Genomic DNA, 230686 nt, shown 5'->3' on the forward strand with positions numbered 1-230686 from the left:
CTCCGCGACCGCAGCCAACCCCTCCGGTGTCATCAAGCGCCGCCACCTCACCACCCAGGGCCGCGTCGTCACGGCTGTCGAGGACGACGTTCTCGATGTGGACGCGCTCGAGGAGTCCGGGCTCGGGGACACTCTCCAGGGCGAGGGCGCGCTGCTTGCCGCGCTCGGCGCACGCCGCACGGGTCGCATGGGCGACATCGTCGCCACCATTCAGGCCGAGCAGGACGCGGTCATCCGCGCGCCCATGACCGGCGCCCTCGTGGTCCAGGGCGGCCCCGGCACCGGCAAGACCGCCGTGGCGCTGCACCGCGCGGCGTTCCTGCTCTACCAGCACCGCGCCCTCCTCGAGAGCCGCGGCGTGTTGCTCATCGGTCCGTCGCAGTCGTTCCTGCGCTACATCGACCACGTGCTGCCTTCGCTCGGCGAGACGGGCACCGTCTCCACCACGCTCGGCGGGCTCGTGCGCGGCACGGACACCTCCGCCCACGAGCGCGATGACGTCGCCGAGCTCAAGGGTCGCCTTGCCATGGCCGACGTTGTGCGCGCCGCCGTCCGCGAGCGCCAGCGGGTGCCGCGCGCCGATCAGGAGTTCAGGATCGACGGCCGGGTCGTCGTGCTGCGTCGCCATGACGTTCGCGAGGCCCAGGCGCGTGCCCGACGCGATGGCAAGCCCCACAACGAGGCTCGCCAGAGCTTCGCAAAGGAGATGATCTCTCGCCTCACCGCACAGCTCGCCGAGCAGCTCGGCGAGTCGATCGACGCGGACGACCGCCGCGAGCTCGAACGCGATATCCGTGAGGACCGCAACCTGCGGATCGCGATCAACCTCTGCTGGTTGCCCGTCACGCCCGAGACGCTGCTGCGTGACCTGTTCTCCAAGCCGCACCTGTTGGGAAACGCGACACGGTCGCTCGAGCCTCACGAGCGTCGGCTGCTGCTGCGCTCCGCCGACGCGCCCTTCACCGACGCGGACGTGCCGCTCCTCGACGAGGCGGCGGAGCTGCTTGGCGACATGCCTGGCGGCGGCCCCGCACGGCCCGCCAAGCCCACGAAAGAAGAGCTCGACTACGCCAAGGAAGTCATCGCGAGTTTTGGCGCGCACACCATGATCAAGGTGGATGCGGAGACGCTGGCGCGGCGGATGCAGGGCGGCGTGTCTCGCCTGTCCGTGGCCGAGCGGGCGTGGGCGGACCGCACGTGGACGTACGGCCACGTGGTGGTGGACGAGGCCCAAGAGCTGAGCCCCATGGCGTGGCGCATGCTGCTGCGCCGCTGCCCCACGCGGTCGTTCACGATCGTGGGGGACGTGGCACAGGTGGGCGCCCCCGCGGGAACGCGCTGGTGGCCCGAGACGATGGACCCGCTGTTCGGGCAGTCGTGGATCCTGCGCGAGCTCACGATCTCCTACCGCATCCCCGCGGCCGTGGCGCGAGCGGCGCAGGCCTTTGCGGCCGCGCACAGCCTGCCCGCCTCAGAACTGAGCGCGGCTCGCGAAGTGGATGACTCCGTCGTCATCGTTCATGACGCCGACGCGAACACGCGGGCCGCGTCCGAGGCGCGACGCATCGCGAGCGACCTCGCCTCGACCGGCGGCGGCCTCGTCGCCGTGATCGCCGATGACTCGCGCCACGCGGCCCTGGCGGCGGCGATCGGCAACGCCGACATCACGCTCATCAACCCCCTCGAGTCCAAGGGGCTCGAGTTCGATGTCGTGGTGGTCGTGGAGCCCGCAGAGGTGGCCGCGCGCCCGGGCGACCTCTACGTCGCCATGACGCGACCGACCCAGCAGCTTGTGCTCGTTCACGCCCTGGATCTGCCAGCCGGAATCGCCTGACCCAGCCCCAGCGTCGGGCCATTTGGGAAACGGGCGACCCGTACGGGAAGATATGCCCGTGCGAGCACTCCTTCTTGAGAACCTGTCCCCCCGCGCCACCGAGATCCTCGAAGCCTCCGGCATCGAGGTCGAGAACCACGTCGCCGCCATGGACGAGGAGGAGCTCATCGCCGCCCTCGAGGGCGTCGAGCTCCTCGGCATCCGCTCCAAGACGCAGGTGACGGAGCGGGTGCTGCAGTCCGCTTCGTCGCTCATCGCCGTTGGGGCGTTCTCGATCGGCACCAACCAGATCGACCTCGCGGCCGCGGCCCGGCTAGGCGTCGCCGCGTTCAACGCGCCGTTCTCCAACACCCGTTCCGTGGTGGAGATGGCCGTGTCCGAGATGATCTCGCTCACGCGCCGCCTCCCCGACGCCAACAAGTCCATGCACCAGGGAATCTGGAACAAGTCGGCGGAGGGAGCGCACGAGATCCGCGGGCGCACGCTCGGCATCGTCGGCTACGGCAACATCGGCTCGCAACTGTCCGTGATCGCCGAGGCGCTCGGCATGAACGTCATCTTCTTCGACTCCGCGGAGAAGCTCGCGCTCGGCAATGCCACCAAGATGGAGTCGCTCGACGCGCTGCTGCGCGAGGCCGACATCGTCACGCTCCACGTGGACGGACGCCCTGGTAACTCCGGGTTCTTTGGCGAGCACCAGTTTCGCTCGATGAAGCCTGGGGCCTTGTTCCTCAACCTTTCACGCGGTTTCATCGTGGATGTTGAGGCGCTGCGCGAGGGTCTGCTGTCCGGTGCGATCGGGGGCTGCGCCATTGACGTGTTCCCCGAGGAGCCCAAGAAGAAGGGCGACCCGTTCGTCTCCGCGCTCCAGAACCTGCCGAACACGATCCTCACGCCCCACATCGGCGGATCCACCGAGGAGGCGCAGCGCGACATCGGCATCTTCGTGGCCACGCGCCTGCGCGACTACGTCAACAACGGCTCCACGGGCCTCTCGGTGAACCTGCCCAACCTCTCCGCGGACGCCGCCTCCGGCTCGCACCGCGTGGCCCACCTCCACATCAACGTGCCCGGCGTGCTCGCGACCGTCAACCGCGTGTTCGCGGAGCACGGCGTGAACATCGACGGCCAGCAGCTCGCCACGCGCGGCGAGCTCGGCTACGTGGTGTCCGACATCGCGTCCGGGCTCACGCGGGACGCGGTCGACGCGCTCGCCGGAATGCCGGAGACGGTGCGCTTGAGGGTGCTCTCATAGCCGCTGACCCGGCTCGCTTCGCGGATCTGGGCCTGCCCGGCCCGCTCGTCGCGGCGCTCGGCCGCTTTGGCCTGGTCGAGGCGTTCCCCATCCAGTCGGCGACCATCGCCGACGCCCTGGCCGGGCGAGACGTCTTGGGCAAGGCGCGCACGGGCTCGGGCAAGACGCTCGCCTTTGGCCTGCCAACCCTCGCGCGCCTGGCCGACGCTGGTGCAGCCCTCCCCCGGCGTCCTCTTGCGATGGTGCTGGTTCCCACGCGGGAGCTCGCCATGCAGGTGAACGACGCGCTGGAGCCGTACGCGCACGCGATGGGCGTCTCGCTGCGGCTCGTCGCGGGTGGGCTGTCGATGGCGAAGCAGATCGCCGCGCTCGAGCGCGGTGTGCACCTCGTGGTGGCGACCCCTGGGCGCCTCGCTGACCTGACGAGGCGCGGTCACGCGAATCTCGGCTCCGTGCGCATCACGGTGCTCGACGAGGCCGATCACATGGCCCAGATGGGCTTCATGGACGAGATCACGGAACTGCTGCGCGCCACGCCGCGCGATGGCCAGCGGCTGCTGTTCTCCGCGACGCTCGACGGCGACGTCGAGGAGCTCGTGGACACGTGGATGCACTCGCCGGCGCTCCACGACGTCACCGTTGGCGAGCGGCCGGCGCGCGTGGATCACGTGGGGCTCAATGTGCCGCCTCACCTCAAGTACCAACTGGCCGCGCGCATCGCCAACCGGCAGGGCCGGACCATTGCGTTCGTCCGGACCAAGCTCGCGGCCGATCGCATCGCCGAGCAGATGCGCTCCGCCGGGGTGCTCGCGGTTGCGCTGCACGGCGACAAGCCGCAAGCGGAGCGGACTGCGACCATCACGGGCTTCCGCGCTGGCACCATCCCCGTACTTGTGGCGACGGACGTCGCAGCGCGCGGCATCCACGTTGACCACGTGGACCTCGTGCTGCAGATCGACCCGCCTACCGATCCGAAGGACTACACACACAGGGCCGGCCGCACGGCCCGCGCGGGCGAGTCTGGCCTCATCGTCACCATGGTGCTGCCCCACCAGCGCAAGCAGACCGACCGGATGTTCGCCGGGGCCGCATAGAGCCCAAGTTCCGCAAGATCCACGGGGAAGACGCCGACTCTCTCGCGCTCGTGGATCGCCTCACAGGGGCGTCGGCGCCGAGCGGCGTGCCGGTGGCGGCACCGAAACCGCCCCGCTCGGCGCGCAACGAGGACCGGCGGACCGGTTCGCGCAAGGGCTCCCATCCGCGAGCGGCCGTGAGGTCGACGGAGGCGCGCGCGGGGCGCCCACAGAGGCGAGACGCGTTCCAGGAAGAACTTGACGCCGTGGCCCGCGACTACGAGCGGGAGGCGCGCCAGCGCCGGCAGCAGGGCGGGAAGCCTAAGCCTCGTCGTTCGCGCTAGTGGCGCCCGCGGCGTCTTCCTCGCGAAGCCGCGTGATCTCGCTCTCGAAGTCCTCGAGCGAGTCGAACGCGCGATAGACGCTCGCGAAGCGCAGGTAGGCGATCTCGTCGAGTTCGCGCAGCGGCGGGAGTATCGCGAGACCGATGTCGAGGGCGTTGATCTCCGCCTGGCCGTTGGCGCGCACAGCCTCCTCGACCTTCTGGGCGAGCACCGCGAGGTCGTCGTCCGAGACGGGCCTGCCCTGGCACGCCTTCTTCACCCCGGAGACGATCTTTTCGCGGCTGAATGGCTCTGACACTCCGGAGCGCTTGAGGACGGTGAGGCTCGCCGTCTCCACGGTGGTGAACCGCCGACCGCAGTTGGGGCATTCGCGTCGGCGCCTGATCGACGAGCCGTCATCCGCGATGCGCGAGTCGACCACGCGAGTGTCGGCGTGACGGCAGAACGGACAATGCATGCCCCTACTCTGGCATGCCTCGCATCAGGCGCGTTAGTCGCGCCGGGCCACGAAATTCAGTGCAGCGGTGATTCAGCCCCTCTGCGGAAGCAGGATCTGCTCCCCGGCCCGCAACTGGGCGCTGTCCATCGCGTTGACCTCCTGGATCGCCGCCATGGTGTCCCGAACGTCCCTGCCCTGAGGCGTCAGGTTCGCCGCTATGGACCACAGCGTCTCTCCGGAGCTCACCGTGTACGTGTCGAGCTGAACCGGCTCGGCACTGGCGTCGGTGGCGAAGGCCTTGGGCCCGAAGACCGCGGCCATGGTGATGAACAGGACGAACAGCACGACCCTGCGGGTGCGGGCACGCCGTGCCACCGCCACCGGGGTATTGGGAGCGTAGATCGCCATGATTCTCACCTTCCACGATTCGAACATGTGTTCGTTCGAACATCTGTTCTATTTGTAGCACTCCGGTGCGACACGCGCAAGGAAAATCGAACACATGTTTGATTTGGCCTCGCGTTTGCCCTACCGTCATGGCATAAGGACAGCACCGGGGTCTGACATGGGCCCGGGCTGCAACGCAGGAGATCGGAGCGGACATGAGCGGCACCGTGCATGAGTTCCCGGACGTCGACAACGGCGAGGGCCTCACCGAGCGCCAGCGCCTCATCCTCGAGACCATCCGCGCCTCGGTGACCGACCGCGGCTACCCGCCGTCGATGCGAGAGATCGGCGAGGCTGTTGGCCTCACCTCAACCTCGTCCGTCACGCACCAGCTCTCGGCGCTCGAGTCCAAGGGCTACCTGCGCAGGGACCCTCACCGCCCCCGCGCCATCGAGGTCGTCCTGCCCGACGCTGCGCCCGCCTCTCCCCCCGCCGAACCCAACGTCGTCACCTTGCCGGCAACAGCGTCGGGCCGAAGCGATAGCTCCGTGGACGTGCCGCTCGTTGGCCGCATCGCTGCGGGTGGCCCCATCCTCGCCGAGCAGTCGGTTGAAGACGTCGTCACGCTGCCGCGTCAGCTCACGGGCCAGGGCGAGCTGTTCATGCTCACGGTGTCCGGCGACTCGATGATCGACGCCGCCATCTGCGACGGCGACTTTGTGGTGGTGCGCCGCCAGAACACGGCCGAGAACGGCGACATCGTTGCCGCGCTGCTCGATGACGAGGCCACCGTCAAGACCTTCCGCAACAAGGACGGCCAGGTGTGGCTCATGCCGCACAACCCCAACTACACGCCCATCGACGGCACGCACGCGCGCATCATGGGCAAGGTCGTGTCGGTGCTGCGGAAGGTGTAGTTACTTCCGCCAGCCGTCCTGCCAGTGGAAGCCGCCGGTGATCGCCTGACGCATGGCCTGCATCGCGTTCGCGATGGTGGTCTGGTAGACCCGGGACTCATCCGACTCGGCCTTCGCGGCGAGCTCTCTAGAGCCCTTCTCGAAGTGCTCGAGGTACTCGGCGAAGCGCGCGCGCTCCGCCTCCTGGCCGCGGGTGAACTCGTCGGACTCGGTCATGGACACAGCCTATTGGGCTTCGGCGTCCAGACGACGCAGCGCCGCGAGCACCACCTCGCGGTCCGTGGTGGGCCACAGCGGCGGCATCGAACGCGCTAGGAATCCGCCATATCTCTGCGTCGCGAGGCGCGGGTCGAGCACGGCAACCACTCCCCTGTCACTCGCGGATCGGATGAGGCGGCCGGCGCCCTGTGCGAGCAGCAGAGCCGCGTGCGTCGCGCTGATCGCCATGAAGCCGTTGCCGCCCTTCTCCTCGACGAGCTCGGTGCGCGCCTGCGTGATGGGGTCGTCGGGCCTGGGGAACGGGATGCGGTCGATGACCACCAGGGAGCTCGTCGCCCCTGGCACATCGATTCCCTGCCACAGCGCGGTGGAGCCGAACAGGCACGCGCGCGGGTCCGCCGCGAACTCCTTCATGAGCGTGGGCAGCTGGTCGTCGAGCTGGTAGAGCACGGGGACGTCAAGCCGCTCGCGGATCGCCTCGGCAGCCGTCACCGCGGCCTTGTGCGAGGAGAAGAGGCCCAGCGTGCGCCCGCCTGCCGCCTCGATGAGCGCGGCCAGCTCGTCGAGCGCCTCGTCGCCAATTCCTCCCTGACCGGGCCGCGGCAGGTGTGACGCTACATAGAGCATGCCCTGGCGTTCGTAGGCGAAGGGGCTGCCCGCGTCCAGCGTCACGGCGTCGTCGACGCCAAGATGCCTGGAAATGGCCTCGAAATTGCCCCCCAGAGCAAGCGTCGCGGAGGTCATGATGCTCGCCCGGTCCGCGAGCAGCTTGTCGTGAATGGTCGCCGCCACATTGAGCGGCGCCGCGACTATCCGCTCGGCGACGTTCGAGCCGTAGTCGCCGTCCCGCGGCGCAAACCAGATCACGTGACTTCCGGACGTCTCCAGCAGTTCCTCGCACACGTCGAACACCTCGGTGACCGACGCTGTTGCCACCTTCGCGTGGCCCTGCAGCTCCGCGCCGGCGTCCGTCTTGCCAAGACCTGTCAATACCTGGCGAGCGCTCTGGCGCACCAGCTCAAGGGCGTCGGCCACAGCGTCGGGCAGCTCTCCCCGCACGCGGCCAATGCGCGCCTCGCCCAGCGCCGAATCAAGCGAGCGTGCCGCCCTGTCCAGCTGTTCGGTCGCGATTCCCACACGCCGGGCGTTGCGCGACGCCCTGTCCACGGAGAGCACCGTGAGTTCATGCGTCGCCGACGACGTGATGCGCTGCACCAGCTCGTGCGCCTCGTCCACGATGAGCACCTGGTGCTCGCCGATCATGTCGTGGCTCGTGGCCTGCACCCCAAGCACCGCGTGGTTCGTCACGACGATGCGCGCCCCTGCCGCCTGGTCCCGAGCCCGTTGGGCGAAGCAGCGCTCCAGTGCGGGGCAGCGGCTCTCGAGGCACTCGCGCCCGCTCACCGAGACCTGCGCCCACGCGCGGCCGGGCACGCCGGGAACGAGGTCGTCGCGGTCCCCAGAGTCGGTCTCCGCGGCCCACTCGTGCAGCCTCGCCACCTGCCTGCCGAGCTCGCTCGTCGGACCCAGGTTGATGGGCAGGGTGTCATCCTCCGGCGGATAGCCGCCGTCCATCTTGTGCACGCACAGATAGTTGGAACGACCCTTGAACAGCCCGACGGCGGGGCGGGCTCCCAGAGCCGCTCGAGTGCGTCGAGCACCAACGGGAGATCCTTGGTGAAGATCTGGCGCTGAAGCGCGAGCGTGGCTGTTGAGATGACGATGCGCTCGTTGGTGGCCACCGCGTGCGCGACGGCAGGGACGAGGTAGCCGAGGGACTTTCCGGTGCCAGTTCCCGCCTGGATCAGCGCGTGCTCGCCGTTGTTGAGCGCGCTGGCCACGGCCTCCGCCATGTGCTGCTGGCCCTCGCGCGTCTCTCCGCCGAGGCTCTCGACGGCCGTGCGCAGGAGCTCCTCGACGCGTTCCGGCGCGAGGTCGTCAGTCACGGGACGCGGAGAGTTTGGCCGCCGCTTCGTTGATCCGCGCGGCGAGGGACTCGTTGACGAGCGCGACGAGTTCGTAGCCGTCAGCCACGTGGTGCTCGGAGACGACCTCGCCCTTCGAGTGAGCCTCCGCAACGAGGTCCCCGCGCGTATACGGCAGGGTCACGTCCACGCGCACCTCGGGGCGCGGGAGCTTCTCGGCGATCAGCGTGAGCAGTTCCGGGAGCCCCTCGCCCGTGAGCGCGGACACCTCGATGGTGGGCTCCGGACGGGCGCGCAGCCGCATCAGGACGTCATGCTCGGCGATGTCTGCCTTGTTGAGCACGAGCACCTCGGGGACCTGTGACGCACCTGGTACATCGGCCAACACCTCGCGCACGGCGCGAATCTGGCCCTCGGGATCCGGGTGGCTCGCGTCGACGACATGCAGGACGAGGTCGGCATGAGCGACCTCCTCGAGCGTGGAGGCGAAGGCGGCCACAAGTTGGTGCGGGAGGTCGCGCACGAAGCCCACGGTGTCCGAGACGGTGAACTCGCGCCCGTCAGGGGTCTGCGAGCGGCGAACCGTGGGATCCAGCGTGGCGAACAGCGCGTTCTCAACGAGCACCCCCGCGCCCGTGATTCGGTTCAGCAGCGAGGACTTGCCGGCGTTGGTGTAGCCGACGATGGCGACGTTGGGCATCCCCAAGCGCTTCTCGCGGCGCACGGCCCGCGCGGGCGCCATACCCTTGATCTCGCGGCGCAACTGCGCCATGCGGTTGCGAATACGGCGGCGATCCAGCTCGATCTTGGTCTCGCCGGGCCCGCGAGAGCCCATGCCCGCGGCTGCTCCGCCCACCTGGCCTCCCGCCTGCCGGGACATCGACTCGCCCCATCCGCGAAGGCGCGGCAGCAGGTACTCGAGCTGAGCGAGCTCCACCTGCGCCTTGCCCTCCTTGGACTTGGCGTGCTGGGCGAAGATGTCGAGGATGAGCGCGGTGCGGTCGATGACCTTGACCTTGACGACGTCCTCGAGCGCGCGGCGCTGGCTGGGCGCAAGGTCGTCGTTGACGATGACCGTGTCCGCACCCACTGCGGCCACGATCTCCTTCACCTCCTGCGCCTTGCCCTTGCCGATGTAGGTGGCCGGGTCTGGATGGGGCCGACGCTGCAGGACGCCGTCGAGCACCTCGGATCCCGCGGTCTCGGCGAGCGCCGCGAGCTCGCGCAGCGCGATCTCCGCGTCCTCCGCATTGCCGTGGGAGTACTGGCCAACGAGAACTACCTTCTCGAGGCGCAGCTGCCGGTACTCGACCTCGGAGACGTCCTCGAGCTCCGTGGACAGCCCGCCGACGCGGCGCAGCGCCGCGCGCTCTTCGCGCTCGAGTTGATCGCCGTCGTACGCGGTGACCGCGGTGCCGCCCTCGGCGACGGCCGTTCCGGCGCGCGACAGCACCCGCTCAAGCACGGCGTCGGCCCTGCTTGGCGGGATCTCATCTTCGAGGATTGGCTCTGACATGACCCTCCATTGTCTCACCCGTGGGTGACACGACTCCCAACCCATCCACAGCGTCGGGCTGATACCGGCCGATAGCCTCAACTCATGCTCCGCGACTTCCTCGCACGGTTCTGGCAGCGCCCACGCCTGCATGGCGAGACCATTGCGTCGCGAGAGGTGAGCTTCCTGGAGCTGTTCTACGACCTCGTGTTCGTGGTGGTCATCGCGCGGGCCGCGCATCACCTCGCCGAGGATGTCGCGTGGGAACAGATCTGGCAATTCGCGCTGATCATGACGCTCGTGTGGCTCGCGTGGATCAACGGGTCGCTCTACTACGAGCTGCACAGCAAGGACGACGGCCGCACCCGCACCCTCATCTTCGTCGAGATGGGCATCCTCGCTCTGCTTGCGGTCTACGCCGCGGAGGCCGCCGGCGAGACGTCCAAGGGCTTCGCCCTGACCTACGCGGCGTTCCTGCTCTTCACCTCGTGGCACTGGGTGTGGGTCGCCAAGCACGATCGCCCCGAATACCGGCCGAACGCCCTCGCGACGGTCACGGCGCTGCTGGTGGGCGCGGCCCTGATGATCGGGTCGGTATTCGTGGGCGAAGCGACGAGGCTCGCGTTATGGGCGGCGTACGCGGCGGTGCTGCTGGCGGGCGCTTCCGTGTCGTTCCTGCGCCCTAGCGCGGCGCCGCGCAGGTCGATCGTCTCATCGGCGTCGCTCACCGAGCGGTTCGGGCTCTTCACGATCATCGTGCTCGGCGAGGTGGTCGCGGGAATGGTCAACGGCATGGCCGAGACGGACCTCGGCGCGCGCACGATCGGCACTGGGGCGGCAGCGATCGCCGTTGGCTTCGCGATCTGGTGGCTGTACTTCGACCTGGTGGGCAGGCAGTTGCCCGTAGACCGGGCAGGGCGGATCGGCGCGTTCATGTACCTGCACCTCCCGATCTCTGTTGCGATCGCGGCCGTGGGCGCGGCGATCGTGTCTCTCGTTGGCCATGCGACCGACCCTCACACGCCGCGTGCCACCGCCTGGCTGCTCGCGGGCGCCTTCTCACTGTTTCTGGTGGCCATGGCGGCCCTGCTCGGCACGCTCGAGCGGTACCGCGCGGATCCCGCGGCGCGCCAACTGATCGTGTGGCTGCTGATCGGGGCCGCCGTCGCCGCCGCGCTCATCGGGTGGTCGGCGCCGGCTCCGTGGGTGCTCGCACTGGCGCTCGTGGTCCTGAGTTCTGCTCCCTGGCTCGCGGCGGCGATGCGCTGGTCCTTTCGGCCCGACGCTCACGAGGCCGAGCAGGATGGCCGGTAGGCTCGCGTGCCGTGAGCGAGGACCACTACTTCAGCGCTAAGCCCGCGTCCGCGGACGAGCGGCGACGCATCTCCGTGGTTCTCGCAGGGAAGTCCCTCTCGCTTGAGGTCGCGCCCGGCATCTTCTCCCCCGATCACGTGGACCTTGGCACCCAGGTGCTGCTGCGCACGGTGCCGGAGCCCCGCGGCACGGTGCTGGACATCGGCTGCGGATGGGGGCCCATCGCGATCGCCGCTGCGCTCTCCTCGCCGGATGTCACGGTCACGGCCGTCGACGTGAACGAGCGCGCCCTGGACCTGGCGCGCCGGAATGCGGCCACGGCGGGCGTTGGCGACCGCGTTCACGTAGGCCTGCCCAGCGTCGTCCCTGATAATGCGATGTTTGACACCATCTGGTCCAACCCGCCGATCCGCATCGGCAAGGCCGCGCTGCACGACCTCTTGGCTACCTGGCTGCCGCGGCTCAACACCGGAGGAGAGGCGTGGCTCGTGGTGCAGCGCAACCTGGGCGCGGACTCCCTCGCCGTTTGGCTCGCGGAGCAAGGGTGGGGCGAGGTGGAGAAGGTCGCGAGCGCGAAAGGCTTCAGGGTGCTGCGACTGCGCGCAGCATGACTATGCGGGAAGGGTGACGGTTCCCTCGGCAACAAGCACCGCGGGGCCCTCAAGCGACACGTGAGTGCCGCGCACGCGCGCGGTGACGAGCCCACCGGGCACCTCCACATCCCACACGTCGGGAGCGTCGGGCCCGGCCCAGAACCGCACGGCCAGGGCCGCGGCGCAGGCGCCCGTGCCGCACGACATCGTCTCGCCAGAGCCGCGCTCGTGGACGCGCATGCGGATGCGCCCACGCTCCACGCCGTCACGAATCTCGCCGCCGAGCGTCACTACAAACTCCACGTTGGACCCGCGCGGCGGCACCGGATGCACGGCCGGCGGCACGGACAGATCCAGCGCCTCGAGCTCGCCGAGGTGCGCGAGCGCGACCACGTGGTGCGGGTTGCCCACATCTACGCTCAGTGCGGGCCGGATTGCGTCGAGACCGTGCGCGGAGACCTCGGAATCGAAGCCCTCCGGGGCCTTGCCGAGCCGGAACTCTCCCATCCCAACGGCGTACATCCCGTCTCCGAGCGCGGTGACGGTTCGCGCTCCCCCGCGCGTGCCGAACGTCAGCCCGCCGCGCAGGTCAAGCCCGGCGTCGCGCTCGAGCAGTGCGGCGAAGACGCGTGCGCCGTTGCCACACATCTCAGACAAGGACCCATCCGAGTTCCAGTAGTCCATGAACCACGTGTTTGGGTCGAAGCCGCGCGCGTCCGCGACGTTGCCCGCCCGCACCGCGCGAATGACGCCGTCGCCGCCGATGCCACCGCGGCGGTCGCACAGGTAGCGCACCAGGTCCGGGCCCAGTCCAACCTCGCCGCCCTCGTCGAACAGCAAGACAAAGTCGTTCTTTGTGCCGTGCCCCTTGGTGAAGGCGATCGAGGTCATGCGCCTAGATTACGTGGGCGTTTGCGGCGGCCGTAACCACAGCGTCGGCCGCCTGGGATATGCCCGACGCTGTGGCCGGGGCGTCCACCCACGTCACCCTTGGGTCGGGCCGGAACCATTGGGCCTGCTTTCGCGCGAGGCGGCGCGTGTGCTGCTTGATGAGTTCGCGGGTCTCCGCTGCCGTCAGTTCCCCGTCGAGGTGACGCAGGGTCTCCGCGTAGCCGACCGCGCGCCGGGCCGTGACTCCCTCGCGGAGGCCGCGCGCGTCCAGGTCGCGCACCTCGTCCACGAGCCCTCGCTCCCACATGTGCTCCACGCGAGCCGCGATTCGCGGGTCGAGTTCCTCGTACGGGATGGCCAGCCCCACCTGTACGGCGGGAATCGCATAGGTGTGCCGCGGAAGCGAGCTCTCATGACTGCCGGTCAGCTCGATCACCTCGAGCGCCCTCACGATGCGCTTCACGTTCTGCGCCGGGATCTTGGCGGCCGCCTCGGGACACAGCGCGGCGAGCTCGCGGTGCAGGATCCCCGGCCCCTCGTCGGCCGCGCGGCGCTCCAGGCGTTCGCGCACCCGTGGGTCGGTGCCAGGGAACTCGAAGACGTCGAGCAGCGCGCGGATGTACAGCCCGGAGCCGCCGACGACGATCGCGCGGCGCCCGCGCTCGTGGATCGCGTCGATGTCTCGCCTGGCAGACTCCTGATAGTGCGCCACCGACGCGTCCTGACGGACATCGAGGGTGTCGAGCTGATGGTGCGGGATGCCACGCCGATCGCGCAGCGGAAGCTTCGCGGTGCCGATGTTCATGCCGCGGTAGAACTGCATCGAGTCCGCGTTGACGATCTCGCCATCGAGGCGCTCCGCCACTTCGAGCGCCACCGCGGACTTTCCCGACGCCGTGGCGCCGACGATCGCGATGACCACCGGAGCGTCGGTCACGACTGCACGGGCCGCAGCGCGGGAATCCCGAGCCCCACGGGTCCCCCGACGCTCGCCGCGCCGGTGCCGCACGAGTCGCCGCAGCCGCCATCCCCATGACTGTGCTCGCCGGCCTGCACCTGGTCCCACACATCACCGGCGCGGGTGCGTCGCACCTGGTAGGTGCCGCCCGCGAGGGCGCCGTCCGCGACGAGGTGATGCGGGGCGGCGTAGGTGACGTCCACGGTGACGAGGTCGCCGGGGCGCGGTGCCGGGCTACCGTCCGGCCCGTAGTGAGTGGGCACCGAGAAGTGCACCAATCGGTTGTCCGGCGCCCGGCCGCTGAGTCGCGCGCGCTCGGCGTCCTTGCGGCCGCCCACCTCCTTGCCCGAGGAGTCCAGCACCAGCAGCTCCACCGTGCGGCCGACGACCCGCTGGTTCTCCGCGAGCCCAATCCGCTCTTGCAGTTCGAGCAAGCGAACGAATCGCTCCTGCACTTGGTTCTTCGGAATCACGGGCAGGTCAAACGCCGGAGTGCCCGGCCGCGGGCTGTACTGGAACGTGAAGGCGCTGCTGAATCGCGAAGCCTCGACCACGCGCAGCGTCTCCTGGAAGTCCTCCTCGGTCTCCCCAGGGAAGCCCACGATGATGTCCGTGGTGATGGCAGCGTCGGGCATCGCGGCGCGCACCCGATCAAGAATCCCGAGGAACTTCTCCGAGCGGTACGAGCGGCGCATCGCGCGCAGCACCGCGTCGGAGCCGCTCTGGAGGGGCATGTGCAGGCTCGGCATGACGTTGGGCGTCTCAGCCATCGCGGCGATCACGTCGTCGGTGAACGCCGCGGGGTGCGGGCTCGTGAAGCGCACGCGTTCGAGGCCCTCGATCTCGCCACACGCTCGCAGCAGCTTCGCGAACGCGCCGCGGTCGCCGAAGCCCACGCCGTATGAGTTCACGTTCTGGCCGAGCAGCGTGATCTCCACGGCGCCCTGGGCAACGAGGGCCGACGCTTCAGCCAGGATCTCTCCCGGCCTCCGGTCGCGCTCCTTGCCCCTGAGCGAGGGGACGATGCAGAACGTGCACGTGTTGTTGCAGCCGACGGAGATGGACACCCAACCCGAAGCGATCGCGTCCCGGCGGCTGGGCAGCGTGGACGGGAACGTCTTGAGAGACTCCTCGATCTCCACCTGAGCTTCAGCATTGTGGCGCGCTCGCTCGAGGAGCACCGGCAGCACGTCGATGTTGTGGGTGCCGAAGACGACGTCCACCCACGGCGCGCGCTCGACGATCTCGCCGCGGTCCTTCTGCGCAAGGCAGCCACCCACGGCAATCTGCATCCCGGGCCGCTGCTCCTTGGCGTGGGCCAGCTGACCCAGATTGCCGTACAGCTTGTTGGCGGCGTTCTCCCGGACGGCGCACGTGTTGATGACCACGACGTCGGCGATCTCGGTACCGGCGGGCGCGGCCGAGTAGCCAGCGCCCTCGAGCAGGCCGGCCATGCGCTCGGAGTCGTGGACGTTCATCTGACAGCCGAGCGTCTTGACGACGTAGGTGGGGGTTGCGGTCATCGCGGGGTAGTTGTCATTGAACTAGTGGGCGACGGCCTCCGCGCGAAGTTCGCGGATGACGGTCACCTTGATCTCTCCGGGGACGTTGAATTCCTTGCTGATGTGCTCGGCAATTGTACGTGCCAGGTCCTGAGCCCCCGCATCGTCCACCTCCGTGGGCTCGACGACGACGCGCACCTCGCGCCCCGCGGACATCGCGAGCGCGCGCGTTACGCCCGTGTGCTCGGCGACGAACTTCTCCAGGGACTCCATGCGCTCGAGGTACCCGTCGAGGTCCTCGCGCCGCGCTCCAGGGCGCGAGGCAGACACGGCGTCGGCCAGCTGAACGATGACCGCCTCGACGGTCTCCGGCGGCACCTCATCGTGATGGGCCGCGATCGCGTGCACCACCGGCTCCTCTTCGCCGTGAGCTCGCGCGAGCTCGGCCCCGATGGCGGCGTGAGTGCCTTCTCGCTCTCCCGTGAAGGCCTTGCCGAGATCGTGGAAGAACGCGGCTCTGCGCGCCACGTCGACGTCCGCGCCAACGAGCTCCGCAAGGGCGGCGGCCACCATCGCGGACTCCACGAGGTGGGCCAGCACGTTCTGGCCGTAGGAACTCCGCAGCCGCAGGCGCCCAAGGATCTCGATGATCTCCTGATCAACACCGCGGATGCCCACCGCGGTGATCGCGTCGAGCCCCGCATCGATGTGACGCTGATGAGCGCCGCCGACCGCCTTCGCGTATTCAAGCTCCACGCGGTGCGGCTGAATGCGCCCGTCCTCCACCAGCGCGCGCAGCGTCACCTCCGCGATCTCCCTGCGCTCCACGTCGAACGACGAGAGCTGGACGGCGTCAACACCCTCCTCGACGATCACGTTCACACCCGTCAGCGCCTCGAAGGCCCTGATGTTCCGGCCCTCGCGCCCGATGATGCGGCCCTTCATCTCCTCGGAGGGCAGATCGATCCACGTGACCGCGGCCTGCGCCGTGGTCGACCCCACTTGCCGCTGCATCGCCTCGACGATCAGCTCGCGCGCCTTCGCGTCGAGCTCCTTGTGCATCGCGCGCTCAAGCCTGCGGCGCTCGATGACGGCGTCGGATTCGGCGTCGGCACGCAACCGCGTCACGAGTTCCGCTCGCGCCTCTTCTGCGGAGAGCCCGGCCACCTCGGAGATGCGCCGCGTGAGCTCCTTCTCGAGGCTCGCTCGCTCATCGGCGAGGCGGCGCTCGTCACGGCTCACCACGGCGACACGCTCGTCCAACTGGCGCGCGTACTGCTGGTGCGCCCTTTGATCCGCGGAGATGTCCTTCTCGCGCTGCGACACCCGCTCCTCGCGGCGCTGCGCCTCGACCATCATCGCTCGCGCGTCCTCGCGCTGCGCCTCGACCTCTTCTCGAGCGGCGTCGCGAATGGCCTGCGCCTCTCGTCTTGCGAAGAAGACGAGCAGCAGGGCCACAAGAGACGCGCCAAGGAGCAGCAGGATCACTGCGGCGTTGGGCATGGCTGACTCCCGTGGAACTGACTAGTCGACACCTGCCTTATCGGCACGTTGCCAGTCTTTCACGACTGCAAAGGCGTTCGAAGGCGAGTAACCCTTGCGCGCGAGCATCCCGACCACCCGCCGCGTGCGCTTATCCTCGTCGAGACCGGCGAGCGAGACCCACCTCTTGCGGGCGATTTCGGCCGCACGGTCGTCGATGGAATCGGGGATGGGCTCGAGGGCGGCCTCGATGTCCGCGGGCGTAAAGCCTTTGCGCTGCAGCTCCATGCGGATGGCGCGGGGGGACAAACCACGCTCGGCGTGCCGCGTTCGCGCGATCTGCGCGGAAAGGGTCGCGTCATCGAGAAGTCCCACCTCCACGTAGCGGGCGATGAGGGAGTCCGCGAGGGCCGGATCCACGTCCTTGTCGACGAGTTTCTGCCGCAACTGAGCGCACGACCGCGGCCCTTGGGTGAGCGATCTCAGCGCGATCTCGCGTGCGCGCTCGGCGGGGTCCGCCGGGGTCGTGGTGGCGTCCTCCCGCCGAGCGCGAGTCATGTCAGGCGCGGTCCCTAGAAGGGCGCGTCTTCCTTGGCGATCGCCGCCTTGATCGTCGTGGCGTCGACCTCATCGGTCGCGGGCACCTCCTGCGACTCCTCGCCAGGCTCTACGGCGCCCACGCCGAGCTTGGCCTTGATCTTGGCCTCGATCTCCTGCGCGAGCTGCGGGTTGTCCTTGAGGAACTGACGGGCGTTCTCCTTGCCCTGTCCAAGCTGGTCGCCCTCGTACGTGTACCAGGAGCCGGACTTCTTGACGAAGCCCGTCTCGACGCCGAGGTCGATGATGCCGCCCTCGCTCGAGATGCCCTGTCCGTAGAGGATGTCGAACTCGGCCTGCTTGAAGGGCGGGGCCATCTTGTTCTTGACCACCTTGACGCGGGTGCGGTTGCCCACGGGCTCCGTGCCCTCCTTGAGCGTCTCGATGCGGCGAACGTCGAGGCGAACCGAGGCGTAGAACTTGAGCGCCTTGCCACCCGTGGTGGTCTCCGGCGAGCCGAAGAACACGCCGATCTTCTCGCGCAGCTGGTTGATGAAGATCGCGGTGGTGCCCGTGTTGTTGAGCGCGCCGGTGATCTTTCGCAGCGCCTGAGACATGAGGCGTGCCTGCAGACCCACGTGGCTGTCGCCCATCTCCCCCTCGATCTCGGCCTTCGGCACGAGGGCCGCCACGGAGTCGATGACGAGGATGTCGATGCCGCCTGAGCGGATCAGGATGTCCGCGATCTCGAGAGCCTGCTCGCCGGTGTCCGGCTGCGACACGATGAGGTTGTCCGTGTCCACGCCGAGCTTCTTCGCGTACTCGGGGTCCAGCGCGTGCTCGGCGTCGATGAAGGCGGCGGTGCCGCCTGCCTTCTGCGCGTTCGCGACCGCGTGGAGCGCAACGGTGGTCTTTCCCGAGGATTCGGGCCCGTAGATCTCGACGATCCGCCCGCGCGGCAGTCCGCCGATGCCGAGCGCGATGTCGAGCGCCACCGACCCCGTGGGGATCGCCTCAACGGCGACCCGCTCGTGTTCGCCGAGTCGCATGACCGAGCCCTTGCCGAACTGCCTGTCGATCTGACCGAGTGCCGCCTCAAGCGCCTTGGAGCGGTCCGCCGCGTTCGCCATGTCCTGTCCCATCGTTCGTGGCATCGCTGCCGTCTGTCTCTATGGGCCCGACGCTAGCCGCGGCCACTGACATGGGACGTAAGCGCCGTGGCGGATCTGTGGATAACGCCGAAGGAGCATCGCCCTGTGCACATCACATTAATCGAACGTCTGTTCGAATGGAAGCGACACGCCGGGCGTGTCGAGCGCGCTTCAGCGCCGTCGAGGCACCGTGTGGTGGCGGTCTGCGCCCACGCGCTGCGCGAGCGGCACCTGCATCTCGTCGCACCACGCGTGCCACACGTCCCGCGCGGGAACGCCGGCATCGAGAGCGGCGGCGGGCGTGAGCGATCCGAGCGACGTCAAAGCGAGTTCGCGCGCCAGCGTGGGCGCGTATGTGTCACCGAAGACCTCGGCCGCGAGTTCCCAGAACTCGCTGTGCCGCATCAGCGGCCGCGGAACGTGCTCAGCAGCTCCGGAACGGTGTCAGGGATGGTCGGCATGACGGGCATACCGCGCATCGTCTCAGCGGCGGCGAATCGGTCAGAACACCTCGCGGAGAATCGCGGACATGGGCACGTCGAGAGCGTCGCAGATCGACGCGAGCAACTCGGACGAGGCCTCCTTCTGGCCGCGCTCCACCTCGGAGAGGTACCCGAGAGACACGCGAGCATCCGAGGAGATGTCCCGAAGGGTCTTGCCCTGGAGCAGGCGCGCGTCGCGGAGGACGTCACCGATCTCATTGCGCAGAACAGGCATTCGCCCTCCCCTCATCTTCTGACCATTCATCATGATCTACGCAACGCACACTACCTCACGGTTGTTCCACGCTTAATACGCGTTGTTGATGGGTTTCTCACAGGGCGATATTGAGCGCCGCGAGCGCATCGGCCACCGCGGCCTCTCGCACGGCCCCGCGGCTGCCGTCGTGGACGGCGGTCGCCGCGTGCTCGCCACCAGGCCCGACGCTCGCAACACAGATCGTTCCAGCTGGCTTTCCGCCGTGGCTGGCAGGGCCCGCGACCCCGGTTGTCCCCACCCCGACGTCGGCGCCGAACAGCTCCCGCGCGCGCCGCGCCATAGCGAGCGCCACCTCCTCGCTGACCACGCCGTGCTCCTCGATCACCGCGGGATCCACTCCAAGAACCCGCTCTTTGGCAGGGATGGTGTACGCGACCACTCCCCCGGCCACAGCGTCGGACGCGCCCGGAACCGACACGAGCGCCGACGTCACCGCGCCCCCCGTCACCGATTCCGCGCACGCGATGGTGAGGCCGCGCCCTAACGGCCTTCGCGATGATCTCCTCAGGCAGCATCGGCCGCCGCCCGGCGCGCCCGGGCAAGCCGCGCCTCGTAGTCGACCCACGTGATCACGGCGAGCGCAACCGATGCCACGAGCAGCCACCAGGCAAGGACGTCGACCCAGTGCGGCATGCCGGGCAGCAGGTACAGCCCGATCGACACGAGCTGCAGCACGGTCTTGACCTTGCCGCCGCGGGACGCGGGGATGACGGCGGTGTGCGCAACGCGCAGGCGTCCGACCGTGACCGCCACCTCGCGCACGAACAGGATCACGAGCGGCCACCACGGCACGCCGTCCGTGATGCACAGCATGAGCAGGGTGCCGAGCACGAGCGCCTTGTCCGCGAGCGGGTCCGCGAGCTTTCCGAACGAGGTGATCACGTGCCAGCGACGCGCCAGGTAGCCGTCGAGGAAGTCGGTGAGCGCCGCGACAACGAAGACGACAAGCGCCCACCAGCGGTCGGCGCCCTCGCGCCCGTCGTCGAGCGCGAGCAGCACCATGACGATCGGCACGGCCGCGAGCCTTGCCCACGTCAACCAGTTCGGCAGGCGATCCATGCCACTCACCATAGCGGCGTCCATGGGTGCCGCCCCGCGCCCTGGATAATGGCGCCATGACCCAGCCCCGTCCTGCGCATTCCTCGCGCGCGCGCAGATCACTGGGAGCGGCGCTCGCGCTGGTAATCGCCGCTGTCGCGGGTGTGGGAGTTGCGCTCGCCGTGACCCCCAACGGGCCCGACGCTGCGGCGAGCCAAACGCCGACGTCGCCAATAGCGTCGGGCACCCCTGGCGCGACGACCGCTCCCGACAGCGGCGCACTGCCCATCCAGCCGCCCCCCATCAAGCCGGTGCCCGCGGTGACGTTCACGCTGGTCGCCGGGGGCGACGTGCTTCCGCACCAGCCGGTGCTGGACTCGGCACGGAGCGGCTCTGGCTATGACTTCGCGAAGCAGTTCAAGCCCACGAAGGCCATCATCTCGGGCGCCGACATCGCGATCTGCCACATGGAGACGCCCGTGGCGCCCAAGGGCACCAAGCCGTCCGGCTACCCGATCTTCGGCGCGCCGGCGTCGCTCGTGAAGGACCTCGGCAAGGCGGGCTGGGACGGCTGCTCCACGGCCTCCAACCACAGCGTGGACCGCGGCTTCCCTGGGATCGAGGCCACCGGGGACGCGTTCCAGGCGGCTGGGCTCGGGCACGCGGGCACGGCTCGCTCCAAGGACGAGTCGACCCAGGTGCAGTACTACTTCGTGTCCGAGGGCGGGCGCACTATCTCGGTGGCGCACATCTCCTATGCGTACGGGCTGAACGGGCTCCCCGTGCCCGCGGGCAAGCCGTGGTCGGTCAACGTGTTCGACGCGTCCGCGGCGGACGTGACGCCCATCCTCGACGCCGCGAAGGAGGCGCGCAGCGAGGGCGCCGACGTGGTCATCGCGTCGGTCCACTGCTGCGTTGAGTACGTGACGCAGCCGACCCCCACGCAGAAGTCGATCGCCTCGCAGATCGCGGAATCCGGGCTGGTAGACCTGTACATCGGTCACCACGCCCACGTGCCGCAGCCCATCGTCAAGCTCGACGGCGGCCCGGACGGCGAGGGCATGTGGGTCGCGTACGGCCTCGGCAACTTCATCTCCAACCAGGACGCCTCGACCGTTGGCCATGCCGAATCCGTCAATGGGGTGCTCTTGCGCGCCACCTTCACGGTGTCGCCTGACGATGACGTCTCCGTGGAGGCCGGGTGGACCGCGGTGACGGTCGATCGCCTCCATGGGCACGTGGTGTATCCGATTTCGAAGAACTCGGGGGCGGTGGGGAAACTGACGGCTGCGCAGGTGAAGTCGAGATGGAACCTGGTGCACGACGCGGTTGGCGATGCGGCTCCTGAGGTAACTGAGGCGGGCGCGCCCCTCGCGGACTACATGTGGCTCAACACGAGGACGCCGTAGCGACTGTTCGGCTCGTGCCATCTCTGGATTAGGCATGTGAGTCCTGGACTCGCGCGGTGTGGTGCTCCGTTTGGGCAGCTGAGTCCTGATCGCGTCTTCGGCCATAGCGATGCGAGTCCCTGCGGTCCTTGGGTGCGAGCTCGCGGAAAAACAGGACTGAGTTGCCTAAACGGGCGCCTGCTTGGCCGGAAGGCAGGACTGAGGTGCCTAAACCCTAGGTTGGGTGCCGCGGGCTACGCGCTGAACGTGGCGCCGGAGAGGTCTAGCGGGTCGTCGTGCTCCTGCGGGCGCGGGTCGATGAGGCTTGCCACGTAGTGCGTCTTCGCGTCGAGGACCGCGGCAGCGGGCTGCGCCACACCGAACAGCCAGCCCTGGCCGTAGCGCCAGCCGCACGCGCTGAGGAACTGGGCCTGCGCCTCGGTCTCGATGCCCTCGGCGATCGTCGCGAGGCCAAGCTCGCGCGCGAGCGCGCCGAGCGCGCGCGACACGCGCGCACCAGCCGGGTCCTCGGGGATGCCGGCCACGAACGACATGTCGAGCTTCACACCCGAGACGGGCAGGTCACGCAGATAGGACAGCGGCGAGACGCCCGTGCCGAAGTCGTCGAGCAGGATCGGCACGCCGGCGTTGCGGAGCTCGGTGAGCTCGTGGCGGATGCGCGTGTTGGGCGCCACCAGCGACGCCTCGGTGAGCTCCACCACAATCCGCTGCGGGCTCAGGTGATGGCCGCCGATCGCGCCGAGCACGCGGTCGGCGAACTCCGAGTCGCCGAGTTGATCGGCGGAGACGTTGATCGACACCCATGTGGAGTCCGTGGGATTGAGGGTCAGGAAGTTCGCTGCCTGCTCCACGAGCGCGGTGCCGAGCACCGTCGCGAGGTTGCGGTCGTCGATGAGCGGCAGGAAGGCGCCGGGCAGCAGCAGCCCGCGCGTTGGATGCTGCCACCGGACGAGGGCCTCGTAGCCGACCACAGAGCGGGAGGAGAGCTCAAGGATCGGCTGGTAGTGCAGGACCAGGTCTCCGTGCTCGATGGCGCGCGCGAGATCCGCGGCGAGCGCCGTCTGCGAGTCGCGAGAGGTGCGCATGGTGGGGTCGAAGACCTCGGTGCGGGACTTTCCGGTCGCCTTCGCGCGGTACATCGCGGCGTCGGCCGCACTCAGCAGACCGGGGGCGCCGCCCGCGATGGTCTCCTCGTCGGCCATCGCAATTCCAAGCGAGGCGCCAAGGTGGATCTGGTGGCGCTTGACCTGCAGCGGTCGCTTGAGACCCGCGTGGATGGAGCCGGCGATATCGAACAGTGCCTTGGAGCAATCCGGGTCCTGGACCACGATCACGAACTCGTCGCCGCCGATGCGCGCCACCGTGCCGCGACCGGCGGTCGCCGAGCGCAAAACCCCTGCTACATAGACCAACGCACTGTCTCCAGTGGCGTGCCCAAACCGGTCGTTGAGCCCCTTGAACCCGTCCAGGTCCACCGCGATGACGCCTACGCGACTCTCCGCGTCGGGCTGTTCAAGCACCTGCTGCAGCACGTCTTGCAGCAGCGTGCGGTTCGCGAGGCCCGTGAGGGGATCGTGCATCGCGCGGTGCGCGAGCAGTTCGGAGTGCATGCGGTCGTCCGTGGAGTCGCGCACCTGCACGATGTAGTGGTCGGGCGCACCACCCGGGTAGCGCACGAGCCCAACATCCAGCACCGCCCACACCACGTTTCCGTCCGCACGCACGTAGCGCTTCTCCACGGAGAACCGGTTCTGGTGGCCCGCATACAGGCGCTGCAACTGGTCGCGCTCCGCCGCGAGGTCCTGCGGGTGAGACAGCGCGGAGAACGGCGTCCCGCGCAGCGCGGCCACGGTGGAGCCCATCATCTCCGCGAAGGCCCTGTTGACCTCCATGAGGCGCCACTCAAGATCAACCAAGGCCATGCCCGTCGGCGCGTTCTCCATCGCCTTGCGGAACTGGGCGTCGGAGCGTGAGATGGCCTCAGCCGCCTCCCTTAGCCCCGTGGGGTCGGCGAGGGTAATGACCGTGATGGGCACACCGTCGGGCCCATCCGTCACCACAGCCGAGCGAACGTGAAGCCAGCGAATGTCGTCAACGCCGCGCCGCCCGGGCACGCCGATGGTGCGCGGCGCCTCCTCGGTGGTGGCGAAGGCCTCCGTGAGCGCCACGGGCTGCACGTTCGCGTCGACGATCCGAATCGGGAGTCGGTACAGGAGCTTGCCGATCGCCTCTTCGCGCGTCACGCCGACCATGCGGGCGGCGACGTCGGAGATCATCGCGACCTCTTGCTTGTCCGTGATGACGATGATGCCGTCTCGCGTGGAGGAGACGACGGCCTCGAACTGTCGCCTCAGCTCGCGTTCACGCTCCGCGGTCTCCGAGTAGGCCTTGCGCGCCTTGCTGGATCGCCAGAAGTAGAAGAACGCGCAGGCGGCCAGGATGACGAAGAGTGCCGTGGCGATGACGACAAAGGTCGACTGCGAGAAGAGATCTACGAAATCCCCCATGCATCGTCCTCAGCTTCGTCGGGAAAGGTGGGCTCACTAAAGGTATCGGCCGAGTGGCCGCGAAGAATAGCCAAAGTCGACGCCAATTCGTCTGGAGTGACCAATACGTCACGAGCCTTCGAGCCCTGGGATGGCCCGACGATGTCGCGGCTTTCGAGCAGATCCATCAGTCTCCCCGCCTTGGCAAAGCCCATCTTCAGTTTGCGCTGAAGCATGGAAGTGGAGCCGAGTTGGGTGGTGATCACGAGTTCGGCGGCCTGCAGCAGGTCGTCGAGGTCGTCGCCGATGTCCTCGCTGACGATCGCGCTCGAGCCGGCCTGGATGACGTCGTTGCGGTACTCGGGGTCCGCCTGGCGCTTGACGTGGTTCACGGCCGCGTGGATCTCGGACTCGCTCACCCACGCGCCCTGGACGCGCATCGGCTTGGACTCCCCCATGGGCAGGAACAACGCGTCGCCCTGGCCGATGAGCTTCTCGGCTCCCGGCATGTCGAGCACAACACGGCTGTCTGCCAGGGATGACGTGGCGAACGCCAAGCGGGACGGCACGTTGGCCTTGATAGTGCCGGTGACGATGTCGACGGAGGGGCGCTGGGTGGCGAGCACCAGGTGGATTCCCGCGGCCCTGGCGAGCTGGGTGATGCGCTGGATCGAGTCATCCACATCGCGAGGCGCCACCATCATGAGGTCCGCGAGCTCGTCCACGATGACCAGCAGGTACGGGTAGGTGTGGATCTGCCGCTCGGAGCCAGGCAGCGGCTTGACCTTGCCCGCGCGCACGGCCTTGTTGAAATCGTCCACGTGCTTGAAGCCGTACAGCGCGAGGTCGTCGTACCTCATGTCCATCTCCTTCACCACCCAGTCGAGGGCCTGCGCGGCCTTCTTGGGGTCGGTGATGATGGGCGTGATGAGGTGGGGAATCCCCTCGTAGATGCTCAGTTCGACGCGCTTGGGGTCCACGAGCACCATGCGCACCTCGCTGGGCGTTGCACGCATGAGGATGGACGTGATCATCGAGTTCACGAAGCTTGACTTGCCCGCGCCCGTTGCTCCCGCGACCAGCAGGTGCGGCATCTTGGCGAGGTTCGCCATGACATAGCCGCCCTCGACGTCCTTGCCGATGCCGATCGCCATGGGGTGGTCGTTCTTGATGGCCGTGGTGGAGCGCAGCACGTCGCCGAGCGCCACGGTCTCGCGGTCCACGTTCGGGATCTCGATGCCGATCGCGCTCTTTCCAGGAATCGGAGACAGGATGCGCACGTCCGCGCTCGCCACCGCATACGCGATGTTGCGCGACAGCTGGGTGATCTTCTCGACCTTGACGCCAGCGCCGAGCTCCACCTCGTAGCGTGTGACCGTTGGCCCGCGAGTGAAGCCCGTAACCTCGGCGTCCACGCCGAACTGCTCAAGCACGGAGGTGAGGGCGGCCACCACACGGTCGTTGGCGGCCGAGCGCGCCTTGTGCGGCGTGCCCTTGACGAGCATCTCCGGGTCCGGGAGCACGTAGGGGCTCGAGTTCTCGAGTTGCCCCTGCACGCCCTGCGGCACGATCGACGTCGGCGGCGCCTGGGGCGCGGGGATGATCGCGGTCGGCTCGGTGTCGACGTCCTCTCCCGCGGGCTCGTAGCCGCCCGCGGCCAGGTACGGGCTGGTTGGGATGCCCGACGCTGGGGTTGCGTGCTGCGGCACGCCGTACTCGGGCGTGGCGTCGCTTTCGGAGGGCGAAATCAGTTCGTCGAACTCGCTGCGCTGGAGCGCCTTCGCGAAGGCCTCGTCGGCCTCGTAGGAGTCAAGGGTGTCCGCCTTGGCGCGCTTGCCCCGACGGCGTAGCGTGCCGTGCTCGGGGAGGTCAAGGTCACCGTCGTCGCCCAACTCGCCGTCAGCGTCGGGCCTGCTGAAGAGGCCCTTGGCGCGCGCGACCAACTCGCGGAACGGGATGCCGAGCGTCACCAGAATGGCCAGCAATGACAGCATTACCAGCACGAATACCGCTAAGCCGCCTGTCAGGACGGAGGCGAGCGGGGTGCCAACGAGGAAGCCGAGCAGGCCGCCCGCCGCCATCACCGCGTCCCAGCCCTCGGTGGGCGACGGCTGATCGCGGGCGATGTGGATGATGCCGTCGACGGTGAGGGCGAGGAAGAGCAGACCCACCATGATGCGGTGGTTGGTGTGGCCCTCCTGCGGCTCGCGGAAGAGGCGCAGGGACAGGAACAGCAGCGCGATGGGCAGGAGCTTGGCGAGCACTCCGAACAGGCCTGCCGCGACGCCGTGTATGACGGTGCCCGCCCACGAGCCGACGCCGAACCATTCGGTCGCGGCGACGAGGACAGCGCCGATCAGCAGGAGAACGGCGGCGCCATCGCGGCGAACGTCGGGGCTCACGGCCTTGGCCCCCGTGCCGACCGAGCGCACGGCGCCGCCGACGGCCGCAGAGGTTCCGTGGCCTACCGCCTTGGCGCCGCGCACCACCGCCGGCGCTTGCTTCTTCGCCGGCTGCTTGCGCGCGGGAGCCTTGCGCTGTGCCGTGGAGCGCTGCGGGGGTCGCGCAGACGGGCGCGACTGACTGGTTTGAGCCATGCGTTGCACGCTACCCCCGCGCGCCCGCGATGTTGCGGAGGCTCCCCGCGCCAAAGGCTCGCACTAGACGCCCGCCGTGGACTCGCGCGGAACCACACGAACGGGAAGGCGGTTGACTCCTGGGTTCGACGCCCCACCAATGGCGGTCGACAGCGCCCGAGCCGCCGCGCGGCCAAGGTCCTGAAGCTGCATATCGACGCTCGTGAGCGGAGGTCGCGACGCCTGCGCGAGGATGTCCCAATTGTCGACGCCGATCACGGCCACGTCGTCGGGAACCTTGAGACCGGACTCTCGAAGCTCATCGAGCACGCCTCTGGCAATCTGGTCGGAGCCGGCGACGATGCCGTCGATCTTCCTGCCGGAGTCGAGCAGCGTGCGCGTGCCCTGGCGACCCCAACTCTCGCTCCACTGCCCGTACAGGCCACTGCCCCCGGCGAGCTTGAGGCCCCTGTCCTTCATCGCGTCCTTTGCTCCCTCCGCGCGGTCCGTCGCCGCCGTGTAGGAGGGCTCGCCGTTGATGAGGGCGATGTTGGTGCGGCCGCGATCGAGCAGGTGCTCTACGGCGAGGCGGCCCGCCATGTAGTTGTCGGGCGTGAAAGAGGTGTCCGCCGGATCGTCGCTTGGCGCATATGCGTAGACGACCGGAACGGGGATGCCCTGGGTGATCGACGGCCGCGGGTTGGTGGTGCGACCAAGGATCACGATGCCGTCCACCCTGCGTGCAAGCAGCGTCCTGATGTGGTGCTGCTCGCGGATCGCATCCCCACGAGCGTCACAGAGCAGTACGGAGGTTGCTCCGGCGCCGAACGCGTCCTCGGCACCGAGCAGAACCGGCAGCACAAAGCGGTTGTCCAGGTCCGAGGTGAGCATGCCGATGGTGCCGGTCCGCTTGTCGTTGAGGGCGCGGGCGAACGGATTGGGCGTGAAGTTGAGTTGCTGTGCCGCCTCGAACACGCGCTCGCGCGTGGCCGCGCGCACCTGATCGCGGCCGTTGAGCGCCTTGGACGCCGTTGCGATCGACACGCCGGCAAGCCTGGCGACATCCGCCAATGTTGCAGAATTGTGACCTTGCGACATTCGGTTTCGGTCCATTTCCTCGGTCGATTCGTGCTCAGAACGGTGTTCTGATGGGCCGACTATACAACATTTGACGAAACTACCGAAACCGCTTACGGTGACACCGCAGCCGCTTCCAGCGAGCCAAGAATGGGAGCCTGCGGTGGTGTCATCCAGCCCCGGCGCCGCCGAGACCGCACGTCGTTCAAGGAGGAACATAGTGACAAGCAAGGCCCGCAGGCTGACCGGATTCGGTTCAGCCGCCCTCGGTTTGGTGCTCGTTGGAGTGCTCGCCGGGTGCTCCAGCAACCCAACCGACAGCCCCACCACCGGTGCCACCGGCTCCACGGGAGCCCCAGCAGGCGGCGACTACACCCTGTGGGACCCGTACCCCGACCGTGACGCCTCCAGCACGTGGGCCCAGGCCATCAACGCCTGCGCCGACCAGCTCGGCATCACGATCACCCGCAACTCCGGCAACACCGGCGACACCGTCAAGGACCTCACGACGGCCGCCGCCGGCACGCTGCCCGACATCGCCATGGTCGACAACCCCAAGGTCTCCACGCTCGCCGACGCCGGCCTGCTGACGACCACGGACGAGAACGGCCTCGATGTCTCCAACATCTCCCAGAACATCCTCAGCGCCGGCGTCATGGACGGAAAGACGTACGGCGTCCCCGTTGGTGCCAACACGCTCGGCCTCTACTACAACCCCAAGGTCCTCGAGGACGCCGGAGTCGACATCGCGTCGGTCACCGACTACGCCTCACTGACGGACGCGATCAAGAAGGTTGTCGCCGCCGGTCACAAGGGCATTACGTTCTCCGCCGTCGGCACCGAAGAGGGAACCTTCCAGTTCCTTCCGTGGTTCTGGGGCGCTGACGCGGACCTCACGCAACTCGACTCCTCCCAGTCGGTGGCCGCGCTCACGCTGTGGACCGGTTGGGTCAAGGATGGCCTCGCCCCCCAGTCCGTGCTGCAGAACACGCAGGGCACCAGCTGGGACGAGATGCTGACCGGCGACTTCGGCTTCGCCGAGAACGGCTCCTGGTTCCAGGGCGCCGCCGACGAGAACGGCTTCGGCGTCATCCAGATCCCCGGGATCGAAGGCGGCACTGCCCCCGCCCCCACCGGCGGCGAGTTCATGACGCTGCCGATCCAGAAGGACACCTCGCGGTACGCGACGTCCGCCAAGATCGTCGAGTGCCTCGCCGACGGAGACGCCGGCGCCACCGCGCTCGGCTACGTTGCCCCCACTGCGGAGGGTGCGGCGGCCCAGGCTGCGGCCAACACCGCTGGCGCCAACGACTTCTGGGTCAAGGCAGTGGGCGACGCCAAGCCGCGCACGGCAGACAACCTGGGAATCAAGTACCCGGTCATCTCTGAGCAGCTGTACACCGCCATCCAGTTGGCGCTGTCCGGCGGTGCCTCGCCCACCGACGCCCTGACGGCGGCGCAGGCGGCAGCAGAGAAGAATCTCGGATAAGTCGTAGGCAGATACACAACTTCTCCAATGCCTACCAATCTGAGGAGGTCGCCGATGACCGAACACCACGTCCCGCTTGAGGGTGCTCCGGTCACAAGCGATCACAACGGGGAGGCGGCGGCGCAAGCCGCCGCCTCCCGCACTCCCAAGTCCACGAGCAAGACCAAGTCCGTTGTGGGCGCACAGTTCGCCGCATGGATGTTCCTGCTCCCCATCCTGATCTACTTGGTCGCCTTCTACCTGTGGCCTCTGCTCCGCAATCTCGACCTCAGCTTCCGCGACTACACGCTCGGCTCGTTCATCACCGGCAAGGCCGAATGGATTGGCTTCGACAACTACGCGAAGGTCCTCACGGATCCCGCGTTCCTGACGGCACTGTGGAACACGGTCGTCTTCGTGGGCCTGTCTCTCGCCTTCCAGTACTCGATCGGCCTCGCTCTTGCGGTGTTCTTCTACAGACGGTTCCCCCTGAGCACCACCCTGCGCGCGCTGTTCCTGGTGCCATGGCTGCTGCCGCTGCTTGTCTCCGCCTCGGTGTGGGCGTGGATGATGAACTCGGACTCCGGGGTGCTCAACTACTTCCTCAGGGTCATCGGCGTTGATCCCATCTACTGGCTGACCTCGCCCGACTGGTCCCTGATCGGCGTGACGATCGCCAACATCTGGATCGGCATCCCTTTCAACCTGGTGCTGCTCTACGCCGGGCTGCAGGCCATCCCCACCGAGGTCTACGAGGCGGCCGCGATTGACGGCGCCAGCCGCTGGCAGACGTTCTGGCGCGTGACCTTCCCCCTGCTACGCCCCGTGAGCGCGATCACGCTGCTCCTCGGCCTCGTCTACACGCTCAAGGTCTTCGACATCATCTGGGTGATGACCCAGGGCGGGCCGGGAAACGCGTCGCTCACTCTCGCGATCTGGTCCTACCGCCTTGGCTTCGGCGGCGGCGCCCCCCAACTGGGACCCGCGGCTGCCGTGGGCAACGTGCTCATCGTCATCGCGTTCATCTTCGGCATCTTCTATATCCGCGCCCAGCGTAAGGCGGTGAACTCGTGAAGACGCGCCGCTCCTGGTTCACCACGGCGATCGCGGTGGTGTTGACCGCCATCATGCTGTTCCCGCTGTATTGGATGATCAACGTCTCGCTCACACAGAAGAACGAGCTGCGCGCGGACCCGCCGCCGCTGTTCCCCTCGAGCCCCAACTTCGACGGCTACGACAAGGTCATTCACGAGCAACTCCCCTACCTGGGCACGAGCTTCCTCGTGGGAATCGGCACCGTGATCGTCACGCTCATCGTGGCCGCCCCCGCTGGCTACTCGATGGCGAAGCTGCGGCCATGGGGCGGAACCGCCCTCAACTTTGGCCTGCTGGTTGCCCAGATGATCCCCGGGATCATCATGGCGATGGGGTTCTACCTGATCTTCAACTCGTGGGGTCTGCTCAACACGGTGTGGGGCCTCATCATCGCGGACACGACACTCGCCGTGCCGTTCGCCGTGCTGATCTTCACCGCCTTCATGATGGGTATCCCCAACGAGCTGATCCAAGCCGCACGCATCGACGGCGCGGGCCACTGGCGCACGTTCCGGTCGATCGTGCTTCCCGTGAGCCGCAATTCCATCGTCACCGTCTCGCTCTTCGCGTTCCTGTGGTCGTGGTCGGACTTCCTGTTCTCCTCCACCCTCAACCGCGGCGGCGCGCTCCAGACCATCACCATCGGCATCTACCGGTACCTAGGCAACAACACACAGGACTGGAACGCGATCATGGCCACCGCCGTCGTCGCCTCCATCCCTGCCGCGTTCCTGCTCGTCATCGCTCAGCGCTACGTGGCTGCTGGCGTGACCGCAGGCGCAGTCAAGGACTGAACCACTCATGAAAGCGAGCATCGTGACCGAGCCAACCGCAGCGTCGGGCAGTATCACCAGCACCGGCGGGCCGGTGGTGCCCACGCGGTCCGTGCTGCGACCGCTGGGGCCGGATGAGGTGACGATCACCGGGGGCCTGTGGGCGGATTACCAGGCGCTCAATGCCACCGCGATCATCGACCACTGCTTCACCTGGATGGAGCGGACTGGGTGGATCGGGAACTTCGACGCCATCGCGGCCGGCGGTTCAGACCACTCTGGGATCGAGTTCACGGACTCGGAGATCTACAAGCTTCTTGAGGGCATGGCGTGGGAGTTGGCCCGCCAGCCCGACGCTGCCCTCGCCTCTCGTTTTGAGGCGCTGGTTGCGCGCGTTGCGGCCGCGCAGGATGCGGACGGCTACCTCAATACGGCGTTTGGGCATCCTGGTCAGCGCGAGCGCTTCAGCGACCTCGAGTGGGGCCACGAACTGTACTGCGCCGGCCACCTGTTGCAGGCCGCCGTCGCGCGGCTGCGTACCGGCCACGACGACCTGCTTGTGACGGTTGCTAGAGGCGTTGCGGATCACCTGTACGGCGAGTTCGGCCCCAGCGGCCGGGCGGCGATCTGCGGGCACCCTGAAGTGGAGGTGGCGCTCGCGGAGTTCTCTCGCGCCACCGGTGAGCGGCGCTACTTGGAACTCGCGCGACTGTTTGTGGAGCGCCGCGGGCACGGGCTGCTCAAGCCGATCTCGCTCGGCCAGGACTACTTTCAGGATGACGTGCCCGTGCGCGATGCGGACGTCCTTCGTGGTCATGCGGTTCGCGCGCTCTATCTCGCAGCGGGCGCCTTCGACGTTGCTGTAGATAGCGGCGATGTCGAGCTCGCGGATGCGATCGCGCGTCAGTGGGACGCGACGCTCGCCCGCCGCACGTACATCACGGGCGGCCTCGGTTCGCGCCACACCGGAGAGGCGATCGGCGCCGACTGGGAGCTGCCGCCGGACCGGGCCTACTCGGAGACCTGCGCGGGAATCGCCTCGGTGATGCTCAACTGGAGACTGCTGCTGCAGTCGGGCGAGGCACGCTACGGAGACGTCATCGAGCGCACGCTGCTCAACAACATCCTCGCCTCCCCGCGTGCGGACGGCCACGCCTTCTTCTACGCGAATCCCCTTCAGCAGCGCGTCGCCAACGGCGAGGCGCCGCATGACGAGGTGAGCCTCCGGGCCGACTCGACGCTGCGCGCGCCATGGTTCGAGGTGTCGTGCTGCCCTCCCAATGTCGCTCGCACGCTCGCGAGCGTCGCGATGTACTTTGCCACCGCGGACGACGAAGGGATCCAGCTTCACCAGTACGCCACGTATCGGGTGTCCACTGACGTCGGCGGTCGTTCGGTGACGCTTTCCGTCGACTCTGGGTACCCGTTCGACGGAAGCGTGCGCGTCACCGTCGAGACTGGCGGCGTGCTGGTGATGCGCCTGCGCGTCCCCTCGTGGGCCGATGGGGCCAACTGGCAGGTGCCCGACGGCGTTGCCGCCTCCCCATCGGATGGCTGGCTTGAGGTGCGGGGTGAGTTTGCTGCTGGCGATGTCGTCACGCTGTCGCTGCCGATGGACCCCCGCATCGCTCGTCCCGATCCTCGGATCGACGCCGTGCGGGGTCAGATCGCCGTGGAACGGGGTCCGCTCGTACTCGCGCTCGAATCTGCGGACGTGCCGGGCGAACTCGATGCTGCCGAGGTCGCTATCGACGCGGATGCGGGTTCCGAACCCACCGCACACGGCGCGAAGGTGACGCTCGTCGCCGTCGGCGACTGGGCCGTCGGCTGGCCCTATGGGGCCACGCACGACGCCGAGCCCACATCGCTGGGTGAGGCAGAACTCATCCCCTACTACCAGTGGGCCAACCGCGGGCCGTCGACGATGCGGGTGTTCATTCCCCTGGCGTGAAAGTGCGGATGCCCTTGAATCGCGCGAAGTCCGTGTCGAAGGTGACGACCGTGGCGTTGTGCTGAAGTGCGAGAGCGGCGAGGTGTGCGTCGTTGATGACGTTGCCTCCCCTGCCCATGGCCTTGAGCAAGACCGACATGCGCTCCAGATGACGACCGTCGGGCTCGGGGACCCAAGCATGCGGGCTCGCCAGCCAACTCTCGACGTAGCCGACCGCCTCGCTCCAGTCGAGCGGCCGATCATAAATGCGTGGATTGCTCGCGATGCGCATGAAGGCGAGCAACGACACCCACGGCAAGAGAACGGGCGACCCTCCGGACAGCGCCGCTTCAAGCCATGCGCGCGAGACGTCGTGATCGCGCGAATCCTCATCGACGGCGTACAGCAGCACGTTGGCATCGACCAGGTTCACTGGCGCGCCTCGCGCCTGCGGTTGAGCTCCTCGTCCTCGAGCTCGGCAGCGAGTTGCAGCGCCTTGACAACCGATACTCGCGCTCCAAGATTCGCGGTGCGCTGCACAAAGCGATAGCTGGCCCCGTCAGAGTTCGCGCCAGCGACGATCGCCTGATTCACCGCATCCTTGAAACTTAGCCCGCGGTCGCGCATGAGCGCGCGGATACGGGCATCGGCCTCTGGAGTCAGCGTGACTGTCGTGCGCATGGGTCCATGCTAGTTCGGCTGCATCACAACATCAAGATAGATGATGCGATGATGTAGATCCATGAGGGCGGCCCAAACTGCGGCGAGCTCGTCATTGCTGGAAGGTGCAGCAGTGCTCCGCGTCTTCACGATTGAAGTCGAGCCCGGTTGCCTTGGAGAGGTCTGCTGAGGGGTCATTGAAACTCACGCCAATATCCGCGTTGAGCTGGTCAACGCCGTACGTGTCGGGGTCTACGAGGCCTTTCTTGACCAGGCAATTGATGATCAGCTGCTCGAGCGGCAGCCCTTGCGGGTTCTTGATGCTCTGCCAGTAGACGGACTCGATCGCACCATCTCCCAGGTACTCGCGGAGACATGCCGGTTCGATCCGATCGAATAGCGCCAGGTCCTCCTTTGTGCCATCAAATCCGTGTGCGATTGTGCCGTCTGGCTGTGGTTCGGCGCCATACGGCGGCGGCACGCGGCCCGGGAAGTTAGCGTTGACGCAATCCATGTAGCGGCTGTCAGCATCCTCGTACTCGTCGCCAGTAATCTTCTTGTCCTCGAGGATCCCGCGGGAAAAGTCAGACAAGTCGCCCGCGAGTTCAACGTCAAACTACGCCGTCAACCCCGGCGAGACGGCCGCAGAACTGGCCACGGGCGACGCCGAAGGCACCACGGCTCTGCTTGCGGTGCATGCCGCCAGAACAAGGGCGACAGCCGCGACGGCAATCACCGTCGTTGGGTGACGAACCATGCTGCTAAGCGCCTAATAAGTCCGGTAGTCGGTAAGGTCTGTCACGGGGATCTCCTTCCATCCGTGAGTTGGCGTCCGAGCTCGCGAAGCTCCGCCACTGTCGGTGCCCACCCTCTCCTTGTACACGCTGCTTGACGAACACCACAATCCCACGGTCGTATGGGTAGTTGTGGGACTGATGTACGTGTACGTACGGGCTTGCGCCTCCGCACAGGTAGAGCCAGCTCCAGCGGAAGAAATCGTGTAGCCGACCGCGCTGTGCTCGTACGCCCATCCGTTGCATGTCGCGTCCCCGGCTGGTAGCGCAATGGCGAACCTCCCGATGGCCCCGCTAAGCCCGCCCTAGGAGGTCGGCAACAGGAGCCAGCCCCAGCGTCGGGCCCTACGCCTCGACGACCACCGGGATGATCATGGGCCGCCTCCGCAGCCTGTTGCCCACGTATCGGCCAAGCACGCGGCGCGCCACTTGTTGAAGCTGGTGCGTGTCCGCGTTACCCGCGCGGGCAGCCTCCTCGAGGGCGTTCTTGATCTCCGGCAGGATCGCATCAAAGACGCTGTCGTCCTCCGCGATGCCTCGAGCGTGCACCTCCGGTCCGGAGACAACACGCCCGTTGCTCGAGTCGATGACCGCGAACACGGAGACGAAGCCCTCCTCGGACAGGATGCGGCGGTCCTTGAGCTCGGAGTCCGTGATCTCGCCCACCGAGGAGCCGTCCACGTAGACGTTGTGCACGTCCACCGCGCCGGCCACGCGCGCGACGCCGTCGCGCAGGTCGACCACAACGCCGTTCTCCGCGAACACCACACGCTCCGGGTCCACCCCGGTGCGCACCGCGAGGCGGCCGTTCGCGAGCAGGTGGCGCACCTCCCCGTGGATCGGCATCACGTTCTTGGGGCGAAGGATGTTGTAGCAGTAGAGCAGCTCTCCCGCGCTCGCGTGGCCGGAGACGTGCACGCGCGCACTCCCCTGGTGCACCACGTTCGCGCCGAGCCGCATGAGGCCGTTGATGACGCGGAACACCGCGTTCTCGTTGCCTGGGATGAGGGACGACGCCAAGATCACCAGATCCCCCTCGCTCACCCTGACCTTGTGGTCCAGGCTGGCAATGCGGCTAAGCGCGGCCATCGGCTCGCCTTGGGAGCCCGTCGACATGAAGACGATCTTGTCGTGGGGAAGGTCGTCGGCCTGGCGCGCGTCCACGAGGATGCCCTCTGGTACTCGCAGAAACCCGAGGTCAGCCGCGATGCCCATGTTGCGCACCATCGAGCGGCCCACGAAGGCCACGCGGCGGCCGTGAGCCTCCGCCGCGTCGATCACCTGCTGGACGCGGTGCACATGGCTCGAGAACGACGCGACCACGATGCGCCCCTTGGTCTGCGCGAACAGGCGGTCGATGACGGGGCCGATCTCCACCTCGGACACGGTGAAGCCGGGGACCTCAGCGTTGGTGGAGTCCACCTGAAACAGGTCCACTCCCTCCTCGCCAAGCCGCGCGAAAGCCCGCAGGTCGGTGATGCGGCCGTCGAGCGGCAGCTGGTCCATCTTGAAGTCGCCCGTGTTGAGCACAGTGCCAGCCGGCGTGCGCACGAACACGGCCAGAGCGTCGGGAATGGAGTGGTTGACCGCGATGAACTCGAGATCGAACGCGCCCAGCTTCTCGCGCTGCCCCTCCTTGACCGCGAGCGTGATGGGGTTGATGCGGTACTCGCGGAGTTTGGCCTCGACGAAGGCAAGCGTGAGCTGCGAGCCGAGCAGCGGGATGTCCGGGCGCAGGCGCAGCAGGAAGGGCACGGCGCCGATGTGATCCTCGTGGCCGTGGGTGAGGACGATCGCCTCGACGTCCGCGAGGCGGTCCTCGATGTAGCTGAAGTCGGGGAGGATGAGGTCCACGCCCGGCTGGTGGTCCTCGGGGAAGAGTACTCCGCAGTCGATGATGAGCAGGCGACCCTCGTATTCGAGGACGTGCATATTGCGGCCAACCTCGCCGAGCCCGCCGAGCGGGACAAGGCGAAGGGTGCCCGGAGCGAGCGGCTCCGGTGGGGGCAGCTCCGGGTGGAAGTGCATGGCTTACTCCTGAGTGGGAAGGCCCGCATCGCGAAGGAACGTCGCGATGGCGACGTACTCCTCGTCGGTGGCGGGCACGTACGGAAGTCTGGTGGCGCGGCTGGGGATGACGCCGGCGGCCTGCAGCGCGGCCTTGGACATGACGCCGCCGGGGCCGCGGCCCATGAGGGCGTCCACGACGGGCAGCAGGCGCTCGTGCCAAGCGTCGGCGAGGCCGGCGTCGTGAGCATCGTGGGCGGCAATCATCGCGCGAATCCACGGGCTCGCGACATGGCTGATCACGGAGACCACGCCAACGGCGCCGGCCCGCAGGAACTCGAGCGTGAGCGGGTCGTCGCCCGAATACCAGGCAAGGCCCGTCCGCTCGATGCGGTCCTTCGCGGCCTCCACCTGGCCGGTCGCGTCCTTGTTGGCGACGATGTTGCTCACGTCCGCGAGCGCGTCATACGACGCGTCGGTGAGGGCGATGCCCGTGCGCCCAGGGATGTCGTAGAGCATCACGGGCAGGTCGCTCGCCGCGGCGATCGCCTGCAGGTGCGCCACGATCCCCGCCTGCTGAGGCTTGGAGTAGTACGGAACCAGCGCGAGCACGCCGTCGGCCCCCGCGTCCGCGGCCTGCTCCGCCATGCGCACCGCGTGAGCCGTGTCGTTGGAACCCGCCCCCGCGACAATCGAGATTCCAGGCCCGACGGCCTCGCGGACCGCCTCGATGAGTTCCACCTTCTCCGGGGCGTGGGTGGTCGGCGCCTCGCCGGTGGTGCCGCTGAGAACCAGGCCGTCATTTCCCTGGGCCACGAGGAACCTCGCGAGCGCCTGCGTGGCCGCGAAGTCAATCTCGCCGTCCGCATGCATCGGCGTGACCATGGCGGTCAGGAGCGCGCCGAACGGGCGGTTGGTCTGGGTCATGCGCCTAACCTATCGCGGGCATTCAGCCTGGGTCAGTCCGCGTCGAGGATCAGCGTCACGTCGCTGAGGTCGCGGATCGTGTCGGGCCCGGAGACCACCTTCGCGTCGAACTCAACCACGTACCCGATCTGACTGAACTCCGCATTGGAGAGCCTCAAGACCAACTGGACGTCCCCGTCGGGCCCCGTGGCCGTGACGACCGCATCCCGTTCACCGTCGCCGTAGGTGTCGTTCCAGTTGGTGAAGAACGTGGCCGCGTCGCTCGGCGTCGCCTCCTTTGTGGAGGTGTTCACCTTGACGATCGAGTTGCCGACCGCCGTGAGCGTGAGCAGGGTCTTGTTGCCATCCGTGATGATGGAGCCGCCGTTTGCGGTGGTCACGTAGACCGAACTGGGGGTGGAGCTGCCGCCGCCCGTGAGGACGCTGAGCAGCCACCCGCCGCCGACGCCGACCACGAGCGCGATGATGACGATCCACGCGGTGACGCGCATTCCCTTGCGGGGGGCTTGAAACTCGGTCATGGGGCAACGCGTCCGTTCTTGTTGAAGGCCTCGTACGTGAGAGGCATGAGCTCAGCCCAGAAGTCTTCCATCTTCTCGGCGACCATCTCGATCTCCCGCTGCGGGAACGAGGGGAAGTGGGTGCCCTCGCGCTTGGTGCGAAGGCTGAGGAAGTTCATGAGGGAGCGTGCGTTCATGGTCACGTACATGGACGAGTACGTGGTCACCGGCAGCACCGCGCGTGCGACCTCGCGGGCGATCCCGGCCTCAAGCATGCGCTGGTAGCTCTCGTAGGCGGCGGTGCAGCTCGCCTTGATCTCTCGCTCCACCAGTTCCGTCTGCTCCGGGGTGCCGGGCACGAACTCGTAGGCGCCGGGCTTTCCCTGCTGGATGAGGTTGCGGTCCGGTCCCGGGTAGTAGAAGACGGGGCGCAGCTCGCGGTAGCGACCCGACTCCTCGTTATAGCTCGCGATGCGGTGACGCATGAACTCGCGGAAGACGAAGATGGGCGCCTGCACGTAGAAGGTCATCGAGTTGTGCTCGAAGGGGCTGCCGTGTCGGTCGCGCATCAGGTAGTTGATGAGGCCCGCTGACTTGGACGCGTCCGCGTCGACGTCCTCGAGCGACTGCTCCCCCTTAGTGGACACGCGCGCCGCGAACAAAACGTCCGCGTCGGCCGCGTGACCCCTCACCAACTCCACCGTCACGTCGGTACGGAACTGAATCTCAGCGTCGGTCACGCCCGCAAGCCTAGTGCCTGGCTGAACCCCCGTCCCCGTCGCACGCTGTCGGTACAAACGTGTCGTTTCCCGCGCGGTAGCGACCTGTGTGTACCGAGAGGATGCGGAGGCGGGCGGGGGTGAAGCGGCCCGACGCTGGCGCCACGCGCGTGCCCCGCGGCACCTTGGGCGCGTGCCAGGATGGGCGACATGACAGAGCCGGACGCACCCAAGAAGGAGTGGCGCGTGCCCGCGCGGATTGAGACCGAGAGGTTGGTGCTGCGGCCCTACGCCCTCGACGATGTGCCTGCCATGGACGAGGTGATCCCCGCCAACCGCGACCACCTGATCGAGTTCATGGCCTGGGCGAAGGACGAGCCGATCGGCACCGAAGCGCGCCGCGCGTACGTGGAGAAGTGCATTGCCGGATTCCGGGACGGGACAGACCTCACCATGGGGATGTTCCTGCGAGCTAACGGCGAGCTCATCGGTGGCACCGGCTATCACGTGCACGACGACCGCCTTGAGATCGGGTACTGGCTCGCGGAACGGTGGCAGCGCCAGGGCCTCATGACCGAAGCAGCGGGCGCCCTGACCCGGATTGCCCTACAGTTCTCATTCGCACCACTCGTAGAGATCTGCTGCGACCCCGCCAACGAGCGCTCGAAGGGCGTGCCGAAGCGTCTTGGATTCCCGTTGACCGGCACCCGCGAGGTGGACGGTGCCCCTCACGAGAGCTGGCGCCTCACGCAGGACGCTTTCCTGGACTCGCCCGCGAGCGCCGAGCCGCGGCCCAACCTCTTTGACGGCACCGGCTCGCCCTTGGCATGGCCCGTCTGAGCATGGCTCGATTCAAGCTGCGCTCGCCTGCGCGCGAGCAGGCCGTCTCCGTCTCGATCGCCACGGGCGCCTACGGCGTGAGTTTTGGTGCGCTGTCGATCGCGGCCGGACTGGACGTGTGGCAGACGGTGGCGCTCAGCCTGTTGCTGTTCACGGGAGGCTCGCAGTTCGCGTTCATCGGCGTGCTCGGCGCCGGCGGCAATCCCTTCGCCGCGGTGGCGACCTCGACGTTTCTTGGCATCCGCAACGGCTTCTATGGCGTAGCGCTCGCACCCGTGCTGCGCCCGCTGCGGGGCGCGCGCAAGGCGTGGGGCGCGCAGGTGACCATCGACGAGTCGACGGCGGTTGCGCTCGCCCAGCCGCACGACGACCTCGCCGCGCGGCGCGAGGGGTTCTGGTGGACCGGCGTGGGTGTGTTCATTCTCTGGAACACGTTCACGCTGGTGGGCGCGGGCCTCGGCAGCGCGCTCGGCGACCCGGGCAAGTATGGGCTGGACGCGGCCGCCGCTGCCGCGTTCCTTGCTCTCCTGTGGCCGCGGCTGGCTCCGCACAGGGCGAAAGTCGTCGCGGGGGTCGCGGCGATCGTCGCGCTCGCACTCACACCGGTCCTGCCAGCGGGGATGCCCATCCTCGCCGCCGCGGTGGTCGCGGTCGTCGCGGGCTGGAACGCGCCGCCTCCCACCGAGGAGGTCCCCGAATGACGCCGTACTCCTGGACCTGGATCGCGATCGTCGCCGCCGCGGCGCTCGCATGGGGCATCAAGCTCGCGGGCCACTCGGTGCCGGAGTCCTGGCTCGAGAATCCCCGCATCCACCGCATCGCCGGCTACATCACGGTCGCGATGCTCGCGGCGCTGTTCGCGGTGCAGGGCTTCACCACCAAGGGGCAACTCGTGCTCGATTCGCGCCTCGCGGCCGTGATCGTCGCCGTGGTGCTGCTGTGGCGCAAGGCGCCCTTCTGGCTCGTGGTGCTCGCGGCAGCCGTCACCGCGGCCGTGCTCCGCGCAGCGGGCCTGCCGTAGGCTTGACCGCCGTGGTCCAAGCCGACGTCTCCGCCCGCCCTGCAGTTCCCGGCGACGAGGCCGCGATCGCGGCGATCCAGCTTGCCGCGTGGCGCGACTGGATGGGAGCCGCCGCCGATGTCCTTCCAGTCAGCGACATCGAGAACCAGTGGGCCACCGCGATCGCGAGCCCACCCAGCCGCCAGCACCGGGTATTCGTCGCGACAGACGGCCCCCGTGTGGTCGGCTTTGCCGCGCTCGCGCCAACGGAGATCATCGCGCTCGAGGTGGCGCCAGAGCACCGTCGTCAGGGCCACGGGTCGCGCCTGCTCGCCGCGTGCGTCGACACCCTGCGGATCGCCAACGCCGGCGAGGTCCGTGCGTGGGCGTTCGAGTCGGACACCGCGCGCGAGACCTTCCTCAGCGGCGCCGGGCTTGGCCTCGGCGGCGTGCGGCGCGTCCTCGAGGGGCCCGACGGCGACCTCGCCGAGCGCATGTGGGTCGCCTCGCTCTAGGGCTGGGTCAGGGCCGCTGCGCCTTGCGAAACAGTTCCGCCGCATAGCGCAGGCACTTGCGCGCCTGGGACCTGTCCCCCGCCGCGTCGTACGCCCACGCCACCTGGAACCAGGCCGCCCAGTCGTGCGGTGCCAACTCCACCTCGCGGGAGGCGAGATCCACGGCCTCCTCTGCAGCAGCGTCGGGCAGGCGACCGGACGGCAGAGGATCGCCCGCGAATGCCGGGAGGCGCCCCTCCTGCTCAAGCCGCGCCGACATCCGTTGCACCGTGGTGCCGAGCCGCCATTCCTTGGCCAGATACCAGGCGCCGATCATGGGCAATACCAGGAGCGCCACGCCCATGAGCACCGCCACCCACGACTCGGAGCGCAGCAGCATGAATGCGCGCTGCGCCACGAGCCCGATGTAGATCGAGAGCAGCACCGTCATGGCGACGGCCGCGAGGAACGCGGGATTGCGGAAGATCTTCACAGCGACAGGTAGCCGTCGAGCCCGACGGTGAGCCCCGGGTGGGAGGCGACCTCGCGGATGCCGAGGAGCACGCCCGGAATGAAGCTCGACCGGTCAAAGGAGTCGGTGCGAATGGTCAACTGCTCGCCGGGGTTGCCGAGGAGCACCTCCTCGTGAGCGGTGAGCCCGCGCAGGCGCACCGCGTGCACGTGGATGCCCTCCACGACCGCGCCGCGCGCGCCGTCAGGGTCCTGGGTGGTCGCGTCTGGAGACGGCCCGACGCTCTTGGCGGCTCTCGCTGCGGCGACGCCTTTCGCGGTGTGCACCGCGAGTGCCGGATGGCGCATCGATCTTGTCCGGATGGTGCAGCTCGACGATCTCGACGGACTCGAAATAGGGAGCTGCCATCGCCGCGAAGCGCATCGACAGCACGGCGCTCAGCGCGAAGTTGGGGGCGATGAGCACGCCGACGTTGGGCGCCGCCGCGAGATGGTCGCGAACGCGGGCCAACGCCTCATCCGTCCAGCCGCTGGTCCCCACCACCGCGTGCACACCGGCGTCGATGAGGGCGTGGACGTTCGCCTCGGTGGCGTCGGGCACCGTGAACTCGACGGCCACGCTCGCTTGCGTCACAGACTCGACGAGCCCGAGGTCGGGCGCGGCGTCGATGGCGCGCGACACCGCCGTGCCCATGCGTCCGGAGGCGCCAAGGACGGCCACGTTGATCATGGGGATGAGCCTACCGAAGCCGGTTGGTGGCGCAGGCAGGCACGTGGCCTACCCGCCTTGTCCGCCGAAGCCGGCAGGCGGCTGGAAGCCATCCGGCGGCTGGAAGTCGCCGCCGCCGGGGAACTGCCGCTGGTCGGTGGTGGACGAGTCGTCCCCGAGGCCGGAGAGCAGCCCGCCGGTGCTTGACGAGCTGTCGTCGCCAGAGCTCAGCTTGATCGAGAGGTCCGCGAGGATCACCTGCTGCCCCTTTTCCAGGCCGGACGTGATCTCCGTGTACTCCGATCCGACCGCGCCCGTAGTGACCGAGGTGGTCTGGGCCTTGCCGTCGTCGCCGATCACCTGCACCGTGGCATCGCCGGTCGCGTCGCTCACCGCGGACGTCGGAACCACTAGCGCACCCGTGGCGCTCGCGACGGTTATCGCCATCCTGGTGGCGGTCCCGATGCGGATTTCGAAGCCGGGGTCCGGCACCGCGATCGTGACTGCGTAGGACTGCTGGAAGGAGTTGCCGCTGTTGACAGTGCCGACGGACGAGACGGTGCCGTCCACCACCTGGTTGTCACTCAGAAGGGTGAGCTGCGCCGCGTCGCCAACCGACAGCATGCGCGCCTGGGTCAACGAGACGGCCAGGTTGACGAGGTACGTGTTGTCCGCGATCACGGTGATCGCCGTCGAGGTGTCGGCGGCACTGACGGAGTCACCGGAGGCCACACCGACAGACACCACCTTGCCGGCAACGGGAGTGCTGAGCGTCGCGTAGTCGAGCTGCGCCTCCGCCACCAGCAGATCCGCCTGCGCCGCCGCAACGTCCGCTCGGTCGGCCAGGATGTCCTCGGCGCTCGGAACGCCGCCGGAAGAACTCGTCGATCCGGATCCCCCGGAGCCGCCGAAGTCATCCGCGGCCGTCGTGACCCGGCTCGTGGTGTACGCCGCGACCGTCACCACCGTATTGTTGCCCGTGTCCGTGACATACGCGGCGGGAGCCGCGCTGGACGTTCCACTGGTGGCGTTGACGAGGTCCGTCACGGCGCTGTTGAGCGCGGTGACCTTGTCCATGAGCGTCGACTGCTCCGCCGCGGCCGCCTGCTGGTCACCCAGCGCCGTCGAGGTATCCGCTTGGCACTGCGCCAGCGCTGTGGCGGCGTCCGCGTCCGTGGGGTCCAGCGCCGTGAACGCTGCACAGGATAACTGAGCCGTCGCCTGCGAAGCGGAGGCCGTCGCAAGCGCGGCGGTCGTGGCGTCGTACTGCGTAAGCAGCGCGTTCTGGGCGTCGACGACGGCCTGCTGAGCCGCCCTCACCGCTTCGGAGGTCCCGGAGCCGCCGGAGCCTCCAGAGCCGTTTGAACCGCCAGAGCTACCGGAACCACCGGAGCCACCCGAACTGCCTGAATCGCCGGACGGCGCAAAACTCCCGCCGCTGGGCTTGCTCGAGCTGCCGGAGGGCTGCGAAGAGGAAGAACTGGAGCTTGAGGACCCGCTGCTCTGCGCATCAAGGTCGTCCGCAAGGGTGTCCTTCGCCTCGGTCAGCGCGTCCTCGGCCGCGTCGACGGCGTCCTGGAGGTCGCTCTCGTCGAGGGTGGCGAGCTCTTGGCGGCCTCAACCGTGTCGCCAACGGCCACGTTCACCTCGTCGACCGTCCCCGCGACCTGGAAGGTCACGTCGTAGCGGCTCGCGGACTCAATGGAACCGGTCGCCGTGAGGGTCTGGGTGACGTCTCCCGTGTCCACGATCGCCGTCCGGTAATTGCCTTCCTGAGCCGCGCTCCCGCGCGTGGCGATGACCGCAACGAGTGCGATGATCGCCACGCCGACGAGCGCCGCTCGCCACCGCCAGCGCCCCAGGGCTCGTGTCGCTGCAGCCATCAGCCGTTGCTCCCGCCGTTCTGGTCGCCCTGGCCACCGCGGTCGGGGCGAGAGCCGCCCATCCCACCGAAGCCGCTGCTGCAGCCGTCGTCGCCCTTGGCAGACACGGTGATGGAGGTGGCGTCGAAGCCACCGGCGTCGTCGGCGGCGCCCTGGGCGGTGAGGCACAGGCCCACAGCGATCGCGGCCTGATCGGCCGCTTCGGTGCCGGTTATCGACGTGTCTGTACCGACAGGAACGTCGGTGGAACCGTCATCGGTGGTCACGGTGAGCCCGCTGTCACTCACAGAGGCGACGGTGCCCGTCACGAACGTGCCGCCGAACCCGCCCTGGCCACCGCCCGGAAACTGGCCGTCGCCGGGCGCGCCGCTCGGGAAGTCGGTGGGCGCGCCGGAGGGCATCGCACCGCCGTCCGGCAGGGCCGTCGGCGCGCCCGACGGCATGTCGCCGCCAGGGGCCCCGCCGCCACCAGGGAAGCCGCCCTGGCCAAAGCCAGTGGAGCACTCGCCGTCGACCGGCTGAGTCACGCGAACGGTGGTCGCGGTGCCGTCCTCACCCACGATCGCCACCACACACGAGCCGACGCTGACGTCAGCGAGCGCTACGGTCACCTGCTGCTCCACGGTGGTCGCGTCGGTGTAGCGCACCGCGGTCTGCGACTGCGAGTTCTGCACCTGCAGGGTGCCGTCCTGCGCGTAGACGATCTCGCCGCTGACACCGAAGTCCTGCCGGTTCTGGCCGGGGCCTTGCGCCTGCCCGCTCGGGCGGCGCTTGGCTGCGCGGACGTGCCCGCGTCAGCGGTGGTGCCGGAGCCGCCGCCTGAGCAGCCGGCAAGGATAAGCGCGCCCGCCGCGAAGCCGACGATGGGGGTGAAGATCTTCTTCATGATGTCTCGTTTCTGCTGAAGTTCCGTGGCGCAGGGCTACTGCGACCGAAGGGCGTCGATGGGGGCCAGTCGCGCGGCTCTGGTTGCCGGGTAGACGCCGAACACGGCGCCGATCCCAACGGCCACGAGCACCGCAAGCACAACTGCCTGACCGGAGATCACGATGGTGGTGTCGAGCATCGCCGGCAGGATCAGCGCGAGCACGACGCCGATGAGCACGCCGAGCGCGCCGCCGCTGAGGCCGAGGATCATCGCCTCCGCGAGGAACTGGTTGCGAATGCTCGGCGGGTTGGCGCCGAGTGCCTTGCGCAGGCCGATCTCGCGCGTCCGCTCTGTCACGGAGACGAGCATGATGTTCATCACGCCGATGCCTCCCACGAGCAGTGCGAGCGCGGCGATTCCGGTGAGCAGCACCGTGAGCTTCTGATACACCGACGTGGCCGTGTCGATGAGGCTGTCCTGCGCCTCGAGCGTGAAGTCGGCATCGTCCATCGAGGCTTTGCCGTGAAGGTTCAGCAGCAGCGCCTGCGACTCCTGAGCCGTCGCCGCGAGCAGGTCGGTTGACGCGGCCTTGATGTAGATGGTCTGCACGGACTCGCTCGAGGTCGTCGAGATGTCCTCCGCCATCGTCGTCATCGGCACCAGGGCAACGTCGTCCAGCGACTGGTCTCCGGATGAGCCAACCGCCGCGAGGACTCCGATCACCTCGTAGGTCTCCCCATTGATCGTGACGTCCTGTCCCACCACATTGGCGCGCCCGAAGAGCTCGTTCGCCGTGTCGGGGCCGAAGACGATCACCTTCGCCCTGCCGTCCACGTCGTCCTGCGTGAAGAACTCGCCGTACGCGAGATCACGGGACCGCACGTCGGTCCAGCTGACGCTGGTGCCCGTAACGTCCGTGGTCCAGTTGGAATCTCCGTACTCAAGGGACTCCGAACTGGTCTTCTGCGCGGCAACCGCGGCAGCGTCGGGCACCGTCACCTTGCTCGCGAGTGCATCGGCGTCCGACTGAGTGAGCGTGGCGCCGGAGCCGAACCCGCCCCGCAGCCCGCTCGAGTCCGTGGACGAGCCCGGAGACACGATCAGCAGGTCGGAGCCGAGCGCGGAGATCTGCGCGGACACCTCTTGCTGCGTTCCGAGACCCAGCCCCACGGTGAGCACCACGGACGCGATGCCGACGATGATGCCGAGGATGGTCAGCAGCGAGCGCATGACGTGCGAGCGGATCGCCCGCCACGAACTGGCGAAGACGTCTGAGGATTTCACTCCGCTACCCCCACCATGTGGGTGAGCGGCGAGGCGCCGTCGATGAAGTGCCCGTCCGTCACGTTGTAGATGGTCTGCGCGCGCTGCGCCACCTCGTGCTCGTGCGTGATGAGCACGATCGTCCGGCCCTCACGGTGGAGCTCGTCGAAGACCGCGAGGATGTCCTCGGTGGAGGTGGAATCGAGGTTTCCTGTGGGCTCGTCAGCGAGCAGGATTGTGGGCTGGGTGACCAGCGCGCGAGCGATCGCCACGCGCTGCTGTTGGCCTCCAGAGAGTTCGCCTGGGCGGTTGGGCGCCTTATCGGCGAGGCCCACCCGATCAAGGGCCTCCAAGGCCCGACGCTTCCGCTCGCTGGGCGCGACCCTTGCGTAGACGAGGGGCAGCTCCACATTGGCGAGCGCCGTGAGACTCGGCAGCAAGTTGAATTGCTGGAACACGAAGCCGATGCGTCGGTTGCGGACGGTCGCGAGCGCGTTCTCATCGAGGCTCTCAACATCCTCACCAGCGAGCATGTAGCTGCCCGTGGTGAGCACGTCGAGGCAGCCAAGGATGTTCATGAGCGTGGACTTGCCGGAGCCGGAAGGCCCCACAATGGCGACGTATTCTCCCTCGTAGATCTGGCAGTCGATGCCGCGGAGGGCCTCAAACTCGATCTCGCCGGTGCGGTAGGTCTTGCGCGCGTCGTGAAGTTCGATCACGGGGCGCGGCTCGGTCTGCGCCGCGCTCATCCGTTGCCGCCCCGCTGGAACCCGCCCTGGCCGCCGCCCTGGCCCCCACCGGGGAACTGGCCCCCACCGGGGAAGGTGCCGTCCGTGGGGAACTGGAAGTCGCCGTCCTGCCCATCGGTGTTCCCGGCCTGCGCGAAGACGGTGACCTTGACGTTCTCACCCTCGGTGAGGCCGTCGGTGATCTCGGTCAGGCTGCCGGAGCTCTCGCCAAGGGTGACGGTGCGGGTCTCCTCGGTGCCGTCGTCGGCGACGACCGTGACCGAGGACACGCCGTCCGCGGTGGTGATCGCGTTGGTGGGCACCGTGAGGACGTTCTCCTTGCGCAGGTAGATGATGTCGGCCGTCACGGAGATGCCCTCGAAGAGTCCCTGCGGCGTGCCCGTGACCGTGAGGGTGACCGGGTAGGTCGCGCTCCCCGAGCTCGTGCTCGGCAGCTGCGAGATGTCGGTGACGAGGCCAAAGAACTGGTCAACGTCGTCGGCCGTGAACGTGACCTGGTTTCCGGTTGCGATCAGGGAGACCTCGTCCGCCGTGAGGTCAACCGCAACGCTCCACGAGTCCTGGCCGATGACGGTGATGCCCGTCGTTGAGGTCGACGTCGAGGAGCCGCCTCCGGTCTGCGCCCCTCCCGCGCCGCTTGAGCCGCCGCTGACGGAGTCACCGACTGCGTAGGACTCTGCGGTCACGAGCCCGTCGAATGGCGCAACGATCTCGGCGTCCGCCATGTTCTCCTTGGCATCCGCGACCGCCTGCTTTTTGACCTTGACGTTGGCCTTCGCGGACTCGATCTGCGAGTCGCTCGCGTCGGAGCCGTCGGCGTCGTCCTTGGCGTACGCGTACGTGGCCTCCGCACTGGCGAGGTTGGCCTGGGCTGCCTTGAGGTCGGCGGTCAGCTGGAGGGTGTCGATCGTGGCGAGCACGTCGCCCTCCTTGACCGTGTCTCCCGCGGCCACGTTGACCGCGGTGACCTTGCCCGTGGCGCTGAAGGTCAGGGTCTCGTTGTTCGCGGCAGTCAGGGTGCCCGTGCCCTCAACGGACTTCTCGATGGTCTCGAGGCTCGCGGCGGTCGTCTGCGTGCTCGTGGCATCGGTGGGCAGCCCCGTAGCCGCCGTGGACGCGTCGCCGCGCCACGCGGTCCACCCAATGCCGAGCGCCACGCCGGCGATCACACAGACGGGCGGCAGCACCCATGTACGGAAGAATTTCCAATTCAGAACGCGCTTCGCCATCACCGTTTCCCGTTGTCGCATGACTTGTGTCGTCTACGACCGTAGGTGGCGAATCTGTGAGGTTGCTGTGAGTGTCCTGCGAGGTAGTTAGGCGCTTGGGCCAACGCGCACGGTGGCGCGTGGCCGGCTCGCGAGGTCCGACGCTATGGCCTGGACATCATCGGCCGTCACCTTGCGCACGTCGTCGAGCGATTCGCCGATGCTCCACAGCTCGCCGAACACGAGTTCCGCCTTGCCGAGGCGGGACATGCGCGAGTAGGAGTCCTCGAGCCTCAGCACCGTGGAGCCTGCTATCTGGCCCTTCGCGCGCTCGAGTTCGCTTTCAGTCACGCCCTCCGCGATGCGCTCGAACTCGACGAGCAGCAAGCGTTCAACCTCTTTCGCTTTGGACGGCGCGCAGGCCGCGTACAGCGCGTACATTCCGGTCTCCGTGCTGGGTGCCGCGTAGGAGCCCACCGCGTACGTGAGTCCGCGCTTCTCGCGAATCTCCTGGAACAGGCGCGAACTCATGCCGCCGCCCAGGATGGCGCTGTACACGCCGAGCGCGGCGCGGCGGTCGTCTGTCGACTTCAGGCTGCGCACGCCGACCAGGAGCTGCGTCTGCTCGAGGTCCGGTCGCGAGATGTTGACCTCCTCGCGGAAGCCGGCCTCGAAGCGGGTGGCGGGATCGCGCCGGGGAAGGGGCGTTGCGCCGCCCGCGAGGGCCCAACCGCCCCCGGCGAGAGCGTCGGCCACAAGGGCGCAGACCACGTCATGGTCAACCCCGCCCGCGGCCGTCACGATGAGGCCGGCCGGGACGTAGTGCTCGCCGTAGTGCTCCCAGACGGCGCCGCGGCTCACGGCCTCGATGAGTTGGGGCGTGCCGCCGATGGGGCGGCCAAGCGGGTGATCCAAGTAGAGCGACTCAGTGAGCCGCTCCTGGGCAACATCACCGGGGTCGTCCTCGTTCATGGCGATCTCCTCGAGGATGACGCCCCGCTCGAGCTCGAAGTCCCCCTCGTCAAGCCGCGCGGCCGTGATCATGTCGAGGATCACGTCGATCGCCATCGGCACGTCGGAGTCGAGAACCCGCGCGTAGTAGCAGGTGTGCTCCTTGCCGGTGAGGGCGTTTGCCTCTCCCCCAACCCGGTCGAACGCCTCCGCGATGTCGAGAGCGGAGCGTCGGGCCGTGCCTTTGAAGAGGAGGTGCTCAAGGAAGTGCGTGGAGCCGCCGTGCTGGGGCGCCTCGTCGCGAGAGCCGACGCCGACCCACGCGCCGACGGTCGCGGACCGCATGCCGGGGATGGTCTCGGTGAAGACGCGGACGCCGCCGGGCAGGATGGTGCGGCGAATGACGGCGCCGTGGTCCTGCTCGAGGGTGAGGGCGTGGCCGGGCGTCAGCGGGAGCGGGTGGGGCATGACGGCGAGCCTATCCCTCCCACGCGGCGACTCGACGTGCATGACCGTTCGAGGTGCGGTGGGTCGACGCCAGCCGCCGCACGGTCGCCGGCCACGACCCACCGCACTCTCTGGCGCAAGACCGGAAGGGGGGACTTGCCTCGCGCCGTTCGGGAACGACTAGTTGCTTCGGAACACCTCGGCAAGATCGGGCCACGCGGTGGCGCGCACGAACACCGGCACCCTGGCAAGGTCGCTGACATCGGCATCGACCAGTTGGCCACCGGCCACCTCGCGGCGCGTCCACGCGTCCACCCACTCGCCACTCGGGAGATAGGTCGCCCAGGTCGTGACTCCGGGTTCGAGCACCGGCGCGACGAGTACGTCGTCGCCGAGCATCCATTGCAGCGGACGCTCCCACACCTCTGAGTCCGAGGGCTCTGCAAACCACAACGGGCGCATGAGCGGCTGCCCTGTCGCAATCGACGCGCGAACCCACCGCGCGAGGCGTGGCACGAGCCGCTCACGCAGCGCGACGATGTCGCGGACATGGTCGATGACCGACGGTTCTCCCCGGCGTTGCGCGATGTTCCACGGCGTGCGGTCGCGCGACGGCGACCGGTGAAAGCTGTACTCGGAGTGGTACTGCATGATCGGCACGAACGCCGAGGCCGCGAACGCCCGCAGGTACAGTTCCGCGTCGGGGATCTCGCCGGAGAACCCCGCGATGTCCCACCCCCAGTAGAGGACGCCGCTCGCCGAAGCGTTGAGCCCCGCGATCATCGACGAGCGGAACGCGCGCCAGGTTGACTGCTCGTCGCCCGCCCAGAAGATGCCGTGCGCCTGGGACCCCGTGTACCCGGCGCGCGAGAACGTCACCGGCGCCTTGCCCGCGGAGCTCAACAACTTGCCGTAAGCCTCCGCGTAGCCCACCGGGAAGCGGTTATTGGACTCCGCGCCCGTGGTGCCGTCGAGGAACACCCCGCTCGGCCCCCACATGTGCTCGCCGCCGTCGGTCTTGAAGCCGTCGACGCCAAGGTCCTCGACCAGGTACCGACGCCACTTCGTCCACCACGCCTGGGCGCGCTCGTCGAGCAGGTCGGCGCTGAGGCCGCCAGGGAACCAGTACCCCGGATTGGCGTAAGTGGTGAGCCTGCCGTCCTCCCTTGGCCGACGCACCATGACCCCCTCGCGCTCGCCGTCGACCGCCATCGCCCGAATCTGGGCGTCTGCGACGTCGACCCTTGTCTCGAGAAGAGGAATCTGCCACAAGAGGAGGTGAATCCCCTCGTCGTGCATCGCGTCGATCATGCCCTGCGGGTTGGGCCACGCACCGTCCGGCGGGTAGGTGATGTCCGTGGCCCGCAAAGGCGTGCCGTCATAGCGAACTTCGTATTGGGCATCGCGGAAGACGGTGAAGGTGACCTCGTCACTCCACGCCTCGATCACGAGCGCACCGACGGGAATGCCGTGCTCGCGGTGGAGGGCTATCTGGCGCTCGACCTCTGCCTGGGTGTTCCACTCGTTCGAGCTTGCCCATAGCCGCAGCACCCAATCGGGCAGCTCTTGAGGCCTGCCCGTCTCGGCGAGGAAGGCATCAAGCACCTGTGCCGGGCTGCCGTCGTAGAAGGCGACCTCGAGCGCCGAGTTTCCGTCCGCGGGAAGCGGGCGATCGACCTCCGCCTCGATGCGGATGCGATCCGTGGCCGTCTGGCCAACGTCGATCCACGCCTGGCCCGACGCGCGGACGTGAAAGCCCCACCCGTCGCCGCCGATGACGTGGGCGAAGGGCATGGGGAAGTAGGTGCGACCCGTCACATCTTGGCCGGTGTACTGGTCAAAGACCCGGTTGTCGATCGAGTGGCCGCGCTGGTCAAGCCGCTCGTAGCGTTCGCCGAACCCCACGACGCGCTCGCTCGGTTGGAGCGCGATCTCGAACCGCACCCTGTGGACCCGATCGCCGTCCGTGAGATATGCCGAGCTGCCAGGCACGATCCGGTCGCGGCCGCCCACGGCGACCACAGCGTCGGGCACCACCCAACTCGACGCGTTCACGAAGAACCAGCGGGTCTGTTCCACTCCCGCGGGGCCCGACGCTGCGAAGCGGTAGCGGTACCGCTCGCCTTCGCGGGCAGGCAGGTTGGCAATCCATCCCGGATCCGAGGCGGCGCCGGATGCCTGCCCCGCGGCGAGGTGACCCTCTGCCGTGACCACGGCGCCGGCGTCGGCAACCTCGATGCCGGGGACCCACGCCGCAGGGAACTCTTCGAGCGGGGCCTCGCCGTCGTCGGCGAGCAACTCTAACTGGACCATCACTGAGACGATGTCGTCCGATGCCTTGGCACCGACCCTGAAGGTCTGCCCTGCTACCGGGTGGAACGGCACCCGACGCTGCACCTCCTCGCGATACGCGTGGCCGGTTCCGGCAGGGTCGTGCTCAATCATTCGCGGTCCTCTCGACGGCAAGTCTGATGTACATCGCATGGCTCCAGAGCAGCGGCGTCGCGACCGGACCCCAACGCTCGAGCCACTCCGGGCGATGATCCTGGGCAAGCAGGTGCAGGTCCGACTGCTCTGGGAGGCTCCCGTCCGCGGTCACAAGGGACTCGACGAACGCGAGGCGCGACTCTACGTTCGTGCGGTCGCCTACTCGCAGCTCGGCAAGTCCAAGGAAGCAGGTCAACAGAGGCCACAGTCCGCCGCCGTAGAACACGTCGCCCGTGAAGCGGTGGACGCCGCCCGCAACGAGAAGATTGGCACGCACGGCCGCGAGGGTCCGGGAAGCGACTTCCGGCGCATCGTCGGTCAGACCCATGGCGACCAGTGCCGCCAGGCTGCCGTCGACAGCCGTGCCGCCGAGCCACTTCGTGAGGCGACCGTCGTACATTCCCTCCGCGGCGACGAGGTCACGGGCGCCGTGAGCCGCGGCCGTTGCCCGGGTGGCCTCCTCGGCGGGCAGCCAACCCTCGGCCACGGCGCGCTCGAGCCCCAAGACGACGCAACCGAGCGTCGACACATGACGGCGCTCGTTGTGCTCCTCCCACCAGTCGAAGCATGGGAGGTCCCACGTGTCGACAAGGAAGGCGGCGGTGAGGCGAATTGCGTCGCGCCACGCAGGATCCATGTGCCCGCCGCGTCGCACATGCTCGCTGAGCGCCCACAGCCACGTTCCGTAGCCGTCCGTCTGAAAGTCCCACCATGCGTCGCTGCCCACGTCGCCCGCGAGGGTGAACCGCGTGGGAGGCATCGCTGCGTGATCCAGCTCGAGTCCAGAGGCCCGCGCCTCGACCACCCGACCGATGACCGCCGCCTGGCTTTCGATGACCCCGGCGCACCAGCCGAAGAACGCCTCGGCCGAGGCGAAGCGACCGGCCGCCGACATCGCGTCCGCGATGAACGAGCCATCGCGCAGCCAGCAATAGCCCTGGTACGCCGAGAAGGTGGGGCTGGCCGGATAGGCGCCGGAGAGGTCCTGAAGCGACTCGATCAGTTGGATCGAAGATCCAACGAGAGGATTCGCCTGTGCCAGCGTCGGCGCAGGGAGAGCAGCCATGAGCGGCCTTTCACACGGAGGGTAGGGTCGGGGGCGGGCTGACGCCCGCCCCCGACCGTTGGGCTAGCTGGTTGGCAGGAGCGGCTGAACCTCGTCTGCCGCCTTCTTGACCGCGTCCTCTGCGCTCATGCGGCCCGCTGCGGCCTCGCCGAGGTACTTGGTCACGATGTCAGCCATCTGAGCCTGGTTCGCCCCAATGGACGGTGCCAGAGCCACTGCGTCGAGCGAGTCGAACACGGCCTGACGGTTCTCCGGCAGCCCCTGCGTCAGGTACGCCGCGAGAGCAGCGTCATCGGACACCGGAGGCAGCTCCCACGAGTTGGCCAGGCGCGCGTCGATGGTCGCTTGCGACGTTGCCAGGTAGTCGGCCCACTTGGCGGCGGCCTCCTGATGATCGGAGTTGGCAGAGACCATCACCGCGTTCGAGAACAGGTGACTGGCCTGCTGGGTGAGCCCCGGCTCCACGACGATGTCCCACTTGAACGGAACCTCCTGCATGGACGCGAACATCCAGATGCCCGTGTGCCACATTGCAAGGTGACCCGTCGAGAACAGGTCGGAGTCAGAGTCCGTGCTCGCGTCTCCCGCGGCCGGCATGGTCTTGCCGACCTTGTTGACGAGCCACTTCGCCGCCTCGATGCCCTGAGGGGTGTTGAAGTTCAACGACTTGCCGTCCGCGCCGAGGAACGAGCCGCCCGCTTGAGCGACCGTCTTGTAGTACTCGTTGTAGGTGAACGGCTGGTAGTCGCCCCAGATGTCCTTGGACTTGTCGGTGATCTTCTCCGCCGCCGCCTGCTCATCCGTCCAGGTCCAGTCCGCGGTGGGGTAGCTGACGCCGGCGGCGTCAAACAGGTCCTTGTTGTAGAACAGCACCACCGTGGAAAACGAGGTCGGCAGCGCGTATTGCGTGCCGTCCGTCTGGTACGCCTCGATGAGGGACTCCCTGTACTTGCTTGCATCGATGCCCCCAATGGGAGCGGCGACGCCACTTTCCACGTAGGAGCGATAGTTGGCGTACTCGATGTCGAAGACATCCGCCTGCGTGCCTGCGACCAGGTCCGTCTGAAGTGCCGTGAAGTAGTCGCTGTAGGGCAGCGTCTTCACGTCCACGGTGATGTTGGGGTTCTCCTTCTCGAATGCCGCCACGATCGCGGACATGTTGTCCTCGTTGCCGCCATTCGAGATGAAGTTGCTGTAAGTGATGGTGACGGGTTGCGTCGAATCACCCGTTGACGCTCCCGGGCTCCCGTCGTCGGAAGGGCTGGACGAGCAGCCGGCAACGAGGCCGACTATTGCGGTGACCACGCCGATCCTGACTAGTGTGGAGTGCTTCATTGAACTCTTCTCCTTGAGTTGATGATGGTGTGCGACGGGGCGGTCACTTGATTCCGGAGCTCGCGATACCCCTGACCACGTACTTCTGCGCGAAGATGTAGATGGCCAGCATCGGGAGGATCGAGATGACCGAGCCGGCCATCATGACGTCCCAATCCGTCGTGTATTGACCCTGCAAACCGGCAAGTGCAAGTGGCAGAGTCTGCTTCTCCTCGGACCGCAGGATCACCAGCGGCCACAGGAAGTTGTTCCAGCTGCCCATGAAGGCGAACACCGCGAGAGTCGCGATGGACGGCCCCGCATTGGGCAGCACGATTCTGAGAAATGTCTGGAAGTGGCTCGCGCCGTCGAGTTCCGCGGCCTCGTCGAGTTCCCTGGGGATCGCATCCATCCCCTGTTTGACGAGGAAGACGCCGAATGCCGTGGCTATCGACGGGATGATCACCCCGACGTAGTTGTCGATCAGGCCAAGGTTCTTCATGATGACGAACTGGGGGACCAGGAGCACCTGGCCGGGGATCATCATGGTCGCGAGGTAGAGGGCAAAGACGACGCCCCTGCCGCGGAAGGGCATCCGGGTGAAGACATACGCGGCGAGGGCAGACGTCATCACCTGCGCGAACGTCACCACAACGGCGATCGCGAGAGAGTTGAACACGACCCTTGCGAATGGCAGGTCGAGGAACAGCGTCCGGTACGCGTCGAGCGAGGGCTGCTCAGGGATGAGACGGGGCTTTGCGCTGAGACCAAGGCCTGACGAGAACGAGGTGATGACTGTCCACAAGAACGGGAAGAACATCATGATCGCGCCGAGCGCGACGAACATCAGCAGTACGACGCGACCAAGGCGCGCCCTCGACTGCTTCGCGGCGCCCGCAGGGTCCGCGGCCACGGGCCGCGCGCCGGACATTCGCAGTTCAGGCATAGTGCACCCACCTCCGCTGGCCCACGAGCTGGATCGCGGTGAAGGTGAGGATGACGACGAACAGCAGCATCGACAGCGCGGATGCCATTCCTGCCTGGCCATACCGGAACGTCAGGTCGTAGATCTGGAGCACGACAGTCCGGGTGGCGTCGTTTGGACCACCTTGCGTCATCGCGTACGCCTGGTCAAAGACCTGGAAGCCGCCGATGAGAGAGATGATCAGCACGAAGAAGGTGGTTGGTGACAGCAGCGGAAGCGTCACGTGGAAGAGCCGACGCCACCACCCGGCTCCGTCAAGCACGGCGGCTTCCTCGATCTCGGCAGGGATCGCCTGCAGCCCGGCGAGCAGGATCACCATGATGAAGCCGACGTCCTTCCATACCGAGGCGACGATGATCGATGGCATCGCCCAGTGCGGGTCGTTGTACCAACCGGGGCCCGTGATTCCGAACCAGCCGAGTAGAGCGTTCACTGCACCGGAGTGCGGGTTGAGCAGCCACCTCCACACGAGCGACACCGCGATCCAGCTGGTGACCACCGGCAGGAAGTAGATGCCACGGAAGAAGTTGCGCCCCTTGAGCGCGGTATTGAGCGCTAGCGCGACCGCAAGACCACCGACGTAGACGAGCGGAATGTAGCCAGCGATGTACTGCGCCGAGTGCGCGAAAATGCTCGCGGTGCCCGGGTCTTTGAACAGCGCCTCGTAGTTTCCAAGGCCCACCCACTTCTTGGGTCCGATGAGGTTCCAGTCGTGCAGCGAGGTCCACAGCGCCTGCACCATCGGGTAGTAGACGAGGGCGATGAGCGGCAGTGCGGAGGGCGCTAGGAACAGCGCGATGGTCACGTAGTAGCGAGGCTGGCGCCAGCGTCGCCGGGGCCTTGCTGGCGAGGGCGCGGGCACGTCCAGCTGCGCCTCGGCTTCCAGTGTCACCGCGCTCACATCGCCTCCCGCGAGGAGACGACGGAGAGGCGCTGCCGCACGAGTCGCACCTGCTCCCCGGTCGAATTCGTTGCGCCGAAGGGCGTCGCGAGCACCAGGCAAGCTCCGCCTTGCGCCCACCGGTCATCGCTCCAGTCCTCCACGCGCAACTCAACAGAGCGGGTGTAGTGGTTCAGTGCCCCGCGGAATGCGCCATCGAAACCGGGCCGCCAATGCTTCCACGCGACCACGCCCTCGCCCATGAGGATGACCGCCTCCGGAGCGAGCGTGTTGACGACACCGGCGAGCGCCCGCCCGAAGGTGCGTCCAGCGTCCGCGAAGATCTCGCGCGCAGTCCCATCCTCGGCGTCGGCGAGTGAGCGCAAGGCGTCGGCGGAGGCGTTCGGACCTACGAGGCCAACCTGCACGGCCCGATCGAGCAGGGCCTGCTCGCCTATTTGAGACTCCAAGCACCCGCGATTGCCGCAATGGCAGGGCGGGCCGTCCGCCGCGACCGGAACGTGGCCAATCTCTCCCGCTGCGCCCGCGTATCCGCGGCGAATGGTCCCGTCGAGCACGAGCCCTGCACCTACGCCCGTGCCGATGGTGACCACTAGCACGTCCTCGAAGCCTTGCGCGGAGCCGTAGATGAGCTGGGTGAGTGCTACCGCATTGACGTTGTTGTCGACGAGCACGGGAAGGCCAAGGGTGCTGCGCAGTTCGCGACCGAGCGGCACTCCAGTCCAGGCGAGTTGGGTGGAGTCGACGACGCCCGCTTCCGGATCGGCGACGGTCCCGGGGACGCCGACACCGACTCCGAGAATGTGACGCTCGCTGCCCGTGGCGATGAAGCGCTTCACGTGCTCCGCGAGCACGCTGACCGCGTCGCGCGAGTCCGCGGCGAACGGCTCGCTCACGGATCGCACGACGGTGCCGTCGATTCGAACCTCAACAGCGACGAGGTGGTCCGCAGCCACCTTGACGCCAATCGCCGTGCCCACGTCCACGCTGAGCTGGAGGCGCATGGCGCGGCGGCCGCCACTCGAATCGGCGTGGCCTGCCTCGTGGATAAGGCCCTCGCGGAGCAGGTCCTTGACGAGCTGCGTGATGAGCGCGGGAGAGACACCGAGGATGTCTGACAACTCGATCCTGGAGAGCGCACCGCGGGCGCCCAACTGCGCCAAGATCGCGGAGCGGTTGACGTCCGCGTGGGTCGTCGTCATGAGGAACCTCGGTGTTCCGCATCGCAACTGGATGCTGTGTATCGATTAACTTCAGAACTAAAACAAGTTCTACAGGTGGTTTCAGAGACGCGTCAAGCGCAACTTGGTCACGATTTGGATACGGGCTCAGGACTGAGCGGGTGCCGCGACAGAATCCCGCTCGACGACGGTGGCGGGCAGCACCGTGACCTCCTCCGGCTGCTCGGAGGCGAGCAGCGACACCAGCCGGCGAGCCGCGAGTTCGCCCTTCTCCACGATGGGCTGGGCCACGGTGGTCAGCGCTGGCACGGCGTGCCGAGCGGCCTCGAGATCATCGAAGCCTGTGACGGAGAGCTGACCGGGCACGCTTACGCCCGCCAGCGCGGCCGCCTTCATCACTCCCAAGGCGATCTCGTCGCTGAAGGCCACGATGGCCGTCGGTCCCGCCGCCCACAATCGCTCGAAGGCCACCAGTCCGCCCGCCTCAGAGCTCGGCACCTCGGCCACCGTCAGGCACTCTCCCCGGCCTCGATCCCGGCATCGCCGAGAGCGTCGAGCACCCCGTCCATGCGGTGCCGCATCGCTCCCTGCCATGCGTCCCGCCCGCCGGGCTCACCCGTCTCGATGCCGGCCACCCCAAAGCGACGGTGACCGAGCCGCGCGAGACGCCCAACGAGGTCGCGCATTGCCGCGCGCTCGTCGACCGCCACGAGCGGGATCCCGGGAATCGGATCGGAGTCGACGAGCACGAGGGGAGCGTGCCTCGCGCGAAGAGACGCAACCTCGGTGCGTTCGGCAACCAGACCCACGACGATGAAGCCGTCGGCGGCGGCCTCGGCGATGGCGGTGCCGCTGAGCCCGTCCGCGGGCGGCACGAGCAGCAGCATGAGGCCGTTCTCCCTGCACACCCTGCCGACGCCCTTGACGAACCGTGGGTAGTAGGAGTTCTCGAACGCGTCGTCCACTGACTGCGGGAGCACGAGGCCAACTGTGTCGGTGCGGCCGCGGCGCAGCGCCCTCGCGGACCAGTCGCGCACGTATCCCAACTCGCGCGCGCAGGCCTGAATGCGTTCGAGCGTCTCTGCGGTGAGCCGACTGGGCTGCGTGTACGCATAGGACACCGCCGCAGTCGAGACGCCCGCGCGCTCCGCGACGTCTCTCATCGTCACCCGAGAACCGCTCATTGAAGCTCCACATAGACGGCAGCGTCGGGCACAATCCTGCCAGCCGGCGTCGGAATCGACGACAACACAACGGTGCCTCTCACTGGGCTCTCCACCTCTTCGTCCGAGACGTTCACCACACACGCAGCCCCTCCCCGCCGGAACGCGAGCACCCCAGGCGGCGCCTCGATCCACCGCAATGGCTCGTCTGACGCGAAGTACCTCTTGCGCGCCTCCACTGCCGCCGCGTAGGTGGCGAACACCGAACCGGGATCTTCTTGCTCGTCGAATGCACAGTAGCGCGCGAAACTCGCTGGCTGCGGTAGCCAGGCCGACGCTGCGGTCGCCGTTGCGGAGAAGCCGAGGTTCGGCCGGTCCCGGCTCCAGGGCAGCGGCACGCGACAGCCGTCCCTGCCGAATTCGGTTCCGCCGGAGCGGAACCAGATCGGATCCTGCCGCGTGCTCGGATCCATGTCGAGCACCTCGGGAAGGCCGAGTTCCTCCCCCTGGAAGAGGTACACAGTTCCAGGAAGCGCGAGTTGCAAGAGTGCGGCGGCGCGAGAGCGCCGCAGTCCGAGTTCGAGGTCCACGGGTCCGCGCCTCCTCGCTGCGGCGATCAAGTCCGAGGGGTCGGGCTCCCCTAGCTCGATCGCCTGCCCATATCGGGTCGCGACACGGTGCACGTCGTGGTTTGAGAGCGCCCACGCTGGTCCCGCGCCGTCTCCGGCCAACGCGAGCGAGCGGTCGATCGCGGCCCGCAGGGACGGCGCATGCCACGGCTGCAGCAGCAGATCGAAGGAGAAGGCCTGGTGGAACTCGTCCGGCTCCAGATATCTGGCGAGCGCGGCGTCGGTCACCCACACCTCTCCCACCCAGTAGCGCGGGCCGTCGGGCACGCCGTCTCCGAGGGAGCGCCACCGCCGGATGATGTCGTGCACGCCAGGCTGGTCCCACGCAGGGTGGGTGTCGGCGCCATCAACCACATCGGACAGCTCAGGGGCCTTCGCCATCCCGTGGGCGACGTCGACCCTGAAGCCCGCGACTCCCCTGTCGAACCAGAACCTGAGCATTTCGTCGAAGTGCGCGACGACCTCCCGGTTGGCCCAGTTGAGGTCCGGCTGCGTCGGATCGAAGAGATGCAAGTACCACTGGCCCAGACTCCCGTCCGGCTCCGTCACGCGGCTCCACGCTCCCCCGCCGAACACCGACTGATAGTTCGTTGGCGGCAGCGCCCCGCCCGCGCCGCGGCCGTCCGCGAAGTGGAAGCGGGCCCGCTCTGGGCTACCAGGCTCCGCCGCCAGTGCGGCCCTGAACCACTCGTGGTCGGACGAACAATGGTTGGCGACCATGTCCATGAGGATGCGGATGCCCCGCTCTCGAGCCTGCTCGACGAGGGTGTCGAAGTCGTTGAGATCGCCGTAGTCGGCATCGATCGCGAAGTAGTCTGCGATGTCGTACCCGTGGTCTCGCTGAGGGCTTGCGTAGCAGGGGTTGAGCCAGATCGCATCGACTCCGAGCGACGCGAGGTAGTCGAGTCGGCTCACAAGCCCACGAAGGTCTCCGATGCCGTCTCCGTCCGCATCTGCGAACGACCGCAGGTACACCTGATAGACGACCGCGCCGTGCCACCAAGGTGCAGCGTCCGCGCCGAATGTCACCGTCATGTCGCCAGTGTATCGATTAACAAGCCTATGTAATCGCCGCATCGAGAGCAGGAGAATGCGCACGAGGGCGGCCCTGGTTCCCCAGGACCGCCCTCTTGCGTGAAGCGTGAGGCTACGCCTCGACGGACTCCGCCACAGCGTCGCCCTCAACCCCAGCGTCGCCGCCAGCCGCAGCGTCGGCCGTGCCCTCCTCGACAACGCCGAGCGAGAGCTTGCCGCGCGGGTCGACCTCGGTGATCTCAACCTGGATCTTCTGGCCAACGGCGAGGACGTCCTCGACGTTCTCCACTCGCGCGCCGCCGACGAGCTTGCGGATCTGCGAGATGTGCAGCAGGCCGTCCTTGCCGGGGGTGAGCGAGATGAACGCGCCGAACGCGACCGTCTTCACGACGGTGCCGACGAAGCGCTCGCCGATCTCGGGGACGTGCGGGTTGGCGATCGCGTTGACCGCCGCGCGCGCGGCCTCCGCCGACGGGCCGTCGGTGGCGCCGATGTACACGGTGCCGTCGTCCTCGATGGAGATGTCCGCACCCGTGTCGTCCTGGATCTGGTTGATCATCTTGCCCTTCGGGCCAATGACCTCGCCGATCTTGTCGACCGGGATCTTCACCGCGATGACGCGAGGAGCGAAGGGGCTCATCTCGTCGGGCGTGCTGATCGCCTGCTCCATCACCCCAAGGATGTGGATGCGCGCGTCGTGCGCCTGCTGCAGGGCACCGGCGAGCACCGAGGCGGGGATGCCGTCGAGCTTGGTGTCCAGCTGGATGGCGGTAACGAACTCGCGGGTACCGGCGACCTTGAAGTCCATGTCGCCGAACGCGTCCTCCGCACCAAGGATGTCGGTGAGCGCCGCATAGCGGGTCTCGCCGTCAACGGTGTCGGACACGAGGCCCATGGCGATGCCCGCGACCGGGGCCTTGAGCGGCACACCGGCGTTGAGCAGCGCGAGCGTCGAGGCGCACACGGAGCCCATGGACGTGGAGCCGTTGGACCCCAGCGCCTCGGACACCTGACGGATCGCGTAGGGGAAGTCCTCGCGGCTCGGGAGCACCGGAACCAGCGCACGCTCGGCGAGCGCTCCGTGGCCGATCTCGCGACGCTTGGGGCTTCCAACGCGACCGGTCTCACCCGTCGAGAACGGCGGGAAGTTGTAGTGGTGCATGTAGCGCTTGTGCTTCTCGGGGTTGAAGGAGTCGATCTGCTGCTCCATCTTGAGCATGTTCAGCGTGGTGACGCCAAGGATCTGGGTCTCGCCACGCTCGAACAGCGCAGAACCGTGCACGCGCGGAATCACGGCAACCTCGGCGCTCAGCGGACGGATGTCCTTGAGGCCACGGCCGTCGATGCGCACGCCGTCCTTGAGGATGCGCTGGCGCACCTGCTTCTTGGTGAGCGAGCGAACAGCGGCGCTGATCTCGCCCTCGCGGCCGGCGAACTGCTCGTCGAGCTGCGTGTGTGCGTTGGCCTTGAGCTCGTCAAGGCGGTTCTCGCGCTCCTGCTTGTCGGCGATGGTGAGCGCCTGCGCGAGGTCACTCTCGATGGCGCCGGAGACCGCGGACAGCACGTCGTCCTGGTAGTCCAGGAAGCGCGGGAACTCGCGGGTCTCCTTGGCGGACTGCTCGGCGAGGCGGATCTGCGCCTCGCACAGCGCGCGGATGAAGGGCTTCGAGGCCTCGAGGCCCTCGGCCACGACGGCCTCCGTGGGGGCGGTGGCGCCCTCGGCGACGAGCTGGAACGAGTCGTCGGTGGCCTCGGCCTCGACCATCATGATCGCGACGTCGTCACCCGCGATACGACCGGCAACGACCATGTCGAAGACGGCCCGCTCCTTCTGCGAGTACTTGGGGAACGCGACCCACTGGTCGTCGATGAGCGCGATGCGCACGCCGCCAATGGGGCCGGTGAACGGCAGGCCGGCGATCTGGGTGGACGCGGAGGCCGCGTTGATCGCGAGGGTGTCGTATGCGTCGTCGGGGTCGATGGCGAGCACCGTGATGACGACCTGGACCTCGTTGCGGAGGCCAGAGACGAACGTGGGGCGCAGCGGCCGGTCGATGAGACGGCACGTGAGGATCGCGTCGGTCGACGGGCGACCCTCGCGGCGGAAGAACGAGCCGGGGATTTTTCCGGCGGCGTACGAGCGCTCCTCGACGTCAACCGTCAGGGGGAAGAAGTCAAAGCCCTCGCGAGGGCTCTTGCCCGCCGTGGTGGCGGACAGCAGCATCGTCTCGCCGTCGAGGTAGGCGGCAACCGTGCCTGCGGCCTGCTTGGCGAGGCGGCCCGTCTCGAAACGGACCGTGCGCGTGCCGAACTTGCCGTTGTCGATAACGGCCTCGGCGGATTGGATTTCGGGACCTTCCATGTGAAAGGTTGCTCCTTTTCGTAAAGGAGCAGGCAGGCAGAACGTCGGCAAGGGCCTTAAGTGCTGATCGTCAGTCGAAATGCGCGGGAACTGTGGCCCGCTCATCACCACCGAGGATCAGCGTTCAGCCGGCCTGCTGGTGTGTTGTTGTGGCTCTCAAGCCGCAAAACAGTCTACCAGGAACGCGCTGGCGCGTACCCTAAGCGCCATGCCCAAGCAGCCACAGCTACCTCCGGAGCCTCAGCCGCAGTACGAAGGATACGAGTGGCTCGCCGGGCGTTGGGGCCGCTCGGGCAATCCTGTTCCGGCTCGCATCGGCGCGATCGCGATGGGCTTGGCTGCGCTCATCGTCATCGGGTGGACCATTCGCGGGATCCTGCAGGATGCCGGCTGGCTGTTCGTCCTCGTGAGCTTCGCCGTTGCCGCGATCTGCCTGGTGGGCACCAGTTTCTACCTGGTGGAGGCTCACTTCGCCGCGCGCGCCGCCCGCGAGCAGCAGTCCTTCACCCCCGCCGACGACGACTGACTGCGCCTGGAATGGGTTCCTAGGTTCACCAAACGCGCATTTGGGCGACCTGAGAGCCCATTTCGGGCGGTAGGGGCGCGGCGGGCCGACGCCAGGGCCGGCTTTCGCACGAAAGCCCGCCACAGCGTCGGGCAATCCCACTCTCACAACTGGCTGCTGGCCTGGAATGGGCTCCTAGGTTCACCAAACGCGCATTTGGGCGACCTGAGAGCCCATTTCGGGCGGTAGGGGCGCGGCGGGCCGACGCCAGGGCCGGCTTTCGCACGAAAGCCCGCCACAGCGTCGGGCGGGAATGACAACAGCCCGGTCGCTCAGCTCCCCCGGCCCATGGCCAGGGGGCGAGCGGACCGGGCCGCGGAGCGCGAGGTTCGCCTTAGCGGCGAAGCCCCAGGCGCTCAATGAGCGAGCGGTAACGCTCGATGTCCACGCGCTGAAGGTAGTTCAGCAGGTTGCGGCGACGACCGACGAGCAGCAGCAGTCCGCGGCGGCTGTGGTGGTCGTGCTTGTGCTCCTTGAGGTGCTCAGTGAGGTCGGCGATGCGCTTGGTCAGCATCGCGACCTGAACCTCGGGAGAACCGGTGTCGCCCTCGTGGGTGGCGTACTCGGTCATGATGGACTGCTTGACTGATGCTTCGAGCGGCACTGTGTCTCCTTCTTCAAGGTAGTTGCGCGGCGCACCCGGGCCTATTCACCGGGGCACTGGAAACCGCGGCCGTTACACGGCGAAGATCAATGATACCAGCCGACGCTCGCTCAAGCGAGCACGGATCGGCACCACTGCACGTCTTCGGTGAGCGCCGTGATGAGCGCGTCCAACGACCCGAAGTCGAGCATCGGCCTGCGCCACGCGACGAGGTCCAGGGTCACCTCGGCCCCGTAGAGGTCGAGCCCCTCGCGGTCGATGATGAAGGCCTCCACACGCAGGTCGGTGCCGCCGACGGTGTAGTTGAGTCCCAGCGAAACGGCGGCGGGGAGCGGCTCGCCCAGCACCGCCTCTGCGCCCGGATTGCCGCCAGGGTCCACCACCGTGAACCATCCCGCGTACACCCCGTGGCGCGGGATCATCCCGGACTCCACCTCGATGTTCGCCGTGGGGAAGCCGATCTCGCGGCCCAGCTTGTCGCCATGCACCACGTGTCCACGCAGGCGGTGAGGCCGGCCAAGGACCTCGGCGGCGCCAGGGAGGTCGCCCTTGTCGAGCAGCTCTCGCACCCACGTCGACGACCAGCGTCGGCCGGACTCGGAGATGGCGCACGCGTCGTCGACCACCTCTACCGCGAAGCCGTACTGCTCCCCCAACGCGCGCATGGTCTCCACGTCGCCCGCGTTGCCGCGCCCAAACCGAGTGTCGTGGCCAACGACGACGCAGGCCGCGCGCAGTCCGTCAACGAGGTAGTCGCGAACGAACTCCTCGGGCGTCTGCAGCGCAAACTCCAGCGTGTACTCGATGACGAGCACGCCATCGAGACCCGTGGCCGCTAGTCGCTCCAACCGGTCCACGACGCCGGTCACCAACTCGGGCTGGTGCGCAGGGTCATGAACCGCCTTGGGATGCGGGTCAAACGTGACCGCGATCGCCACCTGGCCGCGAGAGCGTGCGTCGGCGACCATGCGCTCAAGCACGGCCTGATGCCCGCGGTGCACCCCGTCGAAGTTGCCGATCGTGACGATCGCGGGGCCAAGCGTCGGGGGAACCTCAGCGAGGGATCGCCACACAAACATGGAGTTCATTGTGCCGGAGCGAGCGCCCCTTGTGGTTCACGCGCCGTGCTCCACCAGGGCCGCAGGAACGGCACGGGTGCCCAGCGATCGAGAGCGCGGGTGATCCCGTACGAGCACGCGAGAGCCACGGCGGCGAGCGCCAACGGGACCACGGATCGGGCCCCCGGGCCCGCCGGGAACAGCGGCGTGGCGAGCGTGAAGATCGCGAGGACCGGCAGATGCGTGACGTACACGCCGAGCGAATTGCGACCTATGGCGTTGGCGAACCCCAGGCTCCGTGCGGACGCCACGAGCGGCGAGATCGCGAGCACCGCGAGAGTCCCCAACGCGCAGAGTGCGAGCAGGACCACCGGGTTGGTGGCGGTGTCCGTCGCCAATGCCGCCCCAGCCGCCAACGCGAATGCCCCACCGGCCCACAGCGCCGTGACCGGACGGGTTCGTCCCGCGAACGCCCAGTACGCCGCGGCGCACCTCTGGGCCACCACGAAGAACGCCCAGTGCTCGCCCACGTACTCCCAGTTCTGCAGGTCCAAGGGCATGGGCGGCGCCGGCCACCTGCTCATCGTCCACAGGTTCAGGCCAAGAGCCACGGGGATCAGGATCCAGCTCGGCACCGCCCTCAGCGCCCACGCCCCAAGGATGAACAGGGCGAGCGCGTAGAGGTACCACACGCGCAGGTCCGGCCGCACAACGACGAGCAGCAGATTGGCCCATCCGTCAGTGCCAGGCTGGCGGCTGGGCCCGACAATGATCTGGCCGAGCGCGGCCCACACCACGTACAGCAGCGCAAGCGGAAGCACTCGCCTGCGCAGCACCTCGCGCGCGCTCCACGTGCCGATTGTCGCGGCGAACAGCCCAGAGATCGCGACAAGCGTTGGCATGCGCACCGCGTCGAGCGCAAGGTTCATCTGATCCAGCCAATGCGCGGTGCGATATCCGCTGCGGTGCAGCCATAGGCTCGAGTGCACGAGGACGACGAGGGTCAGCGCGCCGCCGCGCGCCGTATCGATCCACGTCACCCGCTCGCGTGCCACGCGCCTCCTCAGCTCCGCGGAGCGAACACCACCGTGGGGCGCCCCGCTCCTGCATCGCGCTCAACGATAGCGATAGCCTCGCCGTCGCACACGGCAATCGCCGGCCCGACGCCGTCAGCAGCGATGCGCTGACCGTAACCAAGGGCTGTGGCCGCCTTGGGATCGATGGCGAGCACGGGAAGGGTCCGCGTTGCGGCCTCCGTGAGGCCGATGAGCCGCGTGCGAGCGCCCGCGGCCCTCGAGCTCCTCGAGCGTCGCGGCGTCAGCGAGGGTCACCTCTCCCACGCGGGTGCGGCGCAGCGCGGTGAGGTGACCGCCAACGCCCAAGCCGGCGCCGAGGTCGCGCGCGAGCGCGCGAACATACGTTCCCGAACTCACGTCGACGGCGACGTCGAGGTCGATGACGTCGCCAGAGCGTCGGGCATCCAGCAACTCAAACCGCGCAACGGTGACGGGCCGCGCGGCCAGCTCGACGTCCTCGCCTGCACGCACGCGCGCATACGCGCGCTCCCCGCCACCTTGATTGCGCTCACCGAGCTTGGGCGCTGCAGGATGTCGCCAGTAAGCGCCGCGATACCCGCCAGGATGGCCTCGTCACTGACCGACGCTGCACTCACTTCGGTAAGCACCTCGCCCTCGGCGTCGTCGGTGATTGTCGACTGTCCCAGCCGGATCGTGGCCTCGTAGCCCTTGTCGTGGGCAGAGATGTACTGGAGCAGCCGGGTTGCCTTGCCGCATGCGATCACGAGCACGCCGGTGGCCATGGGATCGAGCGTGCCGCCGTGGCCCACCTTGCGGGTGCCGAGGAGTCGGCGCATGCGGCCGACGACATCGTGCGAGGTCCAGCCCTGCGGCTTGTCCACGACGATCAGTCCCGAGGGGGTGTCAGTCATCCTCTTCCGGGTGCTTGTACGGGTCCGCGTCGCCCGCGTACTGGGCGCCCTCGCGCAGCTTGGCTGTCTCCGCATCGCGCAGCGCGGCCTCGTGCAGCGCCTTGTCGAGCGTTGCGGCAGTCTCCGGCACCGCGTCGAGATGGAACTCGAGCGTTGGCGTGAGGCGAATACCAAGCTGGGATCCCACGAGCGAGCGCAGCCGGCCTTTGGCGGAGGCGAGCGCGGCGGCCGTGCCGGCGCGCTCCTCCTCGCCGCCAAGGACCGTGTAGAAGACCGACGCCTGCTGCAGGTCTCCCGTGACCCTCACGTCGGTGACGGTCACGAACCCAAGGCGCGGGTCCTTGATCTCGGTCTCAAGCGCGCCGGCAACGATCTTCTTGATCGTGCCGGCGAGCTTGAGAGCGCGGGGCTTGTCGCTCATCAGTCCCTCGGAATCTCCACCATCTCGAAGGTCTCGATGATGTCGCCAACCTGGATGTCGTTGAACTTGCCAAGGCCGATGCCGCACTCGAAGCCGTCACGGACCTCGGTGACGTCGTCCTTGAAGCGGCGCAGGGTGTCGATCACCGGCTCGCCGATGACGACGCCGTTGCGCGACACGCGAGCGGTGGCGTTGCGCTTGATGACGCCCTCGCGAACCAGGCAGCCCGCGATGTTGCCGAACTTGGACGAGCGGAAGATCTCCATGATCTCCGCCGCACCGGTGGAGCGCTCCTCGAACTCGGGCTTGAGCATGCCCTTGAGGGACGCCTCGACGTCCTCGAGAGCACGGTAGATGACCGAGTAGAAGCGCATGTCGACGCCCTCGCGGTCCGCGAGCGCCTGCACACGCTCTGCCGGACGCACGTTGAAGCCGATGATGATGGCGTTGTCGACCGTTGCGAGGTTGACGTCGTTCTGCGTGACAGCACCCACACCGCGGTGGATGATGCGCAGGTCCACTTCCTTGCCCACATCGATCTGCAGCAGCGCGTCCTCGAGTGCCTCGACGGCACCGGAGACGTCACCCTTGATGATGAGGTTGAGGGTATCGACCTTGCCGTCCTCGAGCGCCTGGTTGAAGTCCTCGAGGCTGATGCGCTTGCGACGCTTCGCGAGCTGAGCGGCACGCTCGGCGGCCTCGCGCTTCTCGGCAATCTGACGGGCCGTGCGGTCGTCGTCCGCCACCAGGAAGGTGTCGCCCGCTCGCGGCACCGACGTGAGGCCGATGACGAGAACCGGACGGGCGGGAAGCGCCTCGGTGACCTGCTGGTCGTGCTCGTCGAACATCGCGCGAACGCGGCCGTGGGCCGTTCCCGCGACGATCGAGTCGCCAACGCGCAGCGTTCCCGAGTTCACGAGCACGGTCGCAACCGCACCGCGACCCTTGTCGAGGTGAGCCTCGACCGCCACACCGCGAGCGTCCTTGTTGGGGTTCGCGCGCAGGTCAAGACCGGCGTCTGCCGTGAGCAGCACGGCCTCGAGGAGGTCGTCGATGCCGATGCCCTTGAGCGCGGAGACGTCGACGAACATCGTGTCGCCGCCGTACTCCTCTGCCACGAGGTTGTACTCGGTGAGCTGTTGGCGGATCTTGGCGGGGTTGGCCCCCTCCTTGTCCACCTTGTTCACGGCCACGACGATCGGCACGTTTGCGGCCTGCGCGTGGTTGAGCGCCTCAATGGTCTGCGGCATGACGCCGTCATCGGCGGCGACGACGAGGATCGCGATGTCCGTCACCTGAGCACCGCGGGCACGCATGGCGGTGAACGCCTCGTGACCAGGGGTGTCGATGAAGGTGATGGCGCGCTCGACGCCGTCGTGTTCGTGCCGCACCTGGTACGCGCCGATGTGCTGCGTGATGCCGCCGGCCTCGCCGGACTGCACGTCGGACTTGCGGATAGCGTCGAGGAGGCGCGTCTTGCCGTGGTCGACGTGACCCATGACGGTCACGACCGGCGGACGCGGCTCGAGGTCCTCGTCAGTCTCGGCGGCAAGCTCCGCGTCGAGGTCGAGGCCGAAGTCCTCGAGGAGCTCCTTGTCCTCGTCCTCCGGCGACACGATCTCGATCGTGTAGCCGAGCTCGGCGCCAAGCGCCTGGAACGTGTCCTCGTCTAGCGACTGCGTGGCCGTGGCCATCTCACCGAGGTGGAACAGCACCGTCACGAGCGACGCGGGATTGACATCGATCTTCTCGGCGAAGTCGCTCAGCGTGGCGCCGCGGCGCAGGCGGATCGGCGTGGAGCCGTCACCGCGAGGGACCTGCACGCCGCCGATCGACGGTGCCTGCTGCTGCTCGTACTCTTGCCGCTTGGCGCGCTTGCTCTTGCGTGAGCGTGCGGGCTTGCCGCCTTGGCGACCGAAGGCGCCAGCGGTGCCGCCACCACGGCCGCGACCGCCGGGCGCAGGACGACCACCGGGGGCAGCCGCGCCGGGAGCACCAGGGGCGCCGCCACCGGGGCGAGCCGCCCCACCTGGGCGCGGGGCAAAGCCGCCGGGCCGAGGGGCGCCCGCGCCGCCGGGACGCGGGGCGCCACCGGGACGGGGCGCGCCAGCGGCGCCGGGAGCGCCACCTGGGCGGGGTCCGGGGGTGCGCGGAGCCTGGAACGGGTTGTTGCCACCGGGACGCGGCCGCGGACGCGGGACGTCGGAGCGGTCGGCGAAGGGGTTGTTGCCGCCCGGACGCGGGCGGGGGCGAGGCATATCACCGGCGGCATCCGCCGGGGTCGCCGGGGACGCCGACGCGGCCGGAGCGGAAGGTGCCGGAGCGGCCTCGGTGACCACAGCGTCGGGCTCCGCGGGCGCGACCGGAGCCGCAGGCTTGGGTGCGGCGGGCTTGGGAGCCGCGGCCTTCTTCTCTGGTGCGGGCGCTGCGGGTGCCGCCGGCGCGGCGGGGAACGCCTCGCGCGCCTTGCGCACGACCGGCGCCTCCAAGGTTGAGGACGGACCCTTCACGTACTCACCGAGCTCGTTCAGCTTGGTGATGAGGTCCTTGCTCGGAATGCCGAGCTCCTTCGCGATCTCGTGAACGCGAGGCTTTGCGATTGCCACAAAAAACTCCTGTCTTGGTCCGACCAAGGCAGGGGTCGAACCATCGTTACTGCTGGGTACTCATTTCGAGGTACTCATCGGGCGCTCATGGGCTTTCATCCCGTTCTGTCGATGGGTTTGGCACGGACAAGGTTATCCGAACTTGAGCGAACTCGCGTCAGCCACGCTTGCACGCAGCGCCCGCGGGAACGCCTTGCGGCGAACACTCAAGTCCAGACACTCGGGGCTGCGATGCAACCAGGCGCCGCGCCCCGGGGCAGTGGCGGTCTCGTCGAGAACCACCTGGGTTCCGTCGAGGACCACTCGCACAAGGTCCGACCGGGCCGCCCGCTGTCGGCACCCGATGCACGTGCGAACCGGGCCTTGCGGCCCTGCGTGCTGTGCGTTGGGGGTGTCGGCTGGATTGCCCGGCTCAACCATTCTACCCGGTCGCCTCAGGCACCCGATCCCGGGGTGCCGGGACCACTGACAGCCGGCCCGCTCGCTCCAGGGGTCTCGGGCGCCTCGTCCGAGCGGATGTCGATCCGCCAGCCCGTGAGGCGAGCGGCGAGGCGAGCGTTCTGCCCCTCCTTGCCGATCGCGAGCGACAGGTGGAAGTCCGGGACCACGACGCGGGCCGCGCGGGCCTCCTCATCCACGACCGTCACCGACACCACGCGCGAGGGCGACAGCGCGTTTCCCACGAACGTCGCGGGGTCCTCGTCCCAATCGACGATGTCGATCTTCTCGCCGCGGAGCTCGCTCATGACCGCACGCACGCGGGCGCCCATGGGCCCAATGCACGCGCCCTTGGGGTTCACGCCGGGAACAGTAGCCCGCACGGCGATCTTGGTCCGGTGGCCGGCCTCGCGCGCGAGCGACATGATCTCGACGGTGCCGTCTGCGATCTCCGGCACCTCAAGCTCGAAGAGCTGGCGCACCAGGCCAGGGTGTGTCCGCGACAGCGTGATCGAGGGGCCCTTCATGCCGCGGCTGACGTCGAGCACGTAGGCGCGGATGCGCTCGCCGTGCACGTAGGTCTCCGTGGGCACCTGCTCGTGCGCGGGCAACACGGCCTCGACGTCGCCGATGTCCACGTGCACGTTGCGCATGTCCTGCGTCTGCTGAATCACGCCGGAGACGAGGTGACCCTCCTTGCCCGCGTACTCGCCGAGCACCGCGTCATCCCCCGCCTGACGCAGGCGCTGCACGATCACCTGACGCGCAGTGGAGGTGGCGATGCGGCCAAAGTCGTTGGGCGTGTGCTCGAACTCGTCGCTGAGTTGAACGGTTCCGTCCTCGTCGACGCCGAGTTCCTCGCGGGCGAAGATGGTGACGATGCCCGACGCTTGGTCCAGGTGGGCGCGCGCGTGCCGGTAGGCGCCGGGCGTCTTGTGGTACGCGGACAGGAGCGCCTGCTCGATGGCGTCGATCAGGACGTCGAAGCGGATGTCCTTCTCTTTCTCGAGGCCGCGGAGGGCCTGCATGTCGATGTCCATGCGCCCTACCCGTTGCCCTTGAAGTCGAGTTCGATTGTGCCGACCACGATGCTCGCGACCGGGAAGCGGCGCTCGCCGTCGAGCACGACGTCGTCGCCGTCGATGTCCGTGAGACGGCCCTTGACGATGGTGCCGTCGTTGAGATCCAGGCTCACGAGGCGCGAGCGTGCGCGCAGGAAGTGACGGCGCTCCGTCAGCGGGCGGGAGATGCCAGGGGTAGAGACCTCGAGCACGTAGGCCTGTGGTGGCACATTCGCCTCATCGAGGGCGGCGCCGATCGCGCGAGATGCTGTGGCGATCGCGTCGAGGGACGCGGAGCCGACCTCATCGTCCGGAAGGTCCACCGTCACGACAACGCGCTGCCGGGAGCCGGCCTGCTCGACCTCAACGGAGTCGACGATGAGGCCGGCTTCCGCGGCGCCGGGCGCGGCGAGTTCGGCAATGCGGTTCTCGAGACCCACGTCATCGCCTCCCTAAGCCGTTGCTGAAGTTCTCACACATTCTAGGGGGTCCGCGTGCCGTGTCATGATGGCGCCCATGGTGAGGCGCGGGGTGCGGGCAGGGTCGTTGGCCCTGGTTGCGCTCGCAACGCTGACCGCATGCTCGTGGCGGCTCGAAACCGAACCAGAGCCGTTCCGGACGCCCTCCCCCATCACCGTGCTGCGCGACCACGTGGCAGCTGCCGAGGCCGCGGTCGAGGCGGCGGCACCTGGTTCCGACGATCCCCTTGCCGTTGTCGAGGCGAATGCCGTGCCCATGCGGCTCGCCGCGCTCGGCGGCGTGTCGCCAACCTCGTCTCCGCGGCCTGCGGGGTCGCTCTCGCAGGCGCTCGAGGACGCCGAGGCAGCGGCCGCTGCCTGCATGGATGGCGCCGGGGACGACCCGCTTGGCGGGCTGTGCGCGTCGATCCTCCTGTCGCACAAGGCGATCAACGCCGAGAGTGAGCGCAACGACTGGGAGAGCCTCGCCTATCTCGCCGAACCGCCCACTCTGCCGCCAGCGGACAGCACGGTGCCGGCGGACGTGCTCTCGCGCCTCGCGCTCGAGCACGACAAGCTCCGCGCTCTCTATGAGGTGGCCGCCGCGCGCAGCGACGGGGATGCGCGCACGTCCGCGCTCTCCGGTTCAAGCACCGAACGCCAGCGCGTGGCGGACCTCTTGGCCATCGCCGGGGTTCAAGATCTCCACGGAGCCCGCGTACGACGTGCCTGCCGACGCGACCGCGCTCAGGGACCAGCACCTCGCGATCGCCGAGGCCTATGCCGCGCTCATGGTGGGCGCGGCGCCGCAGGATCGCGGCTGGCTGCTGAACTCTGCGCTCGTCGAGTACCGCGGCGCGCTGGCCAACGGGCTCACCGCGGCGCAGATCCCGGCCCTGCCGGGCGCAGTGCAGGGCGCCTGAGCCTACTTCGCCGCGACGGTCCAGTTGCCGCCGACGCCGTAGTATGTCTTGCCGCCGGAGACGATCTTTGGCCGGTACACCGAGTCCGGCATGCCCAACCAGAACTCGCCGCTGCGCCAGTTCCCAGGCGGCTCAATGGTGACGGTCACGCTGCACTGGTAGGTGGCGTCGGCCCCTGATCCGGAGTAGAGAGTGAGGTTGCCGCACGGGTACGACTTCCAGCCCGCGAAGTACGGCGTGAAGACCGTGTTGTGCAGGTTGATGTCGATGTACACCTGGGCCGTATTGGGGCGAATGCCCGTGATGGTGAACGTATTGGTCCATCCGGAGTTCGTCTCGTTCGAGCGCGTGGCCTTGCCCGCCGCGGGCACCACCGGCGTGGGGGTCTGGATGGGGTCGGTGGTGTGGCTCGGCTGCGGTGTGGACGCGGGCGGGGTGGTTGGCTTCGTCGTCGGCTTTGACGTTGGCTTCGTGGTTGGCTTTGCGGTCGGCTGCGGCGTTGGGCCGGCGCTCGGAGTGGCCGACGGTGTGGCCGCCGGGGTCGCCGACGGCGTGGGTTCGGCGCTGGGTTCCGTGGGCGGTGGCGTGTCCGGAGACGGCGTCGCGTCCGGGGTTGCGACGGCGCCAAGCACCACGACCTGCGCCTTTGCGGTGGAACGGGCCGTGGAGCCGGCGTAGGCGGTCGCTGTGATCGTATAGGTGCCCGGCTGTGCGTTCCACACTTGGTCAAAGACGTACAGGAGCTTGGCGTCCTTGCCACGGGACAGGGTCTCGAGTTCGTTGTCCGTGAGCACGGCCACCGTGTTCCCGTCGGTTGCTATGACGGCGCGGATCGAGGTCACTTGAGGCTCGTTGGTGTGCATCGTGACGGTCAGGTCGCCAGGCGAGAGCGCGACCCCGGCGACCGGGGAGTCGATCCACAGCGCCTGCGGCTGGGGCTGCGGCGCCGTGGCCACGAGCACCACGGTGCCGACAACCGCGGTGACGCCGACAACCGCGGCGCCTATCGATGCGAGGACGGGAATGTGCACGGCGCGCTCCTAGTAGAACCCGACGATGGGGCGTGGGTCCAGGTAGAAAGCGGCCGCGTTGCCGAAGAACGTGTACTTGGGGACATCGATGGAGATGGGCTCATCGAAGCAAGGCGCGCTCAGGGTGACGTGCAGGTACGCGGCACCGGCCGCGGCAGGGACGGTCTCCATAACAGCCTTGGAAGGCGTGTTTGGGTAGGCGGTGCTGCGCTCATAGGGGATCTGCAACTCCCCCGTCCATTGATCGGCGGCGCGCACGCCGTCGGCGTTGGTCTTTCCGTACTTGAGCCACGCGGTCGCGTGAACGGGATACAGCCGGAACGTGGTGCCGCCCTCCGTGATCTGCGCGTTCGCCACAACAGGGCACGTCTGGGCGTACCCGGGGGCGCTGACGGGCGTCCCGGAGAACACGACGGTTGGGCGCTCGTCGGTCACGGGCGCGATCACGAGTCCCGGCACGGAGCGCACTCCCGTGATCGCCTCCATGATCTGCGCCTGACGCGCGATGGATGCGGCGCGAACCGTCTTGGTCAGCACGCCCGAGAGCGCGGCGCACCCAGAGATCTCGCCCTGCGAGTTCTTCACCTGGCTCAGGTCGGGCACCTGTGCGCCCGAGGCCGACGCGGTGGCGAGGATCGCCTGCGCCTCGCCACCGCTGAGGGTGAAGGTGGCGCAGCTCAGGCCAAGCTTCTTGAGCCCCTCGTCGAGCGCAAGGGTGATCATCGCGTCAAGATCGCCGTCCTGTGTCGCCTGCATCTGCTGTGAGGTCGCGAGTTGCGGGGGCACGCCCGTGTAGTACGTGAGGGCGGCGTCGCCCACGGATCGGAAGACCCCGTTGCAGAACTTGTTGGCGCTGCTTCCCAACGACTTAGCGCTCTGACACACGGGATTGACCGCGTCCACCACCTTCCACACCACGTTGAAGACCTGGTTGTAGAAGCTCGCGACCTTGTCCCACGCGGCCATCACCTCGTCGTAGAACGCGGGATCTATCGCGGCGCCAAGACCAACCCCGAGCCCAATGAGCGCACCGGTGAGCGCGCCATAGGGGCCGCCGACGACAAAACCCTGGATGGCGCCGTAGACCACGAAGGAGAGCACGCAGCCCAACCCGCAGCTTGGCGGCTCGTCATTGTCATGCGCGTGGAGGCGCTTATAGCTTGCGTCGCTGTCGAGGCAGTAGATGACGTCATCGCGCGGCCAGATCTGCTTGGCCTGGGAGAGGTCGCTCATCCCTCCCGGCTTCTGGATCATCACGTCCGTAGGGCTGCGGGGAGCGCCCGCCTGGTAGGTGACGCCCTCCTTCGTGCGCCACTTGGGTGCGCTGAACGGGTACATCGTGTACGCGGTGGGATCCGGATACGAGACGACCGCGTGGCAGGTTGTCGTGACGTTGACGACGTCCGGCGGGCTGTCCGGCTTTGACAGCTTGGCGCGACCGTTCGTGATCGCCATGATGTCGCGACCGGGCCTCACCGAGATCGAGGCGTTCTCGATCTGCGGCCAGGTTCCCTCGAGCCCCGTGGGCATGACGAGCTCGATGGTGTTGGAGGTCGCGCCGCGCGAGACATAGGTGCTGGTGTTGGGAACCTGCCCCACGGCCACGGCCCGCACGTAGACGGTGTCGATGAGGTTGCTCCCTTGGGCGATGTGCTGCTTGAGCATCCCCAGCGCCAGCTCGTCGTTGAGCGAGAGATTGTCGACCCCGTCCAGCTGGTCGTCGGAGATGAGCGCGCCGTGCCAGCTCCATGGATCCACGCTGGTCACGCCGTACACGTCCGATGTGGCCTGGTAGAACACCCCTGGCTGGTCGAGGCCCGCGGACCCAGGGCTGAACGGGATGAGCGAGAACTGGTACGCGACGGCCCCGTAGCCCTGGTCGTGCGCGTCGGTGCTGAAGGTCGCTTTCGCCGGTCCGGTGACCTGCCACTCCTGCATGGCCGTTGGGTCGCCGGTGACGTCGATCGACTTCGTCAGGTTGTCCCCCTGCGCGAGCGTCAGGGTGATGGGCTTCGTGGCGGTCGTGCCCGGCGCCCCAGACGGCGCGGCCCCCGCCGGAGTGCACTCCCCGCCGCTCGCGGAGGACGCGCCGGGTTCCGGGTGCTCCGTGTCATTGCGACAGTACTGCGCGGAGGCGACGAGTTCCCCCGTTGCGCCGCTCCACACCTCAAGGTCCACCTGGTCGTAATGCGCGAGGTCCACGAGTTGGCGCAGGTCGCTCACGCTCGTCGAACCGCCGTTGAGGAACTGCCCGTCTTGAGCCGGCACGCGCTGCCATCGGCCCTTGTCCAGCGCCAGGTACACGTAAGGCTTGGTGACGGCGTCATCGGTCAACAGCATGCCGCCCGTGATGAAGGCGCCGCCGGTCCAGGCGTCGCGCCCGCACGTGTCGGGGATCGTGACCGTCACGGGGGCGCTCGGCGGGAGCATGGGAGAGGCGCCGCTCGGCGAATAGGCGGCGAGGACCGTCGGGCCTATGGGAAGCGACGTGAGGCGCAGCTCGCCGCCGTCCGGAAGGTCGCCGAGCGCGATCATGCCCGCGCCGCCGTAGATGCGAAGGTCACCCGTGGTGGCGGAGGTGACCACGGCCGCGCAGCCGTCCAGCTTCACCGAGATGTCCGTCGCCACCTTCGTGCCCGACTTGGGAGGCTTGAGGCTGTTGATCGCGGGAACGGTGCCGGTCACCTGCACGCCCGCCTTCAACGTGGCGGAGACATCGTCGGTGCCGTCCGCCGCCGCGAGCGACGCCACGTCCACCCCCAAGCGGTCCGCGATGGTCGTCAGCGTGTCGCCGGGTGCGGCGGAGAACCTCATCGCGGGAAACACCGCCGTGCCGGACGTGTTGGTGGGGTTCGCGATCCCCAGGTCCTGCGGGAGGTCGAGCACGGGCAGCGCAATCGGAATCGACTGCGCCATCTCCCCCGCGCCGTCGTAGGCGCGAGCGAGCAGCACGTGGCCTCCTGCGGTCATGGGGACCACGTCCAGGGCGAACCGCACCGCGCCGGTGGTGGGATCCGTGACCAGCGAGGCGTCGTCGAGCTCAAAGTAGAGCTGGCCGTCCTGCCACACCTCCACGCGAGAGACATCCACCCCAGAGTCCGCGGCCAACACCACGCTCACCGGCTCGCCCCTGCTCACGAACGGCGAGGTCACCGGCGTGAGACTCAGGTCAAAGGCGCTCGGCGCCGGCGTCCCGAGCACGACGGGCGCGGCCTCCGCTTGGGGCTCGCGGGAGCGCTTGACGACCGCGAGCCCTCCCGTCACGAGCGCCAGCGCAACGAGCGCGGCGACACCCGCAAACCAGGCGGACGCCATGATGCCCGTGGAGCCAGCAGCCCCCGTTGCGTGTGCGTCGTCGCTCACTCGTCCGCTTTGAGTGTGAGGCAATAGACGCCCAGGATCGCGTGGTCACCGGAGATGTGACCGGAGCCGTCGGCCCACGCGTTCGACGTGACGCCGAGCACCGCCAAGCCGGGCGCGCCGTCCGCGTCGCTGTTGAACACCGACAGGGAGGTCGCCCACGTGCCTCCGCCCTCGTCGTCGAGGAACATGCCGCCCTCACTGATCGCGTCGCCCGCGCTGTTGACCCAGTACAGGTCGATGTCCACGGTCGCGTCGTCTGGCAGGTCCGCGATGGTCCACGCGATGGGCGTGCCATCGCCGAAGACCTGACCGGACGCTGGCGCCGCGGTTACGGAGTCGTCAGAGGTGAGCTCAAATCCTGCTTGCGGCACGCTTGGGCAATCGCCCGACGCTGCGGCGGGCTCGGCGGTGTCGTCGCCTGCGGTGGCTGCCGCAGTAGGCGAGGTTGCCGGTGCGCCAGGGGAATCCGCCGCCGCGGGGTCAGACCCGGCGGGGTCAGACGAGCACGCGGCCAGCAGCAGCGCCGCTCCAACCACGGCCAAAGCGCCCAATCGTTGCTGGTACATGGTGCGAGTCTGGCGTGACGGAGCGCGCGCGAGTAGTAGTGAAAGTGCTTAACTCACTGCGTCTGCGTGTCCGCGACCATTCGCGCGATTCCGGTGCGGGTGCTCACGCCCCAGCGTTCGAAGATCATCGCCACGTGCTTCTCCACGGTCTTCACCGAGATCCCAAGCGCGGCGGCGATCTCCGCGTTGGACTGGCCCTCATGCACCAGCTGGGCAACGGCGCGCTGGCGCTCGGTGAGCTGGGCGACGTCCGCGAGCGGCTGGGAGTGGGCGCGTTCAAGTGCGGGGCCGAATGCCGCTGGCAGCGAGGCCCGCGTGGACACCCCCATCGCGCGCAGCGCTCTGCGCAGATGCGCATTCACCGTCCGCTCGGAAAGGAACAGGGACTGCGCGATGTGGCGCGACGTGAACCCCTCCGCCGCGAGCGCCGCCACCTCCAGCTCACGTGGCGACAGCGCGGCGATGCCCGCTCCGGGCCGCGGATCGAGCCTGCGGCCAAGGCGCCTCAGCTCCCCCACTGCGCGCTCCCTGAGGACAAGGGTTCCTGCGGCCTCGGACTCGTGAGCGAGGTGCTGCAGGCTCGGGATCGCGACCCCCGTCTGGCCTTGCGCGATCATGGCCCGTGCCCTCGCGAGATCGGCCGCGCTCGCCTCAAGGAAGCGCCCTGCGGCGCGCGCACCGTCCCCTGCCTGCGCCGCCCGATCCGCGGAATCGGCCGCGTTGCCCATGGCGAGGGCGAGCCGCGCGTCGATCCGCTCCACGGCGAGCGATGCCGCCGGATTCGCGTGGAGCTCGCGTGCCCTGCGAGCCCACAGTTCCGCGGCACGCAGGTCCCGATCCTCAATCGCGGCCGCAACGAGCACGTCGAACCCCAGTGCCCTGTCCACGAGCTGGCTCAGATGCAGGTCGGGCCCGCCACCGCCCGCGAGCACCAGCGGCCTCGCCTCGGCAAACCGGTCCAGGCCCGCGAGCGCATAGCCGGCCACCGTGAGTGCTCCGCCGTCTGGCCACCTGCGTGGGGTGTCGACGAGCGCGCGGACCGCCTCAACATGGATTTCGGCAACGTCCACCTGGTTCTGGTAGGCGGCGATGAGCGCGAGGAACGCCCGGGTCAGCGCCTCGGCCTCGTCGAGAGGATTCTGGGCAAGCTCGGCGAGCGCGCCCTCGCAGCGCTCGCGCGCGAGCACCATGTCATTCGCGAAAAGCGCCACGCGCACGCCTTGCATCGACGCGAAGGTCGCCTGCGCATGTCGCGGAGGCTCCTGTCCGTCTCGCAGCTCCAGCGCCTGGCTCGCGGAGGCGATCTGGCCGTTCGCAAAGCATGCCTCCACGAGCAGCGCGGCGCTGAGCCAGCGAAGCTCTTGCGGGAGGTCGAAGATCGCGCGGCTTCCATCCAAGGCATCGGCAAGCGCGGCGGGCTCCGTGGCGGCGAAGTCGGGCTCGTTGGCTAGACCAAGGGCTTGGGTCGTCGCGGCGAGAAACCGCACCCCGGCGGAAGCCTCGCGAGCAAGCACTACGGATCGCCTGCTGCTGACGAGGGCCTCGGCGAAACGCGCGTCGACGTAGTCGGCGAAGGCAGTCGCCGCGACGAGCGCGGCCCTCGCGTCGGCGCTTATGCCCGGGTCTGCGAGGGCGGACGCGGCGCGCTCGCGCGCGGCGTCGGTCTCCCCGGTGAAGGCGAGCGCAAGGACGACGGTCGCCCTCCCTGTGTCCTCAGCGGCCACCTCTGAACCCCATCACCGTGGCGCCCGCTCACGCCAACGCGTCGGCGACCTGTGCCGCGACGGTGGCCACAGCGTCGGCCAGCGGCAGGTCCTCGCTGGTGCCGGCTGCGCGCGTCTTGAGTTCCACCTCGCCGGTCTCGAGCCCGCGGCCAACGACAAGGATGAAGGGCGCCCCAATCAGCTCTGCATCCTTGAACTTCACGCCCGGCGAGACTTTGGGGCGGTCGTCGTAGCAGACCTCGATGCCCGCGGCCTCAAGCCCGTCCGCGAGTTTGGCGGCCTCCTCGAAGACAGCGTCCTCGCGACCGGTCGCAACGATGTGCACCTGGTAGGGCGCCACCTGAATGGGCCACTTGAGACCGAGCTCATCGTTGTTGTTCTCGGCGAGCAGAGCCACCGCTCTGGTCACGCCGACTCCGTATGAGCCCATCGTGACCGTGACCTGCTTGCCGTTCTCGTCGAGCACCTGCAGTCCGAGAGCCTCGGCATACTTGCGGCCGAGCTGGAAGATGTGGCCGATCTCGACTCCGCGGGCGAGGTGCAGCGGACCGGAGCCGTCGGGGGCGGGGTCGCCCTCGCGCACGGTCGCGGCCTCGATGGTGCCGTTGGCGGTGAAGTCGCGGCCCGCGGTGAGTTCGAAGACGTGCTTGCCGGGCTGGTCCGCACCCGTGATCCAGCGCGTACCAGGGACGACGCGGGGGTCGAGAAGATAGCGGATGCCGTCCTCGCCCGCCTGGGGTCCCAGCGCCCCCGGGCCGATGTAGCCCTTGACGAGCTCCGGGTGCGCCTTGAAGTCGTCCTCGGTCGCCGCCTCCACCTGGTTCGGCGACAGGGCAGCCTCGAGGCGCGTCATGTCAGCATCGCGGTCGCCGGGAAGGCCCACTACGAGCAGGCTCCGCTCCCCCGTGGGGCTCGTCACGGCGAGCACGACGTTCTTAAGGGTGTCTGCCGCCGTCCACTCGCGATCGGGGCGCGGGAAGCGCTCGTTCGCCACGGCAACCAGCGTGTCGATCGTTGGCGTGTCTGGAGTGTCCTCGATGTGTGCGGCAGGAGCGTCGGCCCAATCGATGCTCGGCGGCACCGGAGTCGTGACCGCCTCGACGTTCGCCGCGTAGCCGCCGGGAGAGCGCACGTAGGTGTCCTCGCCGATGGGCGTGGGGCTGAGGAACTCCTCGGACTTGGAGCCGCCCATGGCGCCCGACATCGCGGAGACGATGACGTAGTCGAGGCCTAGGCGATCGAAGATGCGAATGTATGCGGCGCGCTGAGCGGCGTAGGAGGCGTCGAGCCCCTCGTCGCTGACGTCGAAGGAGTACGCGTCCTTCATGATGAACTCGCGGCCGCGCAGCAGGCCCGCGCGGGGGCGTGCCTCGTCGCGGTACTTGGTCTGGATCTGGTAGATCGTGAGCGGCAGGTCCTTGTATGACGAGTACAGGTCCTTCACGAGCAGCGTGAAGACCTCCTCATGCGTGGGGGCGAGGAGGTAGTCGCCGCCCTTGCGGTCCTGGAGGCGGAAGATGTTGGGTCCGTAGTCGCTCCAGCGGCCCGACGCTTCATACGGCTCCTTCGGCAGAAGGGCCGGGAAGTGCACCTCCTGGGCGCCGGCGGCGTCCATCTCCTCGCGGACCACGGCCTCGACCTTGGCGAGCACCTTGAGACCGAGCGGGAGCCACGAGTAGATGCCTGGAGCCGCGCGGCGGATGTAGCCGGCGCGAACCAGCAGCCTGTGCGACGCGACCTCGGCGTCTGCGGGGTCTTCGCGCAGGGTGCGCACGAACAGCGTTGACATGCGGAGCATGGGGTCAGCCTAGTTGGGCTGTGAGACCGAGTCGCTCACGCTCGCTGGCGTGAGTTCGAGCGCCCGGAGAAGCGTCGAGGGCGCCATGCGCTCCGAGATCACGTGGTCTGCACGAGAGACGAGGTTCTGGCGGCGTTCAGGGTCGTTCACCAGTTTGCTCACCGCAGAGCGCGCCCGCGCGTTCGAGTCTGCCCGCTCGTAGGCGCCCGGCAGAAGGATGTCGCCGACGCGGTCGGCGACCACGGGCACCCCGGCCATCGCGGCGTCAACAATCGCGCGTGCGCGCAAGTGACTGCGCTTGACAGTGGTGTGCACCTCGAAGACAAGCGATCGGTTGAGGATCGTGGCGCGAGCGGCAGGCTTGGACACCCAGGTTGACCAGCTCACGGCCGCTCGGGACGCACGCACGCCCGGAACCCATGCGATGGCGCGACCCAAGACACGGCGCCAGCCAGGATGGGCCGGCACCAGGAATACCCCGTGCGCGTCCGCTATCGCCACGAAGTCGGCGTCTGCGTGTGGCCTCGTGTACGCGCCAGTTGCGAGCCGCGCTGGTGCGTCAACCGAGCTGAGCGCCTCCGCGACGTGGGGATCGTGCGCGCCGGACTTCAGGAGCGAGCGCGCGCGGGCTCCGCGCGGCGCGATGCGGAAGTCCACGCCGAAGCGCGCGGTGAGGCGAGCCAGTCCGCCCGCTACGTCGGCGTAGGGCATCGCCTCAATCGGGGGGCTGGACGCCACCCCGGAATCCACTCCCACAAGCGCCCTCGCGGCCGTGATGGTCGGGAGCTCGTCGGTCATGAACGCGGCGATGCGGATGTCGTTGACCCACAGCAGATCGGTCTTCACCTCTTCGCCGATGGTGACGAAGCGCACCCGCTCACCATCGATCACATCCCACACCGACGAGCGCATGTCCTTGAGTACAAAGTTTGGGAACCGCGGCTGGTTGATGACGCCGACGCGCAGCCCGGAGGCCGCGAGCGTCGCGAGTTCGGCGTCCGCGAGGTCAGCCCTGTCGCCGTTGCAGGAGAGGTCGGCGATCAGGATCACATCGAACTCATCGTGCGGAGCCTCGCCGTGCAGCGCGGGGTCCATCAGGCGCGGGATCACGAATCGACGCTCACTCACCGGAAGTGCGGCGCCGGGCGTGCCGTCGAAGGCCGCCGATCTGCGGTATCGATCCGCGGCCTCGTGGTACAGGGCGCGAACGCCGACGACGTGTCGCACATAGCGCACGGCCCGCGGCCCGTCCGTTGTCAGATTGCCCTCGCCCACGTAGGCGAGCACGAGCGGCACCCACCGCGCCTGCGGCACAACGAAGTCGCGGCCGCACTCGATGCGGCAGCGCTCGATGAACTCCGAGTCGGCGCCAATGCGCGACTCATGCCAGCCGCCGAGCATCCGAGCAAACTCAACCGTGACCATGAGCGACGCGGTGCTGTTAGTGGCCGGCCCGCGCGCCACGATCGAACCCGACGCGCGGATGTGATCGACGATCGCGCCGTGGCGTCCCCCATTCGCGCGCATGCCCTCGACGAGAGTGGCGATCTGCCACGGGTGGGCCCAGTCATCGGCGTCGCGCACCATGAAGTACTCGCCCGTGGCCTCCTTGAGGGCGCGGTTGCGCGACACGTAGGCTCCGGAGTTCGTCTCGTTCGTGAACAGACGCACGCGCGGATCCTTCTCGATCCAGCGCTCCACGCGTTCGCGGGTGCCATCGGTGCTGCAGTCGTCGACGACGATCACGTCGAGTGGCCGGTAGGTCTGCTCCAAGAGCGTCTCAAGCACAAAGTCGATCGAGTCTTCGGAGTTGAAGCACGGCACCGCCACCGTGACCACCGGGCCTTCGGTGATGAAGTCCGCCTCCGTGACCACGCCCATGAGGTTGTCGATCCGCACGGGCTTGGTCGGATCGCGCAGCACCACTGGCGGGAAGCCGCCACGCCGGTAAATGTCGTTGAGGATGCGCAGCCGCTCCTCACCGGACAGCGCCTCCCCGGGCGCCGCAAGCCGCTGCACCTCGACGCGCGGAACGAAGCCTTCGTCAATCTCAAGGCGCTTCACCACCGCCAACGCGCCGGCGTCGTCTCCTGCTCGCGCAAACATGGAGACCACGCGCGCTCCGGCTCGGTCGCGCAGGTACACGAGCGACTTGTCCAGGTCGTACGCCCTTCGTGCCTGCACGTCGCCCTCATCGAAGCGACCAAGCTGGTCAAAGATGAACGCGCGGTGGATCAGCGCACGCACGCGACGCCGCTTCGACTCAGCGGTCTCTCGACCATTCGGCCCCTTGTCGGGCGCCGCGGTGGCCATCGCTTCCAGATGGTCGAGGGCGGGCGTGACGAATCCCCTTCGCGCTGCCTGCTCGAAGTCCTGGGGCGAGGAGAGGCCTATCCGTGCCTTGCGCTTCTTGGCGCGCGCGTTGGCCGCGCCGGTCTTGGTGGACCGCTTGTAGAGCTTGCGGAGACCCGCGGATTCCCTCGCGAGCCTGGCCACGAGGAGGCTGACTCCACCGATCAAGATCATGACGGCAGCGGCAACGAGCGGCAACCAACTCCGAGCGACGAGCGTGATTACAGCGCCCCATGCGGCGATCAGTGCAGCGGAGCGCACGCCGTTCTCCCACATCGCCTGAGCGAGTTCGCCAGGCCCCCGCGCGCCCTTGGCCGTCGCCCAGACGGCTACGAGCACGAAGCAGGCGAACAACGACAGCAGCGCCGCGAGCTGGACGCCAACGGGCTCATCCCCAGCGACGAGGAACCACAGCGCAGTGCCGAATACGGCCAGCGCGAGGAACACGATCACACCTGCGCGAGCGCGCCTCGTCAACGTCACCAACTACCTCCGGATTCACCCCGCCCGGCGGCAACGCGCTCGAGCAACGACTACTCATAGTACGCGAATGCCGCACACAGCCCCGTGTCCACATCCGATCCGCGACGTGGACGGGGCGCTGCGAATACCGGGCCACCGTTCCGGCTCGGCGCACGGATAACGTGAGAGAGCGTCGGCCGGCTATCCGAACCGCCACCACCACTCGTAGAGGCTCGCGGCCCCGTACTTGCGCTTGACGAGCGACTTCGCGCCGAACGAGGTTGAGCTCGACTTGGAGACGATGTGGTACTTGTTCGCCCAGGTGACTGCCTTGTACGCGCTGTCAGAGGACTTGATGTCCTTGTACGGATTCTTGCTGGGCAGCGTCACCTTGGGGCTCCCGGCCACGCGGTAGAGGATCAGCGCCTCGGTCTTCTTATCGAGGCCAGCGCCCGGCTTGAAGGCGGTCGACGTCCAGACCTTCGTTGACCTGAGCCACAGCACGGCCTTATAGCCGGCGTCGGTTGTCTTGACGTCGGAGAACGGCGACCGGGAGGGGATTGCCACCGCTGGCGAGCCGGCCATCTTGTACAGGTACATGGCGAGGTCGCGGCGAGTCATGGTCGACTCTGGCCTAAACGTGTTGGCCGAGGGGCGGTAGATGTTCTGGTCGCCGAGCCACTCGATAGCCTCGATGTTCACGGTCTTGTGGCTGACGTCTTTGTAGAACCACACGGGCAAATACGGCGCCTGGTTCACAGTCGTCCGATAGAACAGTGCGTTCGTGAGCGAGGTCGTGTTTCCGTAGTACAGCTTGGCGCCCTTGAAAGCCTTGAGCTGGGCACGCGTGTGGACGTCGCCGTTGGTAAAGAGGATCGCGTACACCTGGTCAGGGGCCAGCCGAGTGAGGTCGAACCGCCCCCCGCGCGCACCGCAATCGGCGCTCTGGACCCCGCCCTTTGGCGTTATGGCGAGCGCGCAGATGGTGGAGCTCTTCCAGCTCGAGGGAACGTTGAAGCGACCTGAGATGGCACCGGCGGTGTCGTACTCCGTGTTCCAGTTCAGGCCCGTCAGATCCCAGCCGGAAGCGGTCGGCATGGACACTATGGCGGGCGAAATGGCGCCTGAGGCCCGATACGGCGTCTCGTAGGTAGTGCCGTTCGCGATCACCGTCAACTTGTATCGCCCCTGTGGGACGTTGTTGAAGCCAAATGTGGCGGAATAGCTATCGCCTCCGAGCGAGTACCAGTCGACCAGCGAGCCGTCGAGAGCGCGCAGAAAGACGGTGAACACTCCGCCGTTGAACTCACTGACCTCACCGCTGATCGTGCCTCCGCGTCCAAGGGTGGCGTCAATCGTGGTTGTCGAACCCGAGTGAAGGTGCACAGCCGTCGCCTTCGCGAAGGAGGAGCTTTCGCCGGTCCACTCATTCGCGGCCCCATCAAAGCCCCGGAAGTGCAGGTACACGACACCACCGGGGGCGTCGTCGATCGTGTAAACGCCGTTGGAGTCGACACACGCCGTGGACACGGTGTAGCCAGAGGTGTCGACGACATCTACGCAACCGCCGACCGCGGGCTCTCCGGAGTAGTCGACAGTGCCAGTGACCACCGCGGCGGCGCTCAACTCCATGTTGAACGTCGTAGTCGCGCCGGCCGCGACGGAGACTTGCCGCGTCTGGCCGAATCCCGTTCCTCCACTCCACGCGGATCCAAGGCCTTCAAATCCCGTGAACTGCAGCTCGTAGGAACCCGGCGTCAAGCTATTGAAGACGAACGGATCGCCGTCCGCGGGGCAGTTCATGTCGACAAACAGTCCCGCGACGGTGAAGACGCTCACGCATCCTCCGGATGACAACGCTCCTCCGGGTCCCGAGACGAAGCCCTGGATGGTTCCGGCGGCCGCGAGTACCGCATTGACGGTCGTGTCCTCGTAGTCCATCCGAACCCATTCGCCCTCGCCGCCGGTGATCTTGTTGGGATACCACTCGGTGGCTACACCGGGACCCTCGGCGTAGAACTCGATCTTGTAGAGGCCCGACGGCGCTGGCACGGCGTACGTGGAGTCGCCAGGCAGCGCGCAGTCGGTGGCGGAGAATCCGTCAAAGTTGGTCACGGTTGCGCACACGGTCGACGACGAGAATCCGGCTGGGCGCTTTATGGTGCCAGTGAACTTCCCCCCAAGGCGAGGCAGCGCCCTGGCGCACCACTGTGTCGCCGCCGAAGAGGTCTCCCGCACGGATGTTGAGGTCGTGCGCCGCATGGAGCCCAGTCACGATGATCGACGCGTTGTCCCAATAGTCAATGTCGTCTCCCGAGTGGAGAACAAAGGCCCCGTCCGTCCGATCGCATGCAGAGTCCACTGCCACGGTATCGATGACGAGAGCGGCGCATCCGCCCTCGACCACTTCCGGGTCGCTCGCGGTCGGCGTGACGAGCAACGTGCCACCGAACGCTATGGAAACGGTCACCGCACCACCAGCGGGCACCGCGAACGACGTCGGAGAGTTCTTCGACCCCACACGGTCAGCGTGCGACGGCAGGTTGAGGGAGCATGAGCCGGGCTTATCCGCCGCTCTGACGCAGAGGTTGTATGAGGCACCGGGCACGACAGGCAACACGAATGGATCCCCAACCACGCCACACGAGCTGGGCCCGTAAGCCCACTGGTTGGTCGACTCGGCCGCCTGAATACACACCTCAGCGCCAGCCAGGGTTCCCGGAGCCGCGAGGCTCCCGCTGAGTTCTGCGTACGGCTTCAGCACGAAGTTCGTCGACGTCGTCGCGCCCTCTTGGGAGACCAGCGTGGTCCGGTTCCACGGCCGCTGGTACGAACCGCCGAGGTACGCGTCGGCACTGCCCGCGAAACCGGTCGCCCGCAGCCACCCGTCGGCTATGGGTACCTGCAACACATAGGCACCGCCGGTCACTGGAGCCGATGCCAAGACCGTGCCGTCCTCGGCAACCAGCTCAACACTTCCGCCCGACAGTGGCCCGCCGCCTTCTGCGGTGACCGTTCCCGTGAGTACCTGAGTCGTGGGAAGGGTCGCTGTGAGGTCGAGATGCGCGCCGTCGTTGAGCTTCACCCATGTCGCGGCGGCGATGGTGTTGCCGACCCCGCCGCCATACCACCAATTGGAGAATGTCCCTGATGCGCCACTCACGAGGATGGTGTAGTCGCTTTCTCCGAGGCCTTCGAAGACCACGGTGGCGCCCACGCCGCATCGTGTCTCAACTTGACGGTGCTGCGACAGGCCAACGAAGAGGGTGACGCAAGGGGATCCCACGGATCCTCCCCTTGCTTGCCAAGGTGGAGCGTGATGGTGCCCGTACCATTCGTGTGAGCCTGGTGGGGCCACGTCTGTTGGCTGCCAAACGTGAGCCGCGGATACCCCGTCCAGGTCGTGTCCTCCGCGTTCTGTGCGCCAGTGAGCTGGAACTGGAGCGATCCGTCCTCGACGTCGCTCGGGATGTCAAAAGTGAAGCCACCCGCGTCGGGGTCGCAATCGATGACGTCGAGCGCTATCGCCGAGTCTGTGGCCCGGAGACACCCTCCCTTGAGCGGCTCGCCGGTGTCGACGGTTATGGGAACCGTGATGCGGCCACCCCACTTCATTTCGACCGGCGTGTTTGCGCCGGATGACACCTTCACCGCTGCAGGGTTGAGCGTGTGCGAGTAGTTGAACTCGGCGGCCTCCCCCATGAGCTCGATGGTCCCGGGAACGTCGCGGGTGCAGATCTGGGGTGGCTGCTCCTCGCTGACACACACCACGAACGATTCCGGTGGCACGTCCGCGATGGCGAAAGTGTCGCCCCTGTGTCCGCAATATGAGCCCACGTAGCGCCCAATATTGCGATCGTGTAGCGAGACACAGACGATCTCGCTGGTCAGCGCGGGCGGCGCGTTGAGCACGCCGCTTACGGACCCGGCCGGTGCCATCGTGACGTCCTGTTGCACGGTCGCGTTCGGTGCGGCCGTCACTGACACTGCGATCCCCTGACCCCGTGGCGCCCAGCCGAACCCGGGTACCGGCCCAACGTCGATGAAGTACGCCGCGCTGTCTGGGACGTAGAACTGGTACGCGCCATTGGCCGCGGTCACCGTCGACTGGGCCCCGGGGCTAACCGAGGAGTAGCTCTTGCTGAGCGTGACTGTGGCTCCGGAGATCGCAGCACCGGATGTTGAAAGGACCAAGCCCTTGATCAGCCCGTATCGCTTGATCGTCGCCGTAGTGCTGTAACTCGTCTTCGACGAGAACGTCGGCTTCGAGCTCAAAGTCTGGTCAAAGTGGTTGGCGAAGCCCGAAGTGCTGATCGTGTAGGTCGCCTTGGGAAGTCCCGTGAAGGTGAAGGCGCCGCACTGTTTACCGTGCAGTCCTTTGCCGTCTTCAAACTCGATTTCACGGTGACGCAACCGGTCTTGAGCGCACCCCAGCTGTCCCGGACGTTGACCGTTATCGAAACTGTCGTGGCGGCGTTCGCAGGCACCGCCAGCCCGAAGAGCATTGCGAGCACAGTCGCGACCGCTGCAACGACTCTCGACACGCGCACCCCGGCCCCCTCAGCCACGTCGAGCCCCCTGTGGCTCGTGCGCCAATGTTACCGGAGATCAAGCCTCAGAACATGACTGTGGCGAACATCCCAACACGCTCGAATCCCACCGCATCGTACGCCGCGATAGCAGGGGCGTTGAAGTCGTTCACGTACAGCGACACGGTGGGCGCGAGAGTTGCCTGGGTCGCCTCGATCACCGCGGCAAGTCCCGCCCTCGCAAGGCCACGCCCGCGCAGGGACGGGTGCACCCACACTCCCTGAAGCTGGGCCACTCCCCCAGCGAGCGCGCCAACTTCGCTCTTGAACACCACGGCCCGACGGCCGTCGACAGTCCCGTACTGAAGGAAGGCCCTGCCTCCCCTCACCAGCTGCCGCAGTCGGTCCTCGTAGGCCACCCTGCCGTGCCGCATGGGGTCGTAGCCGACCTCGCCGATGAACATGTGCACGCACGCGGGCAGCAGCTCGTCGTAGTCGTCGAGGGTCGCGCGACGCACGGCGTCGAGATCGAGCCCTTCCCCGTCAACGGCGGCCACGTGCCGCGCGGGTCCCTTGATCGCCATCGAGACCTGTCGCGGGCGCAGTTCGCGCGCCGGACCCCACCACGGCTCGAGGCGACCCCAGAGATCAAGGGTGAGGTCCGCTCGCCCGACCATCGCCGCCGGCCTGGCGAGACGCGAAACCGCCCCGGCCGCAACGTCGGCCCGCTGCCCGTCTTCGGTGAGTTCATCGCTGGACGGAAGCACCGCCGTGAAGTTGGCGCCGTTCCACACCACTCCGGTGAGTTCGCGAGCCAAGCCCGCGCGGCGTCGGACCGCCCACAGCCCCGCGGAAAGGTGACCCGTCCGCAGGGCCGACTCGAGGTGCATCGCAGGCACCACCGAAGCCACCGGATCCGCCGCGCAGATCGCGAGCGCCGCCTCGATCTCACGCCGCTGCAGGGGCGCAACCGTGTGCTGCGCGCGCCTGAGCAGCGAGTCGGTCATCCCGCCTGGACCACCTGCACGCTCGCGCCCTCGACCGGCTCCATGGTCTCGGCGATCTTCATGGCCTCCTCGATGAGGACCTCGACGATGTCCTTCTCGGGGACGGTCTTGATGACCTCGCCCTTGACGAAGATCTGGCCCTTGCCATTGCCGGACGCCACACCGAGGTCGGCCTCGCGCGCCTCGCCCGGTCCGTTGACGACGCAGCCCATCACGGCCACGCGCAGCGGCACCTCCATGCCCTCAAGCCCGGCGGTGACCTTCTCGGCGAGCTCGTAGACGTCCACCTGAGCGCGGCCGCAACTCGGGCAGGACACGATCTCAAGCTTGCGCGGGCGCAGGTTGAGGCTCTGCAGAATCTGGATGCCGACCTTGACTTCCTCGACGGGAGGGGCGGAGAGGGACACGCGAATCGTGTCGCCGATGCCCTTACTCAGCAGCGCGCCGAAGGCGGTCGCGGACTTGATAGTGCCCTGGAAGGCCGGGCCGGCCTCTGTGACGCCGAGGTGCAGCGGCCAGTCGCCGGCCTCGCTCAGCAGCTCGTAGGCGCGCACCATGACCACGGGGTCGTTGTGCTTGACGGAGATCTTGAAGTCGTGGAAGTCGTGCTCCTCGAACAGGCTCGCCTCCCACACCGCGGACTCGACGAGCGCCTCCGGGGTGGCCTTGCCGTACTTCTCGAGCAGGCGGGGGTCCAGCGAGCCGGCGTTCACACCGATGCGGATCGACGTGCTGTGGTCCTTCGCGGCCTGCGCGATCTCCTTGACCTGGTCGTCGAACTTGCGGATGTTGCCAGGGTTGACGCGTACCGCCGCGCAGCCGGCCTCGATTGCCGCGAACACGTACTTGGGCTGGAAGTGGATGTCCGCGATCACGGGGATGTTGGACTTGCGCGCGATCGCGGGGAGTGCGTCGGCGTCATCCTGCGTTGGGCACGCGACGCGCACGATGTCGCAGCCGGCCGCGGTCAGCTCCGCGATCTGCTGCAGCGTGGAGTTGATGTCCTCTGTCTTGGTGGTGCACATCGACTGCACCGAGACGGGCGCGTCGCCACCCACGTACACCGACCCCACCTTGATCTTGCGCGTTGGCCTGCGTGGGGCCAGGACCGGTGCGGGCAAAGCGGGCATCCCCAGAGCGATGGAAGTCACGCTTCAAGTATCTCCCAAGCTGGCGGACCTGGGCGCGCATCGCGCCCCGCCCGTTGCCTGAAATGGGGTCTCAGGTTCACCAAGCGGCGAGTTCGTGAACCTCAGCACCCATTTCAGCGAAAGAGGGCACGCGGCGGCCCGACGCTGCGGCTGGCGCGGTCGGCGCCGCTACGTTTGGCGCCAGCTCAGTTGGGCGCCGGCTCAGCCGACCGTGACGGGAGCGAAGATGTCCGCGAGGATCAGCACGGCACCCATGATGATGAGCACCCCAAACACGCCATATGCCAGGGGCATCATGCGGGCGACGTCCACCGGGCGCGGCCGCGGGAGTCGGCGGAGACGAGCCCATCCGTTCTTGATCCCCTGCCAGAACGCGGAGGCGATGTGTCCACCGTCGAGCGGCACGAGCGGGATCATGTTGAACGCGAAGAGCGCCACGTTGAGCGAGCCGAGCAGCATGAGCATGTCCGCCGCCTTCTCCTTGACGCCGTAGCCCTCGACATCGGCGGCGACGATGTCGCCGGAGATGCGGCCCACGCCCACGATGCCCATCACAGAGGCGCCGGAGCGCTCCTCCTGCCCAATGGTCGCCATGAACGCGTGGTAGATCTGCACGGGAAGCGTCACGATGACCTTGAGCGTGGTCGTCGTGTAGGTCCACGCGAGCTGCGCACCCGCGAGAGGCTCTTGCGGCACCACCTCAGACGTAGGGACGATGCCCAGATAGCCAACGGTGGTGGTGCCGGTTCCGCCGTCGTCCGGTCGGTCGTAGGACGCCGGGGTGACGGGGATCTGGAGCGACTGGCCGTCGCGCTCCACGGTGAGCACGATCTCGTTGCCGGGGTTCGCGGCCACAACAGACGTGAGGTCGTTCCACTCGGTGACGGGCTCGCCGTTGACTCCGGTGATGACGTCGCCCTCCTGGAGCCCCGCCTGCGACGCAGGAGATGTGGCGTCGCCCGCCGCGCACTCAGTCTGTCCCGACGCGGGCACGCACGCCGCGACTTCGGAGATCGCGGTGGTCGCGGTGGGCAGGCCCACGCCTACCAGCACGATCGTGAACATGACGATCGCGAGGACGAGGTTCACCAACGGGCCGCCGAACATGACGATCACCTTGCGCCACCAGGTGAGGTGGTAGAACGCGCGGTAGTCCTCGCCCTCCTGGACCTCATCCACGGAGGCGGAGCGCGCGTCGGCGATGATCTGGCTCAGCTTGCCGCGCACCTTGACGGGCTTGACCGCGTCCTCCGGGGGAATCATGCCCACGAGCTTCACGTAGCCGCCGAGCGGGATCGCCTTGAGCCCGTACTCGGTCTCCTTGCCCTTGCGGGACCACAGGGTGGGCCCGAAGCCGACGAAGTACTCGCTCACGCGGACCCCGAACTTCTTGGCGGGCAGCATGTGCCCCACCTCGTGCAACCCGATCGACACGAGCAGTCCCAGGAAGAAGATCACGACTCCGAGCAGCTGCAGCATTCCCTCACCCTACGTTCGCAATGAGTTCGCGCGCCCGGGCTCGCGCCCAGGCCTCCGCGTCCTCGACGGCCTCAACAGAGGACGCGTCCGCGCCCTCGTACGCCTCCACAACGCGCCGCACCGTGTCCGTGATCCCGAGGAATGACAAATCTCTCACCGCGAACGCCGCCACACACTCCTCGTTGGCGGCGTTGAACACCGCGGGGTGCAGCTCGCTCGCGGCCAGCGCCTCGCGGGCAACGCGAATAGCAGGGAAGACATCCTCGTCCAGGGGTTCGAACGTCCAGGACTGCGGCACCGTCCAGTCCGGCGGGGCCGCAACGTCATCGAGCCGCTCCGGCCAGCTGAGTCCAAGCGCGATGGGCAGCCGCATGTCGGGCGGCGAGGCCTGCGCGATGGTTGAGCCGTCGATGAACTCCACCATCGAGTGGATCACCGACTGCGGATGCACCACCACGTGAATCCGCTCGGCAGGCACATCGAACAGCAGGTGCGCCTCGATCATCTCGAGCGCCTTGTTGACCAGGCTCGCGGAGTTCACGGTCACGACCGGTCCCATGTCCCACGTCGGGTGCTTGAGGGCATCCTCGTACGTGACGCTCTCGAGCTCGGCTCGCGTTCGGCCACGAAAGGCGCCGCCCGACGCTGTCACGACGAGCCTTCTGACCTCACCTTTCGCGCCGCTCCGGAGGGCCTGCGCAAGCGCCGAGTGCTCGGAATCGACCGGCACGATCTGGTCCGGTCTCACCACGGACCGCTTGACCAGGCGACCTCCCGCGACAAGCGACTCCTTATTCGCGAGGGCGAGCGTGGAGCCTGCGGCGAGCGCAGCGAGCGTGGGCCGGAGGCCCACGGAGCCTGTGACCCCGTTGAGTACTACGTCGGCGCCGAGCCCCGCGGCGGCGACAACAGCGTCGGGCCCCGCGAGCACCTCGACGCCGGGAAGCGCATCGCGGACGTGAGAGAAGGCCGCCTCCGACGCCAGGGCGACCAAGCGCGGCCGGAACGCGAGCGCCTGCGCAACCACGGCGTCGGGCTGGGAACCGCCGGCCGCGATCGCGACCACGTCAAAGCGGTCGCGACGGCGCGCGATGACCTCGAGCGCCTGGGTGCCAATGGAGCCCGTGGAGCCCAGAAGGGAGACGGTGCGGGTCATCCCTCGCCGACGCCGAGGAGGATGTCGACGGTCCGGGCGAGGAATGCGTCGACCGTCGCCTCGTCGTAGGCTCGCTTGCCCGTGGCCTGCGCGAACGCCACCATGCGCACCTGCTGCGCGGTGAGCGGCTCCCCGCGGTCGAAGAACGAGGTCACACGGGCGAGCACCTTGTCCACCTCGCGCGCGTCGTAGCCGCGGCTCACGAAGCCGGGGTGAGCGAAGCGCTCTCCCTTGGGTCGGCGCAGCCTGGGGTAGAGAACCTGGGCGCGCTGCGCGAGGTCCTGCATCCACGCGTCCTGGCCGTGCTGGCGAACGAACGTCTCGCGAGTGCGCTTCGCGAACGCGATCTCGAGGCGATCCAGGGCGGAGTCCACGGCGGCCGTCGAGTAGCCGCCGCGCTTGAGGTCGAACGAGGCCCTGCGCACCTCGAGGGGCGACAGCTCCGCTCCGGGCGCCGCGGCACGCTCGTAGGCCTGCCGGGCGCGCGAGAAGAACTCTTCCACCTGACCGCGGTCGTAACCGTGGCGAAGGGCGGAGGTGCGCGGGAACAGCTCGCTCATGTGGTCTCCTTGACGGGGGCCACACCAGTATTCCCGATGCGCGGGCCTTCTCTGCGCAGGCGAGCGGCAGGTCCAACGGGTCGATTCTGCTCCTCGACCGCGAGCTGACCGCACGCTCCGTCGATGTCGGAGCCGCGAGTGTCGCGGATCGTGGTGGGGATGCCGTGCGAGCGCAGCGTCTCGACGAATTCGCGCTCCACGCGGGGGTCCGATGCGGTCCACTTGGAGCCGGGCGTCGGGTTCAGCGGGATGGGGTTGACGTGCACCCAGCCGGCGCCGCGCTCGCTGAGCTTGCGGCCCAAGAGGTCGGCGCGCCACGCGTGGTCGTTGATGTCGCGGATGAGCGCATACTCGATCGAGACGCGGCGGCCCGTTGCCTCGAAGTAGCGGTGGGCGGCGTCGAGCGCCTCGTCCACCTTCCAGCGGGTGTTGATGGGCACCAGCTCGTCGCGGAGCTCGTCGTCAGGGGCGTGGAGGGACAGGGCGAGCGTCACGGGGATCCCCTCCCCCGCGAGTCGGTCGATTCCCGTCACCAGTCCCACCGTGGAGACGGTGACGTGCCTGGCAGACAGGCCAAATCCGTGCGGCGGCGGCGCCACAAGGGTGCGCACGGTCTGCATCACCGCACGGTAGTTGGCGAGCGGCTCCCCCATGCCCATGAACACCACGTTGGACAGCCGCACGGGGTCGCCGCCCAGCTTGCCGTCGCGCGCCTGGCGGGCGGCGAGGCGCACCTGCTCGATGATCTCGGCGGCGCTGAGGTTGCGCGTGAGACCCATCTGGCCCGTGGCGCAGAACGGGCACGCCATGCCGCACCCGGCCTGGCTCGTGACGCACAGCGTGGCGCGCTCCGGATACTTCATGAGCACCGACTCGACCTTGACGCCGTCGTGGAGGTTCCACAGCGTCTTGCGGGTCGCTCCCTTATCGGCCTCGAGGGAGCGCACCTCCGTCATGAGGGTGGGGAACAGCGCCGACGCTGTGGCCTCACGGGAGGCGGCCGGCAGGTCCGTCATGTCCTCGGGGTCCACGGACAGGTGGTCGAAGTAGTGCGTGGCGAGCTGCTTGGCGCGGAAAGCCGGGAGCCCCAAGGCGACCACAGCGTCGGCCCGTGCCGCGTCATCCATGTCCGCGAAGTGGGCGGGCGCCTTCCCCGGCTTTGGCGCCGCCATCGCGAGCAGCGGCCGCTCGGTCATGACGACCCCAGCAGCAGCGCGAACACCACGTACGCGACCGGCGCCGCGACGAGCATCGAGTCGATCCGGTCGAGGATGCCGCCGTGTCCGGGCAGGAACGAGCTCATGTCCTTGACCGAGATGTCGCGCTTGATCGCGGACTCAGCAAGATCCCCGACGACCGCTGCCGCCGCGGCGGCGAGGCCCACGACCGCACCCGTGATCCACGCGCCGTCGAGGATGAAGTACGCGAGCACGGACGCCGCGACCGTGCCGAGCACGAGGCCGCCGACGAAGCCCTCCCACGTCTTGTTGGGGCTGATCCGCGGCGCCATCTTGTGCTTGCCGAAGAGCATGCCCGCGATGAGCGCGCCCGTGTCGTTGCCCGTGACGGCAAAGATCAGGATGTAGACGCGCTCCCAGCCGGTGTGCGACTGCTCCATCAGGATGAAGAACGAGGCGAGGAATGGGATCCACAGCAGGGTGAACATCGAGGCGAGCGAATCGGCGAGCGTGTTCTCGATGCGCTCGTCGACCACGCGCCACGCCACCACCCCCGCGCACGCCACGAGCAGCGCGACGATCAGCCCCTCGGACTTGCCGTACCAGGTGGCGACGCCCATGCCCGCGATCGCGACCACGATGGGCAGCAGGCTCATGCGCCGCCCGGACGCGCGGAGCGCGGAGCGCCACTCCCACACGGCGCCAATGCACACCAGATACAGGCCGATCGTGAACAGCAGCGGGCTCCACCACGCGGCCGCGAGCACGCCGACGAAGATCGACACCCCCACGACGGTCGCCACGAACAGGTTGCGCTTGGGGCCGGGTGCGGGGACGCCGTCGCGTGGGGTGTCGCCGCTCGCCGCGGCAATGCCCGACGCTGGCGTCTGTGTTGCCTCCGCGCCTTTGCGCCTGTTGAGCAGGCTCATCGCGCGCCCTCGGTCAATGCGGCCGCCATCAGACCTCGAGAAGCTCGTTCTCCTTGTGGGCGAGCAGCGCGTCAATGGCGTCGACGTGGCGCTTGGTGAGGGCGTCAAGCTCCTTCTCACCCCTGGAGCCGTCGTCCTCGCCCACTTCGCCGTCCTTCACGGCGGCGTCAATCAAGTCCTTGGCCTTGCGACGCATGTTGCGCACCGTGACGCGGGCCTCCTCGGCCTTGGTCTTGGCGAGCTTCACGTAGTCCCGGCGCCGCTCTTCGGTGAGGATCGGCATGTTGATGCGGATCACGTGGCCGTCGTCCGACGGATTCACGCCAAGGTCCGAGTTGCGCAGTGCCGCCTCGATCTCCTTCTTGGCGCTCTGGTCGTAGGGCGCGATGAGCACGGTGCGGGCCTCCGGCACGCTGATGGAGGCGAGCTGCTGCAGCGGCGTTGGAGCCCCGTAGTAGTCCACGGGGATGTGCGCGAACATCGATGCGGTCGCCTGACCCGTGCGGATCGAGGCGAAGTTGTCCTTCGCCACGCCGAGGGCCCGTTCCATGTTCTCCTCTGCGTCGAGGAGGATCTCGTCAATCACGCGCAGCTCCTTAGGCCGTCACCAGCGTGCCGATTCTCTCACCGAGGAGAGCACGCGTCACATTTCCAGGGGCGTCGAGGCCGAACACGACCATCGGCACCTTGTTGTCCATCGCGAGCGAGAAGGCGGCCTGGTCCATCACCTTGAGGCGCTTGCTGAGCGCGTCACGGTACGTGAGGTGCTCGAGCCGCTCTGCCGTGGGATCGATGTTGGGGTCCGCGGTGTAGACCGCGTCGACGCCGTTCTTTCCCATGAGCACCTCGGCGCACGAGGTCTCGAGGGCGCGCTGGACGCTCACCGTGTCCGTGGAGAAGTACGGCATTCCGGCGCCAGCCGCGAAGATGACCACGCGGCCCTTCTCGAGGTGGCGAATGGCGCGCAGCGGGATGTATGGCTCCGCGACCTGGCCCATCGTGATGGCGGTCTGGACGCGAGTGGCGACGCCGGCCTGCTCAAGGAAGTCCTGGAGGGCCAGCGCATTCATCACCGTGCCCAGCATGCCCATGTAGTCCGCGCGGGAGCGCTGCATCCCACGCTGGCTCAGCTCTTCGCCGCGGAAGAAATTGCCGCCGCCAACGACGATGGCGACCTGAACGCCCGCTTTGACAGCGTCGGCCACCTCGCGCGCGATGCGGGCGACAACGTCGGCGTCGAGGCCGACCGCTCCCCCACCGAACATCTCGCCCGACAGCTTGAGCAGAACGCGACGCGCCGCCGGAGAATCCTGGCTTGTCTCAGTCATTGATCCTCCTGGCGGCGCGCTGCGATCGGTTGGTGTTGGTGCCTTTGGTGCTTAGGCTCCCACACGGAAGCGAGCGAAGGCGGTCACCTCGCCGCCGGTCTCCTCGACGACCTTGCCGACCGTCTTGGAGTTGTCCTTGGCGAACGCCTGCTCCACGAGCACGTTCTCCTTGAACCAGCCGTTGAGTCGGCCCTCGACGATCTTGGGGAGCGCGGCCTCGGGCTTGCCCTCCGCACGCGTGACCTCCTCGGCGACACGACGCTCGTTCTCGACGGCGTCGGCCGGGGCCTCGGCACGCGTCAGGTAGAGCGGCGAGTAGGCAGCGGCGTGCATCGCCACGTCCTTGGCGACGTTGGCCGCCTTGACGTCGGTGCCGATGAGCACACCGACCTGGGCCGGAAGGTCCTTGTTGGTCTTGTGCAGGTACGCGGTCACGACGGGTGCCTCGATGCGGGCCACGCGGCGAAGCACGACCTTCTCGCCGAGCACGCCGGCGGTCTCGTCGAGGTACGCCTGGACGGTCTTGCCGTCGATCGGGGCCGCAAGCGCGGCCTCTGCCGAGTCGGCATTGGCGGCAACTGCGGCGTCGAGCACGGCGTTCGCGAGCGAGATGAACTTGTCGTTCTTCGCCACGAAGTCGGTCTCCGAGTTGAGCTCGAGGAGCGTGCCGACCTGCGCGCCCTCCTCGCCCTCGATCTTGGCCACGACGAGCCCCTCGGAGGCCGAGCGGCCCTCGCGCTTCGCGACGCCCTTGAGGCCCTTCACGCGGAGGATCTCAACGGCCTTCTCCTGGTCGCCATCGGCCTCGTCGAGGGCCTTCTTGACGTCGAGCATGCCGGCACCAGTGCGCTCGCGGAGCGCCTGGATGTCGGCGACGGTGTAGTTCGCCATGTCAGTCCTTACTTGTCGGTGGCCTTGGCGGCCGGCTTCTTGGCTGCCGGCTTCTTCGCGGCGGGCTTCTTCGCGGCGGGCTTCTTGGCGGGGGCCTCGTCGGCAGGTGCCTCTTCGGCCGGAGCCTCGTCGGCGGGGGCCTCATCGGCAACGGCGGCCTTCTTGGCGGCAGGCTTCTTCGCGGCGGGCTTCTTCGCAGGAGCCTCCTCGGCGGGAGCCTCCACCACAGCGTCAGCCTCAGCCACAGCGTCGGCCTCAACCACAGCGTCGGCCTCAGCCACAGCGTCGGCCTCAGCCGCGGCCTCAGCCACGTCGGCGGCAACCTCGGCGGGGGTCTCCACCGCGGTCTCCGTCGCGGCACCGGACTCGACGACCGCGTCGCCGGAGCCAAGCAGCTCCTGCTCCCACTCGGCGAGCGGCTCTTCCTCAACCTCCGCCTCTTCGCCGGACTTGGCGGTGTGGCGCAGGCGGATGCCCTCGGCGACCGCGTCGGCGATCACGCGGGTGAGCAGGCCGACGGAACGGATGGCGTCGTCGTTGCCGGGGATGCCGTACTGGACCTCGTCGGGGTCGCAGTTCGAGTCGAGGATGCCCACGACGGGGATGCCGAGCTTCTTGGCCTCGTCAACGGCGAGGTGCTCCTTGTTGGTGTCGACGACCCACACCACCGAAGGCGTGCGAGCCATGTCGCGGATGCCGGTGAGCGTCTTCGCGAGCTTGTCGTACTCGCGGCGCATCATGAGGAGTTCCTTCTTGGTGCGACCGGAGCCGCCACGTCGTCGAAGTCGACCTCCTCGAGCTCCTTGAGGCGCGCAACGCGCTTGGAGACGGTCTGGAAGTTGGTGAGCATGCCGCCGAGCCAACGCTCGTTCACGTAGGGCATGCCAACGCGAGCGGCCTGCTCGGCGATGGCCTCCTGCGCCTGGCGCTTGGTGCCGACGAACAGCACGCTGCCGCCGTGGGCGACGGTGTCGCGCACGAACTCGTAAGCCTGGTCGATCTTGGTGAGCGACTGCTGAATGTCAATGATGTAGATGCCGTTGCGCTCGGTGAAAATGAAGCGCTTCATCTTGGGGTTCCAACGGCTGGTCTGGTGTCCAAAGTGGACGCCAGAGTCGAGCAGCTGGCGCATGGTCACGACGGCCATGGCGGTTCCTTGTCCGCACGCTTTCGCGCACTGTCTTCTCGCGGGGGCGAGCCCCGCTGATTCGGTTGTCGATGCCGCCGGGAGGCGGAATCCCTGGCACCATCGCGGATCGGCTCCGAGCGGACTCAGACCTCGCCTTTCCGGCGCAACGCGGTGTGGTTGCGAATGGTGCGCGATGTCACCCGGGCATGCCGGATGCGGGATCAATCGTACCGGAACGGCAGGACCCCCGGCTACCCGCGTCCCCAGGCAGCGGCCCGACGCTGCCCCTCCCCAGGCGTCGGGGGTCACCTTCGCGGGTGCTGGGTTGTTGGGCGTTGGCTTCTCCGGTGACCATTTTCGCTTTTCGGGTGCGGGGGTTGCTTGCGCTCGCGGCCGCGAGCTTCCTTGTTGGCGTGGCGCTTGGCTCTCCGGCGTCGGCCGTTGGTCAAGATCCGCTTGACCCGCCCTTACCGCTGCACATAGCCGCGCTGTTCGACAGACCCGAGTCCGAGTGGGGCCCGGGCCATCGGGGGGTAGACCTATGGGCGGATCAGGGCGACGAGGTGGGGGCACCGGGCGACGGTGTGGTCACCTTCGCCGGCGTCATCGCTGGTAGGGGCGTGATTGTGGTGCTTCACCCCTCTGGGCTGCGGTCGACGCTCGAGCCGGTCATGGCGTCGGTCAGGCTCGGCGAGAGCGTGAGCCGTGGCCAGCCGGTGGGCACCCTGGAACTGACGGGAAGCCACTGCGCGCCGCGGGCGTGCCTCCACTGGGGCGTGCGGCGGGGCGACGAGTACCTAGACCCACTCGACGTGCTGCGGGGCTTTGGGCCGATCCGCCTGCTTCCCTTGCGGAAGTGATTCGCTACTCGAAGGCGCCCGTTTTGACGAGGCTCTCGCGCAGCTTCTTGACCGCGGCGGAGTGGATCTGCGAGACGCGCGACTCCGTCACGCCGAGGATCTGGCCGATCTGGGCAAGGGTGAGGTTCTCGTAGTAGTAGAGGCGCAGCACCTCCTGCTCGCGGTCGCGCACCTGCTGGACCGCGCAGGCGAGCAACTCGCGGCGCTCGGTCGCCTCGACCGAGTTCGCGGCGCCGGGAACCGAGAGAGAGATCAGGGTCTCGAGCTGACTCGTCTCCGGGTCAGCGCCGCCGAGAGCGTCGAGTGCCCCAACATGGCTCAGGGCGACCTGCGCGCGCACGGTGCGCACCTCCATCGTCGCCCAACCGAGCTGACGGGCAACGTCCTCGTCCGTCACCTGCCGCATGAGCTCCTGTTCCAGAGCGCGCGTGGCCTGCTCCACGATTCGCGCCTTGGAACGCACCGAGCGGGGCACCCAGTCGGCGGCGCGCAGCTCGTCGATGATGGCGCCCCGAATGCGCGTGGACGCGTAGGTCTCGAACTTGAAGCCGCGCTCCGGCTCAAAGCGCTCCACGGCGTCGATCAGGCCGAACATGCCGTAGGAGACGAGGTCACCGAGCTCAACCGTGTCGGGAAGGCGGCCGATCATCCGCAGCGCCACCTGATTCACGAGCGGCGCGTAGTGCGTGATGAGCGACTCCCGCGCCCGCGCCCTGATGGCGCGGCGGTTGCTGGCGAGGTCCTTCCACAGCTGCGTGAGTTCGTGGGTGGGATCGGCTACGGCGAAGACGTCAATCTCCTGTGTGCGCAGCACGGCATTCAGCTCGGACATGGTTCTCCCTCAGGCTCGCGGGTGGGCCAACTGGTAGGTCGCCCGCAGTCGTTCGGCGGACACGTGGGTGTAGCGCTGGGTGGTGGTGAGGCTTGCGTGGCCAAGGACCTCTTGGACCGAGCGAAGATCTGAGCCACCCGTCAGCAGGTGAGTGGCGGCCGTGTGGCGCAGTCCGTGGGGGGCGATGTCGTCGATGCCGGCGAGCCGGCACAGGTTGTGGATCGCGGCGCGGACCTGACGCTGGTCCACGCGGTGTCCCCGCTGGCCCAGGAACAGCGCGGCGTCCGTGGCCGGTCGCGCAAGCTGTGGGCGTCCGCGAGAGAGCCACTCGAGCACGGCTCGCTTCGCCGGGACGCCGAACGGGACCACTCGCTCCTTCGCGCCCTTGCCGAGCACGCGCACGAGCCGTTGGTCGAGGTTCACGTCGCGAACGTCGAGGCCCGCAAGCTCGCCGACGCGCATTCCCGTCGCGTACAGGAGTTCCGCGACGGCCCAGTCCCGCAGGTGGATCGGGTCGGAGTCATCGCTGCGACGCTCGGCGGCCTCGAGGAGCGTCACCACGTCGTCGGGTGAGATGACGGTGGGGACGGTCACCGTCGGCTTTGCGGACGCCAGGCGAAGCGCCGGGTTGGAGCCCACGCGACCCGTGTCCGCCGCCCACGAGAAGAAGGCGCGGCACGCGGCGCCGCGGCGGGCCAGCGTGGTGCGCGATAGCCCGTCGGTGGACATCGCCGCGAGCCAGCCGCGCAGGTCCGCGAGCGTGGTCGCGGTGAGGGCGTCATCGATGCCCATTGCCTCGCCCGAAACCGCGGCCACATAGGCCGCGAGGTGCATGAGGTCGCCGTGGTAGGCGCGCACGGTGTTTTCCGAGAGTCCGCGCTGGTGGCGCAGGTACCTCTCGAAGTCGACGAGCATCCCGCTCGTCATAACCGTGGATGACATGGGCACAATCTGGCACCGTCACACCAGTCAAATCAATACCTTCAGTCACATTTGTCACATGAATCACAGGAGTAACGCGATTTCTGGGGTATTTTGTCCTAGTTTGTGGAAGTTTTGTTTCGACGCCACACTCCACCGACCTGGCTCGCCTTGCCCTCGAGCTCGAGTCCCGCGAGAGCCGCAATCGCCTCGCCGATCCCCAATCCCGCACCCCGCGCGATGTCCTCGACCCTCGAGCCTCGCGCCGCGATCGCGTCAAAGGCGGCCCGTTCGCCCGGCCCGCCGAAGCCCTCCCCCACCGTGACCTCGTCATCTGGACCGATGGGTCCGGCAAGCTCGATGACATGGCTCGCGTCCGTCACGAGGATCGCGAGCCCGTCCCGGATCAGCCGGTGGCACCCTTGCGAGCTGACTGACGTGACCGGGCCCGGAACGGCGCCGACGACGCGACCCCACTCGAGAGCGTGATTCACGGTGTTGAGCGCCCCGGAGCGCATCGCCGCCTCCACGACGCACGTGGTCGCAGCCGCGGCGATGAGGCGGTTGCGCGCGAGGAAGCGCGAACGGTGCGGCGCAAACCCGACGGGGACCTCGCTGAACACGACGCCCGTCTCGAGCACGGCCCCAAGCAGGTCTGTGTGACCGGCGGGGTATAGACGGTCGACCCCGCCGGCCATTACCGCGACCGTTGGAGTCGCCCCCGTCAGCGCGGCCCTGTGCGCTGCAGCGTCGATCCCATACGCGCCCCCAGACACGACGCACCAGCCCTTGTCGCTGAGACCGCCCGAAATCTCCGCTGCCATGTGCTCGCCGTACCCGGTCGACGCACGCGACCCAACAACCGCCACCGAGCGGTCGAGGAGGGCGCGCAGGTCTCCCCCTCCGCGCACCCACAGCGCGTACGGCGCCCTAGCGCCGAGGTCGTCGAGGCGCGAAGGCCACTCGTCGTCCTCACGAGTCACGACCCGCGCGCCGACTGCTCGCGCCCGCCGCACGTGCCCTGCCGGGTCCGCATCATCGAGCCTGGCGATCCATCGCTCCGCGGCCGCGACCGCCTTGTCGAGCGTCGCCACCGGCGCGAGCGGCGCCAGGCGCATCGTGGCGGCCACGGGGTCCGCGGCGGCGTCGCGGACCCATGCGAGCGCGGCGCTCGCGCCGAGTTCCGCGACAAGCCACGAGGCCACGGCGTCGGCGCCCTCCGCGATCGCGCTCCACGCGACGAGCGCCGCTCGCTCCTCGCCTCCCATCGCGTCATCAAGCGTGCTCACTGGCCACCCCTGTTCCTCAACCCGAGCGCCTCAAGCACCTGTCCCGGTCCGGGAGCCGGAGTCCCCGCAAGATCGGCGATCGACCACGCGACGCGCAGCGAGCGATCCAGCCCGCGCGCCGATACCTCGCCGTTGTCGAGTGACCTCTGGGCAACCTCAAGGGATCTGCCAGGGGTGTTGGCGCGGAGCCAGCGCGCGCCCACCTGCGCGTTGATGCTCCAGCCCGTGCCTGCGAGACGCTCGCGTGCCGCGGCACGGGCCCGGCCAACGCGTTCCGCGACGGCCGCCGTCGCCTCACCCTCCGTGGCCCCACGCCTCACGGGTGCCACGTCGATGCGGATGTCGATGCGGTCGAGGAGCGGGCCAGAGAGCCGCGCCAAGTACCGGCGCTCCTGGATGGGCGAGCACGTGCAGCGGACGCCTCGTACTCCCTTGTTGCCGCAAGGGCACGGGTTCGCCGCCAGCACCAGCTGGAATCGGGCGGGGTAGCGAGCGGCACCGTGCGCGCGGTGCAGCACGATCTCGCCGGACTCGAGTGGCTGGCGCAGTGTGTCGAGCACGCGCGCGGGGAACTCGGGCGCCTCGTCCAGGAAAAGCACCCCGGCGTGGGCGCGGCTGATGGCGCCGGGCCGCGCGAGCATCGAGCCCCCGCCGACGATCGCGGCCGCGGACGCCGAGTGATGCGGCGCCTCAAAGGGCGGCCTGACCATCAGCCCGGCACTCGGATCGAAGGTCCCGCACAGGGAGTGCACGCCCGTCACCGTCACCGCGTCGTCAACATCCAGGTCCGGCAGCAGTCCGGACATGCGATTCGCGAGCATCGTCTTGCCCACACCGGGCGCCCCCACCATGAAGAGGTGATGGCCGCCGGCAGCCGCGACCTCGAGGGCGCGCCTCGCCCCCTCTTGCCCGCGGACGTCGCTCATGTCCCCAGGCGGAGGCCCTACCGAAACCGCAGGAGCCGCACCGCCGACCGCAACAGGTGCGAGCACAGCGTGCTCGTTGCCCAGGAGCCGCGCGAGTTCGCCGAGAGAGCTCACGGCCGTCACGCGAGCCCCCTCGACGAGCCTCGCCTCCGCGGCGTTCCCCTCGGGAACCACCACTGCAGAGAATCCGGCGGCCGCCGCCGCCGCCACGGCGGGCAGCACGCCCCGAACGGGACGGACGGCCCCGTCCAGCCCAAGCTCGCCCAGGTAGACGGCCCGCGCGGCGGCCTTGGCCTCCACCTGACCGGCCGCGGCGAGGATTGCCACCGCGATCGCGAGGTCTGTGGTCGACCCCGTCTTGGGAAGGGACGCCGGCGAGAGATTCACGGTGATGCGCCTGATGGGCCACTCGAGCCCCGACGACGCCACCGCGGCGCGAACGCGATCGCGAGACTCCTGGAGCGAAGCGTCGGGCAGGCCCACGATGGTGAACCCGGGAAGCGCGGCCGCGAGGTGCGCCTCCACGTCCACGACGTGCCCCGCGAGACCGGCGAGCGCGATCGCCCGCGCGCGCCCGATCACCCGACGCCCCGCAGGTGCTCAACCACGGCGGCACCGGATCGCGGCAGCGTCACCGCGCACACGTCGATGCGGATCTCGCGGAAGCGACGGTCCTGAGCGGCGAGCCACGCGCCGACGAGCCTGCGCAGTCGGCCCAGCTTCGCCGCGGTCACGGCCTCTTGCGGAGAGCCGAACTGCGCGCTGCGACGCGTCTTCACCTCCACCGCAACGAGGCACTCGCCGTCGACCGCGACGATGTCGAGCTCCCCCATGGGGCACCGCCAGTTGCGCGCGAGCACCTCCCAGCCGTGCTCCTCGAGCAGGCGAGCGACCACGCGCTCCCCGTGCCTGCCGATCTCATCCTTGGCCGCCATCGCCACCTCCACCGCCCAAGCGTGGGGCGGTGGAGGGTTCGGCGTTGCGGGCCGACGCTGGATCTGGGGATAGCGCCAGCCTCACCCTTGGCTGGGGACGCGGGTTGGGCGGCAGCGCCTCAGGCGACCACGGCCTCGGTGACGTCGGCAGCCGGCTCAGCCGGAGCGTCGACCGGGAAGTGCTTGTCTGCCTGGAGCAGCAGGCGAGCTCCGCCAATCGTGACAACGACGGATACGACGCCGCCGACGATGTATGGCAGCTGCAGGTCCACCTTGGCGATCCACCCGCCGGCGAGCACTGCGAGCGGCATGAGGCTCCAGGCGAAGGTCCGGATCGAGCCGATTGCGCGGCCGAGCATGTGCCCAGGGATGATCGCCTGGCGGAGTGAGCCCCACGGAACGTTCCACATCGAGACGCCGGCCGCGCTCAGGCCATAGGCGACGGTCGCGAGCCACGCGTTCGGGGCGAACCCAACGCCCACGAGGCCAACGCCTGCGATCATCGACGCCCACAGCATCGTGTGCCCGCGGCCGAACTTCTTCACGCTCGCACCGGCAAGGAGGGACCCTGCGACCGCGCCGATGCCGATCCCTGCAGTCACCACGCCGAACCATTGGGCCTTGATGGCGAACCGGTCCAGGTACAGCAGAGCCGTCACGGCCTGCGCAAGCGCGAAGGCGGTGCCGATCGCGGTGGTGAACAGCACGAGCGAGCGCAGGTAGCGGTGGTGCCACACGAAGCCAACGGCCTCCTTGAGCGGCACAGGATCCACGAGCTCGCCAGACTCGTGCCGGCTCTTCGCTGCGGCCACCGGGAGGGTCAGCACTAGCAGCGCGGCGATCGCATACCCGGCCCCGCCGACGATCATCGGCAGGATGACCGCGATCGAGTACAGCACGCCGGAAATCGGCGTGGCCACGAACATGTCGACGCCGGTCTGAGCCGCCTGGATCATCCCGTTCGCCTTGTCGAGCCCCTCCTTCTTGACCAGCGACGGCGTGATGGCGGTTGTCGCGTTGTCGAAGAGGGTCTCGCCAAGGCCGAAGACTACGGTCGCGATCGCGAGCACCGCGATCGTCACGTTGTCGCTCGCGATGCACAGGGCCACACCCGCGGCGGCGACGAGGCGCGCCGCGTTGGCGATCGCCATCGCGTAGCGCCTGTCGATGCGGTCGACGATCATGCCTGCTGGCACGCCGAACAGCAGCCACGGCACGTACATGAGAGCACCCAGCAACGCGATCGCCATCGGATCCTTGGTGAGCGCAACGGCCGCGAGCGGGATCGCGAGACGGGCGATGCCGTCGGCCAGGTTTGACGTCATGGCGGCGCCCCATAGGCGCCCAAAGGCGCCTCAAGCCCGGCCGACGCCGTGGTTGACTCGGGCCCCTGCGTTGCCTCGGTTGTCATGATTCCTCCTCCGGTTCGGGCGCGCCGACCAGCGGGAACCCGTTGTATTGCAGTACGACCGCACGCGCGCCGGGCACGGTGCCGCGGTCGCGGTAGTTGTCGAGAATGGCGTCGATCGCCTTGGCGATCTCCGCGTTGACCGCGCCGAGCTCCTCGGCGGTGAGGGACGCGCGCGCGGTCATCAGCGTGGACGAGTTCACCCACTCGGGGCCGAACTCCCTGTCTCCGCGACGGATGAAGTTGTCGACGTGACGAAACCGCTGCTCCGTCATCTGACGGACCACGAGCGTGCCTGCCTCGTACTCGGCGGACCCGAGCTCGAAGTCGGTGGGGTTCATCGTCACGCCTCCCCTGGGGACGCGCCAGTAGCGCTCCTTGGCGGTTCCGCGATCGGTGTCCTCCTCGATGAAGCCATGGCGCGCGAGCTGCCGCAAGTGGTAGCTCGTGGCGCCCGAGGACTCGCCGAGCGCCTCCGCGAGCTGGCTCGCCGTGGCGGGACCGAGCATCGCGAGACGGTCGAACATGTCGACGCGGAGGGGGTGCGCAAGCGCCTTGAGGGAGGCCGCATCGACGATGCGTTCGGGGCGTTCAGGTTCGCTCATGGCACGAAAGTAGCATCGCAAAGCATTCTTTGCAAGAGTTTCTTTGCAAGTATTTCTTTGCGATGTGCCGATCTGCTCTCCCCGCGGCCCTCATGCGACACCGCCGCGGCCCTCCCCCGCTCTTCGCCCGACCTTCCGCCGACCTTCCCCCGACCTTCCGCCGCGGCCTGGAACCGGATCCGGGGCCAAGTGCGGCTCAGACAGGCGGAAATCGGTGCGGATCCGGTTCTCAGCCGCGGTCGGTCACGAAGCACCCACGCACAGGCCAGCGTCCCGCATCCCACCGCCCGGAATGGTGCCTGATGGTCACGAAGTCGGCGTTTGGCGACCACCACAGCCCATTTGAGGTCGCCACGCATGTCCACGTGAGCCACGACGCCGTGTGGGGGACCCCGCGGCTGCGATGCAGGGGCCCGCCCGGTCGCAAAACGGCCCCCGGAACCGAAGTTCCGGGGGCCGTTCGGGTCAAGCGGGACTATCGCTTGGTGCGCCGCGCGTTGGCGAGGGTGCCTTCCGAACCCTCACCGGCGTCGGCCGCTACCGCGCCGCTGACGCGGGCGCCGACCATGGCGAGTTCGCTCGTGTGCGCCTCCGCCTCGAGTTCTGCGAGGCTCGCGTGCTCCACCCCGAGCGTCTCAACGAGGGCCTCGCCCTCGTCGATCGTGGTCTTGAGCGGCACCTCGCGAACGAACACGAGCAGGATGCCGGCGATCACCGCGAGCGGCAGCATGATCAGGAAGACGGGTGCGAGCGCGTCGTTGTACGAGGCGACGATCACTTCGCGCACGGCGTCGGGGAGCTGCTTCACCGCGTCGGGGGTCAAGGCGTTGAGGTCACCCGCGCCGCCCGAGGCGTCACCGAGGCCGGAGAGGCGCTCGGTGAGCAGGCTCACGAGCCGAGTGGTGAACAGCGATCCCACCACGCCGGCACCGAGCGAGGCGCCGATCTGACGGAAGTAGTTGTTCGACGCGGTCGCGGTGCCGACCATGCGGATCGGGAACGTGTTCTGGACCACGAGCACCAGAATCTGCATCGACATGCCGAGCCCGATGCCCATCACTCCCAGGTAGACGCACACCATCCAGATGGGGTTGGTCGCGCTCATGGTGGACAGGAGCCCAAGGCTCACGGCGACGAACGCGGAGCCGATGATCGGGAGCCACTTGTAGCGGCCCGTGCGAGTCACGAACTGGCCGGCGAGCACAGACGTCACGAGCAGGCCACCCATCATCGGGATCATGAGGAACCCGGCGTGCGTGGGGTCCACGCCCGCGACCATCTGCAGGTATGTGGGCATGTAGCCGATCGCGCCGAACATCGCCACGCCGATCAGCAGGCCCGCGATCGTCACAAGGTTGAAGTTGAGCTTGCTGAACAGCATCAGCGGCATCACGGGCTCCGCGGCACGCCGCTCGACCGCGACGAACGCGATCGCGCCGATCACCGAGAACGCGATGAGGCCCAGGATCGTCGTCGAGCTCCACGCATACGTGCTGCCACCCCACACGGTGATGAGCACGATCGCCGTGGACACCGCGGCGAGCAGGGTCATGCCGGTGAAGTCGATGGGGCGCTTCTCGCGCTCGCGGTGCGGCAGGTGCAGGAACGCAAGCGCCGAGGCGATCGCGATGAGGCCGAGCGGAATGTTGATCCACAGGCACCAGCGCCAGCCGAGAGACTCGGTGAACCAGCCGCCGAGCAGCGGTCCGGCCACGGACGAGAACGCGAAGACGCCGCCCATGATGCCCACATAGCGGCCGCGCTCACGAGCGGGCACGACCTCGGCGATGATCGCCGTGGAGAGGATCATGAGGCCACCGCCGCCGAGGCCCTGAATGGCACGGCCGACGATGAGTTCCGCCATCCCGTTCGCGAGCGCGCCGACGACGGAGCCGACCATGAACAGGGCGATGGCCGCGATGAGCAGGCTCTTGCGGCCGATGAGGTCGCCCGCCTTGCCGTACAGGGGCATGACGATCGTGGAGCCAAGGATGTATGCGGTCGACACCCACAGCATGTGGCTGACGCCGTCGAGCTCGCCCACGATGGTGGGCAGCGCGATCGAGAAGATCGTGCTGCTGAGCGATGCGAGAAGCATCGCGGTAATGAGTCCAACGAAGATCAGCGCAATGTGCTGCTCCCCTTTGGGCGCCTTGAGTGAAGGCATGGACATGGATTGCGTCCTTCTACTTTCTTTACTGCCCGACGGTGGCCGGGGCTTTGACTAGACGAGTCGCCTGAGGCGCTCGATGGCTTGAGGAATGAGGTGGTCCGGATCGGCCGTGCCGTCGGATTCGATCCATCGATTGCCGACCACCTGCACGATGCCGAGCGCCGTGGCGAGCAGGACGGTCGCCTCGTCGTCGATCTCCGGGTCCGAGGCCGTCGGCTGCTCCTTGCGAAGACGCTCGCGAATGATCTTCACGTACTCGCCGCGGGTGGCGATGCTGCGGGCGAACGATTGGCTCGCGAGTGCAGGCTCGCGGAAGAAGAGCTCTCGGCGAAGGCGAATGAGGTGCAGGTTGGGCTCGCGGGCGAGGGCCGCATCCATGAGCATCGCGATGAAGCCTTCAAACGCGGGCTCGTCGCTGGCGACGTATGCGGCGACCGCCTCGGGAGTGGGCACGGGCTTGCCCACACCGAGCAGCGCGGCCTCGCGAGAGCCGAAGTAGTTGAAGAAGGTGCGCGCGGAGACCTCGCTCGCGGCGCAGATCTGGTCAACGGTGATGTGCTCGGAGCCGTGCTCGAGTGCGAGCTCGCACGCGGCGGTCTCCATGCGGATGCGGGTGCGCTCGCGCTTGGCCTCGCGGCCGGTCATGGCCTCTGGCGTCGCTGGGCGCGCTACTGTTTGCATAATCTGCATTTTTGCAGACTCTGCAAATTTAGTCAAGTTTTCGTGGGACCTTCGTCCCTCGCGGCTACCTCGATCGCAGCTGCCGGATGTCCGGCATCGAGTCGGGGTCGTGCGCGAGCTCCTCGATGTTGACGTCCTTGAACGTCACCACGCGCACGTTCTTCACGAGCCGCGCCGAGCGATACACGTCCCACACCCACGCGTCCGCCATGGTCACCTCGAAGTAGATGTCTCCCCCACTGGCCTTCACCTGGAGGTCGACCTTGTTCGCCAGATAGAACCGGCGCTCGGTCTCCACGACGTACTGGAACAGCCCGACCACGTCCCTGTACTCGCGGTACAGGGCCAGTTCGGCCTCGGTCTCGTAGTTTTCAAGGTCCTCGGAGCTCACGGCTCCATCCTAAGTCGGCTTGAGCATGCCCGACGCTGTGGCAGGGTCGTGCCATGACGCTCGACTTTGTGACGTGGCGGGATTCCGTCGTGGCCTCCCTCGCGGCGCGCGACGACGTGGTCGGCGTCGCCGGGCTCGGCTCCACGGCCGCCACCGAGCGCGCCGATGAGTTCTCCGACCTCGACCTGTTCATCATCGTCGCGCCCGGCGTGCACGATCGCTATCGGCACGAGCTGGACTGGCTGCCCAACGCCGAAGACGCGGTGCTGCACCTCGTCGAGTGGCACGGGGGCGGCAAGGTGCTGTTCCGGGACGGCCGCTTCATCGAGTGGGGAGTGGGAACTCCGGAAGAGGTCGGCACGTGGCTCGCGGGTGAAGGCGTCATCCTGTTCGATCGCGACGGCGACGCGGCGATGGCGCTCGCGAGCGCCCAGGCGAACCCCTACCCCGTCAATGTTGTGTCCGAGGCGGACGCGCTCGCCACGTTCCTCTTCGCGATCAACCAGGGCATGGGGCGCGTTCGCCGCGGCGAGCTCGTGAGCGGCGGCGACATCATCCGCTCGGAGGCGGTCGCGGCGCTGCTGCGAGCGGCGCGGTCCGGACTGAAGCCTGCCACCCCGGGCGCGTTGGATCCGATCGACGTCCGGCGACGAGTGGAGAGGGCCTTCCCCGCGCTCGCGAGCGCTATCGCCGCTGCGGTTGCGCGGGATCCAGAGCCAGCGGCGCGAGCCCTGCTCGCGGCGGCGCGGGACGCGTTCGGAGAGCGGCTCCCGGTCGGCGCAGTTGAGGCGGTCAGCGCCCGCTACGGCTGGCGGATCGAGCCCTAGACCGGCAGGTTCCACGACACGCGATGCAGCGGAGTGGGGCCAAGCCGCCGGAGCGCGTCGAGGTGCGCGGCCGCGCCGTAGCCCTTGTTGCCGTCCCAGCCGTAGTGCGGGTGCGAGTCGTGCGCCTCGCGCATCAGCGCATCGCGCTCCACCTTTGCCAGCACAGACGCCGCCGCGATCGAGGCGCACAGCGAGTCTCCCTTGATCACCATGGTGACGGGCGGCGTGGGCTGAGGCTCCGGATCCATGAGCGTGGGTGCGACCGTGAGCCAGTCGTGCTTGCCGTCGAGCAGCACGGCGTCCACGCTGCCAACGGCCGCGAGCGCGCGTAGCCCGGCCAGCCTCAGCGCGCCCACGATCCCGAACTCGTCGATCTCCCCAGGCGACGCATGGCCAACGGCGCGCGAAACGCCAAACTCAAACAGCGTCGGGCATAGGGCCTCGCGCTGGAGGCGGGTCAATTCCTTGGAATCCGCGAGGCCGTCCGGCCAGGTCTCGCACACGGTGACGGCAACGACGCCAACGGAGACGGGGCGGCGAGGGCGCCGCGCCCCACCTCGTCAATGCCCGCGACCACGCGCGCGCCCGCGTCCCACAGGGCGCGCTCGCGCTCGAGCGAAACGGTCACGACGTGGCTCCCACGCTGTCGAGACTACGACGAGGCGGTGGGAACCGGCGTCATCGTGGCGAGGTCGTCCTCGGACACGGCATCGGCGCCCCACGGGTTGCCCAGGCCGGTGAAGCGGTCGAACGGCCAGATGAGCGCGAAGGCGGTGCCGACCACGTTCTCGCGCGGCACGGTTCCGCCGCCCGGGGTGCCCATGTGGGCGCGAGAGTCTGCGGAGTTGTCGCGGTTGTCACCCATGACCCACAGGCGTCCCTGCGGCACGGCCACCGAGAAGGTGGTGCCGCACGGTCGCGAACCAGGCGCGATGTAGTCCTCGGTGATCTCCACGCCGTTGACCTTGACCTTGCCGTCGGGGTCGTCGCACTCGACGTGGTCCCCTGGAAGGCCGATGACGCGCTTGACGAGGTGCTCGCCCGCGTCCTCGGGGAGAAGTCCGGTGAACGTGAGGATCTCCTTGCCGATGAAGCGCAGGCTGCCGCCGTCCTCGGGGCTGTGGTCAAGCCACGCGCCGGGGTCCTTGAACACGACAATGTCGCCGCGGCGCAGTGGCAGCGGGTCCGGCCGCCACTTGGTCACGAGGATGCGGTCGCCGTAGACGAGCGTGGGCTCCATGGAGCCCGAAGGGATCCAGAACGACTGGAAGAAGAACGTCTTGATCAGGAAGGACAGCACCAGCGCACTGACCACCACGATCAGCACTTCCTTGGTGTACCCCCACAGGCGACGACCGGCGGAGACCCCAGGGGCCTCCGCCGGTGCGTCAGCGTCTGTGCTGATGTCAGTTCTCGCGCTTCTCGCGGATGCGAGCAGCCTTACCGCGCAGGCCGCGCAGGTAGTAGAGCTTGGCGCGGCGTACGTCGCCGCGGCTGACGAGCTCAACGTGGTCGATGGTGGGGGTGTGAACGGGGAACGTGCGCTCCACGCCAACGCCGAACGAGATCTTGCGCACCGTGAAGGTGGCGCCGATGCCCTGGCCCTGGCGGGCGATGACGATGCCCTGGAAGACCTGCACGCGGGAACGGTTGCCCTCGACGACCTTCACGTGCACCTTGACGGTGTCGCCGGCCCGGAAGTCCGGGATGTCGTCGCGGAGCTGGCCCGCGGTGATCGAGTCAAGCTTCTGCATGACGTAACTCCTCGCACACGCCACAGGTCCTGCGCGGCTCTGCCCTAAGGCTTCGTGAGTGATGGTGTTCCGTGAGTGAGTGCTCGACCCCCTGTGGCAGGCCGACGCTACGCAGACACCGAGGGTCTATTCTGCCACAACGGGCGCGGTTTTGCGTGCGTCGCTTCCGCTACTGGCCGAGGTACCCAGCGTTTTCAAGGCAGTCCGTGCCAGTGGCGATGGTTAGGTCGGCGTTCGCTCGCATGATCTCGTCGCGGGTCGCATCCGCTTCGAGCGGCTTGCCATTTCGGGAGAGGCACGACAGCGCGGCTTCCCTAAAGGGTGCAATGCTGTCCTCCAGTGTCTGCAAGGACGCGGGGCTGTTGAGGTACACATCTTCCACCGGAGCCCACCAAGCGTCGCGGCACGCCTGCGACGCCTTTCTCAGCGTCTCATCAGTTGCGTCTCCGGCCTGTACCCCCGCTGGAAACTGCTCGGACGTGCTGTACAAATCGAGACCAAACTGCTTGACCGGCACAAGCGTTGCCGCTATGCCCTCTTTCGCAACGCAGTCAACCCATGAGCGAGCCGCCTCCTGGTAGTCCGCATAGTCGACGGACCCCGTGTCCCGAATTCGAGTGAGCTGATCCACCACTTCCGCTGGTCTGCCAGGGGTTTGCAGTTCGTGTGCAGCCAATTCGGCGACTACGGGATCCCCAGCCGTGTTGTTGTCGCTGGGCGCTGAGCACCCAGCGACAACAAGACAGATGGCGATGACCGCTACGCCGAGTAGACCGCTGTGCTGCACGCCGCATCCGTCGAGGGGTTCTGAGTCCAGCCACTCATGTAGATCCTGCTTGTAGGCGGAGTTGGTGAGTAGGCGGTGGTTGTTTGGACGTTTGCGGACGTCGTCCACGTCAGAGGCGTGCCCTGAATAGGCGCGTAGAACGCAACGGCTGCTCGCGTGTAGTTAGTCGTTCCTGACGTGGACGAAGACGCTACCATCTTCGACCGCTCGAGGGTTGTGGCGGTGAGAGTGACGTGTCCCCACTTTGGTGGAGTGGTGACTTCATCATGGTGTACCCCCCTGGGTCACATCAGCGTGACCGGGCACCCGATGGGCACCCGATGGGCACCCGATGGGCACCCGATGGGCACCCGATGGGCACGTTACTCCCCATCCGCCGCGGGCGCATGGCGAACCCAGCCATAGGTGGCAGCGCGCCTACAAGAGCAGATCCGGCCTGCGCTCGCGCGTGCGAGTCAGCTGCTGCTCGGCCCGCCACTCGCCGATGCGAGCGTGGTGACCGCTCAGCAGAACGTCTGGCACGTCCAAACCCCGCCACGTGGCCGGGCGAGTGTACGAGGGGTACTCGAGGAGCCCGTCGGCATGGCTTTCCTCGACGATCGACTCGGCGTTCCCCATGAATCCGGGGATGAGACGGGTGATCGCCTCGATCATCGCGAACGCGGCCACCTCTCCCCCGTTGAGGACGTAGTCGCCGAGGCTCACCTCGAGCACCCGGAAGCCGCGGCTCGCAAAGTGCTCCGGCACGCGCGCGTCGATGCCCTCGTAGCGACCGCACGCGAAGACCAGCTGCTCCGCACGCGCCAGTTCCGCGGCCAGGGCCTGCGTGAACGGCACCCCCGCGGGGCTCGGGATGAGCAAGACGCCCTGCGCCGTGAGGACCTCGTCGAGCGCCTCGCCCCAGACGTCCGCCTTCATGACCATCCCGGCGCCGCCGCCGAATGGGGCGTCGTCCACGGTGTGGTGGACGTCGTGCGTCCAGCCACGGAGGTCGTGGACGTGGGTCTCCACGAGGGCGGCCGCGCGCGCCTTGCCCAGGAGGCTCACGTCGAGGACCCCGAAGAACTCGGGGAAGATCGTGATGACGTCGATCCTCATTCGACGTCCTCGCCTTCCAGCAGCCCGAACGGCGGTGTCACGATGACGCGACCATCCTCCACATCCACCTCGGGAACGAACGCCTCGATGAACGGGATCATGGCGCGGTGGCCGCTGGGCTCGCGGACAACGAGCACGTCGTGGGCGGGCATGTCGAGCAGGTCGACCACCTCGCCAACCTCGGTCCCGTCTGGCCGCACGGCCCGCAGGCCAACGAGCTCGTGGATGAACCACGCGCCCTCCTCATCCGAAGCCTCCGCGTCGATGACGAGCTCGGTGCCGCGCGCGTCCTCCGCGGCGGTACGGTCGCCGATCTCGGCGAAGGTGACAAACCAGCGTCCGTGCTGCTCCCGCACCTTCTCCACCGTGAGGCGCCCGACGCCGTCCCTCTCAGTCTGGAACGTCGCCCCTGGTATCAAGCGGGTTTCGGGAGTGTCGCTGCGAAGATCGAGCGTCACCTCGCCCTTGAGCCCGTGGGCCTTGCCGATGCGCGCGACTAACAGCCTCATGGCGGCAATTCTAGATTGTCCGCTCCCTGACCTTTCCAAGGGCTAGCGTGTGGCATATGAGCGAGCCTCAGGCGCCCATCGACGAGCGCAGCCGCCCCCTTGGAGTGACCGTCGTGCTCGCCCTCGTGTGGCTCGCCGCGTTCGGCGATCTGGTCGCGAGCATCTGGCTGCTCATCGTGTCGTTCGACAAGGCGCGCTTCGCGCTCGCGCCCGTTGGGGTCGAGTACGTGCGGTACTGGGCGCTCGTCGCGCTGCTCCTCGGCGTGCTCACGGCCTTGGTCGCGTACGGCCTTGGTCGCGGAAGCCAGTTCATGCGCGTGCTCACCATCCTGGTGATGTCTCTGCGCCTCGCCAACGCGGTGTGGGCCCTGGTCGCGATCCGCTACGTCACGGTGTGGCCGGCGGTGTTCGACGCCGCGATCGCCATCCTCGTCATCGCGCTGCTCAGCAGCGGCAGTGCCTCCGACTACTTCCGAGGGCGAACCCAGCCCTCCACCACCACAACCGGCTCGCACGAGCCGCTCAACCAGGAGGATCAATGACCGACGAGAACACCCCTTCGGAGCCCTTCGTCGAGCCGGTATCGGAACCACTCATGGGGTCGGCGACGACCTCACCCACGACCCCGAGCCCGCCTGCGTCCGTGCCGGGCACCAAGGCGGCCCGCCCAACGGACGTGGTGGTCGTCACCCTGCTCGCGCTCTTGGCCGGGGCCGGCGACGTCATCGCCGGCACGGCGTGGCTCATCGAGAAGGACTCGATTCCCGACAATGCCAAGTGGCTCGCGTGGGCGGCTCTGCTCATCGGGCTCGCCACGGTGGCGGTCGCGGCCCTGTTCTTCCAGGGCTCGGCGGTAGCGCGCTGGCTCATCGCGATCGTGATGTGCGTGCACATCGGCGTGCACATCGGCGCGTGGATCGCGATCGGGTCCGACGCTGCCGTGGCCGCGATGATCCAGATCCTGATCTCCGGCGTGGTGCTGCTCATGCTGTTCAGCCGCGAGACCACCAACTACCTCGCGGGCGCCAAGAAGTAGCGCCGCCCCAACAGCAGAGCGGCCCCGGACCGAAAGGTCCGGGGCCGCTCTCGCGTAAACGCCGGCTAGGCGACGTCGACGATGTTGACGCGCACTTCGTCGCGAGAGATCGCGTCGATCACGGTGCGAATCGCCTGCGCGGTGCGGCCACGACGGCCGATGACGCGCGGAAGGTCCTCCGGGTTCACCACCACGTTGAGCGTGGTGCCGCGGCGGCCCGAACGCTCGGTGACGCGCACGTCGTCCGGATTGCGGACGATGGACCGCACCAGGAACTCGAGCGCCTCGGTGACCACTTACTTCTCCTCGGAAGCGTCCTCGGCGGCCTCGGCGTCGGCCACGGCCTCGTCAGCGACGGCCTCCTCAGCGGGAGCCTCCTCGGCAACCTCAGCGTCGGCAACAACCTCAGCGTCGGCAACCTCAGCGTCGGCAACGACCTCAGCAGCAGCCTCGGCAGCGGCGGCCTCAGCGGCCTTCGCCTCAGCGGCGGCAGTAGCCTCAGCCTCGGCCTTGGCGGCGGCAGCAGCCTCGGACTTCGCGGCCTTGGCCTTCTCGGCGGCGTCGGCGTGGGCCTTGATGGCCTCCTCGGCGCTGACCTTCTCGCCCTTGACCTTGACGGTGTTCTTGGCACCCTTCTCGCCCTTGAAGGTCTGCCAGTCACCCGTGAGCTTCAGGAGCGCGGTCACCTGCTCGGTGGGCTGGGCGCCAACGCCGAGCCAGTACTGCGCGCGGTCCGAGTTGATCTCGATGACCGAAGGCTCCTCGGTGGGGTGGTACTTGCCGATCTCCTCGATCGCGCGGCCATCGCGCTTGGTGCGCGAGTCCATCACGACGACGCGGTAGAAGGGGGCACGCTTCTTGCCGAAGCGCTTCAAGCGAATCTTCACAGCCATGGCTGCATTCCTCGATTCCGGTATGAGCCGGCCACGAGTGTGGCCAGCAAGACGGGTGGCGACTTTCGCGCCAGCGGTCTATTGTGCCAGACCGCGCCCAGGGGTACCAACCCGCCGCCTCCGTCGATGCCCGACGCTATGGCCGGGGCGCGCGCGGCCAACCAGCGCTCGCGACGGCCTCGTAACCGCCCTGCGAGCGCCCCGACGTCACGATGAGCACCTCGAGTCCCGCGGCGACCGCCCGTTCCACGACCGGTCCGCCCCCGGCGCAGATCGCGGTGGCCCACGCGTCACACTCGACGAGGTCCGTGCCCGCGACCGACGCCTGCAGGAAGTGCCTCGCCGGCTCTCCCGTCACGGGATCCCAGATGTGGTTCGCCACCTGCGCGGACCCCGAGGTGGCCACGGCCGCAAACGCGCCGCCGATGAGGACCACGTCGAGCACCTTCGTTCCCGCGGGGTCGCCCTTCACCGCTGGGTCGGCAATTCCCACCGGCCACTCCCGGCCGTGCGCCACCACATCGCCCGACGCTGCCACCAGCCACGCAGGCACGCCGCCAAGGCGTTGGGTCGCCTTGGCAACGGCCCACGTCTTGACGATTCCCGTTGGGTCGATGACGCCGTCGGGGCGCTTGGCGTCGAATGCCCCGCCGGTCGCGATCCGATAGCTCTCGCACAGGCGCAACACCTCGATGACCTCGACCGGCATGTCGGCGAGAGTCGCCGTCCCATTCGCGAGTCGCGCCATAGGGGTGTCCGGGCGGAACAGCGAGAACAGGTCGTCCGCGCGGAGCAGCTCGCGGTGCATCCCATCGATTGCAGAGCGTGCGGCCGCTTCGCTCGCCACCCCGTCTAGCGTGATGTCGAACGCCATCGCCATGGCGCGCACGCGCGAGGTGACTGGGTTCACGACAGCAGTTTCATTGGGACAGCCCCGCGGCCTCGAAGGCTCCCTGGAGCGACTCGATGAAGGCCGGGCTCGTGAACGACGCGCCGGAGACGGCGGCGACGTCCCAGGTCTGCGCCTCGAGCACCTCGGCGCGGAACGCCGGGATCGCCATGCTGTTGACCGCGATCGAGTTGGGGTCCTGCGTTCCCGCCTGCAGGGCAATGACATCGGTGACCTTGCCGTCCACCACGGTGATCTGCGCCTGGTACGTGCCCCGCGCGTTGCTGACCGCGGGGCCTGCGAAGGTCTCGGCCCCGGACGCGGTGGCGCTCGGCTCGGCCGTAACCTCACCAGAGCTGACCGAGAGCGGCGGCGCGGCGGCGAAGCCGACGGCGACGATCGCGGCGCAGCCGCCGCCGATCACGAGCTTGTGAGACGTTCGCATCGCTACCACCCGAACCTCTCGCGGTGAATCGCCTCAGGCGCCACACCGGACGCGAGAGCGTCGGCCTCAACGGCGTCGGCCCATGCGGCGGGACCGCAGATGTACACGTCCCTGGCCGGCAGGTCGCTCACGAGGCTCGCGAGCTTGACGGGCTCCGCGACAGTTGACCAGCCGAAGCCGCGGGGCCCATAGAACTCGTGAACGCGGGCGCCGAGGGCGGCGGCGAGCGCGTGGACCTCGTCGCGAAGCGGCACCTGCTCCTCCGAGCTCGCGCGCAGCACGATGTCAACCGGCCCGGAGTGCGGCTCCTCGAGCATCGCCCTTAAGGGTGTGATGCCGATGCCCCCTGCCGCGTAGACCGCGCCGGGGCGCGTGCGAGCGGCGGACGTTAAGACGCCGAGCGGCCCCTCAAACAGCACGGGTGTACCGACAGGAAGCGAGGCGAGCGAGCGGCTGAAGTCGCCGCTCGCCCCCACGGTGATGCGCAGCGAGTCACCCGGCGCCGCAGAGAGCGAGAACGGGTGCGCCTCGCGCCAGTAGCCGGAAGCGAGGAACCGCCACAGCATGAACTGACCCGGCCGCGCGCCAAGCCCAGCGAGGCCGCGGCCGGTGATCACCACCGTCGTCGAGCCATCCGCGTTTGAGGTGACCTGCGAGACCACGGGGCGGAAGCGTCGGGCATAGAGCAGGGGCCGCGCGATGCGGAAGACGAACCACGCGCCGATCGCGACCACGTAGAGCGCCAGCCAGAACCACCACGCGAGCCCCTTGGAGCGGAACGTGGAGCCCTCGATGAACTGGTGCGGGATCACGAGCACTATTGCGAGGTAGACGAACAGATGGACCGTGTGCCAGGTCTCATACCGCCAGCGGCGGCGCACGATCAGCAGGCTCGTGACCACCACAAGCGTGAAGAATCCGAGGGCCGCCTGCGCGGCGACCATGAACCAGCCAAGGTCCCACATCGCGGGGATCTCGCTGAGCACGGACCGACCGTCGTAGTGCGCGGTCATGATGAGGATGAGCCCCGCGTGGACGAGCATCGCGATGAAGGCGACCTTGCCCATGAGGGTGTGCGTGACCGCCGCGCGGTCGTGCCCGAGCGTGCGCTCGATCCACGGGACGCGAGAGATGAGCAGGATCTGGTTCATGACGAGCACGGCGGCCACGAGTCCCGCGACCCTGCCGAGCGAGTACACGTAGTCGACCGGGGACAGGATCGTGAGGCCGCCCTCGGCGATGAAGAACGCGACGGCGGCGGCGCCCACCCACCACAGTGCCGCCACGAGGGCATCGGCCCGACGCTCGCGCAAGCGGGCGACGGGGTTACGTTCGGTCGTGGGGGCTGCGGCCATGGCTCATTGTGCCCGGTCGTCGTGTGCGCGCTGTGGCACGGCGGCGGATCTCTTCACGAACTCTTAAACGACGCGGAGGCCCCGAAGGATCACTGCCTTCGGCTCGGCGAGGGCGGCGACGTCTTTGCTGGGGTCGTTCTCGTACACGACGAGGTCCGCGCTCGCGCCCTCTTCGATCCCCGGGACGCCGAGGAACTCGCGGGCCCGCCAGCTCGCGGCCGCGAGCACATCGAGGGCCGGAATCCCCGCGCGCTGAAGTTCGAGGCACTCCGCGGGCAGCTCGCCGTGGCCGACCTCTCCCCCGGCGTCGGTGCCGATGAGCAGCTGGACGCCCGCCTCCCACATCGCGAGGACCTGCTCGTGCCGCCGCTCGAACATCGCGCGCATGCGGCGCGCGTACGCGGGGAATCTCGCCTCGCCCTGTGCCGCGAAGGCGGCGAAGTTGCCCACCTGCAGCAGCGTCGGAACCACTGGGACGCCCGCGGCGGCCGCGCGCGCCATGTGGTCCGCGGTCATGCCGGTGCCGTGCTCCAGGCAGTCGATGCCGGCGTCGAGCAGGTCGTCGATCGCCTCGGTGGAGAAGGTGTGCGCGGTGACGCGGGCGCCCTCTTCATGGGCTGCCGCCACGGCGTCCTTGAGCTCTTTGGCCGGCCACAGGGGCGTCAGGTCACCCGCGTCGCGGTCGATCCAGTCGGCGATGAGCTTGATCCAGCCGTCTCCCCTGCGGGCCTCTTCGGCGGCGACGCGGGGCAGGTCCCCTACCTCGATCTCGCGCGCGTAACCCTTGATGTAGCGCTTGGGGCGGGCAATGAACTGGCCCGCTCTGATGAGGCGCGGGGCGCTCGCGACGCCGTGAAGGAAGCCCGTGTCGACGGGAGAGCCGGGCTCGCGAATGAGGAGGGTGCCCGCATCGCGGTCCGCGTGGGCCTGCTTGAGAGTGAGCTCTTCGCCGAGCGGTCCCCCGCTGTCGAGTCCCACGTGGCAGTGCACGTCCACGAGCCCCGGCACGGCGAAGCCCTCGATGGTCTCGAAGGGTCCGTCATCGGGTCGCTCAAGGTGGATGACGCCGTCGGAGACCCAGGTCTCTCCGGTTACCAATAACGTGTTATGAGTAACGGAACCGACTATGTGGAACCTACTCATAACACGTTATTTCCGCAGGTATTTGCCGAAGTCGCCGCTCAGGGTGGAGGGGTCGAACTCCTCCGGAGCCTGCTGCGCGCCCAAGCCGAACGCCGAGCCGGGGGCCGCGGCAGCGTCGGGCTTATTGCGAGCGGCGGCCTCCTGCTGAGCCCGCACCGCGGGGTTGCCGCTCTTGCCCTTGACCTTGCGCTGGGGCGCCTGCTTGCCCTTGGACTTCTTGCCGCCGGGGAAGCCGCCGAACGAGCCCGGAGCGCCGCCCCCCATGCCGGGAATTCCCGGCACGTTGCCGCCGTTCTTTGCCATCGCGCGCATCATCACCTGGGCGTCCTCGAAGCGCTTGATGAGCGAGTTCACGTCGCTCACCTGCATGCCCGAGCCGCGGGCGATGCGAGACCGCCTGGAGCCGTTGAGGAGCTTGGGGTTGTCGCGCTCGGCGGGCGTCATGGACTGGATGATCGCCTCCGTGCGGACGATCTCTCGCTCGTCGAAGTTCTCGATCTGATCGCGAACCTGCCCCATACCAGGGAGCATGGTCAGCATCTTCTTCATCGAGCCCATGTTCTTGAGCTGCTGCATCTGGCTCAGGAAGTCCGCGAGGGTGAAGTCCTCGCCCTTGACGACCTTCTCGGCCATCCTGGCGGCCTCGTCCTGATCGAAGGCCTTCTCCGCCTGCTCGATCAGCGTGAGGACGTCGCCCATGTCGAGGATGCGGCTCGCCATGCGGTCCGGGTGGAAGACCTCGAAGTCCTCGAGCTTCTCTCCCGTGGAGGCGAAGAGGATGGGGCGGCCGGTGACCTCGGCGACGGACAGCGCCGCGCCACCGCGGGCGTCGCCGTCGAGCTTGGTGAGGACTACGCCCGTGATGTCGACACCCTGCTGGAACGCCTGCGCGGTCGCGACGGCGTCCTGACCGATCATCGCGTCGATGACGAACAGCACCTCTTGAGGATCGATCGCCTTGCGGATGTCCGCGGCCTGCTGCATGAGTTCGCGGTCAACGCCGAGGCGGCCCGCGGTGTCGACGATCACGACCGAGTGCTGGCGGCTCTCCGCCTCCTTGATGCCCTTCTTGGCCACCTTGACGGGGTTGCCGCGAACCTTCTCGTCCTCGCGCGTCACGCCTGGTTCGGGGGCGAATACGGGCACGCCAGCGCGCTCGCCGACCACCTGCAACTGTGTCACGGCGTTGGGGCGCTGGAGGTCCGCGGCCACGAGCAGCGGAGTCTGGCCCTGCTGCTTCAGGTGGTGCGCGAGCTTGCCCGCGAGGGTCGTCTTTCCGGCGCCCTGGAGGCCCGCGAGCATGATGACCGTGGGCCCGTTCTTGGCGAACTTCAGCGGGCGGGACTCGCCGCCGAGGATCGCGATGAGCTCCTCGTTGACGATCTTGACGACCTGCTGCGCGGGGTTGAGCGCGCCGCTGACCTCAGCGCCCAGGGCGCGCTCGCGGATGTTGCCCGTGAACGTGCGGACCACCGGCACGGCGACGTCGGCATCGAGGAGCGCGCGGCGGATCTCGCGGATCGTCGCGTCGATGTCTGCCTCGCTGAGGCGACCCTTGCCGCGCAGGTTGCGGAAGGTCGCGGTGAGACGATCGGAGAGGTTGGCGAACACCTGATTCCCTTCGGGTGGGGGCTCGTACAAGAGTACCTGGGTGCCGGGAGCGGCCCTGTTCGCTGCGCCGCCCGCGGCTGTGAACCGCAAACGCGGCGAATACTGCCGGCGCGGGCCCGGAACTGGGGCGGATCCGGTTCGCAGCCGCGGGTTGTGACGCCGCGGGCTGCCACGCCGCGGGCTGTGCCGTCGCAGGCCCGACGCTGCCATCACCTACACCCCGAGCCGTCGCCTTGCGTTCTCGGTGAGGCCGTCGACGAGCGCGGCGCGCCAGCTGGTCCACGCTTTGGGACCGGCGGCCTTCGCGTCGGCCTCTGTCAGCGCCCGCAGGGCCTCGAGGAGGTCCGCGCGGCCGTCGATCGCCGCGAGCAGCCGATCCGCCGTGGCCGGGTCGTTGACGTCCTCGGTGGTCGCGAGACCGGCGAGCGTGAGGTGCTCACGCACCAGAAGGGTGGCGTCGGCGGTGAAAGCGGCGTCGAAGCCGATCTGCTCGCAGATCGCCGGGATCAGCGCGGCTCCGTCAACCGAATGGTTCGTCGCCCCCGCGCGCTTTCCGATGTCGTGAATCAACCCGGTGAACAAGACCAGGTCCAGGTTGGGCACCGAGCGTCGATGCTTGCCCGCCAGCACCACGGTCTCCACCATGTGCCGGTCCACCGTGAAGCGGTGCACGGGCGAGCGCTGGGGCCGGTTGCGCACGCCCTCCCACTCGGGGATCCACCGCACCACCTGACCCGCGAGGTCAACCGCCTCCCACACACTCACCAGGTGGTTCGAGGCGCGCAGCAGGTCGCGAAGGTGAGCGCGGGCGCTCGGCGGCCACGGCGTCGGCAGGTCTGGCGCGCTCGGGAGCGCCTCGAGCAGGCTCGGCGTGAACGGGAGCCCCGTGGTCGCGGCAACGGCGGCCGCGCGCAACGGGAGTTCGGCGTCGGCCTCCACGTCCCAGTCCTGAGCGAGCGCAAGGTCTCCATCCACGTCGATGAGCCCCTCCCCCACTGACACGTGGCGGGGAGCGACCGCGCGGCGCCGCGCGATGAAGGCACGCGAGCCCACCCCGGATTTCTCGATCGCCCTGCGTGCCCGACGCTCGGTTGAGTCGAGCGCGAACGCGACAGTTCTGCCGGCTTCGGCGAGCAGCCGGAGCACCTCGTCCGGGTCGTCGTAGCCGAGCAGCGCGGAGGTCTCGGCCGCGAGGTGGCGCCCCAGCACGTTCTGCGGGCGTCCGGCCACCATCTGGACGGCGTCGCGGACATCCATGAGCAGCCGCGCGGCGTCGTCGACCGCCCCGTGCGGCCGGTCGGTGAGCCATGTGGCCGCGAGCGCCCCCCAGGCTGATGTAGTCGCGGGTCCCGCCGCGCGACTCCTTGAGGTTCGGCTCGATGAGATAGGCGACCTCGCCGAAGCGCTCGGCGCGGGCGCGAGAGGCACTGAGGAGTTCGGGGAGCTTCTTGCGCGCCTGGGCGCGCCAGTCCTGGTAGATGAGCGCGCGGGCCTGCTTCGCGAGGTCCTCGTCACCCGCGATGGGGTTGAGGTCGAGGAGCCCGGCCGCCGCGGCGAGGTCCTTTGCCGCCACCTGGCGGCACTCGGTGATCGACCGCGTCGAGTGGTCGAGCTCGAGGCCTGCGTCCCAGATGGGGTACCAGAGCCGCTGCGCGAGGTCGGCGACCTCGGACTTGGACAGCGACTGCCCGTCGTGGAGTAGAACGAGGTCAAGATCGGAGGCCGGGCCCGCATCCCCACGACCAACGGAACCGACGGCCGCGAGCGTGGCCCCGGAAGCGCCGTCGGGCACCACCGATCGCAGAGTCTCCGAGAAGTGCTCGGCGAGGCGCGCGTTCATGAGATCGGTCAGCTGGGCGCGGCGCTCACTGCCCGGAACCTTGTCGGCGTAGAGGCGCTCGGCCAGCTCTCGCCGGAGACGCTTGAGGTCCCGCACCCCTTGGGGATGCGGGACCTCAGCCCCCGAGCCGGACGGAACTGAACCCGCGCGGCTCGTCATGATGCAGTTAGTGCGTCGCTAGAGCGCGTCGGCGCCGTGCTCGCCCGTGCGCACACGGGCCACGTCGTCCACCGGCACAACCCAGACTTTGCCGTCGCCGATCTTGCCCGTCTGGGCGGCGCCGACGATGGCCTCGGTGACCGCGGTTGCGTCGCCGTCGTCCACGAGAACCTCGAGACGCGTCTTGGGCACCAGGTCGACGGTGTACTCGGCACCGCGGTAGACCTCGGTGTGTCCCTTCTGGCGGCCGTAGCCGGCAGCCTCGGAGACCGTCACTCCCTTGACGCCGACCGCCTCAAGGGCGGCGCGGACCTCGTCAACGCGGTGGGGCTGAATGATCGCAGTGACCAGCTTCATGGCTACTTCGCCTCCTCGTATGCGGTCTCGCCGTGTTCGGCGAGGTCAATGCCAGACAGTTCGATCTCTTCGCTGACGCGCAGGCCGATCGTCACCTTGAGGATAAGGCCGATGATGAGCGTTACGACGAACGAGTAGATGATCGCCACTCCGGCGCCGATGATCTGCGACCAGAGCTGCTCCGCGGTGCCACCGTAGAACAGGCCGCTGAGAGCGCCCTCGGGCGCAAACGTCGTGCCCTCGTCCAGGTTGGCGAAGAAGCCGATCAGCACGGTGCCGACCACACCGCCGACGAGGTGGACACCCACAACATCGAGCGAGTCGTCGTACCCGAACTTGTACTTGAGCGCCACGGCGAGCGAGCAAACCGCACCGGCGATGAAGCCGATGGCGAGCGCTCCCCACGTGTCCACCGACGCGGCGGCCGGCGTGATCGCGACGAGACCCGCGACGATTCCGGACGCGGCACCGAGCGAGGTGGGCTTGCCGTCGCGAATCTTCTCCACGAGCAGCCAGCCGAGCATCGCGATGGCGGGGGCCACCGTGGTGTTGAGGAAGGCGCGGCCGGCGGTGCCGTCCGCGGCGCCCTCGGAGCCGGCGTTGAACCCGAACCAGCCGAACCACAGCAGCGCGGCGCCGAGCATCACGAACGGCAGGTTGTGGGGCTTGAACGGCTCCTTGCCGAATCCCTTGCGCAGGCCGAGCAGGATCGCGAGCGCGAGACCAGCGGCACCGGCGTTGATGTGGACCACGGTTCCACCGGCGAAGTCGATCACCGGAGTGGGCGACAGGCTGCCGAGGAAGCCGCCGCTCCACACGCCATGGGCGAGCGGGGTGTAGACGAGCGTGACCCAGATCACCGTGAAGACGGCGAACGTGCCGAACTTCATGCGGTCGGCGACGGAGCCGGAGATGAGCGCGACGGTGATGATCGCGAAGGTCGCCTGGAATGCGATCCACACCAGGAACGGCACTCCGCTGCCAGCGAGGACGCCGTTGGCGTCGTCGAGGCCGTTGACGCCGACGAACCCTGATGGGCTGCCGATCAGGCCTCCCGCGGTGTCGGTGCCGAAGGCGAGGCCGTAGGCGTACACCACCCAGATGACTGCGATGGTGCCGATGCTGATGAAACTCATCATCATCATGTTGAGCACGGACTTCGCGCGAACCATGCCTCCGTAGAAGAACGCCAGACCCGGCGTCATCAGAAGGACAAGTGCGGTCGCAACGATCATCCACGCGGTATTGCCAGTGTCCAGCGTGAACATACTGTGTTTTCTCCCTCCGCCGACCGGGCGGCCAGCAGTGGGAAAAGAGTCCCGCGCGAGTGTTACCCCTGAACGGCCCGCGAGTTTCGGGGGCGTTACGTATTCGCCTCCCACGTAAAAGGTGTGTTGCGCAGGCGGGGCCCGACGCTGGTGTCAGTCGCGCTGTTGGGGCACCAGATGCACGCAGCAGCACTCGGCGCTTGGCTCGAAGCGCACCTCGAGGCCCTGCGAGTCCGTGGCCTCGGCGGCGGCGCTCAGCAGCGCGAGGTTGGCGCCGCAGATCGTCTCCGGATAGTCCTTGGCGAGCGAGCGGAACGGGCAGTTCGCAAGCACGAGCCCCCCGTCGCCGTCGTCGATCGGCTCGTAGCCCGTCGCGACGAGCACCTCCCCGATGGTGTCCCCGGAGTCGCCAAGCTCGCGCCCAAACTGGCCACAGACCTCCCCAAGCGCCACGCGCGGGGACTCCCCCGCGTGCTCGGCTCGCTCCATCGCGGCGGTGAGCAGTTCGGCGGCGAGGTCATAGCGTCGGGCCGGAACGGACATGGACGCCTCGCTTGAGGCGGCCCTGTACAGCTTGGCGGGGCGCCCGGCGCCAGGGCCGGTGCGGCCGGAGAGGCGCCTGAACTCCGCGACGAGCAGCCCGGCGTCGGCGAGCCTGTCGAGGTGGAACGCCGCCGTCGCGCGGGGAATCCCCAGGGACGCCGCGGCCTCATCCCTGCCCATCGGCTCCCCGCGGCGCGTGACGAGCGCGAGCAGGTCCCGGCGCACGGGATCCGCGAGCGCGCTCGCGACCGCTGACGGCTCCGGTGCGGCGTTCATGCGTCCATCCTATCTCTAAAACAGTAAATCTTGACAAAAGAATTCTCGCGAACCTACGCTCGCTATGAGCCGCCCATCGCGCGGCAGGAGGCAGGCAGGTCATGGGATCCATCGTCATCGTAGGGGCCGGGCTGGCAGGGGGCACCGCGGCCCGCACGCTCCGCGAGGAGGGGCACGAGGGCCCGATCACGCTCATCGGCACAGAGCCGCACCCGCCCTACAACCGCCCTCCCCTGTCGAAGGACCTGCTTGCGGGCGCCGCGCAGCGAGACTCGGTGTTCGTGGCGACCCGCGAGTGGTACGCCGAGAACGGCATCGAGCTGCTCACCGGCGAAACCGTGGTCGCGCTTGACCCGGACGCCCACGAGGTGCGGCTCGAATCCGGGCGCGCTCTCCACTATGACCAGGCCCTACTCGCCACGGGTTCCGCTCCCCGCCGCCTCACGATCCCGGGAGCGGAGCTCGCGGGCGTCCACCACCTGCGCACCCTCGACGACTCCGAGGCCCTCCACGCCGAACTCGCGGGCGGCGGCCGCAGGCTCGCGGTCATCGGCTCCGGCTGGATCGGCATGGAGGTCGCGGCGACCGCTACCCGGCTGGGCAACGCCGTCACCGTGCTCACGCTCGACGAGGTGCCGCTCGGGCGCGTGCTCGGCGCCGAGCTCGGCGAGTACGTGACCGGACTGCACCTCGCCCAGGGCGTGGTGGTGCGCCGTTCGGTCTCCGTCCAGGCGATCGAGGGCCGGGACGGCCGCGTGACGGGCGTGGTGCTCGAGGGCGGCGAGGTTGTCCCCGCCGACGCCGTGGTCGCCGGCATCGGCGCCGTCCCCCTCACGGACCTCGCCTCGGCGGCCGGCTTGGCGGTGGACAACGGCGTGCTCGTGGACGCCGCGCTGCGGACCAGTGCCCCCGACGTGTTCGCGGCGGGAGACATCGCGAGCGTCCTCCACCCCGTGACGGGCATGCGAGTTCGCAGCGAGCACTGGTCCAACGCGAGGGCGGGCGGGGCCGCGGCGGCCCGCTCGATGCTCGGCCAAGGCGTGTCCTATGACGACATCCCCGCCTTCCTCACCAAGCAGTACGACGCCTCGATGGGCTACAGCGGCTTCCCGATTGCGGATGACGGCACCGAGGTCGTCTATCGCGGGGACCCAGCGAGCGGGGAGTTCATCGGCTTCCGCGTGGCCGGCGGCGTCCCGGTTGGCGCCCTCGCGGTCAACATGCGCGGGGTGAGCACGCCCATCGCCGCGCTGCTGCGCCGCGGGACCCCCGTCGACCTGGCTCGCCTCGCGGACACCGAGACACCGTTGGAGGGGCTGTGAGCGCCCCCACCGTCACCGACCGCCTCACCTTCGAGGTCGAGACCACCATCCCGACGCTCCACGGCGACTTCCGCGTGCGTGGCTACCGGGACATCGCGACGGGCGCGGAGCACCTCGCGCTGATCGCCGAGGCGCCGGGATCCGAGGCATTGCGGCCCGGAGCGCTCGTTCGCGTCCACTCTGAGTGCCTCACGGGAGAGGCGCTCGGCTCGCTCAAGTGCGATTGCGGCCCGCAGCTCGACTCGGCCATGGCCGCCGTCGCCGCCGAGGGCGGAGTCATCATCTATCTGCGCGGACACGAGGGTCGCGGCATCGGCCTGCTCGCCAAGCTGCAGGCTTACCGCCTGCAGGAGGAGGGCCTCGACACGCTGGACGCCAACCTCGCGCTCGGCCTGCCCGCGGACGCCCGCGAGTACGCGGCCGCGGCCGCGATCCTCGAGGACTTGGGGCTCGACGAGGTGCGGCTGCTCACGAACAATCCTGACAAGATCGCCCAGCTGTCCGCCAACGGAATCACCGTGCTGTCGCGGGTGCCGCTTCTCGTTGGCCAGCAGGCGTCCAACCGCGGGTACCTTCAGGCCAAGCGCGACCGGATGGGCCACCTGCTCTGACCGCCCGCGGGCAGTGCGGCTAGACGTCCGTCTCGCCCTCGTCGTCGCCGGCGAAGTCGATCATGTCGATCCGCCACGCGTCGCCGTCGTTCACCACGGTGTACGTGACGTGGTCCACGAAGTCGCTGCCGTCCACGTCCGTGTAGCTCTCCGTTGTCGTCACCACCACGTGACCGGACACGAACGAGGTGTCGTCGACGGTGGTCCGGTAGTCACGGTTCACCTGGTCGAAGTCGGTGGCGTCGTCCTCGAACGCGGAGCAGTCCTCGTAGCCCCAGTCGTAGCGGAACGCCTCCGTCGTCGCCTCCTGGAGGGCGTCGCAGTCGACGTTGAGCCACGCGGAGTTGTACATCTCGAGGGCCGCCTTCGCCTTATTGACGGGTCCCTGGTGGGACGACAGGAGCAGCACCACGCCAACGGTGACGCCCACGAGCACCACGGCGACGCCGCCAACCACGAGCCACAGCCATGCTCCCGCCTTGCGTTGGGGGCCCGACGCTGGGGCCGGGTCAACGCGCCGCGGCGCCGTGTGCTCGGTCCAGGCGGCGCCGTCCCAGTAGCGCAGCCCGCCGCTGCCGTCGTCGTACCACCCTGGTGGGGTTTCGCTCACGCGTCGCCTACCAGCGAGTCCACGAAGCCGGCGGGGTCAAATGGGGCGAGGTCGTCCGCGCCCTCGCCGAGGCCCACGAACTTCACGGGCACGCCCAGCTCCTTCTGCACGGCGACGACGATGCCGCCCTTCGCCGAGCCGTCGAGCTTGGTCAGCACGATTCCGGTCACGTCGGTCGCCTCGGCGAAGACGCGCGCCTGGGAGAGCCCGTTCTGACCGGTGGTGGCGTCGAGCACGAGGAGTACCTCCGCGCGCGGCACCACCTTGCCCACGACGCGCACGATCTTGCCGAGCTCGTCCATGAGCCCCTGCTTGTTCTGCAGGCGGCCAGCGGTGTCGATGAGCAGCGCGTCGACCGAGTCCCCAACGGCCCGCTCCGCGGCCGCGAACGCCACCGACGCCGGATCGGCTCCGTCCCGCTCGGATCGCTCAACGGGCACGCCGACCCTGGCGCCCCACGTCTCGAGCTGATCGGCGGCCGCCGCGCGGAACGTGTCCGCGGCGCCGAGCACCACGGAGTAGCCGTCGGCAACGAGCACGCGGGCGAGCTTGCCCACCGTGGTGGTCTTTCCCACGCCGTTGACGCCGACGACGATCACGGACCTGGACTCGCCCTCCCCCGGCTCGCCGAGCGCGAGCGAACGGTCGGCCGCGGGATCGATCGCCTCAAGCAGCGCGGCACGGAGGGCGTCGCGGGGCTCCATCTCGAAGTCTGCGCCGAGCCGCGCCTTGACTCCCGCGAGGATCTCGTCGGTCGCCGACGCGCCCACGTCCGCGAGGAGGAGCGCCTCCTCGAGAGCGTCGTAGTCGTCCGCGGACATCGATCCGCGGTGCAGCACCCCCGCGAGAGTGGCGCCGAGCCTGCCGCGCAGTCGTGCGAAGCGACCGCTCGTGGACTCGGGGCGCTCGACGAGCTCGGTGGGCGCCGGAGAGACCGGCGTCTCGACGATCGTGTCGGAGACGATCGCATCCGGAGCTGCCGGCGCCTCAGGCGGAGCCTCAGCGGACTCGAGCGAGGGAGACTCGACGGGCGCGGAAGCCCTGCGCGAGCGTCGGGCAAAGGCAATGCCAAGGGCGACGGCCGCAATGACGACCACAAGGACAACCGCGATGGTGACGAGCAGGCCACCGAGCCCCGAACTGTTCATGCGCCTAGTGTGTCAGGCGTTGGCGCGCTCTTCCTCACGCACGCGGCGCGCGTCCATCTCGGCATAGCGCCGCTCCGCGGCCCCGAGGTGGGTCACGAGGCTCAGGTTGTTCGGCGCGCGCGGCACGTCGCCTTCGAGGGCCTCCTCGCGCAATGTCTGCACCGCCTTCTTGCGCCCGGACTCGAGCCACAGGCGCAGGATGTGTGCGCCCCTACCCTCTGCCGCCATCGCGGCGATGAACATGGCGACGGCGATGATGCCGCCGATGACGTAGACCGGAACCAACTGCGAAAGCATGCTTGAGGCTCACTCCTGACCGCGCCAACGCGCGAAATACGGACAAATGGATTGAAAACCATCGTCACCCAGGTTTGCCGATAACGCAACCCGGCGGGGCGAAACGCCTAGGCGGTGGCGGTTTCCTCGCTCAGACGCTGGCTGATCACGGTGGTGACGCCGTCCCCGCGCATCGTGACGCCGTACAGCGCGTCGGCGATCTCCATGGTGCGCTTCTGGTGGGTGATGACGATCAGCTGGGAGTCATCCCGCAGCTCGCGGAAGATCTCCAGGAGGCGGCCGAGGTTGACGTCATCGAGCGCGGCCTCGACCTCGTCCATCACGTAGAACGGGCTGGGGCGCGCCTTGAAGATCGCCACGAGCATCGCGACCGCCGTGAGAGACCGCTCGCCGCCGCTCAGCAGCGACAGGCGCTTGACCTTCTTGCCCGCGGGGCTCGCCTCGACCTCGATCCCGGTCATGAGCATGTCGCTTGGATCGGTGAGGACCAGCCGTCCGGTGCCGCCGGGGAACAGCCTGGGGAAGATCTTCTCGAACTGCGCCGACGTGTCCGCGAACGCCTCGGCGAAGATCTGCTCCACGCGCTCGTCGATCTCCTTGACGATCGTGAGCAGATCCTCGCGCGACTTCTTGATGTCGCTGAGCTGATCCGTGAGGAACTTGTGGCGCTCCTCGAGCGCGGCGAACTCCTCGAGCGCGAGCGGGTTGACGCGGCCGAGCTGCGACATGGCGCGCTCTGCGGTGCGCAGGCGCTTCTCCTGCTGCTCCCTGACGAACGGCTGCGCGTCACCACCCTCCTCGAGGCTGGGAACGGGAACGTGCGGCCCAAACTCCTTGACGAGCTCGTCCGGGTCGGTGCCGAGGTCGTCGACGGCGCGCTGGCGCAGCTGCTCGAGGCGAACGCGCAGCTCCGCGCGGGCCACCTCGTCCTTGTGAGCGTCGTCGGTGAGTCGCGCGTGCTCGGCGCCGTACTCGTCGACGAGCCGTCTGACGTCCGCGAGCGTGCCCGCGCGCTCACTCCGGGCGGCCTCCACCTCTGCGCGCGCGTCGTCGGCCCGCTGCACGGCGGCGTCGATGAGCGGGAGCGTCTCGCGGGCGCCCTCGGTGACCTCTCGCGCGGCCTGGGCCTGGCGCTCCCGGCGCGCGGCCGCCTCCTCCGCGCGGGCGCGCGCGTCGCGCTCGGCGATGACCGCGCGCTCGAGGCTCTCCGCCCGTGCCGAGAGGGCCCTCGCCCGCTCCTCCGCCGTCCGCAGGGCGAGGCGCGCTTCGGTCTCGTGCGCGCGCCCGGCCGACGCCGTGGCGGCATCCTCGTCGCGCTGAGTCTGCGCGGCTGCCGTCTCCGCCTCCGTCTGCTCGGGCTGCGCCTGGGCGGCCCGGAGGCGCTCCGTGAGGCTCGTGAGCTCCGTCTGATCGGTCTCCATGCGGGCGAGCGCGGCCTCGACCTGGGACGTGAGGCGCTCGGCCTCCGCCTTGGCGGCGCGGGCCTGCGCGCCCAGTTGTCCAAGCTGCTCGGCGACGGCGGCCATGCGCGCGTCGGACTCGTTGAGGCGCTCAAGCGCAACATCGTGCCTGGTACGGGCGCTCACCTCGGCATCCTCGGCCGCGCGGATGGCGAACTGCGTCTTCTCGAGCTCGGCCACCGCCGCGTCCCGCTTGGCGCGCGCGTCGTCGAGCGCGGCCTGCATGTGCAGCACGCTCGGCGCGTCTCCCGCGCCGCCGGAGGCGTTGCGTGAGCCAAGCAGGTCTCCCCTGCGGGTCACGGCCACGACGTCCGGATGCGCGGACACGATCGCGCGCGCGGCCGCGAGGTCGTCCACCACGGCCACGCCGGACACGAGCGCGCGCACGGTGTCCACGATGCCCGCGGGCCCGCTGATGAGGTCCGACGCCCACTGGGCTCCCGCGGGGAGCGTCACCTTGGGGTTGGCTGGGTTCGCGGTCGCGTCGGCTACGAGGAATCGTGAGCGGCCGGCGTCCTCGTCGCGCAGCCACCGGATCGCGTCGACCGCGGCCTCCACCGAGTCGACGGCGAGCGCGTCGGCGAGGCCGCCGAGCGCGGCCGCGATCGCGTCCTCCGCGTCGCCGGACACCTCGATGAGCGAGGCCACCGTGCCGCGCACGGCCTTGGATCCGGAGGCGAGCAGGGCGCCCGCGCCGTCCTTGCGGGTGAGGGAAAGTTCGAGCGCCTCCGCGCGGGCGGCCCACGAGTCGCGGTCGCGCATCGCCGCGTTGAGGGTGTCGCGCAGTGCGGCGAGTTCCGTCCGCGCACTGTCAAGAGCCTCGGTGGCGCCCTCGTACGCCTCGTCGAGGTCCTCCTCGCCCTCCTCGACATCGGCTACAGATGTCTCGACGTGCTGGAACTCAGTGCTCGCCTCGTGCGCGCGCCTCTCGGCGGCGGCGAGAGACTCTCGCAGGCGGCCGATCTCGGCCTCCGTCGACTCGACGCGGGAGCGCCTCGCGGCGACGTCCCCCGCGAGGCGGGCTACGCCCTCGCGGCGATCGGCGACCGAACGCAGCAGGTCGGCGAGGTGCCGTTCGGAGGCGAGCGCCACCTGCTCGCGCTCCGCTCGCGACGCCTCCGCGACCCCGAGCGCGGCCTGCGCGGCTGCGACCTCGGCGTCGAGCTCGGCCTGCGCGGCGCGAGCTCGGGCGAGCTGCTCGTCGAGGTCGACGAGGTCTGCCGGCGTCTCGTGGGTGACCGTGGTGCCCAGCATCCGCAGCCGCTCCTGGGCGAGCGTCTCGAGGTTGCGCAGCCGCTCGCGGATGGCGCTCAGGCGGTAGTAGACGTCGTTCGCCTTGGTGAGCGCGCGGGGTCGCCTCGGCCGACGCGCGCTCGAGCTCGGCGAGCCGACCCCTCGCCTCGGCGAGCGAGGCCTCCACGACCGACCTGCGCTCAAGCAGGGCCGTCTCGTCGGCGCGCTCCTGCTCCAGGGCGTCGGACAGCTGCGCGATGTCGTCGGCGAGGAGGCGGGAGCGAGCGTCGCGCGCCTCGATCTGGATGGTCTGCGCCTGGCGGGCCACCTCCGCCTGGCGCCCAAGCGGCCCCAACTGACGGCGGATCTCGGCCGTGAGGTCCTGGATGCGCGTGAGGTTGCCCTGCATCGCGTCGAGCTTGCGCAGCGCCTTGTCCTTGCGGCGGCGGTGCTTGAGGATGCCAGCGGCCTCCTCGATGAAGTGGCGACGCTCCTCTGGGGTCGCGCGGAGCACGGCGTCCAGCTGCCCCTGGCCCACGATGACGTGCATCTCGCGGCCCAGGCCGGAATCCGAGAGCAGGTCCTGAATGTCGAGCAGGCGGCACTGCGAGCCGTTGATCGCGTACTCTGAGCCGCCCGAGCGGAACAGCGTGCGCGTGATCGTCACCTCGGTGTAGTCGATCGGCAGCGCGCCATCGGTGTTGTCGATCGTGAGCGAGACCTCGGCGCGACCGAGCGGGGCGCGCCCGGCGGTGCCGGCGAAGATGACGTCGGCCATCTGTCCGCCGCGGAGGGTCTTGGCTCCCTGCTCGCCCATGACCCACGCGAGAGCGTCCACAACGTTGGACTTGCCGGAGCCGTTGGGCCCCACCACACAGGTGATGCCGGTCTCGAACTCGAGCGTCGTCGCCGACGCGAAGGACTTGAAGCCCCTGAGCGTCAGCGTTTTGAGGTGCACGGGGAAACTCTAGGGGTCACGCGGCGTCGGGGTCGAAGGGCTCGGCAATGGCGGCATCGGACGAGTGCAGCTCGGCGAGCACCTTGAGCCGCTTGGCGCCCCAGTAATCCATGATCGCGAAGATCAGGCCGGAGAAGACGAAGGTCAGGTGGATGCCGATCTGCCAACCGACGGCGTGATAGTCGACGTGCTTGTTCGGGTCCCCGGCGTTGACGAAGTCCTTGAGCAGCAGGATCGCGGAGATCGCCACGAGAGAGCCGATGAGCTTCATCTTGAGGCCGCTGAAGTCCACGTGGCCCATCCACGCGGGCTTGTCCACGTGCTCGTCGGCGATGCTCAGGCGGGAAACGAAGTTCTCGTAGCCCGCGAAGATCACGATCAGGATGAGGTTGCCGATCAGCGCGATGTCGACGAGCGACAGGATCGCGACAGTGACGTCCTCCGGGGTGGTCGCCGTGTCGGGAAGGTCCCCGGCTCCGCCGAGCGAGAAGTCCAGCGCAGCGATGATGTTCCACAGCGAGACGAAGAACGTGACGACGACGACGCCAAGCCCCACCACGAGTCCCACGTAGACGGGCGCGAGCAGCCACCGGGTGGCGAAGATGCCGCGCTCGAGGCGCAACTCGAAGTTCTCGCCGCGGCGCTTGGGCGCCCCGCTGTTGGCGTCGTCGCTCATGCCTCCACCCCCGGGAACCAGATGCCGATCTCACGCTGGGCACTCTCGACCGAGTCCGACCCGTGCACGAGGTTCTGCAGCACGGTGACGGGCCACTGCCTGCCAAGGTCACCGCGGATGGTGCCGGGCGCCGCGGTGGTGGGATCAGTGGCCCCCGCCAGCGAACGGAACCCCTCGATAACCCTGTCCCCCTCGGCAACTATCGCGAGCGTCGGGCCGGAGAGCATGAACTCCACGAGCGGTCCGTAGAACGGCTTTCCCACGTGCTCGGCGTAGTGCTCCGCGAGCAGTTCGGGAGTCGCGGTGCGCAGCTCGACCGCGACGAGCGTGTAGCCCTTCGCCTCCACGCGGCGCAGAATCTCGCCGCTGAGCCCCCTGGCAACGCCGTCGGGCTTCACGAGGACCAGGGTGCGTTCCGTCATGGGGCGAGCCTACCGGCGCCCGACGCTGGTAACGGGATGGCACGATGGTCGGGTGATCACGCTCGACGACTTCGCGACGTTCCCCGACTTTCCAGAGCCCGGCATCCTCTTCTTCGACATCTCGCCGATCCTCGCGAGCCCGGAGGCGTTCCGCGAGGCCTGCATCCAGCTCATGCCGGTGGGTGGAGAGGCCGTGGACCTCGTTGCGGGAGTGGACGCGAGGGGCTTCATCTTCGCGCCCGTGGTGGCGCAGACCCTGGGCGTGGGCATGACGATGGTCCGCAAGAAGGGCAAGATGCCGGGCGAGCTGCTCGAGGGGTCGGCGACGATCGAGTACGGCGCGTCGGACCTTGTGGTGTCCCCCGACGGCATCGACGGAAAGCACATCCTCGTGGTCGACGACGTGCTCGCCACGGGCGGCACGGCTGGCGCCGTGGCGCGGATGCTCATTGCGGGAGGCGCAGCGAGCGTTCGCTTCTCGTTCCTGCTTGAGCTGCCCGAGCTGGGCGGCCGCGCGGCACTCGAGGGCTTCGAGGTCGAGTCGGTGGTCCTGGCCTAGCGCCCGTCAGTCCTCGATGGGGCGGCGCTTGTAGCCGGGAGACCAGCGCACGGCGAGCAGCACGAGGGTCGCGATCACGACGGTCGCGAACACCACCTCGTAGGCGACGAAGCCCTGCCGCGGGACAAGAGTCGCCGCCTCCTGCTCGCCCATCCACGTGGAGTGCGTCGCGACGCCGAAGACGATGGCGGCGCCCGCAAGCACGAGCACGCCCACGAGGATCGCCACGGGGAACTGCTTGGTCTTGGGGTGCTCGCGCAGGTACCGGCTCCAGTGGGTGAGCGCGTAGAACGTGGCGAGGTTGACCACGACGAGGCCCAGGAACATCAGCAGGTACGTGCCCGTGCCGGGCTGCGCCGGGGTGCCGATCGCGGCCGCCTGCAGCGACGCGATCGCGATGAGCTCGAGTCCCCAGATCAGCATGCTCAGCCCGATCACGCCTGCCACGAGGGCGCCGGCCATGCGCCACAGGAAGCCGCTCATGGCTGGGTCTCCTCGGGTTCGGTCTCGGCGTGTTGAGTCTCGTCGCGCTGCGCGGCCACCGCGGCGTCGCGCTCCGCGCGCTCGCTGTCGATGCGACCGCCAATCCGCAGCGCCGCGATCCACAGCGCCAAGAAGATGACCCCAATGATGGTGATAGCAGGGTCGATGAAGAATCCGAGGATCAGCGGCGCCTGCAGCACCCAACCAAGCCACACGCCCCACGGCTTCTTCTGCTGGCCCGCGGCGTAGCCGAGCATGAGGGTGAGCCACAGCCCGAGCCCCCAGATGGCGCCCGCGCTCGCCTTGACCACGCCCGCGTTCGACATTCCCACGACGAGCAGCGTGGCGAACAGCGCGGCGAGCGCCTCGAGCCCGAGGATCGCCTGCGTGAAGGTCAGCTTCGCGGAGCGCAGCGCCTTATATCCGGGCGCAAACTCCGCCGTCGCGTCCTGCTCGGTCACCGCGCCCTCACCGCGCCCTTCCGGCGCCTTTGCGGCGGTCGGCGTCGAGCAGGATCCGCGCCTCCGCCACCAGCATCACGGAGCCGACGATGAGGACGCCGGCGCCCATGTCGTCGTCGCGCTCGGCGATGGCCACGGCAGTGTCGATGGCGTCGGGGAGCTTGGGCACCACGGTGACCCGATCCTCGCCGAACTCGCGCACCGCTACCGGGCCCAGCTCCTCTGCCGGCAGGCTGCGGGGGCTGCCAACGGTGGTGATCACCACGTGATCGAGCACCGGTTCGAGGCCCGCGAGGATGCCCTCGGCGTCCTTGTCGCCCAAGATGCCGACGACCCCCACAAGCGAGGAGAACGCGAACGCCTCGGAGAGCGCCTCCGCGAGCGCGTCGATGCCGTGCGGGTTGTGCGCCGCGTCCACGAGGATCATCGGCGAGGTGCGAACGGCCTCGAGCCGCCCAGGCGAGGTGACAGTCCCAAACCCGGCCTCAACGGTGGCGGCGTCGAGCGCCTGAGGCGCCCCGCCGTCGGCCAAAAGGGCCTCGACCGCGGCGAGAGCGAGCAGCGCGTTGTGCGCCTGGTGCTCGCCGTAGAGGGAAACGAAGATGTCGGCGTAGGTGCCGGCGGGCGTGCGCAGAGCGACGAGCTGGCCGCCGACGCCGGGCATGCGGTCCACGAGCTCGAGCTGCTCACCCTCCCACTCCACGGTGGCGCCGCGCTCGGCCGCGGCCGCCTCGATCACCTCGTAGGCGGATTCGACCTGCCGCGCGACCACCGCGACCGCGCCGTCCTTGATGATGCCCGCCTTCTCGCTGGCGATCTGGGCGATCGTGTCGCCAAGGAACTGGGCGTGATCCATGGCGACCGGCGCGATCACGGCGACGTCGCCGTCGGCCACATTGGTGGCATCCCACGCGCCGCCCATCCCCACCTCGATGATCGCGACGTCAATCGGCGCGTCGGCGAAGGCGGCGAACGCGAGCACGGTGAACACCTCGAAGAAGCTCAGACGCGGGCCCCCGCTCTCCTGCGAACGGGTGTCTACCAGGGAGATGATGGGCGCAACGTCCAGCCACAGGGCAACGAACGCCTCCTGGCTGATGGGCTCGCCGTCGATCTGGATCCGCTCGCGAACCGTGGTCAGGTGCGGCGACGTGAACAGCCCCGTGCGCAGGCCATGCGCGCGCACGAGCGACTCGGCCATGCGGGCCGTGGACGTCTTGCCGTTGGTGCCGGTGATGTGGATGACGCGAAACGCCTTCTGCGGGTCGCCGAGCAGCGCGCACACCTCGCGGACGCGGCCGATCTTGGGGTCAAAGTCATGCTCGGGGTTGCGGGCGACGATGCTGGCGTAGATCTCGCGTTCCGCCTCATCGAGGCTGAGCCCGCCGAGGTCGATGGTCATGGCGCTAAGTGTCCCATGCGCTCGCGGCGCCCCGGAATGGGGTTGGTCACTTCCAGGGTCCGCTTTGTCCGTCCTGGGCTAGGGTGCCCCCATGTCTGCTCGCGTTCGCACGGTTGCCGCAGGGGCGGCTCTCGCCCTTGCACTCACGCTCGGCCTCGCCCCCATGTCCGACGCTGCCGCGCCTGGGCTGCGGACGGCCACGGCCTCCGTGGTCACCAAGGTGGTCGGCACGGGGACCCCGGCATCCTGTACGGAGGCGGCTCTGTACAAGGCGGTCCTCACGGGCGGGAAGATCAGCTTCAACTGCGGGCCAGACCCCGTGACGATCACGATCACCAAGACGCTGCGCACGTGCAACACGCACAACTGCAAGCCGGCATGGCAGGGCGGCAAGACCCTCACCACGCTGACACTCGACGGCGGCAACAAGGTCACGCTCTCCGGCGGCGGCAAGTTCGGGATCTACTACCAGAACTCGTGCGAGGAGGACCTCGGCTGGATCACGAGTCGCTGCGACACCCAGAAGTACCTCCACGTGACCATCAAGAACCTCACCATGATCAACGGCAACGCCACCAAGACGCCCGCGGGGCTGGACAGCGTGGGCGGCGGGGGCGGCGGCGGGGCCATCGCGATGCGCGGCAACTGGCTCACGATCGACCACGTGACCTTCACGAACAACAAGTGCATCACGGCGCACTCCGACGCCGGGGGCGGCGCGGTTCGCGCGGTAGGGATGCTGCACACGGTGACCATCAAGAACAGCACGTTCACGGGCAACAAGTGCGCGAACGGCGGCGCCGTCTCCTCGCTCAACGCGCCGCTCGCGATCACCGGGTCCACGATCACGGGCAACACGGCGACGGGCACCGGGGCGTCCTCAGGCAAGGGCGGCAACGGCGGCGGCGTGTACTTCGACGGCGGCAGCCAATCGGTCACCATCACCTCGACCACCATCAGCAAGAACAAAGTGGGAGCCGGCGGCTCCGGCGTGTTCTACGTGAGCAACAACCGCGGCGGAACCCTCACGATCAAGTCCTCCAAGATCACGGCGAACACGGGCGAGAAGTTCTGGACCGGATCGCGCCACGACCTGTACTTCCTGGGCAAGAAGTTGGTGATCAGTGGCTCAACGGTCAACTGAGGTCGCGATCGTCGCCGTCACGGACGGGCGCTGCTGATCGCGATGTCTACGCCCCCGCCCAACTGGTACACGGACCCCGCACAACCCGCACATCTGCGGTACTGGGATGGCACTCAGTGGACCGCGCACGTCGCGCCCGGGGTCCCTACGCCGTCGGCCGCCGCTCAGCCCGTTGCCGCGTCCAAGATGAGCGGCGGGACGATAGCCGCGATCGTCATCGGCGCCGTCGCGGTCATCCTGATCGTCATCGGCATCCTCGCGGCGATCGCGATCCCCGTGTTCCTCGACCAGAAGAAGAAAGAGGCTGACCTGGCCGCGCGCCAGTCGGTCACGGACCTCGGGGTCCAGATCTCGGCTGCGGCCCAAGACCACGCCGGTCTGCTGCCGACGGCCACCGCCTTCGGGTCCGCAGTGCAGCTGGGCTACGGGGACGGCGCCGACGCGCTGGTGCTGCTCCAGCCGACCATCAGCTTTGGAGGGCTCGTCGGCAGCGACGGCGATCACTGGTGCGTGTGGGTGTCCTCGCCGAATGGCACTCACACCGAGTATCAGTACTCGACATGGGGGGAACTCGAGCCTGGCAGCTGCGGCCCGTAGCCAGGCAGGGTCAGTCGAACAAACCTGCGGACAGGTAGCGGTCCGCGCGGTCGGGTGCCACCACCACCACAACGGACGCTGGATTCTCTGCGGACACGTCGATCGCGATCGCGATCGCGCCGCCGCTGCTCGGCCCTAGCGCAAGGCCCTCCTCGCGGGCGAGCGCGCGCATGGTCTCGAGCGCCCGGGCGCTGGAGACCTCGCGAACCTCGTCGATCGCGGTCGGATCGAAGATCGCCGGAAGGTACTCGGGCGGCCAGGCCCGGATCCCGGGAATCGACTCGCCCGCGCCGGGCTGCACGCCGACGATGCGAACGCCCGTCCCCTGCTCCCGGAACGCTCGCGAGACGCCCATGATGGTGCCGGTGGTGCCCATGGCGCTCACAAAGTGGGTGACGAGCCCGCGGCTCTGCTCCCAGATCTCGTTCGCGGTGGCCCGGTAGTGCGCCGCGGGGTTCGAGGGGTTCGCGAACTGGTTGAGCTGGATCGCGTGCTCCTCCTCAGCGATGCGGTTGGCCTCGTCACGCGCGCCCTCCATCCCTGCGGCCTTCGGGGTGAGAACGATGCGCGCCCCGTATGCCCCCATGAGGCCAACACGCTCGCGCGACGCGTTCTCCGGCATCACGAGCACGAGCCGATACCCGAACGCCGCGGCGGCGGCCGCGAGCGCGATTCCGGTGTTTCCGCTCGTGGCCTCAACCAGGAGATCACCTGGGGCGATAAGCCCGGCCGCGGCAGCGTCGGCCAGCATGCCGAACGCCGGCCGGTCCTTCACCGAACCGGCCGGGTTGGCGCCCTCGAGCTTGACGAGGACCGTTGCGTCCGGGGGCGCGAGCCGTGCGAGGCGCACCACCGGCGTCCCACCGATGACGTCGGTGAGAGTGGGGAACGGCTCGTCTGTCACCCTCGCGCCTCGCCGACGGCGACCGGCAGCCCAAGGGTGGACCACTGCGACCACGATCCCGGGTAGAGCGCCGCTCGGATTCCTGCGACCTCGAGCGCCGCGATCTGGTGAGCGGCCGTGACGCCGGAGCCGCAGTACACGGCCACCGGGCGCCCATCGTTGGCGTTCGCAAAACGTGCCTCGAGTTCTTCTCGGCCCAGGAACCTGCCATCCGGCCCGACGTTGCCGGCAGTTGGCACGTTTATCGCGCCTGGTATGTGGCCGGCTTGGGGATCGATCGGCTCGATCTCGCCGCGGTATCGCTCGGGCGCGCGCGCATCGAGGAGGCTGCCGGCGAACGCCTCGACGTCGTCGAGGCCGACGACGTCCATGTGGCCCCAGTCGAGCTCGACGTCGCCAAAGGGCGGGGTCTCCTGACCCACCGTGACCGGTCCGCCCCCTTCGACCCACGCGGCCAGGCCGCCGTCGAGGATCCGTACGTCCGCGACCCCGGCGTGGCGCAGGAGCCACCAGGCGCGGGCCGCGGCGAAGCCGGGGCCGGCGTCGTAGACCACCACCGCGTCGCCGGAGTTGAGCCCCCAGGCGCGGGCCGCCGCCTGAAGTCCCTCGCGGGTGGGCAGCGGGTGCCGGCCGTCGGTGGGGTCGCCCTTGAGCGAGAGCTCGTCCTCGAGGCTCGCGTATGCGGCGCCGGGGATGTGGCCCGCGAGGTAGGCGGGCAGCCCGTTCGGCTGGTCGAGCGACCAGCGCACGTCGAGGACGCGCGGGGGCTCGGCGTTCGCGAGGAGGCCCCTGAGGTCGGCGGCAGAGATCAGCACGGTCATGACGACTCCATTCAACACTGGGAACCCGGGTGGGTCAGGCGCGAGCGCCCACCTGAAGGCGCGCGGGTGCACAGTCGCGCACTTCGAGGCGCGCGAGGGCGTCGTCGTGCACCGCGAGGATGCGGCGGGCCTCGCCGAGCAGCTGCTCGCCGTCCGTGGTGAATCGGGGGCCGCGGCCCTCGCGCTCCACCACTGGTCTGCCGATCGTCTTCTCGAGGAGGCGAATGTGCTGGCTCACGGTCGATTGCGAGACGTGGAGGCGCGTCGCGGCGCGACCGAACCCGCCGGTATCGGCGATGGCGACGATGCTGCGCAGGTGGGTGATGGTCAGTTCGCGCGACATCCCATCAGAATAACCTATTAATCCGATGGGAATTATGCCTCGCTAGCGCTTCGCCACCCGAACCGCGACCTTGTCGCCCTCGATGACCTCGAACGCGGTGGCGAGCACCTCGCCCGCAATGAGCTCCTGGTGCGTGTTCACCGCCCCAACCCTCTCTGCGGGGACGGTCACGGTGAGCGCGATGCGGTCGCCCACATTGAGGCCGGCGTTCTTGCGCTCATCCTGAATGGTGCGGATGAGGTCGCGGGCGAAGCCCTCCGCCTCGAGCGCGGGAGTGATCTCGGTGTCGAGAAGCACGAAGCCGCCGCTCGGCGAGCCCGCGGATGGGCGCAGCACGGAGGCGACTACACCCTCGCCGCCGATCACCGTGGTGAGGTCGTACTCACCCTCTTCGAGCGCCACTCCCCCGGCCACCACGCTGGTCCCGGTCTCGCTCCAGTCCCCAGACTTCGCCCCCGCGATCGCCTGCTGCACCTGCTTGCCGATGCGTGGGCCGGCCGCGCGGGCGTTCACGGTGAGGCGACGCTCTACGGGGTTCGCGGCAACGAACGCCGCGGGCGTGACGCCCACCACGAACTTCACGTTGAGCTCGCTCGCGATGAGGTCCACGAATGGCTCCAGCTCGCTCACGTTGTCCACGGCCACCTCGAGAGAGGTGAGCGGCTGGCGCACCCTGATCTGCTCGCGCTTGCGCAGCGCGTGCGCGGCCGAGACGACCTCGCGGACGGTGTCCATGACGGGAGCCACCTCGGGCGCGTCCCAGGCCGACGGGGCGGTTGGGTAGTCCGTCAGGTGCACCGAGCGGCCGCCCGTGAGTCCGCGCCAGATCTCCTCGGTCTCGAGCGGCAACAGGGGTGCTGCCAGGCGCGTTACGGTCTCGAGGACCGTCCATAACGTGTTATAGGCGGCGGCGTCCTCCTCCCAGAACCGGTCGCGCTGCGTGCGCACGTACCAGTTGGTGAGGAGCTCGAAGAAGACGCGCAGGGACTCGGAGGCGCCCGGCACGTCGAACTCCTCCATCTGGGAGGTGACGTCGCGAACCAGCTCCGCCGTCTTGGCGAGCACATACCGGTCCATCGTCGGCAGCCCGGCGACCTCAGCGTCGGCCACCCGGCGACCCAAGACCCCGGCGCCGCCATTCGCGGCCCCCGCGTAGAGCGTGAAGAAGTAGTACGTGGACCACAGCGGCAGCATCACCTGGCGGACGCCCTCGCGGATGCCCTCCTCGGTGACGATGAGGTTGCCGCCGCGCAGGATGGGCGAGGCCATGAGGAACCAGCGCATCGCGTCCGAGCCGTCGCGGTGGAACACCTCGTTGACGTCCGGGTAGTTGCGCAGGCTCTTGGACATCTTGCGGCCGTCGCTGCCGAGCACGATGCCGTGGCTGATGCACGTGGTGAACGCCGGGCGGTCAAAGATCGCGGTGGCGAGCACATGCATCACGTAGAACCAGCCGCGCGTCTGTCCGATGTACTCCACGATGAAGTCCGCCGGGTTGTGCCCCTCGAACCAGTCGTGGTTCTCGAACGGGTAGTGCACCTGCGCGAACGGCATGGAGCCGGAGTCGAACCACACGTCGAAGACGTCGCTGATCCGGCGCATGGTCGCGCGCCCGGTCGGGTCGTCGGGGTTGGGGCGCGTGAGCTCGTCGATGAAGGGGCGGTGCAGGTCCGGCTCCCCCGCCTCGTTGGTCGGCACGCGGCCAAAGTCCCTCTCCAGCTCCTCCAGGGACCCGTACACGTCCACGCGCGGAAAGTTCGGGTCGTCCGAGACCCACACCGGGATGGGCGTGCCGAAGTAACGGTTGCGGCTGATCGACCAGTCGCGAGCGCCCTCGAGCCACTTGCCGAATTGCCCGTACTTGATGTGCTCGGGCACCCACGTGATGTCCTCGTTGAGCTCCACCATCCGGTCGCGGAACTCGGTCACCTTGATGAACCACGAGCCCACGGCCCGGTAGATCAGCGGATTGCGGCAGCGCCAGCAGTGCGGGTAGCTGTGGTCGTAGGTCTCGTGGCGCAGCACGATTCCCTTGGCCTTGAGGTCCGCGATCACGTTGGGGTTCGCATCGAAGACCTGTTGCCCCTGGTAATCGGGCACCTCGGCGGTGAAGCGGCCGTGCGGGTCAACGGGCACAACGGTCTCGATGCCCGACGCTTGGCACACCGCAGCGTCGTCCTCACCAAAGCCGGGGGCCAGGTGGACGATGCCGGTGCCGTCTTCCGTGGAGACGAAGTCCGCGGCCAGCACCTGGTGCACGTTGGCACGGCCCTTGAAGAACGGGAACGGCGGTTCGTACGTGACGCCCGCCAACTGGGCGCCAGTGACCACTGTCACCAGCGTCGGGCTGTCACCCAGCTCGCGCGCGTAGGCGGCGACGCGAGCGGAAGCCAGCACCAGGCGCCGGCCGGCGAAGGCGCCCTCGACGGGCTCCACCACCGAGTACTCGATGTCCGGGCCCACAGCGGCGGCGAGGTTGCTCGGCAGGGTCCAGGGGGTGGTGGTCCAGATCAGAAGGGAGGCGTCAGCCAGGTCACCGGGCGCGTCCACGAGCGGCAGCAGCACGGTCAGGGCGGGGTCCTGACGCATCTGGTAGACGTCGTCGTCCATGCGCAGCTCGTGGTTGCTTAAGGGTGTCTCGTCGCGCCAGCAGTACGGGAGGACGCGGTAGCCCTCGTAGGCAAGGCCCTTGTCGAAGAGTTGCTTGAAGGCCCAGATGACGGATTCCATGAAGGTCACGTCGAGCGTCTTGTAGTCGTTCTCGAAGTCCACCCAGCGGGCCTGGCGGGTGACGTACTCCTCCCACTCCTTGGTGTACTTGAGCACGGACTGGCGGCAGACCTCGTTGAAGGCCGCGATGCCCATCTCCTCGATCTGGCTCTTGTCGGTGATGCCGAGGATGCGCTCGGCCTCAAGCTCGGCGGGCAGTCCGTGGGTGTCCCAACCGAAGCGTCGGTGGACCTGCTTGCCGCGCATGGTCTCGAAGCGCGGCACCACGTCCTTCGCGTAGCCGGTGAGCAGGTGCCCGTAGTGGGGCAGGCCATTCGCGAAGGGCGGGCCGTCGTAGAACACGAACTCCTCGGCGCCCTCGCGGTTGTCGATCGACGCCTGGAAGGTCCCGTCAATCTCCCAGTACTTCAGCACCTCGGTCTCGATGGACGGGAAGTGCGGGGAGGCGGGGATGTCACCGCCGCGCCCATCAACGGAGGGGCGGTGCAACGGGTACCGGGCGTCGGTCATGACTGCTTTCTTCACGCTCTGCCACGAGGACGCTCACGGGGACCTCCCCCGCTTACGCGGTACCACCTCGCTTGCTGAGTCACCTCAGCCGCTCATGCCCCAGCAACCACCGGAGCGCCGCTGTGACGGGCTGCCCGTGCGGTTCTACTGGGCTCGCCGTGGTGGCCGGGCCGTTCTTCCGCAAGCTCGCCGGTGATTGCCGGGTCTGCGCTGTTGCCGCCCATCTTACGGCCCGACGCTGTGGTCACCCAAGCGCCCACGCCCGGAACCCCTTGGCCTACCGGGTCGCGGCCCGGTTCGCGAGGAACCGCACCAGGTCCTCGATGAGGTCGCGCGGCAGCGGCTCGGTGTTCGGGAACTTCGCGGTGCCCTTGCCGGTGCGATACGGCGCGACGGCCTTGTCGAGCGCGGCGGACAGCTCAGTGATGGGGTACACGCTCACGTGTTTGATGAATCCGCCAAGGTAGACCACGGGCTTCCCGTTCACCTTGAACCCGGCGACGCCGTAGGCGATGCCCTCCACAGCATCGGGCACCACGTCGAGGACGATCTCGCGCAGCTCCTCGAGCCGCTCCCGGGTGAGCCCCTCAAAGCCTTCGATGTACTCCGCGACGGTGCTTGCCATTTCCCCATCCTGCCGCGCGACGTGCGCCGCCGCACCCCAAGGTTCCGTAATCGAAACGGTACGAGATATCCGCGCGCCGCACGCTAGTAGCCGCTACATTGCTCGTATGACGATGATGAGTGGCGCTTACTCCGACATGTCGCGCGAACCCAAGGGCAAGAACCTGGTTGTCGCGTACGTACTGTGGTTCTTCCTCGGAGTGTTGGGGGCGCATCGCTATTACGTGGGCCAGGTGCTCAAGGGATTGCTCTTCCTGATCGGCACCGTCATCGCGGTCGCGCTGTCGCAGGCGAACTCGTTCTACAGCGACAGCAAGGCCCCCATCGCCTTCGCGATCATCGGCGGAATCATCGGTCTGATCGTGTTCGTGTTCTGGGTCATCGACGCGTTCAAGATCCGTCGCCTGGTCGCCGGCACCGGCAAGGAAGTTGCCAGCAAGGTCAACGACTAAGTCACCCGCGCGGCAGTACCCGCGCAGCAGTACCCGCACAGCCACACCCCACCGACCGCGCCTACGCGGCCAGCTCCAAGTCCGCAAGGCCTCCCTTGCGTGGGGTTCGGGTGGGGTCGATGTCCTCGGGCGGGGTGAACCAGACCTCGCCCTGTTTCACTTCTATGCGCCACTCGTCATAGTGGATGCGGTGGTGACAGCTCACGCACAGCATCACCAGGTTGTCCATGTTGGTCTTGCCGCCGAACAGCCAATGGATGATGTGGTGCACATCGCAGTACGACGTGGGTGCGTGGCACCACGCGCAGCCACCGTCTCGCTCGGCCAGCGCAATCCGCTGGGCCTGAGTGGCGCCGCGGCGCGTTCGGCCAACGTCAACAGGCAGCGACGCGCCGCCCAACACCACGGGCAGAATCCCCGCGTCAACAGCCATCGCGCGCAGCGTCCCCACAGCGATCGGCGCCTCTAGCGAGTCGCAAGTGCCGAAGCCGACACCGGACTTAAGCGTCTCAAGATCGACCCGCGCGACCAGGGTGGTCGCGACCCCGGACCCGGGAGCGTCGCACGTCATCGCGTGGTGGGCGAGCATCGCGAGCGCGTCCACGCGCATCTGCCCCGGCGTACGCAGGTCGCCGGGCGTAACCCGCTGCGCCTGGTACGCGGCGCGCACCTGGGCGTCGAGCCACGCCTTGAAGTGCGCCGCGGACATCGGGTCAAGCAGACCCGTGACCTCCGTCATGCCGTCCCGTCGCAACGACAGGGTGAGGTTGCGCGCCCTGTACCGGCGCTTGTCGCGCTCCTCGGCCCCGGCGGCGTCACGCAGCTCCACCTCTCGGTCGCACACGCGGCGCAGGTCCCGCGCCCGGTGACACTCTGCAAACTCGAGGAACTTGCGCTCCAACGCCTCGTCCGCGCCCAGCGCAGTCAGCGCCGCAGTCACGATCTCCGCCTTCTCCACGGTGATGGTGTTCGCGCGGACCGCCGCCGCGACCAAGGGCCAGCCGCGCTCCGCCGGCGCCTCGTCGCCCGAGGCGACCCCAGCGTCGGCCGTCTGCAGAACCCGGCCGACGTTCGTGAGCCGCCTCGCCTCGCCCATGGACGTGCCAAGCGTCTCTGCGATGAGCTCGCCGGTGTTCTTGAAGCCCACCCGGCGAGCGATGCCGCCAGGGCCGGGGGCAGCGTCGGCCCGCGACTGGATGGCGCCGGCGACCTCCGCCGCGAGCGAGTCCAACGCCCGCCGAGCCTCGCCAAGGTCCCTCTGCATCGCGACCAACGCGGCATCCACGAGGCCACTCAAGTCCACGCCCGCGTGCGCGCACACGCCAGCGCTGGCGGAGGCGAACCGGTCCGTGTTGAAGGCCATGGAGCAAGTCAAACAGAGACCACTGACACGCGTTTGAGGGCTGTGGATAACTTCCTCAGCTAGAGCGAACGGACCGTCTTGGTGGCGCTTCCCTGCTCGCGCGGGCGCACCACCATGAGGTCCACATTCACGTGATGCGGCCGCTCCACCATCCACGCGATGGCGTCAGCAATATCCTCGGCTACCAGGGGTGTTATGCCGTCATAGACCGCGCGCGCCCTCTCGGCATCGCCTCCAAAGCGGTTCAGCGCGAACTCCTCGGTCGCGACCATTCCGGGCGCGATCTCCATCACCCGCACGCCGGTTCCGGTGAGCTCCAGCCGCAGGGTCCGCACCATCGCGGCCTCGGCCGCCTTGGCCGCGACGTAACCCGCGCCCCGCTCGTACGCCTCGTGCCCGGCGGTGGACGTCACCACCACCACATCCCCGCGCCCGCTCGCGTTCAGCAGGGGCAGCAGCGCCTGCGTCACGCGCACGGTCCCCACCACGTTCGTCTCGTATTGTGACGACCACGCCTCAAGGGACGAGTCCGCGATGAGGTCCAGCCCCACCGCCCCACCGGCGTTGTTGACCAGCAGGTTGGCACCCCCGCGCGCGCCAATATGGTCGGCGAGCGCGGCGATCTCGCCATCGGACGTGACGTCAGCCACGAAGACGTCGCAGCCGGTCTCGCGCGCCAAATCGCGCAACCGCGAATCCCGACGAGCGACCGCGGTGACGTGCCAGCCGTCGGCGATCAAGCGTCGGACCGTTGCCGCCCCAATACCGGACGACGCCCCCGTGACCACCGCGCGCAATTCACCCATGCCCTCCACCCTAAGGCGAGAAGAGGGGTGCCAGGTCTAGGGTTCCGTCCGCTGCCAGCCCGACGCTGGGGGCGGCGACCACCGCGGTCACCGGCAGGGCGCCATACAGGTGGGGAAAATACTGGCCGCTGGTCGGGTCAAGGTCCTCGCGCACCTCGACGCCCACTCGGGTTGGGTCGATGACGAGGAGGACGACGTCGGCGCGGTCGCGGTACCAGGCATCGGCAACCGCCTGCACCTGGTGGGCGTGGCCTGCGTGGATGAATCCCACCTGGTCCAGGGTCATGCCGAGCGTGGAGGTGCGGTACTCGCCGGTCTCGAAGGCTGCGGCCCAGTCCTCGGCGAGCGCGAGGTGGAAGAGGCGGTCGTCAGTCACCCTTGCGCTCCCCCAGCCCGAGTTCCATTTGCTTCTGCCACCACTTGCGCTTGGGGCGCGGGAGCGGGTCGGGGTCGCTGGCGCGGCGCGCGTCCTCCAGGAGGAGATCGCCGATCGCCTGCTCCAGTTCGCCCTCGGGGTAGCGGAGCGTGACGCTCGGCGGGTGGTGGAGGGGGTTGAGGCGGAAGTCGATGAGGATGTCGTTGGCGAGGCTCGTGGCCTGCTGAACTACGGAGATGTTCTCCTTGGGGTCCGCCTCCGCGACCACTCGCCACGAACGATTGCCCTTGTAAACAGCGAAACCGGCGTCTTTGAGGCGCTGCACGGTAGGCGCGTCGATGGGCGCCACCTCAAGGGCGATCTCGATGTGACTCATTTGCTCCATTGTCGCGCGCATGGCTCACCCTTGCATGCCTCAACCGTGCGTGGCGATGCGGCAGTTGTTCTCGAGGTCGCAGTTCACGAGGCGCGAGCGGGGGTCGTAGATCACGAGGTCCACCGGCGTCGAGTCCGAGCTGATCGTCGAGTCGAAGTCGATCCACGGGCCGCCGTTCACCCGGTACTCGCCGCTCCACGTGGTCGCGAGCGCAACGGTCGCCGCGTCCTCCGCGTGCGGGTAAGTGTGCGTCAGCGTCGCGTGTGGGTACGGGCGGCCGGGGTCGGTTGTCGTGGTGTGGCTGCCGTCGCCCCACTCCCATCGATAGCCCGACGCTGTGGCTCGGATCTCGACATTCGCACCTAAGAGGGTGGCTAGGTGGACGCGCGGCGCGTCGCCGGCCATGGCGATCGTGGGAACGGTGGCGATGACCCAGCCGGTGTTGGGCTCGAGGTTGATGTCGCTCGGCTGGGGTTGGAGCTGGGTCCACTCGTGCTGAATCGCTGCGAGGAGGGCCGCGTCGCCCGGGCAGTAGTAGTCGCGGACGATGCTCCAGTCCGTCCAGGTGCCGTCGGGGTTCTGGGAGCGGAACCAAATCGGGAGCTCTGCCTCCGAGCCGTCCAGGCAGAGCATCGTGATGGGGTCGTTGTTGGGGCACGTGGGGGTCTGGTCCTGGCGGACGATGGTGCTCGTGCAGCGCGGGGCTCGGACGTACTCGGTGGGAGGGCCGGAGGTGTTGCTGGCGGTGGTGCCGGTGGTGCCGGAGTCGCCGGAGCCTTGGTAAGCGTCGACGTAGTAAGTTCCGCCGGACGTTAGGTCGTCAAACGATGGGTCGTCGGCGGCAACTTGACCGAACGCGATGATGGTCAGGGCGAGCGCAGTCGCGGCCAGCACTAGATCTCTCCAGTGCCCACAACCTGAACTCCATTGACGCGCCAACGGTCGCCAACGTACTCAAGTTGCAGGATTAGGCCCGCGTCGCTCGGGGTGGCCACGACAACGGGCGTCGACGTTGGATCGGCCGTTCTGATCTCGTCCTGGTGTGCGACAACGCCCACGTAGGTGAACCCGTCGTCGGCCAAGTTGGCGTGAGTTCGGGCCCGGTCGACGCTCATCCGCCCACCTGTCACTTCCGTTCCCGCATCGAGATAGCCGCGAGCCGTCGAGGATCCGTCATCGCAGAAGGCACAGTCAGGCCCAGACAGCGCGTCCCACAACCGCGTGTCCCCGGTCTGCAGCATCGTCCCGTACAGCTCAACAAAGAACTCCGCCGTCGCGATCGCCCCATCGAGCCCGGGAGACTTGGCATCCTCGGGCAGTTGGGCGAGCACGTCGACACCTGCTGAAGGAGACGGCGACGGCGAAGCGGTCGCCGTCACCGACCCAGAAGCAGTCGCACTCGGTGTCTCCGTCACCACGGCCCCGCCCCCAGGCGTGCACGCCGCGAGCACGGCCGCACCAAGAAAACACGCGAGCAACCGCCGCGTCACCTCGCGCCACTTGTCCAAGCCAGCTCCCCCCGTTTCGTCCGCGGCTCCCCGAGAGCACGCGCCACGTTCAGGTAGCCAAGACCCTAGCGGCGCTCGCCCACTCGCGCACCCCCAAGCGCGTCAGTCTGTGGATAACCGGCGCAGCCGCCCAACACCCGGCACGAACCGCCCCACGGACCCGGCATACAACGCGTAACCCGGATACGTGCGCAGCAGGAATCGCTCCTCATATCGCGCCTTCACGCGGAAGAACCCGGCGAGCAGCAGCACGGCCAGGTAGCACCACAGCACCCCAACGCCAACGGCCACGCCCAGGCAGATCCCCACGAGTCCCGTGTACATCGGGTGCCGCGCCCACCGGTACGGCCCCACGGCAACCAGTCCGGCGCCGTTCGGCTCCGGATTCGGCGTCAGCGAGCGCCCCAGAACGCGCCCAGTCCACAACACAAGCGCAGCCCCAGCCAGCACAAGACAGAGCCCAAGAACCAGAGACGAGAACAGCGTCGGGCCTGGAAAAAAAGGCGGTTACCGCCACGAGCAGGAACAGCAGTCCCTGCACGGCCACGTACCAGCGTCCGGTCGTCATGACCTCAAGATTAGGCCCGCAGAAAAATCTTCCAACTTGGAGTTGCATTACCCCCGGGTAAGCGTTGTACAGTATCTCCCAAGCGACGCGCGCAACGCCATCACCCCCCGAGGCCTTGTGCGCGTCGCTCTTTTGTGCCGCAAGGGAAAACGCCTGCCCGACGCTCCGCTCGCCTCGCGCTTCCGCCTCACCGGGGCGACACTGGAGGTATGGCGGAGATCCTCCTCTTCCACCACGCGTACGGCCTCACCGACGGCCTTCGCGGCCTGGCAGCGCGCCTCACCGCCGATGGCCACACCGTGCACTGCCCCGACTGCTACGCGGGCGTCACGTTCAAGCGCCTCGACGACGGGTTGGCCCACGCCCAGCGCATCGGCCACGACGCGGTTGAGGACGTGGCCCGACGCTCGGCCCGGGAACACCGCTCGGCCGACGTTGTCCTTGGGTTCGGTTTGGGAGCCATGCAGGCGCAGATCCTCGCGCAGGATCTTCGCCGGATTCGCGGCTGCGTCCTCATGGGGGGCGCGTTCCCTCCCAAGTCGCTCGGGGGCGAGTGGCACCAGACCACGGCGCTCGAGATTCACCTCGCCGACCCCGACGAATACGTCCAGCCAGACGAGCTCGACCGCCTGCTCTATCACGCGCCCCACGCGCACGTGTATAGGTACCCGAACAAGGGTCACCTGTTCGTCGATGAGTGCAGTCGCGACTACGACGCCGACGCCGCCGATCTCTTCGAGGAGCGCCTCGATTACTGGCTCGCGGGCCTCGACTCCCACGCCGCGTAAAGGTCACAGAATCGAAACGATTTGCCCCCGCGCGCAACCGCGCGCGCACGTGATTCGTTCGCACCACGCGGCACACATACACTGAGCCGCGGCGCTCCCCCGGGCGCCCTAGATCGAGGAGCCCCCATGCAGGTCCGCAACGCCATCGTCGCCGTCACGGTCGCCGCCTTCGCGCTCACGCTTTCCGCGTGTTCGAGCGATCCCGTCACCACGACCACCCAGGGCGAGCCGACCGCTCCCGCGACCACAGCGTCGGGCAGCCCCACCACCGAGCCCACCGCCAATGTCACCATCCGCCCCATCCAAGAGGGCTACCACTTGGACAACGTCTCGGACACGATTCGCGGCGGCTTCCCCAGCTACGCGGACAAGACCGACGACGAGATCGCCACGATCCTCAACGCCGGTTGCGACGCGATGGACGCCAAGGGCGCCCCGCAGGCGGGCGCCGACGCAATGCAGGCGTTCGGCATCAGCGCCGCGGACGCCGCCTTCACCCTCAGCGCCTCAATCTCGCTGTACTGCCCCGAATACGCGGCGTTCCTCAACGGCAGCACCACCACCGCGTCGCCTTCGCCTTCGGCCTAGGTCCGCACTACGCCCGACGCTCCTGCCACGGCCCGTACGTGGCTCCCCTTCCGCGCGCCTTCAGTTTGCGCTTGAGGTGTTTGTCCTGCGGCTTGCTCCAGGAGCCGCGCCCCCCGTCACGGGTCACCCATTGCGTCGCGATGCCGCCTCGCTCCCATGACTCCTGGAAATCACCGTTGAGCACGGAGAACACGAAGTCCTCGAGCTCTCCCGCCATTGCCTCGACGTCCTCGTCGCACGCATCGCACCCGCATACCGGGAAACGCTCGTAACCGGCCACGCCTGCCCACACCTCCACGGAGGGGAAGTCTCGCTCGGCGAATCTCAGCGACGCAGAGTCGTGGGCGGGCTCAAAGTGCTCGGCTACATGCGCTTGCAGCGCCGTGGCGACCTCCAAGAGCGGCGCGAACCGCTCGGGGTGGCGAGTGACGGAATACGTATGCTCGGGAGGGTGACCCATGCCCCAGCGTCGGCCATACTCAATGGGCTCACCCTGTTCGTCCAGGTAGATGCCCAGATCGAGGACTGGCCGCTCATATGTCACCCCGTCAGCGTACGGTGGCTGAATGGCATCGAAAATCGGAAACGTCGTCTTCTACGCTGACAACCCGCCCGCGCTCGCCGCGTTCTGGGCGGGCGTCTACGGCATCGAGCCCGCGGTCTTCGACGGCGAGTTGAAGGACCAGCTGCTCGCGAGCGGCCTCACCGAGGAGGACCTCAACAAGCGTGGCCTGGTCCAGGACCCGAGCGGCGAGAATCCGCGCCTGTTCTTCCACCACGCGTCCGACGAGAAGCATGGCCGCAACCGCATCCACCTCGACGTCCAGGCGGTTCCGGGCCGCGCGCCCACGCACGAGGAGCTCGAGGCGGAACGCGACCGCCTCGTCGCGCTGGGCGCCTCCGTGGTGCGGCTCGTGGACCAGGAGTGGGGACCGTGGGGCGAGCACTACTACCAAATGCTCGACCCCGAGGGCAACGAGTTCTGCCTGCAGTAGCTAGCGCTGCGTCAGCGGCTCTGTCACGTCCGCGATCTGCGCGCCGAGCACCTCGACCAACTGCTCCGGCGCCACCGTGGCCGCGAGCCCGTGAGCACCAGCGCCTATGCTCACCGGACCCTGCCGCTGCACCAGCAGCGCGTCGGCGATGACGGGCCACGCGGTCGTCGCGCCGAAGGGGGTGATGGTGCCGCGCTCGTACCCGGTCACGTCCTTGGCAACGTCCTTGTCGGGCATGCTGAGCGGCTCACGCCCAGCAGCGCGCGCAGCTTGGGCCAGCTGATCTCGCGATCGCCGGGCACGAGCACGAACAGGTAGTCGCCCTCGCCGCGGCGCACCACGATGGTCTTGATGATCGCGCCGGGGTTGAGGTTGCGCGCAGCCGCCGCCTCCTCGAGCGAGCGCACGGGCCCGTGCTCGGTGATCTCAAAGTCGATGCCCGACGCTTCCAGCGCCTCCGTTGCCGGCGTCACCTGTGTCATGGGGCCAGGTTAGGCCCCGGGCGCCTCGGACTCCCCGAAACTGGGTCTGGTGGTCGCGAATGCGCGATTTCGCGACCACCAGACCCAGTTTCAACGGCCACACGACCACCGCACCCGCCCGCCTGGCCCGAAATGGAACGCTAGGTTCACGAAACTCGCGTTTCGTGGACCTGTGAGCCCATTTCAGCGGGCCGCGGGGCCGCAGGGCCGCGGCGTCGCGGGCCGCGTCAGGCCTCGCGCCCCAAGTACGGCGTGGGCTGACTGTCCCCACCGTCGGGCCCGGCGAACTGCACCCGGCAGATCGCGCGCACCGCAGAGACGAACCACTCGGCGATCATCTCGTCGTACTCCCCCTGCACGCCCGAGTACGCCACGACCAACCCCTCGCGCACAATCCCGCCGGGATACGAGATGTCTCCCGGCGCGTACAGGTGCGGCGAGTGGTCGCGCAGCCGGGACGTGTCGACCCCGGTGCGAAGCGCCACCGCGGCCTTGCCGCGCGCGTTGCGCAGCGTCTCCTCGTGGATCATCCCGCCGGGGTGCGCGATGAAGAGTTCGGAGTTGTCCCGCGGGTTCAGCACCAGCAGCGAGCCGACCGGGCCATTTAGCAGGCCCGTTGACGCCCCGTGCGCGATCGACGGCTCGATCAGGTCCCACGCCTGCGCACAGATCTCGGTGGTCAGTCCAACAAACAAGGGGTCCTCCTCGGAGAGGGCGGCCGTCGCCGTTGACAACCGCCCTGAAGACACAGCCTAGACCCGCTTACCAAGTGGTAGGTTCGGCGCTAGACTTTCGTCGTGACCGCCCAAGAGCCGCTGCCCGACGCTGTGGTCGTCACCGCGCCGGGCGTCACCGAGGTGGCGATCATCTCAGGCGACCAAACGCGCGGCGAGGAGCAAGCCCCACCCATGCCCCACCGTCGGGCCGTGGCATCGCTGATAGTGCTCGCAATGACGGCGTTCCTGTTCTCGACGAACGAGACGTCCGTGATCGGCGTGATCTCGCTCGTCGCCGACGACATGCATCGGTCCGAGGCGGCCGTTGGGCTCGTGACGACGGTCTGGGCCCTGGTGAACATGGCCGTCTCGATCCCGGCGGCTCTGCTGCTGCGGCGACTGTCTCGCCGCTGGGTCCTCGCCGCACCGCGGTGCTGCTCGCCGGCGGAATCGCGATCCTGGCGAGCGCGCAGACCTTCGGCTGGCTGCTCGCGGGCCGCGGGATATCCGCGGTGGCCCACGGCGCGTTCTGGGCGATCGTGACACCGACGGCGGCCGGACTGTTCGGCTCGGCGGAGCGCGGGCGGTCGGTGGCGCGACTGCTGCTGGGGACGTCGCTCGCGGGCATCGTAGGGCTGCCGCTGTTCACCGTGCTCGCGCAGCACGGGCTGGCGCGCGCCGTATTGGGTGCTGTGCGTCTCGGTGGCCGTGGCGGCCGTCGCGATCGTGCTGGTGATGCCCAGCTTCCGCGCCGAGCACGGCACCGCGGCACGCGGGCTCATCCCCTCGTGGCACATCTTCGCGCGCATCCTCGTCGTCGCCGGGCTCACCGTGGCGTCCGTGACGCTGACTTGGACCTTCCTCACGCCGTTCGCGACCGAGGTCGCGGACATGCCCCATTCTACGGTCCCGACGCTGCTGCTACTGGGCGGCGCCACGGGCTTTGTCGCGATGTTCCTTGTGGGCCGTTACCTGGATCGTTACCCCGTGCGGTCCGTTGCCATTGGCTTGGCGATCCTGGGTGTGGTGTGGGTCGTGATGGCTCTCTTCGGCTCGGTGCCGTGGGTGCTCGTGGTGTGCGTTGCGACGCAGGGCTTTGGATGGTCGGTCTTGGTGGCCGCGATGGTCAACTGGGCCATTCGCCACGCGCCAGGATCCACGGACATCGCCAACGGCACGTACGCGACCGTGTTCGGCGCGGGGAACGCGACCGGGTCGTTGCTTGGCGCGGCCATCCTCGCCGCGGTGGGAGCCGCGTGGCTGCCGGTGGCGTCGCTGGTGTTCGTGCTCGGCGCGGCCGTGCTGGTGTGGACGATGCGCGGGGTTGGTGTTGCCCGGCGGACGGCGAGGGTGACGCGCTAGCATCCGAGCATGACGAAAGCCTCGGGGAAGTTGGACGGTGCCGTATCCCTAGCTCGCGGACTCCTGTGGATCTACACCGTTGTCATATGCCTGGCAGCGGGCATCGTCTTCGGGAACGCGTTCAAGACAGCCGATGACTTCGGGTATCCCGCCTTTCTAGGCGGCATCCTCCTGGGCGCGTTCGGCACGATTCCCTTCTGGGCGCTGTACATCGTGGGCGCGCGGGCGCTCGAGTTGATCTCAGCGCAACGGCACCAAGGAGATCCGGTCCGCTTGGCGGCGCTCCACCCAACCGACACCGCAACGGAGCCGAAGGGTGTCTCCTCCGCTGAACGAGCGTCGGTCCTTGACCAACTCCTCGCCGACCCAACGATCCGCCAACAGGCCACCAAGACCCGGCGCACCTATAGCCGCAAGGTCGCCGCGGAGTTCCTGACCCGCAAGGCCGCGGAGGCGGGTCACGGGGGCGTCACGTTCACCTCGGCCGACCTGCCGGAAGACCTTTAGGAAAGCCCCGGGCGAAGGGCGACGATGAGGCGCAGAGCCATCGCTGACGACCAAAGGAGAGGCGTCGCAGACGGCCCCCACCGGCCTCGCCACACCGCTAGTTCCTCCGGGTGCAGCAGACGCCCTCTCGCTTGCTCGGGAATCCATCCTCTGATGTCTTCCGTGGTCACCACCCAGTCAAGCAACTCTCGTGCGCGGGCCTCATTTCCGTACTCGAGCCAAGCGAGCCCAAGCATGGCGCTGAGCAACGGCCATGGACCGCCCCCGTAGTACTGATCCGCCTCGAACCGGTAGACCTTCGCTCCGTCGACGAGGCGTGCTTCCACCGTTGCGAGCGTCGCCAGGCCAAGTGAGCCCCCGACCACCCGTAGCGGACCGACCGCCGCGATCGCAGCAGCATCGACGGCGGTTGAACCCTCAGACTTGGGCAGGTAACCGGTCGAAGAGGCACCCCATGCAAGTCGCTCGAGCAGCGCATCACATTCGGCGCGTGCTGCATGGTTGCGCGCGGCGTCGAGCACCCCCATTCCTGAGGCAGACCGCAACCCGGCCGCCACGCAGGCGATCGTGGAGGGATGCACGCCAGGGGGTCGCTCTTCCCACCAGTCGAAGCATGGCATGGTGCCAACTGCCAGCAAGTAGTCCACGACGACCTCAATCGCTGGCAGCCAGGGTTCCGCTGGACTTCCCGTGCGCCGTAAGTGCTCACCCAACGCCCACAGCCAAGTGCCGTAGCCGTCCACTTGGTGATTAGCCCACTCGTCACTTGCCTCCGACCCATCAAGCCGAAGGCGCGCCGGCAACAAGAGATGCTCGACGTGGAGGATCGACGTGGCGGCGCCGATAGCGTCGACCCGACCCCGCCAGCCGATGAGCGCTGTCGCCGCCCAGCGATGGAAGGCTTCAGCTGAGTCGTATCGTCCGGCCGCCGACATCGCATCGGCGATGAACGCCCCATCCCGGAACCAGCAGTACCCCGCATACGCGCTGAAATTGGGGCTGGCCGGGTACGCGCCGCTGCGATCCTGGAAGGCGGAGATAAGCGACACAGCCCGATCGGCCACGTCAGCGAGCCAGCGGGTCGTCGATGTTGCAGCGTCAACCATTGCGCGGCTCGGCTCCGATGAGCATGACTCCCCCCGCTGGGCACCTGCACCGTCGATTCTGGGTCGAGCCTACTTTCCGTCATCAGATTAGTCGGGCTTCCGCCGAGCGACCCGAGGGATAGTGGAAGTGGACGCTCTCGCGTGTTCGCGACCACCCACACCGCCTGCTCACCATTGCTCCGACGTCGCAAGAGCAGACCGCTGTCCGTCTGTGCAATCTCGTCGTGGTATCCGCTCAGTGCAGGGTTCTGCTTCCGCAGTGCAATGAGCATGCGGTGCCATTCAAGAAGATCCAGATCCCACGCGGACGGCTCCCAAGGCATGGCACCGCGGCAGTCGGGATCACCGCCTCCGCGCAGACCGATCTCGTCGCCGTAGTAGATCATCGGCGCCCCGGGCGAGGTCAAGAGTAGAGCGACCGCGATTCGCAGGGCTTTCGGATCACCGTCAAGAAGCGTTAGCACTCGTGGGGTGTCATGACTACCGAGGAGATTGAGCATGGCCTGCCGGGATCGGTCGGGAGTGGCGGCATACAAGTCCTTGAGCCGGCGGCCAGTTACAGACGGTTCATCCGCCCCAGTCGCCGCGTCCAGGATGATACTTCTGGGGGGTAGTTCATGGCCCCGTCCGAGAGGTCGCCGTGAAGCCACTCGGTCGCTTCCTCCCACACCTCGGCGACGATGTAGCAGTCTTCGTCCTCACTCTTGATGGCCCGGCGGAAGTCCCGCCAGAAGTCATGAGGCATGAGGAAGGGCATGTCGAGCCGCCACCCGTCGATACCTTCGCCCAACCAATGGCGGCCGACGTCAATGAGATAGTCGCGCACTTGCTGGTTCGCGTGGTTGAGCTTTGGCAGGTACTTGCAGCCCTCGCAGGTCGCATAGTTCGCCTCTGGTTCCCGCGTGAGCGGCAGAGAGTCATAGGTGAACCAGTCGCGGTAGGGCGAGTCCTCACGATGCGCGTGGAGATGGCGAAACGCCCAGTGGCCCTCACCGCAGTGATTGAACACAGCGTCGAGAACCACCCGTATTCCACGGTCATGGGCGGCGACAACGAAGCGCCTGAACGCCTCGAGATCCCCCAGCCTGTGGTCGATTCGGAAGTAGTCCGCCGTGTCGTACCGATGATTCGTGTCGGCCTCGAAGATGGGCGTCAGGTAGATCGCGTTTGCTCCGAGCGCCTCGATGTGATCGAGGTGAGCCGCAATGCCAGCAAGATCACCACCGAAGAAGTTGCCCCTGCTGGGAGGCGTGTCCCAAGGCACCACGCCTTCCGGGTCGATGCTGGGATCCCCGTTCGCAAAGCGCTCCGGGAAGATTTGGTAGAACACAGCATCCTTGACCCATTCGGGAACCGAATCCGTCACCGCGGACTGAGGTGCCACGTGTGGCCGATTGATGTCAACGGTCATGACTTGAGAGCTCCTGACGTTATGCCGCTTACGAATTGGCGTTGGAAGATGAGGAACACGACGAGCACGGGAATCAGTGCAATGACTGACGCCGCGAACGTCAGTCCCCAGTTGGTGATGTGTGCGCCGCTAAAGAGCGCGATCCCCACAGGTAGCGTGCGGAGTCCTGGCTCGTTGATGATGGTGACCGCCCACACGTACTCGTCCCACGCACCAAGGAACGCGAAGATGGCTCCCGTCGCGAGCGCCGGGCGGGAGAGAGGCAAGATCAGCGACCAGTAGCGCCGTATGGATCCAGCGCCGTCAAGGTGCATCGCTTCATCCAGTTCGCGCGGAATTCCTCGGAAGAACCCGACGAGCAGGAAGGTGATGAAAGCAAGATTCCCGCCGACGTAGAAGAGGATCAGCCCGGCCCGGGTATTGAGCAGGTGGAGGTCACGAGCCAGCAAGAACTGCGGGATGAGCAGCATGATCACCGGGACCATGAGCTGCAGAAGGATGAGGCCCATGATGACCTTGCGGCCGGGGAACTCAAATCGCGCGAGCGCGTAGGCCATCATCGAGCCAAGCAGCAACACGAGTGCCGTGGTCACACAAGCCACAACTAGTGAGTTGAGGAAGTAGCGGGGTATCTCACCCTCGGACCACACCTCTCTGTAGTTCTCGAACGACAGCGCACCAGCAAAGATGTCCAGCGGGTTGCGTAACAGGTATGCGTTCTCCGCGAGTGACACGAGGACCATGTACACAAGCGGGCCGACGCTGAGGAGGGTTGCGGCGCAGAGCACCAGCAGCCGCCCCGTCGTAAGCAATGAGGATCGTGCGGAAGCAGTCTTCATGCAGGCGACTCCTCGTCGTCGTGACGGCCTAGCCTCAGCTGGACCATGGAGATGCAGAACACGATGACCGTGAGCATGAACGCGATCGCAGAGCCATAGCCAAAGTCAAGGAAGCTGAACGCCTGTCGGTAGAGATAGGTCAGGGGAACCTGGGTCCAGTCGGAGGGCCCGCCGTCCGTCATGAGGCGCACGGAGACGTAGACGTTGAAGCCTCCGATGACGAGCAGCACTGAGACGAACACGAACGTTCGTCGAATAGCTGGAAGGGTCACGGCGGTGAATCGTCTGAGTGGCCCCGCGCCATCAACTTCTGCTGCCTCGTGCAGTTCGCGAGGCACTGACTGGAGCGCCGCCAGGAAGATGAGCATCGCCCACCCGACGCCCTTCCAGAGCCCAAGCGAGATGATCGCGAACATAGCGGTCCACCGCCCGCCGAACCAGTCGACATCGGCTCCGGTGAGGAAGTTTACGAGCCCGTTGTCGGTGGCGAACAGGTAGCGGAACAACAGGGACACGACGACCCAACTGGAGATAACGGGAATGTAGATGAGTACGCGGAAGGCCGTTCGACCACGTAATGGCTTGTCGAGCGCGAGGGCGAGTCCCAGACCGAGGAGCAGCTGCGGAACGACAGTCGCGATGACGTAGACAGCTCCATTCACCATGCTGCGCCAGAACACGGGATCGTGTATCGCTCGCACGTAGTTGGCGAGGCCAACGAAGGTGGAATCGCGCCCCGGCACAACACTCCATTCGTGAAGGCTGATGTTGAACGCCTGCACGGTTGGGTAGAGCATGACCAGCGTAAAGACGAGCAGCCCTGGCAGTAGGAATAGGTACGCGGGAAGGTGGCGGCGCCAGCCCAGAGAGCGCTTCCCTGGGCTGGCGGCCGCGGACTCCCCGCGACCGGGCACTGCGTTGGGCATGCCGGTCATTGAGTGTTCTCTCCCTAGTACTTCGCGAGAATGTCGTCGATGGAGGCGGCGACATCGTCCATCGCCGCCTGAATGTCGCCGTCGCCAAGGAAGGCCTCCTGGAGGCGTGCCTTCATCGCCTGATCAATCTCGTTCCACGCGGGCGTAGCCGGACGTGGCCGAGCCGTGGCGAGCTGGGTCACGAACTCCGCGTAGTAGGGCTGAATTGAGACCATCTCGTCGCCCAGGGACTTCAGAACCGACATCTGTCCCACGCCTGCAAGTTGGCGCTGCGCGTCCTCCAGAGAGGAGGAATCGGACCCACTCAGCGGCCGCATCCTTCTTCTCCGAAGCCGCCGTAATGACAAGGTCTTCGCCGCCGACAACACTGATCGATCCACCGGCGCCGCTGAGGGCCTGGGACGAGCCGAGCTGCAAATCTGGGTAGCTTCCGGCGATGATCGGGAAGTCCCACGGTCCGTTGAGCGTGCTGGCGAACTCGCCGGATCCGAGACCATCTTCTGTGCCGTCCTGGCCGCCCTGGGTGATGATTGGCGGGATGTATCCGTCCTTGTACAGGTTGTAGAGCAACTCGACGCCGCTGACAGATGCTGCACTGTTCGCATAGCCCTGCGCGGTCGTAAGGTCGGCATCCATCAGGTCTCCGCCTGCGGACCAAATCCAAGGCAACACATTCCAGCCGGAGAGGTCATTGTCAGCAAATGCGTACGCGCCTGCTTTCTTGATCGCGGGCGCCACCGCAACGAGCTCCTGCTGGGTCGTGGGAACTTCAACGCCAGCCTTGGCGTAGGTGTCCGGGTTCGAGAGGTACACGCGCGTGTTTGTCGCGAGCGGCGCTCCGTAGTAGTGGCCGTCCCACTTGCCGGTGTCGAGAGGACCGGGATAGACCGCGTCCTTGATGGAGCCAAAGTCATCCATGAGCGTGTCGAGAGGCTCCAGAACACCGAGGTTTGCGAGCTCGGGCACCCAAATGATGTCGGAGCGCACAACGTCAGGCAGTTCGCCGCCCGCGACGGCCGTCACGAGCTTCTGGTGCAAATCGTCGTAGGGGACGGCCACCTGCTTGACCTTGATGTCCTTGTGAGCCGCTTCGAACTCCGGAATCAGGGTGTCTTCGAGCAACGCCACCTCTTGCGAGTCCGCGTTGTACGCGTGCCAGAAGGTGATCTCCACCGGAGTCGACGGTGCGGAACTGCTCCCGGACTCGTCGGGCGTGCTAGAACACGCGGTTACCAGGAGCGTTGCTGCCGCCAGTGCGGCGACGCCCCAAATCTTGTGCTTCATGACTCTCCTTTGAGTGATGCGCGCAGGGCGCGCTTGACTAACCGAGGCGCGCTGCGCTCGGGTTCTTCCTTGGGTTTTCCTAGGTCTCGGCCGTGAGCGTCCTGCCAAACATGCGCTGACGAACCATTTCCCCCTGGGAACCTGCGATGCCTTCGGTGTCGAAGGGGGTGGCAAAGACGAGCGACGCGGCGCCCTGCGCCCAGCTGATGTCCTGCCAGGGTTCAGCTGACACAGGCACGCCGCGTCGCGTTGGCGGCAACGCTGATCGCAGCGCCGGCTCAAATCCAAAGGACCAGTGCCGCCAGGACGCTGTCGCTCCGCCAAGGACAATGACGATTTCCGGATCGAAGGCCTGCACCATGATCGCGAGCGTGCCGCCAAGGACGCGCCCAGCGGCCTCGAAAACCCTCTGTGCCGCCTGGTCCTCCGCATCGGCCGCAGCCCCGAGGGCAGTAATCGTTGCGTGCGCACCGATGACTCCGCGCGAACGGGCTGCGTCGACAAGGGCATCAGGTCCGATGACGGCTTGCAGGCAACCTCGATTGCCGCATGGGCAAGCTGGGCCAGAGGGATCCACCTGCACGTGCGCGATCTCGCCAGCGGAGTTAGATGCGCCGCGGAGCAGCATTCCGTCGACGAAGAAGGCAGCTCCGATCTCCTCACCAACGCTCAAGACCATGAAGGTCTCGTGGTGGCGGCCCAGCCCAAAGATGCGCTCCGCCACGGCAAGCGAGTTCACTGAGTTCTCGATTATCACCGGGATCGACAGCGCACGGCGAAGTGTGGATCCAAGCGGGAACCCTTGCATGTTCAGCTCGAGGGAGTCGACAATCCCCGAGTCTTGTGAGTCCACGGTGCCAGGGACGGCGACTCCTATGCCCAACAGTTCACTGCGACTGCCCTGGACGAAGCGCTCGATGATTGACACGAGTTCGGGGACATATGTGGCTGCGGTCGGGTCGAGCGGCTCGGTCGCGGACCGCACCGACAGCGGCGCGCCGATCGCGATCTCGACGAGTGTGACATGATCGCGGCTCAGCTTGACTCCGATCGCGTTGCCGGCGGTAGTACTCAGAGCGAGGAGGCGCGCGGGCCTGCCGCGCTGCGCGGACGCGAACTCTTCGAGCTCGTGCAAGAGGCCCTCGCGCATCATCTGCTTGGTGACGATGGATGACATCGCCGATGACAGGCCCAGTGCCCTGCCCAGTTCAGCGCGCGACATGGGGCCATTCGCTGCGAGGTGGGCTAGGACGGCGGAGCGCGTTACGTCGCTCCTGCTGCTCGTGCCACTCGACTGTGAACTCATCACGGACCCTTCCCTAAGGCTTTACGCAAACACTAAGGAAAGTCGGAAGGGATGTCAACACCGAGTTGCGAAGCCCTCCCGCCGCACTCGGGGCTCTGACATCGCGAGTCATTCGCGCGGCGCACAATAGGCCTTGTGCTGACCCTCATCGTCGTCGGTGTGGTCTCCGGCGCGATCACCGCCATCAGCCCGTGCGTGCTGCCGGTGCTCCCGGCCATCCTGACCTCGTCGCTGCAGGACGGCGCGGCCAACCGCCGCCGCCCGTTCGTGGTCGTGGGCGGCCTCGTCGCGAGTTTCGCGGTGTTCACCCTCATCGGCGGCGCCCTGATTTCCTTCCTGCATCTGCCCGACGACTTCTTGCGCTGGGCGGGCATCGTCACCCTCGCGGTGGTCGGGTTGGGCTTGGCGTGGCCGTGGCTTGGGCATGTTTTGGAGCGGCCGTTCGTGAACACGCGGCTTCCGAGACTGCGGCGGGACGGGAACGGCTTTGTCATGGGGCTCGCTCTTGGGCTTGTGTTTGTGCCGTGCGCCGGCCCGATCCTCGCCGCCATCACCGTGCTCGCCGCCACCAACGGGGTGAGCTGGGGTCTGCTGGTGCTGACGCTCTCGTTCTCCGTTGGGATCGCGATCCCGCTGCTGGTGTTTGGCGTTGCCGGCCAGGCGATGGGCTCGCGGATCAAGCCGGTGCGCAACAACCTGGGCGCGCTGCGCGTGGCCTCCGGCGTGGTGCTCATGGCGACCGCGCTCGTCATCGCGACCAACGTGGCCGAGCCGCTGCAGCGCGCCGTCCCCGGATTCCTCGCCGACGCTCAGTCGCGGATAGAAGACAGCCAAACCGTGCGCACGGAACTGGACGGACTCAAGGGAAAGCCAGCCACAGCGTCGGACGGGCTTGGGCGGTACATGAGCTTTGACGAGTGCTCCTACGTGCCGGACACGCTCAACAACTGCGGGCCCGAACGGCCGCTCGAGGGCATCACGGCCTGGCTGAACACGCCGGGCGGCGCGCCGCTGAGCCTCGCCGACCTCAAGGGCAAGGTGGTGCTGCTCGATTTCTGGACGTACTCGTGCATCAACTGCCAGCGGACGCTGCCGTATGTGACGGCCTGGTACGACAAGTACAAGGCGGACGGGCTGGTGGTGATCGGGGTGCACACGCCGGAGTTCGGGTTCGAGAAGGTGGAGGGGAACGTGGTGGCGGCGTCGGCGCGGTATGGGGTGACGTATCCGGTGGCGCTCGACAACGACTACGCCACCTGGAACGCCTGGGACCAGCGGTATTGGCCCGCGCACTACCTGATTGACCAGACCGGCACCGTGCGCCAGGTGAGCTACGGCGAGGGCGACTACGGCGAGACCGAGATGCTCATCCAGCAGCTGCTCAAGACCGGCGCGGAGCCGACGGTGGCGCCCACTGCTGCCGCGACGCTGACGCGGAACCGCAGCCTCGAGAGCTACGTGGGGTACGCGCGGATGCAGTACGGGGACAACGACATCGTGCGCGACAAGGCGCATGTGTACACGCTGAACCCGACCGTTCGTGGCAACCACTTCTCGCTCGGCGGGACGTGGACGGTTGGGCCGGAGCACGCGACGGCCGGGCGCGACGCGAAGCTGTCGCTCAACTTCTACGCAGCGGACGCGCACCTGGTGCTGGGTGGGACCGGGACGGTGACGGTGGAACTCGCTGGGGATCCGTCGGCGACGCGGGTTCTTAGTGTCTCCGGCGAGCCCGATCTGTACACGCTCTACCAGGGCGAACCTGTTGCGGGCGTGCTGACGCTGACGTTCACGCCTGGGATAGAGGCGTACGCGTTCACGTTTGGGTAGGCGGCCTCTGCTCACTCATGCGAGTGTCAGCGAGAAGGACTGCACGACGGCGAGCACTTCCTCCGGGTCGCATTCGACGTCGCTGAGCGCGGTGAGAATCGCGTCCGCGTGCGCCTCCGCCGCCTCCTCCTCAAGGCCGAGTCCCCAGAGGATTCGCGCGCGGATATTGAGCATCTGCGCCCTTCCGAGTTCGCGGCAGTAGTACTCATCCGTGTAGTTATCCCACGTGGCCAAGTCCCACTTCAGGGCCTCGTCCATGAAGGCGAGTGCGCGCTCGTTCTCCGGGCCGCCTGGCGGGGAAGCGAGCCACATCACGCTGGCATCCCACAGGAACCCGACGATTCTGCGCTTGTGGCTCGCAGGAATATCGGCGCGAGCGGCTGCCGTGCGCATCGTGCGAACCGCGGCATTCATGTGGCGCCGTGCGACATCGAACTTGCAGACTCTCTCGTACTCGCCGGCGAGAGTCCGCAGGGTGTAGGCGAGGGGGATGAGGTACCTCGCAGGGTCGTCTTTGCACGCCTGGCGCAGCACGGCGACTTGGCCGGCAGTTGCGGTTCGCGGCTTGCGGTTCTCGTCGTCGTAGTACATGAACCCCACGCTAGGACTGGGGTCTGACATGGCTTGCGGCGCCGAATCCCCTAACCCTTGTCGGCGTCCAACAGCCGACGCTCCTGGACGCGGTAGTCGGCGATGCTGAGTTCCGCCCGGGCCACGGCGGCGCGGTAGTTGGCGAGTTCGGCCTCAAGGTCGGGGTCGTTGAGCACCGGGAAGTAGCTCTTGTGGAAGAGGTAGACCGCGGCGAGCTCGTCCCATCCGGCCACCTTGGTCTCCCCCATAACCTCGCCCGTGGCGCGGAATCCCGCTGGCGACGGCGTGAGGCCCGCCTCGAGGTCCGCGCTGACGCCGGTAGCGCGCATGTCGTCGGCGATCACGGCCGAACGGCGCCAGCCCATGCCTGCGGTGTCGTACGGAAACTTGGCGCCGTGGTGGCTCTTGGCGGTGAGGTACGGAAGCAGGTCCACGAACTGGTCCTCGAAGTCCGGGCGCGTCTTCGCCGAGCGGCGGGACTGGAGGTTCACCCAGCCCTGTTCAGGGGTGACGCGGCCGGAGGCGACTTGGGCGACGACGTCTCGCAGGGCGTCGTCAGGTATCTCATCGCCGAGGGTGACGTGTTCGGTAGTCATGTGATCATTGTCGCGCGGCACGCGTCCACATTGACCACGTACGGCGTGGGATCTACCGCGCTAGCCGTCAAGTCTTCCCAAAGAGCGACTTCCACAGGTCTGGCTTGAACGAGAAGAGAGCTCGCGGCGACTACTTCTTGCGCCACTCACCGCACCCGGAGGTTGAGAAACTCTCGCCCTTTCGCAGAGTAACCGTGAGCCCTTTCGCGGCGAATGTGACGAAATCATTGTCCAGAATGTTGCCGTGGAGATCCGTGCGTTCCCAGTAGCAATCCTTCACGCGTTTTCGCGTCGTGTACGTTCCCGGCGGCACATCCTCGCCGACGACATAGTCCCCGTCCCCAAAAAGCGTTCCATCGTGCAGCGCCTTAAGGTACTTGACACCTGGAGCTGACGGGCAGAGGACTTCTAGCCCGGCGAGGTCGCTGTCATACCACCACGCGCCTTCGGCATCGACTTCAGTGCCGAGCGCGGCGCAAAGCGCCCAAAGCCGCGAGGTATCTTCGAGCGCGTCTCGAGGCGCCGCCAATCGAGACAGCGCCCTGCGTTCGACCTTGTCGGGTGCGAATGACTCAAAGCCAACGTAGTCCGCGCGGCACTCCCCTGAGCCGTCCCAGGACTTCCATGCATCCTTGAGTGAATCAAACGCGGCAAAGTCCTCGTCTTCGCCACACACCCACTGCCAGCGCGGTCGGTCGCGAGCCTCGACAACGAGTGGCGACAAATAGTCCGTAGGTTCGTACGACGGAGAATCTGGGACGGCCACGCCAAGTTCTTTGCATGAGTCGAGAATCGCTGATATGGCGCCGGGCAAGACGTCGGGCAACTCGGCGAGGGTTGCCAACTGCTGATCTGACCCTGACACCGCCGCCTGCAAGCGCTCGTACTCGTCAGCGAGTGTCCCGACGTTCGAAGACAACCTCCGAATTGCTTCCTTCTCCGCCCCTTGCTCTCGAAGAAGTGCGTCCGTGACTTGAGTCTGGGCGTCCGCCAATGCGGCCGAAGGAGCAAAGTACGGCGACGGTCCAGGATCGTTCCCCGTGAGGGACTCAACTAGGCCCGTCGGCACCAGTGCGCCATCATCGCCGATCGGCAACAAGAGCGATTCGCAGACATCGGCCGCCATCGCCGCCCCGGTCACAGTCTCTGTGACAGCTGGTGCTGGCGACACCGAACCGTTTGTTGAAGCCGATGGCAAAGGCGCATTGGAGCAACCCGTGGCCAAGAGTGCCGTGGTAAACACGAGCGCACACACAGACGCTGCTCTCAAGTATTTCTCCCAACCCTGCGGATTGACCCAAAGGTGACAGCAAGACTTGTCGGTGCGCGAGTTACCAATGCGCTCCACACAAAATGTACTCGTTCCAGGGGTGCAATAGTCCGTACGTCGGTCCAGTTGAGAAACCCCACACTGGCCTTGACGTGTGCGGCTATGCGGCCCAGCATCCATTGGGCCACAGCGTCCCTGCGTCGCTCCGGAAGCAGGCTACGCGCGCTGCGCGAGTGAGGAGTGCGGCATTAGCCCCACGACTCGCAACCCCAGCCGTCGCCGTCCGCGTCGAGGCGGTGGTAGTCCGGACCGGTGATGCGCACCTTCTTGCGGATGTCGCTGCAGTCGAGGTCTGGCCCCGGACGGTTCCACGGCTCGTTGCCGGTGGCGCTGGAGCCGGAGCTCGAACTGGACGACGACTTCTTCTCGCCCACCTTGTCCACCGCGCTTCCGCACTTGTGGTGCACCTTCTTGTCGAGGCTGCGGTAGCGCGCCTGCAGCGGGTGCGATTGGTAACCGTCGAGCTTGTCGTAGCGTGCGTTCGCGAGCCCGGCCCAGATCATCGAAGCGCCCACGTCCTTGCCGTTGACGGAGATAGAGCGGAGCGCCCGCCCGTAGTGGTCTGTGTTCTTCACCGACGACGGGTTGGTAACCTTGACCTTCTTGCCGAGCACCAGCGCCTTCATCTTCTTGGTGGCCGCGGCGTAGCCGCACTTGCCCTTCTCGGGCGTGTCGAAGCCGATGAGGCGCACGGTGGTGCCGTTGGAGAGTTTGACGGTGTCGCCATCGATGACTCGAACCACCTTGTAGGTCGATGAGCCGGTCGGCAACGGCGCCGCGGTCGCGGTGGGGACTACGGCGAAGCCGGCAACCACGAGCGTGGCAACGGCGATGGCAAGACGGCGATGAACGCGCACAACAAGCTCCTCAGCTTCCTCAGTAACAAGCCAGGTTAGGTGCGATTCTGGGGTTGCGCGGTGCTTCCACGGGTGACCTTGATCACGTCGTGCGAGCGGTGTGGCGAAGGCCTCACGTCTGCGTTGTCACCCGTCACCCTGCGCGCTGTCGCAGGGTCCCGCTACGCTGTCCCCACGTTCACGAGTTGCGGCCATCAGGTACCTGGCCGGCCGCACGGCAACCCGAATCGACTTCCGGGTGCCCCAGGGGAAGAACGGGCTGGTCGCCGCCCGGCGGCCTGCAAGGTTCGATGGGGCTGCGCCCCAGTTTGGAACGCATCATGCATGCACCCGATTGCCCCGTTTGCTCACCACTCACGCGCGACAACGCGTTCTGGTATTTGAGCCAGCCGCACATCATCCCGGTGAGCCACGGCTCCTCTGCGCTAGCGCGCGACCTCTACGAGACCCTGCGCCACTTCCGGCCCGGCGACGCAGCGACGTTCGATTACGACGGCCGGACCTCGCCCGCACCCCTTGTCACCATCACCATGGGCGCCGATGGCACCCTCACCGCCGTCTTCACTCGCATTGACGGGACGGAAGTTCTGCTGACCGGGCCCGCCGTGGCCGATGAGCCATACCCGCCCATGATCACGTCGGTGCTCAAGGAACTCGCTCACGAGAGCAAGAACCCGGGCGTCAGGATCGTCGGAGGATCAGATGCCTGACTCTTCATTCGCCGCGCCCTGGTGGGTTGACTTCGCCTTGAAGCACCGGCCGTTTGACTGCGTCCACGACTGGGATCGCGGGGACGACGTCCCCTGGATCGACCCGCGGATGGCGCTGCTTTCGCGGGCGGTTCCAACACAGTTCGCGCTCGACGGCGAGTCGCTCAGCGCGGACGAGCTCCACTCCCGCATGACCGATGCCTGGGCCGAGTTTCAGGCGCCCATTGAGGCCGACGCTGACACCCGTTCGCGGTTGGGCTGGCTCGCGCTTGAGTCGGCCTGGGAAGCGCCCGACGCTGGCGTCGTGATCGCGCGCGGCGGCTGGGCGGGGTTCACGCGGGCCAGGGCACGGCAGTGGTGCTGGAACCTGTTCCAGTTTGAGCCGCAGGGGTTCTCCCTGCCGCTCGCCACGATCTCGCTGCCGGGAGTGAAGGAGTGGCTCGGTGGCGGGGTGCCGGACGTGCGTGGCTACGCGCCACGGGCGCGGAAGCTGGAGGCCAACGGAGTGACACCGGAGGCGTACCGGCGAGCGAAGGAGCGCGAAGGGAAGGTGACGTTTACCAGGAGGGATGTGACGTTTGAGTAGCCTCTGTCACCCTGCGCGAAGCCCTCCGTCACCCTGCGCGAAGCCGCAGGGTCCAATGTCGCCCCATATCCTTGGATCGACTGGAAGGTGCACGATGGTCAAGTCCCCAGGTCTGCTGGACAACCGCATTGCAATCCGCATCTCCGCCACCGACCGCGAACTCGTGGTTCGCGCGGCCGCATCGACTGGCGCGTCCGCCTCCGAGTTCGCGCGCGACATCTTGCGCGTTTCGGCTCAACGGACGCTCGCCGATCGCACGGAGTTCGTGCTCTCGCCCGAGGAGACCGTGCTGTGGGAGGGGACTCATGGAACGGCCCGTGCGGGACCTTGAAGGGCTTCGCTCGTTCATGGACCGGCCAAGCCCGTTCGTTGAGTGAGGGTGAAGGGTGCTTGCCGATTCCCGAGGGCTGCCCGTACCCTTGGAAACACGGCGGGCGTTAGCCCTTGGAGCCTGGCAGTGATCCGGACGGTTCGCGGGCCAGGCTCACGTGTATCTAGAGGTCAGTCACCACTGCTGCCAGGATCGGTTGCACCCGCCGCCGCCAATCGCCGCCTCTCGCGTAACTCCAGGCCACGGCGTCACTGATCCAGAGGCGCGGCTCAGTCGTGGGCGAATCATGCATCCACCTGAGGTGTGGGCCCTGGTTCGCTGTCGTCATCGAGCGATGGATGACAGCCTGGTCAACTGCAACGAGTGACTCGTCTCGCTCGATGACGAGGCTAGTTGCGCGCGCCTCCAGGAGGTCCGCTACGAGAACTTCAAGCAACAAGTCTCTTGAGCGCTTCGCGCTTGTTGTCACGTACACGTGGGACGTGACTGGAAGCGAGGTCATGACGGCGAGGATTGCCCGCCTTCGGCGGTCTGACTCCTTTGAGAAGTGGACCCGGCGCTGGCCCGGTAGGACGAGTGAGCGGAGCTCCTTGGCAACGTCAACGAGATCGAGCGGCGCGATAGCCGTGGCGACGACGATGTAGTCACGGGACTTGGACTCGTCCACAAACACATGCGCGCCCGCTTCGTAGGTCATGAGCGCACGGTAGCGACCTTTCCCCACACAGACCGGCGTCTTCCACAGGCCCGATCAGCTGCAAGTCCAGCGCACTTCGCGATGTCCGGCTTTGGGCCGCCGCTGCGGGCAGCATGACCGGATGCCGCGGGCTCATAGTGCATGCAGAGAACGCAGGAGCCCGCGAGTTCTACATGCACGCCCTCCCTGGATTCGAGGCGAGCCCCGCGGAGGCGCACGACCACCTCGTAGTCGACGTGTGACACCCTAGAAAGCGCGAAGCCTGGCTGACCCACCGTCCGGAGGGCTGCCAGGCTCACTTCTCAGGGCTAGTGCCCGTCGCACTCTCGATGTTGTCGTGGGCGGCTTTCCGTGTCAATCGTCTCTGCCCCGGGTCCCGCCGCTCGCTACGCTCCAATCATGGATATCGCGAGCCACGGCCCCTTCCACGACCCCTGGCGTCGGCCCGAGCCCAACCTCCGCCCTGCCCCAGCGACCCCGAGAGGCTTCCGCATCCGTGTGGACCTCTTGGAAACCAAGCCCCCGGTGTGGCGCCGCATCGAGGTTCCGGGAGACATCCTCCTGCCCCGGCTGCACGAGGTGCTCCAGGCCGCGATGGGTTGGACGGACAGCCACCTGCACCGTTTCCGCACGGGCAACGAGCGCAACGCTCCCGAGTTCCTCACCCAGTTCGACCTCGACGAAGGTGGCGAGGGCATGCTCGAAGACGATGTGCGCCTGGATCAGCTCGTCGCCGCCGAGGGCGATCGCCTCTGGTACGACTACGACTTCGGAGACGGTTGGGACCACGTCCTGCGCGTTGAGAAGGTGTTCGACGCTCCCCCGGCCAAGCCGTCATGCGTCGCCGGCAAGCTCGCCTGCCCACCTGAGGACTGCGGCGGCCCGTGGGCCTACCGCGAACTCGCAGACTGGGTGCGTAGCGGCTACGACGCAGGGCGGGTGCCGGACCAGTTCGCCGATGCTGCAGAAGCACTCATGTGGCTGCCCGAGGGGTGGCATCCTGACACGTTTGATGTCGCCGAGGCGAACGCGGCGGTCGCTTCACTTATCGCCTAGCGCCGCCGGCGACCGGTGATTTCGCGTGGTTGCGCGGTCGTTCGCCTGAACCGGCCCGACGCTGGGGCTGGGTGGCGACGCCCGCTCTCCCGTCGCGGCTCCCCAGTTGTGTCATGGTAAGTCTCTCGACAGTATGCGATGAGGTGTCAACTCTTCGGCCGACTGTTCGGCTTGACTAGATCGATCGCGCGAGGACCGTTGCGCTTGGGCGTGCGCCCGGTACTCAGCCAGCCACCCTGATGTACTTCACGTGGCTGGTCCAAAGTTTGCGCTTGGCGACCTTCTTGCCGGGCTTCGGTGCGTCGATGATGTAGCCGTTCCCTGCGTAGATCGCAACGTGATGGACGTCGGTGAACCACACGAGGTCACCGGGCCGCGCCTTCGCGCGCGAGACGGTCTTGCCAGCGTGGCGCTGCGCACTGCTAGTCCTCGGGATGCTCTTGCCTGCCGCCTTGTACACGTACCGCGTGAAGCCGGAGCAGTCGAATCCCGTCTTGGGGCTCGTGCCGCCGCGCTTGTACCTAACGCCGATGTACCTCTTGGCGGTGCTGACGAGCTTCTTGGACTCGGCGGCGCGCTTCTTGGCGATCGCCACGGCCTTCGCCTGCGCCGCCACTTTGGCGGCTGCTGCTTCTTGAGCTGCGAGCTCCGACGCGGAGGTCTCCGCGAGCGACGAATCCGACACTGCCGAGATCTCGGGGTCGGGCGTGGTGGAAGAGAGTTCTAGGTCCGAAGCGAAGGCTTCGGCGGGCGAGGCCATAAGAAGGAGGCTTCCTCCGATGGCCGCTGCGGACATGGACATGATCCTGCTGCGGGTGCTGGTGAACATGAAATGGTTGCGTCGACTCGGCCCTCATTGAACAAACTGCCTGGGCGGTCGGTGCGGCCTCTCTTTCGTTGGATTGCGGGCCTTTTTGGGCCAGGTGACCCAACGCTTGGCCCGACCCTTTGGTTGCAGGGAACCTTCTACTGTGACCGAGGCGAGGGGTCTCCGGACTGCGATATTGACGTGACTCCGAACACCTCGGTCACGGGCAGCCCTGGCCTCGGCAAGGGGAACCTTAGGGTTCACCACAGTGTTGTCAGGCGACGGTCACAAGTTGGGAAGCGGTGAACGGCGCCCCTAGCGACGCACATTTCGCGTCGCGCGGTCCCGCCCCGATTTCACTACGCTGGCGCCATGGCTACGCCGGGTGCGCTCCCAGAGTCAAGACTTCCGCAAGCGAGGATCGAACGCCACCCCTTTACACCGCAAGCCCTAGCCGCCTGGCAAGACGCCACCAACCGCCACCGCAACTGGCCCGTCGTCTACACCTTGACCAACACCCGCGAGGTCTACGTGGGCGAGACCGTCAACGCGGCGGCCCGCATGCGCCAGCACCTGGACGCCAAAGAGAAGCAGCACCTCGAGGAGGTGCGCATCATCCTCGACGACACCTTCAACAAGTCCGCCTGCCTGGATCTCGAGTCATTCCTCATCCGCATGTTCTCAGGCGACGGCCAACTCACCGTGCTCAACCGCAACGACGGCGTCACCGACGCCAACTACTTCCAGCGCGAGACCTACCGCGAGCAGTTCGAGCAGATCTTCGAGCAACTCCGCACCCAGGGCCTCTTCGCCAAGCGCATCCCGGAAATCGTCAACAGCGACCTCTTCAAGCTCTCTCCCTTCAAAGCGCTCAACGCCGACCAAGAGGCGGTCATCGAGGACATCCTTGAGGGCCTCTTCCGCGACCTCGAGGCCAACGCCGACTCCACCGCCGTGATCCAAGGCGGCCCCGGCACGGGTAAGACCATCGTCGCGATTTACCTGCTCAAACTCATTGCCGACATCCGTGCCCGTAACGACGTGGACACCGGCGAATCGGACACGCCCTTCAGCGAGTTCTTCACCGAGGGCTACCCACAAGTGCTCGCGGGCGCCCGCATCGGCCTCGTGGTCCCGCAGCAGTCGCTGCGCGCGTCCATCAAGAAGGTCTTCAAGCGCACGCCCGGTCTCAGCGTCGACATGGTCCTCACACCCTACGAGGTCGCCAAGTCCCCCACCCCGTTCGACCTCCTCATCGTCGACGAAACCCACCGCCTCACGCAGTACGCCGCCCAGGCGATGGGCACCCTCACCAAGGAGTACCGCGAGATCAGCAAGCGCCTCGCACGTCCCGGCGAGGACTGGGAGGACCTCACGCAGATCGACTGGATCGTTCGCTCCAGCCGCCACCAGATATTCCTGCTCGACGAGGGTCAAAGCGTCCGTCCCGCCGACGTCCCGCACGCCGCCCTGGAAGCCCTCCGCGCAAACGCGCGCGACTCTGAGCGCCGGTACCGCCTGCGGTCGCAGATGCGGGTGGCGGCCGGGGATGACTACCTCGCGTTCGTGCGTGGCCTTCTCAGCGACAAGGAGCCCGACGCTGTGGCTGGCTTCAGCGGCTACGACTTGCGTTTCTTTGACAGGGCCGACGCTATGTACCAGGCGATTCGCGAGCGCGAGGCCAAGCACGGGCTGGCCCGGCTCGTGGCCGGATACGGATGGAAGTGGAACTCAAAGGGTGCCTCCGAGGACGAATTCGTGTGGGACATCGAAGTCGACGGACTGAGGCTGTGTTGGAACCGGACGGCGGCCGATTGGATCAACTCCCCCACGTCTATCCGTGAAGTCGGCTCGATCCACACCGTCCAGGGCTACGACCTCAACTACGCCGGGGTGATCATCGGCCCGGAGCTCTATCTGGACCGCGTAGCGGGTCGCATCTGTCTCAACCGCGACAGCTACTTCGACACAAAGGGCAAGGCGGCAAACAACCTGCGCGGCATCACCTACTCGGATGAGGATGTGCTCGCGATGGTCAAGAACGCCTACAACGTGCTCCTCACGCGTGGAATGCGCGGCACCTATGTCTACGTCGTAGATCCTGCGCTGCGGGCGCATTTGCGTCGCTTCTTCCCGCGCACAGTGGAAGGCTGACCTCATGACTGAGATCGACTCCATCCGTGAACTCACCGCCCAGATCCGCGAGTTCGCGGTCGAGCGCGACTGGGAGAAGTTCCACGACCCCAAATCGCTGATCTTGGCGCTCGTGGGCGAGGTCGGGGAACTCGCAGAACTGTTCCAGTGGATCCCCACCGACGGTGCGCTCGAGGAGTTCGCCAAGCCGGAGCGCAAGCAACGGGCAGCCGAGGAAATCAGCGATGTGCTGATCTATCTGTTGAGACTGGCGGATGTGCTAGGCATCGATGTCACTGAGGCGGCACCTGCCAAACTCGCGGACTCGCGAGAACGCTTCTCGCCCCTTGCTTTCGACGGCACGGCACCGCTCAAGAACTAAGGGACCGCATCCGGGTTCACGACGCTGGAATCGGGCGGGATTTTCACGGCGCCCCAGTCAGACTCCGAACCCACCGAACCCAGTTGACCACCGACGCGGCACGCCGCCCAGGTGTACTTCCTGAGAGCGTCGGGTCGGCCTCGGCGACGCGCTGGGCGATCCAGTCGCGAGACGGCAGTTCCCCCGTGGCCTCCCATGCCTCATATGTCTGACGGAAGGGCTGCTCACGCAAGACCAACGCGGCAAGCTGGATGTTCCTTTCCCGGAGCTCGACATCCATCAATTGCTTGCCTGCCGAGTTAAGGGTCCAGTAGGTGCGACCGCCACTTGAGGTCCGCTCGGCTAGTCCTAGATACGCCAGCGCAGACGCGTAGTAGTCGGCTTGGCGTGAGTCGAACGCGTACCGCTCATAGATTTCTGACAGTGTTGCCGGCCGAAGATCAAGCACTTCCATCAGGTTTATGACGCGCTCGAATGAGTCTGCCTGTGGAAAGACTCTCTTGGCCGGCCGAAGGTCCGGCAGCGTGGGCTCGGCAGATTCCACCTGCTCCGCGGTGATCTCATCGTGCTCAAGGATGTACTCCTGATAGGCGGCGAGGGAAAGTGAGTTGTAGTCACCGGGATCGCCGACTTCGTACCTCCACATGCAGTACTTGCCATTGGTGTACGCGACGTACAGGGGGCTGATCGGTTTGCGCACTCTGTCTGCCCAGGTGCGGAAAGGATAGAAGAGTTGGCGCACCAAGAAGTCCTCGGCAACGCTCATCTTCGCTTCCACTAGAGCCAGTTGGTTCGCACCTTCCAGCGCGAGATCCACTTCAACTTGCGCATTGTCGACCTGGAGCCAGAACGGCGCCTCACTTCCGGGTCGGCGGGATTGGACCGAGAACTCAAGTTGCCCAGATGCCATGCGCCCGCTCACGGTGGGCACGAGTTCGTTCTCCCCTAGGAAGTCGTTCAGCATCCCTGCCGCCAGCGCACAGTTCAGCAAGAGCGTCTCGCTAGACACATGGTTCGTCGTCAGACTCTCAATCCAGTCTGGCAGCGGAAAGTACTTCGGAGGTACGCCCAAGGGGGTGAGTGGCTGGTAGGTGTCGAGCGGACCCACCACGTATCGACCACGCGCCACAGGCAGGATGGAGTAGCCGTAGTCCTTGAAGATCGCCGGCAGATTCACGGCGTGGTCGAACTTAGCCATGAGTCGCGGTTCGCGCTCAACCTTGATGTCGACGGCGTCGATGTAAGCCAACCCGTCGGCATCGACACGCTCGGGAATCGCGTGCCTCTCAAAGAGCACCCTCCACGCGGCGTCGTTAGTGAGCTGCATCAGAAGTTCCTCACAAGGACCTCGTCGATCGCTCCCCGACCGGCGGCCTTCGAGTTAACGGCGCGAGTGGCGCTAACGATCTCCACTGTGTAGTTCGCGTACTCGGCTCGGATGAACTCGGTAGCCGAGTTCGACAACAGGAATCGCACACCCCGCGTATTCAGGTCATCGCACGTCTCACGCAGACGGACCTGGTCTGCTCGAGCGAAGCCGCCCTGGACGTATCCCGTGAAGTTCGAGGTCGCCGAGACGGGGTCGTAAGGAGGATCGAGGTAAGCGAAGTCTCCGGCTGTTGCGGCACGGAGCGAGTCGGCGTAGTCCCCAGAGCTCAGTTGCGCTTTGGCGCTGCAGAGGTACTCATGTACCGCCTGGAGGGCGGCTCATCGACGATCGCAGGTTTGGCATAGTGCCCGAACGGCGTGTTGAACAGGCCCGATGCGTTCACGCGATAGAGCCCGTTGTAGCAAGTCTTGTTGAGGTATATGAACCGCGCTGCACGGCGGGCTGGCGACATCGCCGCGAACGCCTTCGGGTCCCTATCCCAGTCGCGCACGGAGTAGTAGTGCTCAGCCGTGTTCACGTGCTCTCGCAACTCGGCGAGCAGGCCACGGAGGTCGTCGCGAAGCACCTCGTAAACCTCAATGAGGCCAGAGTTTGCGTCGTTTACCACCGCCCTATGCGGCTGCGTGGCAAAGAGGACAGCGCCCCCGCCGACGAATGGTTCGAAGTACCGACCATCGTCCCGAGGAATCAAGGGAGCGATCTTGGACAGCAACTGCCGCTTGCCTCCGACCCACTTCACCACTGGACGGACCATGGGGTTGCGCTGGCCAGCGTCGCGCGCGAACGTCATTGGCCCGCGCCCTCGCACAACGGGACGCCCGGAAGACGGCGAATCTCCTGTCTCGCCGCGCGGTCGCCGTCCTGCGGGTGGGTGAGGGGGATGCTCTGCGCATGGGTGATCGTCACGCGCTACAGGGTATTAGTACCCGGTCTCTGTCACCCTGGTGAACGCGCCCGGGCACGGAGAAACTTGGGGCGTGCCTCGAGTCGCTTCACCCGCAGCCGAGTTTGTAGGGCACCGTATCGACGACCACCGACGTGAGCGCGGCCTCACCCACGATCAGTTGGCTGCGGCTACCGGTATCGACTCGTCGAATCTGCGCGCGTACATGAGCGGGCGCGCAATGCCAAACGTGCACTCGCTGGTGAGGATTGCGTCGGTGCTTGAGGTGGCGCTTGGAGAGTTGTTGGATGGGTTAACGCCGGAGTTATTTGGAGCGGAGAACTCAGAGAGGCGCGCCCGACCCTCGTAGTTGCTCTGGGCACTCACGTCTCTGGGAGGGCGCGTCGCCATCATGTCGGCTTGCGCGACCCACTGCATGTCGGGGAGTGGCACACGACCCCCGCCGCTACTGTTCTAGAGAGACATAGGAGGGGCTGTGGCAACGTGGCTTGTTCGCGCGGGGCGCGACGGGGCAAATGAGGACTTCGCGCTCGAGAGCGGTTACGCGGTACTTGGATGGCACGAGTTGCCCGACCTGCGGCAGTTCGCGTCCAAGGCGGAACTAAGTCAGGCGCTTCGCGACGCGGGCCACTCCAACGACGCGGCGATCCGTAGCCATACAAGCCAGATATGGACATTCGTCCACAAGATCCAGCGCGGCGACACCGTCACACTCCCGTTGCGGTCCGTAGCTGCAGTCGCGCTCGGCGAAGTAGTCGGGGACTATGAGTACGACCCGACCGCTGCACCCGGCGTTCGTCACCGTCGGCGCGTGCGGTGGGTGCGGGATGCAGTTCCGCGCAATGCCTTCGGTCAAGATCTCCTCTACACACTCGGCGCGTTCCTCACTGTGTGCCGTGTCCAGCGCAATGACGCGGACACGCGCATCGCACGGATCATGGCAGGCCAGACTGATCCCGGTATGGGTGCCGGCCCGAATCGCGCGCAGACCGCGTCCGAGACGACCGAAGAGGATCTCGGAGACGCAGCGCCCTTTGACCTTGAGCAGTATGGGCGGGATCGCATCGCCTCGATCATTTCGCGCAATTTCGCGGGCCACGAACTCACTGCCTTGGTCAACGCGGTCCTGCAAGCGAGCGGGTACCACACCATCGTCTCTCCCGCTGGTCCTGACGGCGGAGTGGACATCCTCGCCGGTGCCCCTCCCATGGGTTTCGGAGAGCCACGCATTTGCGTTCAGGTGAAGACCGGCGAGGCCGACGCACCGATGCTGCGCGACCTCCAAGGGACCATGCACGCACACGGCGCCACCCACGGCCTCTTCGTCGCTTGGGGTGGATACAAGCGCACCGTGCGGATCGAAGAACGTCGCACCTTCTTCCAGATTCGGCTCTGGGACGCGGACGACCTCATCCGCGAACTCATCGCGGTCTATCCACAACTGCCGGCGGCGATTCGCGACGCCATCCCGCTGACGCAGGTCTGGACCGTGGTTGAGGATGATCCCCGAGCCTGAGTCTCAGCCTTCCTACCCGGCGATACCAATACGTCCCCTCACGGGGAGCGAGGATTTCGCAGGCGTAGGGGACTCTCGCTCCACCGTGCTCGACTACTGGCGCTGGGCTAACTCAGACCTCATAGGGAACGTGTCGCGCGGCGTTCTCGCCGAGTACCTGGTCGCACTCGCCGTCGGAGCGACGTCGTCGCCCCGCGATCCGTGGGCCGCATACGACGTTGTGGATCCCAACGGAATCACGATCGAGGTCAAGTCTGCGGCCTATCTTCAGGCTTGGGACCAACGTGCACTGTCCAAGATCACCTTCCTCGTGAAGCCAACTGCAAGTCCTGTTGTCGTACTTGGCGAGACGCCTGTGGTGAGCCGACGCTCTCACGTTTGGGTCTTCGCCTTGCTCCACCACACTGACCAGGAGACGCTCGATCCGCTTGACCTTACCCAGTGGACGTTCTGGGTGGTTCCTACCCCCTGGCTCGACGCCCGTGAACGCAGTCAACACTCGATCGGTCTCCTCTCGTTGAAGGCCTCTCCGTTCGGAGCCCCGGTGACGTTCGGAGCGCTCGCGTCAACGATCACCAGTGTCGCTCGGTCGGAGTCGTGATGCTCGCGTGAACCTCGCCACACCAGCTTTGCCTCAGCGTCAGAACCGTCGATACTTCCCCCGTAGACCTGCCGAGGGTGCGGCGCTATCGCAAGGGCGCTATCGATCGCCTCTACGTTGAGGATGCCGAAGGGTTGACCTACGGCTGGGCCGACGCTGCCACCGGGGAGACCACCATCCAGATCCCCGGAAGCGAGGCGCGTGTCGAAGCGGCGTTCACCGCGTGGGCGCTCTCGTACCCAGCCGACGACCTCGCCACCCACATCCCCGGGCACAGCAAAAAGGCGCTTGCGGCGGCGTGGCAGGCGGAAGTCGAGGCACTTGATGAGGACGCCAGGACGCTCGATGACATGAGACAACTGGCCATCTACCAGCGCGATCAGTACCTGAAGGGCAACACCGGCGAGCTCCGCATCGGCATGCGCCTCAACGAGCTTCACAAGCGCGGCTGGGGCGTGTTGCATGCGATCCCGCTCTACGACGGTCGCGCCGACATCGACCACCTGCTAGTCGGCTCAGGCGGGGTGTGGACCGTCAACTCCAAGTCCCACGGCTCACTCCCGGTCAAGGTCACCAGGGACCGCATGACCGTAGGCCGCACCTACGTGGATCACATCCCCGCCGCCCGGCACGAGGCCTCCGTCGTCAGTCGCATCCTGCGCTCCCTCGGCATCAAAGTCCCAGTCCATCCCGCCGTCGCCCTCGACCTCTCGCCGCACACCGAGTTCCATGTGGTCGCGGAACCAGAAGACGTCATCGTCGACCAGACTTCCTACGTGGTCGAGGCGATCGAGCGCAGCGAGGGACTCGTGGACCAGCCCACCATCAACGCAGTCTTCGCCCTCCTCCGCCAACGAACCACCTGGGAGTCCAGCACATGACCGACATCTCCATCACCGAATGGAAGCGCTATGGCCACCACCGCGGCTATGCCGAGGATGCAGGCGGCACCAAGCTGGCCACGCTCCATATGGACAATACCAATTAGGGATTCACCACGGTATGCTCGTGGCGTGAGTACACAGATCACGGTTCGCCTTCCCGATGACCTGGTCGATTTCCTCGACTCCCAGGTTGCCTCGGGCGAGGCACCGAGCCGCGCGTCCGTCGTGGCCCAGGCCATCGCCCGCGAGCGCCGTCATCGCGTGGCGCTCGAGGACGCCAGGATCTACGCCGCGACCGGCGAAGACGCAGATCTCGCTGCGTTCACTCGCGGCGCGGCCGCGAGCATCGAGCCGCTGGACTGATCAGCGTGCGGCCCATCCTCACCGCCCGCCTGGACAAGGTCCGGCCAGTCGTCCTCCTCACCCGCGAGCAGGTGGTGCCCTATCTGTCGCGAGTCACGGTGGCTCCGATCACGTCGACCATCCGCGGGCTGTCAACGGAAGTCTCAGTTGGCCCGGCGAACGGCCTGGATCAGGAATCAGTGATCTCGGTGGACAACGTCGCCACGATCGATCGGACCTCCCTGGGACCCATCATCGGGTACCTCACGCAGCACCAGGAACGAGACCTGGCGCGCGCGATTTTCACCGCATACGACCTAGACGCCTGACCCCTAGCTCGCGGCTTCACGCGATCCGGAACCGTGCGAAGACGAAGACCGGCGACACGAGCGTAGACTGGTACAAGATTTCGTACCACTGAAGGAGTGATCATGGCCGTCACCGCCTCCGAGGCCCGCAAGCGCCTCTTCCCGCTCATCGAGGAGGTCAACGCCGACCACACCACGGTGGAGATCACCTCCCGCGGTGGTGACGCGGTGCTGATGTCTCGCGACGAGTACGACGCTCTCGTCGAGACCTCCTACCTCTTCCGCTCCCCCACCAACGCCCAACGCCTCCTCGACGCCGATGCCGCGCTGCGCGAGGGTCGCGGCAAGACCAGGCAGCTCGACCGCGCGTGAACATCGTCTTCTCGCCTGGCGCGTGGGAGGACTACCAATACTGGCAAGGCCAAGACCGCAAGACCCTGCGGCGCATCAACGCCCTCATCGACGCAATCGAGCGCGATCCGTTCTCCGGGCTCGGCAAGCCCGAACGCCTGCGCCACGGCATCGAAGCGTGGTCCCGCCGCATAGATGCGCAGCATCGACTCGTCTACCGGATCGAGGATGCCAGTCTGCTCATCCTGCAGGCGCGGTACCACTACTAGGTCGGAATCTCGCCAAACGGGTAGCGCACCTCTTCGAACGGCCAGGCACGCTCAAGCCACGTCGGCACAAAAGCGAGCACAGCGTCGGCCACATGGGCAGGCGCCTCCGCGACCACCCACCACGAGACCTCGGCGACCACCTTCCCTGGTACCCCACCGTCTTCCGGCGGATCGACGTAGACGCACCCCCAGATCGCGCTCTCGTCCTCGGGCATGATCGCGAAGTTGAACGACTCGTGCGTGGTCATCTCGCGCGCGTGCCGCTCGAGGTCCGCGCGGTCCTCCTCGGCCGTCATGTCCTCGGGCGGCCAACCCCACTCCTCACCGTACTTTTCCCACAGCATTCGCTGGTTTCCCATGACCGCGACCATGTCGATGGGCGTGTCATCAGGGGAAATGGGGCGCAGGTGCACTCCCGGCGCCACCTCCACGCGCAAGGGGTGCTCGAAGGTGGGCGGAAGCCAGGAACCTGTCATGGCGCCGATCCTACGGGGGAGGCCAAGAGCGCAGTCCGCCCACGGGTCCGACGCTGCCGCCGGGTTGGGTGACCCGTGTTTCGCTATTTCAGGATTCCGTAAAATACGAGAACACCACTGTCACCGCGCGCACGTTGACACGCCCCCCACGACCGGCTAGGTTTCAGGATAGTAAAGTTTCCTAACCTCTTGGGAGAGCTCGTGCAGTCAGCGTCGTCTGCAGCGGCAAGCAATGCGCCCGCTAGCCGTCCAGACGTTCCGCCGACCGCCTCGCCAGTGCCCGCCACGCCGGGCCTCTTGCGGTCCATCAACAACCGCACCGTGCTCGAACTCCTCATACAGCACCCCCTCGTTGAGCCGCGGCGACGTGTGCAGCCTCACCGGCGTCTCCAAGCCCACCGCATCCCAACTCCTCACTCGCCTTCTGGATGCGGAACTGGTGCTCGACGCCGGCCCCGGCTCCCCCGCCCCGGCGGTCGCCCGCCCCAGATGTACAAGCTCAACCCCCGTGCGGCTTCGCCGCCGCCATCAACGTTGACCCCACGTCCATCCAGGTGCGCGTCGCCGACCTCGTCGGCACCACGATCGCCGAGTCGACCGTTCCCACGGAGGCCGCGGATGGAAACCACGGCCCCGATCGCGCCGTGGAGGCCCTCGAGTCCGCGGCGGCGCAAGCGCGCATCTCGCTCGCCGATCTCGCCGCCACCGTCATCGCCGCGCCCGGATCGTACGACCCCTCGACGGACCAGCTCAGGTACTCGGATCACCTCCCCGACTGGCAGCAGACCGGGCTCATCGCGCACCTGAGCGAGCGCATCCCCGGCACCGTGGCGGTGGAGAACGACGTCAACCTCGTCGCGGTCGCCGAACAGCGCGAGCGCGAGCGCACCGCCGAGAACTTCGTGCTGCTCTGGCTCGACGAGCGCATCGGCGGCGCGATCTTCGTGGACGGCAAGCTCTTCCGCGGCACCCGGGGAGCCGCGGGCGAGGCCGCCTTCCTCCAGGTTCCGGGCGTTCCCGCGGTGCGCAACCCCGCGCAGGACAATCACGGCGGCTTCGAAGACCTCGCCGGCGAGGCGGTCGTGCGGGAACTCGCGGCTCGCGTGGGTATCAACAGCGCAAGCGCGCCCGACGCTGTGGCCGCCTTGGTCGCCAGCGACACCCAGGCGGCACGCGAGGTTCTCACGGACATCGGCGGTCGCTACGCGATCGGCCTCGCCTCGATCCTCGCCCTGCTCGACCCCGCCGAGGTGATCCTCGCCGGCGCCGTCGCCGCGGCGGGCGGCCAGCAACTCGTCGACGCCGTGGCGAGCGAACTGAGCGCCGTCGCGATCGCGACGCCGCCCGTGAGCTTGGGCCTCGTCACGGACTCCCCCATCACGCGAGGCGCCATGATCCTGAGCCTCGGCCACGCGCGCGATCGCGTGTTCAACACATGAGGACCCTCCTCGCCCTCGACGGCGGCAACTCGAAGACGGACATCGTGCTCGTGAGCGAAGACGGCACGGTATTGGCGCGCACGCGTTCGGGCCCGTTCATTCCGCACCTTGCCGGCGCCGATCGCGCCGTGGATCTGCTCGCCGACGACATCGAACGCGCCCTCGCCTCCGCCCCCGGCGGCCGTGTGGACCTCATCGCCGGCTACCTCGCCAACGCGGACCTGCCCGTAGAAGAGGAGCGCATCGCCGCGGCGATCACCAGCCACGCCTGGAGCGACCGCGTGATCGTGGAGAACGACACCCTCGCGATGCTGCGCACGGGCACGGACTCGGGTCACGGCGTGGCCGTCGTCTGCGGGGCGGGCATCAACTGCGTCGGCGTAGGCGAGAACGGGGAACGCGTGCGCTTCCCCGCACTTGGCCGGATCACCGGCGACTGGGGCGGCGGCCTCGGCATCGCCAAGGAGGTTCTCTGGCACACCTCGCGCGCCCATGACGGCCGCGGCCCCGCCACCACCCTCTCGCAGGCCGTCGCCGCGCACTTCGGCCTGGCAAGCGCGGCCGCCGTCGCCGAGGCTATGCACTTGCGCACCTTCGACTATGACCGCATGCACGAGATCGTGCCGCTGCTGTTCCGCGAGGCGAACGCCGGAGACGAGATCGCGCGCACGATCGTGCAGCGCCAGGCACAAGAGGTGGCCCTGCTCGTCACCAATGCCCTAGAGCGCCTGCGCCTCACCGACGGCACCCCGGACGTGGTCCTCGGGGGCGGCATGCTGACATCGGGAGAGCCGCTGCTCCTCGGGGTCGTCGTCGACACGATCCTCGCGGCCGCCCCCGGCGCCCGCATCACGATCGCCGCGGACAAGCCGGTGCTCGGCTCAGCCCTCTTGGGCCTCGATGCCCTGCTTGGGCCCGACGCCGGCTCGGCAGAGCGGGAGGCTCGCCTTCGCGAAACCCTCGATTTAGCAGGGGCTTTGCAGCCATGAGCGCTCCCCTGAGGATGGGCGTCGCCGGAACGGGCTATTGGGCGACGGTCACCCACGCGCCCGCCGTGCTCGCGTCACAGCACTGGGATCTGGCCGCCGTGTGGGGTCGCAACCCGGACGCAACGGCCGCCCTGGCGTCGGCCATGCCGGGCGAGGTGCGCGCCTTCGCCGACTTCGACGACTTCCTTGACGCCGTGGACGGCGTCACGTTTGCGCTGCCCCCGGACGTCCAGGCGCCGCTCGCCCGCCGCGCCCTCGAGGCGGGCAAGCACGTGCTGCTCGAGAAGCCCATCAGCCTTGACCCGGACCAGGCCGACGCCCTTGTCGCCGCCGCCGAGCGCACCGGCGCCGCGACGGCCGTGTTCTTCACGATGCTCTACGACCCCCGCATCAGGGCCATCATCGCCGACGCGGCGAGTTCCCCGGCGCTGCGCGGCGGCACCGGCCTGTGGCTCGGCTCCGCGCTCAACGACGACAACCCCTTCAACACCCCGTGGCGGCACATCCACGGAGGTCTGTGGGACCTGGGGCCACACGCGCTCTCCGTGCTGTGGACCACCGTCGGCCCCATCGCAAGCGTCGCCGCGCACGCCGGAGCCGGCGACCTGCGCCACCTTGTCCTCACCCACGCGTCTGGCGCCACGAGCACGGTGTCCCTCACCCTTCGCGCGCCCGACGCTGCGGACGGGTTCTCGACGACCCTCTGGGGAGAGCAGGGCCGGGTCTTCGTTCCGGTGGACGACGTGGACTCCCTCGCGGCACTCACGGTCGCCCTCGACGAGCTGGGCGAGCAGGCGATCGAGGGCCGCTCCGACCACCCCTACGGCGTCCGCTTTGGTCGTGACATCGTGCTGCTGCTCGCGGACGCGGAGCGCCAGATCGCTCCGGCGGCGTCGTGATGCGGTCTCTCTCGGTCGTCTTCCCCGGTCCCGGCCTCGTGGAGGTCGTCGAGCGCGAGGTTGACCCTCCCGGACCGGGAGAGATCACCTGCGAGGCCCTGTCATCCCTGGTAAGCACGGGTACGGAGACGTTCTGCCTTGCCGGGCGGTTCGACCCAGGCACGTTTTGGGAGGAGTGGGTCCAGTACCCGTTCTCCCCCGGCTACTCGATGACGGCCCGCGTGATCGCGGTCGGGGATGGCGTCACAGACCTCGCGGTGGGCGACCGCGTGGCGCTGCCAACACCCCACGCCCAGCTCGTCACGGTGGATCGCGAGCTCGCCACGCCAGTGCCGGCCGGAGTGAGCGATGAGGACGCCTGCTGGGCATCCCTCGCGGTCACCACCCAACTTGGCGTTCGGCGGTCGCGGCTTGAGCTCGGCGAATCTGTGGGAGTGGTGGGACTGGGGCTGCTGGGCCAACTTGTGGTGCGCTACCTGCGCCTCGCGGGCGCCCGCCACATCATCGCGATCGACCCCGACCCCGGCCGCCTGCGCCTGGCGGCGGACGGTGGCGCCACCGTGACGATCGGCGCGCCCGCCGACGCGGCGGAGGAGGCGATCCGCGCGGCGACCGGCGGCGGACTGCTCGACGTCGTCTTCGACATCACGGGCCACCCCGCGGCATTCGCGGCCGCCTCCACCTTGGTGCGGCCGCTGGGACGCCTGGTCCTGCTCGGCGACAGCCCGCAGCCGTCAGAGCAGCGCCTGGGCCCCCGCATCGTCGCCGACGCCATCTCGATCATCGGCGTGCACGCGAACACCGCCGCCACGCATCAGACGCCGCTCGATCGCTGGACCGTTGCGGAGATGACCGCGCTGTTCTTCGACTATGTGCGCGACGGCCGCATGAGCGTCGACTCGCTCATCAGCCACCGCGTCTCGCCGCGCGACGCCCCCAGCTCTACGCGGCGCTCACCGCCGACCGCAGCCAGTACATGGGCGTGCTCTTCGACTGGTCCCAGGTAACGCCGTGACTGATCCCGTCCGCTGGGGCGTGCTCGGCGTCGCTGGCATCACTGAGGCCGTCATTCCGGCGATGCTCGCGAGCCCGTCGGTCGAGGTGGTTGGCATCGCGAGCCGCGACGGCGGCCGCGCGGCGGCCGCGGCCCAGAGATACGGCACTGCGCACAATGGCATCCTGGCCTTCGAGGGCTACGACTCTCTGCTCGCCGACCCTCGCATCGAGGCCGTCTACCTCCCCGTCCCCAACGCCCAGCACGCCGAGTGGGCCAAGCGCGCGGCGGCCGCCGGAAAGCACGTGCTGTGCGAGAAGCCGCTCGCGGTGACCGAGGCCGAGGCGCGAGAGATGGCCGCTACCGCAGCCGAACACGGCGTGCTGCTGGGCGAGGCCTTCATGTACGCGCACCACCCGCGCCTCGCGATGATCGCAAAGGCCCTGGCAGAGGGCCGCATCGGCGACGTGCGCGCCATTCACACGGTCTTCACCTTCGACGCCTCCCAAGAACTGGACCACTCGGGTTTCCAAGGCGCGCCGGGCTCGGGGGCCATCTACGATGTCGGCTGCTACGCGGTCCACGTGGCGCGTCACCTGCTGGGCAAAGAGCCCGACGCCGTGACGGCTCACGCTGCCAGCTCGGCTTTGCACGGCGACATCGACATGAGCACGTCGTTCCTGATGGAGTTCCCGGACGGGGTCGCGTCAACGGCCCAGGTGGGCATGTGGAGCGCCGACCAAGACACGATCGACATCACGGGATCCCGCGGCCGTCTCACCGTGCCGCACGCGTTCCTGTGCGGCCCCGACGACGGGGACTTCACCATCACCGTCGACGGGGTCACGGAAACCATCTCTGTGCCGCGCGTCAACCACTACACGGCCCAGGCGGAGCACTTCGGCGCCGCCGTGCGTGGCGAGGTGACGCTACGGTTCGACGCGGCCGACGCCGTCGCGGGAACCCGGGTGCTCGAGGCGCTTACCCACTCGTGGCGCACCCGCACCAGGGTCAAGCTAGGAGAACTCGCCGGCTAGGTCCGACAGGAACATGTCCACGAGGTCGCCGAATACGCGCAGGCGAGCGGAACGCAGCGCCTCGAGGTCGACCATCACGGCGGCCCTGTCCGCGGCGGCCAGCTCCGGAGGCGTACCCTCGCCATCGGTCGGCAGCAGGGCGATGGCCCGGAGCACCGCCTCGAGGCAGTTCCGGTAGTGCCCGAGCCAGGGCGCGATCTCGCGACCGAGAGCGGCATTCTCGGGAGCGGCGAGCACGGCCGTCGTGTCGAGAAGCCCCTGAACGTAGGAGCCAAGCCCGGCCACAGCGTCGGGCCGGTTGCCGTACTCAAAGTCAAAGGCGAAGCGATCGATTTGGGCGGCGAGCCGGGGCGCGTCGTCGGTGCAGAGCGCGGACCCGCGGTTAGCGTCGGCGAATTCGCGCAGCGCTTCGGCGTCGCGCGGCCCGGCGATGCGTGCGATGGCCGCCTCCCAGCTGGCCTCGGCGTCGAACGAGTAGGGATCGCGCACGTAGTCCGCGAGGGACGTGAACGCGATCTTGGAGGCCTCCGCGAGGGGCATGCCATTCGCGACGATGCCGTCGGCGAACTCCCCCAGGTCCGGGTCCCTGCCCAGGTAAGGGCCGATGTGCAGCTCCCCCGTCATGGCGACGTCATTGACCGGGAAGTTGTCCCAGTAGAGCGGCTTGCGCCCCGTGGAGTCGAGGAACACCTTGGCATCGCGAGAGTCGAGCTCGGGAGAGCAGATCGCGCGACCCGTCCAATAGAGGCGGATCCCGGCGCGGAGCCCGCGCCCGAGTTCGGTGATGTACGGCTCGGTTCCGCGGCCCCTATACAGCGTGGGACACACGGCGAAATCGTCAACCGTCACGGCCTCTGCCAGGCGCGATGCCACCTCGTTGACCACCGAGAGCTGCGCCTCGACGAGCGAGCCGAACGCCTCACGATCGGGTTCATGACGCAACTCCTCGGGGATGTCGTCGAGGAACAGGGCGAAGTGCGTGACTCCCAACTCGGCGACGGACGCGAACTTCGCGAGAATCGCCTCGACGTCGCTCGCGTCGGAGTACCTCATCGACAAGCCGGGCGACAAAGCGAAGCTCACGCTCACTCCGCTGGCCTTCGCCTCCGCGACCAGTTCCGCGAGCGCCGCCCGTTCCGCGGGCGGGTACGGCTCGCGCCAAGAGCGTCGCGTGTACGGATCGTCCTTGGGTGAGTAGACGTACTCGCCGAGCCCAACCTCGGCCATGAAGCGAATCATGTCGAGGCGTTGGGCGTGGGTCCACGGCCTTCCGTAGAAGCCCTCGATGACACCGCCGACGGCGAACCCGGCACCGTTCACAGCGACCGCACCCTGGGTTGATACCGCTCGAACACCTCGCGATTCCGCGCGTCTCCGCCCGCCATGTTGCTCGAGTGGAACACGGCTGGCGTCACATTGGCGGCCGTCGCTTGCGCCACGGCCCGCACGGCAATGGCGTTGACGATTGCCGCTCCGACCACGGTGGACGTTGGCCCCACCGGTTGCGGCAACCCGGGAATGGTGACGGCCGCGTCGCCGGGGACACCGCCGTTGTCGATCACCACATCGGCGATGCGAAGGAGCGGGCCGCCGTCGCCGTAGAGGGACTGGGGAGAGTTCGCGTGGTTGACGCTCAGGATCGCGATCACGGGCATCCCAACCGCATGCGCCGCCTCCGCGAGTTCCACCGCGACCCGATTGCCCCCGGAGTTTGAGGCGACGATGAGCACATCGCCGGGCGCGACAGTCAGGGTTTCGAAGATCGCAATGCCGCGCCCGGTCTCGCGCTCGAGGACTGTGGACGTGACGGCCGAGTGGTGGAGCATGAGCTCATCGCGCAGGATCGGATCGACCGCGGCGAGGCCGCCGGCCCGGTAGAAGAGTTCCTCCGCGAGCATGTGCGAGTGGCCGGAGCCGAACACATGCACCAGGGCATCGGCCGCGATCGCGTCGGCCACGAGGTCTCCCGCGCGCTCGATCTGGGCTAGTTGGGTGGTGAGCGCCCGGTCGATGAGCGAGCGGGCGTGCTCCAGGTATTGGATGACGGGATCGCCGACGCAGCTCATGCGGAACGCCTCCAGTAGGTGATCAGGCCATCGTACGGTCCGGCATTCGTGGCGCTTGCGAGCCGCAGGCATCCGTCGAGCGGTCCCCCTGCCGCCGCGCGGACGTCGAGCCCGGCCTCGCGCAAGCACGGCACCAACGCCGAGCGCAGCGCCGTGCCTTCGCCGACCACACGGCCGCTGAGCGCCACGGGCGCGACCCCGGAGTGCCACGTCGCGGCGGCGGCGACGGCGGTATCGGTGAGCTCACGCGCCGCCGAGTCGATGATCGCCGTCGCGGCCGCATCGCCGGCGACCGCCGCCGCCTGCACGTCTACGGCAAACTCGGCGATCGCGTGCACGGCGCGCGGCAGCGAGTGCAGGTGCGCCGCGAGATCGGCGTGGGCGCCGAAGCGGGCATCGCAGGCATCCGCGAGCGCGGTCGCGCCGCCGCGACCGTCCCGCTCGCGCAAGACAGCGCCGACCCCTCGCGACCCGATCCAGAAGGCGCCGCCGCCGTCCCCGAGAAGAAACCCGTCGCCGTCGACCCTGACGGCCTCGCCCACATCGTTGACGCCCAGGCAGGCAACACCCGTGCCCACCGTGAGCGAGATCCCTACGCCCTGCGGAAACGCGCCCGCGTGGGCGGTGACCGCGTCCCCAGCGAGCCACACCTCGCCCACCGGTAGCTTCTCGGCGAGCCGCCGAACAAAGTCGTCGCGGTCTGCCGGCGTGGCCGGAAGGGTGGTGAGACCGAGCACCATACGGTCGATGCGCGTCGGGCCGTCACCAAGCTGCGCCCACGCTTCCGCGACGCGCTCAATCACGAGGCCAGCAACGTCGGCCTCGAGGCGACCGACGCCGCCAACGGTCACCGGGTGCGGCGATCCGACCACCTGCACTCGGATCGTCGACGCGCCGCCGTCGACTCCGACGAGCGTCACTTCACTGCTTCCATTACTGCACCGAACCCTCGGTGACGCCCGCGATCACCTGCCGGTGGAAGATCACGTAGATCGCGATCATCGGGATGGTGATGATGGACAGGGCCGCGAAGAGCGTGGGGTAGTCGGTGGAGTACTTGCCGGTGAATGCGAGCAGGCCCGACGGGATGGTGAGCAGGTTGTCGTCCACCACATAGAGGATGGAGAGCAGGAACTCGTTCCACGACGACAGCACGGAGAACACGGCCACGGTGGCGATGCCGGGAACCATGAGCGGCGTGACGATGCTCCACAGCATGCGCAGGTCACCCGTTCCGTCCATGCGCGCGGCCTCGAAGAGCTCTTTGGGCAGCGCGTCCATGTAGGTCTTGAGGAGAAAGACCGCGAGCGCGAGGCCAAGCCCCGCGTAGGGGATGATGAGCGCCCAGCGCGTGTTTAGCAGGTAGAACGCATCGAAGATGCGCGACTGCGCCGTGAGGTACGACTGCACGGGCAGCAGCAGGCCCAGCACGAACGTGCCAAGCAGGATGTTCTTTCCGCGGAACTCGAAACGGCTGAACGCGTAGGCGGCGCACAGTCCCGTGATCAGGATCGCGGACACGGAGACAAACGTGACGATGAAGCTGTTGAGGACGTACTGACCCAGGTTCCCGCGCTCCCATGCCTCGGCCCAGACGCCGAGATCCAGGTGGGTGGGGAGGGCGAACGGCGACTGGAAGATCTCGCGTTTGGTCTTGAAGGACGACATCACCATCCACAGCATCGGGACCACGAAGATCACCGACAGTGCGATCATCACGCCGTGGTAGACCGTGCGGCTGCCGACGACGCGAGTGACGGCGCGGGGTTCGCGGGTGCTAGTCGACACCATTGCCTCCATCCTTCGTGCGCAAGCGCACCAGCACGAGGCCGATCGTCACGACCACCACGGTCATGATCGTCGACAGCGCCGCGCCGTAGCCGAGGTCGTGGAAGCGGAATACCACCTCGACCAGATACGTGGTGATGATCTCCGTGGCGTGGTCGGGGCCGCCGTTGGTCATGACGTAGAAGAGGTCAAAGCTCTGGAATGCGCCGGTGACACACAGCAGGATCGCGACCTCGATCATCGGCCGGATCATGGGCACCTTGACCCTGAAGAAGACCTGCCACTGGCTTGCGCCGTCGATCGTCGCCGCCTCGAGCACGTTCTTCGGGATGCGCATGAGTGCCGCGTAGAAGATCGCCATATAGAAGCCCGCGTAGATCCATCCGGAGACGAGGCTCACCGCGATGAGGGCCGTGCTGGGGTCGCCGAGCCAGACCCTCGTGAGGCTGTCGAGACCCAGACCGCGCAACGTGCCGTTGATCAGGCCGATGTCGTCGCTGTAGACGAAGCTCCACAGCACCGCGATGACGAGCATGGGCAGCACCACGGGCACAAAGAACGCGACGCGATAGAACGCAGTCTTGCGGCCCGCGGCCGTTACCAGCCCCGCGAGCACCAGCCCCGCGAATACCTCGAAGATCAGGGTGAATCCGATGTAGATGAAGGTATTGCCGTAGGCCTTGAGGTAGATCTCGTCACGGAAGGCACGCGCGAAGTTGTCAAGACCCACCCAGCTGAGGGTGTCCGTGCCGCTCCAGTTGGCGAAGCTCAACCCGGTGTTCGCGAGCGCCGGGATGAGCACCACGAAGGCGAAAACCGCGAAGGCGGGCGCCAACAGCAGGTAGGGCGTCCAGGCGCGAACTGGTTTCACGGTATGAGGTCCTCGGTGAGAGAGGGTGTGGACCCGGGCAGTGCCGGGTCCACACCCAACCTATGGATGGATCAGCCTGCGGAGTCCAGGCGAGACTGCGCGGTGTCGAGCGCCTCTTGCGGCGTCGAGGTGCCGCCGATGACGGCCGCCGCGGCGTCGTAGAAGGCCGCCGCCACCTCGATGTCGTGTCCGCTGTCGGCAGGGGTGACGAGCGTGCTCGCGCTGCTCAGCATCTCCGCGAGGCTCACCGTGCGCGGGTCTGCGTCCACGCCGGCGAACGGGTCGATGGTCATCGGCGCGAGGCCCGCCTCGGCCCACGCCTTAGTGCCCTCCTCGTCGACCATCATCGCGAGCAGGTCGATGGTCTCGTCGATGTGCTGCGACTTCGCGTTCACCATGAAGCCCGTCGAGATGCCGAGCACACTGCTCTGGTCTCCCTTTCCGCTTGGGATCGCGGGCAGGTTGAAGTAGTCGAAGTCCAGACCCTCCGCGTCCGTCGCGGCGTCGGCCATGAGCCAGCTGCCGATCTGGATGGTCGCGGCCTTCTGCAGGAAGAACTGCGTGTTGGCCTCGTCGTCGGCGAGCGCGTTGACGCTGTCGTTGACGTACGGGGCGAGGGACGCGAGGTACCCGAAGGCCTCCACCATCTCCGGCGAGTTGAGCGGCGCCTTCCCGTCCATCGTGTCCGCATAGAGGTCCTCGCCAACAACGCGGGAGGCGATCTGCGAAGCCACCGAACCCACGGGCCACTGGTCCTTGTTGCCAAATACCAGGGGCGTCTTTCCCGAGTCGAGGATCGCCTGGTTGACCGCGAGGTACTCATCCCAGGTGGTGGGCACCGTCAGGCCCAGGTCCTCGAAGACCGACTTGTCGTACCACACCACGTTGGTGACATCGCCGGTCCACGGCACCATGTACGTACCGGAGCCGTCCACGTCCATGTTGGTGAATGCGCCGTCGTTGAAGCGGCCGGCGAACTTGTCGCTCGCGAGGGCCTCCGTGAGGTCGTAGCCATTGCCGTCCGCGACGTGGCCGGCCATGCGCGGGCCCGACCACTCGAAGTAGGCGTCCGGGGCCTCGCGGCTCGTGAGCAGCGTCGGCAGGCCGGTCGTCTGGTAGATGTCATCTTCCTGGATGACGACCTCGACGGTGCGGTTGGGGTACTTCTCGTGGTACCGGTCCGCGAGCACATCGAACTGGCTGTCGACGGCATCTCCCGAACTGCCCATGGCAATTCGGAGCGTGATGTTGTCGCCATCGCCGCTGGAATCCCCATTCGGCGAACTGCATGCGGCCAATACGAGCGAGGCCGCTGCGCAGAGTCCTGCCACAGCTGCAAGGCGTCCGCGGGTCCGAGTCGTTGACATGTGTCCCTCTCCATTCACGCACCATCGGCGGCGACTCGGCGTGTGCTGGAGACACGGTCCGTGCGATCGTCGTCGAAGCATCGGAAAACGAGTTAGTAAACCTTACTAACCTGTGGAGCCAGTGAACCGCCTCGTCGCTTTCTTGTCAATCTGAGGGCGGTTCTGGGGCCGCATTGTTACGCGACTGACACGCGCGGCAAGCGCATCGCGAATCTCACCGTGTCCTCGTCGCCAGGGTTCAGCACGTGAAACCCAAGGCGTGCGTAGAAGGCGCCGGCATCGGCGTTTGCCGGATCCATGTCGAGGTGCACGCCAGTGGCACCCCGCGCGGCGAATGCATCGAGCAGGGTCTCGATCAGGCGGCGGCCGACCCCCTGCCCCCGGGCTTGGGGAAGCAAGTCGATGTGCAGATGCGCGGGGTACTCGTCAAGGTGAGGGGCGATCATGCGGTCGGGGTTGAGACCCAACTCGGTCATCTCGCGCTCGTCTGCGCTCTTCCCCTCCAGGTCTCCGAATCGCTTGGCGAATCCTGGGAGCACGGCGGCGCGATAGCGCTCGACGAAGGCTCGCGTGTCTGCGGTGCCGAAGGCGTAACCGATCACGCGCTCGCCATCGTCGACCACGAGGGCCAAGTCCGGTTCGAGATCCACATAGGGTCCGCAGAAGATCTCGGGGATCAGATCGTCATCGCTGTAGATTCCCGTGGCGTCCTGCCCCGCGCGGCCCGTCTTGATGCATACGTCGAAGCAGTCGGCTCGGTCCTGAGGTCGATAGTTCCGAATCAGCATGCCGACAGTGTGCCCCAGAATGGCGCCTACTCCTCGTCGACCCCGGCCTCCCAGCCGTCGAACTCGCCGCCGTACTCGAGCGCGATGGCGCGGCACGCGGCCGTCGTGTCCCGCAGAAAGTCCGGTATCAGCGCGCGCCCGTGCGAGTCCACGATCACGGGCCATGCGAGCGGTTCCTCCGGATGCGCATCGTGGTACTCGCGGTTGGGACCCGGCGTGCTCACCCGCATCCACTCGAGCCGCGCGTCGCGCGCCGCGGCCTCTGCAGCCTCCTCTGACGAGAAGTACAGGTAGAACGTGGTGTGCCGGGGCGCGCGCAGGTCCGCGCCCTGCTCGGCCATCGCGCCCACCACCTGCAGGTCGCGGTAAAGGATCCCGTCCACCTGCGAAGGCTCGTCCAGCTCCGCCTCCGTCATGGCGCGATCGCGCTTGAACCGATCAAGGAACCCCATGCAGCGACCCTATTTCCGGAGTGGCGGAAATGCGCGAGAAGACACAGCCCGTCCGACGCTGCCGCGGCTTCCGCCCCCACCTCGCCTACCCCCTCGCCGGCCACCCCACGGCCTGCGCCCGCATCGCATTGCGCGCGTCCTTCACCCGCCCGTGATCCGCATGCGCCGCGCCGAGATCCAGGTTCAGCGGCGGCCGCAACGCCGCCACCACCTCCCGCTCAAGCGCCCCGGGCGCGGCGACCTCCACCCACGACACGTCCATGTTCTCCCGAATCCACTGGGAGACCTCCGCCTCATACGAGGCAGACAGCGCAATCCGCGACTCGCCCGCCCTCGCAACGTCCCCGGACCCGGCACCAAGCGCCGCCAGCGTCAGCCGCAGCGTCGAGGACCGCGCGCTCCCCTTCACATGCGTCGCAAGCCGCCCCCGCAGCCCCGCAGACGACGACGCCTTGCCCACGTAGTACACGTACGACTCCCCCATGCGCGTGCCATGCGCCCCGAACACCACGCTTCGCCGCGCCCACCACACGTACAGTCCGGCCGCACGTGGCGCCAGCTCGATGTACGTCGCCGGGTACCGGCGCGCAGGGTCCACCAAAGTCGCCACCGCCTCGGCGGCACTCAGCTCACTCATGACATCCAGCCCCTCAGCTCTCTGCCCTCAATACCGGCACCGTAGAGCTCCCCCACCGACGAAAGCGACCAAGAGTGACAAGGTAGACAAGTCGCCACCGTCATAGACCGGCCCGCGCCGCCTCTCCTCCTACAGGGAAGGGCTCATCATGACGATCGCGATCGCGGAGTGGCAGCATTTTGGGCGCCGTCATGCCAGCCGGGCCGACGCTGTAGCCACCAAGCTCGCCTCCCTCGCCTCTCGCGATACTCGGGTTTTCGAGGACTTCGATCTCGGCTCGGGCGAGCGCCCGCTCGACTTCCTTGTCATCTCGCCCGCCTCCGTTTTCACGGTTCGCCTTCACGAGGCCCGAGGCGCCGACATCCACATCAACAACTACGGCATGACCGTCGAGGGCGCCGGGGTTCCGTGCCTGCGCCAGGCCAAGTTCGACGCCGAGCGCGCGTCCCGCGTCCTTGGCGCCCGGGCGGGCTTCGACGTCCCCGTTCGCGGCTGCGTCGTGCTCCTCACGGCAGGGCACGCGCCTCACATCGCCTACGAGCACCGGCCCATCGGCGTCTCCGTGCTCACTCCGCGCGACGTGCCGCGCTGGTTCCGCGGGCACCCAGCCGTGCTGGCCGCGAGCGAGCTCACCGAGCTCTGGTCCGCAGCGGCCGCCTAGGACTCAACCCACCCATACGTCTTCGTGACCGCCTTGCGCCACTCGCCCAGCAGCCGCGCGGCCTCGTCTCGCGGCATCGACGGCGTCCAGCGGACGCCCTCGCGCCAGTTGGCGCGCAGCTCGTCGAGCGAGGACCAGTACCCCACCGCGAGCCCCGCCACGTAGGCGGCACCAAGCGACGTGGTCTCCGGCACCGCGGGCCGCACCACGTCGAGCCCCAGCACGTCGGCCTGGAACTGCATGAGCAGCGAGTTCGCCGTCATCCCGCCGTCCACACGCAGTTGCCCGGAACCGGCGCCCAGGTCCGCCGCGACCGCCTCGAGCACGTCCGCGGTCTGGTACGCCGTGGCCTCGAGCACGGCCCGTGCCAAGTGGCCCCTATTCGCAAAGTGAGTGAGCCCAACAACGGCGCCCCGAGCGTCGGGCCTCCAATAGGGGGCGAACAGGCCGGAGAAGGCGGGCACAAAGTAAACCCCGCCGTTGTCGGCAACCGTCGCGGCCACGTGCTCAATGTCGGCGGCCGAGGTGATCGCGCCAAGGTTGTCGCGCAGCCACTGGACCAGGGAGCCGGTCACCGCCACGGACCCCTCAAGCGCGTAGCGCGCGGGCGCGTCCCCCAGCCGGTAGCCCACGGTCGCGATGAGGCCGTGCGCGGACCTCACCACCCTTTCCCCGGTAGAGACGAGCACAAAGTTGCCCGTGCCGTACGTGCACTTGGTGTCGCCGGCGTCGAACGCGGCCTGCCCGAACGTCGCCGCCTGCTGGTCCCCAAGGATGCCCGCGATCGGCACGCCGTCGAGCAGCGAACGGGTGCTTGCCAGGCCATATACCTCGGACGATGAGCGGATCTGGGGCAGCATCTGGCGCGGCACGCCGAACGCCTCGAGCAGCCCATCGTCCCAGTCGAGGGTCTCGAGTGACATCAGCAGCGTGCGCGACGCGTTGGTCACGTCCGTCACGTGAATCCCGCCGTCCACCCCGCCGGTGAGGTTCCACACGAGCCACGTGTCGATGGTCCCGAAGATCAGCTCCCCCGCCTCGGCCCGCGCCCGCGCTCCCTCGACGTTCTCCAGGATCCACGCGAGCTTGGTCGCCGAGAAGTAGGTGGCAAGAGGCAAACCGGTGGTCGAGCGGAATCTGTCAACGCCGTCGGGCCCCGCGAGGCGATCCACGAGCGCCTGGGACCGCGCGTCCTGCCACACGATCGCCGGGTACACACTCTCGCCGGTGACGCGCGACCAGACCACCGTGGTCTCGCGCTGATTTGTGATGCCAACGGCCGCGAGGTCGCGATGCGTGAGCGAGGCCGCCGCGAGCGCCCGCGCGATCACGGCGCGAGCGTTGTCCCAGATCTCACCGGGATCGTGCTCCACCCAGCCGGGCCGTGGGTTGAACTGACGGTGCTCAACCTGCGCGCTCGCGAGGGACTGTCCCGCGTGGTCGAAGACCATCGCCCGCGTCGACGTGGTGCCTTGGTCGAGCGCGAGAACGTGGGTGGTCACCCTCCGTACTTTGCCACCTCGGAGTCCACGATCCACTCGCTGTCCGCATCGCGCGTCTCCAATTTGGGATCGCCCGACGCGACCAGGAAGTAGTCGTGGCGCGCGTGCGCGGTGTCGACGTCATCCCACGTGACGTCCACCACGTCCCACTCGCCGTCAACGAGAACGCGATTCCACGCGTGCGAGCCGGTCGTGATCCCGCTGAACGCCTCCCCCGTCACGATCACCGACGGCAGCCCGGCCTCCACCGCCATCGCCTGGAACGCCTCGGCGTACCCGTTGCACACGGCCGTGCCGGCCACGAGGATCCCGTAGGCCTCTTGGGACTGGTCAACGCGTGCCGAATCGGTCTTGCCTGCGGTGATCGCGTCCGCGGCATCGAAGTCGTAGGTCGCTACGCTCGCGACGTAGTCGTGGATCTTCTTGGCCTTGGTGGAATCGTCCTGGCCGTCCTCCACGCCCGCCTTTTCCAGCCCGACGCTGACCGCCAGTGACGTGTCCCGTTGCCTCTGTGCGGCTTCGGTCTTCGAATAGACGTAGTCCGGCTCGATCCTCACGCCCGTCACCGAGGTGACGTAGGTCCAGCCGTTGACGAACGCATAGGGATTCTGGATCGCGGCCTCCGCGACGGCGTCGAAAACGCCATCCCTGCCCACCTCGTCCGAGTTGGCCCAGAAGGTGACGTCGATCGACTCCTCCTGCGCGATCATGCTCGCTGCCAGGTACTTCACCAGGTCGTCGGACCCGAGCACGGGGTACGCGACCGTTGGGGCGGCGGGCGGTGGACCCACGAGAGTCGCACGGAATGGCACCCACTCGGGAAGGATTCCCTGGTGGCCCGCGATCGCGATGAGGCCCACGAGCACCAGGGTCAGCACGAGCAGTCGCAGCGAGCCGCCCCGCGCCCCCGGCGCCGCTCCACCCCGTCCCACGGCTGCGGATTCCACGCCGCGTCCCCCACGGCGTACTTGGTGTGGCGGTCGCGCACGTTCGCTGTCCAGGCGGAGCCATCCCAATAGCGCTCCCAGTCGGTCTCCGACGGATCCGGGTACCAGCCCGGCACGGGGAGGCTCGCCGAAGCCGCGGGTCGCTCAGGCTCCCAGCTCACGGCGCTCCCTCGACGGTGTCCCTCTCACGCGGGCCACGGTAACCCGCGGGACGCATCCACTTCCACTTGGCGTGATCAGGGCAACAGGGCCTTTCGAGACGGGCCCCACCGGGTCCACACTGAACCAAACACCGGCCCATCTCGTGTTCACATCGGGCGGCACCCTGCCTGCCCGCGTTTCACGCTGAGGACACTCATGCCCGTCGACAAGGCGCAGGTCCTGAAGGAGCTGCACGATCAGCACGCCGCCGCGGTGTGGCGCTATGCGGTGCGCCTCACGGGCAACTCGACTCAGGCCGACGACGTGGTTCAGGAGACGCTCCTGCGCGCCTGGCGCACCCCGCGCATCATGGAGCAGGACCCGGGATCCACCCGCGCGTGGCTCATGACGGTTGCAAGAAATCTGGTGATCGACGACGCCCGGAGCGCCAAGAGCCGCCATGAGCGAGCGTCGGACACCCTGCCGGAGCGCGCCCAAGGCGACGGAACCAACGCGCTGTTCGACGCCCTCCTCGTCGCCGAAGCCCTCGCGGCGCTGACGGAAGACCACCGCGCGGTCATCATCCGCGCCTACTACAAGGGCTGCACGTGCGCCGAGGTCGCCGCGGAGCTCGGCATCGCCGAGGGCACCGTGAAGTCTCGCCTCCACTACGGCCTGCGCGCCCTGCGACTCGCGCTTCAAGAGAAAGGAGTGACGCGATGAGCGACTCCTACGCGGAATGGGATGCCGCCTACGTGCTCGGCGCGCTCGAGCCCGGCGAGCGCCGCGACTTCGAGGCCCACCTCGCCACGTGCGAGCGCTGCCGCGCGTCCGTGGCCGAACTCGCCTCCATGCCCGGCCTCCTGACGCGCGCCCAGCCGTGGTTCGAGGAGACGTCGGGCGAGGTTGGCCCGCCGTCCAACCTGGTGTCGCTCGTGGAGGCCAGGGAGGCGCGCCGGCGCTCCAAGGCCCGACGCCGGGTCGGCTTCATCGCCGTCGGCGCCGCAGCTGTGCTCGCCTTGGGCATCGGGATCCCCCTTGCCCTGACTCCGGCCCCGCCTGCGCCAGACGCCGTTGTGGCCATGGAGGCCGTGGCCTCGACGCCGATCACGGCGTCGCTGACCTTCGACTCTGTGGCGTGGGGGACGAACATCTCGATGACGTGCGACTACCCGGCGTCGGCGTATCCCGGCACCGGTGGCGGCACGTACTCGCTCGTGGTGACCTCGACGTCAGGGGACACGCAGTCCGTTGGCACCTGGGACGCCGTACCAGGAAAGACGATCCACCTGAATGCGGCGACGTCGGTGCCGCTCGACGAGATCGCGACCGTGACGATGGTGGACTCCTCGGGGACGGTGCTGCTGAGCGCGCCCGTCACGGCGTGACGGACGCGCTCAGTCCTGCCTACTTCGCCTCGACCTGAATGCGCCGGGGCTTTGCCGACTCGGACTTCGGCACCGCGACCGTCAGCAGGCCGTCGGCGTAGCTGGCGGTGACGGCGTCCGGGTCAACTCGATCCGGGAGCCTCACGGCACGGTGGAAGGTGCCGAAGCGCCGCTCGACGCGGCGGAAGCCGTCCGCTGTCTTGTCCGAGTAGAAGTCGCGCTCGCCCGCGATCGTGAGGACGTTCTCCTCGATCGAGACCTCGACGTCCGCCGGGTCGATGCCCGGGAGTTCGACGTGGAGCGTGAAACCCTCGTCGGTCTCCTCGACGTCGAGTGCGGGTGCGAACGCACCCGTCAGCGGCGCTTCCGCGTCGGCGAAGAATTGGTTGACGATGCGCTGAAAGTCGCTCTGCCACGGTGACGTGGCCGGAACGGGACGGCGCTGCAATTCGCGTGTCATCTCTGACCTCCTGTAGTCGTGTGGCCACGGAGGGCACACGCCCTCCGGGAGGAGCACGCCGGAGCGAACTCCGTACCTCCATTCTAAAACTTGAGCGTCCTAGACTCAAGTTCTGGATGGACTTCTGAAACGCAATTCTGAACCGCGCGGGTACCGGTCTCGTGTCCAAGGCATGAAGACACGCAACGCAGCAACACTCGGCCTCATCCTGGCCGCCGCCCTCACCCTGACCGCCTGCTCTTCCGGAGCCGACGACACCACGGCACCAGCCACGCCCGATCCCTACGCAACCTTCACGCCGTCCCAGACGCCGGCGTCGGACTCCACGGCCACAGCCGCGCCGGCCGCAGAGGGTGCCGCGCTCATGACCGCCGACTCCTCGCTCGGCACGATCGTCGTGGACGGGTCCGGCATGACCGTGTACATGTACGACTCAGACACCCAGGGCTCTGGGACGTCCACGTGCACCGGCGGGTGCCTCTCCGCGTGGCCGCCCGTTCCCGGCGGCTCTGACGCCCCGACGCTCACCGGGATCACCGGTGACGTCACCACGATCACGGGCACGGACGGCAACCCGCAGCTCGCGCTCAACGGCTGGCCGCTCTACTACTACGCGTCCGACTCCGCCGCGGGCGACACCATGGGCCAGGGCGTCGGCGGTGTGTGGTGGGTGCTCGACGCGGCCGGGGAGCCGGTGCACAGCTGACCTCGATCCGTTCCGCTGGGCCGGGCGCCGATAGCTCCCGGCTCAGCGTCGGGCCGCTACGCTGGCCGCATGACGACTGGATACGGCGCCCCGCTGCCGCCGAAGACCGCAGGCAACGCGTACGCATGGATGCTGTTCACGCTGATCGGGCTCGCTGGTTTCCAGCACTTCTACCTGGGCAAGACTGGCCGCGGAGTTCTGTGGCTGCTCACGTTCGGGGTGTTCGGGATCGGGACGCTCGTGGACCTCTTCACGCTCCCGGGCCAGGTGCGCCAGGTCAACGCGCAGCGCGCGGTGGGAATCAGTTAGCCGGCACGCTCCCCGCGCCTCCGCGCCTCCACGCCTCCGCGCCTCCGCGCTTCCGCGCTTCCGCGCCTCCGCGCGAAATGAACCCTGAGGTTCACGAAACTCAAGTTTGGTGAACCTCAGCATCCATTTCGGCCACTCTCCTAGTTCCCGGAAGCCCTAAGTTGCCGCAGCCGCTCCGCCCGGAGCGAGAGGTACTGCTGCCGGCACCACTCTGGGCGCTCGGTCAGATCGCGATAGGTGAAATGAAGCGGCTCAATGCCGATGGAACGCAGGTCGGCGTCGCGCTCGCGATCGCGCTCAAACCCCTCGACACCGCCGTGAGTCCCGCCGCCATCGAACTCGAGGTCAATCCTCGCCTCGGCATCAAAGGCGTCCATTACTCGCTTGCGCCCACGCGGCCACACGGGCTCCTGCCACTTGAGATCCGGGAAGAGCCGTGGCGGGAAGACTCTCTTCCACGCGACGTACTCGAGATAGCTGGTCACGACGGTGCCTACGATCGCGATGAGCTCCTCCAAGTGCGCGCGTCGCGGAATCCGTTTCCGCCGTGCGAGTGCTTCGAGCAACTGGGGCTTCGTAGCGTGCTGGTCGATGAACGCCTTGATGACGGTCGAGATGGCAACGTCGGGACGCGCCTCCCGCCAAACCTGAACCACGGCGTCGGCCGCCGAGGCAACGCGGATACCCCCGAGCCGGAACCGGTTCGCAGGAGCGCCCACGCGCACGGTGCGTAACCATCGCGGAACCGTTCGACGCCACTCGACTGGGACCTGAACTGTGATGTGGCTCGGCTCCGCGTCCACGATGCGCCACAAGTGCGCCGCTGCGAGCCCCGTGATTGTCCCGGTCGGTGCTGCTAGGAGGGTCGCGGCCCGGGCACGGACGCGGAACAGACTCTCCGGGGCGGACACACCGTAGATGCCCGGAAGCACTGAGGCTATGAGGCGATGCCGAATGGCAGTGAGCACGGCGGACTTGCCGAAACGCTCGACCAAGTTACTCCACTTCTCGGCGCTCCCCGCGCGAACATGCTCTGCCACAGCTTCGGCTCGGGCCATGCGTCCTGTCATGGAGCGAACCTAGGGAGCCGACGGGCTACGCGGGAGCGGTCTCACGAAAATGTGGATAACCAGTTGGACCCCGTGGCCGAATTGGACTCTGAGGTTCACGAAACTCGAGTTTCGTGAACCTCAGCGTCCATTTGGGACGGAGAGTCGGGGCCCGCCCTCGGACATGCGTGCAGGGGCTAAATCCGCCACTCCGGATCAGCGCCACGCGGGATCGACGGCACCTGCGGCCCGAGCCGCGGCGTCCACGCGTCCTCGCTGTCGAAGAGGACGCGGATCGCCTCGGGAAACTCCCCGTTGACGAGCTGGTCCAGGGTGACCTCGTCGAACACCGAGCGCACCGCCGACCGCGCCGCGACCCACACCTCCTGCAGGTGCTGCAACGCCGGCGGATAGGTGACCTCGTCGGGCCGGAGCCCGTGCACGTCAGCGAGCGGGCCGTCTATTGCGCGCAGCACCTCGCCAACCGTGATCTCACCGGGCGCTCGGCGCAGGGCGTAACCGCCGTCGGCCCCGCGCACGGCCGTGACGATCGCCGCACGGCGCAGGTCCGCGAGCACCGCCTCGAGGAACTTGCGCGGCAACTCATACGAGTCCGCGATGACCTGAGCTGACGCACGCTCCGGGTACACGCCCGCGAGGTAGGTGACGGCGCGCGCGGCGTAGTCGCCCTTGGCTGAAACGTGCATGGGGCAATCCTATCGGCTTGGTTCGGTAGCGATATGGGAGGCGCCCGGCGCCAGCCGCAGCCACACCGTGTCGCCGACGCCAACCTCGAGGTCGCGGAAGTGGGCGCGCGTGAGGTTCACGCCGGTTTCGCTCGCCTCGCCGCTGCCCGACGCTCCTTCCGCCCTGGCAATGAGCCTCACCTCGTGCCCCACTCGCTGCACGTCGGTGACCTCCGCCTTCGTGGCGTCCCGAACCGCGATCGAGAACACGTCGAGGTCGTGGGGACGCACAACGGAGCCGCCGAAGACGGTGGTCGGGCCCAGGAACCGCATCACGAACTCGCTCGCGGGGGCGTCGTAGATCTCGTCCGGGGTGCCGGCCTGCTCCACGCGGCCGCCGTTGATCACGACGATGTCGTCGGCGACCTCGAGCGCCTCCTCTTGGTCATGGGTCACGAACACGGTCGTGACGTGGACCTCGTCGTGGAGGCGGCGCAGCCACTGGCGCAGCTCCTTGCGGACCTGCGCATCCAAGGCCCCGAACGGCTCATCGAGCAGCAGCACGGAGGGCTCCACGGCGAGTGCTCGCGCCAGCGCCATGCGCTGGCGCTGCCCACCGCTCAGCTGCGAGGGCAACCGCTCCGCGAACTGCTGCAGGTGCACCAGCTTCAGCAGCTCGTCGACCCGCGCATCGATCTCCGCGCGCGGCCTCTTGCGGATCTCCAGGCCGAACGCGATGTTGCGCGCCACAGTCATGTGCTTGAACGCCGCGTAGTGCTGGAACACGAAGCCCACGTTGCGCTTCTGCGGCGGCAGGTTGGTGGCCTCGGTCCCCTCGATGTTGACGGACCCGGCGTCCGCGGTCTCGAGGCCCGCGATGACGCGCAGCAGTGTGGACTTGCCGCCGCCGGAGGGTCCAAGGAGCGCGGTCAGCCGACCGGCAGGGATCTCGAGGGACACGTCGTCGAGGGCGACGAAGGACCCGAAGCGCTTGGTGACGCCGCTGACAACGATGCTCATGCGCCTCTCCTCTCCACGCGCACGCGAAGTGCGGCGACAACCGAAATGATGATGATGGCGGCGCCCGCGAGGACCGCGGCGACGGTGAACGCCTGCGCCTGATTGAAGTTCTGATACAGCTGCTCCACCGCGAGCGTCGCGGTCTGCGTGCGGCCGGTGAGGTTGCCGGAGACGATCTTGACGGCGCCGAACTCACCGATGGAGCGCGCGAAGCACAACACCACGCCGTAGATGACGCCCCAGCGGATGCCCGGAAGGGTGATGCGGCGGAACGTGGTCCACCCTCCCGCGCCGAGCGACCGCGCCGCCTGCTCCTGGTCGGTGCCCTGCTCCTGCAGCACGGGAACCACCTCGCGCACTACGAGGGGCATCGAGATGAAGGTGGTGGCGAGGATGATGCCGGGAAGCGAGAACAGCACCTGGATCCCGGCCGCCGCGAGCGGCGCCCCGAACCATCCGTCGCGCACGTTGTAGACGATCACGAGCGACAGGCCAACGACGACGGGCGACACCGACAGCGGCAAGTCGATGAGCGAGTTCAACAGGCGTTTACCAGGGAACTCGTAGCGCACCAGCAGGATCGCCACGGCCACGCCGAACACGGCGTTCAGCACCACGGACCACAGCGCCGCCACGAGCGTCAGCTGTAGCGCGTGCACCACGACGGGATCCGTGAGCGCCTCGATCACGGGCGCGAGCCCGTCGCGGAACGCATTCCAGAACACCAGCGCAACCGGCACCACGACCAAGGCGAGGAGATAGAGGACCACGACCAAGCGTCGGGCCGTCTTCCCGGCCCCTCCCCTACCCACGCCGCACCAGCCAGCGCTGAAGGAGGTCGATGAGCACGAGCACCACGAGCGCGACGAACAGCAGCACGGTCGCCACCACCGACGCGGCGGCGAGGTTGCCGTTCTCGACATAGGTGAGCATCCGCACCGACGTCACCTCGGTGCGCAGCGCAAGGTTCCCGGACAGCAGCACGAGCGACCCGTACTCGGAGACGCCGCGCGCGAAGGACAGCGCGCCACCCGCGGCGATCGCCGGAATGAGCGCGGGCAGCACGATCCGGCGGAACGTCACCCCGGCCGACGCTCCCAGCGAGTGAGCTGCCTGCTCGGCTTCGCGATCGAGCTGCTCGAGCACGGGCTGCACGGACCTGACCACGAACGGTAGCGTCACGAACGCGAAGGCCAGGAAGACCGCGGGCCGCGTGTTCGCCACGTTGACGTGGATGGGCGAACCCGGCCCGTACAGCGCGAGCAGCACCAGGCCGGCCACGATCGTCGGCAGCGCGAACGGGACGTCGATCACCACTTCCAGCAGGCGCGATCCGCGGAAGCGCTCGCGCACGAGCACCCACGCGATGAGCGTTCCCATGATCACGTTGAGCACCGCCACCGCCAGCGAGGTCAGCACGGTCAGCTCGATGGCCGCCGCCGTCTGCGGGTTCGTCAACGTGTTGAGGAACCCCTCCCAACCGCCGTTCACGGCCACCGCTACCACCGCCGCCAAGGGCAGCAGCACGAGCACGGAGAACCACAGCACCACGACGCCGAGCCCGAGCCCGGCGCCGCGCGTCAGGGTGCTGTGGGGCGTCCCACGAAGGACGCGACCCCCGTCGGGAGCCGCGTCCTTCGCCTCGGATGAGACTGCTGTCACGAAGACTTTCCTGTGTCCACCTGAATGACCGTGATGATGCCGGTGTCCTCGTCGAAGTACTTCTTCTTTGCCTCGCCCCAGCCACCGAAGTCATCGATGGTCTGCAGCTTGGACGGCGTGGGGAACGGGTTGGCCGGGTCGTTCGCGCCCTCGATCTCGGGGAGCGTCACGCCGTCAACCACGGGCCGGTAGCCGAAGCTCGCGTAGATCGCCTGCGCCTCAGGGGTGAGGACGAAGTCGAGGAACGCCTTGGCCTTGGGATCGGCGTCCTTGGTGACGGTGCCGGGGTTGTCGATGCGCAGCGTCGTGTCCGGGACCACGTAGTCGATGTCGGCGCCGCTCTGGCGGGCCGCGATCGCCTCGTTCTCGTAGCTCAGGAGCACGTCGCCCGTGCCGGCGATGAACGCCGAGGTGGCCTCACGTCCAGAACCGGGCAACGACACGACATTGTTGAACAGCGCGGTCGTGTACGTCTTCGCGGCCTCTTCGGAGCCGCCGTTGGCGATCACGGAGCCCCACGCTGCGAGGATGTTCCAGCGCGCGGAGCCCGAGGAGCCGGGGTTGGGCGTGATGACCTGGACGCCGGGCTTGATGAGGTCGTCCCAGCTCTGGATGTTCTTGGGGTTGCCGGGGCGAACCACGAACACCACAACGGACGAGGTGACAATCCCGTGCGTCGCTCCCTGGTCCCAGTCGTCCGCGACGAGGCCCGCGTCAACGAGCCGCGTCACGTCGCTGCTCAGCGAGAAGTGGACGTAGTCGGCCTTGAGGCCGGACTCGACCGCGCGGCTCTGGTCGCCGGAGGCGCCGTAGGACTCGACCCAGGTCACGCCCTTGCCCTCGTCCGTCTTCGCGAACGCGGCCTGAACTGCCTGGTTAGGGGCCTGTGCCACCGAATAGGCGACGATGGAGAGCTCGGTGTTCGGACCGTCGGACCCACCAGACGCGTCCGGGTCAGCTGAGGCCGAGCTGCAGGCCGCGAGGCCCATCGATACGACCACCGCTACACCTGCCAACCACCCTGCTCGTGCCTTCTTGTTCATTGCTCTCTCCATTGGTTTCACCCCGGGACGGATTCCCTATGGGTTCGCTAGAGATTAGGTGTATGGGAAGGCAAAGTCAAACTTCGCCCCGTCTGGCCGGCGCGCCACTAGCGTTGCCCACGTGAAGGTGTGGTGGCTGGCCGCCGGTGTGGCCGTGAGCGTGATCGGCGTGGCGCTCGCGGTGGCGGTCGCGCTGCCCGGCGACCTCGTGTTCCCCGACGGCCCCACCTCCTCCCCCGTGCCGTCGATGACCACCCGCAACTTCCTCAACCCCGCGTTCGGCTGGCGCGGCGCGATCATCGTGCTCGCGGCCGTCGCGACGATGGTCGTCATCGCGCTCGTGGCGCGCACGGTTGAGCATCACCGCAACCGATACTCTTCGCAATGAAGGAGGGGCGATGACCGTCACCGAGACCAAGGCGCGCAAGCTGCCCAAACTGCTGTCAGCGTCGGACCAGCGGGGTGGCGCCGACAAGCGCCCGCCCCACGCCTTCGCGGTCTCCTACAACGGCTGGGGCCTGCTCGGCGCCCTGCTGTTCTTCAGCGCGTCCCTGGTGCCGTCGCTGCTGCCGCGCTCCGGCGTGCTGCAGGGCCTCGTCACCGGCATCACCGCGGTCATCGGTTACGGGCTCGCGTGCGCGTTCGTGGCGATTTGGCACTATCTGGAGGCGCCGGTTCCCCGCGGCAAGGTCCGACGCTGGACGATCCTTGTGCTCGCGGGTCTCCTTGCCGTTGGGCTGGGTTTCAGCATCTGGAAGTACGTTGGCTGGCAGAACGAGTCGCGCAACCTCATGGGCATGGAGCCACTGTCACCCCTGGTATGGCCCACTATTCTGATTGTCGGCGCGCTCACGTTCTGGCTGCTGCTCGCGGCCGGCCGGGCGTTCCGCACCCTGTTCCGCTGGGGCGGCAACAAGATCGACAAGTGGCTGCCACGCCGCCTCGCGGTCACGCTCAACGCGGTAGTGATGCTCCTCATCATCTGGGGCCTGCTCTCCGGCGCGATCATCGACGCGTTCTTCTGGGGCGCGAATGCGATCTTCTCCACGCGGGACTCCGGCGACAAACCGTTCGCCACCCAGCCCATGGACGAGTTCCACTCCGGCGGGCCCGGATCGCTCGTGGCGTGGGACGAGCTTGGCCGCCAGGGTCGCGACTTCGTCTCCCGCACGCCGGAGGTCGACGACATCAACGCCGTCACGGGCGGCGGCGCACTCGAGCCCATCCGCGTCTACGTTGGCCTCAAGTCCGGCGAGACCGTCCAGGACCGCGCGGACCTCTTGCTCAAGGAGCTGCAACGCACGGGCGCCTTCGACCGCAAGGCGATCATCATCGGCTCCACCACCGGAACCGGTTGGCTGGACCCGAACGCGATGGACCCAATTGACTACATGTTCAACGGCGACGACGCGATCGCGGGGATGCAGTACTCGTACCTGCCCAGCTGGATCTCGCTGTTCGCGGACTCCGCGATCACCAAAGAGACCGCGCTCACCATGTTCACGACCATTCACGACTACTGGGTGACGCTTCCCGAGGACTCACGGCCCAAGCTCTACCTCTTCGGGCTGTCGCTCGGCTCCTTCGGCGTGGAGGGCGTGCTGACCGACGTCGACATCGTCAACGCCCCATTCGACGGCGCGCTCATGGCCGGGCCGCCGTTCCTCAACCCTCTCCACACTCAGATCACCGACGACCGCGACGAGGGCACTCCCGCGTGGAACCCCTGGTACAACGAGGGCCGCACCGTCCGCTTCACCGCCCAGGAGGATCTGCTCAAGCGCAACGAGGGGGTGTGGGGCCCCAACACTCGCCTGGTCTACCTGCAGCATGGGACCGACGGCGTTGTCTGGTTCTCGCCGAGCCTCCTGTACCGCTCGCCCGACTGGCTCAAGCCCGGCGAGCGCGCACCGGACGTCTCCGACGAGATGACATGGGTGCCGATCGTGTCGTTCTGGCAGGCGGCCGTTGACCTCGCCGCGGCGGGCGGCGTGCCGTCCGGCTATGGCCACGAGTATTCGGTGCGCGACTACACCCAGGCGTGGGCCGGGGTCTTCAACATCGACGGCTGGACCGATGCGCAGACCGACGCCGTTGCCACCGCCGTCCAGGCGGAGCACGACGAGTTCGACGCGGCGATCGAGGCCCAGGACAGCTAGTCACTCACCCGACATCCTGCGGCCGCGCAGCGGATCGCAGGACCTCAGCGCCCCTCGCGCCCCGCTAGAATCGACAGATGTTGCACCATGCTCCCCTGCTGATGACCATCGCGGTGGGCCTGGTACTGGCCTTCGCCCTCGGCTTCGGAGCGCAGAAGCTCAATCTCTCGCCTATCGTCGGCTATCTCGTGGCCGGAGTCGTGGTGGGCCCGTATACCGCCGGCTACGTCGCGGACGGCGAGATCGCATCCCAGCTCGCGGAGATCGGCGTGATCCTGCTGATGTTCGGGGTGGGTCTGCACTTCTCCATCAAGGACCTCCTCGCCGTCAAGAAGGTTGCAATACCAGGCGCGATAGCGCAGATCGCGGTCGCGACCGTGCTAGGCACCGGGCTGGGCCTGATGCTGGGCTGGAACGTGGGAGCTTCGCTGCTCTTTGGCCTCACGCTCTCCACCGCGTCCACCGTGGTGCTGCTACGGGCCCTCGAGGATCGCCAGCTGCTGGACACCCGCGGTGGCCACATCGCTATCGGCTGGCTCATCGTCGAGGACCTCGCGATGGTCATCGCGCTGGTCGCCATTCCCGTGATCGCCGCGGACGGGGGTGGTTCGACGTCACTTGGCCGCGAGCTCCTGTGGACGCTCGTCAAGGTGTCCGCGTTCGTGGCGCTCATGATCATCGTCGGTCGCCGCGTGGTCCCGTGGATGCTGGCCAAGGTGGCCGCTACCGGATCACGGGAGCTCTTCACGCTCGGCGTGCTCGCCCTCGGCATCGGCGTTGCCGTGGGCGCCGCCTATCTGTTTGACGTCAGCTTCGCCCTGGGCGCGTTCTTCGCGGGGATGATCCTGAAGGAATCGGAGCTCGCCCACCGCGCGGCAAACGATTCGCTGCCCATGCGCGACGCGTTCGCGGTGCTCTTCTTCGTCTCGGTCGGCATGCTCTTCGACTGGCACATCCTCATCGAGCGCCCCCTCGCCGTGGTGGCCACGGTGCTGGTGATCGTTGTGGGCAAGTCCGTGGTGGCCTACGTGCTGGTCCGCGCCCTGCGGTACGCGCGCTCCATGGCGCTGGTGATCGCAGCCGCGCTCGCGCAGATCGGCGAGTTCTCCTTCATTCTCCTCACCATGGGCGAAGACCTGCACATCCTGGATCAGGAGGCGCAGTCGCTCGTTCTCGCAGGCGCGATCATCTCGATCGTCATGAACCCTGCGCTGTTCGCGTGGGCATCGCGCGCGTACCGGGCATCGCACGGGCCCGGCGTTGGCGAGGCCGGGGTTGCCAGCGTCGTTGTCGTTGGGTACGGCCGGGTAGGGGCCCGCGTGGCCGCGGGCCTGTGGGATTCCGAGGTCGACATCACGGTGATCGACGACGACGAGACGCGCATCCAGAAGATCCGCAGCGAGGGCCACGACGCCGTGCTCGGCAACGCGGTCCGCCAGGCCGTGCAGCGCGCCGCCGGCGTCGAGTCCGCGGAGGCGCTGATCTTGGCGATCCCCGATCCGCTCAACGCGGGCGCGATCATCGACACCGCCAAGGGGCTCAACCCCAACATCCTGGTGCTCGCCCGCGGGCTGCGGGATTCGGACGTCGAATACCTCACCGCCCATGGCGCCAACCGCGTCATTCTCGGGGTCCACGAGGTCGCAGACATCATGATCGACGCGGTCACGCCGGGCGGAGAATCAATAACGCAAGCATGATGTTGCGTTAATTTCCTCTCTTGGTTAGGGTTACCCTCAGTACTTCACTGCTGCGGGCATCGCGCCTCGTAAGCGCCCGTTCCACACCACCCTAGGGAGTCCTTTCGTGGCCTCGCGCCTTGCCCTGTCGCGCCCTCGCGCGGCTACTGCGCTCGCACTCATCGTCCTGATCGTCTCTACCGTCATGGTCGCCTTCCCGGCCCGTGCGGCCACGGAGGGCTCGCTCTCGTGGGGAGTCAAAGCGAGTTTCCGCGCCTACGTGACCGGAGCAGGCGGAACGGTGACGGCCACGGGCGGCGCCAGCGACAACGGCACGGCAACCACCTTCCCCGCCACCGCGTCGACCATTGACTCGACGTACGCCGGCACGGCGTCCTACGGCGGCGCCTTGAACTTCCTCTACCCGCTGCACGGCATCGACATCACCCTTGCCAACCCGCAGGTCACCATCACCGGCCCCACGTCCGCGGTGCTCACCGCAGAGTCCGGCGGCTCCCGGCAGCAGATCGTCACCATCGCGCTTGGCGCCCCCTCGGTGTCCGACGGCCTCCTCACCTTCTCGAACGCGACCACCACGTGGACCGCGGCCGGCTCCGCAGTGTTCGGCGGCAACTATGCGGCCGGAAGCACCGCCGATCCCATCACCTTCTCCTTCCCCGTCCCCGCGGCTCCGGAGCCAGAGCCGTCGGTGACGCCTGAGCCGTCTGTAACCCCTGAGCCGTCGGTGACCCCTGAGCCGTCGGTGACGCCTGAGCCATCTGTGACCCCTGAGCCGGAGACCCCGGCCGGCCCCACGATCACGGTCTCGAAGACCGCCGACCTGGTGGATGGCGACGTCATCACGCTCACTGGCCAGAACTTCCTTCCCAACGCCCCCGCCACCACCGGCACCCGGCCTCCTCTCGCCAACAAGTTCGCCGGCGCATACGTGGTGCTTGGCAACTTCGACGCCAGCTGGAAGCCGTCCGCGGCCGCGGCCAGCTCCACGCGCAGGGTCGCCGTCCAGAAGTGGGCCGTTGGCGCGGCCGACGCAACGAGCGGCGACCCCTACGTCGCGATCGACGCGAACGGAAACTTCACCGCCACGCTCACCGTGTCCAAGGGCACGGTGACCAACGAGTCCGGCAACTGGGGCGTCTACACCTACTCCGGCTCCGGCGCCACGTACTCTGGCTTCGAGACCTTCACCCCCGTCACCTTCAAGCCCCTGATCACGGTCTCGAAGACCGCCGACCTGGCGGACGGCGACGTCCTCACCATCACCGGCAAGAACTTCGTGCCCAACGGCACCGCCACCAACGGCACCCGGCCTCCTTTCGCCAGCAAGTTCTCCGGCGCATACGTGGTGCTTGGCAACTTCGATGCCACCTGGAAGCCGTCCGACAATGCGGCCAGCTCCACGCGCAGGGTCGCCGTCCAGAAGTGGGCCGTCGGCGCGGCCGACGCAACAAGCGGCGACCCCTACGTCGCGATCGACGCGAACGGTTCCTTCAGCACGCAGATCACCGTTGGCAAGGGAACTGTCACCAATGAGACCGGCAACTGGGGCATCTATACGTACGCCGGATCGGGCGCGATCTATGCGCCCTTCGAGACGTACACCCCCGTGACGTGGAATGTGGAGGCGACCCCCGAGCCCTCCGTGACCCCCGAGCCCTCCACCACGCCGGAGCCGAGCGTCACGCCCACCCCCGAGCCCAGCGTCGGGCAGCTTGACTGGGCCTTCCTCGCCAGCTGGCGCAGCTACATCACGGTTGTCCCGCCCGCCGGCACCATCTCCGCCTCGGCGGGGGCGGCCGACAACGGCACGTTCACGCGCTTCCCGAACGCCGAGGTGACCTCCACCGCGGTCGAGTTCGGTGGCTCGGTCAGGTGGCTGAAGAGCGCCCACGGCATCGACGTCACACTCATCGAACCCTCCGTGAGCCAGACGGGCGCCACGGTCGGCCAGCTCAACGCAACGGTCGGGGGCAGCGACATCACCGTCGCGACCCTGAACCTCAACGGCATCACGGGCACGCTCGCCGACGGGGTGGTCACGTTCACCGACGTGCCCGCGACCCTCACCGCAGCCGGCTCCGCCGTCTTCACCTACCCGGCTGGCACCTCGCTCGCCCCCGTCACCTTCTCGTTCCCCGTGCTGAGCAGCACGGAGCTCGGCGGCGGCTTCACGCTCACGCACACGGACCCGCCGGTGGACCCGGAACCGGTGCCCTCCGTCACCCCGGAGCCGAACACCCCGGATACGACCACCGTCATTGGCCGCCTCACGTGGGGCATCGACTCCTCGTGGCGCAACTACATCACCGGCCCGATCGCGCAAGGCGCCATCTCGGTGACCGGCGCCAACTACTCCGGCGGCGCGTTCACCTTTGTGCAGAAGTCCGGCACGGTCAACGTCACGACGGGGTCCGGCACCGCGACCTATGGCGGCTCGGTCCGCTTCACGGGCCACCACGGCGCGCTCGACCTGACGTTCGCGCAGCCATCCGTGCGGCTCACGTCGAGCACCACGGCGGCGCTCGACCTCACCGTCAACGGCAAGCGCGTCACGTTCGCGACCCTCAACCTCGCGGGTGGCGCCAAGACGACGCTCGATGGCGCGATCCGCTTCTCCGGCGTGCCGGCCACCCTCACCGCCGCGGGCGCCGTGGCGTTCGAGGGCTACTACGCCGCCGGTCGCTCGCTCGACCCCGTCACGGTGACCTTCGGATCCGGCTCGGGCGCAGCGTCGGGCGGCGGCACCAAGGTGGTTGCCACGGCGAATACCAGCGACGATGGCACCGTCACCGTCCCGGACGAGCCCGCGGCCACCACCGGCATCGAACTCGACGATGACGCCCTTGCGGGCCTGCTCGCCGGCGAGCCCGTCACCATCACGGTCGACGGCTTCACTCCCGGCTCCAAGGTGACCGTGGTCATCTACTCCACGCCAACGGTGCTCGGAACGGTGACGGCCGACGCTACTGGCGCCGCCTCGTGGACCGGTTCCCTTCCCGCGTCGCTGAGCGGGCAGCACACGCTCGTGTTCATGAGCGGCGACATCGCTAAGGGCATCGTCCTCACCCTTCCGGAGCGCTCGTCCATCGAGGGCATGTGTCTCGTGGACCCGGCTTCGCTGACGTGGGGCTTCAAGGAGTCCTTCCTCGCCTACATCGACTCGACCATCGCGAACGGCACGTGGACCGTGGACGGTGTTGAGGACAACGCCGGCGTCTTCACGTGGTCCGCGGGCGCGGGGGCGGTTGACCCGGCAACGGGCGTCGGCTCCGTGACGTTCAACGGCTCTGTCGAGTTCACCGGCCACGACGGCGCTCTCGACACCACGATCGCCAACCCGGTCGTGGAGCTCAACGCCGACGGCGCCTACCTGGTGCTCAACGTCTCCGGCGTCACCCAGGACGGCAAGTCCGTCTCCGCGACCGGCGTACGCTTCGCCGCGCTCGATCTGGCGGGCGTCACTCCCACGATCGACGGCGACACCGTCACGTTCACCGACGTCCCCGCCACGCTCACGGACGAAGGGTCCGCGGCCTTCGGGACCTACCCCTCCGGCGAGCAGCTCGATCCCGTGACGCTCACGGCCACGGGTTCGGACGGCTGCCTAGCCGCCGGTGCGGCTCCCACGGAGCAGCCAACAGCGTCGGCCGCCCCTGAGCCGTCTGCCGGCCCCGCCGAAGCGGGAGGCGTCGCGCAGCCCAGCAGCGGCTCCTCGTGGGTCTGGTGGGCTCTCACCGCAATCGTGGTCGCGGCCATTGCCGTGACCATCGTGCTCGCTCGCCGGAGAAGGGACACGATGGCGTAGGGAAGCACGTCAAGCGAGGCGGGTCGACGCGAGTCGGCCCGCCTTCGCTGTCTCTGGGGCCTTAGGACCGCTCGGGGACGATGATCGGGTTGCCCGTGACGGGGTCGTCGAGGATCCGCACGGGAGCCGCGTATACGCGTGAGACGAGCTCCGCGGTCAGCACCTCCCGCGGCGCCCCCACGGCGACCAGGCGGCCGCGGTCCATCACCGCCACCCGGTCCGCATACGCCGCCGCGAGCGACAGGTCGTGAACGACCACGACGACGGCAGCACCGCCCCTCGAGAGCTCCCGCGCGAGGCCAAGGACATCCTCCTGGTGACGCAGATCCAGGGCGGCCGTGGGCTCGTCAAGAAGCACGATGCTCGCCCGCTGTGCGAGCACGCGCGCGAGCGAAGCCCGAGCGCGCTCTCCCCCGCTGAGCGAACTGAACACGCGGTCTGCCAGGTGCGTCACGTCGGAGCGCACCATGGCATCCGCGATCGCCTGCTCGTCCTCGGCGTCCGACTCGGTGCCCCGCCAGGGCGCGCGGCCCATCTCAACGACGTCGCTCACGCGGAACGTGAAGGCCACATGATTGTCCTGGGTGAGAACCGCGCGGCGCCGTGCAAGCTCCCGGTGCGGCCAGTGCGCAAGCGGCAGTCCCTCGAGCTCGGTGGCGCCCTCTGAGGGCTCGCGCTCGCCCGTCAACAGGCTCAGCAGCGTGGACTTGCCGGCGCCGTTTGGGCCCACCAGCGCAACCAGTTCGCCGTGGCGCACCTCGAGCGTGACGTCGTCGACGAGCTTCGCCTGCCCGACGCTGAAGCTGGCCCCGCGCGCGGCGAGGGCTGGGGCCGTGGTCTCGTTGGTCACGCCCAGCCGCCTTGGCTCGAGCGCGCGCGGCGCAGCAAGACGAAGAAGAACGGCCCGCCGATGAGCGAGGTGATCAGGCCGATGGGGAGTTCGGCGCCCGCGACCGCGGTGCGGGCGATGACGTCCGCGAAGACGAGCAGCACGGCGCCGCCGAGCGCGCTCGCGGGAAGCAGGGCGCGGTGGCCCGGACCCATGACCATGCGCAGCGCGTGCGGCACCACGAGTCCCACGAACGCGATGATGCCCACGTAGGCCACGGCCGCGCCGGTGAGTACCGCGACGACGACGATCGACAGGATCCGCAGTCGCTCCACGCGCACCCCGAGGTGCGAGGCCGTGCGCTCACCGAGCGCGAGGAGGTCGTAGCGTCGGCCGTTCGCGAAGGCGACCGCGGCGCCCGCGACACCAAGGACCGCGACCACGGTCACCTCACTCCATCTGGTGCCGTTGAGCGAGCCGAGCTGCCAGAAGATGATCTGCTCCCGGCTGGCGGTGTCCGCCATGAAGATCATGAGCGCGAGCCCGGCTCCCGCGAACGCGTTGATCGCGATGCCGGTGAGCAGCAGCGTCACGACCTCGGTGCGGCCGTTGGCCCTGGCCGTCGCGTACACGAGCAGCGTGGCGGCGACGCCGCCCACGAACGCGAAGAGCGCGACCCCGGCGGCGCCCGCGAGCGTCACGCCGGTCACGATCGCGAGGGCGGCGCCGAGGGCGGCTCCGCTTGAGACTCCCACCACTCCCGGCTCGGCAAGCGGGTTGCCGAAGATCGCCTGCATCACACAGCCGGCGACCGCCAGGGTGGCACCAACGAGCACGGCCATCGCGATGCGCGGGAAGCGGATCTGCCACAGGGCCTGGTTCGTCAGCTCCTCGACCGGCGCCCAGCTCGTGTGCAGGCCGAGTCGATTCAGCACGGAGCCGATCACCTCGGTCACGGCCACGGGGAATTGGCCGATCGCCGCGGACACGACCACACCGACCACCAGCAAGAGGCCGAGCACGGCGATCGTCCACGCGAAGCGGCGCCCGCGTCCAGCCATCAAGATCCCGGCGCGTAGATCGCCCGCGCGAGGCCGTCGATCACCGCCGCCGAGCGCGGGCCGAACGAGAGAATCTGGGTGTCGGCCATGTCCACCACCCGGCGGTTCTCGCCCGCGGTCGTGAGCGCGATGGCCGGGAAGTCCGCAAGCAGGCCGTCGACGCCGCCAACGCTCGAGAGGCCGTCGGTCATCACGAGGATGACGTCTGGGTCGGTCGAGAGCATCGCCTCGTCCGTGAGCGGCTGCGAACCCTTGATTCCGGCCTCACCGGCGGCGTCCAGCCCGCCGAGCGCCTCGATGAGCTGATCTGCCCCTGACTCCTCGCCGAACACGTAATACACGCTCGCGCTGCCGCGCAGATACAGGAACACCATGCGCAGCGGCTTCGCGGGCGCGATCGCCGCGACCTGCGCGCGAACCTCGTCCACCTGCTTGGCGAGCGAGGCCGCCACCGTCTCCCCAGCGTCGGGCGCGCCAAGCACCTGCGAGACGTCGCGCGCGAGCTGCGCCGCGCCGTCGAAGCTCGAGACGTTCTCCACGTAGACAACGGTCACGCCGGCGTCTCGCAGCTGGTCGATGGCGCTCGTAGGGCCGACGCTGCCATCAGTGATCACGAGGGTCGGCTTGAGCTCGAGCACCGACTCGGCGTTGACCGAGTGCCCGTTGCCGGTGATGACGGGCGTGAGCTCGCTGCCCGGGTAGCTCGCCGCCACGTCGTGGCCCACCAGCGCGTCCGACAGCCCAAGCGCCCAGATCGTGTCCGCGATCGAACCGGCGATGTCGATCGCGACCACGCGGCTCGCGTCGGTCACGGTGACCTGCCGGTCGCCAGAGCGGTCGTGGCTCGTGACCGTCACCGGCAGCGCCTGGGAGGGGGCCGACGCCGGTGCGGCGAGCCCCTCGATGTGCAGCGTTGCGGTCGAAGACCCCTGGTAGGTGGCCGGATCCGCGAGCACGTCCAGTTGGTCGAGGGGCGTGACCGACTGCGCGGTCTCCGAAGGCGCCGCCACCCCACCGGGTTCGCGGCTCGCCGGGGTCATCTGCACCCCGCAGGCGCTGAGCGTCAGCGCCGCAAGAAGCGAAAGCGCTGCCAGACGCCTCACTGAGCGGTCGAGGCCCCGAGTGCCTCGAAGATCGCGCCGTTGAAGACGAATGCGCGCTTGGCCTCGGCGAACAGCACCTGGGCTTCGGTCTCGTCGAAGCCGAGAGCGTCGAGGCCCTCGCGGTAAGCGCGCTTGAAGCGCACGGGGCTGTCGATGGTCTCGAAGCGGTAGAAGGCCAGCTGATCTGCGGTGGCGCCGTAGTGGCGCGCGACGAGCTTCGCGATGGCCTGGCCACCGCTGAGGTCACCCAGGTACCGCGTGTAGTGGTGGGCCACGTAGCGCGGCAGGTCGCTGCGATCGAGCGAGGCGAGGTGAGCCACGTACTCCGCGGTCGCGGGCAGTGCGGGGCGGGTGATGCGGTAGTCCCCGGCCCCCAGGTTCGCGAGGTCGCTCTCGATCGACGCCATGCGTGCGAGTCCGGGATCGGTGACGAAGGCGGGGTCGGTCGGGAGCGGCTCGCGCGCCTCGAGTGCCTCGTACACGTAGGCGTATTGCGCCAGGTAATCGGTATACGCGGCGAGGTTCAGCTCCCCGCCCATCAGGCGAGTGATGAACCCGCGGGACTCGGTGTCGCGGTGCTCTGGCGTGGTGGCTTCGCGCAGGCGCGCGGCAAGGCCGGTGTCAACGTCGGTCACGGTCATGGCAGCCAGCCTACCAATTACGCAAGGTGACTGTCACCAAATTCCCTGCCCTGGCGTCGGGCCGTTCACGCGCCTTCTAGCTGCGGTCTTCTGCTCGCTTCTTGAGGAAGATCAGGCCAAGCGCCCATCCGCCGAGCGCAGAGATCAGCCAGACGATGAGCGTGCCGACAATCCACGCCGTGATCCCGGAGATCGACAGCCCGTCGGTGACGAGGGTGGTGATCCACAGCGCAAGGAACGTCGAGACGAGCCCGATGCCGCCGAGCAGGAAGCTCGCGTACTTGCGCGCCATGTTGAAGATGAACGGGGCCAGGATCGCCTGCAGCACCGCGAAGATTGCTGCGGCGATGATGAGTCCCTCGAAGGTGACGTTGAAGTCGTCAAGGATGAGCGACGTCAGCCACAGAGCCAGCATCGCGACGGCGAGGTTGATAACCAACCGAATCAGGAATCGGACCATGATTCGAACGGTAGTGCCCCGCCGCCGCGAGCGCGCGGCGAAATGCTAGATCGCGAGCGCGGGCGCCTCGTCTTCCGGCGCGGGCGCGTGGAACTCGTGCTTCTTCACGCGGACCAAGGCGAACGCGATGACCGCACCAAGTGCCAGCAGCACCGCGCCCCAGAAGTACCCAACGTGGTAGCCCGCGACGAGCGACGTCGCCGACGGCGGACCGTCGAGGGGCTCGCCGAGTTCCACCATGGACGCGTGCCGCGCCGTGAGAGCCAGCGTGCTGAGCAGCGCGAGACCAACGGAGCCACCCACCTGCTGGGACGTATTGAGCAGCGCAGAGGCAACGCCCGCGTCGCGCGCCTCCACGCCGATCAGCGCGGTGGACGACGTGGGGATGAACACGAACGCCATGCCCAGCGGAATGATGATCATCGAGGGGAACACGTGCGTCCAGTAGTTGTCCTCCGGGGTGGTGCGCAACAGCAGGAGCATGCCGACGGCCGCGACGAGCAGTCCGCTGACCATCAGGGGGCGCGGGCCCACCTTGGGCAGCACTCGGGCCACGACTCCCGCCGTGAGGATGATCATGATGGAGAACGGCAGGAAGTGAACGCCGGACTTCAGGGCGGAGTAGCCGAGCACGATCTGCAGGTACAGGCCGAGGAACAGGAACATCGCCGTGAGTCCGGCGCCGACGACGAGGAACGTCAGGTACGAGCCACCGCGAACGCGGTCGCCAGGGATGCGCAGCGGCAGCAACGGGTTGGGGCTGCGGCGCTCCATGAACACGAAGCCCACGAGCAAGATCGCGGCCGTGGCGAGCAGCGCGATGACTCCCGGGTCCGCCCAGCCGTGCTGCTCCTGCGCAACGCGCGTGAACCCATAGACGAGCGCGAGCAGCCCAAACGTGCCGAGCAGCGCGCCGGGGATGTCGAAGTGCGGGTGACCGCCCGCCTTGGACTCGTGCACGATCACCGTGGCGAACACCGCCGTGATCGCGGCGATGGGGACGTTGACCCACATCACCCACTCCCAGCCGAGGCTGTCCGTGAGGATGCCGCCGAGGATGAGGCCGATGGCCGCGCCGGCACCGGAGAGCGCGCCGAACACGCCGAACGCCTTCGCGCGCTCCTTTGGCTCGGTGAAGGCGACGGTTACCAGCGACAGCGCGGCCGGCGCGAGCAGCGCCGCGAAGATGCCCTGCAGCCCGCGAGCGGCAAACAGGTACTCCTGAGAGGGCGCGAAGCCGCCGAGAGCGGACGCGGCGGCGAACCCGATCAAGCCCGTGATGAACGCGCGCTTGCGGCCCCAGTAGTCGGCGATGCGGCCACCGAGCAGCAGCAGCGAGCCGAACGTGAGGATGTAGGCGGTGACCACCCATTGCAGGTTGGCGTCGGAGATGCCGAGCGCCGTCTGCATATGCGGAAGCGCGACGTTCACGATGGAACCGTCAAGAACGATCATGAGCTGCGCCACCGCGATGACCGCGAGCATGCGCCAACGGTTCGAATCGACGGTCAGGGAAGCGGGCGTGGACACAGGGGGCCTCCGGGGGAAAGGTAGGGGGAATGTGCCGACGATGGCAGCAACGCAAACCTATGCGCTCGCACTGACAACGCCGCCGGGTGCCCAGCCAATTCCGCGCTCGCGGAGGTTTTTCGCCTACTGGAGCGAGCGTCGGGCCGGTGCCAAGTTCTGAGAGAATATCCGCCATGACTTCACGCATCCCGGACAAGGCGACCGTCGACGGACTCGAGGACCGCTGGCTGGGCGTATGGGACGCGGAGGGCACCTACCGTTTTGACCGCAGCAAGTCTCGCAAGGAGATCTTCTCGATCGACACGCCGCCGCCCACCGTGAGCGGCTCGCTGCATGTGGGCCACGTGTTCTCCTATACGCACACGGACGCGCTCGCGCGCTTCAAGCGCATGCGCGGGTTCGAGGTCTTCTACCCCATGGGCTGGGACGACAACGGACTGCCGACCGAGCGCCGCGTGCAGAACTACTTTGGCGTGCGCTGCGACCCGTCGCTGCCCTACGACCCCGCCTTCGAGCCGCCGTTCGCGGGGACGGATCGGGACGTGCGCGTGGCGGATCAGGTGCCGATCTCGCGCCGCAACTTCGTGGAGCTGTGCGAGCGGCTCACCGAGGAGGACGAGAAGCAGTTCGGCGTGCTGTGGAGCCACATCGGCCTGTCCGTCGACTGGTCGCTGACGTACCAGACGGTGTCGCCGGCATCCATCGCGGTGGCCCAACAGGCGTTCCTGCGCAACCTTGCGCGCGGAGAGGCGTACCAGGCGGAGGCGCCAACGCTGTGGGACGTCACCTTCCGCACGGCCGTTGCCCAGGCGGAGCTTGAGGACCGCGAGCGCCCCGGCGCCTACCACCGGGTTGGCTTTGAACGGGCCGACGGCGGTGGCCCGGTTTTCATCGAGACCACCCGTCCGGAGCTCTTGCCTGCGTGCGTTGCGCTCGTGGCTCACCCGGACGACCCGCGGTATCAGGAGTTGTTTGGGACGTCCGTTGTCACCCCCTTGTTTGGGGTGTCCGTTCCCGTTCTCGCGCACCCGCTCGCGTTCCCCGACAAGGGATCGGGCATCGCGATGATCTGCACCTTCGGCGACGTCACCGACGTTGTCTGGTGGCGCGAGCTGCAGTTGCCCACCCAGGCCGTGCTTGGGCGAGATGGGCGCCTGCTGGCGGAAGCGCCGTCGGGCATCTCTACGCCGGCCGGGCTGGAAGCGTACGGCGAAATCGCTGGTATGACCGTGTTTTCCGCCCAGCAGAAGGTCGTGGAGATGCTACGCGCCTCCGGGGACCTGGTGGGCGAGCCGCGGGCCGTGACGCATCCCGTGAAGTTCTTTGAGAAGGGCGACAGGCCGCTCGAGATCGTGACCTCGCGCCAGTGGTACATCTCCAACGGCGGGCGAGACGCGTCGCTGCGTTCCGAGCTGCTGGAGCGGGGCGAGGCGCTGGACTTCATCCCCTCGCACATGGGAAAGCGCTACGAGAACTGGGTGGGCGGCCTCACGGGCGACTGGCTGATCTCGCGGCAGCGCTTCTTCGGCGTGCCGGTGCCCGTGTGGTTCCCCTTGGACGCCTCCGGCGAGCCGGTGTATGACGAGCCGATCGTGCCTTCCGAGGACGCGCTCCCAGTTGACCCTTCGGCCGACGCGCCCGTTGGGTACAGCGAGGCGCAGCGCGGAGTGCCCGGCGGCTTCATCGGCGACCCCGACGTGATGGACACATGGGCCACCTCGTCGCTGACGCCGCAGATCGTCTGCGGCTGGCGCGGCGACCCGGACCTGTTTGCGCGGACCTTCCCCATGGACCTGCGCCCGCAGGGTCAGGACATCATCCGCACGTGGCTGTTCTCCACGGTGGTGCGCTCGCACCTCGAGCATGGTGTGCTGCCGTGGAAGCACGCCGCGATCTCCGGCTGGATTCTGGACCCCGACCGCAAGAAGATGTCGAAGTCCAAGGGCAACGTGGTGACACCCATGGGGCTGCTCGAGACGCACGGCTCCGACGCTGTGCGGTACTGGGCGTGCTCCGCTCGCCTTGGCACGGATGCCGCGTTCGACGAGGGCCAGATGAAGGTGGGCCGCCGGCTCGCGATGAAGGTGCTCAATGCATCCAAGTTCGTGCTCGGCGCCACGGGTGTGGCCACGGCCACGACGCTTGACGACGCCGTTGTTGCGGCCGAGCATGTGCGCCGCCAGGAGGTGACGGAGCCGCTCGATCTCGCGATGCTTGGCGCTCTGGGTTCGGCCGTCGCCGCTGCTACGGCGGCGTTTGAGGCCTACGACCACACGCGCGCGCTCGAGGTGACGGAGACGCTGTTCTGGACCTTCTGCGACGACTACGTGGAACTCGTCAAGCACCGCGCGTACGACGGCGCCGCCCCAGGTGAGGCGATCGATCCGTTCGCTCCGTGCTCAGCTGGGGCGGCGTCGGCCCGTGCCGCGCTGGTGCTTGCTTTGGACGCGTTCCTTGGGCTGTTCGCGCCGGTGCTGCCGTTCGCGACCGAGGAGGTATGGTCCTGGTACCGCGAGGGTTCGGTGCACCGGTCCACGTGGCCGGAGGGGGTGCCGGGTTCCGGAGCTGACACGCTCGCGGCCGCTGGTGCCGCGCTTGCGGCCCTGCGCAAACTCAAGTCCGAGGCGAAGGTGTCTCAGCGCACGGTGATCGAGTCCGTGACGCTCGAGGTGCCTGCGGACTCGCTCGCGCTTGTCACTTCTGCGCGCGGCGACCTCATGGCCGCCGGTCGCGTGGAGTCGCTGGACCTCGTTGGCGTAGAGGGCGCGGAGACCGCGGCTGTGTCTGCGGTCCTGGGGAACGCCTAGCGCCCCCCCCTCTCCCCTCCCCCGTCCCCTCCCCCGCCCCCTCCCCGTTCCGGCGAGGTGGAGCGCTAGTTCCGGGTTCTGGGCGTGGGTGCTTCCGAGTGGACCGTGAGTTCCTGTCATGGATCCCGCGTCCCCAACTCGCCGTCACCTGAAGGTTCTCCACTGCTGCGCGGAATGATCGGCACACGCCGAGGACGGTGCCTATAGACCAGTCAGATGGTTCAAAGTGACGCACTCAGACAACTCGTAGCGGACCAGACTCGGGCGTTTCCCTACGCCGAGTTGCTCTCCGTCTCAAGCAAGGCCGCGGTGAGCCGCGCAGTCAGCTCGGGGTGGCTCTCCCGCGTCCTGCCGTGCGTCTACGCACACGCAACCCACGCGTGCGCGTTCACCGCGCGCGCTGATGCCGCGTTGCTCTGGGCACAGGAAGGTTCCGTCATCGCTGGGACGTCAGCGATGTGGGTGTGGGGCCTGCTGACGAAACCGCCAGCGAAGGTCCACGTTCTCGTCCCGCAGCAACAGCGGAAGGATGCCCCAGATTGGCTGAGTGTCACTCGTGTGAGGGACCCCGGGCGCTCCGCCGTTGTCGGGCGTCTCGTAGTGTCGACTCCAGCCGACGCAATTGTGAGGGGCTTCTCGCACATTCACCCTCGCGATCGAAGCGCGACCGTCTACCGTGCAGTCCAGCGGGGCCTCGTCAGCCCCGAACAGCTGAGCGATGCCCTGCTGCGCACCGCTCGCGTTCCAGAGCGCCGCCGCCTCGAGCAGTTGGTCGCGAGCGCTCGGGCGGGCGCTGAGAGCTTTCTTGAGGAGCGCGCACTGCGGGCCGTGTTCAACACACGTGAATTCGCGAACCTCCTGCCGCAACACGACTACTTCCTGGAGGGCTGGACGTACCGCATTGACTTGTACGACCCCGTCACGCGCACTGCGTTCGAGATCGACAGCGCGGCGCATCACGGCTCTACGGCCGACCGCCTTCGCGACATTCGGCGGGATGCGCACTTGGCCACTGACGGAGTGCTGACGGTGCGGTTCTCCTACCAGGACATCATGGAGCGGCCCCACGAGTGCCGGCGCATCGCGCTGGAGATACTCCGCGCTCGGTCCGCAGGGGTGTGGAACTGAGTTTCCACTGCGACGCGCCCTCGCTCTACATGCGGAACTGCCTCGCCACTTGCGGAGGGGCGAAGGATGAGGGGCGGGGTGCGCGCTAGGCCGCGCCGGCCTCGCGCACGCGCGGGAAGAACGCGGGCTCCACGCGGTCGAGCACCGCCTCGCGCGTCACCACCACGCGGGACACATCCCCGCCGGGGACCTCGAACATCGCGCCCTGGAGCACCTCTTCGAGGATCGCCCTCAGCCCGCGCGCACCGGTGCCGCGGTCAAGCGCCTGCTCGGCGACAGCGTCGATCGCGTCCGGCTCAAACTCCAGCTCCACGCCGTCCAGCTCGAACATCCGCTGGTACTGCTTGACCAGCGCGTTCTTGGGCACGGTGAGGATCGACACCATCGCGTCAACGTCAAGAGGCGAGACGGTAGCGATAACCGGCATGCGCCCGATGAACTCGGGAATCAGTCCGAACTTGTGCAGGTCGGTGGGCGTCACCTGCGCGAAGAGGTCGGAGTTGTCCGCCTCCTTGAGGGTGGCGCCAAACCCGATGCCCTTGCGGCCAATGCGTCCGGAGATGATCTCCTCGAGCCCCGCGAACGCGCCGCCCAGGATGAACAGCACGTTGGTGGTGTCGATCTGAATGAACTCCTGGTGCGGGTGCTTGCGCCCGCCCTGCGGCGGCACCGACGCGACGGTGCCCTCGAGGATCTTGAGCAGTGCCTGCTGCACGCCCTCGCCGCTTACGTCCCTGGTAATAGACGGGTTTTCCGCCTTGCGCGCCACCTTGTCGATCTCGTCGATGTAGATGATCCCGCGCTGCGCCTTCTCCACGTCGTAGTCCGCGGCCTGCAGCAGCTTCAAGAGGATGTTCTCGACGTCCTCACCCACATATCCGGCCTCGGTCAGCGCGGTGGCGTCGGCGATCGCGAACGGCACGTTCAGCATGCGCGCGAGGGTCTGCGCGAGGTACGTCTTGCCACAGCCGGTGGGCCCGATGAACAGCACGTTGGACTTCGCGATGTCCACGGCCTCGGCGTCGGGAAGCGACTTCGTCTCCGATGCCCGCACGCGCTTGTAGTGGTTGTACACGGCCACCGCGAGCGCTCGCTTCGCCGCGTCCTGCCCCACGATGTACTGCTCAAGGAAGTCGAAGATCTCGCGCGGCTTCGGCAACTCCACGAGCTCCTGCTCCACCGCCTCCGCGAGCTCCTCGTCGAGGATCTCGTTGCACAGCCCGATGCACTCGTCGCAGATGTACACGGCTGGGCCCGCGATGAGCTTGCGCACCTGCTTCTGCGTCTTTCCGCAGAAGGTGCACTTGAGCAGATCGCCGGAGTCGGCTGGTCGCGCCATGAACGCTCCTCTCACATCCTTTTCAGACTACCGATATGCGCGGACACGCACCTGGCGACTCGCCCAAAAGGCGAGGCCCGACGCTCTGGTAACCCGAGCGTCGGGCCTCAGGCCTTGCCTCGCCTTTGGCATGCGGTTACTTCACGCCCTCCACCATGGCGGCGCCCTTGCGTGACTCCAGCACGTCGTCTACCAGGCCGTACTCCTTGGCCTCCTGGGCAGAGAGGAAGGTGTCGCGCTCGATGTCCTCGCGCACCTTCTCCGGCGTCTGGCCCGAGTGGAACGCGAGAGTGTTCTCGAGCCACTCGCGCATGCGCAGGATCTCCTCGGCGTAGATCTCGATGTCAGAGGCCTGCGCGCGCGAGCCTTCGGAGATGCGCGGCTGGTGGATCATGACGCGCGCGTTGGGCAGGGCCAGGCGCTTGCCCGGCGTGCCTGCAGCGAGCAGCACGGCCGCAGCGGACGCGGCCTGGCCAAGGCACACCGTCTGCACCTCCGGCTTGATGTACTGCATCGTGTCGTAGATCGCGGTCAGCGCGGTCTGCGAACCACCGGGGCTGTTGATGTAGATCTTGATGAGGCGGTCGGGGTCCTGCGACTCGAGCACCAGCAGCTGCGCCATGACGTCGTCAGCGGACGCGTCGTCGATCTGCACGCCGAGGAACACGATGCGGTCCTCGAACAGCTTGGCGTAGGGGTCCTGGCGCTTGAAACCGTAGGCCGTGCGCTCCTCGAACTGGGGCAGGATGTAGCGCGACTCGAACGAGCCGGCCGTGCGTCCCGCGGCCTGAATGGCCTGGTAGAGCTCGCTCATGCCTTACCTCCCTGCGAGGGGTCGCCCGCTTCGGAGGCGTGCTTGACCACCTGATCAACGAATCCGTATTCGAGCGCCTCGTCGGCGGTGAACCAGCGGTCGCGGTCCGCGTCCTTGGTGATCTGCTCGATGGGCTTGCCGGTCTGCGCGGCGGTCAGCTCCGCCAGCACCTTCTTCATGTGCATGATGAGCTCGGCGTTGATGCGGATGTCCGTCGCGGTGCCGTAGATGCCGCCAGACGGCTGGTGCATCATCACTCGCGCGTGCGGAGTCGCGTAGCGCTTGCCCGGCGCGCCCGACGAGAGCAGGAACTGCCCCATCGACGCGGCCATGCCCATCGCCACGGTGGCGACGTCCGGCTTGATGTACTGCATCGTGTCGTAGATCGCCATGCCCGCGGTGATGGAGCCGCCGGGGCTGTTGATGTACAGATAGATGTCCTTGTCAGGGTCCTCGGCGGCCAGCAGCATCATCTGGGCGCAGATGGCGTTCGCGTTGTCGTCGCGCACCTCGTCGCCGAGCCAGATGATCCGCTCGCGCAGCAGGCGGTTGAAGATTGAGTCGTTCAGACCCATCCCTGGGCCCTCGGACCGGGCAGTGAAGTCACTCACGTGGCGTCCTCCTTGTTCACGTGTGACCCTAACGCGCGAGGAGGGCCGGAACATGCCGTTTTCGGCCCGGTTTCGCTACTGGGAGAACGGCCCGACGCTAGAGTCGGGTCAGGCCATGAGCACCGGCTTTGATGGGGGCGGCGATGACAGACGATGACGGTCTCCCTGTTGGCGATAATGGCCTGCGCCCGGCGGAACCCACGGGCTACATCGTGGGCGCCTCGGACAATATCCCTGGCTTCGACTCGGACGGCACCCCAACTCCGCCACAGCCGCGCCGTGTCGATACGCCGCTTACGCCCGCGAGCGCAGGCGCACTCCCCTGGCGTTGGACGTGGATGAACTGGGCGTCACTGTTGCTGGGACTCGTGGGCATCGTCACATGCTTGGGCGCGATCCCGGCGATTGTTTTGGGTCATCTCGGAGTAGCGGCGGCGAGGCGTGGAGGCGCGCGTGCGAAGGCGGCGGGCGTCATCGGCCTCATCCTTGGCTACGGCGTTATCGCGGCCTACCTCGCTGCCTTCACCTACTCCGCTGTCACCGGGAATTCTGTGCAGGTCAATTTCTAGCTGTGCTACCTGACCGGCGCCTGAATCCGGTGTGGCTCGCGGTCTGCTTCCCGGTCCCCACCCAGTCTTCTCCCGCTCTTCGGGAGACGAGCCAATGCAGGTTCGCCTTGCTCCCGCCCACTAGAGTCGGGTCAGGCGGAACCCGCCGCCAGATGAGGGGGCTTGGATGAGCGACGACCCATTCCTTGCGAAGCCGCAGGAGCACATGACACCCGCGGAGCCGAGCGCGCAGCCAGCGCCGCCGGACGTGCCGACATCAGCGGCGCCCACCGCGCCAGCGGCGCCAGCGGCACCAGCGCAATATCAGCCACCTCCACCGCCTCCACCGCCCGTGCCCTATCAGCCGGGCGCACCAGGCGGGGCGCCGGTGCCATATGCGCAGGCACCCTATCCGCCAGCCGGCTACCCGCCGGCGCAGCCGGGCTACCCGCCACCGCCACCGGTGCCGTACTACGGGCCACAGTCCAAGCCCAAGACGTGGATGAACTGGGTGGCATTCGGGTGCGGCCTCGCGGTGTTCGTGACATGCGTCTCGGGGATCGTCGCCATCGTGTTCGGGCACCTGGGACTCGCGGCGGCGAAGCGCGGCGAGGCTGATGCGAGGTGGGCCGGAATCACGGGCCTCGTCCTTGGCTACTTGTCGGTGGTCGGCTTCATCGCGTACATCATCTTCTTCGTGGCCCTGATCGGATCAGGAGACTTTCAATAGAAAGAAGGAATCACCATGACAACACCGGATGACAACCTCGATCCCGAGCAGCCGCTCGTCGTTGAGCCTGTGGCGGACACGCCCCCGCTCGGCGGCGCCGAGCCGCCGCTGGTGCCCCCGCAGGCCGCTCCGGCAGCCACGCCCTACGCCGCGCCTCCTGCGCCGCCCCAGGCGTACGCCGCTCCCAACGACAAGCCCAACACCTGGATGAACATCGTCGCGTTCGTGACGGGCATCCTCGGAATGGCGATCATCCCGATCATCTTTGGACACCTCGGCGTCAGCGCCTCCAACAAGGGCAAGGCCGAGTTCAAGTGGATGGGCATCGTCGGGCTGGTCCTCGGCTACCTCGAAGTGCTCGCCCTCGTGCTCTTCCTCATCTTCGCCGTGGTCCTGGTGGCGGCAAGTACGACCACCAGCTAACCCACTCAACGCGAAAGAGGGCCGACGCCACAGCGTCGGCCCTCTTTGCGTGCAACAGGGATCAGTCCTCCGCGGCGAGCTCTTCCTCGACTGCCGCCTCGTCCTCGAGCGACCCGATCACGGGCGTGAGGTCAACGGCGGCGCCGGACTCGTCCACCACGGTCGCGCGGCGCAGCGCGTAGGCGGTGGCCTTTGAGCGGGCGACCTCGGCGACCATGGACGGGATCTGACCCGCCTCTTCAACCTGCTGGATGAACTGCGCGGGGTCCGCGCCGTACTGACGGGAGGCGTTGAGGAGGTAGTCGAGAAGCTCCGACTGCTCCACCTCGATGTCAAAGTCGTCGGCGAGCTGGTCGAGGAGGATCTGCACGCGCAGCGCGTTGCCCGCCTCCTCGGTCACCTCGGCACGGTGGACGTCGTCCTCGAGACGGTTCTCGTTGGCGAGGTGGTTGTGCACCTCGGCCTCGATGACCTTCTTGGGGAGTTCGAAGTCGGTGGCCTCGGTGAGCGCCTCGAGGAGCTTCTCGCGGGCCTCCATGGCCTGGTTGTTGGTCTTGATGCGGCCCGCCTGCTCGCGCAGGTCCTCGCGGAGCTCGTCGAGCGAGTCGAACTCGCTCGCAAGCTGGGCGAAGTCGTCGTCGGCGTCGGGCAGCTGGCGCTCCTTGACCGCGGTCACCTTGACGGTGATCGTCGCGGTCTCGCCCGCGTGGTCGCCGGCGGCGAGCGGACCCTCGTAGGTGGTCTCCTCACCGGCGCTGAGGCCGGTGATGACGTCGTCGAGGCCCTCGAGCATGTTGCCTGCGCCCACCTGGTAGGAGGTGCCCTGAACCGCGTCGACGTCCTCGCCGTCGACAACGGCGGAAAGGTCAATCGTCACGAAGTCGCCCTCGGCGGCCGGGCGGTCAACGCCAACGAGCGTGCCGAAGCGCTCGCGCAGCGCGGTGAGGCGCGCGTCGACGTCCTCGTCGCTCACCTCGGCCGGAGCCACCGTGATCTTCAG

The 230686-nt window shown here is 67.9% G+C and carries 224 protein-coding genes, 10 pseudogenes and 1 riboswitch (2 of these 235 only partly in view); of the genes and pseudogenes, 66 read left to right on the plus strand and 168 right to left on the minus strand.

All coding sequences use genetic code 11. The annotated features are described in order from the left end of the window. From NVV57_00580 to NVV57_00590, 3 genes are all read left to right on the plus strand, one after another. Positions 1-1834, plus strand: the 3' portion of a protein-coding gene (locus NVV57_00580) for an AAA family ATPase (protein MCR6711256.1). It extends 356 nt beyond the left edge of the window; the window shows 1834 of its 2190 coding nt (coding positions 357-2190); its start codon lies beyond the left edge, outside the window; the stop codon is at positions 1832-1834. Between the two features lie 52 nt (positions 1835-1886). Next, entirely contained in the window at positions 1887-3089 is a 1203-nt protein-coding gene (gene serA / locus NVV57_00585; GenBank protein MCR6711257.1) for a phosphoglycerate dehydrogenase, read from the plus strand. Positions 3090-3178: 89 nt separating this feature from the next. Next, on the plus strand, positions 3179-4183 hold the full coding sequence (locus tag NVV57_00590) for a DEAD/DEAH box helicase (protein MCR6711258.1): 1005 nt from the start codon (positions 3179-3181) through the stop codon (positions 4181-4183). A 300-nt stretch (positions 4184-4483) separates the two neighbouring features. Here NVV57_00590 and nrdR read toward each other — a convergent pair whose 3' ends face one another. Further along, positions 4484-4963, minus strand: coding sequence for a transcriptional regulator NrdR (gene nrdR / locus NVV57_00595; protein MCR6711259.1), 480 nt, complete (start codon positions 4961-4963; stop codon positions 4484-4486). Positions 4964-5035: 72 nt separating this feature from the next. Continuing rightward, a complete protein-coding gene (locus tag NVV57_00600) occupies positions 5036-5353 on the minus strand; it encodes a LysM peptidoglycan-binding domain-containing protein (protein MCR6711260.1) in 318 nt (105 codons plus the stop codon). A gap of 194 nt (positions 5354-5547) precedes the next feature. On the opposite strand from NVV57_00600, the gene lexA reads away from it, so the two are divergent. Beyond that, positions 5548-6249 carry a transcriptional repressor LexA gene (lexA, locus tag NVV57_00605; GenBank protein ID MCR6711261.1) on the plus strand — a complete coding sequence of 234 codons (702 nt, stop codon included), beginning with the start codon at positions 5548-5550 and terminating at the stop codon, positions 6247-6249. Here lexA and NVV57_00610 read toward each other — a convergent pair whose 3' ends face one another. The 3 genes from NVV57_00610 to hflX all read right to left on the minus strand — a co-directional run bounded on the left by NVV57_00610 (position 6250) and on the right by hflX (position 9909). Then, on the minus strand, positions 6250-6465 hold the full coding sequence (locus NVV57_00610; protein MCR6711262.1) for a hypothetical protein: 216 nt from the start codon (positions 6463-6465) through the stop codon (positions 6250-6252). 9 nt (positions 6466-6474) lie between these two features. Further along, on the minus strand, positions 6475-8043 hold the full coding sequence (locus tag NVV57_00615) for an ATP-dependent DNA helicase (GenBank protein MCR6711263.1): 1569 nt from the start codon (positions 8041-8043) through the stop codon (positions 6475-6477). Positions 8044-8406: 363 nt separating this feature from the next. Beyond that, the gene (gene hflX / locus NVV57_00620; GenBank protein ID MCR6711264.1) at positions 8407-9909 is read right to left on the minus strand and encodes a GTPase HflX; all 1503 of its coding nucleotides are present in this window, start codon (positions 9907-9909) and stop codon (positions 8407-8409) included. An 84-nt stretch (positions 9910-9993) separates the two neighbouring features. Here hflX and NVV57_00625 point away from each other — a divergent pair, with 84 nt between their 5' ends. Further along, the gene (locus tag NVV57_00625; GenBank protein MCR6711265.1) at positions 9994-11202 is read left to right on the plus strand and encodes a low temperature requirement protein A; all 1209 of its coding nucleotides are present in this window, start codon (positions 9994-9996) and stop codon (positions 11200-11202) included. Between the two features lie 11 nt (positions 11203-11213). Continuing rightward, complete coding sequence (locus NVV57_00630; GenBank protein ID MCR6711266.1) at positions 11214-11813, plus strand: methyltransferase; 600 nt, start codon at positions 11214-11216, stop codon at positions 11811-11813. Here the strand turns inward: NVV57_00630 and dapF are convergent, their stop codons facing one another. The 10 genes and pseudogenes from dapF to pgsA form a co-directional block, all read right to left on the minus strand. Then, positions 11814-12686 carry a diaminopimelate epimerase gene (gene dapF / locus NVV57_00635; protein MCR6711267.1) on the minus strand — a complete coding sequence of 291 codons (873 nt, stop codon included), beginning with the start codon at positions 12684-12686 and terminating at the stop codon, positions 11814-11816. A gap of 4 nt (positions 12687-12690) precedes the next feature. Next, complete coding sequence (gene miaA / locus NVV57_00640; protein ID MCR6711268.1) at positions 12691-13623, minus strand: tRNA (adenosine(37)-N6)-dimethylallyltransferase MiaA; 933 nt, start codon at positions 13621-13623, stop codon at positions 12691-12693. After that, complete coding sequence (gene miaB / locus NVV57_00645) at positions 13620-15167, minus strand: tRNA (N6-isopentenyl adenosine(37)-C2)-methylthiotransferase MiaB (protein ID MCR6711269.1); 1548 nt, start codon at positions 15165-15167, stop codon at positions 13620-13622. Before miaB ends, miaA begins: the two co-directional genes overlap by 4 nt. Before the next feature lie 21 nt (positions 15168-15188). Continuing rightward, entirely contained in the window at positions 15189-16649 is a 1461-nt protein-coding gene (rny, locus tag NVV57_00650; protein ID MCR6711270.1) for a ribonuclease Y, read from the minus strand. Positions 16650-16670: 21 nt separating this feature from the next. After that, entirely contained in the window at positions 16671-17186 is a 516-nt protein-coding gene (locus NVV57_00655; protein MCR6711271.1) for a recombination regulator RecX, read from the minus strand. Positions 17187-17200: 14 nt separating this feature from the next. Further along, the gene (gene recA, locus NVV57_00660) at positions 17201-18295 is read right to left on the minus strand and encodes a recombinase RecA (protein ID MCR6711272.1); all 1095 of its coding nucleotides are present in this window, start codon (positions 18293-18295) and stop codon (positions 17201-17203) included. Positions 18296-18487: 192 nt separating this feature from the next. Beyond that, positions 18488-18721 carry a DUF3046 domain-containing protein gene (locus tag NVV57_00665; GenBank protein ID MCR6711273.1) on the minus strand — a complete coding sequence of 78 codons (234 nt, stop codon included), beginning with the start codon at positions 18719-18721 and terminating at the stop codon, positions 18488-18490. Beyond that, a pseudogene (locus tag NVV57_00670) lies at positions 18721-19033 on the minus strand (helix-turn-helix domain-containing protein). Before NVV57_00670 ends, NVV57_00665 begins: the two are co-directional and overlap by 1 nt. Before the next feature lie 97 nt (positions 19034-19130). After that, positions 19131-19583 carry a nicotinamide-nucleotide amidohydrolase family protein gene (locus tag NVV57_00675; protein ID MCR6711274.1) on the minus strand — a complete coding sequence of 151 codons (453 nt, stop codon included), beginning with the start codon at positions 19581-19583 and terminating at the stop codon, positions 19131-19133. After that, the gene (pgsA, locus tag NVV57_00680) at positions 19580-20134 is read right to left on the minus strand and encodes a CDP-diacylglycerol--glycerol-3-phosphate 3-phosphatidyltransferase (GenBank protein ID MCR6711275.1); all 555 of its coding nucleotides are present in this window, start codon (positions 20132-20134) and stop codon (positions 19580-19582) included. The genes NVV57_00675 and pgsA overlap by 4 nt, the downstream gene beginning before the upstream one ends. A 56-nt stretch (positions 20135-20190) precedes the next feature. Here pgsA and NVV57_00685 point away from each other — a divergent pair, with 56 nt between their 5' ends. Further along, positions 20191-21522 (plus strand): CapA family protein, encoded by a 1332-nt coding sequence (locus NVV57_00685; GenBank protein MCR6711276.1) that lies wholly within the window; start codon positions 20191-20193, stop codon positions 21520-21522. A gap of 233 nt (positions 21523-21755) precedes the next feature. On the opposite strand, the gene NVV57_00690 is transcribed toward NVV57_00685, so the two are convergent. The 3 genes from NVV57_00690 to NVV57_00700 all read right to left on the minus strand — a co-directional run bounded on the left by NVV57_00690 (position 21756) and on the right by NVV57_00700 (position 27682). After that, positions 21756-24029, minus strand: a complete 2274-nt coding sequence (locus tag NVV57_00690) for an EAL domain-containing protein (protein MCR6711277.1) — start codon at positions 24027-24029, stop codon at positions 21756-21758. Next, positions 24014-26605 carry a DNA translocase FtsK gene (locus NVV57_00695; GenBank protein ID MCR6711278.1) on the minus strand — a complete coding sequence of 864 codons (2592 nt, stop codon included), beginning with the start codon at positions 26603-26605 and terminating at the stop codon, positions 24014-24016. The genes NVV57_00690 and NVV57_00695 overlap by 16 nt, the downstream gene beginning before the upstream one ends. A 63-nt stretch (positions 26606-26668) precedes the next feature. Then, complete coding sequence (locus tag NVV57_00700; protein MCR6711279.1) at positions 26669-27682, minus strand: LacI family transcriptional regulator; 1014 nt, start codon at positions 27680-27682, stop codon at positions 26669-26671. A 199-nt stretch (positions 27683-27881) separates the two neighbouring features. On the opposite strand from NVV57_00700, the gene NVV57_00705 reads away from it, so the two are divergent. From NVV57_00705 to NVV57_00720, 4 genes are read left to right on the plus strand one after another with little or no spacing between them, the layout of a single operon-like run. After that, the gene (locus tag NVV57_00705; GenBank protein ID MCR6711280.1) at positions 27882-29150 is read left to right on the plus strand and encodes an extracellular solute-binding protein; all 1269 of its coding nucleotides are present in this window, start codon (positions 27882-27884) and stop codon (positions 29148-29150) included. Between the two features lie 54 nt (positions 29151-29204). Then, positions 29205-30203 carry a sugar ABC transporter permease gene (locus NVV57_00710; protein MCR6711281.1) on the plus strand — a complete coding sequence of 333 codons (999 nt, stop codon included), beginning with the start codon at positions 29205-29207 and terminating at the stop codon, positions 30201-30203. Beyond that, positions 30200-31018: a carbohydrate ABC transporter permease gene (locus tag NVV57_00715; protein ID MCR6711282.1), complete on the plus strand. Its 819-nt coding sequence runs from the start codon at positions 30200-30202 to the stop codon at positions 31016-31018. Before NVV57_00710 ends, NVV57_00715 begins: the two co-directional genes overlap by 4 nt. Before the next feature lie 7 nt (positions 31019-31025). Beyond that, positions 31026-32948, plus strand: coding sequence for a glycoside hydrolase family 127 protein (locus NVV57_00720; protein ID MCR6711283.1), 1923 nt, complete (start codon positions 31026-31028; stop codon positions 32946-32948). Here the strand turns inward: NVV57_00720 and NVV57_00725 are convergent. The 7 genes from NVV57_00725 to thyX all read right to left on the minus strand — a co-directional run bounded on the left by NVV57_00725 (position 32932) and on the right by thyX (position 38555). After that, on the minus strand, positions 32932-33360 hold the full coding sequence (locus NVV57_00725) for a PIN domain-containing protein (protein ID MCR6711284.1): 429 nt from the start codon (positions 33358-33360) through the stop codon (positions 32932-32934). The two genes, NVV57_00720 and NVV57_00725, sit on opposite strands and share 17 nt — an antisense overlap. Then, a complete protein-coding gene (locus NVV57_00730) occupies positions 33357-33608 on the minus strand; it encodes an antitoxin (protein ID MCR6711285.1) in 252 nt (83 codons plus the stop codon). The genes NVV57_00725 and NVV57_00730 overlap by 4 nt, the downstream gene beginning before the upstream one ends. Positions 33609-33699: 91 nt before the next feature. Beyond that, on the minus strand, positions 33700-34179 hold the full coding sequence (locus NVV57_00735; GenBank protein MCR6711286.1) for a hypothetical protein: 480 nt from the start codon (positions 34177-34179) through the stop codon (positions 33700-33702). A gap of 547 nt (positions 34180-34726) precedes the next feature. Continuing rightward, entirely contained in the window at positions 34727-36409 is a 1683-nt protein-coding gene (locus tag NVV57_00740) for a ribonuclease J (GenBank protein ID MCR6711287.1), read from the minus strand. A 3-nt stretch (positions 36410-36412) separates the two neighbouring features. Further along, a complete protein-coding gene (gene dapA / locus NVV57_00745) occupies positions 36413-37315 on the minus strand; it encodes a 4-hydroxy-tetrahydrodipicolinate synthase (GenBank protein ID MCR6711288.1) in 903 nt (300 codons plus the stop codon). Positions 37316-37347: 32 nt separating this feature from the next. Further along, the gene (locus NVV57_00750) at positions 37348-37836 is read right to left on the minus strand and encodes a hypothetical protein (protein ID MCR6711289.1); all 489 of its coding nucleotides are present in this window, start codon (positions 37834-37836) and stop codon (positions 37348-37350) included. Next, complete coding sequence (gene thyX / locus NVV57_00755; protein ID MCR6711290.1) at positions 37833-38555, minus strand: FAD-dependent thymidylate synthase; 723 nt, start codon at positions 38553-38555, stop codon at positions 37833-37835. The genes NVV57_00750 and thyX overlap by 4 nt, the downstream gene beginning before the upstream one ends. A 189-nt stretch (positions 38556-38744) precedes the next feature. Here thyX and NVV57_00760 point away from each other — a divergent pair, with 189 nt between their 5' ends. From NVV57_00760 to NVV57_00775, 4 genes are read left to right on the plus strand one after another with little or no spacing between them, the layout of a single operon-like run. Then, on the plus strand, positions 38745-39374 hold the full coding sequence (locus NVV57_00760) for a GNAT family N-acetyltransferase (protein MCR6711291.1): 630 nt from the start codon (positions 38745-38747) through the stop codon (positions 39372-39374). After that, positions 39362-40075: an AzlC family ABC transporter permease gene (locus NVV57_00765; protein ID MCR6711292.1), complete on the plus strand. Its 714-nt coding sequence runs from the start codon at positions 39362-39364 to the stop codon at positions 40073-40075. The genes NVV57_00760 and NVV57_00765 overlap by 13 nt, the downstream gene beginning before the upstream one ends. Next, positions 40072-40395 carry an AzlD domain-containing protein gene (locus NVV57_00770; protein ID MCR6711293.1) on the plus strand — a complete coding sequence of 108 codons (324 nt, stop codon included), beginning with the start codon at positions 40072-40074 and terminating at the stop codon, positions 40393-40395. Before NVV57_00765 ends, NVV57_00770 begins: the two co-directional genes overlap by 4 nt. Positions 40396-40406: 11 nt before the next feature. Then, positions 40407-40889, plus strand: a complete 483-nt coding sequence (locus NVV57_00775) for a GNAT family N-acetyltransferase (protein MCR6711294.1) — start codon at positions 40407-40409, stop codon at positions 40887-40889. A 7-nt stretch (positions 40890-40896) separates the two neighbouring features. Here NVV57_00775 and NVV57_00780 read toward each other — a convergent pair whose 3' ends face one another. The 19 genes and pseudogenes from NVV57_00780 to NVV57_00870 all read right to left on the minus strand — a co-directional run bounded on the left by NVV57_00780 (position 40897) and on the right by NVV57_00870 (position 62540). Continuing rightward, positions 40897-41361 (minus strand): hypothetical protein, encoded by a 465-nt coding sequence (locus tag NVV57_00780; GenBank protein ID MCR6711295.1) that lies wholly within the window; start codon positions 41359-41361, stop codon positions 40897-40899. Beyond that, positions 41358-42069 (minus strand): annotated as a pseudogene (dapB, locus tag NVV57_00785) (4-hydroxy-tetrahydrodipicolinate reductase). Before dapB ends, NVV57_00780 begins: the two are co-directional and overlap by 4 nt. A gap of 48 nt (positions 42070-42117) precedes the next feature. Beyond that, positions 42118-43368, minus strand: coding sequence for an HlyD family efflux transporter periplasmic adaptor subunit (locus NVV57_00790; protein MCR6711296.1), 1251 nt, complete (start codon positions 43366-43368; stop codon positions 42118-42120). A 224-nt stretch (positions 43369-43592) separates the two neighbouring features. Further along, complete coding sequence (locus NVV57_00795; GenBank protein MCR6711297.1) at positions 43593-43931, minus strand: hypothetical protein; 339 nt, start codon at positions 43929-43931, stop codon at positions 43593-43595. After that, positions 43931-44605 (minus strand): hypothetical protein, encoded by a 675-nt coding sequence (locus tag NVV57_00800; protein MCR6711298.1) that lies wholly within the window; start codon positions 44603-44605, stop codon positions 43931-43933. The genes NVV57_00795 and NVV57_00800 overlap by 1 nt, the downstream gene beginning before the upstream one ends. A 248-nt stretch (positions 44606-44853) precedes the next feature. Continuing rightward, entirely contained in the window at positions 44854-46083 is a 1230-nt protein-coding gene (locus NVV57_00805; GenBank protein MCR6711299.1) for an ABC transporter permease, read from the minus strand. Continuing rightward, positions 46080-46811, minus strand: coding sequence for an ABC transporter ATP-binding protein (locus NVV57_00810; protein ID MCR6711300.1), 732 nt, complete (start codon positions 46809-46811; stop codon positions 46080-46082). Before NVV57_00810 ends, NVV57_00805 begins: the two co-directional genes overlap by 4 nt. Further along, a complete protein-coding gene (locus tag NVV57_00815; protein ID MCR6711301.1) occupies positions 46808-47998 on the minus strand; it encodes a biotin/lipoyl-binding protein in 1191 nt (396 codons plus the stop codon). Before NVV57_00815 ends, NVV57_00810 begins: the two co-directional genes overlap by 4 nt. A 129-nt stretch (positions 47999-48127) precedes the next feature. Beyond that, positions 48128-49438 carry an insulinase family protein gene (locus tag NVV57_00820; GenBank protein MCR6711302.1) on the minus strand — a complete coding sequence of 437 codons (1311 nt, stop codon included), beginning with the start codon at positions 49436-49438 and terminating at the stop codon, positions 48128-48130. 159 nt (positions 49439-49597) lie between these two features. After that, positions 49598-51862, minus strand: a complete 2265-nt coding sequence (locus tag NVV57_00825) for a hypothetical protein (GenBank protein MCR6711303.1) — start codon at positions 51860-51862, stop codon at positions 49598-49600. Beyond that, positions 51855-52970 carry a glycoside hydrolase family 15 protein gene (locus NVV57_00830; GenBank protein ID MCR6711304.1) on the minus strand — a complete coding sequence of 372 codons (1116 nt, stop codon included), beginning with the start codon at positions 52968-52970 and terminating at the stop codon, positions 51855-51857. The genes NVV57_00825 and NVV57_00830 overlap by 8 nt, the downstream gene beginning before the upstream one ends. A gap of 63 nt (positions 52971-53033) precedes the next feature. Next, positions 53034-54305 carry a sugar ABC transporter substrate-binding protein gene (locus tag NVV57_00835; GenBank protein MCR6711305.1) on the minus strand — a complete coding sequence of 424 codons (1272 nt, stop codon included), beginning with the start codon at positions 54303-54305 and terminating at the stop codon, positions 53034-53036. 43 nt (positions 54306-54348) lie between these two features. Beyond that, positions 54349-55230, minus strand: coding sequence for a carbohydrate ABC transporter permease (locus NVV57_00840; protein MCR6711306.1), 882 nt, complete (start codon positions 55228-55230; stop codon positions 54349-54351). Further along, a complete protein-coding gene (locus tag NVV57_00845) occupies positions 55223-56170 on the minus strand; it encodes a sugar ABC transporter permease (GenBank protein ID MCR6711307.1) in 948 nt (315 codons plus the stop codon). Before NVV57_00845 ends, NVV57_00840 begins: the two co-directional genes overlap by 8 nt. After that, positions 56167-57372, minus strand: a complete 1206-nt coding sequence (locus NVV57_00850) for an ROK family transcriptional regulator (protein ID MCR6711308.1) — start codon at positions 57370-57372, stop codon at positions 56167-56169. The genes NVV57_00845 and NVV57_00850 overlap by 4 nt, the downstream gene beginning before the upstream one ends. Before the next feature lie 126 nt (positions 57373-57498). Then, complete coding sequence (locus NVV57_00855) at positions 57499-57849, minus strand: substrate-binding domain-containing protein (GenBank protein ID MCR6711309.1); 351 nt, start codon at positions 57847-57849, stop codon at positions 57499-57501. Positions 57850-57860: 11 nt separating this feature from the next. Continuing rightward, complete coding sequence (locus NVV57_00860) at positions 57861-58535, minus strand: LacI family transcriptional regulator (protein MCR6711310.1); 675 nt, start codon at positions 58533-58535, stop codon at positions 57861-57863. Then, positions 58532-60178, minus strand: coding sequence for a glycoside hydrolase family 13 protein (locus tag NVV57_00865; GenBank protein ID MCR6711311.1), 1647 nt, complete (start codon positions 60176-60178; stop codon positions 58532-58534). The genes NVV57_00860 and NVV57_00865 overlap by 4 nt, the downstream gene beginning before the upstream one ends. Before the next feature lie 112 nt (positions 60179-60290). Further along, positions 60291-62540, minus strand: a complete 2250-nt coding sequence (locus NVV57_00870; GenBank protein MCR6711312.1) for a polyribonucleotide nucleotidyltransferase — start codon at positions 62538-62540, stop codon at positions 60291-60293. Positions 62541-62748: 208 nt separating this feature from the next. Between NVV57_00870 and NVV57_00875 the strand changes: the two genes are divergently transcribed. Next, positions 62749-63066, plus strand: a complete 318-nt coding sequence (locus tag NVV57_00875; GenBank protein MCR6711313.1) for a hypothetical protein — start codon at positions 62749-62751, stop codon at positions 63064-63066. A gap of 373 nt (positions 63067-63439) precedes the next feature. Here NVV57_00875 and rpsO read toward each other — a convergent pair whose 3' ends face one another. From rpsO to NVV57_00920, 9 genes and pseudogenes are all read right to left on the minus strand, one after another. Continuing rightward, a complete protein-coding gene (gene rpsO, locus NVV57_00880) occupies positions 63440-63709 on the minus strand; it encodes a 30S ribosomal protein S15 (protein MCR6711314.1) in 270 nt (89 codons plus the stop codon). Positions 63710-63819: 110 nt separating this feature from the next. Further along, on the minus strand, positions 63820-64788 hold the full coding sequence (locus NVV57_00885) for a bifunctional riboflavin kinase/FAD synthetase (protein MCR6711315.1): 969 nt from the start codon (positions 64786-64788) through the stop codon (positions 63820-63822). Between the two features lie 5 nt (positions 64789-64793). Next, a complete protein-coding gene (locus tag NVV57_00890) occupies positions 64794-65822 on the minus strand; it encodes an acyltransferase family protein (protein ID MCR6711316.1) in 1029 nt (342 codons plus the stop codon). 8 nt (positions 65823-65830) lie between these two features. Next, positions 65831-66715 (minus strand): annotated as a pseudogene (truB, locus tag NVV57_00895) (tRNA pseudouridine(55) synthase TruB). Next, complete coding sequence (gene rbfA / locus NVV57_00900) at positions 66708-67136, minus strand: 30S ribosome-binding factor RbfA (protein MCR6711317.1); 429 nt, start codon at positions 67134-67136, stop codon at positions 66708-66710. Before rbfA ends, truB begins: the two are co-directional and overlap by 8 nt. Then, positions 67136-69736: a translation initiation factor IF-2 gene (gene infB, locus NVV57_00905; protein ID MCR6711318.1), complete on the minus strand. Its 2601-nt coding sequence runs from the start codon at positions 69734-69736 to the stop codon at positions 67136-67138. The genes rbfA and infB overlap by 1 nt, the downstream gene beginning before the upstream one ends. 138 nt (positions 69737-69874) lie before the next feature. Next, positions 69875-70162, minus strand: coding sequence for a YlxR family protein (locus NVV57_00910; GenBank protein MCR6711319.1), 288 nt, complete (start codon positions 70160-70162; stop codon positions 69875-69877). Between the two features lie 14 nt (positions 70163-70176). Next, the gene (gene nusA / locus NVV57_00915) at positions 70177-71220 is read right to left on the minus strand and encodes a transcription termination factor NusA (GenBank protein MCR6711320.1); all 1044 of its coding nucleotides are present in this window, start codon (positions 71218-71220) and stop codon (positions 70177-70179) included. Between the two features lie 5 nt (positions 71221-71225). Then, positions 71226-71681 (minus strand): ribosome maturation factor RimP, encoded by a 456-nt coding sequence (locus NVV57_00920; protein ID MCR6711321.1) that lies wholly within the window; start codon positions 71679-71681, stop codon positions 71226-71228. A 743-nt stretch (positions 71682-72424) separates the two neighbouring features. On the opposite strand from NVV57_00920, the gene NVV57_00925 reads away from it, so the two are divergent. Then, positions 72425-72622, plus strand: coding sequence for a hypothetical protein (locus NVV57_00925; GenBank protein ID MCR6711322.1), 198 nt, complete (start codon positions 72425-72427; stop codon positions 72620-72622). 449 nt (positions 72623-73071) lie between these two features. Here NVV57_00925 and NVV57_00930 read toward each other — a convergent pair. From NVV57_00930 to rpsB, 20 genes and pseudogenes are all read right to left on the minus strand, one after another. Further along, a pseudogene (locus NVV57_00930) lies at positions 73072-73176 on the minus strand (cellulose-binding protein). A gap of 486 nt (positions 73177-73662) precedes the next feature. Continuing rightward, a complete protein-coding gene (locus NVV57_00935; protein ID MCR6711323.1) occupies positions 73663-77016 on the minus strand; it encodes a hypothetical protein in 3354 nt (1117 codons plus the stop codon). Further along, positions 77013-77582: a hypothetical protein gene (locus NVV57_00940; GenBank protein MCR6711324.1), complete on the minus strand. Its 570-nt coding sequence runs from the start codon at positions 77580-77582 to the stop codon at positions 77013-77015. Before NVV57_00940 ends, NVV57_00935 begins: the two co-directional genes overlap by 4 nt. Before the next feature lie 53 nt (positions 77583-77635). Next, positions 77636-79306 carry a LuxR C-terminal-related transcriptional regulator gene (locus NVV57_00945; protein ID MCR6711325.1) on the minus strand — a complete coding sequence of 557 codons (1671 nt, stop codon included), beginning with the start codon at positions 79304-79306 and terminating at the stop codon, positions 77636-77638. 28 nt (positions 79307-79334) lie between these two features. Beyond that, complete coding sequence (locus tag NVV57_00950; protein ID MCR6711326.1) at positions 79335-81095, minus strand: proline--tRNA ligase; 1761 nt, start codon at positions 81093-81095, stop codon at positions 79335-79337. An 18-nt stretch (positions 81096-81113) separates the two neighbouring features. Continuing rightward, on the minus strand, positions 81114-83903 hold the full coding sequence (locus tag NVV57_00955; protein ID MCR6711327.1) for a glycosyltransferase family 2 protein: 2790 nt from the start codon (positions 83901-83903) through the stop codon (positions 81114-81116). A gap of 216 nt (positions 83904-84119) precedes the next feature. Beyond that, positions 84120-86033, minus strand: a complete 1914-nt coding sequence (locus NVV57_00960; protein ID MCR6711328.1) for a carboxypeptidase-like regulatory domain-containing protein — start codon at positions 86031-86033, stop codon at positions 84120-84122. After that, the gene (locus NVV57_00965) at positions 86020-87123 is read right to left on the minus strand and encodes a hypothetical protein (protein ID MCR6711329.1); all 1104 of its coding nucleotides are present in this window, start codon (positions 87121-87123) and stop codon (positions 86020-86022) included. The genes NVV57_00960 and NVV57_00965 overlap by 14 nt, the downstream gene beginning before the upstream one ends. Then, positions 87078-88331, minus strand: a complete 1254-nt coding sequence (locus tag NVV57_00970) for a carboxypeptidase-like regulatory domain-containing protein (GenBank protein ID MCR6711330.1) — start codon at positions 88329-88331, stop codon at positions 87078-87080. Before NVV57_00970 ends, NVV57_00965 begins: the two co-directional genes overlap by 46 nt. A gap of 202 nt (positions 88332-88533) precedes the next feature. Next, positions 88534-89454, minus strand: a complete 921-nt coding sequence (locus NVV57_00975; GenBank protein ID MCR6711331.1) for a GNAT family N-acetyltransferase — start codon at positions 89452-89454, stop codon at positions 88534-88536. Then, positions 89451-90584, minus strand: coding sequence for a flavodoxin-dependent (E)-4-hydroxy-3-methylbut-2-enyl-diphosphate synthase (ispG, locus tag NVV57_00980; GenBank protein MCR6711332.1), 1134 nt, complete (start codon positions 90582-90584; stop codon positions 89451-89453). The genes NVV57_00975 and ispG overlap by 4 nt, the downstream gene beginning before the upstream one ends. A 222-nt stretch (positions 90585-90806) precedes the next feature. After that, complete coding sequence (locus NVV57_00985; GenBank protein MCR6711333.1) at positions 90807-92084, minus strand: site-2 protease family protein; 1278 nt, start codon at positions 92082-92084, stop codon at positions 90807-90809. A 4-nt stretch (positions 92085-92088) separates the two neighbouring features. Continuing rightward, the gene (gene dxr, locus NVV57_00990; protein MCR6711334.1) at positions 92089-93240 is read right to left on the minus strand and encodes a 1-deoxy-D-xylulose-5-phosphate reductoisomerase; all 1152 of its coding nucleotides are present in this window, start codon (positions 93238-93240) and stop codon (positions 92089-92091) included. After that, positions 93237-93800, minus strand: coding sequence for a DivIVA domain-containing protein (locus NVV57_00995; GenBank protein MCR6711335.1), 564 nt, complete (start codon positions 93798-93800; stop codon positions 93237-93239). The genes dxr and NVV57_00995 overlap by 4 nt, the downstream gene beginning before the upstream one ends. Next, the gene (gene rlmN / locus NVV57_01000; GenBank protein ID MCR6711336.1) at positions 93797-94996 is read right to left on the minus strand and encodes a 23S rRNA (adenine(2503)-C(2))-methyltransferase RlmN; all 1200 of its coding nucleotides are present in this window, start codon (positions 94994-94996) and stop codon (positions 93797-93799) included. Before rlmN ends, NVV57_00995 begins: the two co-directional genes overlap by 4 nt. After that, positions 94993-95907 (minus strand): phosphatidate cytidylyltransferase, encoded by a 915-nt coding sequence (locus NVV57_01005; GenBank protein ID MCR6711337.1) that lies wholly within the window; start codon positions 95905-95907, stop codon positions 94993-94995. Before NVV57_01005 ends, rlmN begins: the two co-directional genes overlap by 4 nt. Positions 95908-95935: 28 nt before the next feature. Beyond that, positions 95936-96493 carry a ribosome recycling factor gene (gene frr, locus NVV57_01010; GenBank protein ID MCR6711338.1) on the minus strand — a complete coding sequence of 186 codons (558 nt, stop codon included), beginning with the start codon at positions 96491-96493 and terminating at the stop codon, positions 95936-95938. A 10-nt stretch (positions 96494-96503) separates the two neighbouring features. Next, a complete protein-coding gene (gene pyrH, locus NVV57_01015; protein MCR6711339.1) occupies positions 96504-97235 on the minus strand; it encodes a UMP kinase in 732 nt (243 codons plus the stop codon). A gap of 51 nt (positions 97236-97286) precedes the next feature. Next, positions 97287-98126, minus strand: a complete 840-nt coding sequence (gene tsf / locus NVV57_01020; GenBank protein MCR6711340.1) for a translation elongation factor Ts — start codon at positions 98124-98126, stop codon at positions 97287-97289. Between the two features lie 272 nt (positions 98127-98398). Next, positions 98399-99273 (minus strand): annotated as a pseudogene (gene rpsB / locus NVV57_01025) (30S ribosomal protein S2). Between the two features lie 329 nt (positions 99274-99602). Between rpsB and NVV57_01030 the strand changes: the two are divergent. Then, positions 99603-100115: a M23 family metallopeptidase gene (locus NVV57_01030; GenBank protein ID MCR6711341.1), complete on the plus strand. Its 513-nt coding sequence runs from the start codon at positions 99603-99605 to the stop codon at positions 100113-100115. Between the two features lie 4 nt (positions 100116-100119). Here the strand turns inward: NVV57_01030 and NVV57_01035 are convergent, their stop codons facing one another. From NVV57_01035 to NVV57_01080, 10 genes are all read right to left on the minus strand, one after another. Beyond that, the gene (locus tag NVV57_01035; protein MCR6711342.1) at positions 100120-100947 is read right to left on the minus strand and encodes a FliA/WhiG family RNA polymerase sigma factor; all 828 of its coding nucleotides are present in this window, start codon (positions 100945-100947) and stop codon (positions 100120-100122) included. A gap of 9 nt (positions 100948-100956) precedes the next feature. Further along, positions 100957-101889, minus strand: a complete 933-nt coding sequence (locus NVV57_01040) for a tyrosine recombinase XerC (GenBank protein ID MCR6711343.1) — start codon at positions 101887-101889, stop codon at positions 100957-100959. A 98-nt stretch (positions 101890-101987) separates the two neighbouring features. Then, positions 101988-103157: a DNA-processing protein DprA gene (dprA, locus tag NVV57_01045; protein MCR6711344.1), complete on the minus strand. Its 1170-nt coding sequence runs from the start codon at positions 103155-103157 to the stop codon at positions 101988-101990. Then, positions 103154-104665, minus strand: coding sequence for a YifB family Mg chelatase-like AAA ATPase (locus tag NVV57_01050; GenBank protein MCR6711345.1), 1512 nt, complete (start codon positions 104663-104665; stop codon positions 103154-103156). Before NVV57_01050 ends, dprA begins: the two co-directional genes overlap by 4 nt. Further along, positions 104662-105018: a YraN family protein gene (locus tag NVV57_01055; protein MCR6711346.1), complete on the minus strand. Its 357-nt coding sequence runs from the start codon at positions 105016-105018 to the stop codon at positions 104662-104664. Before NVV57_01055 ends, NVV57_01050 begins: the two co-directional genes overlap by 4 nt. Positions 105019-105137: 119 nt before the next feature. Further along, complete coding sequence (locus tag NVV57_01060) at positions 105138-106343, minus strand: MFS transporter (GenBank protein ID MCR6711347.1); 1206 nt, start codon at positions 106341-106343, stop codon at positions 105138-105140. 82 nt (positions 106344-106425) lie between these two features. Further along, entirely contained in the window at positions 106426-107031 is a 606-nt protein-coding gene (locus tag NVV57_01065; protein MCR6711348.1) for a helix-turn-helix domain-containing protein, read from the minus strand. Positions 107032-107506: 475 nt separating this feature from the next. Further along, positions 107507-109204: an MFS transporter gene (locus NVV57_01070; protein ID MCR6711349.1), complete on the minus strand. Its 1698-nt coding sequence runs from the start codon at positions 109202-109204 to the stop codon at positions 107507-107509. Positions 109205-109255: 51 nt separating this feature from the next. Then, positions 109256-109894, minus strand: coding sequence for a TetR/AcrR family transcriptional regulator (locus NVV57_01075; protein ID MCR6711350.1), 639 nt, complete (start codon positions 109892-109894; stop codon positions 109256-109258). 55 nt (positions 109895-109949) lie between these two features. Then, complete coding sequence (locus NVV57_01080; protein ID MCR6711351.1) at positions 109950-110276, minus strand: DUF2469 domain-containing protein; 327 nt, start codon at positions 110274-110276, stop codon at positions 109950-109952. A gap of 53 nt (positions 110277-110329) precedes the next feature. On the opposite strand from NVV57_01080, the gene NVV57_01085 reads away from it, so the two are divergent. Continuing rightward, positions 110330-111103 carry a hypothetical protein gene (locus NVV57_01085; protein ID MCR6711352.1) on the plus strand — a complete coding sequence of 258 codons (774 nt, stop codon included), beginning with the start codon at positions 110330-110332 and terminating at the stop codon, positions 111101-111103. Here the strand turns inward: NVV57_01085 and NVV57_01090 are convergent. From NVV57_01090 to rimM, 6 genes and pseudogenes are all read right to left on the minus strand, one after another. Beyond that, a pseudogene (locus NVV57_01090) lies at positions 111100-111731 on the minus strand (ribonuclease HII). The gene NVV57_01085 and the pseudogene NVV57_01090 sit on opposite strands and share 4 nt — an antisense overlap. Positions 111732-111755: 24 nt before the next feature. Further along, entirely contained in the window at positions 111756-112430 is a 675-nt protein-coding gene (lepB, locus tag NVV57_01095; protein ID MCR6711353.1) for a signal peptidase I, read from the minus strand. Positions 112431-112509: 79 nt separating this feature from the next. After that, positions 112510-112857 (minus strand): 50S ribosomal protein L19, encoded by a 348-nt coding sequence (rplS, locus tag NVV57_01100; GenBank protein ID MCR6711354.1) that lies wholly within the window; start codon positions 112855-112857, stop codon positions 112510-112512. A gap of 169 nt (positions 112858-113026) precedes the next feature. Next, on the minus strand, positions 113027-113752 hold the full coding sequence (locus NVV57_01105) for a hypothetical protein (protein MCR6711355.1): 726 nt from the start codon (positions 113750-113752) through the stop codon (positions 113027-113029). A 309-nt stretch (positions 113753-114061) separates the two neighbouring features. After that, positions 114062-114742 (minus strand): tRNA (guanosine(37)-N1)-methyltransferase TrmD, encoded by a 681-nt coding sequence (gene trmD, locus NVV57_01110; protein ID MCR6711356.1) that lies wholly within the window; start codon positions 114740-114742, stop codon positions 114062-114064. Beyond that, the gene (rimM, locus tag NVV57_01115) at positions 114739-115251 is read right to left on the minus strand and encodes a ribosome maturation factor RimM (GenBank protein MCR6711357.1); all 513 of its coding nucleotides are present in this window, start codon (positions 115249-115251) and stop codon (positions 114739-114741) included. Before rimM ends, trmD begins: the two co-directional genes overlap by 4 nt. A gap of 56 nt (positions 115252-115307) precedes the next feature. Between rimM and NVV57_01120 the strand changes: the two genes are divergently transcribed. After that, positions 115308-115793 carry a hypothetical protein gene (locus NVV57_01120; GenBank protein MCR6711358.1) on the plus strand — a complete coding sequence of 162 codons (486 nt, stop codon included), beginning with the start codon at positions 115308-115310 and terminating at the stop codon, positions 115791-115793. After that, entirely contained in the window at positions 115790-116287 is a 498-nt protein-coding gene (locus NVV57_01125) for a hypothetical protein (GenBank protein MCR6711359.1), read from the plus strand. The genes NVV57_01120 and NVV57_01125 overlap by 4 nt, the downstream gene beginning before the upstream one ends. 65 nt (positions 116288-116352) lie before the next feature. Here NVV57_01125 and NVV57_01130 read toward each other — a convergent pair whose 3' ends face one another. From NVV57_01130 to NVV57_01180, 11 genes and pseudogenes are all read right to left on the minus strand, one after another. Beyond that, complete coding sequence (locus NVV57_01130) at positions 116353-116583, minus strand: KH domain-containing protein (protein ID MCR6711360.1); 231 nt, start codon at positions 116581-116583, stop codon at positions 116353-116355. Next, positions 116584-117180, minus strand: a complete 597-nt coding sequence (gene rpsP / locus NVV57_01135) for a 30S ribosomal protein S16 (protein ID MCR6711361.1) — start codon at positions 117178-117180, stop codon at positions 116584-116586. It lies immediately after the preceding gene. Between the two features lie 136 nt (positions 117181-117316). After that, entirely contained in the window at positions 117317-118090 is a 774-nt protein-coding gene (locus NVV57_01140; GenBank protein ID MCR6711362.1) for an FAD:protein FMN transferase, read from the minus strand. Between the two features lie 10 nt (positions 118091-118100). Further along, positions 118101-118514, minus strand: coding sequence for an FMN-binding protein (locus NVV57_01145; protein MCR6711363.1), 414 nt, complete (start codon positions 118512-118514; stop codon positions 118101-118103). A gap of 2 nt (positions 118515-118516) precedes the next feature. Next, positions 118517-119869, minus strand: coding sequence for a ferric reductase-like transmembrane domain-containing protein (locus NVV57_01150; protein ID MCR6711364.1), 1353 nt, complete (start codon positions 119867-119869; stop codon positions 118517-118519). A 63-nt stretch (positions 119870-119932) separates the two neighbouring features. Beyond that, on the minus strand, positions 119933-120967 hold the full coding sequence (locus NVV57_01155) for an amidohydrolase family protein (GenBank protein ID MCR6711365.1): 1035 nt from the start codon (positions 120965-120967) through the stop codon (positions 119933-119935). Positions 120968-121018: 51 nt separating this feature from the next. Beyond that, entirely contained in the window at positions 121019-122623 is a 1605-nt protein-coding gene (gene ffh / locus NVV57_01160) for a signal recognition particle protein (GenBank protein ID MCR6711366.1), read from the minus strand. Between the two features lie 213 nt (positions 122624-122836). Next, a pseudogene (locus NVV57_01165) lies at positions 122837-124622 on the minus strand (HD domain-containing protein). A gap of 18 nt (positions 124623-124640) precedes the next feature. Then, positions 124641-124979 carry a P-II family nitrogen regulator gene (locus tag NVV57_01170; GenBank protein ID MCR6711367.1) on the minus strand — a complete coding sequence of 113 codons (339 nt, stop codon included), beginning with the start codon at positions 124977-124979 and terminating at the stop codon, positions 124641-124643. A 2-nt stretch (positions 124980-124981) separates the two neighbouring features. After that, on the minus strand, positions 124982-126247 hold the full coding sequence (locus tag NVV57_01175; GenBank protein ID MCR6711368.1) for an ammonium transporter: 1266 nt from the start codon (positions 126245-126247) through the stop codon (positions 124982-124984). A gap of 153 nt (positions 126248-126400) precedes the next feature. Further along, on the minus strand, positions 126401-127066 hold the full coding sequence (locus tag NVV57_01180; protein ID MCR6711369.1) for a helix-turn-helix domain-containing protein: 666 nt from the start codon (positions 127064-127066) through the stop codon (positions 126401-126403). 101 nt (positions 127067-127167) lie between these two features. On the opposite strand from NVV57_01180, the gene NVV57_01185 reads away from it, so the two are divergent. Next, positions 127168-128388, plus strand: coding sequence for an FAD-dependent oxidoreductase (locus NVV57_01185; protein MCR6711370.1), 1221 nt, complete (start codon positions 127168-127170; stop codon positions 128386-128388). Between the two features lie 14 nt (positions 128389-128402). Continuing rightward, positions 128403-128999: pseudogene (ribA, locus tag NVV57_01190) on the plus strand (GTP cyclohydrolase II). A 19-nt stretch (positions 129000-129018) separates the two neighbouring features. Here the strand turns inward: ribA and NVV57_01195 are convergent. From NVV57_01195 to ndk, 6 genes and pseudogenes are all read right to left on the minus strand, one after another. Continuing rightward, on the minus strand, positions 129019-129609 hold the full coding sequence (locus NVV57_01195) for a DUF2510 domain-containing protein (protein ID MCR6711371.1): 591 nt from the start codon (positions 129607-129609) through the stop codon (positions 129019-129021). Then, positions 129606-130757, minus strand: coding sequence for a signal recognition particle-docking protein FtsY (gene ftsY / locus NVV57_01200; GenBank protein ID MCR6711372.1), 1152 nt, complete (start codon positions 130755-130757; stop codon positions 129606-129608). The genes NVV57_01195 and ftsY overlap by 4 nt, the downstream gene beginning before the upstream one ends. Positions 130758-130769: 12 nt before the next feature. After that, positions 130770-131054, minus strand: a complete 285-nt coding sequence (locus NVV57_01205; GenBank protein MCR6711373.1) for a hypothetical protein — start codon at positions 131052-131054, stop codon at positions 130770-130772. 107 nt (positions 131055-131161) lie between these two features. Next, a pseudogene (gene smc, locus NVV57_01210) lies at positions 131162-134705 on the minus strand (chromosome segregation protein SMC). A 16-nt stretch (positions 134706-134721) separates the two neighbouring features. After that, positions 134722-135381: a YqhA family protein gene (locus NVV57_01215; protein MCR6711374.1), complete on the minus strand. Its 660-nt coding sequence runs from the start codon at positions 135379-135381 to the stop codon at positions 134722-134724. After that, entirely contained in the window at positions 135378-135803 is a 426-nt protein-coding gene (ndk, locus tag NVV57_01220; protein MCR6711375.1) for a nucleoside-diphosphate kinase, read from the minus strand. The genes NVV57_01215 and ndk overlap by 4 nt, the downstream gene beginning before the upstream one ends. A 52-nt stretch (positions 135804-135855) precedes the next feature. On the opposite strand from ndk, the gene NVV57_01225 reads away from it, so the two are divergent. Continuing rightward, positions 135856-136362, plus strand: coding sequence for an adenine phosphoribosyltransferase (locus NVV57_01225; GenBank protein MCR6711376.1), 507 nt, complete (start codon positions 135856-135858; stop codon positions 136360-136362). A gap of 6 nt (positions 136363-136368) precedes the next feature. Here the strand turns inward: NVV57_01225 and NVV57_01230 are convergent, their stop codons facing one another. The 3 genes from NVV57_01230 to NVV57_01240 are packed head-to-tail and all read right to left on the minus strand — an operon-like array spanning position 136369 to position 138708. After that, positions 136369-136845, minus strand: coding sequence for a hypothetical protein (locus NVV57_01230; protein ID MCR6711377.1), 477 nt, complete (start codon positions 136843-136845; stop codon positions 136369-136371). After that, positions 136842-137306: a DUF4233 domain-containing protein gene (locus tag NVV57_01235; GenBank protein ID MCR6711378.1), complete on the minus strand. Its 465-nt coding sequence runs from the start codon at positions 137304-137306 to the stop codon at positions 136842-136844. Before NVV57_01235 ends, NVV57_01230 begins: the two co-directional genes overlap by 4 nt. Before the next feature lie 7 nt (positions 137307-137313). Continuing rightward, positions 137314-138708, minus strand: a complete 1395-nt coding sequence (locus tag NVV57_01240) for a bifunctional folylpolyglutamate synthase/dihydrofolate synthase (GenBank protein MCR6711379.1) — start codon at positions 138706-138708, stop codon at positions 137314-137316. Positions 138709-138799: 91 nt separating this feature from the next. Here NVV57_01240 and NVV57_01245 point away from each other — a divergent pair, with 91 nt between their 5' ends. Continuing rightward, positions 138800-139852 (plus strand): hypothetical protein, encoded by a 1053-nt coding sequence (locus NVV57_01245; protein ID MCR6711380.1) that lies wholly within the window; start codon positions 138800-138802, stop codon positions 139850-139852. Positions 139853-139894: 42 nt separating this feature from the next. Beyond that, positions 139895-140449 carry a DUF2510 domain-containing protein gene (locus NVV57_01250; GenBank protein MCR6711381.1) on the plus strand — a complete coding sequence of 185 codons (555 nt, stop codon included), beginning with the start codon at positions 139895-139897 and terminating at the stop codon, positions 140447-140449. 10 nt (positions 140450-140459) lie between these two features. Here the strand turns inward: NVV57_01250 and NVV57_01255 are convergent, their stop codons facing one another. The 5 genes from NVV57_01255 to NVV57_01275 all read right to left on the minus strand — a co-directional run bounded on the left by NVV57_01255 (position 140460) and on the right by NVV57_01275 (position 146382). Beyond that, positions 140460-141353: a cysteine synthase gene (locus NVV57_01255; protein MCR6711382.1), complete on the minus strand. Its 894-nt coding sequence runs from the start codon at positions 141351-141353 to the stop codon at positions 140460-140462. Next, a complete protein-coding gene (locus tag NVV57_01260; protein ID MCR6711383.1) occupies positions 141350-142174 on the minus strand; it encodes a sulfurtransferase in 825 nt (274 codons plus the stop codon). The genes NVV57_01255 and NVV57_01260 overlap by 4 nt, the downstream gene beginning before the upstream one ends. Before the next feature lie 34 nt (positions 142175-142208). Then, complete coding sequence (locus tag NVV57_01265) at positions 142209-142517, minus strand: LysR family transcriptional regulator (protein MCR6711384.1); 309 nt, start codon at positions 142515-142517, stop codon at positions 142209-142211. A 42-nt stretch (positions 142518-142559) separates the two neighbouring features. Beyond that, a complete protein-coding gene (gene ileS, locus NVV57_01270) occupies positions 142560-145757 on the minus strand; it encodes an isoleucine--tRNA ligase (GenBank protein ID MCR6711385.1) in 3198 nt (1065 codons plus the stop codon). A 277-nt stretch (positions 145758-146034) separates the two neighbouring features. Continuing rightward, the gene (locus NVV57_01275; GenBank protein MCR6711386.1) at positions 146035-146382 is read right to left on the minus strand and encodes a DUF1801 domain-containing protein; all 348 of its coding nucleotides are present in this window, start codon (positions 146380-146382) and stop codon (positions 146035-146037) included. 106 nt (positions 146383-146488) lie between these two features. Here NVV57_01275 and NVV57_01280 point away from each other — a divergent pair, with 106 nt between their 5' ends. Next, positions 146489-146833 (plus strand): TM2 domain-containing protein, encoded by a 345-nt coding sequence (locus NVV57_01280; GenBank protein ID MCR6711387.1) that lies wholly within the window; start codon positions 146489-146491, stop codon positions 146831-146833. Between the two features lie 61 nt (positions 146834-146894). On the opposite strand, the gene NVV57_01285 is transcribed toward NVV57_01280, so the two are convergent. From NVV57_01285 to NVV57_01315, 7 genes are all read right to left on the minus strand, one after another. Then, entirely contained in the window at positions 146895-148196 is a 1302-nt protein-coding gene (locus tag NVV57_01285; GenBank protein MCR6711388.1) for an HNH endonuclease, read from the minus strand. Positions 148197-148255: 59 nt separating this feature from the next. Next, positions 148256-149002 carry an SDR family oxidoreductase gene (locus NVV57_01290; protein ID MCR6711389.1) on the minus strand — a complete coding sequence of 249 codons (747 nt, stop codon included), beginning with the start codon at positions 149000-149002 and terminating at the stop codon, positions 148256-148258. A 10-nt stretch (positions 149003-149012) separates the two neighbouring features. Beyond that, positions 149013-149378, minus strand: a complete 366-nt coding sequence (locus NVV57_01295; GenBank protein MCR6711390.1) for a DUF952 domain-containing protein — start codon at positions 149376-149378, stop codon at positions 149013-149015. Further along, positions 149371-149754 (minus strand): hypothetical protein, encoded by a 384-nt coding sequence (locus NVV57_01300; GenBank protein ID MCR6711391.1) that lies wholly within the window; start codon positions 149752-149754, stop codon positions 149371-149373. The genes NVV57_01295 and NVV57_01300 overlap by 8 nt, the downstream gene beginning before the upstream one ends. A 39-nt stretch (positions 149755-149793) precedes the next feature. Then, positions 149794-150648 (minus strand): hypothetical protein, encoded by an 855-nt coding sequence (locus tag NVV57_01305; GenBank protein ID MCR6711392.1) that lies wholly within the window; start codon positions 150646-150648, stop codon positions 149794-149796. Then, positions 150648-151262 carry a DUF6318 family protein gene (locus tag NVV57_01310; GenBank protein ID MCR6711393.1) on the minus strand — a complete coding sequence of 205 codons (615 nt, stop codon included), beginning with the start codon at positions 151260-151262 and terminating at the stop codon, positions 150648-150650. Before NVV57_01310 ends, NVV57_01305 begins: the two co-directional genes overlap by 1 nt. 102 nt (positions 151263-151364) lie before the next feature. Beyond that, positions 151365-151733 carry an isoprenylcysteine carboxylmethyltransferase family protein gene (locus NVV57_01315; GenBank protein MCR6711394.1) on the minus strand — a complete coding sequence of 123 codons (369 nt, stop codon included), beginning with the start codon at positions 151731-151733 and terminating at the stop codon, positions 151365-151367. Positions 151734-152039: 306 nt separating this feature from the next. Between NVV57_01315 and NVV57_01320 the strand changes: the two genes are divergently transcribed. Both NVV57_01320 and NVV57_01325 read left to right on the plus strand, forming a co-directional pair. Next, positions 152040-152618 (plus strand): dienelactone hydrolase family protein, encoded by a 579-nt coding sequence (locus tag NVV57_01320; GenBank protein ID MCR6711395.1) that lies wholly within the window; start codon positions 152040-152042, stop codon positions 152616-152618. A gap of 126 nt (positions 152619-152744) precedes the next feature. Further along, positions 152745-153206, plus strand: a complete 462-nt coding sequence (locus NVV57_01325) for a hypothetical protein (protein ID MCR6711396.1) — start codon at positions 152745-152747, stop codon at positions 153204-153206. Between the two features lie 7 nt (positions 153207-153213). Here the strand turns inward: NVV57_01325 and NVV57_01330 are convergent, their stop codons facing one another. Beyond that, positions 153214-153750 (minus strand): DUF6226 family protein, encoded by a 537-nt coding sequence (locus NVV57_01330; GenBank protein MCR6711397.1) that lies wholly within the window; start codon positions 153748-153750, stop codon positions 153214-153216. A 22-nt stretch (positions 153751-153772) separates the two neighbouring features. Here NVV57_01330 and NVV57_01335 point away from each other — a divergent pair, with 22 nt between their 5' ends. Next, entirely contained in the window at positions 153773-154201 is a 429-nt protein-coding gene (locus NVV57_01335) for a VOC family protein (GenBank protein ID MCR6711398.1), read from the plus strand. On the opposite strand, the pseudogene NVV57_01340 reads toward NVV57_01335, so the two are convergent. Both NVV57_01340 and NVV57_01345 read right to left on the minus strand, forming a co-directional pair. Beyond that, positions 154202-154683 (minus strand): annotated as a pseudogene (locus NVV57_01340) (YbaK/EbsC family protein). Positions 154684-154910: 227 nt separating this feature from the next. Then, positions 154911-155378, minus strand: a complete 468-nt coding sequence (locus tag NVV57_01345; GenBank protein ID MCR6711399.1) for a heme-binding protein — start codon at positions 155376-155378, stop codon at positions 154911-154913. Positions 155379-155480: 102 nt separating this feature from the next. On the opposite strand from NVV57_01345, the gene NVV57_01350 reads away from it, so the two are divergent. The 3 genes from NVV57_01350 (at position 155481) to NVV57_01360 (ending at position 157268) form a co-directional block, all read left to right on the plus strand. Continuing rightward, positions 155481-155942 carry a hypothetical protein gene (locus tag NVV57_01350; GenBank protein MCR6711400.1) on the plus strand — a complete coding sequence of 154 codons (462 nt, stop codon included), beginning with the start codon at positions 155481-155483 and terminating at the stop codon, positions 155940-155942. A gap of 159 nt (positions 155943-156101) precedes the next feature. Next, complete coding sequence (locus NVV57_01355; GenBank protein MCR6711401.1) at positions 156102-156761, plus strand: MFS transporter; 660 nt, start codon at positions 156102-156104, stop codon at positions 156759-156761. Positions 156762-156770: 9 nt separating this feature from the next. Beyond that, positions 156771-157268, plus strand: a complete 498-nt coding sequence (locus NVV57_01360) for a hypothetical protein (GenBank protein MCR6711402.1) — start codon at positions 156771-156773, stop codon at positions 157266-157268. Here NVV57_01360 and NVV57_01365 read toward each other — a convergent pair. From NVV57_01365 to NVV57_01390, 6 genes are all read right to left on the minus strand, one after another. Next, the gene (locus tag NVV57_01365; protein MCR6711403.1) at positions 157265-158374 is read right to left on the minus strand and encodes a glycoside hydrolase family 15 protein; all 1110 of its coding nucleotides are present in this window, start codon (positions 158372-158374) and stop codon (positions 157265-157267) included. The two genes, NVV57_01360 and NVV57_01365, sit on opposite strands and share 4 nt — an antisense overlap. A 556-nt stretch (positions 158375-158930) precedes the next feature. After that, on the minus strand, positions 158931-159785 hold the full coding sequence (locus tag NVV57_01370) for a glycoside hydrolase family 13 protein (GenBank protein ID MCR6711404.1): 855 nt from the start codon (positions 159783-159785) through the stop codon (positions 158931-158933). After that, the gene (locus tag NVV57_01375) at positions 159782-160624 is read right to left on the minus strand and encodes a carbohydrate ABC transporter permease (protein MCR6711405.1); all 843 of its coding nucleotides are present in this window, start codon (positions 160622-160624) and stop codon (positions 159782-159784) included. Before NVV57_01375 ends, NVV57_01370 begins: the two co-directional genes overlap by 4 nt. Beyond that, on the minus strand, positions 160621-161550 hold the full coding sequence (locus NVV57_01380; GenBank protein MCR6711406.1) for a sugar ABC transporter permease: 930 nt from the start codon (positions 161548-161550) through the stop codon (positions 160621-160623). Before NVV57_01380 ends, NVV57_01375 begins: the two co-directional genes overlap by 4 nt. Positions 161551-161682: 132 nt before the next feature. Then, positions 161683-162843 (minus strand): extracellular solute-binding protein, encoded by a 1161-nt coding sequence (locus NVV57_01385; GenBank protein ID MCR6711407.1) that lies wholly within the window; start codon positions 162841-162843, stop codon positions 161683-161685. A 79-nt stretch (positions 162844-162922) separates the two neighbouring features. Continuing rightward, entirely contained in the window at positions 162923-164065 is a 1143-nt protein-coding gene (locus tag NVV57_01390) for an ROK family protein (GenBank protein ID MCR6711408.1), read from the minus strand. A gap of 219 nt (positions 164066-164284) precedes the next feature. Between NVV57_01390 and NVV57_01395 the strand changes: the two genes are divergently transcribed. Then, on the plus strand, positions 164285-165979 hold the full coding sequence (locus NVV57_01395) for a cytochrome c biogenesis protein DipZ (protein ID MCR6711409.1): 1695 nt from the start codon (positions 164285-164287) through the stop codon (positions 165977-165979). A 15-nt stretch (positions 165980-165994) separates the two neighbouring features. Here NVV57_01395 and NVV57_01400 read toward each other — a convergent pair whose 3' ends face one another. The 4 genes from NVV57_01400 to NVV57_01415 form a co-directional block, all read right to left on the minus strand. Continuing rightward, positions 165995-166570: a hypothetical protein gene (locus NVV57_01400; GenBank protein MCR6711410.1), complete on the minus strand. Its 576-nt coding sequence runs from the start codon at positions 166568-166570 to the stop codon at positions 165995-165997. A gap of 50 nt (positions 166571-166620) precedes the next feature. Next, the gene (locus NVV57_01405) at positions 166621-167166 is read right to left on the minus strand and encodes a hypothetical protein (GenBank protein ID MCR6711411.1); all 546 of its coding nucleotides are present in this window, start codon (positions 167164-167166) and stop codon (positions 166621-166623) included. A gap of 130 nt (positions 167167-167296) precedes the next feature. Continuing rightward, positions 167297-168307, minus strand: a complete 1011-nt coding sequence (locus NVV57_01410) for a hypothetical protein (protein MCR6711412.1) — start codon at positions 168305-168307, stop codon at positions 167297-167299. Positions 168308-168684: 377 nt separating this feature from the next. Next, positions 168685-169353, minus strand: coding sequence for a thermonuclease family protein (locus tag NVV57_01415; protein MCR6711413.1), 669 nt, complete (start codon positions 169351-169353; stop codon positions 168685-168687). Between the two features lie 176 nt (positions 169354-169529). Further along, positions 169530-169646, plus strand: a riboswitch (SAM riboswitch). A 27-nt stretch (positions 169647-169673) separates the two neighbouring features. Between NVV57_01415 and NVV57_01420 the strand changes: the two genes are divergently transcribed. The 3 genes from NVV57_01420 (at position 169674) to NVV57_01430 (ending at position 170980) form a co-directional block, all read left to right on the plus strand. After that, entirely contained in the window at positions 169674-170063 is a 390-nt protein-coding gene (locus NVV57_01420; protein ID MCR6711414.1) for a hypothetical protein, read from the plus strand. Next, positions 170056-170649 (plus strand): hypothetical protein, encoded by a 594-nt coding sequence (locus tag NVV57_01425; GenBank protein MCR6711415.1) that lies wholly within the window; start codon positions 170056-170058, stop codon positions 170647-170649. Before NVV57_01420 ends, NVV57_01425 begins: the two co-directional genes overlap by 8 nt. A 94-nt stretch (positions 170650-170743) precedes the next feature. Then, entirely contained in the window at positions 170744-170980 is a 237-nt protein-coding gene (locus NVV57_01430; GenBank protein MCR6711416.1) for a DUF1778 domain-containing protein, read from the plus strand. A 163-nt stretch (positions 170981-171143) separates the two neighbouring features. On the opposite strand, the gene NVV57_01435 is transcribed toward NVV57_01430, so the two are convergent. Further along, positions 171144-171677 (minus strand): hypothetical protein, encoded by a 534-nt coding sequence (locus NVV57_01435; protein ID MCR6711417.1) that lies wholly within the window; start codon positions 171675-171677, stop codon positions 171144-171146. Positions 171678-172076: 399 nt separating this feature from the next. Between NVV57_01435 and NVV57_01440 the strand changes: the two genes are divergently transcribed. Continuing rightward, positions 172077-172733, plus strand: a complete 657-nt coding sequence (locus NVV57_01440; GenBank protein ID MCR6711418.1) for a plasmid pRiA4b ORF-3 family protein — start codon at positions 172077-172079, stop codon at positions 172731-172733. A 223-nt stretch (positions 172734-172956) separates the two neighbouring features. On the opposite strand, the gene NVV57_01445 is transcribed toward NVV57_01440, so the two are convergent. Then, entirely contained in the window at positions 172957-173493 is a 537-nt protein-coding gene (locus tag NVV57_01445) for a C40 family peptidase (protein ID MCR6711419.1), read from the minus strand. A gap of 420 nt (positions 173494-173913) precedes the next feature. Here NVV57_01445 and NVV57_01450 point away from each other — a divergent pair, with 420 nt between their 5' ends. Both NVV57_01450 and NVV57_01455 read left to right on the plus strand, forming a co-directional pair. After that, positions 173914-175695: a DUF2075 domain-containing protein gene (locus NVV57_01450; protein MCR6711420.1), complete on the plus strand. Its 1782-nt coding sequence runs from the start codon at positions 173914-173916 to the stop codon at positions 175693-175695. 4 nt (positions 175696-175699) lie between these two features. Further along, positions 175700-176056 (plus strand): nucleotide pyrophosphohydrolase, encoded by a 357-nt coding sequence (locus NVV57_01455; GenBank protein MCR6711421.1) that lies wholly within the window; start codon positions 175700-175702, stop codon positions 176054-176056. A 43-nt stretch (positions 176057-176099) separates the two neighbouring features. Here NVV57_01455 and NVV57_01460 read toward each other — a convergent pair whose 3' ends face one another. Then, on the minus strand, positions 176100-177383 hold the full coding sequence (locus NVV57_01460) for a hypothetical protein (protein ID MCR6711422.1): 1284 nt from the start codon (positions 177381-177383) through the stop codon (positions 176100-176102). 328 nt (positions 177384-177711) lie between these two features. After that, positions 177712-178236 (minus strand): Dam family site-specific DNA-(adenine-N6)-methyltransferase, encoded by a 525-nt coding sequence (locus NVV57_01465; GenBank protein ID MCR6711423.1) that lies wholly within the window; start codon positions 178234-178236, stop codon positions 177712-177714. A 589-nt stretch (positions 178237-178825) separates the two neighbouring features. On the opposite strand from NVV57_01465, the gene NVV57_01470 reads away from it, so the two are divergent. The 7 genes from NVV57_01470 to NVV57_01500 all read left to right on the plus strand — a co-directional run bounded on the left by NVV57_01470 (position 178826) and on the right by NVV57_01500 (position 182621). Further along, the gene (locus NVV57_01470) at positions 178826-179866 is read left to right on the plus strand and encodes a restriction endonuclease (GenBank protein MCR6711424.1); all 1041 of its coding nucleotides are present in this window, start codon (positions 178826-178828) and stop codon (positions 179864-179866) included. An 85-nt stretch (positions 179867-179951) separates the two neighbouring features. Further along, positions 179952-180467 carry a hypothetical protein gene (locus tag NVV57_01475; GenBank protein MCR6711425.1) on the plus strand — a complete coding sequence of 172 codons (516 nt, stop codon included), beginning with the start codon at positions 179952-179954 and terminating at the stop codon, positions 180465-180467. Positions 180468-180544: 77 nt separating this feature from the next. Beyond that, on the plus strand, positions 180545-181348 hold the full coding sequence (locus NVV57_01480; protein MCR6711426.1) for an NERD domain-containing protein: 804 nt from the start codon (positions 180545-180547) through the stop codon (positions 181346-181348). A 132-nt stretch (positions 181349-181480) separates the two neighbouring features. Then, a complete protein-coding gene (locus tag NVV57_01485) occupies positions 181481-181714 on the plus strand; it encodes a hypothetical protein (GenBank protein ID MCR6711427.1) in 234 nt (77 codons plus the stop codon). Positions 181715-181719: 5 nt separating this feature from the next. Beyond that, a complete protein-coding gene (locus NVV57_01490) occupies positions 181720-182022 on the plus strand; it encodes a type II toxin-antitoxin system PemK/MazF family toxin (GenBank protein ID MCR6711428.1) in 303 nt (100 codons plus the stop codon). Positions 182023-182124: 102 nt separating this feature from the next. Next, on the plus strand, positions 182125-182373 hold the full coding sequence (locus NVV57_01495) for a type II toxin-antitoxin system prevent-host-death family antitoxin (GenBank protein MCR6711429.1): 249 nt from the start codon (positions 182125-182127) through the stop codon (positions 182371-182373). Then, positions 182370-182621, plus strand: coding sequence for a Txe/YoeB family addiction module toxin (locus NVV57_01500; GenBank protein MCR6711430.1), 252 nt, complete (start codon positions 182370-182372; stop codon positions 182619-182621). The genes NVV57_01495 and NVV57_01500 overlap by 4 nt, the downstream gene beginning before the upstream one ends. On the opposite strand, the gene NVV57_01505 is transcribed toward NVV57_01500, so the two are convergent. Next, a complete protein-coding gene (locus NVV57_01505; GenBank protein MCR6711431.1) occupies positions 182618-183097 on the minus strand; it encodes a GNAT family N-acetyltransferase in 480 nt (159 codons plus the stop codon). The two genes, NVV57_01500 and NVV57_01505, sit on opposite strands and share 4 nt — an antisense overlap. A gap of 428 nt (positions 183098-183525) precedes the next feature. On the opposite strand from NVV57_01505, the gene NVV57_01510 reads away from it, so the two are divergent. From NVV57_01510 to NVV57_01530, 5 genes are read left to right on the plus strand one after another with little or no spacing between them, the layout of a single operon-like run. Continuing rightward, positions 183526-184536: an ROK family protein gene (locus tag NVV57_01510; GenBank protein MCR6711432.1), complete on the plus strand. Its 1011-nt coding sequence runs from the start codon at positions 183526-183528 to the stop codon at positions 184534-184536. After that, positions 184533-185525: an N-acetylglucosamine kinase gene (locus NVV57_01515; GenBank protein MCR6711433.1), complete on the plus strand. Its 993-nt coding sequence runs from the start codon at positions 184533-184535 to the stop codon at positions 185523-185525. The genes NVV57_01510 and NVV57_01515 overlap by 4 nt, the downstream gene beginning before the upstream one ends. Beyond that, positions 185522-186424 (plus strand): Gfo/Idh/MocA family oxidoreductase, encoded by a 903-nt coding sequence (locus NVV57_01520; protein MCR6711434.1) that lies wholly within the window; start codon positions 185522-185524, stop codon positions 186422-186424. The genes NVV57_01515 and NVV57_01520 overlap by 4 nt, the downstream gene beginning before the upstream one ends. Further along, entirely contained in the window at positions 186424-187431 is a 1008-nt protein-coding gene (locus NVV57_01525; protein ID MCR6711435.1) for a zinc-binding dehydrogenase, read from the plus strand. The genes NVV57_01520 and NVV57_01525 overlap by 1 nt, the downstream gene beginning before the upstream one ends. Before the next feature lie 4 nt (positions 187432-187435). Next, complete coding sequence (locus NVV57_01530) at positions 187436-188455, plus strand: Gfo/Idh/MocA family oxidoreductase (protein ID MCR6711436.1); 1020 nt, start codon at positions 187436-187438, stop codon at positions 188453-188455. Here NVV57_01530 and NVV57_01535 read toward each other — a convergent pair. From NVV57_01535 to NVV57_01575, 9 genes are all read right to left on the minus strand, one after another. After that, complete coding sequence (locus NVV57_01535; GenBank protein MCR6711437.1) at positions 188435-189775, minus strand: protein O-GlcNAcase; 1341 nt, start codon at positions 189773-189775, stop codon at positions 188435-188437. The genes NVV57_01530 and NVV57_01535 overlap by 21 nt on opposite strands. Beyond that, positions 189772-190521, minus strand: coding sequence for an SIS domain-containing protein (locus NVV57_01540; protein MCR6711438.1), 750 nt, complete (start codon positions 190519-190521; stop codon positions 189772-189774). Before NVV57_01540 ends, NVV57_01535 begins: the two co-directional genes overlap by 4 nt. Beyond that, positions 190518-191441, minus strand: a complete 924-nt coding sequence (locus NVV57_01545) for an ATPase (GenBank protein MCR6711439.1) — start codon at positions 191439-191441, stop codon at positions 190518-190520. Before NVV57_01545 ends, NVV57_01540 begins: the two co-directional genes overlap by 4 nt. 13 nt (positions 191442-191454) lie before the next feature. Further along, a complete protein-coding gene (locus NVV57_01550) occupies positions 191455-192312 on the minus strand; it encodes a carbohydrate ABC transporter permease (protein MCR6711440.1) in 858 nt (285 codons plus the stop codon). Then, positions 192299-193180, minus strand: a complete 882-nt coding sequence (locus NVV57_01555; GenBank protein MCR6711441.1) for a sugar ABC transporter permease — start codon at positions 193178-193180, stop codon at positions 192299-192301. Before NVV57_01555 ends, NVV57_01550 begins: the two co-directional genes overlap by 14 nt. A 71-nt stretch (positions 193181-193251) precedes the next feature. Next, positions 193252-194409, minus strand: a complete 1158-nt coding sequence (locus NVV57_01560) for an extracellular solute-binding protein (protein ID MCR6711442.1) — start codon at positions 194407-194409, stop codon at positions 193252-193254. A gap of 314 nt (positions 194410-194723) precedes the next feature. Beyond that, a complete protein-coding gene (locus tag NVV57_01565; protein ID MCR6711443.1) occupies positions 194724-195335 on the minus strand; it encodes a GNAT family N-acetyltransferase in 612 nt (203 codons plus the stop codon). 26 nt (positions 195336-195361) lie between these two features. After that, a complete protein-coding gene (locus tag NVV57_01570; GenBank protein ID MCR6711444.1) occupies positions 195362-195787 on the minus strand; it encodes a ribonuclease E inhibitor RraB in 426 nt (141 codons plus the stop codon). An 85-nt stretch (positions 195788-195872) separates the two neighbouring features. Continuing rightward, entirely contained in the window at positions 195873-196424 is a 552-nt protein-coding gene (locus NVV57_01575; protein ID MCR6711445.1) for a hypothetical protein, read from the minus strand. 148 nt (positions 196425-196572) lie between these two features. Here NVV57_01575 and NVV57_01580 point away from each other — a divergent pair, with 148 nt between their 5' ends. Continuing rightward, on the plus strand, positions 196573-197085 hold the full coding sequence (locus NVV57_01580; GenBank protein MCR6711446.1) for an NERD domain-containing protein: 513 nt from the start codon (positions 196573-196575) through the stop codon (positions 197083-197085). Here the strand turns inward: NVV57_01580 and glpK are convergent. From glpK to NVV57_01595, 3 genes are read right to left on the minus strand one after another with little or no spacing between them, the layout of a single operon-like run. Further along, a complete protein-coding gene (glpK, locus tag NVV57_01585) occupies positions 197082-198587 on the minus strand; it encodes a glycerol kinase GlpK (GenBank protein MCR6711447.1) in 1506 nt (501 codons plus the stop codon). The genes NVV57_01580 and glpK overlap by 4 nt on opposite strands. Then, a complete protein-coding gene (locus NVV57_01590) occupies positions 198584-199534 on the minus strand; it encodes a hypothetical protein (GenBank protein MCR6711448.1) in 951 nt (316 codons plus the stop codon). The genes glpK and NVV57_01590 overlap by 4 nt, the downstream gene beginning before the upstream one ends. Continuing rightward, positions 199459-199695, minus strand: coding sequence for a DUF2510 domain-containing protein (locus NVV57_01595; GenBank protein MCR6711449.1), 237 nt, complete (start codon positions 199693-199695; stop codon positions 199459-199461). Before NVV57_01595 ends, NVV57_01590 begins: the two co-directional genes overlap by 76 nt. A 196-nt stretch (positions 199696-199891) precedes the next feature. Between NVV57_01595 and NVV57_01600 the strand changes: the two genes are divergently transcribed. Together NVV57_01600 and NVV57_01605 are read left to right on the plus strand one after the other, a co-directional pair. Beyond that, positions 199892-200398, plus strand: coding sequence for a sigma-70 family RNA polymerase sigma factor (locus NVV57_01600; GenBank protein ID MCR6711450.1), 507 nt, complete (start codon positions 199892-199894; stop codon positions 200396-200398). Further along, positions 200395-201063, plus strand: coding sequence for a zf-HC2 domain-containing protein (locus tag NVV57_01605; GenBank protein ID MCR6711451.1), 669 nt, complete (start codon positions 200395-200397; stop codon positions 201061-201063). The genes NVV57_01600 and NVV57_01605 overlap by 4 nt, the downstream gene beginning before the upstream one ends. A 19-nt stretch (positions 201064-201082) precedes the next feature. Here the strand turns inward: NVV57_01605 and NVV57_01610 are convergent, their stop codons facing one another. Next, the gene (locus NVV57_01610; protein MCR6711452.1) at positions 201083-201523 is read right to left on the minus strand and encodes an Hsp20/alpha crystallin family protein; all 441 of its coding nucleotides are present in this window, start codon (positions 201521-201523) and stop codon (positions 201083-201085) included. A gap of 172 nt (positions 201524-201695) precedes the next feature. Here NVV57_01610 and NVV57_01615 point away from each other — a divergent pair, with 172 nt between their 5' ends. After that, on the plus strand, positions 201696-202229 hold the full coding sequence (locus tag NVV57_01615; GenBank protein ID MCR6711453.1) for a hypothetical protein: 534 nt from the start codon (positions 201696-201698) through the stop codon (positions 202227-202229). Positions 202230-202298: 69 nt separating this feature from the next. After that, positions 202299-202538: a TM2 domain-containing protein gene (locus tag NVV57_01620; GenBank protein ID MCR6711454.1), complete on the plus strand. Its 240-nt coding sequence runs from the start codon at positions 202299-202301 to the stop codon at positions 202536-202538. 140 nt (positions 202539-202678) lie between these two features. On the opposite strand, the gene NVV57_01625 is transcribed toward NVV57_01620, so the two are convergent. The 6 genes from NVV57_01625 to NVV57_01650 all read right to left on the minus strand — a co-directional run bounded on the left by NVV57_01625 (position 202679) and on the right by NVV57_01650 (position 207998). After that, positions 202679-203608 carry a hypothetical protein gene (locus NVV57_01625; GenBank protein MCR6711455.1) on the minus strand — a complete coding sequence of 310 codons (930 nt, stop codon included), beginning with the start codon at positions 203606-203608 and terminating at the stop codon, positions 202679-202681. Positions 203609-203784: 176 nt separating this feature from the next. Then, entirely contained in the window at positions 203785-204294 is a 510-nt protein-coding gene (locus NVV57_01630; protein MCR6711456.1) for an Rrf2 family transcriptional regulator, read from the minus strand. A gap of 9 nt (positions 204295-204303) precedes the next feature. After that, positions 204304-205293: a sulfate ABC transporter ATP-binding protein gene (locus NVV57_01635; protein MCR6711457.1), complete on the minus strand. Its 990-nt coding sequence runs from the start codon at positions 205291-205293 to the stop codon at positions 204304-204306. After that, entirely contained in the window at positions 205290-206063 is a 774-nt protein-coding gene (locus tag NVV57_01640) for a sulfate ABC transporter permease subunit (protein ID MCR6711458.1), read from the minus strand. The genes NVV57_01635 and NVV57_01640 overlap by 4 nt, the downstream gene beginning before the upstream one ends. A 34-nt stretch (positions 206064-206097) precedes the next feature. After that, positions 206098-206955, minus strand: coding sequence for a sulfate ABC transporter permease subunit CysT (gene cysT, locus NVV57_01645; protein MCR6711459.1), 858 nt, complete (start codon positions 206953-206955; stop codon positions 206098-206100). Then, entirely contained in the window at positions 206952-207998 is a 1047-nt protein-coding gene (locus tag NVV57_01650) for a sulfate ABC transporter substrate-binding protein (GenBank protein ID MCR6711460.1), read from the minus strand. The genes cysT and NVV57_01650 overlap by 4 nt, the downstream gene beginning before the upstream one ends. Before the next feature lie 121 nt (positions 207999-208119). Between NVV57_01650 and NVV57_01655 the strand changes: the two genes are divergently transcribed. The 4 genes from NVV57_01655 (at position 208120) to NVV57_01670 (ending at position 215662) form a co-directional block, all read left to right on the plus strand. Then, positions 208120-208386: a hypothetical protein gene (locus NVV57_01655; protein ID MCR6711461.1), complete on the plus strand. Its 267-nt coding sequence runs from the start codon at positions 208120-208122 to the stop codon at positions 208384-208386. A gap of 10 nt (positions 208387-208396) precedes the next feature. Next, positions 208397-210157, plus strand: coding sequence for an alpha/beta-hydrolase family protein (locus NVV57_01660; protein MCR6711462.1), 1761 nt, complete (start codon positions 208397-208399; stop codon positions 210155-210157). 77 nt (positions 210158-210234) lie between these two features. Then, positions 210235-211857 carry a cation:proton antiporter gene (locus NVV57_01665; protein ID MCR6711463.1) on the plus strand — a complete coding sequence of 541 codons (1623 nt, stop codon included), beginning with the start codon at positions 210235-210237 and terminating at the stop codon, positions 211855-211857. Positions 211858-211963: 106 nt separating this feature from the next. Continuing rightward, positions 211964-215662 carry an HtaA domain-containing protein gene (locus tag NVV57_01670; protein ID MCR6711464.1) on the plus strand — a complete coding sequence of 1233 codons (3699 nt, stop codon included), beginning with the start codon at positions 211964-211966 and terminating at the stop codon, positions 215660-215662. Positions 215663-215723: 61 nt separating this feature from the next. Here NVV57_01670 and NVV57_01675 read toward each other — a convergent pair whose 3' ends face one another. From NVV57_01675 to NVV57_01700, 6 genes are all read right to left on the minus strand, one after another. Beyond that, positions 215724-216512 (minus strand): heme ABC transporter ATP-binding protein, encoded by a 789-nt coding sequence (locus tag NVV57_01675; GenBank protein MCR6711465.1) that lies wholly within the window; start codon positions 216510-216512, stop codon positions 215724-215726. Then, entirely contained in the window at positions 216509-217552 is a 1044-nt protein-coding gene (locus tag NVV57_01680) for an iron ABC transporter permease (GenBank protein ID MCR6711466.1), read from the minus strand. Before NVV57_01680 ends, NVV57_01675 begins: the two co-directional genes overlap by 4 nt. Beyond that, positions 217552-218655, minus strand: a complete 1104-nt coding sequence (locus tag NVV57_01685) for an ABC transporter substrate-binding protein (GenBank protein ID MCR6711467.1) — start codon at positions 218653-218655, stop codon at positions 217552-217554. The genes NVV57_01680 and NVV57_01685 overlap by 1 nt, the downstream gene beginning before the upstream one ends. Further along, on the minus strand, positions 218652-219296 hold the full coding sequence (locus tag NVV57_01690) for a biliverdin-producing heme oxygenase (GenBank protein ID MCR6711468.1): 645 nt from the start codon (positions 219294-219296) through the stop codon (positions 218652-218654). Before NVV57_01690 ends, NVV57_01685 begins: the two co-directional genes overlap by 4 nt. Positions 219297-219372: 76 nt before the next feature. Further along, positions 219373-219756 carry a phage holin family protein gene (locus NVV57_01695; protein MCR6711469.1) on the minus strand — a complete coding sequence of 128 codons (384 nt, stop codon included), beginning with the start codon at positions 219754-219756 and terminating at the stop codon, positions 219373-219375. A gap of 45 nt (positions 219757-219801) precedes the next feature. After that, on the minus strand, positions 219802-221241 hold the full coding sequence (locus NVV57_01700) for an MFS transporter (GenBank protein MCR6711470.1): 1440 nt from the start codon (positions 221239-221241) through the stop codon (positions 219802-219804). 218 nt (positions 221242-221459) lie between these two features. On the opposite strand from NVV57_01700, the gene valS reads away from it, so the two are divergent. Continuing rightward, positions 221460-224093, plus strand: coding sequence for a valine--tRNA ligase (valS, locus tag NVV57_01705; protein MCR6711471.1), 2634 nt, complete (start codon positions 221460-221462; stop codon positions 224091-224093). A gap of 600 nt (positions 224094-224693) precedes the next feature. Beyond that, a complete protein-coding gene (locus NVV57_01710; GenBank protein ID MCR6711472.1) occupies positions 224694-225221 on the plus strand; it encodes a hypothetical protein in 528 nt (175 codons plus the stop codon). Between the two features lie 85 nt (positions 225222-225306). Here NVV57_01710 and clpX read toward each other — a convergent pair whose 3' ends face one another. The 3 genes from clpX to NVV57_01725 form a co-directional block, all read right to left on the minus strand. Further along, on the minus strand, positions 225307-226560 hold the full coding sequence (gene clpX, locus NVV57_01715; protein ID MCR6711473.1) for an ATP-dependent Clp protease ATP-binding subunit ClpX: 1254 nt from the start codon (positions 226558-226560) through the stop codon (positions 225307-225309). 136 nt (positions 226561-226696) lie between these two features. Beyond that, positions 226697-227374: an ATP-dependent Clp protease proteolytic subunit gene (locus tag NVV57_01720; protein ID MCR6711474.1), complete on the minus strand. Its 678-nt coding sequence runs from the start codon at positions 227372-227374 to the stop codon at positions 226697-226699. Further along, positions 227371-227949: an ATP-dependent Clp protease proteolytic subunit gene (locus tag NVV57_01725; GenBank protein MCR6711475.1), complete on the minus strand. Its 579-nt coding sequence runs from the start codon at positions 227947-227949 to the stop codon at positions 227371-227373. The genes NVV57_01720 and NVV57_01725 overlap by 4 nt, the downstream gene beginning before the upstream one ends. A gap of 179 nt (positions 227950-228128) precedes the next feature. Between NVV57_01725 and NVV57_01730 the strand changes: the two genes are divergently transcribed. The 3 genes from NVV57_01730 to NVV57_01740 all read left to right on the plus strand — a co-directional run bounded on the left by NVV57_01730 (position 228129) and on the right by NVV57_01740 (position 229686). Further along, positions 228129-228554 carry a hypothetical protein gene (locus tag NVV57_01730; protein ID MCR6711476.1) on the plus strand — a complete coding sequence of 142 codons (426 nt, stop codon included), beginning with the start codon at positions 228129-228131 and terminating at the stop codon, positions 228552-228554. 367 nt (positions 228555-228921) lie between these two features. Then, positions 228922-229263 (plus strand): DUF4190 domain-containing protein, encoded by a 342-nt coding sequence (locus tag NVV57_01735; GenBank protein ID MCR6711477.1) that lies wholly within the window; start codon positions 228922-228924, stop codon positions 229261-229263. Between the two features lie 15 nt (positions 229264-229278). Then, the gene (locus NVV57_01740; protein ID MCR6711478.1) at positions 229279-229686 is read left to right on the plus strand and encodes a DUF4190 domain-containing protein; all 408 of its coding nucleotides are present in this window, start codon (positions 229279-229281) and stop codon (positions 229684-229686) included. Positions 229687-229747: 61 nt separating this feature from the next. Here NVV57_01740 and tig read toward each other — a convergent pair whose 3' ends face one another. After that, positions 229748-230686, minus strand: the 3' portion of a protein-coding gene (tig, locus tag NVV57_01745) for a trigger factor (protein MCR6711479.1). 381 nt of this gene lie beyond the right edge of the window; only the last 939 of its 1320 coding nucleotides appear in the window; its start codon lies off the right edge, out of view; the stop codon is at positions 229748-229750.

The organism is Demequina sp., assembly GCA_024707205.1.
GTDB lineage: Bacteria > Actinomycetota > Actinomycetes > Actinomycetales > Demequinaceae > Demequina.

Bases quoted from the DNA above. Each gene is read 5' to 3' on its own strand.
- serA (MCR6711257.1), top strand. From the start codon at position 1,887: ATGCCCGTGCGAGCACTCCTTCTTGAGAACCTGTCCCCCCGCGCCACC.
- nrdR (MCR6711259.1), bottom strand. From the start codon at position 4,963: ATGCATTGTCCGTTCTGCCGTCACGCCGACACTCGCGTGGTCGACTCG.
- NVV57_00600 (MCR6711260.1), bottom strand. From the start codon at position 5,353: ATGGCGATCTACGCTCCCAATACCCCGGTGGCGGTGGCACGGCGTGCC.
- lexA (MCR6711261.1), top strand. From the start codon at position 5,548: ATGAGCGGCACCGTGCATGAGTTCCCGGACGTCGACAACGGCGAGGGC.
- NVV57_00610 (MCR6711262.1), bottom strand. From the start codon at position 6,465: ATGACCGAGTCCGACGAGTTCACCCGCGGCCAGGAGGCGGAGCGCGCG.
- NVV57_00615 (MCR6711263.1), bottom strand. From the start codon at position 8,043: ATGGACGGCGGCTATCCGCCGGAGGATGACACCCTGCCCATCAACCTG.
- hflX (MCR6711264.1), bottom strand. From the start codon at position 9,909: ATGTCAGAGCCAATCCTCGAAGATGAGATCCCGCCAAGCAGGGCCGAC.
- NVV57_00625 (MCR6711265.1), top strand. From the start codon at position 9,994: ATGCTCCGCGACTTCCTCGCACGGTTCTGGCAGCGCCCACGCCTGCAT.
- dapF (MCR6711267.1), bottom strand. From the start codon at position 12,686: ATGACCTCGATCGCCTTCACCAAGGGGCACGGCACAAAGAACGACTTT.
- miaB (MCR6711269.1), bottom strand. From the start codon at position 15,167: ATGACCGCAACCCCCACCTACGTCGTCAAGACGCTCGGCTGTCAGATG.
- rny (MCR6711270.1), bottom strand. From the start codon at position 16,649: ATGCCCAACGCCGCAGTGATCCTGCTGCTCCTTGGCGCGTCTCTTGTG.
- NVV57_00655 (MCR6711271.1), bottom strand. From the start codon at position 17,186: ATGACTCGCGCTCGGCGGGAGGACGCCACCACGACCCCGGCGGACCCC.
- recA (MCR6711272.1), bottom strand. From the start codon at position 18,295: ATGGCGAACGCGGCGGACCGCTCCAAGGCGCTTGAGGCGGCACTCGGT.
- NVV57_00665 (MCR6711273.1), bottom strand. From the start codon at position 18,721: ATGCGGCACAGCGAGTTCTGGGAACTCGCGGCCGAGGTCTTCGGTGAC.
- pgsA (MCR6711275.1), bottom strand. From the start codon at position 20,134: ATGGATCGCCTGCCGAACTGGTTGACGTGGGCAAGGCTCGCGGCCGTG.
- NVV57_00685 (MCR6711276.1), top strand. From the start codon at position 20,191: ATGACCCAGCCCCGTCCTGCGCATTCCTCGCGCGCGCGCAGATCACTG.
- NVV57_00690 (MCR6711277.1), bottom strand. From the start codon at position 24,029: ATGGGGGATTTCGTAGATCTCTTCTCGCAGTCGACCTTTGTCGTCATC.
- NVV57_00695 (MCR6711278.1), bottom strand. From the start codon at position 26,605: ATGGCTCAAACCAGTCAGTCGCGCCCGTCTGCGCGACCCCCGCAGCGC.
- NVV57_00700 (MCR6711279.1), bottom strand. From the start codon at position 27,682: ATGTCGCAAGGTCACAATTCTGCAACATTGGCGGATGTCGCCAGGCTT.
- NVV57_00710 (MCR6711281.1), top strand. From the start codon at position 29,205: ATGACCGAACACCACGTCCCGCTTGAGGGTGCTCCGGTCACAAGCGAT.
- NVV57_00720 (MCR6711283.1), top strand. From the start codon at position 31,026: ATGAAAGCGAGCATCGTGACCGAGCCAACCGCAGCGTCGGGCAGTATC.
- NVV57_00730 (MCR6711285.1), bottom strand. From the start codon at position 33,608: ATGCGCACGACAGTCACGCTGACTCCAGAGGCCGATGCCCGTATCCGC.
- NVV57_00740 (MCR6711287.1), bottom strand. From the start codon at position 36,409: ATGCACTTCCACCCGGAGCTGCCCCCACCGGAGCCGCTCGCTCCGGGC.
- dapA (MCR6711288.1), bottom strand. From the start codon at position 37,315: ATGACCCAGACCAACCGCCCGTTCGGCGCGCTCCTGACCGCCATGGTC.
- NVV57_00750 (MCR6711289.1), bottom strand. From the start codon at position 37,836: ATGACCGAGTTTCAAGCCCCCCGCAAGGGAATGCGCGTCACCGCGTGG.
- NVV57_00760 (MCR6711291.1), top strand. From the start codon at position 38,745: ATGACAGAGCCGGACGCACCCAAGAAGGAGTGGCGCGTGCCCGCGCGG.
- NVV57_00765 (MCR6711292.1), top strand. From the start codon at position 39,362: ATGGCCCGTCTGAGCATGGCTCGATTCAAGCTGCGCTCGCCTGCGCGC.
- NVV57_00770 (MCR6711293.1), top strand. From the start codon at position 40,072: ATGACGCCGTACTCCTGGACCTGGATCGCGATCGTCGCCGCCGCGGCG.
- NVV57_00795 (MCR6711297.1), bottom strand. From the start codon at position 43,931: ATGGCTGCAGCGACACGAGCCCTGGGGCGCTGGCGGTGGCGAGCGGCG.
- NVV57_00810 (MCR6711300.1), bottom strand. From the start codon at position 46,811: ATGAGCGCGGCGCAGACCGAGCCGCGCCCCGTGATCGAACTTCACGAC.
- NVV57_00820 (MCR6711302.1), bottom strand. From the start codon at position 49,438: ATGCCCCACCCGCTCCCGCTGACGCCCGGCCACGCCCTCACCCTCGAG.
- NVV57_00825 (MCR6711303.1), bottom strand. From the start codon at position 51,862: ATGATTGAGCACGACCCTGCCGGAACCGGCCACGCGTATCGCGAGGAG.
- NVV57_00830 (MCR6711304.1), bottom strand. From the start codon at position 52,970: ATGGCTGCTCTCCCTGCGCCGACGCTGGCACAGGCGAATCCTCTCGTT.
- NVV57_00835 (MCR6711305.1), bottom strand. From the start codon at position 54,305: ATGAAGCACTCCACACTAGTCAGGATCGGCGTGGTCACCGCAATAGTC.
- NVV57_00840 (MCR6711306.1), bottom strand. From the start codon at position 55,230: ATGCCTGAACTGCGAATGTCCGGCGCGCGGCCCGTGGCCGCGGACCCT.
- NVV57_00850 (MCR6711308.1), bottom strand. From the start codon at position 57,372: ATGACGACGACCCACGCGGACGTCAACCGCTCCGCGATCTTGGCGCAG.
- NVV57_00860 (MCR6711310.1), bottom strand. From the start codon at position 58,535: ATGAGCGGTTCTCGGGTGACGATGAGAGACGTCGCGGAGCGCGCGGGC.
- NVV57_00865 (MCR6711311.1), bottom strand. From the start codon at position 60,178: ATGACGGTGACATTCGGCGCGGACGCTGCACCTTGGTGGCACGGCGCG.
- NVV57_00870 (MCR6711312.1), bottom strand. From the start codon at position 62,540: ATGGAAGGTCCCGAAATCCAATCCGCCGAGGCCGTTATCGACAACGGC.
- NVV57_00875 (MCR6711313.1), top strand. From the start codon at position 62,749: ATGCCCAAGCAGCCACAGCTACCTCCGGAGCCTCAGCCGCAGTACGAA.
- NVV57_00885 (MCR6711315.1), bottom strand. From the start codon at position 64,788: ATGTTTGTGTGGCGATCCCTCGCTGAGGTTCCCCCGACGCTTGGCCCC.
- rbfA (MCR6711317.1), bottom strand. From the start codon at position 67,136: ATGAGCGACAAGCCCCGCGCTCTCAAGCTCGCCGGCACGATCAAGAAG.
- NVV57_00910 (MCR6711319.1), bottom strand. From the start codon at position 70,162: ATGGTTGAGCCGGGCAATCCAGCCGACACCCCCAACGCACAGCACGCA.
- nusA (MCR6711320.1), bottom strand. From the start codon at position 71,220: ATGGACATCGACATGCAGGCCCTCCGCGGCCTCGAGAAAGAGAAGGAC.
- NVV57_00940 (MCR6711324.1), bottom strand. From the start codon at position 77,582: ATGTACCAGCAACGATTGGGCGCTTTGGCCGTGGTTGGAGCGGCGCTG.
- NVV57_00950 (MCR6711326.1), bottom strand. From the start codon at position 81,095: ATGTCAACGCTGTTCGTGCGCACCCTGCGCGAAGACCCCGCAGACGCC.
- NVV57_00975 (MCR6711331.1), bottom strand. From the start codon at position 89,454: ATGACCGACTCGCTGCTCAGGCGCGCGCAGCACACGGTTGCGCCCCTG.
- ispG (MCR6711332.1), bottom strand. From the start codon at position 90,584: ATGCCCGCTTTGCCCGCACCGGTCCTGGCCCCACGCAGGCCAACGCGC.
- NVV57_00985 (MCR6711333.1), bottom strand. From the start codon at position 92,084: ATGCTGCAGCTGCTCGGAGTCGTGATCTTCTTCCTGGGACTGCTCGTG.
- dxr (MCR6711334.1), bottom strand. From the start codon at position 93,240: ATGACCCGCACCGTCTCCCTTCTGGGCTCCACGGGCTCCATTGGCACC.
- NVV57_00995 (MCR6711335.1), bottom strand. From the start codon at position 93,800: ATGAGCGAGCTGTTCCCGCGCACCTCCGCCCTTCGCCACGGTTACGAC.
- rlmN (MCR6711336.1), bottom strand. From the start codon at position 94,996: ATGACCGAGCGGCCGCTGCTCGCGATGGCGGCGCCAAAGCCGGGGAAG.
- NVV57_01005 (MCR6711337.1), bottom strand. From the start codon at position 95,907: ATGAGCCTGCTCAACAGGCGCAAAGGCGCGGAGGCAACACAGACGCCA.
- pyrH (MCR6711339.1), bottom strand. From the start codon at position 97,235: ATGACTGAGACAAGCCAGGATTCTCCGGCGGCGCGTCGCGTTCTGCTC.
- tsf (MCR6711340.1), bottom strand. From the start codon at position 98,126: ATGGCGAACTACACCGTCGCCGACATCCAGGCGCTCCGCGAGCGCACT.
- NVV57_01035 (MCR6711342.1), bottom strand. From the start codon at position 100,947: ATGTCCGAGCTGAATGCCGTGCTGCGCACACAGGAGATTGACGTCTTC.
- NVV57_01040 (MCR6711343.1), bottom strand. From the start codon at position 101,889: ATGTCATCCACGGTTATGACGAGCGGGATGCTCGTCGACTTCGAGAGG.
- NVV57_01055 (MCR6711346.1), bottom strand. From the start codon at position 105,018: ATGGCGGCCAAGGATGAGATCGGCAGGCACGGGGAGCGCGTGGTCGCT.
- NVV57_01060 (MCR6711347.1), bottom strand. From the start codon at position 106,343: ATGACGTCAAACCTGGCCGACGGCATCGCCCGTCTCGCGATCCCGCTC.
- NVV57_01065 (MCR6711348.1), bottom strand. From the start codon at position 107,031: ATGAGCGAACCTGAACGCCCCGAACGCATCGTCGATGCGGCCTCCCTC.
- NVV57_01070 (MCR6711349.1), bottom strand. From the start codon at position 109,204: ATGTCCATGCCTTCACTCAAGGCGCCCAAAGGGGAGCAGCACATTGCG.
- NVV57_01075 (MCR6711350.1), bottom strand. From the start codon at position 109,894: ATGCAGATTATGCAAACAGTAGCGCGCCCAGCGACGCCAGAGGCCATG.
- NVV57_01085 (MCR6711352.1), top strand. From the start codon at position 110,330: ATGACGCTCGACTTTGTGACGTGGCGGGATTCCGTCGTGGCCTCCCTC.
- rplS (MCR6711354.1), bottom strand. From the start codon at position 112,857: ATGCAGAAGCTTGACTCGATCACCGCGGGCCAGCTCCGCGACGACATC.
- trmD (MCR6711356.1), bottom strand. From the start codon at position 114,742: ATGAGGATCGACGTCATCACGATCTTCCCCGAGTTCTTCGGGGTCCTC.
- rimM (MCR6711357.1), bottom strand. From the start codon at position 115,251: ATGAGGCTGTTAGTCGCGCGCATCGGCAAGGCCCACGGGCTCAAGGGC.
- NVV57_01120 (MCR6711358.1), top strand. From the start codon at position 115,308: ATGAGCGAGCCTCAGGCGCCCATCGACGAGCGCAGCCGCCCCCTTGGA.
- NVV57_01125 (MCR6711359.1), top strand. From the start codon at position 115,790: ATGACCGACGAGAACACCCCTTCGGAGCCCTTCGTCGAGCCGGTATCG.
- rpsP (MCR6711361.1), bottom strand. From the start codon at position 117,180: ATGGCTGTGAAGATTCGCTTGAAGCGCTTCGGCAAGAAGCGTGCCCCC.
- NVV57_01145 (MCR6711363.1), bottom strand. From the start codon at position 118,514: ATGCGAACGTCTCACAAGCTCGTGATCGGCGGCGGCTGCGCCGCGATC.
- NVV57_01150 (MCR6711364.1), bottom strand. From the start codon at position 119,869: ATGGCCGCAGCCCCCACGACCGAACGTAACCCCGTCGCCCGCTTGCGC.
- NVV57_01170 (MCR6711367.1), bottom strand. From the start codon at position 124,979: ATGAAGCTGGTCACTGCGATCATTCAGCCCCACCGCGTTGACGAGGTC.
- NVV57_01175 (MCR6711368.1), bottom strand. From the start codon at position 126,247: ATGTTCACGCTGGACACTGGCAATACCGCGTGGATGATCGTTGCGACC.
- NVV57_01180 (MCR6711369.1), bottom strand. From the start codon at position 127,066: ATGAACGCCGCACCGGAGCCGTCAGCGGTCGCGAGCGCGCTCGCGGAT.
- NVV57_01185 (MCR6711370.1), top strand. From the start codon at position 127,168: ATGGGATCCATCGTCATCGTAGGGGCCGGGCTGGCAGGGGGCACCGCG.
- ftsY (MCR6711372.1), bottom strand. From the start codon at position 130,757: ATGAACAGTTCGGGGCTCGGTGGCCTGCTCGTCACCATCGCGGTTGTC.
- NVV57_01205 (MCR6711373.1), bottom strand. From the start codon at position 131,054: ATGCTTTCGCAGTTGGTTCCGGTCTACGTCATCGGCGGCATCATCGCC.
- NVV57_01215 (MCR6711374.1), bottom strand. From the start codon at position 135,381: ATGAGCGACGACGCCAACAGCGGGGCGCCCAAGCGCCGCGGCGAGAAC.
- ndk (MCR6711375.1), bottom strand. From the start codon at position 135,803: ATGACGGAACGCACCCTGGTCCTCGTGAAGCCCGACGGCGTTGCCAGG.
- NVV57_01230 (MCR6711377.1), bottom strand. From the start codon at position 136,845: ATGAGCGGCTTCCTGTGGCGCATGGCCGGCGCCCTCGTGGCAGGCGTG.
- NVV57_01240 (MCR6711379.1), bottom strand. From the start codon at position 138,708: ATGACCATCGACCTCGGCGGGCTCAGCCTCGATGAGGCGGAACGCGAG.
- NVV57_01245 (MCR6711380.1), top strand. From the start codon at position 138,800: ATGTCTGCTCGCGTTCGCACGGTTGCCGCAGGGGCGGCTCTCGCCCTT.
- NVV57_01250 (MCR6711381.1), top strand. From the start codon at position 139,895: ATGTCTACGCCCCCGCCCAACTGGTACACGGACCCCGCACAACCCGCA.
- NVV57_01260 (MCR6711383.1), bottom strand. From the start codon at position 142,174: ATGACCGTGCTGATCTCTGCCGCCGACCTCAGGGGCCTCCTCGCGAAC.
- NVV57_01265 (MCR6711384.1), bottom strand. From the start codon at position 142,517: ATGTCGCGCGAACTGACCATCACCCACCTGCGCAGCATCGTCGCCATC.
- ileS (MCR6711385.1), bottom strand. From the start codon at position 145,757: ATGACCGACGCCCGGTACCCGTTGCACCGCCCCTCCGTTGATGGGCGC.
- NVV57_01275 (MCR6711386.1), bottom strand. From the start codon at position 146,382: ATGGCAAGCACCGTCGCGGAGTACATCGAAGGCTTTGAGGGGCTCACC.
- NVV57_01280 (MCR6711387.1), top strand. From the start codon at position 146,489: ATGACGATGATGAGTGGCGCTTACTCCGACATGTCGCGCGAACCCAAG.
- NVV57_01285 (MCR6711388.1), bottom strand. From the start codon at position 148,196: ATGGCCTTCAACACGGACCGGTTCGCCTCCGCCAGCGCTGGCGTGTGC.
- NVV57_01290 (MCR6711389.1), bottom strand. From the start codon at position 149,002: ATGGGTGAATTGCGCGCGGTGGTCACGGGGGCGTCGTCCGGTATTGGG.
- NVV57_01300 (MCR6711391.1), bottom strand. From the start codon at position 149,754: ATGAGTCACATCGAGATCGCCCTTGAGGTGGCGCCCATCGACGCGCCT.
- NVV57_01320 (MCR6711395.1), top strand. From the start codon at position 152,040: ATGGCGGAGATCCTCCTCTTCCACCACGCGTACGGCCTCACCGACGGC.
- NVV57_01325 (MCR6711396.1), top strand. From the start codon at position 152,745: ATGCAGGTCCGCAACGCCATCGTCGCCGTCACGGTCGCCGCCTTCGCG.
- NVV57_01335 (MCR6711398.1), top strand. From the start codon at position 153,773: ATGGCATCGAAAATCGGAAACGTCGTCTTCTACGCTGACAACCCGCCC.
- NVV57_01360 (MCR6711402.1), top strand. From the start codon at position 156,771: ATGACGAAAGCCTCGGGGAAGTTGGACGGTGCCGTATCCCTAGCTCGC.
- NVV57_01365 (MCR6711403.1), bottom strand. From the start codon at position 158,374: ATGGTTGACGCTGCAACATCGACGACCCGCTGGCTCGCTGACGTGGCC.
- NVV57_01370 (MCR6711404.1), bottom strand. From the start codon at position 159,785: ATGACCGTTGACATCAATCGGCCACACGTGGCACCTCAGTCCGCGGTG.
- NVV57_01375 (MCR6711405.1), bottom strand. From the start codon at position 160,624: ATGAAGACTGCTTCCGCACGATCCTCATTGCTTACGACGGGGCGGCTG.
- NVV57_01380 (MCR6711406.1), bottom strand. From the start codon at position 161,550: ATGCCCAACGCAGTGCCCGGTCGCGGGGAGTCCGCGGCCGCCAGCCCA.
- NVV57_01385 (MCR6711407.1), bottom strand. From the start codon at position 162,843: ATGAAGCACAAGATTTGGGGCGTCGCCGCACTGGCGGCAGCAACGCTC.
- NVV57_01390 (MCR6711408.1), bottom strand. From the start codon at position 164,065: ATGTCGCGCGCTGAACTGGGCAGGGCACTGGGCCTGTCATCGGCGATG.
- NVV57_01400 (MCR6711410.1), bottom strand. From the start codon at position 166,570: ATGTACTACGACGACGAGAACCGCAAGCCGCGAACCGCAACTGCCGGC.
- NVV57_01405 (MCR6711411.1), bottom strand. From the start codon at position 167,166: ATGACTACCGAACACGTCACCCTCGGCGATGAGATACCTGACGACGCC.
- NVV57_01420 (MCR6711414.1), top strand. From the start codon at position 169,674: ATGCATGCACCCGATTGCCCCGTTTGCTCACCACTCACGCGCGACAAC.
- NVV57_01425 (MCR6711415.1), top strand. From the start codon at position 170,056: ATGCCTGACTCTTCATTCGCCGCGCCCTGGTGGGTTGACTTCGCCTTG.
- NVV57_01430 (MCR6711416.1), top strand. From the start codon at position 170,744: ATGGTCAAGTCCCCAGGTCTGCTGGACAACCGCATTGCAATCCGCATC.
- NVV57_01435 (MCR6711417.1), bottom strand. From the start codon at position 171,677: ATGACCTACGAAGCGGGCGCGCATGTGTTTGTGGACGAGTCCAAGTCC.
- NVV57_01440 (MCR6711418.1), top strand. From the start codon at position 172,077: ATGGATATCGCGAGCCACGGCCCCTTCCACGACCCCTGGCGTCGGCCC.
- NVV57_01445 (MCR6711419.1), bottom strand. From the start codon at position 173,493: ATGGCCTCGCCCGCCGAAGCCTTCGCTTCGGACCTAGAACTCTCTTCC.
- NVV57_01450 (MCR6711420.1), top strand. From the start codon at position 173,914: ATGGCTACGCCGGGTGCGCTCCCAGAGTCAAGACTTCCGCAAGCGAGG.
- NVV57_01455 (MCR6711421.1), top strand. From the start codon at position 175,700: ATGACTGAGATCGACTCCATCCGTGAACTCACCGCCCAGATCCGCGAG.
- NVV57_01460 (MCR6711422.1), bottom strand. From the start codon at position 177,383: ATGCAGCTCACTAACGACGCCGCGTGGAGGGTGCTCTTTGAGAGGCAC.
- NVV57_01465 (MCR6711423.1), bottom strand. From the start codon at position 178,236: ATGACGTTCGCGCGCGACGCTGGCCAGCGCAACCCCATGGTCCGTCCA.
- NVV57_01495 (MCR6711429.1), top strand. From the start codon at position 182,125: ATGGCCGTCACCGCCTCCGAGGCCCGCAAGCGCCTCTTCCCGCTCATC.
- NVV57_01505 (MCR6711431.1), bottom strand. From the start codon at position 183,097: ATGACAGGTTCCTGGCTTCCGCCCACCTTCGAGCACCCCTTGCGCGTG.
- NVV57_01510 (MCR6711432.1), top strand. From the start codon at position 183,526: ATGCGGAACTGGTGCTCGACGCCGGCCCCGGCTCCCCCGCCCCGGCGG.
- NVV57_01515 (MCR6711433.1), top strand. From the start codon at position 184,533: ATGAGGACCCTCCTCGCCCTCGACGGCGGCAACTCGAAGACGGACATC.
- NVV57_01520 (MCR6711434.1), top strand. From the start codon at position 185,522: ATGAGCGCTCCCCTGAGGATGGGCGTCGCCGGAACGGGCTATTGGGCG.
- NVV57_01525 (MCR6711435.1), top strand. From the start codon at position 186,424: ATGCGGTCTCTCTCGGTCGTCTTCCCCGGTCCCGGCCTCGTGGAGGTC.
- NVV57_01540 (MCR6711438.1), bottom strand. From the start codon at position 190,521: ATGAGCTGCGTCGGCGATCCCGTCATCCAATACCTGGAGCACGCCCGC.
- NVV57_01550 (MCR6711440.1), bottom strand. From the start codon at position 192,312: ATGGTGTCGACTAGCACCCGCGAACCCCGCGCCGTCACTCGCGTCGTC.
- NVV57_01560 (MCR6711442.1), bottom strand. From the start codon at position 194,409: ATGGGCAGTTCGGGAGATGCCGTCGACAGCCAGTTCGATGTGCTCGCG.
- NVV57_01565 (MCR6711443.1), bottom strand. From the start codon at position 195,335: ATGCTGATTCGGAACTATCGACCTCAGGACCGAGCCGACTGCTTCGAC.
- NVV57_01570 (MCR6711444.1), bottom strand. From the start codon at position 195,787: ATGGGGTTCCTTGATCGGTTCAAGCGCGATCGCGCCATGACGGAGGCG.
- NVV57_01575 (MCR6711445.1), bottom strand. From the start codon at position 196,424: ATGAGTGAGCTGAGTGCCGCCGAGGCGGTGGCGACTTTGGTGGACCCT.
- NVV57_01580 (MCR6711446.1), top strand. From the start codon at position 196,573: ATGACGATCGCGATCGCGGAGTGGCAGCATTTTGGGCGCCGTCATGCC.
- NVV57_01600 (MCR6711450.1), top strand. From the start codon at position 199,892: ATGCCCGTCGACAAGGCGCAGGTCCTGAAGGAGCTGCACGATCAGCAC.
- NVV57_01605 (MCR6711451.1), top strand. From the start codon at position 200,395: ATGAGCGACTCCTACGCGGAATGGGATGCCGCCTACGTGCTCGGCGCG.
- NVV57_01610 (MCR6711452.1), bottom strand. From the start codon at position 201,523: ATGACACGCGAATTGCAGCGCCGTCCCGTTCCGGCCACGTCACCGTGG.
- NVV57_01615 (MCR6711453.1), top strand. From the start codon at position 201,696: ATGAAGACACGCAACGCAGCAACACTCGGCCTCATCCTGGCCGCCGCC.
- NVV57_01620 (MCR6711454.1), top strand. From the start codon at position 202,299: ATGACGACTGGATACGGCGCCCCGCTGCCGCCGAAGACCGCAGGCAAC.
- NVV57_01625 (MCR6711455.1), bottom strand. From the start codon at position 203,608: ATGACAGGACGCATGGCCCGAGCCGAAGCTGTGGCAGAGCATGTTCGC.
- NVV57_01630 (MCR6711456.1), bottom strand. From the start codon at position 204,294: ATGCACGTTTCAGCCAAGGGCGACTACGCCGCGCGCGCCGTCACCTAC.
- NVV57_01635 (MCR6711457.1), bottom strand. From the start codon at position 205,293: ATGAGCATCGTTGTCAGCGGCGTCACCAAGCGCTTCGGGTCCTTCGTC.
- NVV57_01650 (MCR6711460.1), bottom strand. From the start codon at position 207,998: ATGAACAAGAAGGCACGAGCAGGGTGGTTGGCAGGTGTAGCGGTGGTC.
- NVV57_01660 (MCR6711462.1), top strand. From the start codon at position 208,397: ATGACCGTCACCGAGACCAAGGCGCGCAAGCTGCCCAAACTGCTGTCA.
- NVV57_01665 (MCR6711463.1), top strand. From the start codon at position 210,235: ATGTTGCACCATGCTCCCCTGCTGATGACCATCGCGGTGGGCCTGGTA.
- NVV57_01680 (MCR6711466.1), bottom strand. From the start codon at position 217,552: ATGGCTGGACGCGGGCGCCGCTTCGCGTGGACGATCGCCGTGCTCGGC.
- NVV57_01690 (MCR6711468.1), bottom strand. From the start codon at position 219,296: ATGACCGTGACCGACGTTGACACCGGCCTTGCCGCGCGCCTGCGCGAA.
- NVV57_01695 (MCR6711469.1), bottom strand. From the start codon at position 219,756: ATGGTCCGATTCCTGATTCGGTTGGTTATCAACCTCGCCGTCGCGATG.
- NVV57_01700 (MCR6711470.1), bottom strand. From the start codon at position 221,241: ATGCTCGCGGTCATCGCGGTGGCGCAGCTCATGATCGTTCTTGACGGT.
- valS (MCR6711471.1), top strand. From the start codon at position 221,460: ATGACTTCACGCATCCCGGACAAGGCGACCGTCGACGGACTCGAGGAC.
- clpX (MCR6711473.1), bottom strand. From the start codon at position 226,560: ATGGCGCGACCAGCCGACTCCGGCGATCTGCTCAAGTGCACCTTCTGC.
- NVV57_01720 (MCR6711474.1), bottom strand. From the start codon at position 227,374: ATGAGCGAGCTCTACCAGGCCATTCAGGCCGCGGGACGCACGGCCGGC.
- NVV57_01725 (MCR6711475.1), bottom strand. From the start codon at position 227,949: ATGGGTCTGAACGACTCAATCTTCAACCGCCTGCTGCGCGAGCGGATC.
- NVV57_01730 (MCR6711476.1), top strand. From the start codon at position 228,129: ATGACAGACGATGACGGTCTCCCTGTTGGCGATAATGGCCTGCGCCCG.
- NVV57_01740 (MCR6711478.1), top strand. From the start codon at position 229,279: ATGACAACACCGGATGACAACCTCGATCCCGAGCAGCCGCTCGTCGTT.